Here is a 187,306-nt window from a genome sequence, read left to right as displayed (position 1 = left end):
GCAAAAAACCGGTATCATAGTTTTCAACAAAAGAAAGGAGCCTACAAAAAGAAAAAAAGAAGCAAAAAAAGAAAAACGTGTTGGAATATGGAAAACTGAAGGAGTTTCCCACATTCCAACACGACAAGCAAACCACAACAATTATTCTTTATCTTTAGAAAAGGGTAAACCTAATTCAGGACTAAAATAAAGTGTAAACCAACAACAGGACTAATCAGTAAAAGTGTAAACTTTTTTCAGGACGAGACAATATGTCTCGTCCTGAAATAGGTTTACACAAGACAACACCTGATGTGTACCCAACAAATTCCTCGTCAAAATTTCACCTTATCTACGTCAACTCCTGTTCTTAATCTGCATTTTTGCGTGTGCCCGCATCAGAACTCATATCTCCATCCTTCCCGCATCAGCCTAACGCTCAGCAAAACGAGCTGTTCGGCAAACTGCACCGTTTCTTACTGAGCGATGAGGGCCATGAGTGCTTTATACTGCGGGGTTATGCCGGTACGGGCAAAACCACGGTGGTGGGGGCTTTGGTGCAGGCGTTAAAATATTACGATTACAAATCGGTGTTGCTGGCACCTACGGGCCGCGCGGCAAAGGTAATTACCAATTACAGCGGGCGCAAAGCGTTCACCATCCACAAACGTATTTACCGCAAAAAATCAGCAGTGAATATGGATGAGGCCTTCAAACTAAACGATAACCTGGCCACAAATACCCTTTTCATTGTAGATGAAGCCTCCATGATATCCGATGAGCATAGCGGCTTCAATGGTTCTACTTTGCTGCTCGATCTGCTTAAATTCGTGTATAACGGCCGCAACTGCAAGCTGATGCTGGTTGGCGATACCGCTCAGCTCCCGCCCGTAGGTTCTATAGACAGCCCGGCGCTGGATAGCAAGCTGATGAAGGATAAGTTTATGCTGGAGGTACACAGCTACGAACTGACCGACGTACTGCGTCAGCAGCAGGATTCGGGTATCCTGTATAACGTTACCGAGGTGCGCGATATCATCCGCCGCGAAGAGGAGGACTATCCCCAGATTGTTACCGAGGGCTACAAGGATGTTATCCGTATGACCGGCGCCGACCTGGAGGAGGAGTTAAGTACCGCTTATCATAAATACGGGTATGATGGCACGCTCATTATTTGCCGCAGCAACAAAAACGCCAACCAATACAACATGCAGATCCGCAACCGTATTTTAATGCGGGAAGAAGAACTCACCGGCGGCGATCAACTGATGATCGTCCGTAATAATTACTTCTGGCTGCAAACCGACGAGGAGGGCAGCACGGCATTCATAGCCAATGGCGATATCGTAAAACTGCGCAAAGTTCGCCGCATGGAAGAAATGTATGGTTTCCGCTTTGCGGATGTGCAACTGGAATTTATCGATTACGCCGAGGACCCGGTGCTGGATTGCAAGATACTCATCGATACCCTATACTCCGAAGCCCCCGCGCTAACCCCCGATAACCAGAAACGCCTGTACCTGGAGGCCATGAAAGATTACGAGCACATACACAATAAACGCGAAAAGCACGAGCAATTAAAACTGAACCCATACTACAATGCCCTGCAGGTAAAATTTGCCTACGCCATTACCTGCCACAAGGCCCAGGGCGGCCAATGGGAAGCCGTGTTCGTAGATCAGGGTTACCTCACCGAAGAAATGGTGAATACCGACTTCCTCCGCTGGTTCTACACCGCCTGTACCCGCGCAACGGAGAAATTGTATTTGGTGAATTTTAACGAGAAGTTTTTTGTCTGAACTCGAATTCAAGGAATTCATCGAATTTACAGAAGACAAGCGCCTTAATTCTGTAAATCATTAAAATTCGACAAATTCGAGTTCAGACAAAGACTAAACTACCCCGCCTGTGGCAACTCAACCGTAAAGGTGCTGCCTTTGCCTTCTATGCTCGATACGCTTATCTTACCACCATGGCTCTCTACGATATGTTTTACAATGCTTAAGCCAATGCCGGTAGATTGCTCGCCCTTGAGGCCGGTGCGCCCCGCCCCGCTGAAACGGTCGAATATTTTGGGCAGTATAGCCTTGGGGATGCCCATGCCATGGTCGGTTACTTTAATAATGATGCGCTCTTTTGCCCGGCTTAGGTGTACCTCAACTATATCAACATCGTTAGAGAATTTAAGGGCATTGCTTATGAGGTTGTCTATCACCCTCGGGAATTTGTCGTGGTTTATCAGCGCGTAGGCCTCGTTGGTGTCGCTTATCAGCACTACCCGGTTGCGGCCGCCTAGCTGTACACGCCAGGTGTTCACCATGTTTTGCAGCAGGTTGTTCATCTCGGTACGGCTGGTATCAAAGTTCGTGGTGCCCTCATTACGCGCGGCCTCCAACAGGTCGTCGATAATGTTGCGTGCTTTAACACAACTATCGCGCATCATTTTCAGGTTATCCTGTGTGTCTTCGTCTATGTCTTCCATCTCCATCATCATGGCTATTGATTCTACGGCTGCTATGGGGTTGCGCAGATCATGCGCTACGGTGCCTAGTACCTGATTCTTGAAAGCGTTGGCCTGCTCAATCACGGTGTTCTTCTCGCGTATTTCTATCACCTGCAGGTAATAGTTGGCTTTGTAAGTGAAAAAGTAGCGTGAGGTTAAAAAGAAGCCTGCTATCAAAATCATCGATATCATTTGATTGTATATCATTTCTGTAGCATCGGCCTGGGCGTGGAAAAGCAGCGCCGTGAACAGCAATTCGATGCCTATCAGCAGCACCACGGTTTCGTAATACTCAAATACAAAAAGTACGCTCACCAAACTCAGGGCTACCAGGTAAAGCGTGAGGGCGTTGCTGGGGTCGGCAGTGGCGATAAAGCTGGAATACATGCCGCTGACGATGATGTACAGTGAAAAAACAAATACAAACAAAGCCATGGCGGCATTGCCTTTTTTGGTTTTTTGGAAATGGTTGATGAATAAATGGCTGGCGATGTAAAAGAATGGTGTTACAGCGATGTATATCCAGTTGGTAAAGCTAAATTCGGGGAAGTTTTGGGCCCGGGTAAGGCTCTCGGGGAATATGTGGTACAGGATGCGAATAACCAGGTTAAGCGTAAGGAATACCAAACTGGCCCTCCGTAAGCTGAGCAAATTTTGATAGGTATAATAGTTGCGGTACGCGTTGGCGTACTTTGCCGGTAACTTCGAAAAATAATGCGTATCCAATGGTTATTTCAGTAAGGGTAGGCAAAGGTATTTATTTGCAAACCAAAATTAAGATATTTCCTTATAAAGCAATGTCATCCCGTCTGTCCTGAAAGTTTTTTATAGACAAATTGGCTGCGCCTGGTGCAATTAGATGTCAAACTTTCATAAAACATAGCGTGGCAATAGTTTTGAGCATAAGCAATTACCATGAATTTCAACAATTTTACCATAAAAGCACAGGAAGCCGTGCAGAAGGCATCCGATATAGCAACCGGCAACCAGCAGCAGGCCATTGAGACCGCGCACCTGCTAAAAGGCTTGCTTTTGGTTGATGAAAACGTAATAACCTACCTGCTTAAAAAGCTGAATGTTAACCTGAACAGGCTTAACGAAACGCTGGATACGCAGATAACCTCGTTCCCCAAAGTAAGCGGGAGCAATGTGTACCTGTCGTCCGCAGTGAACTCCACTTTACAAAAAGCACAATCGTACCTTAAAGAATTTAAAGACGAATTCGTATCCGTAGAGCACCTATTGCTGGGCGTATTAGCCGCAGGCGATAAAACAGCATCTGCCCTCAAAGATTTCGGCGTAAACGAAAAAGACCTTAAGAAAGCCATCACCGCGTTACGCGGCGATAACAAAGTTACCGACCAAAATGCCGAAGCCACTTACAACGCGCTTAATAAGTACGCCCGTGACCTGAATGAATACGCCGAAAGCGGCAAGCTCGACCCGGTTATAGGGCGCGACGAAGAAATACGCCGCGTTATACAGATACTATCGCGCCGTACCAAAAACAACCCGATTCTGGTTGGCGAGCCAGGCGTGGGTAAAACCGCTATTGCCGAGGGCATTGCCTTCCGTATCATCAAAGGCGATGTGCCCGAGAGCCTGAAAACCAAAACCGTTTTCTCGCTGGATATGGGCGCGCTGATTGCCGGTGCCAAGTATAAAGGCGAGTTTGAAGAACGCCTGAAAGCCGTCATAAAAGAAGTGATACAAAGCGATGGCGAGATTATCCTCTTTATCGATGAGATACACACCTTGGTTGGTGCAGGCGGCGGCGAAGGTGCCATGGATGCGGCCAATATTTTAAAGCCGGCCCTGGCCCGTGGCGAATTACGAGCCATCGGCGCGACCACGCTGAATGAGTACCAGAAATACGTTGAGAAAGATAAAGCCCTCGAACGCCGTTTCCAGAAGGTATTGGTAGATGAACCGGATACTGCCGATGCTATATCTATCCTGCGTGGATTGAAGGAACGCTACGAGGCACACCACAAGGTGCGCATTAAAGACGAGGCAATTATAGCCTCCGTAGAAATGTCGCAACGTTATATATCCGACAGATTTTTGCCCGATAAGGCTATCGATTTGATGGATGAAGCCGCTTCTAAACTCCGTTTGGAGATGGATTCCGTACCCGAAGCGGTTGACGAACTGGAACGCCGCATTATGCAGCTGGAGATAGAGCGCGAAGCCATCAAACGCGAGAAAGACGACCGCAAAGTTGCCGAACTGAGCGAAGAGATCGCCAACCTATCGGCCGAGCGCGATTCCCTGCGGGCTAAATGGCAGGGCGAAAAGGATATCGTAAATGGCATTAACCAAAAGGTTGAGCAGATAGAAAACTATAAGTTGGAGGCCGAGCAGGCCGAACGTGCAGGCGATTACGGCAAGGTAGCCGAGTTGCGCTACGGTACCATTGTACAGGCGCAGCAGGAAGTTGAAAAACTGAAAGCTGCTTTGGCGGAAAACCCCGATGACAGCCGCATGCTGAAAGAGGAAGTTACTGCCGACGATATTGCCGGCGTGGTAAGCCGTTGGACGGGCATCCCCGTGAGCAAAATGATCCAAAGCGAGCGCGAAAAACTATTGCATTTGGAAGAGGAATTGCACAAACGCGTAGCAGGGCAGGAGGAGGCCATTGAGGCCATCAGTGATGCCATACGCCGCAGCAGGGCAGGGCTACAGGATAAACGCAAGCCAATCGGCTCGTTCATCTTCCTGGGGACAACCGGCGTGGGTAAAACCGAATTGGCCAAAGCATTAGCCGAATACTTGTTCAACGATGAGAACTCGTTAGTAAGGATTGACATGAGCGAGTACCAGGAAAGGCATTCCGTATCGCGATTGATAGGAGCGCCTCCGGGCTATGTGGGTTACGATGAAGGCGGTCAGTTAACCGAGGCCGTACGCAGAAAGCCATACAGTGTGGTATTATTGGATGAGATTGAAAAGGCCCACCCGGATGTGTTCAATATCCTGTTACAGGTATTGGACGATGGGCACCTTACCGATAACAAGGGCCGTGTGGTGAACTTTAAGAACACCATCATCATCATGACCTCCAACATCGGCTCTAATATTATCCAGGAGAACTTCCAGGATTTGGAAGACAAAAACCGCGATGCCGTGATAGCCAAAACCAAGAACGATTTGTTCAACGTGTTGCGCGCTACCATCCGTCCCGAGTTTTTGAACCGGATAGACGAGATCATCATGTTTACCCCGCTTAGTCGCGACGAGATAACCGACATTGTGAAACTGCAATTTAAACAATTGCAAAACACACTGGCCGAACTGGGCATCACCATAGAAGCATCGGAAGAAGCTCTCGACTGGCTGGCCCAATTGGGTTACGACCCGCAGTTCGGTGCCCGTCCGCTGAAACGGGTGATACAGAAAAAGATAATGAACGAGCTGTCGAAACAGATCCTATCCGGTGCGGTAGATCGCGACAGCAAGATAAAACTGGATATGTTTGATAACAACTTTGTGTTTATGAATTCTTGACAGTGAGTTTAGTGGTTGGAGAATAGAGGTTAGTGATTGGAGATAAGTGCATCAGGAAATCCTTTAATCCCATAAACGGCGAAGCCTTCTTGAGCACCAAAAATGATCAATAGGCGAAAAATCAAGGTTCAAAAATAGTTCAGAATAGAGAGCTGCCCGTGAGGGTGGCTCTTTTTGTTTGGGAATTTGTACATTTAAATAATGAAACCTATAATCCTATCAATCACGATAATCTGCCTGTTCGTAGCCTGCAAACCTAAATCCAAAACTGATTCACCAAAGCAGCCATACGAGTTAATTATTAATCAAGATCAAATTCCACCTGTGAGTGATATAACATCACCATATCAAATAGAAACTTTCAGAGGTATAACAGTTCCAATAACACTTTTGAACAATAGCAATGATACCCTAAAATATGTTAATATGAGCTGCTCGAGTGATGAGATTTTCTCTACCAATTCAAACAAGGTAGTACTGTTTAGGCATGGCTGTGATAAAAATATCGATGAAATACACACCGTTCCGCCGCATCAATCAGAAACTATTAACCGTGCTTTAGTAGTAAGCGACAAAACGAATGAAGGCGAAAAATTCAAGGTTAGTATGTCATTAATATTTAGCACGGACTATCAAAGTTTATACACTTTAAATGAGCATATTTCAAAGCATAAGGGCATAACAATATGGTCAAATGAGGTGCACATTCCCTAAATATTTTCCTATTTAATGAAAAGCTGCCCGGGAGGGTGGCTTTTTTTGTCAGGTTACGTAGAGAAACGATTAACGCGCTGCCCTATTATTTTCCGGCTTCCTTTAAAAAGAAATCTGTCATTTTTTTAAAAGTATTGTCATTAAAAGTAATCGGCCCATGCTGGCCGCCAGGAACAGTAATAAATTCAGTCAGTATTCCCCGTTCTTGTAATGCTTTAGCAAAAAGCACACTTTGGCAATAGGGTACAACATTATCTGCATCGCCATGAATTACTATAAAATGAGGATCTGAACTATCCAGAAAGGTGATGGGATTGAGAAGAGCTATCATATCAAGATTTTCGGCCGGATTGCCTCTGATAAGCGCCGCTTCGGGAGAGTCTGCTCCTTTTGGTTTGTTACACCCATCCATCAGGGCCATGTCGATAGGGCCGAACCAATCAACTGCCGCGTTTACAGCACTGCTGGTTGCGGTATAATTTCCAACATTTCCTTCTATATTAACTTTCACTTTTCCCACTGTAAATTCTTTAACCGCATTTGATGTTGCGGCGAGCGAGGCAAGATGCCCACCTGATGAATAGCCTGTAATGCCAATAAATGAAGCATCAATTTGATATTTACCTGCATTTGCCCTTATATACCGTACCGCAGCTTTTACATCATTGATCTGGGCCGGATAAGGAGCATCTCCACTCGATCTGTGGTTAATGGCTATAACCGCAAAACCGTTGTCGAGCAATGATTTTCCAAAAGCATCAAATGCAGCTTGTTTCAAATTATTGCCATACCATGCACTACCGTATATTACAATAACTGCCTTATAAGTGGGTTTTGCTACTGCGGGCAAATAGATGTCGAGGTTATGATACTCTTTGCCATCATCGGCATAATTCAAATTGAGCCATTGCTTAACATCTACAGTAGATGGAATAATTACGCTATCTTTTGTTAATTGCTGACTTTTTTTGCAGCTAAGAAGTAATACAACAAGGACTGAGAAGGCTAATCTTAAAGTGGTCATTTAGTCTGGTTTAGGCCAAACATAATATTAGTATTTCATATGCTCAAGCTTTACCAAAAAATAAGACAACTTATTGCCAAATACTTATGGCAATTGTTTCAATAGAGAAGGCGGTAATAACGTTAATCATAATTCGTTAACAGTGCATATTTACTAGCCTCAATTTCACTATTTTTATCCAATGAAACACCTAAGCCTTCTTGCCTGTCTGATGTTGGTATTCAAAGGAATGTCGGCTCAAGTACATCCTGAGGGCGCGTCATCAGCCAAATTAATAATAGATTATACTTCAATTTCGTACACAACCGACCTGCAACCGCAACTTTACGTACAGTTTTCAGTAATCAATAACACTAACAAGGAACAGGTTTATTTAACAGGAGAAGACGCACCTTCGATGTTTTTTAGTGTGGATAACGAAGATCTAATATTGCCCCCTGATAACAAAAACGTAGGCAACAATTCTTACATTCATAGGACGATTGCGTCCCATGGCAGTATGAATATCGGGCTGATTTTTAAACTTCGTCATGAGCCCGACAGCGTATTCAGGTTTAAATTAGGGATGAAACTGGTGCCTTATAGCGCGAACGCAAATGATATCAAATTACGTAATGTGGAAACCACATGGTCTGATGTGAATGAAGTTAAGTTAAAAAGGGGCAGGACTTTTTACGAACGGGCGATAAAGGAAAAGGCACAACGCAATCTTCAGGAACCATTGCCAATTTACCACGCACTTACACCACAAGAAAGAAACGACTACGCATTGACCGTCGATTCAGGCAAAATTGGTTTACCGGTTGATACCAGTATGTATTTTTTCGTTGATAAGCGAAAAACTAAATTCCTGTTATGTTACGTCAACCTGGAGAACCATTCAAACGACACGCTTGCGTATGTTACCATGAATTGTAATTACCTTAATATATTTCTGGTGGATAATAAAGACTTTTCGATTCCGCCCATTATGTGTTATAAGAATGGCCCTGAAGTAGTTAAAATTCCTCCACACGGTGCCCGCAAAATGTCGATCCCGCTAATGATTAACCGCTTCGGGCCTGAGAATCGGAAATTTAGAATGGGAATGAGCCTTCAGAAGTTTGTGAGCAGGGAACAATTACGGTTTGATCCGGAATTATACCTGCTTAGGCCCGAAACGAGCAACCTCATCTGGTCAAACGAAGTACACATCCCATAGGCAATTCCATTATCAATGCCGCCTTATCATCCATCTAATTGGTGAAATTGTTTCCTCAAATCGGTGTAATCTTAAAAGGTTAAATCACCCTCCATCTCCCCGTGTTTCCCCCCTAAAACAATTTGTTAACAATAAGGTAACGGATTGTGTATAATTATACGAAACATTAACCCCAGTTTTGAACGTATAATTAATAATAATTAACTCATACTCACTTACACTACAAACATCTATGAATTATTTCTCTAAATTAAAATTGCCGCTACTCTCAGTAGTGGTTGCAGGTTTATTGGCCACGGGTTGCCAGAAATCAGAAAATCAAAAAAAGGATGCCCCGGCAACGGCAGTAAGCACCCTAAAAACAGATGCGGTTACCTTAACCCAGGGCTTTGAGGTTGGCGCAACCAGCCCAAAAACTGCTTATGATGTATCGCCAACCGGCTCTTCGAGCGGCGACAATGTCACCCTTTCGGGCAATTCCTGGAACTTGTATGATGCGCTTATAGGCAACCTTTCCGGCGATAAAAAGGCAGGCTCATGGTCGGCACGTATACGCAATACTGGTAAAGTTACCATGCTGTACAACCTGACTACCGGCATCAGCAGCGTAACAGTTAAACACGCAACATACGGTACAGATGGCAACAGCACCTGGGGCTTGTTCTACTCGGTAAACAGCGGCAGCAGCTGGACACAGGCCGGCAGCAACGTAACCACCAGCAGTACCCTTACCACCCAAACATTCACTTTTACCGTTAGCGGTACCGTACGTTTGGAGATCCGCAAACTTAGCGGCGGTGCCGACCGTATCAATATCGACGATATCACCGTTAACGATAACGCTGGCGGCGGTGGTGGCGGCACCGTACTTACGGGCAAGAAATTCCTGTTTGATGCCAGTCACCTGGAAAACGCCGGCAGCGCCGATTGGCAGATTGATGCCGACGGTACCGAGAACGTGCCTTTATACACAGGTGGTACCACTGTAGAAACCAAAGCACAGCGTTACCCAACGCCATCATACACTGGTATCACCTCAAGCACTGCCGAAAATTACTGGAAAGGCGCTATGTCTGCCTGGGCAGTAGAGTTGGTTAAAAAAGGCGAACTGGTAGAAACCCTGCCTGTTGGCACCGCGCTTACTTATGGCGATGGCTCAAACCCGCAGGATTTGAGCAATTACGATGTTTACGTGGTAATTGAGCCAAACCGACTGTTTACCGCGGCAGAAAAAACCGCTATCATGACCTTCGTGTCAAACGGCGGCGGATTGGTAATGGTTGCCGACCATACCGCAGCTACCACAGGCGGTACCGATGCTAACGGCTACAACCCATCAGACCGCGACGGCGATGGCTACGATTCGCCACGCGTTTGGAACGATCTGATGACAAATAATGGTATCAACAATAACAATCCATTCGGTTTTACCGTAAATTATGTTGATATCAGCGAAGGGCCGTCCACCAATGTTTACACGGGTACAAATACCAACGCAACTATCGTACTTAACGGCGCGGCAGGTACGGCATCTAAACTGGCCTTTTACAATGGCTCCACCGCAAACCTTACACCTGCTACCAATGCAACAGTGCAGGGCTTGTTCTGGAGGAACAGCGCAACCAACGGCGGGACTGCCAATGCCATGGCGCTATTAGCTACCTACGGTAATGGCAGGGTGTTCTTTATAGGTGATAGTTCACCATCAGACGATGGCACCGGGGATACCGGCGACAACCTGTTCAACGGCTGGAGCGGCGATTCGCCATCGGGCTTTACCTCGCACCCTGCATTGCATCTAAATGCATCGCTGTGGGCGGCTAAGGCACAATAAATTTAGCGTACTCAAGATTAGTTTTCGTTTATATTTCAGAGCGGCGGGTGTAATACCTGCCGCTTTTGTTATGTAAAGTGGGGAAGGATAATATCGAACACCGAATGCTGAATATCGAATGATGAAGTACCGAAGAAAATAGTTACCACCGAATTTTGATTGGTCAAGTGGAAGTGACTTCGAAATTCAGCGTTCGAAATTCAGCATTCGATATTCAAAAAAATTAGTGTCTCGCGCGCTTTTTAAGTACCCCGCCGGCAGCCTCTTTAATGGTGCTGGTGAAGATGAATGCTTTAGGGTCTATCTCGTGCACCAGATTGCGCAGGCGGCGCACTTCCAGGCGGGTGATAACTGTGAACACGATATCTACGGGCTGGCTGATGTCGAAACTTTCCTTTAAAAAGCCGCGTTCGCCTTTGTAAACGGTAATGCCCCGGCCAAGCTCCATCACCAGGCGTTCTTTAACAAATTCGCTTTGCCCGGAGATGATGGTAACACCTGTATATTCCTCCAGGCCCTCTATCACAAAGCTAATGGTTTTGGAGGCTGTGTAATACGTCATGATGGAGTAGAGTGCGGTCGGCAATCCGAGTTCGAAGGCCGCAATCAGGAAGATGATGATATTGATACCGAGGATAATTTCGCTGATGGTGAAACTGATGCGCTTTCCGGTGTACAGGGCCAAAACTTCGATGCCATCCAGTGCGCAGCCGCCACGTATGGCCAAACCAACACCTATCCCCATAAATACCCCGCCGAATATCGAAACCAGTAACTTGTCTGACGTTATCTTATCCGGGTAATGTACAAATTGCAGGCATAAGCCAAGCAGTATGATAGCCACCAGCGTTTTTACCGCAAACATTTTATTCACCTGGAAAGCGCCCATAATAATAAAGGGAATGTTGGCTAATACAATCACCACTGCGATATTGAAATGGTAAAGCTCGTGCAGCAACAAGCTCATACCTGTTACGCCGCCATCAAAAAAAGCATTGGGTATTAAAAAACTCTTGAGGGCAAATCCGCAGAACAAGATTCCTGCCAGGGTGTAAGCTATATCGGTTGCCCATTGTGCTAGATGTGTGCTTTTCATTCAGTATGCTGATTTACAGTTGCTTTTAGATGTTGCGTTTGCGGCTCCATGTCCGCACTGCAGAGAAAACATCCGTTATATGCTTTTAAGGGCTAAGATATTAAATGTTTGCAGGTTTGCCCGCTTAAGTTTGCTTTTTGATAAATTAGAAAAATATAGGTTGCGGCAACGTTTATTAGCCTGGCAATATTTGATATTTAGCATATAAAGTTGTTATTTGAACAATTAATTAAACCGCTCCCGCTCCATGAAGAGATTATTGTTGCTGGCCTTGCTGCTTGCCGCCTGCTTTTTCGGCAAGGCGCAAACGTCCCACCTTTATTTTGATAACCTGGGTATCAAACAAGGCCTGCCCGAATCCTATGTACGCACACTCGTACAAGATAACGAGGGCTATATGTGGTTTTCTACCCAAAACGGCCTGGTGCGGTACGATGGCTATAATCATAAGGTGTACAACCTTGGTAATAATAAGCTCAATACCAGGACTGTAACCAGCGTAATCAGCATCGTAAAAGGGGGTGATAAAAGCCTTTGGGTTTCCGTAATTGGCAATGGGCTTTTTAGGTATAACCGCGCTAAGGATAATTTCGATCAGTTTGCACAGCCGGCCAACATAAAACAGCCTTATTTGGTTGTCAAATTGATAGACAACCAGGGGAAGGTTTGGGGCCTTGCGAGCGACAATGGTATCAAGATTTTCAAATTCGACCCTGCAACTAACAAATTCGAGTTTTTTGGCAACCATGTAAAAGGCAACAATTACATAAATGCCAAAACCATGATGAATTTGCAAAAAACGGCCGATGGGAAGATATGGATAGGTACAGAGAACGGGCTGTATAGTTATACCGGGCCCGGCAAGCCGCTTAAAGGTTACCTGGTTAATACCGATACTACTAGATTTATTGGAGTAAACCCGGTGTACGAGGCACCATCGCAGCCAGGCATATTTTGGCTAAACCTTTTCCACGGTAATAATATCGATTTGCGGGTAGCCTCTTTCGATGCCAAAACCGGGAAGATCATAAAAGAATACCACCCATCCGAAAATCAGGATAGCATTTATGATGCCGGTATATATGCCGTTTACGAAGATAAAAAGCAAAGGCTGTGGTTTACCACCGAGAAAGGTCTCTCCAAATTAGACCGGCAAACCGGCAAGTTTGCCAACTATCTCGTCAACGATACCGCAGCAACGCAATTACACGCCATTGAAGAAGATAAGAACGGCAAGTTTTGGATCTCTCCGCAAAACGGCCTGCTTTACTTCGACCCGGAAACCGGCCATTTTGAATATTACACGCAAAAGCCCAATCAGGCGGGTGCCTTGCAAAACAGCAATCTAACCCAAAAACTTATTGATAACAGCAATAACCTTTGGTTTGGCTTATTCCATGGCGGCGTAAGCAAGCTAAGCAAAACAAAAAGTGCTTTCGAACTCATCACGAAAACCAACGATAAGTTTAGCAGTTATCCTGGCGGGCCGGCGCGCATTGTGTCGTCTACAGCTTCGCGCACCGTTATACAAAAGCAGGACGGCCTGTATAACTGGGATACGGCAACCGGGCGTTTCAGCAAATTTTATAGCGCAGCGCCCGGGCAGCCAATTTGGTATGCCTGTGCAGATGGCAACACCTATTACCTGGCTACAGGCAACGGCTTTGTGGTTTATAATGTAGCTAACGGGGCAAAAACAACATACCGTAACAAACCGGCCGATACCTCAAGCATCCCCGGCAACGATCTGTCGTTAGTTTATAAAGATAATACAGGCACCATTTGGATAGGCCTTGACGAAAATGGGGGTGGGGGCATATGCTCGTTCGATCCCGCTACAAAAAAGTTTACCAGGTTTCCCTACCACTCAGTCAATAATAATCCCTTCAAGGAAAATGACGGCGCACTGGACGACCAGCGCGTAATCAGTATTTATGAAGACATGCAGAACACGCTTTGGGTTGGCACCAACGAGGGCGGCCTGAACAGGTTCGATCGTGCGACCGGGAAGTTCTTCTCGTACCTCAATGAGCAAAACAAAAAAATGATTTGTATATCCTCGATATATGAAGACAGGGCGGGTAGGTTTTGGGTAGGCACTTATCAACAGGGCCTTTTTCAGTTCGATCGCCGCAAGGGCGTTTATAACCGCCAGGTAAACGAGCAATCGGGTTTGTTGTACAATGGCGTTATCGGTATCAAAGAAGACTCAGTAGGGCGTATATGGGTTGCAACAGATCGTGGGCTTAACCGGCTCCAGCCCAAAACGATGGCATTAAGGAGCTTTAAGATGGACGACATCGTGCCCGGCGTTACGCTCAGCGAGTTCGGGGCGCAAAACCTGGCAGATGGCCGTTTTGTATTGTCTATCAATAGCGGGCTGGCATTGTTCGATCCTAAAGACCTCGATGACGACGAGTACCCGCCAATGGTACATATCGAAAGCATCCGTTACAATGCCCCGGGTGCAAACGATAGCCTGGCAAAGCAATCTATAAGATTCGGGTTGAACAAACTGGAGCTTTCGCATAGCCAGAACAGCGTCACTTTCAACTATGTGGGGCTACAATACGAGAACCCGGCCGGCAATACCTACGCCTACATGTTGGAGGGCTACGACAAGCAATGGATACAGGCAGGTACCAACCGTAGCGTTACCTATAATAACTTACCGGCAGGCACTTATACTTTTAAGGTAAAGGCTGCCAACAGCTCGGGCGTGTGGGAAGAAAAAGGCGACAGCCTGGTAGTAGTGGTAAACCCGCCATGGTGGTTCACCTGGTGGGCCTGGGTAATTTGGGCAATTGTATTCATAAGCATTATCTATTACTATGTAAAATACCGCTCGAGGCAATTGGTTTACGAAAATCAGCTGCTCGAAGAAAAAGTAGCCCAGCGTACCGACGAATTGCAAGAGGCTAACAACGGCCTGAGCGAACAGCAACTGGAGCTTACGGCCCAACGCGATATTCTGGCTAACACAGTGAACGAGTTAAAAGCCACCCAGCAGCAACTGATACAAAGCGAAAAGTTGGCCTCGCTCGGCGAACTTACCGCGGGTATCGCCCACGAGATACAGAACCCGCTCAACTTCGTTAACAATTTCAGCGAAGTGAGCATAGAGCTTGCTATTGAAATGAAGCAGGAACTGCGCAGCGGCACCAAAAAGGAAGCTATCTCACTGGCCGACGACATCGTACTGAACCTGGAGAAAATAATCCACCATGGCAAACGTGCCGACGGCATCGTAAAGAACATGTTGCAGCATAGCCGCAACAACTCGGGCGAGAAGCACGAGACCGATATGAACGCCCTGGTAGATGAATACCTGAGGCTGAGCTACCATGGCCTGCGCGCCAAAGACAAAAATTTCAACTCCGAAATGGTGCTGGATCTGGACCCCGATCTGCCGAAGATTAACGTCATCCCGCAGGATATGGGTAGAGTGATGCTCAACCTGTTCAACAACGCGTTTTATGCCGTGCAGCAAAAATGCAAAACGGGTGACAAAAAATATAAGCCACTGGTAGAGGTATCCACCAGTTTGTTTACCCCGCCAAAAGGCAAAAGCGAGATACGCATCTACGTAAAAGACAACGGCAATGGCATCCCCGAAGCTATCCGCGAAAAGATAATGCAGCCCTTTTTCACCACCAAGCCAACCGGCGAGGGTACGGGACTGGGTTTATCGCTAAGTTATGATATCATCGTAAAAGGCCATCGCGGCAAAATGGATATGACAAGCAAGGAAGGCGAATACACCGAGTTTACGATTCACTTGCCGGTGGCTTAGGGATAAGAGCGCGGTTTTTGGAAGAGGTTACCTTCCAAAAACCACACCTCTCACAAACATATCCGTTTTAACTGTCACTATAACATTTTTACAAACAAAGATGGTATATCGCCTTATAAAGTTTTATATTGGCCACTTTATCTAAAACCGATTATTCCCATGTTAAAGTCTTCCCTCTCTATTTTTTTCGCCTTGATGTTGCTGGGCGCAATCAGGTATTTTGCACTGCCGGATTCGCAGCCAAAAATGCATACAACCGCAAGGCCCTCCGCCAAACCGAAAGCCACTAAGGCCAACGCCTGGCCCGATGGCTTAACTGTAACGCCCTTTACCGGGCCCGATCTTACGCCAAGTCCCGCCTGCCTGGCAACTGCACCAACCGGCGAAGTGTACGTAGGTGTGGATATGATGGGCTCCCTGGGCAAAGCACCAGGCAAGGGCCGCATATTGCGGTTGGTTGATAAGGACAATGACGGGAAAATTGATGAGCACACCGAGTTTGCCAAGGTTGATAACCCTCGTGGCATATTTGTACTGGGCGATAAGGTGTATGTGCTGCACACTATATTCTCTGCCGAAACGCAAAAAGCTACCGGTATGGATCTGGTGGTATTCGAAGATAAAAACCACGACGGCGTGGCCGATGGCCCATCGCAGCCCGTTGTAGAACATTTAAGCAACCCCAACATGCTGGCGGAGCGTGGTACCGACCACGCCACAAACGGTATCCGCATGGGAATAGATGGCTGGATATACATCGCCGTGGGCGATTTTGGTTTCCATGATGCAATCGATCGCTCGGGCAAGAAACTGACCATGCTGGGCGGTGGCATCGTACGCGTACGGCCCGATGGTACCGAGCTGGAGATATTCTCACACGGTACGCGTAACATCTACGATGTAGCCATCGACCCTTATATGAACGTTTTTACCCGTGATAACACCAATGATGGTGGCGGCTGGAACATCCGTTTCTCGCATCACCTGCAAAGCGGCGAATACGGTTACCCCACGCTGTTCCAGAATTTTACCGATGAGATATTGCCCGCCCTCGTTGATGTAGGCGGCGGCTCAGGCACCGGTGCTTTATTTATGGATGAGCCCACCTGGCCCGAAAAATACAACCACGTGCCCATGATGGCCGATTGGGGCCGCAACGAGCTCTACATTCACCGCGTTACGCCTAATGGTGCAAGTTTTACGCAAAAACAGGAAGATTTTATCGACTTGCCGCAAATTACCGATTTGGATGTAGACGGCTCCGGCCGCTTGTACCTTTCCGCATGGGATGGTGCCGGTTATGAGGGCAGCGCATCGAAAGGTTATGTGGTACGCGCCGTGCCCAATGGTTGGACCTATAAAGCTTTCCCCGATTTAAAGGCAGCATCCGTTAAGGATTTGGCAGGCATGCTTACATCAGCAAGCGCAGTAGCCCGCTTTTATGCCTCGCAGGAATTATTGTTGCGCCCGGTGAATGAGGCCGGTGCGGCAGCATTCTCCATAGCGTCGAACACGGCTTCGCCTTTATATGGGCGTGTGGCGGCATTGTTTACTTACGCGCAGGTAGCAGGGCAGGGCAGCGTGCCTGCATTGGCGCAGCTCGCCAACGATAAGGATTTAAAAGAGTTTGCCCTGAAAGCCCTGGCCGACAGGAAAGGCTTCCTGCAAAATGTACCAACAGAACCATTCCTCGCTGCGTTAAAAGACCCATCGCCACGTGTTCAGGCTGCCGCGATAATAGGCCTTGGCAGGCTGGGCAGGGCAGAGGCTGCTAAGGCATTGCTGGAGACTCCCGTTCCCGCATCATTCGTAGCTCCTGCAAAAGGAACCGAGGGACCACATGCTACACCTAATGCAGCTATTGTGCCGCCTCATTTGGCAGTACGCGCCCTGGTAAGCCTTAACGCGGTAGATGCATGCGTTGAGGCCATCGGCACAAAAAACGCTACCCTGGCGCTTTGGGCCTTGCGCTATATGCACGATGCCAAAGCGGTAGACGGACTAATAGCAGCATACGGCAAAGCCAAATCGCCAAAACTGAAAGAACAAATTTTGGTGACACTAGGCAGGCTTTACAAAACCGAAGCACCTTATGACGGCAGTTGGTGGTGGAGCACCCGGCCCGATTCGCACGGGCCATACTATCGGGCCATCAATTGGGAATCATCACCTAAAATAGCTGCTTTCTTAACCAGCGTGCGCAGCAAGGCAAACGCTGCCGGTAAGCAATTTTTTGCCGACCTGAATGCCCGCGACCGTATGGAAATCAAGGCCTTCGGCGGCGAGGAAAAAGTTGTCGCTGTAAAAGAGGTAAAAATAGACCTCGAAAAGATACGAAGCAAGAAGGGCCAGATAGGCAAATCGTCTATCGAGGATATTATGCTGGCTTTGGCCAAATTAAAAGGCGACCCTGCTAAAGGCAAGGCCTTATTCGCACAGCAAGGCTGCATCGCCTGCCATAGCATCAAAAAAGGCGAGAAGCCGAAAGGGCCGTTTATGGGGCAGATTGGCTCTATCATGACGCGTCAGCAAATAGCGGAATCTATCCTGAAACCGAGCGCATCTATTTCACAGGGCTTTGCTACGGTTACCATAACTGCAAAAGGCGGCAAAACCTATATGGGTTTTATCACCGGTGAATCTGCCGGGAAAATTACGATGCGCAATATCTCCGGCGATGTTTTTACGGTGAATACCGCCGATATCCTCTCGCGTAAGGAGATGAAAACATCGATGATGCCGACGGGGCTGGCTAATGCGTTATCGTACGACGAATTCGCATCGCTGGTTACGTTTTTATCGCAGCAGAAATAGAAATTGACGGTAAAGAATCTGCATAATAACTAATGGAGAGTAATGATTTAGGTAAATGTGTCAATTGTGGTGCCGGGCTGATACCCGAAACTCCAACCACGTTAAAATGCCCCTATTGCGGCAGTGTGGTGAGCGTGGAGGATGCTGACGTACAGGAACTCGTTGCGGAACCTGTTAGTCATGCAAGCGAACGTATGGCGGCCAATGTTGCCGCAGACGAAAATCAAAATGGGTGTGGGTTGATAGCTGTCGTATGTGTCGTGGTATTTTTAGTGATATGCATAGCAATAGGCGTACGCAGGGCAGCCGAGAATTCCAATTATAATGCCGCTGACTCATCGGCTATTGACACACCCGCTATGAAAAACAAAGCGGAAGATTCTTTAACGGTAGACAGCAATGCTCCAGACCAAAGATGGTTTATTATCTCTGCATTGAAAGAGCTGTCATCTATATCTGTGGATAAGGCAACTTTCAAAAAACTTTACGCCAATGCGCGCAAAAAGCGTGATGAGTTTTCGAGTAACACATTTATCTATGATAGAACTTCGCCGCATTACTCCAACGTCAGTGGCGTGTATGCCTATATCGTGGCCAACGGCACCGATTATGAATTCCGGTTCCGTACCCAATACGTTGCAGAAAACTGGTTGTTTATCGAACGCATGACGGTTAATACCGATGGCGAGAATACAGGTTTGTCGCCCAAATTCGAAAGAGATAATGGCGATGGCAAGATATGGGAATGGAGCGACGATGCCTCTTCCGACGACGAATTGCGGCTATTCGTTAACATAGCGAAAGCCAAAAAAGCAAAAATCAAATACGATGGCGAAAAGTATTACGATGCAGTCACCATTACGCCCAGGCAACAAGCTGCATTAAAACGGCAATTGCAAATTTATAAGGGATTGCTTTTGAAGTACGATAAGCCTTGAAAGGATTATTAAAGGCTTTGCGCAGATTTGACAACTCTTAAAGAGTTGTCAAATCTTATGTAATGCTCACTCTTCCATCAAATGCCGCAGGTAAGCCGCCGGGTTATCCAGAAACGATTTCGTCAAATAATAATGTTCGGTATCTTCATAGCTGGTTTCGCGCACACCCGCATCGTCGAATTGGTAGATGGTAGCGCCAGGGTAGCAGATGAGTATGGGCGAATGCGTGGCGATGATGAATTGCGCGCGGCCGCTACGGTCCAGCTGGTTGAGAGTTGCCATAAATGCCAGTATCCTCGCCGGCGATAGGGCCGCCTCGGGCTCATCCAGCAGGTAAATACCTGCTTCGAACTGATTGTTGAATAACGCCAAAAAAGATTCCCCGTGCGATTGCTGGTGCAGCGGTCGGCCGCCGTAGGCCTGCAGAAGTCGGCGGTCGTTCATGGCCATTTCATCGATGTACGATGCGAAGTTGAAGAAGCTCTCGGCCCGCATAAAAAAGCCTTCGGTTATCCGTTTGGGCGTCCAGCCCAGTTGCAGGTATCTTGCCAACGCCGATTCGTAGCCTTCGAAACGGTGGCCGGTATTCATATTATGGTTGCGGTTTCCTCCGCGCAGGCTGAAGCCACATTGTTCGGCAATGCCCTCTAACAAGGTAGATTTCCCCGATCCATTCTCGCCAACCAGGAAAGTGATATTGTTTTGCAGCCTTAGTTGCAGGCCCTGGCTAAGGCTGGGTATGCCTTGCAGGTAACTGCCATCGGGCAATTCGGAGAGAGATATACGGGATAAGAAGGGCATGGGCTGAAAAGGGTATGCTGTAACCCAAACTTAGCATTTTTAGGATAAATAAAGACGGATTGTCTGTGATGACGGTGTCGGCGCAGAAATTTAACACAATTATCAACTTATCTTTACATCAAAGGCAGCGGCAAATAAGCCGGTGAGCCTATCTTTGCCGCTCTCGAAATTATGAAGACACTACATAAATTGATGCTGGCCTGTGCCTCGATTATTGCCGTAAGCCAAGCCGCAATAGGCCAGATAAAACCCTATACCGTTGCCAATGCCCATTCGCATAACGATTATAAGAACAGCATCCCGTTTTACCTCGCGTATGACAAGGGTTTCGGCTCTATAGAGGCCGATGTTTATGCTGTTGACGGCAAGCTGATGGTAGCCCATAGCAAAAGGGAGATTAATGCCAACCGTTCTTTACAGGCCTTATACCTGGATCCGCTTTCCGAAAAACTCAAGAACGATCCCAAACGCCAACTCCGGCTTCTGATAGAGATAAAGGAGAACTACAAAGCGGTATTGGCATTGGTGGTAGAAGAACTTAAGCCCTTGGCCCAATACATTTCTTCCCCAAATCATGCGGGTCGTTTATCCATCGTGATGACGGGTGCCGTACCTCCCGCTACGGAGATGCCTAACTATCCGGATTGGATTAGTTTCGACGTGGACCATCTCAATGGCTTCACCCCGCAGCAATGGCAAAAGATAGGCCTGGTAAGCTTCCCGCTGGGCAAGTATGTGCGCTGGAGCGGCAAAGGCGTGTTGAATAAGGAAGAAATTAAAAGGATAAAAGGCGTGATTGACAGCGTGCATCAGGCCGGGAAGATGATACGGTTTTGGGAAAGTCCGGATACCAAAAGTAGCTGGCTCGCCCTGATGCGTTTGGGCGTGGACGTAATCGGTACGGATAAGATCGAGGAGCTTGGCGACTTCCTGAATAGCAAAGCACGGGGCGAGTACCTGCAGCCCAAAGCTTATCCCATCTACCAGCCGACTTACAAAACCGACGGTACAATAAAAAAGGTAAAAAACATCATCCTGTGCATCGGCGATGGCATGGGCCTGGCGCAGCTTTATGCTACATACACCGCCAATCAGGGCAAACTGAATATCTTCGGGATGCGGAATATTGGCTTTTCGGTAACCAATGCGGCGGATGCTTACATTACCGATTCGGCCGCCGGGGGCACCGCATTTGCTACCGGCCAAAAAACTAACGACAGGGCTGTTGGCGTGGATGCGAATGGCAAACCTTTGCAATCCCTTGCAACCTACAGTGCGGCTGCAGGCAAAAAAACAGCCATTATCGCGGTGTGCTCCTTAACGGACGCTACGCCTGCGGCCTTCTACGGGCACCGGCAGGAACGGAGCGATACTACCCTCATTGCTACCGATATCATCTATTCCAACGCCGACATATTCATCGGCGCGGGCTATAGCGATTTCACCACTAAGGTGAATGGCGTACCCGTAACGGATTTGATGAAGCAACGCGGTTACTCGGTTATCCGCAACTTTGATGATTTCCTGAAATCCCCTGCCAAAAAGATATTGGCTTTGATGGACGATACGGCTACCCGCCCAAAAATATCAGGCCGTGGCGATTACCTGCCCCTGGCTTTTAAAAAGGTTACCGCAGCATTCAAGAACAGCCCCAACGGCTTTTTTATGATGGCCGAGGGTTCGCAGATTGATTATGGTGGTCACGAGAATAACCTGGCGCAGGTAATTACCGAGAACGCCGATTTCGACAGGATGGTAGGAGAGGCCCTGCGTTTTGCCGACCAGGACGGCGAAACCCTGGTCATAGTAACTGCCGACCATGAAACAGGCGGCCTTACACTACTGGATGGCGACATCAAAAAAGGTTACGTTTTAGGTAATTTCAGTACTAACGACCATACCGGCACGCCCGTACCCGTTTTTTCCTATGGCCCGCATTCCGGCGATTTTCGGGGCGTTTACAGCAATACGCAGATATTCGATAAGATATTGAAGCTGATGAAAAAGTAAAGCGTATTTGTGCTTATCTTGGATGCCGCTGCGTAAACGCACGGCGGTTGCGATGAACGGATATAAAAAACACAGGGGGTTAAAGCGGTATTATAAAGGGCTTGCAACAAGAAATAATTTTGATGGAGCAGGTTCGCCGGATTTTGCGAATCCGGATGGGTGGTTTGATTACTGGCATGAGCACTTTGATAATAAAGGTTATGGTAATACCAGTTTCAAACGCAGGGCACCGCATTTAGATATGTTATTCAGGCATTTTGACATCCTTGTACAAAAAACAAAAAATCTGGATAAACCTTTTCAATTATATGCGATATTGTTAGATTACGACAGTTACGATGATGCCTTGTTTTTGCATACGCCAAATCCAAACAATAGCCAGTTCCCATTTCAGGTTACAGATTTAAAGCCAACCACTACGCTGACGAATAAGCCATTAAATGATTATATAAACCAATTAACTGGTTACGAAAAACTGTACGGCCAGGCAGATGAAGCTTTCTGTTTGTTATTTAAAAGAGGAGTGGGTGAGCCGCTTTGGTAAATCTATTCGAAACTTGAAACCTTACTTTAACTGGTACAACTCATCTGCTCTCGCGTACAATTCGTCGTTTTCCGGCAAATTGTTCACCATGCAGTTAAATAAGGCAATGGCGTAGATATTGCGCCGCTGGTCGGCATCAAGGTTGGCTATTTCTACGTCTTTTTTCCAATTACGGCCGGGGTACTTCTCCACGTAGCGCTTCTCGTAAACTTCGAGCATTTGTCGCAAAAATGAATAATCCAGCCAATGCGGCAAGGCATACATACCGCTAACGCTTTGCACTTTATTACGCATTTGTTTATCTGCAGTGCTCGCCTTCCCAAAGTAGAAACTGAGATACACCCAAAGGACTATAGATAGCAAGGCCAGCACACACCTGAAAAGAAAACTATGCTCATAAAATACGCCACTGCCGTATTCACTGAAAATATCGTACAGCATAAATGCAGCAAACATGCCGCTAAACAACCGCAAGTAGGTCGCCAAAACGCTTTTGCCTTGAGTAGGGATATCCACGCCGGCTCGTTTACGGAATTCAGAATCGGTCACGTACATAGAGCCAACTGGGAAAATGGGCACGAACATAATGTGAAAGAATTTGCTTTCTATCCAATGCCCCTCATGGCTGGCTATCCTGCCGTAAAAACCCGTGCCGAAAGTAATCAACATATGATAAGATTTTAAGTCGCACCAAGATATTGATTTCCGGAATAAAAAAGGCCCCCAAATTTGAATTTGGAAGCCTTCAAATGATTGGAAAAATTTAATCTTACCTTAACAACGCCAGGTACAAGCCCGCTGCAAGCCCCGCACCTATCAATGGCCCTATAACGGGTATCCAGGAGTAGGCCCAATCGCTGCTGCCTTTGCCTTTGATGGGTAATAGCATGTGTACGATGCGCGGGCCAAGGCCTCGGGCGGGGTTGATGGCATAGCCTGTAGTGCCGCCTAGGGCAAGGCCAATTACCCAAACCAGCAGGGCCACCGGCAAGCCACCTACAGAACCTAAGCCAATTTGCGTTTTGGCGGGTGTTATCTCCGCACCGGTGATGTAAAATATGGTAAATAGCAATACGAAGGCCCCGATGATCTCACTGGCAATGTTCGATATATAATTGCGCACTGCCGGGCCGGTGCAAAACACTGCAAGGATGGCACCGGGCTCGTTTTCGCGTTTGTTGAAGTGGTCGTAATACATTACCCAAACCAAGGTAGAGCCTAAAAATGCGCCAATGAATTGCGCAAGGATGTAGGCGGGCACGCTGGCCCAGGCAAATTTGCCGGCAATTGCCAGCGCAACGGTTACGGCCGGGTTAAGGTGCGCGCCACTGTACGGACCGGCGATAACCACCCCAACAAAAACGGCCAGGCCCCAGGCCGTGGTAATTACCATCCAGCCGCTGTTATTCCCTTTGGTATCTTTTAACAAAACGTTGGCAACTACGCCGTTGCCTAGCAACATCATCAACATGGTGCCGAGCAGTTCGGCCATAAACGGACTCATATCTTGTGGGTTTAATTGGTTTATCGAATTTAGGCTATTTCGTCAGGTTTTTGCAGACTTGACCAGTGTTGGGCAGTACTAACCGCTCTTTTCCAGTCTGCAACGTCGGCTTCGATATCAGAACGGTTGTCTTGGGGCTCAAATACCCTCTCTGCCGACCATAGCTGCTGTATCTCGGCAATATCTTTCCAATAACCAACGGCCAATCCGGCCAGGTAGGCAGCACCAAGCGCGGTAGTTTCTACGATGCTTGGGCGGATAACCTTGCAACTTAATACATCCGCCTGAAATTGCATTAGCAGGTCATTAGCGGTTGCGCCGCCGTCTACCCGCAGTTCTTTTATCTCCATGCCGGCATCGGCTTCCATGGCTTTCAATACATCCATGGTTTGGTAGGCAATAGAGGCCAGTGCCGCGCGCGATATGTGGCCGACTGTACTGCCGCGGGTTAAGCCAACTATAGTGCCGCGCGCTTCGGGATCCCAATAGGGAGCACCCAGGCCCGCAAAGGCAGGTACGAAGAACACACCGCCGGTATCTTCCACGCTCATGGCCAGGCGCTCTACGTCGGCAGAATTTTTGATGATGCCAAGCCCGTCTCGCAGCCATTGTACCACCGCGCCGCCAATAAATATGCTGCCTTCAAAGGCGTATTGTATCTCGCCGTTAATCTTCCAGGCGATTGTGGTCAATAAGTTGTTTTTCGATTCGATGAACTCATTACCGATGTTCATCAGCATAAAACAGCCCGTGCCGTAGGTGTTCTTAACCATAGCCTTGTCTATACACATCTGACCGAACAAGGCGGCATGCTGATCGCCCGCTATGCCTGCAATAGGTATCTTGCTGGCAAATATAGTGGTAGCGGTTTCGCCATAAATTTCGCTCGATTGTTTTACCTCGGGTAGCAAGCTTTTCGGGATATCCAATAAGGCGAGTAGCTCATCATCCCATTGCTGGGTGCGGATGTTAAACAACATAGTACGGCTGGCGTTGGTAACATCGGTAACATGCACATGCCCGCGGGTAAATTTCCATACCAGCCAGCTATCTACCGTGCCAAAGGCCAGTTCGCCGGCCTCGGCCGAAGCACGTGCGCCTTCCACATTATCCAGTATCCATTTTATTTTCGAGCCCGAAAAATAGGCATCTATCACCAGGCCAGTCCTGCTGCGTATCAAATCGGCATGGCCCTGTTGTTTCAGCTCGTCACAAATAGCAGCTGTGCGGCGGTCTTGCCATACAATGGCGTTGTAAACAGGTTCGCCGGTTTGTCGGTTCCATACGATGGTGGTTTCGCGCTGGTTGGTGATGCCGATGGCTTTGATGTTAGTGCCGTTTAAGCCGGCCTTAACGGTTGCTTCGGCCGCTACCCCAGCCTGGGTCGACCAGATTTCGTTAGGGTCGTGCTCAACCCATCCCGGCTTTGGGAAATACTGCGTAAATTCCTTTTGAGCAATGGCTACGGGCGTACCTAGGCGGTCGAAGACGATGGCCCGGGAGCTGGTGGTTCCCTGGTCAAGCGATAAAATGTACTCTTCCATAATGAATTAAGCTATTAAAGGTTGGTTGGTTATTGGTTGGTTTGTGCTGGAGCCTTATTTATCCAGCACATAATTAAGTGCAATATCATGAAATGAATTCACTTGTGCATGCTGCCATAATAGGTCTTTACCCATTTCTTCGGCCATTAAACGGGCAACCTCTGCGGCCATGGCAATAGCCGTGCGCGCATCAAGGAACAGCACCCGTGTGCGTCGGGCCAGTACATCTTCTACAGTGCGGGCCATTTCGGCCCTTATGGCCCATACTACTTCGCCCTTCAGGTATTCATTATCCGGATGTACGCGTTGCGTCCATTCTTCACGGTCGTTGATAACTGCCATCACCTTTTCTATATCGGCACCGTAAACGAATAGGTGATTGCTCCAATCGGGGTTGGGTTTGCTTCCATGAATTGGCAGTTCCGCCGTGCGGCAAGCTTGCTGTTTTATGCCGCCCACTTCTATCGCTTTGTCGATGGTGTCCCGCCCCATGCGCCTGTAGGTGGTCCATTTGCCGCCGGTGATGGTAATGAGGCCCGATGGCGAAACCAATATTTTATGGCTGCGCGAGATTTCCTTTGTTTTGGATGAACCATTTTGCGGGGCAGCCAGGGGCCGCAAACCCGCGAATACGCTCAGTACATCTTTGCGCTCAGGCTTTTTGCTTAGGTACTGCGCTGCGGTACTCATGATAAAATCGATTTCTTCTTCCAAAGCAACCGGTTCCAGGCTGTGCTCGTCAATAGGCGTATCTGTAGTACCCACCAGCAACTTATTATGCCATGGCACGGCAAATAGTACACGGCCATCCGTTGTTTTGGGGATCATGAGGGCATCCTGCCCCGGCAGGAAAGATTTATCAAGCACGATATGAACGCCCTGGCTCGGCCTCACCAATGGTTTTTTACCCGGCGTATCCATCTGCAAAATATCATCGACAAAAACACCCGTGGCGTTGATTACGATTTTTGCTTTGATTTGATACACTTGCTTTGTCTCCAGATCTTGAGCGGCAAGGCCTGCCACCTGATTTTGGGTGTTTTTGATGAGCCCCGTAACCTTAAAATAATTTAATACCGTTGCACCTTGTTCGATGGCCGTTTGGGCCAGGTTGACGGCCAGGCGCGAGTCATCAAACTGCCCGTCGTGATAAGCCACGCCGCTTCTTAAGCCTTCGGCCTTTAGGCCAGGAAGCCTTTGCAATGTTTCTATTTTGGACAAATGCTTTGCCCGGCCAAAGCTTAGCTTGCCGGCCAGCAGATCGTACACGGTGAGGCCGATGGTGTAGAACATGCCGCCCCACCAGTTGTAATTGGGGATGATGAACGTTTCGTTTTTTACCAGGTGAGGGGCGTTTTTAAGCAATAGTCCCCGCTCGTACAGGGCTTCGCGCACCAGGGCAATATCGCCCTGGGCCATGTAGCGCACGCCGCCATGTACCAGTTTTGTTGCCCGGCTCGATGTGCCCTTGGCAAAATCTGCCTGCTCCAGCAATAGCGTAGCCAGGCCGCGCGACGCTGCATCAACGGCTGTGCCTAAGCCGGTTGCGCCGCCACCCACGATAACCACGTCCCAAACTTTCCCGGTATCATGTAAAGGCTTTATGATTTGCTCCCTGCTGAAGATGCTCATCTTTTTAGATTGATGTATTGGTTTGCGTATCAAATATATAAAACGGGGCGTTTTTATCGCCACGAAAAAAAGGGAACAAGCAGTTAGCTGTTCCCTTTCCTGGCCGGTACCGGAGATTACCCGGCCGGCATGGTTTATTCTCCCCGTTTCAGCCCAAATTTTTCAATTTTACTATACAAGTGACTGTGTTGGTTATCGATATCGTCGGCAGTTTTGGATACGTTCCCGTTGTTTTTTTGAGCTTGAACTTGAGATAAAAACGGGGAAGCTTTTAATAATCACCTCGCTGCGTTTTTATCATTTCCAATGCTTGCACGTCAATTTGGTCTTTAAGCCTGTTTACTGTTTTTTTATTTTCGATAAGCTGGTTAATATGTAAAAAGGGCACACTTACACCCTCAAAATCAGCCACTGAGGCCATTTCCAGGCAGTCGTTAAATGAATACCCTTCAAGGCCTTTCATGCCAACCATAATATCAATGGTAAAATTATTATTAAGTTGGAAATCGGTCCAGCCGGGAACAAACTGCATGGTTTCTATCATCGGATAATCGCCCATATCACATTTTGCAAAAGCCTTTCTTAGGGCTTGCCTGTTCTCCAACGTATCATCTATCCAAATATCCATGTCGCCGGTAAAACGCGCAAAGCCGTGAAAATTCATTGCATATCCACCAACCAAAATGTATTTCACATTAAAGTATTGGAGGGCTTTCCAAAGATTTAAAATATACTCATCAAAAATATCCACGATTATTTTTTTATGAATGGCTTATGCGTGATTATCGCTTTATTCATGGTGAGGTGCGCTTTGTATAAACTGGTGGCCATCAAAAATCGCTCTTTATAGGTCCTGGCGAGCCCTTCCTTAATCTGTTTTATTTCTGCTTCGGTAAGTGAGGGTTTCTTTTCGTCAACCATGGCGCACTTTTTAGGTACTATCAAATTTAAACAAAATGGTAGGTATTAACAAAAGAAGCCGGCCCTGTTTTCACAAGTCGGCTTCTCTTTTATAAACTTATATTTATTCTCCCCGTTTCAGCCCAAATTTTTCAATTTTACTATATAGGTGGCTGCGTTGTATATCTATATCGTCCGCGGTTTTAGAAACGTTCCAGTTGTTTTTTTCGAGTTTGAATTTGATGTACTCGCGTTCGGCAAAATCTTTATATTCCTGGAAATTGGTAAACTGGTCGAAATCTGTTTGGGGCGCAGCTGCTGCGGCCACTGCGGTAACCGGCGAACTTGGGTTGGCGAATGCCTTTACGTCGGCATCGGTAATTGTTTTATCGCTCAGGATAATGAGGCGCTCTACCATGTTGCGCAACTCGCGGATGTTTCCCGTCCACGGCAAGGCTTTGAGTGCCTCAAGGGCTGCGTCGGATATTTTTTTGGTGGGCATGCCGTATTCGTTGCATATCTCATCCAAAAACGATTGTGTGAGCAGCGCGATATCATCACGGCGCTCGGTAAGCGGCGGTACGTGTATCAGGATAACGCTTAGGCGGTGGTACAAGTCCATACGGAAGTTTCCTGCCTCAATCTCTTTCAGTAAATCTTTATTGGTTGCCGCTACCACGCGTACATCCACATCTATTTCTTTTTCGCCGCCTACGCGGGTGATTTTGCTTTCTTGCAGGGCGCGAAGCACTTTGGCTTGTGCACTTTGGCTCATATCGCCAATCTCATCCAAAAAAAGCGTGCCACCGTTTGCCGATTCGAACTTGCCGATACGTTGTTTGATAGCTGAAGTAAAGGAGCCCTTTTCGTGCCCAAACAACTCGCTTTCTATCAATTCTGAGGGGATGGCCGCACAGTTTACCTCAATGATGGGGCCGTTGCTGCGGTTCGATTTTTCGTGCAGCCAACGGGCAACCAGCTCCTTACCGCTACCATTGGCGCCGGTAACCAGTACGCGGGCATCGGTAGGGCCTACGCGCTCGATAGTTTCTTTTATTTTTAAGATAGCCTGCGATTCGCCCAGGATAGGGCGCACCTTGGATGCCTTGCGCTTGAGTACCTTGGTTTCTACAACCAGGCTCCCGCGATCTAAAGCGTTGCGTACAGTGATTAGCAGGCGGTTGAGATCCGGCGGTTTAGAGATGAAATCGAACGCGCCTTTTTTACTGGCTTCTACGGCGGTTTCTACCGTGCCGTGGCCCGATATCATAATAAAAGGCAAATCGGGTTTCAGGGCTAAACCTTCGGTAAGCACTTCCATGCCATCCATACGGTTCATCTTTATATCGCACAGTACCAGGTCGTAATCGTTTTTGCGGATAAGTTCGAGGCCATCTATGCCGTTGTCTACATCTTCTACAACGTAGTCTTCATATTCCAGTATCTCGCGCAGCGTGTTGCGGATAGACCGCTCATCATCAATTATTAGAATTTTTGCCATGTGTTGTTAAAACGTAGTTTAGGTAGATATGTTTGCGACGAAGATAGAAATTGTATAGAATAATACACATTTTTTTGGCGGATGGTGAGTAGTTGATTCGGTGAGTGGTTCTTTGTATGGCTGTCACAGCGGATACGTCTGGCAACCACTCACATAAAAATCCCCTCCGAAGAGGGGATTTTTATCAGCTGCAAACCTGTAAGCCGGGTTCTGTGTTCCCCCGTAAGGGAATTCCTATCATTAATCTGGCCCTGCCGTTGCCGGCAGGTTCAATCAACCTACCCATTCTGACGTCCCCGTAGGGAGGCGGGAGCGAGCAGCTCCGCTTTCAGAACCTATTTGGTTTTTCAACTCCTGAGGTTTACCGCAATCCCGGTCGCCCGGAAAAGCCGTGAGCTCTTACCTCACGTTTTCACCCTTACCCTTGCGGGCGGTATATTCTCTGTGGCACTTGCTGTCGCCCGCTGCGGGCGCCTTCCCGTTAGGAAGCAGGATGCTCTATGTTGCCCGGACTTTCCTCCACCCACTAAGCGCAGGTAGCGATAGGACGTTTTGCATTACAAAGGTACTCAATAAGTCTGAATCAGAATTTATAGAATTTAAGGATTTTCAGAATGAAAAGCGGGTCAATAATTCTGTTCATTCTTAAATTATGTAAACGGCAAAACCCTCCAGAGCACCTTTAACAACGGGCACAGCGAAAAATCCTGATTCAGGCAATCTTATTTCTGGAACTCCGGTTTCAAATACACTTTCATGGCTTTACGCATCTTCATTACTTTGGGTACAGATACTGCGCCGATGTAAGGATTTTCGCTGTGGAGGCGATAATAGCCCTGGTGATATTTTTCGGCCGGGTAGAATACTTTGAACGGCACTACCTGCGTAACTACCGGGTTAGGGTAGTGGCCCGATGCGTTTACTTTTTTAATGACTGCATCAATGGTTTCTTTTTCGCCCGGAGTGCGGTAAAATACGATGGAGCGGTAATCGGTGCCTTCATCATTACCCTGGCGGTTAAGCGTGGTTGGGTCATGTGCCGAGAAGAATGCCTCGGCAAGCGTTGCGTAGCTGATAACTTTGGGGTCGTAATAAATTTGCACGGTTTCGGCGTGGTTGGTAGTGCGGGTGCAAACATCCTCGTAAGTGGGGTTGGCCGTGTTGCCACCGGAGTATCCCGAAACTACTTTGTTTACGCCTTTCAGTTCGGTCATGGCTTCTTGCATAGCCCAGAAACAACCACCACCGAAGGTGGCTATCGCTTCGCCCGCCGCTGGTTTTGGTAAAGTAGCCATACCTTTTGGTTGGCCGTTTGCGCATCCGAAGAACAATATCACCGATGCTACATATAATGCTAATTTTTTCATGCGTTGTTTTTACTCTTTAGTAGTAATAAACGTAAAAACCTTACGGGAAGATGTGAGATATTAGATGTGAGATTTGAGAAATGACGGTGCAATGTCAGAAGTGGAAAATCCGAAATCAAAAATCCGAATTCCGGAATCTCACGCATCTAACTATCTCTTCCCCGCTTTTATCATCCACAGCAGCTTATCCAATCCGTTCAGTTTAATTTCGTAGGTGGTGCTCATCAGCATGCCAAGTTTGCCCGGCGGGAAGCCTTTGCGCTGCATCCACTCCAGGTAGCTGATGGGGATGTCGCAAATCAGGGTATCTTTGTACTTGCCGAATGGCATCCGGGTCTTCACGATATCTACAAGTACCTGCGGGTCGGCGTTTAAGTTTTCCACGGTGCAAAAATAGGGAAATTAGCGTCTGATGCTGATTTTGTTTGGTTTTAATAAAGCCTAATGATGGGTATGGGGTTTTAGCCAATCCTCATTCAAAGCTTTCGACGTATAATTCCAAACTAAGGTCTTTGTCTTGCGAATGTTTCCTACTGATGTTTATTACATCTCGTTCTTTTCTGTAAGGAACCTCGTAATACGCCAACACCTGAGCCAAATCTTTATAAAATCCTTTGTTGATTTGTGCAGTTATTAAACCTTTCTGGCCATCATATTTTAATGGGGTGAACGGCACATACACATATGACATTTCATAATAGGAAGATACATGCACCTATAATGGCTACTACTGAAATGGATATGATGATTCTCTTCCTCACCCGGATCATTTATGGCTGCTTACATAAAACTATCTGCTTCGCGGTAGGCTTTTATCAGCGCCAGTTCGCCCTCTTTGCCTGGGGCGGCGTTGCCATGCTCCATACCCATTACGCCGCGGTAGCCTTTATCATAAATATGTTTGAAGATGTTCTTATAGTTCATTTCGCCGGTGCCGGGTTCTTTACGGCCGGGGTTATCGCCTATTTGGTAGTAGCCAATTTCGTCGATAACCAAATCAAGCGTGGGTACGATGTTGCCCTGGTTGCGCTGCACGTGGTACATATCGTACAGTATTTTGCAGCTTGGGCTGCCAACGGCTTTGCAAATGGCGTAGGCTTGATCTGGTGTACGCAGGAACAGGTTGGGGTTATCGCTCAGGGGTTCCAGCACCATAATGATGCCATGTGGCTCCAATATCGCGGTGCCTTTTTTAATAGCTTCTATCACGTGCCCGGTTTGAACGCCTATAGGGAGCCAGCGGTCGAAATCGCCGGGGACTACCGTCACCAGTTTGCTGTTGATGCGTTTGGCTACTTCTACTGCCTGCCTGCACGATTTGATGAAGTTATCTACGTGCTCTTGCTTGCCCGATGCCAGCATATTACCATCGTTGCTTAAGCCCGGCTGCACAAAAACGCCCATTGCCATGCCAAGTTTAGCCAACGTATCGCCAATTTTCTGCTGTTGTTCTACCGGGCGGCCGCTCATGCCGTTATCTTCAATGGCGCGGAAACCCTGGTCGTAAGCAAATTTTATCTGTTCCACAAAATCGTCGCCGGCGTGGTTCTTAAACATGCCATCATGGATGCCATAATTCAGATTGAAGGTTTTGCCTACGGCTGATGAGCTATCTTTTGGGGAGGCAGCTGCGTTTAATACGCCACCGCTTAGCAAGGCACCGCCGGCCAATACGGAGCTTTGCACGAAATTTCTGCGTTTCATAAGGGTTTATTTTGGAGGAGGCAAGATAGGGGAATTTGTCTGTCTGAACTCGAATTAAACGAATTATTTGAATTTTCAGAATTTTAGAAGAACGCGCAGCCTATACGATGGCATTCTGTAAATTCCTTGAATTCCATAGAATTCGAGTTCAGACAGACAACTTACCTTCTTTCAAAAACCCTCACCGTTTTTACATACCGGCCCTGGTAATAGCTGTTCATCTCGGTTTCGGTTACGCCAAGGTTATTATGGCCCGATGTGGAGTGGATAAACCGCAGCGTTTGCCCCGGCTCTTTAAGGATGATGCCCATGTGGCCCACCACGCGTATGGTGCTATCGGTACCGGTGAAGAGCACCAGGTCGCCGGTTTGGGCATCTTTCAGGTCAATCTGGCGGTGCATATTGGTAAAGGCTTCCGAAGTGCGGGGCACCGCTATGCCGAAATGGTTGAAAACATAAGTAATGAAGCCCGAGCAATCGAAACCTTCGGTAGGGTCTACAGAAGCGTATTTGTAAGGCACGCCCGTTAGGCTACGTGCAAAGGTAACCAGCTCCAGTGGTGTGGTTTGCCCGGTTACGATGCGGGTGGTGTATCCGGCACTGTCGGCCGTTGGCAATGGAAGCGTGCCTTCCGGGGTCACGGCCACCTTGTCCCCGTTGCTGGTTATTACATAAGTGGGCTCCTTTGGGCCACTACAGGTAAGCGCACATAGCATTATCAGGCCGTACAGAGCGTTCCGTTTCATATCTATACTACACAAAACCAGTATTTTAGTTTTAAATAAGGCTGATGGGCAGTGGCATCCACTTATTTTTAGATGTGATAGTGCTCATTGCATTTAAGCATTCGCGTATATCGCTGAATTTACGTGTCGGGGCCACATTTTTTAGTAATTGGCTTGTTTTTGCTGCGATATTTTTCTTTACTTGCGTGCCAATTATCAACTCTATGGAACGCTATTGCCTTACCCTGGATTTACAGGACGACCCCACGCTTATTGCCGAATACGAAGACTGGCACCAACACGTATGGCCCGAAATATTGGAAAGCATCACCGGCAGCGGTATCGAGCATATGCAGATATACCGTTACGCCAACCGCCTTTTTATGATTATGGAGGTGAATGATAGCTTCAGTTTTGAGGCCAAAGGCGCTGCCGATGCCGCTAACGCCAAGGTGCAGGAATGGGAAACCCTCATGTGGAAATATCAAAAGCCTCTGCCCGGCTCCAGGCCCGGCGAAAAGTGGATGCTGATGGATAAGATATTCGATTTGTAATATGCAAAAGATAGATTCGCATCAGCACTTTTGGCAATATAATCCCGTAAAGGATGCCTGGATAACCGGCGATATGGCGGTGATACAGCGCGATTTTTATCCCGGCGATTTGCATCCTGTACTCGCCGCGCATAGCATTGATGGCTGCATAGCCGTACAGGCCAGCCAAAGCGAGGCAGAAACCGATTTCTTGCTTGAACTGGCGAGCCTAAACCCTTTCATAAAAGGCGTAGTGGGCTGGGTAGACCTGCAAGCCGATACCCTGGAAGGACGGCTGGGGCATTACAAGCAATACCCTGCGCTAAAGGGCTTCAGGCATGTTTTGCAGGCGGAGGCAGGGGAGTTTATGCTGAGCGATAAATTCATGCGCGGTATAGCTATGTTGCAGAACTACGGCTTTACTTACGATGTATTGATAACGCATAATCAATTGAGCTATGCCTTGCAACTCGTAGCGGCATTTCCGCAACAGCCGTTTGTTATAGACCATTTGGCAAAGCCAGCCATTGCGCAGCAGGAAATTGCTCAATGGGAAGCGGATATACGTGCCATTGCGGCACATCAGCATGTTTATTGCAAAGTATCCGGCTTTTGTACCGAGGCTGATTGGGCCAACTGGCAGGCCGAAGACATCAAGCCATACTTAGATGTCGTGTTCGATGCGTTCGGTATGGATAGGCTTATGTTTGGATCAGATTGGCCGGTTTGCCTGCTGGCTGGTGGCTATAGCAAAACCGTGGAAGTATTGAAGCAATACCTTGCCGGGTTCCCTGCAGAAGCACAGGCTAAATTCTGGGGAGGCAATGCCGCCAAATTTTACAATTTAGATATCATATAACAGATAATGGATTTACAACTCAAAGATAAAGTAGTTATCGTTACCGGCGGCGCTCGCGGTATCGGCAAGGGCATAGCGGTATCGCTGGCAAAAGAAGGAGCTATTGTGTTCATCATCAGCCGTACCGAAACCGAAAACCTAAACACTGTAAACGAAATTGTGGCAGCAGGCGGTAAGGCTTTCCATACCGTGGCCGAACTAACTGATCCGCAGGCTTGCGCGCGTGCCGTAGTCGATGTTATAGCCCAATGTGGCCGTATAGATGGCCTGGTGAACAACGCAGGGGAAAATGATGGCGTGGGCTTGCTTAGCGGCAATTACGAGCGCTTTATGCATTCGCTGCACAAAAACCTGGTGCATTACTATTTGGTGGCTCACCATGCGCTGCCCGAACTTATTAAAACACAGGGGAGCATCGTAAATATCACCTCAAAAGTTGCCGATACAGGGCAGGGGGGAACGTCTGCCTACGCGGCGTCTAACGGGGCACGCAACGCTTTAACCCGCGAGTGGGCGGTAGAACTGCTGCCATACAATATCCGCGTAAACGCCGTAGCGGTAGCCGAATGCTACACCCCACTTTATGATCGCTGGATTAAAACCTTGCCCAATCCGGAAGAAAAACTGGCATCCATTACAGCTAAGATACCCCTTGGCAACCGCATGACTACCGTAGAAGAACTTGGCAACGCGGTAGCATTCCTGCTTTCGCCAGTGTCCAGCCATACTACGGGCCAAATTATGTACGTAGATGGCGGCTATACGCATCTGGATAGGTCGATTTAAATTAAGGAAGTCTTATTGAATTGACAATTACAGCTTTGACAACTCCTAATAAGAGGAGGTTGTCAAAGCTTCCAAATCTTCGCTGCGATCCTTGTCCAGGCTGCCCGACTACTTAGCTTTTACCTTTTGATTTTCGTACCAATACCTGGCTAGCACAATGGGCAGTGCCACGCAAATAATAAGAATAGCCGCGCCCGTGGCAAATCCTTTGAATGTGTACCTATGGAAGTCGATGTTTATTTTGCTGAGCGGCAGCACCAGTAAATTCATGATTACCCAAATCAGGACACCGTAAATAAAAGCAATCAATCCGGCGTTTTTCCGTAAGGCTGCTGCGCTACTGTAAAGCACAAAAAATAACCATGTAAAACAAGCGGCAATAAGGTAATGAAAAGCTACTCCCAATAGTGCCGTGCCATTGCCGCCGGCAAAGGAAACCTGGAGGCCGATAGCAGCCCCGGCAATATAATGAAAAACTGACACGGCCTGCCCGTGAGCAAGTATAAATATGGCAGCAAGCGCATCGAGTGTGCCGGCTATTAACGCCGCTACAATACCTGTAATCAATAAGTTTGGAGATTTTTTATCGGGCATGTTAAAGGGGATAAGGTTATGGCAGTAAATATGCACATAAGCTTTTGATAGTGTGGCATACAAACTTGTACAAGATGGTACAAGGCAAAAAAACAGCCTGATTGATAATATTATTCAACGCATATGAAATGAAATGAAACTCCCTCAAAACGTCGCTAGAATACAATACAGATCATAAAAAAACAAAAGCCCCCTCACACTCGCTGTTTGGGGGCTTTAACCTAAACCTTATCACAATGATGGCAGACGCCATCAGTAATAGATAGGCCGAATGTATTAAATAGTATTCAATATCACAAAGTGTTTTGTTAAGGTAATGTGAAATTTAATATTTTCATTAAGTGTATTTTCCTATCAGTATAAAAATTTTCGTGTCAGTGGTGTGATATTGACGCAATGTATTTATCTGTCATAACATGTATTTAAACGGTTTTTTTACAAAAATCCGGTTCGGTGGTTAACCACGATGTGGCCTTTCCCGCCCAAAAGCCTTCATCGATAAGACTGGCCCCTTCGCCGCCTGCGCGATGCCCGTGATATTATTAATATCATATAAATCAAAATAATATTTAATATTTCAACACCTAAGCATCACATATGGTTCAATATCATCTCCTTATTTCCCTTGGGTCACCACCTGCTGCATTATTATTATTCATTATCTTTACTTTTATGACGAAGTTTAGCCTCTTATATCTTCTTTTTTTCTTTTGCCTGCAAAGTGTTTCTGCACAAATAAAATATCCGGGCACAGCGTTAGCTATAGACACTCCGAGTGTGTTTGCGGGCGGCCTGTTGAGCGATGGCCTCAGTAATCGCGATTTTACCATTTCGCCTGGTGGGGATGAGGCGTTTTTCACCATACAGCACCCTAAATTCATTGCCAGCGTAATCGTTCGCATCCAAAAGCGTAACGGCGTTTGGGGCAAGCCGGAAGTAGCACCCTTTTCCGGGATATATCGCGATTTAGAAGCGAGTTTTTCTCCAGATGGGAAAACCTTGTATTTCAGCAGCGACAGGCCTCTGGCAGATAAAAAAACCAAACGCGATTTCGATATCTGGAAAGTGGCCAAAACTTCCGACGGGGTTTGGGGTACGCCCGAGAACCTGGGGCCTGTTGTGAACAGCCCGAATAACGAATTTTACCCCGGCGTAGCCCGCAACGGCAATCTTTACTTTACCGTGGAAGCCGTTTATGGCAAAGGCAGTGAGGATATCGTTTTGTGCCGTTACACGCCTAAAGGCTACGAGCCACCTATTAGCCTGCCCGAAGACATCAATACTAAATTCGATGAGTTCAACGCTTTCGTCGACCCCGATGAGCAGTTTATCCTTTTCACCTGCCAGGGCCGGGCCGATGACATGGGCAAAGGCGACCTTTACCTCGTCCGCAAGGATGCTGCCGGCAATTGGCTGCCTGTGCAACATTTGCCCAGTGGCATCAACAGCACTTCGCTGGATTATTGCCCTTATGTTACACCCGATAAGAAATACCTGATCTTTACCAGCAACCGCCTAAGTAAGGGCTGGTACGATGATAAAGCCGTTGATTATAAAACCTTGAAAACGCTGCTCAGCCAATCGGGTAACGGCTTGGATGATTTGTATTGGGTGAAGTGGAAATGGTAGAGAGGGGCAATAGCCTCGTGTCTGCCGTTCCGAAATACCTCAACCCATAACCAAGTCAACGTCGTTTCGGTATGTCTCATTCTTATAGATTGAGCCCGCAGACTATCATCATCCAAGCTTACAAAAACACTTTTTTAAGCTTAACCTGCCCCCAAAAAGCACTTTTTCTCAAAAAAAGTTTGCAATGAAAATATTATTTATATTTTTGTCGACATATTCTATAGACAATGTATTATTTAACTACGTTTTCAAGTACCCCAACCTTACAAATGCAGTGCCTTGCTGTATGCTGTTGTTGTTAAAGCACATTAACAAACAACTTATCACAATTCACTTTTAACTTCTTTCAAACTGATTACATGAAAATTTCTACGAATTTTATAAAACTTATTGTGCTCTTCCTGCTCCTCGTCCCGACGGTGGCATCGGCGCAACTCAACGGCAGCTATATCTTAAGCGGTAAAGTAAGCGACGAGCACGGCTTGCCATTGATAGGTACAACCGTTACCATAAAAGGCACCACCAACGCCGCGGTAACCGATACCACAGGTAAATTCTCGCTTACCACAAGTGCCAAATTGCCATTCACCCTTGTATTTACAGCAGTAGGCTATCAACCACAGGAATTTTATATCAAAAACGCCAATAGCGCGGTTAACATACAACTGACAACACAATCACTATTGATAAACGAGGTTGTGGTAACAGCATCGCGAAGGGAAGAAAAACTGTTACGCTCGCCGGTAGCTATCGACAAGCTCAGCATCAATGCACTTAAGCAATCGCCCGGCCCAAGCTTTTACGATGCGCTGGAGAACGTAAAAGGCGTGCAGGTTACTACAACCAGTATTACCCTTAAAGTGCCCAATACACGTGGTTTCAACAGCCCGAATAACTTTAGGTTTATGCAACTGGCAGATGGCGTTGATATGCAGTCGGCCACTTTGGGCGTGCCGCTGGGTAACGCTATCGGCCCAACCGAGCTGGATATCGCCAGCATAGAAATTACGCCCGGCGCCGCCGCCGCGCTGTACGGCACCAACGCTATCAACGGTTTATCTAACTTGTTCACTAAGGACCCTTTCAAATACCAGGGACTTAGCTATTATCACCGCAGCGGCGTAAACCACGTGGGTGATAACCTTGGCTCGAGTGCCATAACCGAGGATGCCATCAGGTTTGCTAAAGCTTTCAACGATAAATTCGCATTCAAGCTGAATGCGAGCTACCTGAAGGGGAAGGACTGGCAATCGAATACGCAGCAAGATCAAAACCCCACTAACCTTAAAACCGCAAATCCTGCTTACCCCGAGCTTACGGGCGCCAGTAACGCAGCTTATGACGGCTGGAATAAATACGGCGACGACGCCCTTGCAGGTAGCAACACTGTATCTATAAAAGGTATTACTGTAGATGGCGTAGCCCGCCCGGCCTTAACCGTTGCCCGTACAGGTTATAACGAAATAGACTTAGTGAAGCCCGACGTAACCAACCTGAAACTGGATGGTACGCTGGCTTACAAGCTTACCCCAAACACCACTTTATCATACACCTACCGCTATGGTAGGATGGACGGCGTTTTCCAACGCGGCAATAAAATATCGTTGAACGGCGCTACCGTGCAGAACCATAAGCTGGAATTGAAAGGCAAGGATTTCCTGGTACGCGGGTACGAATCTATAGAGAATACCGGCAACTCATTCAACGTGAAACCGCTTGCCGATAACCTCGACCTAAACCACGCCAGCAATTCGGCCTGGGGCACGTCTTTCAAAAACGCGCTTACAGCGTATGCCAATGCCAACGGGGGCCTAAAATCTACAAACCTTGCAGCGGCCGAGCAGTTTGCCCGTGCAGCTGCTGATAAGGGTAGGGTAGAGCCGGGCACGCCCGAATTTGATGCCCTGCGCAAAACCATTATAGGCATCAACAACTGGGATTTTAAATCGAGCCTGATACCCGATGCGCCTGCTACAGGCGGCGCCGCCCTCATTCAAAAAAGCCACATGTTCAACGGCGAAGCACAGTGGGATTTGACCAGCAAAGTGAAATTCATAGACCTTTTGGTTGGTGGCGATGTGCGTGTTTACCAGATAATTCCGGATGGTAACAATTTCGTTGACTTTACCCGCCCAATTGCCGATCGTAACAAGCAACTTGCCGATGGTAGCTTCGGCGATAATGTTACCTATAAAAAATACGGCGCATTTACACAGGTTACCAAAACCTTCTTCGAAGAGAAGCTGAAGCTGTTCGGTTCGGTACGTTGGGACTACAACCCATACTTCGACCCTAAGTTCACTCCGCGTTTGGCCGCTGTTTACTCACCAAGCCAAAACCATAACTTCAGGTTCACCTTCCAGAACGGGTATCGTTTCCCGTCGTTGTTCGAAGCCTTATCTTACGTAAACAATGGCCGTGTTAAGCGCGTAGGCAGCCTGCCATTTATCAACGATGGCTTGGGTTACCTGGAGAACAGTTACACCCAACAATCGGTGGTAGCCTTTAATAACGCGGTTAAAGCGGCATCTACCACCGGCGACGATGCCACCGCCTTAGCCAACCGTAATCTGTTGCAAGTGGCCAACCTGCCTAAGGCACGCCCTGAGCAAATCACTTCTTTCGAGGTGGGGTATAAAGGGATATTCGCAGATAATAAAGTATTCCTTGATGTTGATGCTTACACCAACCGTTACGATGGTTTCCTGGGTCAGGTGCAGGTATTCGTGCCAAATGGCGTAAAGGTAGGTAGCGATGCTGCCGTACTGGCCATGCTGGATATTAACCGTGATCCTACTACTGCTACCAGCACCAACGCCGCCAGCCAGGGCCAGGCCCGTTACAGGGTGTACACCAACGCCAAAAATATCTATAACAACTACGGCTCTTCGTTGGGGCTTACTTATAACTTTTACAAACGTTACACCGTTTCGGGCAACGCAAGCTTTAATAAACTGAAGGCGCAGAGCAGCTCAGATATATTCGTTACCGGTTTCAATACGCCAAAATGGTCGGGCAACTTATCGTTTGGCAACCGCGAGGTGGTAAAGAACTTTGGTTTCAACATCGTTTACAAATGGCAGCAGTCGTACCTGTGGGAGAGCCCGCTGGTTACCGGTACAGTGCCATCAATCCATACATTCGATGCCCAGGTAAGTTTGCGTGTGCCTGCGTATTACGCTACATTTAAAATTGGCGCAACTGATATTTTCAACAAACGCTACATCCAGTACGCAGGTGGCCCAACAATCGGCGGCATATACTATGCTTCGGTTACGCTTGACGGCCTGCTGAGCGGAAATGGAAACAAGTAAAACGACGGACATCAAGAGCTGCGGCTTTTGATGGATACGAAGAGCTTTTTAGGTTTAATTTAGTTTTGAAGAGGCCGGCCCGCAAGGGGACGGCCTCTTTCTATTTGGTATGGAGCCGTTTTATTCTACCCGGCTTATTCCGATGATTTTTATAGACTTAACCAGGTATTGCGCTTTGTCTTTTTGGGCCTGTATCAATTTTACCACGGCCATACCCGCAGTAACTTTGCCAAAGGCGGCGAAACCCTGTCCGTCCGGGTTGCGGGCACCGCCATAATCTAATGCGGGCTGATTGCCGATGCAAATAAAAAACTCGCTGGTGGCCGAATTTGGGCCGCTACGCGCCATAGACAGCGTTCCGTTTTGATGCAGCAAGCCAGTTTGCTTGGTTGTTTCAATTTTTATACTGTCCAGCGCGAGCCTATTGGGAACGTTACCGCCTTGTATAACCTGTATCTTCACTTTGCGGCCAGCTTCGTTAGCAGGCGTACATACCCTGAAAAAGGTGCTGCCATTGTACAAGTGCTTATCTACGTAACGTATAAAGTTGGCTACGGTTACCGGCGCTTTATCCGGGTATAGTTCGATGGCGATATCGCCAAGCGATGTTTTGATAAGGCAATGAATGGGTGCCTGGGCAAAACAGGCGACGGAAAATGAGAGTGCAGCACAAACGAGCAAGATTTTTCGCATATGGTAAATAGAAATATAAGGGCATATGATGCCCGAGGTTTTTTAGGGTGGCGCAAATATACGATTTGAAGCGCTTGGTTATACCTGAACGCTTAACTATCGGCATGCCATACTCCGCCGAATGGAATCTCTTTATAAGTTTGATAGGTTGCGTGTTTTTTATCGACATCTTTTGCCAAAACCGTCAGGGAATCGATTTTGAACGTGTCCGTAAAATCAAGCTGGCTAAAATAAGGCCATAGTTTGTTAAAAGCTTCTGTAGTTATATTTCTGGCGATGGTAACGTGAGGGTTGAAGTTATTATTGAGCAAAAAAATAGGTTTAACGTAATTGAACCAATACCCTATTTCTCCGGTCATTACTATTTTCGCATAGATGGTGCGGTAATTAGATCCATGCATAAAAAAATCGAAACCGTTGAGGCAAATTGTTGGTGGCGGAACCCATTGAAAGATTTTCGTGTACGTCTGATGGTACGAATTTAATATTTGTGGAATGCCAGTGTATTCGTCTACAATATCCCTGACGTTCGAAAGTGAGATATGTGCCCGTGCAGACATACTCGGGAATACACCGATATGCTTCTGGCAAGCACGTTTATATCTTTGGATTTTATTATCGTTAATTAGGGGTAACGATAATAAATGCAAGAACTGTCTCTCATGCATAGTAAGTTAATTTATCGGTTCAAAATAATTTTATCTGCTTCCTTGCCGCTATTTCTGTTTTAGCCTGTTGCTGCTCTTTCCAGTTGGGCTTGCCGGCCAGGCCCGCGGTATTTTTAAAGGGGATGGTTTTATAAGCTTCCCATTTACCGGCGGTGGTACCGAAGGTTTCGCGCTGCAGTATCTTGAGTTCGTGTATCCAGAAAGGCTCCAGTAGTTTTTTGTGGTGGAAATGTGGCCATAACTTCTTGAAATCTGTTTCGGGTACGTTGCGTACTACCGTGATGTGCGGCAACACCGCCTTTTTTATGTTGAGGGTTTTGCGCAGCAGGCCAAACCAGCTCTCCATTGCAGGCGTGCTGCGGATGTAGGCGTAAATGGTGTTTTTGCTATGCAGATGTTCGAAGTATTTAAAGCCATCCATATGCAGCAGCACGGGCGGCATGGCTTGCAGGCTGCTTTGTATGCGCTCGAATGCGGTATCCATCATATAAGGCTTCTGCCTCTCCAATTGGTTTAGGGTGATGTGGGCAGGGGAGTTCATGCTGCCGAATTCGCCGATGTGCTTAACCGACGCTTTTTTATACCGCGCTATCTCCTGCCCGATATTTTCGGGCGGTGTAAGAAGGAAGAGGTAGTCGGAGTAGCCGGTCATGCGTGCTGATTTTATCATACAAATTTGCTAATTATTTTAGTATTTCAAACTAAAATTTACATATTTGTATATGGATGCACAGCGGCACATCGTACATATCGACCTGGATTCTTTCTTCGTATCGGTGGAACGTAAGTTCAACTCGGCGCTCATCGGCAAGCCGGTTATTATCGGCGGTTCGGCGGATAGGGGCGTGGTAGCATCCTGCAGTTACGAGGCAAGGGCATTCGGAGTGCATTCGGCTATGCCCACGCGGCAGGCGCTTAAGCTTTGCCCGCATGCTATCATTGTGCATGGCACCTACGGGCGCTATTCGGAAGCCTCGCGCCAGGTTACCGATATCATCCATCAATCTGTGCCACTTTATCAGAAAACCTCGGTAGACGAGTTCTATATCGACCTGAGCGGGATGGAACGTTTTTACGATCCCTACCAAATGGCAACCGAACTGCGGCAGCGCGTAATCCGTGAAACTGGTTTGCCTATATCTTTCGGTATGGCATCGGGCCGTACCGTTGCCAAAATGGCCACCAACCAGGCCAAGCCGAATGGCCAGCTGTGGGTTAAGGCAGGCGAGGAGCTGGCCTTTTTGGCACCCCTCAACATCCGCAAGATACCCGGCCTGGGCGAGCATACCTGCCAAAAGCTTTACCAGTACGGTATAGAAAAAATAGGCGACTTGCAAAAGGTGAACATTAAATTCCTGGAGGCGGTGTTCGGTAAATCGGGTACCGCCATTTATAACAAGGCCCATGGGATAGATGAAAGCGAGATAGTCGCGAGCACGGGCCGCAAATCAATCTCTACCGAAACCACTTACCATAACGATGTAAAAGATATACGCACGCTGGAGAACACACTGGTAAGCATGACCGAGGAACTTGCAGGCAAGCTGCGCCGCGAAAACAAAGTGAGCAGTTGCCTGGCCATCAAGCTGCGCTATGCAAACTTTGAAACGCATACCTTGCAGCAAAAAATCCCCCTTACGGCGGCCGAGCATATCCTCATCCCGGGCATCAAAAACCTGCTCAAAAAAGCCTGGAACCAGCATCGCCCCATCAGGCTCATCGGCGTGCGCCTGAGCGACCTCTGCACCGGCAGCTACCAGATAAACCTGTTCGAAGACAACGAAGAACGCATACGCCTGTACCAGGCTATGGATAACATTAACTTCAGGTTCGGCGATAAAACTGTTTGTAGGGCAGCAGGGATGGAAATTGGGACGAGGATGTTCAATCCGTTTATGAAAGGCTGAACCGGGATTAAGCGGATTTTTGCGATTTACAGGATTTTGATTTGCTAAAAGGTGCTGTGGGTTTTTAACTTGTCGCGTTCATGGGTTCGTCGTTAATTTCGCGATAGCTATAAATTGAAGTTAATCTGCACATTTGTAATCTGAAATCTGCACATCTTCACAGCTCTTTCTTCATCAGCAAATCCGTCTGTTCATCGCTGCCCAGCATAAACGTATGTTTACCGAATATGCTAAAACCTTTGCTTTCGTAAAAACGGATAGCTCCCGCGTTATGTTCCCATACGCCCAGCCAGATGTAGCTGAATTTAGCGTCTGTTGCCTTTTGGATGGCAAAATCAATCAGTTGCTTGCCTATTTGTTGCCCCTGGTATGCTGTTAAAACGTAAATACGCTCCACCTCCAAAGCATCAGCATCCTTGAATTCCGTTTGGGCGAGATTGTAGTTTAGTTTGATATAGCCGGCCGACTGGCCACCTACCATGGCATAATAAAAGTGGGAGTCGGGGTTGTTCAACTGCGCCTCGAAGCTGGGCAAAGTAAATGCATTTGCAGCAAAGGCATCCATATCTGCCGGGTTATTCAGGTGCGCAAAGGCATCAAAAAAAGTGCGGCGGCTTAGCTCCAGTAAGCGGGCGGCATCGTTTGGTTGTACTCTTTTTATGTCGATTGGAGGCATTGGCATAAACTATCTTCAATATTCGCCGTGAAGATAATATCGAACGCGGAATATCCAACATCAAAAATGATTCATCCGCACATCTGAAATTTGCATCCCGAAGTTTCGGGACACATCCGGGCTCAATCAAACTGGTTCTGCAAACGTACCAGCCTATCAATCATCAGATTCAATTTCTCCTGTTCGCTGGCAAATATGCGGCCCTTGAGGTAAAACGTACAAAACAATAACCAGGCGGCGGTTAGGCCATAGGCGCAAAATTTGAACACCCGCGATGCGCTTTGCAGTACTTCGTAAAAGTATAGGCTTAGACCGATGCTCAGTAACAATACATATAAATAATACATCCAGCCGTAGATAGTGGCGCGGCTTTTTTGGTATTCTTTAAGGCTTTCGAGGTAGGCGGTGGGGTTTATGGTGAAATCCTGTTTGTTGATGAGGCGGTAATCGCGTATCATCATCAGTACATAAATAACCATGGTAGATAATATCAAGGTTATCCCGGCATACGTTACCCACGATTGGAATACGAAGAATAGCATCACCATAGCAATGCCGACTAAGGCCAGCAGCATGCCCGTTATGCTCCAGAATAAATTGGTAGTGAGGCTCTTCATGCCCTTTTTTACCTGCTTCAACACCTCGTCTACCGCAGCCGGCTCCAGTTTTGGCTGTCCCTGCCAAACCATCAATAAATGATCAAAGTCTTTCATAATGGTTATATAATTCTGTTAATTTTTGTTTAATACGATATATCTTCACTCTTAAATTCCCTTCTGATATACCCGAAACATCTGCAATTTCGGGGTACGGCACTTCGTCCAGCACCAGCGTTATTATTATTCTTTCAGACTCTTCCAGCTTAGATATACACTTGTACAGCAAAGCAACCTGTTCGTTCTTTTCAGAGAACTCTTCCCGTTTGTTTTCAGCAATTTGTGGGGTCAGCTCGTCTTTGGCCTGCCGTTTTTCCGAACGGAGGTAGGTTAAGCAAGTGTTCACCGCAATGCGGTAGATCCAGGTTGATATCAGGGCCTGGTTACGAAACTTGTGCAGGTTTTGCCAAACCTTTAAAAAGGTTTCCTGCAGCAGGTCGTTGGCGGCATCATCGTCGCCGGTGTAACCGTAGCACAAATGGAAAATCTTCTTCGAATTGGCTTCATATACTTTCCTGAAAGCTTCTTCTTTGTTATCGGCCACCTGTTAATAGTTTTAGTAGATTTTACGTGTTTGACTAGGGTATGTGGTAAATGTTACAACAGGTAACTTTTTTTATTCAGCCATGGCAGTTTGCTGTCGGCCTCCTCCAAAAGTGCATTGTAATCCTGGCTATAATCAAACTGCAAATCTTCATGCAGCTTGCCTATCGCTGTTTTAAGTTTGTCTAACTGGCGGGTGAGTATCAACCGGATGGGTTTATGCGATGTTAGGCGAATAACATATTGCAGGTAGTTTTGGCAAAAGTTGAGCAATAATTCAATCTCGGCGGGTTTGGAACCGATGAATTTGGTGTATTTGCTTAGCATCTTCAATATCTTGCGCAGTGCCTTGGCTGCAAAATATGCCTGCGACGGTAATTGGCTAAACATAAAGCCGGCTTCGGCTTTTATGCTCTCTATAAAATCCTGCTCGTTATGCGCATCGAAGAGGAGGTAAGCAAGCAACTCTTTGTTCTCTTTTTTATAGCGGATGAGGCGCAGGGCCAAATCGGCAAGCTGCTCCTGCGGCAGGTGCTGTAATTCTTTCTTTATCTGTTGTAATCCGTAGGTGGGAATGCTCATATTAAACTTTCTGCAACATAGTAAATTTCGTAGTTTAGCGGCACTGATCTTAATTAAATGCAAAAAAACAAACTTACCCTGTATATTTTTATAGCACTTGTATTGGGTGTTATAGCCGGCTATATTTACAATGCTACGGTAATAAACGCCATTAATACAAAAATGAGCGCCGCCGAAGCACAGATAAAATCTATCGACCTGCGGATAGCCGCCACCAAAGATACCACCACCGCCGATTTTAAGGCGCTAAAAATACAACGCACAGAGCAGGCAAAAGTTCGCAAAGAAAGCGATACCGCAAGGGAGGATAAGCTGGTTGGCTTTACCGTTTTGAGCGATATATTTTTGCGACTGATTAAAATGATTGTGGCCCCGCTGGTGTTCACCACGCTGGTGGTGGGCGTTGCCAAGGTTGGCGACATCAAATCCGTAGGGCGTATAGGCGGCAAAACCTTGCTTTGGTTTTTGAGCGCCACGTTGGTATCCCTGGCTTTGGGTATGATACTGGTGAACTTTTTTAAACCCGGCGAAGCCATGCATTTGCCCTTGCCCGATAGCCATTTGAGTACCGGCATTCAAAAAACGGCCCTTTCGCTGCGCGATTTTATCGGCCACGTATTCCCCAAGAGTTTCGTAGAGGCCATGGCGAATAACGAGATATTGCAAATCGTGGTGTTCTCGCTCTTCTTCGGCGTAGCCACGGCCGCAATCGGCGAAAAAGGCGAAGTGGTGATAAAAGCACTGGATGCTATTGCCCACGTGATATTGAAGATAACCGGCTATGTAATGCAGTTGGCGCCACTAGCCGTGTTTGGAGCCATTACAGCCATTATAGCTAAACAAGGTTTAGGCATCTTGTCTACTTACGCCATATTCATCGGTGAGTTTTATTTTTCCTTGCTCATATTGTGGCTGGTAATCGTACTGGCAGGGTTCGCTGTACTGCAGAAACGAGCCTTCAACCTGGTGGCCCGGATTAAGGATGCAATGCTCATCGCTTTCAGTACGTCTACCAGTGAGGCCGCATACCCCAAGGTACTTTTGGAGTTGGAACGTTTCGGTTGCAACAACAAGATCGTAAGCTTTGTATTGCCGCTGGGGTATTCTTTTAACCTCGATGGTTCTATGATGTACATGACCTTTGCCTCTTTGTTTTTGGCGCAATCCTACGGCATACATCTGGCTTTTAGCCAGCAATTATCTATGCTGCTGGTGCTGATGCTCACCAGCAAAGGCATAGCCGGAGTGCCGCGCGCATCTTTGGTGGTAATAGCGGGAACTATTTCGCTTTTCAACATCCCGGAGGCGGGCTTGGCTTTGCTGATAGGTATAGATCCTTTATTAGACATGGGCCGCTCCGCTACAAACGTGCTTGGCAACGCTATGGCTACCGCTGTGGTAAGTAAGTGGGAGGGCGAGCTAAAAGATTAGATTTGTGTGTGGTTTATTGAAAATAAAATAGGCAACTTTGCCCGCTTAATTATTTATCCTCTCGAATGAATTCGCTCAAGTCCAAAAAAATATTCATCATCCTCAGCGTTACTGTGCCTTTTATGGTATACTGCTTATATTATTATGGCATGATGATTAAAAACGCCCCGTATAAATATGCCGAATTCCAGTCGATGCAGATACAATATGGGTTTCGCGATAGCCTGCTGAACAAATACGACTCTAAAACCGGCGATTACCAGTACATCAACCGCAGGGATTCTGTAGTGAAAATGAACATGCACCTAAGCAACGATGATTTGCTGTACCTGCACCGCAAAGCCGCCGACCTCGGTTTCTGGGATTTCCCCGAAAACGAAACCAGTAAAGACAGCACGGTGCATGCGCCACGCTATATTATTACGTTTAATTATAAGCGTAAAACTAAAAGGATTGTTTTCGATGCCAATTTCGATGGCCCCGAAAAACTTGTAGATGCTAACCAACGCCTGATAAAAGAAATAAAAGGGCGCCTTAACGATGCAGAACAGAAGCAGAAAAAACAATAACATGAAAGGCATCTTGGTGATATTTTTCCTATTGTTAGGCGGCGCTTGTTTTGCGCAGCAAATAAGCTATGACGATTGGAAACAACAAGCATTGCAAGATATAAGGTTGCTGCCAGAGTATGGGCACGCCGTAAAAACCCCCGGACAAATAGCTGCTGATAAAGAACTTATAGCCACCGAGCTAAGAGAAAACGGCACTCCACGGAAAGCCTCAGATGCCCTGATAAAAGTAGGCTTTTCTTATTTATATAAGGGCGACTTGAAAACGGCGATGTATCGTTTTAACCAAGCGTACCTGCTAGACCCAAACAACGAAAATATCTACTGGGGTTTTGGTGCTGTCTATGGTACATTTGGCGATTATGCGGTCGCTTTGGAGCAATATGATAAGGGCTTGAAAATCAACCCAAACAGCGCGATATTGCTCACTGACAAGGCAACGATCTATTTTGTGAGTTTCCAGCATGAGCAAGTTGCCGACGAAAGTAAATTAGGTACCGCGCTTGCCTTGCTAAATAAATCATTCGCAATAGACCCCAATAGCGAGAATACAGCATTTAAACTTTCTGTTTGCTACTTTTTGACCGGCGATTGCAAAAACGCACGTAAGTTTTATGATGTTTGTAATAAATTAGGCGGAACGCCTATAACCAGCCAATATACCGCGGCACTCAACAGCCAGTGTAAATAGTATTTGGTAAGTATTGCTTTTTTTAAATATAAACCCTATATTTGCACCTCAAAATTTAAAATAATAATTAATCAACAATGTACGCAATAGTAAGTATAGCCGGGCAACAGTTTAAAGTTGCGAAAGACCAGCAGATCTTTGTACACCGTTTACAAGGAGATGAAGGCGCTAGTATTGAATTTGACAATGTGTTGTTAGCAGAAAACGAAGGCAGCTTTAAACTAGGTTCAGACCTGGCAGGCGCTAAAGTATCGGCTAAGATCGTGTCTCATTTAAAAGGTGATAAAGTAATCGTCTTCAAAAAGAAAAGAAGAAAAGGTTACCAGAAAAGGAATGGCCACCGCCAGCAGTTTACCAAGATCGAGATCACCGGTATCACATTATAATTAAATTTTAACCGAGCCGGTAATCGACTCACAAAAGAAATTAAGAAATGGCACACAAAAAAGGGGCCGGTAGTTCAAGAAACGGCCGCGAATCACATAGCAAGCGTTTAGGTATCAAAATTTTTGGTGGCCAGCCTGCAATTGCTGGTAACATCATCGTTCGTCAGCGTGGTACCAAGCACAACCCGGGTTTAAACGTAGGTATCGGTAAAGACCATACCTTATTCGCTTTAACCGCAGGGCACGTAGTATTCAAAAAGAAAGCAGATAACCGCTCATACGTATCTGTTATCCCTTTCGAAGCTATACCTGTAGCTGAAGATTTAGCACCTGTTGCTGCTGCACCTGTTGCTGCTGCACCTGTTGCAGAGGTAGAGGTTGCCGAAGAAGCACCAAAAGCAAAAAAAGCGCCTAAAGCTAAAAAAGAAGAAGCTGCAGACGCTGAAGAAGCATCAGCTGAGTAATCAGTTTTAGCAAAGCATAATATCAGGAAGCCCTGTATCGAAAGATACGGGGCTTTTTGCATGATAGATATCCCATCTCAAACCTCACGTCTCATATCTATCATCTAAAAATACGATTGCGTATAAAAGACACAATAATTTTTTTTATTCGATTTAATTGATTTAGATTTACTTACCAACTAAACAAAACCAATTAAGATGAATTCAAACAGGCGCAATTTCTTAAAAAGCACAGGTACGCTGGTGCTTGGCGGCATAGCCTTATCGGGCAAGGCAGCTTCTCTTTTAAACTTTAAAAGCAAGCACGCTGTGGGCATACAGCTGTTCACATTCTTCAATGTGATGGATGCCGATGTTAAAGGCACGCTGTCTAAAATATCTGCAGTAGGGTACAAGGAGATAGAATCGGCCTTCAGTAAAAAAGGCGGTTACTATGGCTTAAAGCCAAAAGAATTCAAAGCGATGGTAAATGGCGAAGGCCTTTCATGGAAAAGCCACCACGTGCTGGGTGCGCCGTTTAAATTGCCTCCGGGTGCAAAAATGCCTACTATGCCCGATGGTAAACCCATGACGTTGCCGCCTATGCTGAACCTGCGCGATAACATGCAGCAACTGGTAGACGAAGCCGCCGAAGGCGGTGTAAAGTACCTGGTGTGCGCAAGTACGCCCATTACTTCCCTTGACGAAATTAGACTTTCTATCGACACCTTGAACAAGAGCGCCGAACTGGCTAGCAAAGCCGGTTTGCAGTTTTGTTACCATAATCACGATGCAGAGTTCCACGAGGTGGAAGGCAAGGTGCCTTACGATCTTTTCCTTACGGAAACAGACCCCAAATACCTGAAGTTCGAACTGGATCTGGCCTGGGCTATTAAAGGCGGTAAAAATCCGGTTGATATGTTTGCACAGCATCCGGGCCGTTTCCCGCTGTGGCATGTGAAAGATTTAGACGCAGCGCGTGTAGAAATTTTGCCCGTAGGTAGTGGCACAATCGACTTCAAACCCATCTTCGCGGCAGCAAAATCAGCAGGTATGCAGCACTTCTTCGTAGAGCACGATATGCCTAAAGACCCTTTTGCCAGCATGGCCAGTAGCTTTAGCTACCTGACTAAGAACCTGATTGCTTAACAGCATTACTTAACGGGAAATCCCTCACGAAGTAATCCTCAAAAGATGCTTGGATGCGCAAATATTAAGCCCTTCTCCGAAAAAAGAGAAGGGCTTGATATTTTTATCGTAAATAGTCTTGCACGAATTTGTCGTTGCTGATGGCACCTATGATAAGGCTTAATATTTTCCTCGCAGGCGCGTCGTTCGCAACCGAGGTTGAATTATCCTCCAGCTTATCCAGGTAACTTATCGCCTGTGCCTCGTCATCAAATAACAATATAATATCGCCGTTGATTTCTATGTCCGTACCGTTCGGTGGATGAGGAATTCCGTAGAGTTCGAAAGTTTCCTGCGTTATTTTTTCTTCCCCAGCCGGGATGTCGATTCTTATCATGGTTTTATATTTTGGGTTTGGGCACTTCTTTTATATAGCCCGTAAAACGTATCATTTGCCGGTTTACGCTTTGCACGGTTAAGCCGGCACCGCCGTTTGCAGATACATCCAGTATCATTTGTTGTGTGTTTTTGTTGTCCTTCGGCTTGATGTACACAACGTAGCCGCCTTTCTTCTTTTCTTCCAGTTTGTAGTCGAACCTGGTAGAGGTGAACTGTATGCCCGCATCGGCGCTGTTGTTATAAGCCGCGTTGAAATATACTACGCCGAAGTAAGGCAGGTACGATACCAGGGTATCTTGCGCTACCTTCAAATCGTAATCGCTGGTGAGGTATTGTTGTGCACCGCCCATGGGGTACATAAATTCGGCCTTAAAAATGTAGTTTTTCGATTCGATGAGCTGCTTTACTGCCGCCAGCTTTTCGGCTTTTTTATCTTGCGCCAGGCCTGTTTGGGTAATCGAGGCAACTATTGCCAGCCCGAAACATATTTTGATTAAAGTTTTCATTGCTAATCAATTATGGTATAAATGTAACGCTTGTTTGTTGTATAACCGTATAGTTGTCTATAAGTTTAAATATTATAGGCAAGCCGGTTATTTTAGACTGCCGGGCTGCCGGTTGGTTTAAGCCCGCCGGGCCGTACACCTTTAGTTTGATTGTTCTGTTCATCGTTTCCTTTTTTATATACGTAGGATGCACGGGGAGAGTAGATTCCATAAGCAAACCGGAAAACAATTTTACGGGTAACAAAAAAGCCGCCCTTTTTGAGGACGGCTAGTGCTTTTCAAAAGCTCCCCCTTCAGGGGGTTGGGGGGCTTAGATAAGACTTACGCTCCTGTTCACAAACTCGGTCAGTTCTGCACCGGTTAATAAACCTTGCGAAAGCAAAGCCAAATCGAATGCTTGTTTAGCTAACTGGGCCTGTACATCAGTGTTCTCGTCGGAAAGGATTTTAGAAATCAGCTTGTGGTTGCCGTTTACGATAACGTTGTAATTATCGGGCATGCTGCCGTAGAAACTCATACCGCCGCCCATGGCTGCCATATCTTTCATACGGCGCATAAACTCGTCCATAGTAACGGTTACCGGCAACTCATCCGGGCTAAGGCTTTCCAGCTTCACCTTATACGCGGGCTTGTTGATAGCCTTATCGAATATCTCTTTTACTTTGGTCGATTGCTCTTCTGTCAGTACCGATTCTGGATTCTCGTCTTTCTTAATTAGCTTATCAGCAACATCAGCGTCTACACGTTTTAATTGTGTTTTCTCTAATTTCTGTTCCAACTGACTAATGAAGTGCGTATCTATCGGCGAGTTCATCACCATTACATCGTAACCTTTTTTAGTGGCCGACTGGATGAACGCGTCCTGCTTCTCAGGGTCGTTGGTGTAAATGTACACTACCTGGCCGTCTTTATCGGTTTGGGTAGCTTCAACTTTATCCCTGTACTCGGCAAGGGTGAAGTTTTCTTTCTTGGTGTTGCTCACCAAAACATAGTCTTTCGCCTTATCGTAGAATTTATCTTCGCTGATCATGCCGTACTTCACAAACAGGCCAATATCGCCCCATTTTTCTTCGAAGCCTTTACGGTCTGCTTTAAACAGGTCGGCAAGCTTATCAGCTACTTTTTTGGTGATGTAGGTGTTTATCTTCTTAACGGCGCTATCAGCCTGCAAAAAGCTACGCGACACGTTCAACGGGATATCCGGTGAATCGATAACACCGTGCAGCAACATCAGGAATTCAGGCACGATATCTTTCACCTCATCGGTAATAAACACCTGGCGACTGAACAATTTGATCTTGTTTTTGGTGATCTCGAAATCGTTCTTCAGTTTAGGGAAGTACAATACACCTGTTAAGTTGAACGGGTAGTCCACATTCAGGTGGATCCAGAATAAAGGGTCCTCGCTGTAAGGGTAAAGCTCTTTGTAAAACTTCAGGTAATCTTCATCCTTCAGTTCGCTTGGCGATTTTGTCCAGATAGGCGTGGTATCGTTGATGATGTTATCCGTTTCAACCGATTTGTATTTTGGTTTGCCTTCTTCGTCCTCGCCGTCTTCTTGCTCTTGTGTGGTAGTACCAAACTTGATAGGCACTGGTAAGAACTTAGCGTACTTATCCAATATACCCTGCAATTTGTGTTTATCCAGAAACTCTTCGCTTTCGGCGTTGATGTGCAGGGTAATTTCGGTACCGCGTTCAGCCAGGCTGCCTTCGCTTATCTCGAATTCGGTGCTACCGTCGCAGGTCCAGCGGGCAGGTTCTGCGCCTTCCTGGTAGCTTAGGGTTTCAATGTCTACACGGTCGGCCACCATAAATGCCGAGTAAAAACCAAGCCCGAAACGGCCAATGATCTCATTGGCATCTTTAGCTTCCTTAAATTTCTCAACGAATTCGGTAGCACCCGAGAAAGCGATTTGGTTGATGTATTTTTTTATTTCTTCGGCTGTCATCCCCAAACCGTTATCAGATATGGTGATGGTCTTTTTGTCTGCATCAAAAGCTACTTCCACACGCAGGTTGCCCAGTTCGCCGTTGTACTGCCCTAATGACGCTAAACGTTTTATTTTTTGCGTAGCATCCACGGCGTTAGAAACCAGCTCGCGCAGGAATATCTCGTTATCAGAGTATAAAAACTTCTTGATGATAGGGAAAATGTTTTCGGTGTGTATCGAAATAGATCCTTTTTCTTGCATTGTTTTATGATTTTAGAATTACAGTATAGTTTACGATAGGGAGTTAACAACAGCCGTTCCAAAAAGGGTAGGAGTGACGAATTGGCAGAGGGGCGGATGTGCAAAAACCACCGCGTCATTGAGGAACGAAGCAATCCCTACACGGGCAGAGCTGCTGTGCATCGCTACGGCGCTTCACCACCGCGTCATTGCGAGGAACGAAGCAATCTCTACGCAGGCAGAGCCGCTCTCTATTAACCGGGATTGCGGATATGCAAATTACTTGTAAAACAGGGCCTGTGCTGCTATCTTCCGCTAGCCCCGCATTCCCTCCAAGCTGCCGGTAGAAGCAGCTTTCCGTCCAATCGGGTTTAGGTTACTTCCGTCCGTCCGTTTTCGGGAGCGGAATTGCGCGGACAGGGTGGACAGTAGCCGTGGGTGAGGTTTTCGTATTTCCTGGTACAGATAAACTTTTATTTACTACTTTTAAACGCCTTATCATAAAAGCAAATGAAGAAGATAATATACCTGCTGTTGCTTGCCGTTTTAGCCACCGCCTGCACTCATCCTAAACCAACATCTGCCGAAAAACCAAAACTTAAGGATAGCGTTGCAGTTGCCGATACTTCTTTTTTGGCCGATAAAAATTTCGTTTACTTAAATCTTAAAAATACCGAGGATGTAAGAATGGTCGACAGGCATTTTGAAGGAGATACCGTTGACTATAATGCATATACCGATTCTACTTTTAAAAGAAAGTACGTAATGCTAAATGGCAGCCAAAAGGTTGCATTATTAATGAAATTCTTTTCAAAGGATATTGGTGCTGCCAGTCCCGAATATCTTAAAAAAGGTATGCAAGCCTGGTTTATAGCTAAGCAGCCCCAAATAGGCGGACTGCAACCTATTATTGTTTCGCTGCAAGGCGACGATTACGGTGCGATGGTAATGGTTCTATTGGATAAGAATAACAAAGTTGTCAGCAGCTTTAAATTGACTGAGGGCTTTGAACCCGGGCCTACCGAGCAAGGAGATTCTATAATGATCTTGCCCACCGTTAGGGAGTCCATTTTAAAAGGCAATGTGATAATTACCAAAGAGGTTACCCAAACTGATTTTGCAGATTCTTTAAAACGGCCTTCCCCGGTCGATTCAAACCTGTTTCAAACGGTTATTGATAAGTCGGGTAAATTCAAAACCAAGCAGATTCTGAAGGCAAAGTACACGGTGCCATAAGTGCCCAGTAACTAATGGAAGTGGTCGCATTGACGAGCAGGCGTGCAGATGATTTTTATTTGTTATTTTTAAGGGCCTTATCAAATAGCTAAGAAAATATAACCAATGTTTTATTTCAAGAAAGTTTACATTACAAATCTCTCGAAAACGGAAGTAGAAGGTTTGCTTAGGAAAGCCTCGTTAAAGAGAGTAAATTCATTAGATTTGACGTCTGCCAGTAGCGATGTGGGGAGCGATAAACTATTTCTAGGTTATAATGGGAAATCCGCGTTGTTCCTTACCCGGCTCCATACCTCTTTAGAAAACTTTCTACCTAAAGTTATCATAAAATTACCGCTGGATACGGACGAATGCTACTATCAGTTACGGCTAAAAGGGCTATCAGCTGTTATATCTATAGTGCTCGCATTAGTTTTGGCGTTTGCGCTATTTCAAACTTCCACTGGTGAAGCAAGTATTGATGCGCTGCTGACAATGTTATTGATTTGCGTCATATTCTCCGGACTTCTGCTTTTAGAGATAAAAATCACTTCTACCCGAATCAACAAAGCACTAAGTCAACCGCTTGCGCCAACTACTTCACAGCCCTCATAATTTCGCTCTCCCCATCCGTTATTACTCTTTCCGCGCTAGCCGTCAACCGTACAAACTGCACCGGCAAAGCCAAACTACCGCAAACACAAAGCCCCCCGGCTCATCACCGGAGGGCTGCTGAAAAATCCATTTCCTTACTTCCGCTCAAGCAGATAGCGCCAGGTTAGGGCACTCAATATACTGCCTACGATAGGTGCAGCGATAAACACCCATACCTGGCTGAGGGCCTGCCCGCCAACCAGCAATGCCGGGCCGATGCTGCGGGCAGGGTTTACCGATACGCCGGTTACCGATATGCCCACGATATGGATAAGCACCAGGCTTAAACCAATGGATAAGCCCGCGAAGCCGCCATGTATATTTTTTGTAGATGTTGAACCAAAAATAACGAACAGGAATATAAAGGTGAACACCAACTCTGCCACAAAGCCCGCCTGCAAGCTATAACCAGCTGGCGAGCCTGCGCCAAAACCGTTTTGCCCAAGTCCACCCGTGTCGATGCTGTAACCAGCTTTACCGGAGGCGATAAACAACAGGATAGCCGCACCTGCAATGGCGCCCAGTATTTGGGCGATGATGTAAATTATAGCCTCGGTCAGCGTCATACGACCGGCAACCACCATGCCTATTGATATAGCCGGATTGATATGGCAACCCGATATGTGCCCTATCGCATAGGCCATTGCAACAACCGACAGGCCAAAAGCAAAGGATATACCCAGCAGGCCAACGCCACCCACTGCGGTTGTACCGCTTGCTCCAGCTAATACTGCGCTACCGCAGCCCATTAATACCAACACCAGCGTGCCGAAAAATTCGGCAAAGAATTTTGAGGGATTTGTTTTCATTGTGTTTAATTGAATAAGTTAACAGGGTTTATATTAATACAGGTAAATATATTATTATAGTTACATATAACATACCGCCAAACGTAAACGCTTTATTAAATTTTTATGCTGATATGCGGAGGGTTGTATTTTTACGACGAACGAAACGGCGAACCAGAACTGGAAATTTATAGCAAAAATAGCTGCGATTGTTGTAAAGCAGTTCCTGTGCTACTATCTCCCGGTAGCCCCGCATTCCCTCCAAGCTGCCGGTAGAAGCAGCTTTCCGTCCAATCGGGTTTAGGTTGGTTGGGTCTGTGCGCTTTTCGGAACCAGAATTTTTACGAACATAGTAAATCCGGATGCACCAGCCCAACAAGCCCGCTCCTTATCGGCCTTGACCTGTTCGGCAACCACAGGCACTGAAAAAGCACTGACGCTAAAAGAACAGGGCGCAGCCGAGAGTTTTTTTTTGGTTACTTTTCTTTTGCGGAAAAAGAAAAGTGACATCCACAGGCCTGGCATAACTTACTGCACAAACCTAACAAAGCACAAAACGTTCAGTAACTGCAAACTCAAATCCTTAACCAACCGCCTTAACCAAACCTTCCACAACCCTCTTAACCTCATCCTCCGTTTCCTTATCCGTTATCACACCATCCCCATTAATTTTCGACCTGATAAATGGTATCAGCAAAGTAGCTTCGGGCATAACGTTGGCAGACAATGCCCCTAATATCAGCTGCATAGCCGCATGCGCCGTTTCCCCGCCAAGGGATGCGGTAATAAGCGCCACAGGTTTATCAACAAAGCTACTGCTGCTCACCATCCAGTCCAGCGCGTTTTTAAGCTGACCGGGTACGCCAAAAGCATACTCGGGCGTGCAGATGATGATGGCATCGGCACCGGCGAGGTAGCCCCTTAATTCGGTTACTGCTTCAGGCGGGTGTTCGTTATCTAATCCCGGGTCGAAAGGAGGAATGGCGGCAAGGTTGTCATAGACGAAGTAGTTTACATCAGCAGGCAGCAGCTTCCTGATGTGGTTTAATATCGCGTGGTTGGATGAGCCCGCCCGCAGGCTGCCGGATATGGCGAAGATGGATTTCTTGGTCATTGATTTATAAAACTTGTCATTGCGAGCGATAGCGCGGCAACCTCATAGGACATTTAGCGAATTAGCTCAGCAACGGTGCTTGTCCTATGAGGTTGCCACGTCGCCCCAGTGCGTTACCCCGTGCTGCTCCTCGCAATGACATTGGGGTAAGTGGCATCAGGCGGAAGGGGCCGTTGCCGGCGGGCTCAGCGTCAATAAAAACGACGAACCTTTTCCCTCGGTTGATTGTACCTGTATATTCCCTTTGTGCAGCAACATTATCTGCTTGCAAAGGCTGAGGCCAATGCCGCTGCCGGTTTTGCGGGTACTAAAGAAGGGGATGAAAATCTTATCCAGCAGTTCGGGCGGCATGCCTGCGCCGTTATCCATCACTTTTACGATGATTTTGTTGCTGCCTTGTACTTCGGCGGCAAGGGTAATGCGTGGTTCGGGGCGGTCTTTTACGGCTTCTATGGCGTTTACCAGCAGGTTTATCATCACCTGGTCAAGCAGGTTGATATCGGCCTCTATAGCCAGGGCAGGGTCGCGCAGGATGATATCCAGCTCGATGTGTTTTTTCTCTAAAGTAGGGCGCATCAGGCTGTTGAGGTTCTCGAACATGTTGCGCACCAGTATTTTGGTCAAATCCAGCCGGGTAATTTTGTTGAGACTGCGGTAGCTTTCTGTAAATTTAAGCAGGCCCTCGCTGCGGCGTTTGATGGTATCTATGCCAAGCTCAATGTCTTCCAAATCCGATGCATCTATGCCGCCGGTTATCTCGGGGCTTTTCAGGCGGTTCTTGAGGGTGTCGGCAAGGGACGAAATAGGCGCAACCGAGTTCATGATCTCATGCGTCATTACGTTCAATAGTTTACTCCATGCCTTCGACTCCGTTTCGTCCAAAGCCTCGCTTACGTTTTGGAAGGCCACCAGCTTATACATTTTATCGTCGCTACGCATAATACTGGCCGAAACCAGCATTTTTACCTGCTGCTGGTTGCGCGTAACGCTGAAAACCTGGGCATCGCCGGGCTTAAGGCCGATGATGTTGTTGTACAGTTCGGGTTCGCGTTTCTCCAGGGAGTGGATGGTTTTTAAGTACGGCACGCCGATGAGGTTTTTGAATGCCTCGTTTATCCAGCCGGTTTCGCCCGTTTCCTGCTCGTAGCTCATCAGGCCGGTATCTACCAGTTCCAAAATCTTTTGCAGGTAATGGTATTGGGTTTCGCGCTCGCGGCTGATGAGCTTAAAGGTGGTATTGATTTCGTTGAAGCCCTTGCGCAGCGGTTTTAGTTCGTTAGGTGCCCGGCGCACATCAAAATGGCGGCTAAAATCGCGGTAGTGGATAGATTCTACGAATTGGTTCACCTCATCCTGCGCCTTGCGCTGGAAACGTATCAGATCGAGCACCGAGAAAACCACCATCGGGATGGTAAGCACGCCATAAATATAATTGGCCCTGCCCGCTACAACTACCATAGAGGTAGCCGTAATGGATATGAAAAGGAAAATTACCCGCAGCGTAAGCCGCCATTCGTAACGGTTAAATGTCATACTTGCTCAGTCGGCGGTAAAGTGCGGTGCGTGTTAAACCCAGTTCTTTTGCGGCGCGGGTAATGTTGCCGTTATGCTTTTCTATCACGCGGAGGATGGCGTTCTTCTCCATGGCGCTCAGCGGGATGTTGCTGTCGTCCTCCGTAAGGGTTTCGCCGGGCGTTTCCAGTATCGAGAAGATGAGGTCATCTGCACGTAAGATATGCTCGTCGGCCATAATTACCGCCCGCTCTATGGTGTATTGCAGTTCGCGCACGTTGCCCGGGAAGTTGTACGACCTCAGCTTGTTCAAAGCGGTGTTGTCGAAATCTACGCTCGGTTTTAGGTATTTGGTGGCGTACAGTTTGGCAAAATGGCGCGCCAGTATCACAATATCCTCGGCACGGCGGCGCAGGGGCGGCATGTTTATCTCAACGGTGTTTATCCGGTAAATCAAATCCTTGCGGAACTTGTTCTCGTTGGCCAGTTCGGAGAGAGGCACGTTGGTGGCGCATATCAGGCGGATATTGATATCTATAGCCTTATTGGTGCCCAGGCGCGTTACCTGCCTGTTTTGCAGTATAGTGAGCAGTTTAGCTTGTTGCTGCAGGCTGATGTTGCCAATTTCGTCCAGGAAAAGGGTGCCGCCCTCAGCTTCCTCAAAACGGCCCATGCGGTCTTCCCGTGCATCGGTATAGGCCCCTTTTTTATGGCCGAAGAGTTCGCTCTCGAAAAGGCTATCTGTTAATGCACCTACATCTACTTTGATGAAGGGTTTATCGGCACGCAGCGAACGCTCGTGTATGGCTTTCGCCATCAAATCCTTGCCGGTTCCGTTCTCCCCCAGTATCAAAATATTGGCATCGGTAGGGGCTATTTTGTTCACCTTGTGGAAGATATCCTCCATCACTTCCGATTCGCCTAGGATTGAAGTGCCAGCGTTGCTCTTGCCCGATGGCTTGCCGGCTTTGCTGGTGCCTTCTCTTTTATCCAGCAGGTCCTTTATCGTCTCTATCAGTTTCTCGTTGTGCCATGGCTTCACCACAAAATCGTTGGCGCCCTCTTTAAGCGAACGCACCGCCAAATCGATGTCGCCATAAGCAGTTATCATGATAACGCATACGTTAGGCTTCCATTCTTTTATCTTGCGCAGCCAGTAGATGCCCTCGTTGCCGGTATTTATAGCACTGTTGAAGTTCATATCCAGCAGTACCAAATCAACCTGGTTGCGTTGCAGCAGCCAGTTAAGGTTCTCGGGATTTTTTTCGGTAATTATTTCCTGGGTTTCGGTCTTAAGCAATAACTTAACAGCCGTTAGTACGTCTGGGTCGTCGTCAACAATTAAAACGGTCGCTTTTTTTAATATCATGTCAGTTCGGTAGTTGAATGGTTCATTAGTTTATTCGTACGTAAGTGTACGCATAAAATGCACCATGCAATTTAGTATTTGCATGTTAAATATCATACCATTTATAGTATAATAGCTATAGTATTGATAATCAACTATGAACTATAAACCGGCAACTATTACCTTTAAAAAAGCATTGTATCAATACCGAACACATGCTGTAACAATAGCGTACGGTGCAATTTAGCTAAATGGCGTTAATTGGCTGAAATACAGCAAATTAATTTGTGGCACATGTTTTTGTATCTATCAACAAAATATTAAGAATTATACAGTGGACAGAGTAATACAAAAAAAGACCTGGGGTACCAAAAGAATTGCAACTATAGCAGGTATCACCGCAGCCGTACTATTTGGCGCTTACCTCATCGTAGGCGCAGCATCCGGAAAAAGGAAACTGAACGTGGATACCGAACGTATCACCGTCAGCGAAGTTAAGAAGGGCCCGTTCCAGGATTTTATACCGGTTAATGGCGTGGTAATGCCTTACACCACCATTTACCTGGATGCAGTAGAAGGCGGCCGCGTAGAAGAGAAATATGTTGAAGACGGTGCGAACCTGAAAAAAGGCGACCCGATACTGAAACTAGCTAATACCGACCTGGAACTGAACCTGGCTAACCAGGAAACACAGGTGTACGCAGCACAAACACAGATGCAGATATCGCATAACAGCGCACAGCAAAACACCATTACCAAGCTTAACCAGATGGCCGATGTTGATAATGCATATAAGGAAGCCGAGCGCATTTACTTACTCGATAAAAAACTTTACGACCAGAAAGCCATTGGTCTGCAGGAATTCAAGGCGGCTGAAAATGCCTACAACTACCAGATAAGGCGCAAAAAACTGACTATCCAAATATTGAAGCAGGATACCACCCTAACCCGCCAGGAAGAGATACAGGCCCGAGAGCAATACGCTCACATGAAAAACACGCTGGAGCTGATGCGCAAGAAAGTGGCCGACCTTACCGTACGTGCACCTATAGACGGGCAGCTTACTTCTATGGATGCCGAAGTTGGCCAGAACAAGAACAAGGGTGAGCACCTTGGGCAGATAGATGCCCAGAACGGCTTTAAGGTAAGGGTTGATGTAGAAGAACATTACCTGAGCCGTATTTACAACGGCCTGATGGGCGATTTCTCCTTTGCTGGTAAAACGTATAAGCTGGTGATAAAGAAAGTGTTTACGCAGATTGTTAGTGGCCGTTTCCAGGTAGATATGCAATTTGTAGGCGAGGTGCCAAAAGGCATACGCAAGGGCCAAACTTTACAGATACGCCTTGCTCTTAGCGACGAAACTACCGCTATACTGGTGCCTAAAGGTGGCTTTTATCAGCAAACCGGTGGCAACTGGATATTTAAAGTTGCCGAAGATGGCAAGTCCGCGTACAAGGTTGATATACGTATAGACAGGCAAAATCCCGATTATTACGAAGTGCTGCAGGGCCTAAAACCGGGCGACAAGGTGATAACCTCAAGCTACGAGAACTACGACGGAATACAGGAACTGGTGCTGAAGAAGCCTTAAGGGCTTCTCACCGAGTGTCGCCTTCAGTTTAGCGGTGTCACAAGTGGGAAGAGGGCTGCGGACGGACGGACAGCAGATGAATAAGACAACAACAAAAAATATAAATCACAATTAAAAATCAAAATAGCCCTTCCGCTTTAGCCGGCGGGAGGGTTTAAGGGAGGCCAAATGATAAAAATTACAAATCTTGAGAAATTTTACCGCACGGAAGAGGTAGAAACCATCGCATTAAACAAGTTATCGATGGAAGTGAACACCGGCGAGTTCGTGGCCATCATGGGCCCATCGGGTTGCGGCAAATCGACATTGTTGAACATCCTGGGCATGCTTGATGATCCGGATGCTGGCAGCTACGTATTCAACGGCGTGGAAATTGCCCATTTCAATGAACGCAAACGTGCCGACCTGCGCAAGCACAACATCGGTTTTGTTTTCCAGAGCTTCAACCTGATCGATGAGCTTACCGTGTTCGAAAACGTAGAATTGCCGTTGATCTATACCGGCGTAAGCAGCGCCGACCGCGTAAAACGCGTAGAGGAAGTGCTGGATAAAATGCAGATTATGCACCGCCGCAACCACTACCCGCAGCAATTATCGGGTGGCCAGCAACAGCGTGTGGCTATTGCCCGTGCGGTTGTAAACAAACCAAAACTGATACTTGCGGATGAGCCTACCGGTAACCTGGATAGCAGCAACGGTAATGATGTAATGGAGTTGCTTACAGACCTGAACGAGCAGGGTACAACCATCATCATGGTTACGCACTCGGAGCACGATGCCCGTTACAGCCACCGCATCATTCGCCTGTTAGACGGCCAAACCGTGATGGAAAACATCATGGTATAATAACTTTTAATAGCCTCATCCGCCCTTCGGGCACCTTCTCCAAAGGAGAAGGATTGATGATTCAGAAGTCCTCTCCTTTGGAGAGGATTTAGGTGAGGCTGGGTTAAACCTATTTGATTAATATATAGTTAAGTGTGCCTCCGGCTATGCCCACCGCCAATACAATTTGGCGGTGGGAGGGCTTGAGTTTTGTCAATTTTTTTGTGAGTGGTGAGTTGTGAATGGTGAGTAGTTAAGAGTTTTAATCGGTGAAATCACTCTCAATCGGTTAAATCGGTAAAATAAAATCGGTGAAATCAATCTCCATCGGTGCAATCCTAAAAATATGTTTAAGAATTACCTAAAGATTACCTGGCGTAACTTGTTAAAAAACAAGGGGTTTACTGCAATTAATATTGCCGGTTTGGCAATTGGGATGGCTAGTGCCGCCCTTATTTTGTTTTGGGTGCAAAACGAGGTAAGCTACGACCAGTTCCACCAGGATAAAGACCGCCTTTACCAGATGTACAACCGCTCGGTTTTTGACGGTAAAATGTGGTGCTGGGGCACTACGCCAAAAATAATGCGCAGCGCGCTTAAACAGGATTACCCGCAGATAGAGCAAGTGGCACGCACTACACGGGCCAACTTTTTGTTTATCGTAGGTGAGAAGCACCTTACGCTTGCTGGCAACCATACCGACCCCGATTTCCTGACGATGTTCAGCTTCCCGCTTATAAAGGGTAACCCTAAAACAGCGCTGAACGAAATGAAAAATATTGTCCTCACCGAGAAAACGGCTAAAAAGCTGTTTGGCGACGAGGATGCAATGGGCAAAACCATTAAGATAGATAGTGTTGATTATTTTACCGTAACCGGTATTATGAAAGACCTTCCCAATAATACCCAGTTTGATTTTGAATACCTGATGCCATGGACGTACCTGGAAAAAACGGACGGACGTGTTGAAAAGAACTGGGGCAACAATTCGGTACAAACCTGGGCCATGCTAAAGCCCGGCGTAACCGAAGCCGCCATAAACGCCCAGGTAAAAAACATCACGCGCAAGAATTCTGAAATAAAAGATATCGATGTGTTTATGCATCCCGCCACCAAATGGCATTTATACTCAAAATTCGAAAACGGCAAAATTGTAGGTGGCCGTATCGAAACCATTAGATTATTCAGCATCATTGCTGCATTTATTTTGCTGATTGCATGCATTAACTTTATGAACCTGAGCACCGCCCGAAGCGAGAAACGCGCTAAAGAGGTAGGCATCCGCAAAGTTGTTGGTGCATCAAAAGGTAGTCTAATCGGACAGTTCCTTGGCGAAAGTATCATGATCGCGTTCTTCTCCGGTATATTGGCGCTTATCATTGTTCAGCTATCCCTTTCGGGCTTCAATAATCTTACCGATAAGCACTTAATTATTCCTTATGGCAGCCCGGTATTCTGGCTGATATCCCTGTCTTTTATTCTTTTCACAGGGGTGTTGTCTGGTAGCTATCCGGCGCTATACTTGTCGTCCTTTATTCCTGTAAAAGTATTAAAAGGGACTTTCAAGGCAGCCAATGCAGCTTTATCACCCCGCAAAATATTGGTAGTGGTGCAATTTACCTTTGCTATTGTGCTCATCATTTCTACCATAATCGTACGCGAACAACTGGAGTACGCCCAAAACCGAGATACAGGTTACAAAAAGAACAACCTGGTGTACACCTTTATGTCGGGTAACGTCGATAAAAATTACAGGCTTATCCGCAATGAATTATTAACCAGCGGCGCAGCTGTTGCGGTAAGCAAAACCAGCGCGCCCATGACGGAAGGCTGGAGCGATACCTGGGATTACACCTGGGATGGTAAACAGGAAGGCGCAAAAATAGACTTTAATATGTATAACACCGATGGCTCTTTCACCAAAACCATGGGCCTGAAAATTATAGAAGGCCGCGATATCGATGCGGAAAAATATCCCTCAGATTCGCTTGCCGTTATGCTGAACGAGGCATCGGTAAAAATAATGGGCTTTAAACATCCCATTGGCCAGATTGTAAAGAATGGCGATAACAAGCTAACCGTAGTGGGCGTGGTGAAAGATTTTATCCTTCAATCGCCTTATGAGCCGGTGCGGCCAATGATTATACAGGGCCCAAAATCGTGGTTCAATGTTATCCATTATAAGCTCAATGAAAAAAACACCACCACCCAAAATCTGGCATTGGCCGAAGGCATATTTAAGAAATTTAACTCCGAGTACCCTTTCGACTACCACTTTGTGGATGATGAGTATGCTAAGAAGTTTAAAGACGAGCAGCGTACCGGCACCCTGGCCTCGCTTTTTGCAGGGTTAACCATATTTATATCCTGCCTGGGCTTGTTTGGCCTGGCCACTTATATGGCACAAAACCGCATTAAAGAAATCGGCGTGCGTAAAGTGCTTGGCGCATCGGTGTTTGGTGTTAGTTCTATGCTATCAAAAGACTTTTTAAAACTGGTAGGCATTGCGTTTTTAGTAGCAACGCCATTAGCTTGGTGGGGTATGCACACCTGGTTGCAAGGCTATACCTATCGGGTGCCTATCAGCATCTGGGTATTTGTAACCGCCGCTGCCGTAACTATTGTCATTTCAATTATAACGGTGAGTTTCCAGGCGGTAAAAGCCGCGCTGGCAAACCCCGTGAAGAGTTTGAGAAGCGAGTAATTTGTCATTGAGTCATATTAGGTCATTGAGTCATTAAAATAGGCTCGGAGGCTTTTACAATGACTCAATGACGCGAAGCAAATGACTTAATGATTAATGATCATGTTCAGAAATTATATAAAAACAGCCTTCCGTAGCCTCTTGAAAAACAAGGGCTTTACGGCTATAAATATATTGGGGCTGGCCCTTGGCCTGGGCGCCTGCCTGCTTATTGTATTTTACGTTACCGACGAACTGAGCTACGACCGGTACAACACCAAAAGCGAGCGCATTTTCCGCGTAAATGCCGATTTGAAACTAGGCGAAAACCGCAAGGATTACGCCGTTGTGATGCCTCCGCTGGCAAAAACCATCGTTGCCGAATTTCCTTATGTGGAAGATGCGGTGCGCCTGAAAAACGCCTACACCATGCACGTTAAAAAAGGGGAGGCGAACATGATAGAAAACAAGGTCGCCTTTGCTGATGCGTCGTTGTTCAACGTGTTTACGTTGCCTCTGATAAACGGTGATGCCAAAACTGCCCTTGCCGAACCCAATTCGGTAGTGTTAACCGAAAGTACTGCGAAAAGGTATTTCGATAAAACGGATGTGGTGGGCAAAACGATGGTTATTAACGACAACCAAAATTTTAAGATTACCGGGGTGATAAAAGATGTGCCCCAAAACTCGCACTTCAACTTCGATTTCTTTTTATCGATGGCCACCTGGGCCGATAGCCGTTCAAACGCCTGGCTACGCAACGACTATAGCACTTATGTATTGCTTAAGGATGCCGCCGATGCCAAAAAACTTGCAGGTAGTTTAGACGCCTTTTTATTGAAAATGAGCGGCGACCAAATGAAAAGCGAAATAGGCATGAGCTACGCCGATTTTGAAAAGAGCGGCAGCTACTTCCGTCTTAATCTTACCCCGCTTACCGATATCCACCTGAAATCAAAACGCATTGGCGAATTGGGCGCAAACGGCACCATGCAATACGTGTACATATTTTCGGCCATTGCCATATTTATTTTGCTGATAGCCTGCATCAATTTCATGAACCTTTCGACAGCGCGCTCATCAAACCGCGCCCGCGAGGTCGGGGTACGCAAGGTTTTAGGTTCGCCGCGCAAATACCTTATCGCGCAGTTCCTGTCAGAATCTATTATGATTACTTTCTTTGCCACGGTTATTGCCTTGGTTGCGGCAATAGCCGTGCTGCCTTTGTTTAACCAGCTGGCCGGGAAAGACATAGCCATTACTACGGCGACGCTGCTTTGGTTAATACCTGTATCCGTGTTAATAGTATTGCTTGTTGGCTCGCTAGCCGGCTCTTACCCGGCGTTTTTCCTGTCGGCTTTCCAACCCATTGATGTGCTGAAAGGCAAGCTATCTACAGGTTTTAAAGGCGGAGGACTACGCAGCTTTTTGGTGGTTTTCCAGTTCGGGATATCAGTATTCCTTATTATCGGCACGCTGGTTATCAAAAATCAGCTCAACTTTATCCAAACCATAAACCTTGGTTTCGACCGCAACCAGGTGCTGGTTATCCAAAACGCTTATGAGCTTAACCAATCAACCAAAATCTTTAAAGAAGAGCTGAAGCAGTTGCCGGGCGTCACCAGCGCCACCATGACGGGTTTCTTACCGGTATCTGGCAACAATAGAAGCACATCCATTTATTTTAAGGATGCCACGCTCAACCAGAAAAACTCGGTATTCCCGCAAAGCTGGGAAGTAGATGCCGACTGGATACCCACACTTGAAATCAAGATGGCCTCGGGTCGCAATTTCGCTAAGGACAGGCCGAGTGATTCTTCGGCAGTAATCATCAATGAAGCCGCCGCCAAATTCCTTGGCTATAAGAATGCTTCGGGCCAAACCCTGTATCGCTCGCTGGGTGGCAAAACAGAGCTTTCCAATACGGTAAAATACGAAGTAATAGGCGTGATGAAAGATTTTCATTACAGCTCGCTGCACGAGAAAATCGAACCCCTAATCATCCGCCTGGCCGAAAATAACGGCGCGGTAAGCGTGCGGGTAAACACTAAAGATTTGCCAGCCCTGATGTCGCAAATTAAAGCCAAATGGGCTGCATTCTCACCCGTGCAAATGAACTTCTCCTTTATGGATCAGGATTTCGATGCGTCGTACCGCTCCGAGCAACAGGTGGGCACCATCTTCATCATATTTACTACGTTGGCTATTATCATAGCCTGTTTAGGCCTGTTTGGCCTTGCGGCTTACGCAGCCGAGCAACGCACTAAAGAGATAGGCATCCGCAAGGTACTGGGCGCAGATGTAAGTGCCATAGTGGCCATGCTTTCCAAAGATTTTGTGAAACTGGTGGCGATATCTATTGTGGTGGCCTCTCCACTGGCCTGGTATTGCATGCACCTGTGGCTGCAGGATTTTGCCTACCGGATAGACGTGCAATGGTGGGTAGTAGCGGTAGCGGGTCTTTCGGCCATCGTAATTGCAATAGCCACGGTAAGCTTCCAGTCGCTAAAAGCAGCACTAGCAAACCCGGTGGATAGTTTGAAGAATGAATAAAAGGGTAGAAGAATAAAATCTAAATTCTAAAAAGGAAAAAAACGATTAATCGGAACTAATCTGTGAAATCGGGGAAATCAGCGTTAATCGGTGCAATCATAAAAAATCATGATAAGAAATTATTTAAAAACAGCCTGGCGCAACATCCTTGGGAACAAGTTTTACGCCTCTATTAATGTTGCCGGCCTTACGGTTGGCCTGGTGGTGGGTATGTTTATGCTGCTTTGGGTGCAGGATGAGCTTAGCTACGATAAATTCAACTCCAAAGCCGATAATATCTACAAGATAGGCATCGTGGGCGGTACGGGCATCAGTAAGCAGATTTTCAATAATATCATTGCACCCGTGGCAACATTCGCCAAAAATGAAGTGCCACAGGTACAGGATGCAGTGCGCATCATGACTTTGGGTAGTGCACCGTTCCGTTATAAGGATAAGGTTTTTTATGAAGACAATTTTGCCTTTGCCGACCCATCGTATTTCTCCGTTTTCGATTTTAACCTCATAAAAGGAGATAAACACAACCCTTTTCCGGATAACAACTCGGTGGTAATTACGGAGGATATGGCCAACAAATACTTCGGCACTGAGGACCCTATTGGCAAGGTTGTTACCCTTGGACAGGACGAGCAATTGAAGGTAACCGGCGTTATCCCCAATTATCCCGAAAACTCCAGCTTCAAATACCGCATACTGATGCCATTATCGCGCTTTAACGATTTGGCTTACATCAAAAACAAAAAGACTTACGATAACAAACATTTCATTTCCTCCATGGACGCAGACTGGAGCATGTTTGGGTTCCAAACTTACCTGCTTTTAAAACCGGGTAGTAAGGTTGATGTTGCCGCTTTAGAGAAAAAATTACAGGCCATACACGAGCGCAACAAGCCCGAGGATGCCCCTGTACCATACCTGTCTCAGCCATTGCTGAAAATGCACTTGTACCAGGCAGATGGTACCGATGGCGGCTTTTCTACCGTGCGCACATTTGGTATAGTGGCGTTGATGATTTTGGTTATTGCCTGCATCAACTATGTAAACCTGTCTACCGCACGCAGCATGCTGCGTGCCAAAGAGGTAAGCATGCGCAAGGTAATAGGAGCGGGCAAGTTGCAGCTGTTTATACAGTTTATGGCAGAAACTACGTTGCTGTTTGCTATTGCTGCGGTATTTGCTTTCGCGCTGATGTTTGTGCTGTTGCCTTATTATAACCAGTTTTCGGGCAAGGAGCTGTCGCTTGGCTTATCCAATTATAATATATGGGCCTGCATTGGGCTTACCCTGCTGGGTACGCTTACTGCATCGAGCATTTACCCGGCACTACTACTTTCATCGTTCGAACCGTTGAAGGCGCTTAAGGGCCGTGTTACCCTAGGCATAGGCAACGCGGCTTTCCGCCGTGTGTTGGTGGTGCTGCAATTTTCGGTATCTATCGTGCTCATTATCGGCACGCTTATCATCGGCGGTCAACTAAAATACATCAGGGAGAAAAACCTGGGCTACGATAAAGAGAACGTGCTGTCTTTCAGCATGCGCAACAAAATGATAAGCCAGTATGATGTAATAAAGAACGAACTGCAAAAGAACCCCGCCGTATTGGGTGTTACCCGTGCCGGCCGCGACATCATAACAGGCGGCAGTTCTACCGGCGATAACGATTGGGACGGCAAACCGGCCAACTCCAATATGTGGTTTAACCAGGTGTACGCCGATAAAGACCTGATTGGTTTCTTTAAGATGAATATCAAAGAAGGCGCGGGTTTTACCGGTGCTGTGGCAGATTCATCGCATTTCATCATCAACGAAACCGCTATGAAAGAAATGGGCCTCACTAACCCCATAGGCAAACGCCTGCGCGTGCAAACGGTAAACGGTACCATCATTGGCGTGGTGAAAGATTTTCACTTCACTACCATTCATCATAAAATTGAGCCGGCCGTGTTCCAGTATAAACCCAATGATTGCTGGAAAGTGTATATCAAAACCACAGGTGCGGGCGCACAAAGTGCCATAACATCGGCCCAGGCGATATGGAAACAGTATAACAACGATTTGCCGTTTAACTATGCCTTCCTTGATGAAAGCTTTAAGAAACTTTATACTGACGACCAGCGTACCGGTTCCTTATTCAACATGTTCTCGGCTATCGCCATCGTTATTTCCTGCCTCGGGCTGTTCGGTTTGGCCACTTATTCGGCGCAGGTAAAAACAAGAGAAATAGGTATCCGCAAGGTATTGGGCGCAAGCGTTGGCCGTATCATCGGCTTGCTGGCTACCGAGTTTATGGTGCTTATAGTAATAGCCATCGTAATAGCTATACCCGTTGGCTGGTACGCCATGAACGCCTGGCTGCAGGATTTTGCCTACAAGGTAAACATCACCTGGGTAGTGTTCGTGCTCGCCGGCGGTGGCGCTACCTTGATAGCGCTGGCAACCATCAGCATACAATCGGTAAAAGCTGCGATAGCCAACCCGGTAAAGAGTTTGAAAAATGGGGAGTGATAGATGTGCAGATTACAGATGTGCGGATATGCAAATTAAAACCTTGTAGACAATCTGTTAAAATCTTTAAAATCAATGAAATCGCCCTAATCGGTGAAATCATTTCAATCGGTGTAATCACAAAAAGTCTTGATAAAGAACTATTTCAAAATCGCCTGGCGGAACCTTATCCGGAACAAGGGGTTCTCGCTTACAAACATCCTGGGGCTTACCATCGGGATGATTTGCACTATCTTCATCTTTTTATGGGTGAAGGATGAGGTCGCTTACGACAAGTTCCATCAAAACCACGATAATATTTACCAGGTAATGGCCACGCGCGACTTTAAGCCGACCATTTTTACCGACCCTAACATGGTACTGCCACTAGCCAAAACACTGGAAGGCGGCAACCCGCAGGTACTACGTACCGTGGTTACTACGCACCAGGAAAGTCACCAGTTTGAGTACAACAACACCAAGCTGAAGAAAGACTGGTACCAGGTAAGCGACCAATTCTTCAACATCTTCAGCTGGAAATTCATCAAAGGCAACGCCGCTACGGTTTTAAGCGATCCTAAGTCCATCGCTATTACCGAATCGGCCGCAAAGGCATTCTTCGGTAACGACGATCCAATAAACAAAGTAGTAAAGGTTGATAACCAGGATAACTTTAAGGTAGTTGCCGTTCTTGCCGACCCTCCGGGTAACTCTACGTTCAAGTTCGATTTTATCGCGCCATTCGATTATTCGTCTGATTATATCAAAGGCAGGATGAAAGAGTGGAACAGTTCTTCGCATAGTGTGTTTATCCAAACTATGCCCAATGCCGATATGGCCGCCGTAGATAAATACATCGATAAGGTGAAGCATGATCATGCCCAAGGCGACAAAATAAGCACCTACTGGACTTTTCCCATGAACAAATGGCACCTGTACAGCGAGTTTAAAGATGGCAAGAACGTGGGCGGCATGATTGAATACGTGCGCATGTTTACCGTTATCGCCATCATAATCCTGCTGATTGCCTGCGTAAACTTCATGAACCTGTCTACCGCACGGTCGGAGAAACGGGCAAAAGAGGTAGGTATCCGCAAAACTTTAGGCTCCGATAAAAGGCAGCTGCTTACGCAGTTCTTCTTCGAATCCATCATACTTGCGCTCATAGCATTTGTGCTGGCGGTAGGTTGCGTTTTTATACTGATGCCTTCGTTCAACCTGCTGGTGAGCAAATCCTTGCAACTCAGCATACTGGATCCGTTTTTCCTCGTCGGTGCTTTGATCATTATCCTATTTACAGGCGTAGTTGCAGGCAGTTACCCTGCATTGTACCTTTCATCGTTTAACCCGGTAAAGGTGCTGAAAGGCACTTTTGCGGCGGGTAAAAGCGCAGTATTGCCAAGGCGGATATTGGTGGTGGGGCAGTTTGTTATGTCGATACTGCTGATATCGGCTACCATTATCGTTTACCAGCAGATACAGCACATTAAGGATAAAAGCATCGGCTACAACCCCAATAACCTCATCATGGTGCCCTCATCCGGCGATATTGATAAAAATTACGCAGCCCTAAAGCAAGATTTGGAGAATACCGGCCTAGTAGCCGCTACTACGCGCACCTCATCACCCATCACCGAGATATGGTGGAAATCGGGCTCGCCTGATTATGATGGCAAGGCCGCCAATGGCGATATCATTTTCTCTGGCTTGCAAGCCGATGTAGATTTCACCAAAACTATGGGCATTAAGGTATTACAGGGCCGCGATTTTAATAATACGCCGGGGGATACTTCGGTAATGTTATTGAACAAAGCCGCTGTGGAGGCCATGAAGTTGAAGAATCCGATAGGGATGGTGATGAAATATGGCCGTAAATTCACCGTTGCCGGTGTTATTGATAACGTGGTAATGGCATCACCGTACGACCCGGTTGAGCCGCTAATGATTTACTATGACGGCAAAAGCTCCAGCGTGGTGAACGTGCGCCTTAAAAATGGCGTGCAGCCGCAGGCGGGCGTGAAGGCAATGGAAACCATCTTCAAGAAATATAACCCGCAGAATATATTCGAATACCAGTTCGTAGATCAGGAATTCGGCAAGAAATTCCTTACAGAAGAGCTGATTAGCCGAATTACCAACATTTTTGCGGGGCTGGCCATATTTATCTGCTGTATTGGTTTGGCCGGTTTGGCATCGTTCACCATAGAGAAACGCTTCAGGGAAATCGGCGTGCGCAAAGTAATGGGCGCATCGGTACAGCAGTTGCTGATGCTGATAGCCACCGAGTTTTTGAAACTGGTAGCCGTTGCCTTCGTAATAGCCGTGCCTTTAACCTGGTACCTCATGAGTAATTGGCTTAAGAAGTACACCTACCATGTCGACGTAAGCGCCTGGGTATTTGCAACGGTAGGGGCACTTATATTGCTGCTTACCCTTGTGGTAGTGAGCCTCAACACCATGAAAGCTGCACTGGCCAATCCGGTGAAGAGTTTACGTTCAGAATAGTCAATGGACTTTTTTAAATCAACGAAATCCTTTAATCATTAAAATCAGCGGTCAATGATACGGAACTACATCAAAATTGCATGGCGCAACTTAGTCAAGGATAAGCAGTTCACATTGTTGAACGTGCTGGGCCTCTCGGCAGGGATTGCTTGTACCTTGCTCATTTATCTGTGGGTGCACGATGAGATGAGCTACGATAAGATCTTTGATAAGGATAACCAGGTTTTCCAGGTGATGGAATTGCGTGGTGCCGGCGAAAACATGGGCCTTACGGATGAATCTTCGGGCCTGGTGAGCGAAACCATCAAAATAGGTAACCCCGAAATTGAGTACGCCGCACCCGTTGCGCCGGCAGATTGGTTCCAGAAGTTTACGCTTACCAGCGGCGAGAAGAACATCAAAGCCGTTGGCCAGTACGTAGGCAAGGAGTATTTCAATATCTTTTCTTTTAAAATGCTGGATGGCGACCGCAGCAAAGTACTGGAGGCCAAAAACTCCATCGTGATATCTGATGACTTGGCCAGGCGGCTGTTCACCACCCGCGAGGGGGCCGTAGGCAAAGTAATCCGTTTTCAACATGAGCGGGACTTTTTCGTGTCGGGCGTGTTTGAGAAAGTGCCGGTGCATTCGTCGCAGCAGTTCGATTTCGTTTTATCGTTCGATTACCTGGGCGATGTGCAGCCATGGGTTAAAACCTGGAACAACGGCGGCCCGCATAACTTCGTGTTACTAAAAAAAGATGCCGACCTGAAAGCCTTCAACAAGCGCATAAGTGATGTGGTGAAGAAAAACAGCGGCGATACTACACGGCAATTGGTGGCCATGCAATTCTCCAAAAACTACCTTGCCAATACCTTCAACCATGGCTCGCGCGTGGGCGGCAGGGAAGAGTACGTGAAGCTTTTTTCGCTTATCGCGGTGTTTATATTGCTCATTGCCTGCATCAATTTTATGAACCTTTCTACCGCAAAGGCAGCAGGCCGCATGAAAGAGGTGGGCATAAAGAAAGTGATAGGGGCCGAGCGTAGCCAATTGGTTATCCAGTTCCTGTCCGAATCATTGCTACTATCCCTCATCACCATGGTATTTGCGCTGGGAATTACCTTGCTGCTGTTGCCGCAATTCAATCAGCTTACCGGCAAGGATATCAAACTGGTATTCGATTTTCAGATGATCGCCGTACTGCTTGGCATCGCTTTGGGTACAGGCATCGTATCGGGCAGTTATCCGGCTTTGTACCTTTCTAAATTTAAACCACTGGCAATATTGAAAGGGAAGCTTAACACTTCCTTTGCCGAATTGGTTGCCCGTAAAGGGCTCGTGGTGTTCCAGTTTACGCTTTCGGTAGTGTTGATTATATCGGTGCTGGTGGTGTATAAACAGGTGAAATTTATACAATCTACCGCGCTGGGGTATAACAAAGATAACGTGGTGCGGTTCGATTCGGAAGGTAAGCTTGCCGGCAACGAGGAAGCCTTTACTGCCGAGCTGCGCAAGATACCCGGCGTGGCGAATGCGAGCTTTACACAGCATAACATCGTTGGCCGCAACTACGGTACAGCAATGGTAAGTTGGGACGGCAAGATGCCTAACCAGGACGTTTACTTTGAAGGTTTTTTTGGTGGATACAACTTCATCGAAACCATGAATATGCAGGTGGTGGATGGACGTGCATTCAACAAAAGCTACGGCCCGTCTGAAGGGGGCAAGGTGATGCTGAACGAAACCGCTGTTAAGGCCATGCACCTGAAAAAGAGTCCCATAGGCGATAGCATCCAAATATTCAATGGAAAAGCGCAGGTTGTTGGCGTGGTAAAAGATTTCCATTTCGAATCGTTGCACGAAGCAGTTAAGCCCTCATTTATCTTGTTGGCGCAGGGTGTCAGTCCGTATTTTAAGATAATGGTACGCGTAAAGGCCGACCATCAAAAAGAAACCCTGGCGCAGATACAGAACGTTTACGAACGATTTAACCCGGGCTTTCCGTTCTCCTATAATTTTTTAGATGAGGCATACCAAAAACAATATGAAACCGAAACCAGGGTATCAGTATTAGCCAATTATTTTTCGGCACTGGCCATCATTATTTCCTGCCTGGGCTTGTTTGGTCTGGTAGCTTTTACCGCACAGAAAAGGCGCAAGGAAATAGGCATCCGCAAGGTGGTTGGCGCATCGGTAGACAGCATCACGGTGATGCTTACGGCCGATTTCCTGAAACTGGTGCTCATAGCGGTGCTAATAGCGTTCCCGCTGGCCTGGTACATGATGCACCAATGGCTGCTGGGCTTCGTTTATCGTATAGATATCGGTCCGCTGGTGTTCGTTATCGCGGCGGCATCCATTATCCTTATAACTATACTTACTGTTAGTTTCCAGGCCATAAAAGCGGCGCTGGTAAACCCGGTGAAGAGTTTGAAGAGCGAATAATTGTCATTGAGTCATTAGGTCATTGAGTCATTTTAATGCTGACTTAATGATCTTTATAATGACTCAATGACGCGAAGCAGAATGACTTAATGACTAAATAATCATGATACGGAACTACATCAAAATTGCCATGCGCAATCTTACCAAGCAAAAAATGTACAGCCTCATCAACATCGGCGGCCTGGCGATAGGGCTTGCTGTTTGCATGACGATACTGATGTATGTTTCGCATGAGATGAGCTACGATAGTTTCCACAAAAACGGCGACAAAACCTTCGGCATACACGCCACGCTTAAGATCGGCGGCAACCAAATGAACATGGCTTATATGAGCTATGCCACAGGCCCCATTGCCAAACAAACCCAGCCGGGTGTAGATGGCTATATGCGTACCATGAAGTACTTTAAGCCGCTGGTTGTGAACAACGCTGCATCGCCAGAGCAAAAATTTACCGAGCAGGATTTGCTGTTCGCCGATGCCAATTTCTTCGATTTCTTTTCATTCAAGCTAAAATCCGGCAGCAAGGAAGATGTTTTAACCAGGCCATATTCGGTAGTGCTTTCGCAAGCCATGGCCGACAAATACTTCGGCACCGAAAATCCAATCGGTAAAACCATTACCATAAAAACAGATAGTGCTTATACGTATCAGGTTACCGGCGTGGCCGAGAACAGCCCTTCCAACTCATCTATCAAATACAATTTCATCGTATCGGGTCAAAGCCTTATCGCTATGAAAGAAGGGAAAAAATACACCGGCGACCAGGGCGTAGGCCCCGGGTCGTTCGATGTTTACCTGATGCTGAAGAACGCCACAGATAACGCCAAAGTGAAAAGCGGGCTGGAGCAATTGGCCAAAAACAACAAGAATTTCGAGGAAATAAAATTCAGTCTTTCGCCACTGGCAGATATGCACCTTAAGAACAACTACGGCGATTCGTCTAACACCAAATACCTCAAGATATTCCCATTGGTTGCCGTATTGATTTTGTTGCTGGCGCTGGTGAATTACATGAGCTTATCTACCGCCCGCGCCACGCTACGCGCTAAAGAGGTTGGGGTGCGCAAGGTATCCGGCGCGAGCCGCAAAACCATTGCCATGCAATTTTATGTAGAGTCGGGTATATTTACGTTGCTCTCCTTTGTGCTGGGCTATGTACTTTGCTACGCCTTTAAGCCATGGTTTACCAATACGCTGCAATTACAGATAGATAATTCCTTTTTATACAGCCCATTGGTGATTGGATTATTCCTTTCGCTGTTTGCTTTAACCGCTTTAATAGCAGGGAGTTACCCGTCTTTGGTTCTATCAGCATTTAAACCTATTGCCACCCTTAAAGGTAAAATGAGCAAACAAACCGGCGGTATTGCCGTGCGTAAGGTGTTCACCACACTACAGTTTGCGATATCGGTTGGCTTGATTATCTGCGGCATCATCATCGATAGGCAACTGTACTTCTTCCGCCATGCCGACACCGGGATGGATAGGGAAAACATTGTAATGATACCGGTGGGCAACAGCTTTGGCAATAATTATGCAGCCTTTAAGCAGGATGTAAACTCGCTTGCGGGCATAGCCAGCACCGCAACATCGCATTACGCCATGTTTAAAGGTTATGATATGAATTTCATCAACGGTAAAACCAAGGAGGAGAGCGTAGCATTAGCCGCTTTATCAGTTGATAACCATTACATTAACACCCTTAATTTAAAGTGGAAGATACCACCTGTATCAGAAGAAAGTGCCATAGGCATAAACAAAGTAGTCATCAACGAAGAAGCGATAGATAAACTGCACCTGAAGGCGAACCCTGTGGGCACTTACATCCAATCGGGCGACCAAAAGTTTGAGATAGCGGGCGTATTGAAGAATTTCAATTTTAGTTCGATGCAATCCACCATAGAGCCATTGGGCTTGTTCATAGCGCCCGACACCACCGCAAGCTGGGCTAAAATTGGTTGCAGCTTGTTCGCCAAAATAAAACCGAACACCAATTTGCCAACATTGATGGAGAACATCCAAAGCATATACAAAAAGTACGGTAATGGTACCCCGTTCAGCTACACTTTTATGGATGATGCTTTTAACGAGCAATACAAAGCGGAGGACAGGCTATCTTCCATCTTCAGCATATTCACCTGCATCACCATCGTTTTGGCCACTATGGGGCTGTTTGGCCTTACAGCTTTTACCATAGAGCAGCGCAATAAAGAAATTGGCATCCGTAAGATATTGGGCGCAAGCCTCAGCACCATAGCCTCGTTGCTATCCATAGATTTTATAAAGCTCGTAGTAATATCCGCAATAATTGCTTCGCCGGTAGCCTGGTGGGCCATGCACAACTGGTTGCAAAACTTTGCCTATCGCATAGATATCCCATGGTGGGTATTTGCAGCGGCCGGCATTGCGACAGTACTTACTGCAGCCGTCACCATCAGCTACCATGCGCTAAAGGCAGCCATAGCCAATCCGGTGAAGAGTTTACGTTCGGAATAGAATCAAGATAAAAGAGTCAAGAATCAAGAAATAACAAATCATTGAAATCCGAAGAAATCGAAGAAAATTCGAGAAAATCGGAAAGAATCGTAAAATAATCGGTGTAATCAATTTAATCGGTGTAATCAAGAAATAAAATGATAAGAAATTACTTAAAAAGTGCCCTGCGTAACATTACCCGGCACAAGTTTATCTCGTTCATTAATATATTCGGCTTAACGGTGGGGCTTACTTGCTGCCTGCTTATCTTAACCTACATCGTCAATGAGAACAGTTACGATAAGTACAACGCCAATGCCGATGATACCTACCGCGTAACCCGCACCTTTTATTCGCAACCGGGGGTACAGAGCCTGCACTTAAGCGCTGTTGCGCCGCCCTTTGGGCCGCTGCTGCAAAACGCTTTCCCCGATATTAAAAAGATGACGCGGGTTTTGTACACCGGCACCAGCGCCCTGCATTATAAAGAAAAGCTGTTTAACGAAAAAGGAACCGCCTTTGCCGATGAAAATTTCTTTAGTGTTTTTGATGTGTCGGTTACAAAAGGCAATCCTCGCACGGCTTTAACCAATCCATATAGTATTATGCTGACCGAAGAGTTGGCAAAGAAGTACTTTGACAAGGAAGACCCTATCAATAAAACCGTTAGGCTGGATGATAATACGCACGAATTTAAGGTTACCGGTATTTTTAAGCCTTTCCCCTCGAATGCGCACATGCACCCTGAAATGCTGTTATCATTTAATACCTTAAAAGACAGCGTTGTTTATGGAGAGAAAAACCTGCAAACCAATTTTGGCAATAATGCGTTCGATACCTACCTGTTGTTCCCCAAAGGGTATAATACAGCCAGCATAGAAGCGCAATTGCCTGCGTTTTTAGATAAGTACGTTAACCTTGGTGGTACTGTAAAAACCCATTTGCAAACCAAACTTGAGCTTCAAAAATTAACAGATATCCACCTCCGCTCTCATCTGGATGATGAGTTAGAACAAAACGGCGATATCAAACGCGTGTATATCTTCTCGGCAATAGCGCTTTTCATATTGCTGATAGCGTGTATCAATTACATGAATTTGGCTACGGCCCGCTCTGTTTTACGGGCTAAAGAGATCGGCATACGTAAGGTGATAGGGGCACAGCGTAGAGAGATCATCTCCCAGTTTTTGAGCGAGTCGGTACTTATAACGTGGGTAGCGCTTATTTTGGCTGTTGTCTTAACTGCGCTAGCGTTGCCGTGGATAAATAAGTTGTCGGGCCTGGGCTTATCTGTAAGCAGCCTGCTGCAGTTCAAAATATTGCTGCCTGTATTGGCATTGCCGTTTATTATCGGTTTGATCAGTGGTATATACCCGGCATTGTTTATGTCGTCCTTCATCCCCGCCAAAGTATTAAAGGGCATGCTTAAAGTGGGTACGGGTAATGTATCGTTTAGGCAGGTTTTGGTAGTATTGCAGTTTTCTATCTCTATTATCCTGATTGTTGCCACTGCGGTGGTATTTCAGCAATTGCAGTATATCCAAAATAAAGCCCTCGGATTTAACAAAGATAATATCATCACAACGGGGTATTACAACGGTTTAACGCCGCAATACAACGCTTTTAAAGCTGATCTGCTGAAAACCGGGTTGGTTAAAGAAATAGGCCGTTCATCGCGCATACCTTCGGGCAGGCTGCTGGATATGCAGGGAGCGTCGGTGATGGAAAATGGCACGGCGCAGCCGGTAAAATTCGACCTTAAAAACATTACGGTTGATTACGGTTTTATACCCACTTTCGGCATGCAAATGGCCGCCGGGCGCAATTTTTCGGAGGCCTTTAAAACCGATAGAGTTAATTGCATTATTAATGAGCAGGCAGTTAAGGAACTTGGATGGAAAACACCGGAAAACGCAATCGGAAAAAATTTAACCTACGGCGGTATCGAGGGCAGAGTGATTGGCGTGGTTAAAAATTTCCATTTCGAATCGCTGCATCAAAAAATCCTCCCCATGATATTTAAACTACCTAACCGCGATGGCCTTAACCGCACGTCGATTAAAATAAGCGGTACAAACCCGCAGGCAGCTATTGCCGTTGTGGAAGCCACGTGGCACAAATACCTGCCGGAAACACCATTTGATTATACCTTTTTGGATGAACGTTTCGGCAAACTTTATCAGAGCGAGCAACAGCAAAGCAGCCTGTTCACCATATTCTCGTTCATCGCAATTTTCATAGCATGCTTGGGCTTGTTCGGCTTATCGGCATTCACCATTACGCAGCGTGTTAAAGAAATTGGCGTCCGCAAGGTGTTAGGTGCGAGCGTGCCTCAAATTGTAGGCGAACTATCCCGCGATTTTTTAAAGCTGGTGGTTCTGGCGGCAATAATTGCCCTGCCCGTTGCCTGGTACGCCATGAACAAATGGCTGCTCGATTTTGAGTTCCGCATCAGCATCAGTTGGTGGGTATTGGCCATGGCAGGGGTGGTAGCCCTCATCGTAGCGTTTGTAACCATCAGTTTTCAGTCGGTAAAAGCCGCGCTGGCCAATCCGGTTAAAAGTTTACGTTCAGAATAAGAATTCACGGTATAAATTCTAAAGCCTAAAATCTAAAATAAAAAAATAAAATGGGTTGGGCCAAGTCTTGGATCAATCAGTGAAATCATTTTAATCAGTGGAATCAGTGCCAAAAAAATCTGTGTAATCAATTAAATCAACGTAATCGGTGAAAGTATGATAAAGATTTATTTCAAAACAGCCTGGCGCAATTTGCGCAGCCATAAGGCAACCAGTTTGATCAACATAGGCGGCCTGGCGGTTGGCATGGCTGCTGCGGTGCTGATATTCATTTGGGTGCAGAATGAGTTTAATTTCGATACCAACCAGCCCGAGGGCGCAAATATCTACCGTATAAAAAGCTACCTGGCCGTAGACAAAACCAGCGTGTGGATATGGGAGCATTCGCCATACGTGTTGGGCGATGCTATGAAGAGCGAATTGCCCGAGGTGGAGGATGTTGCCCGCATATCGCCGAATACTTACGGCTCGGTTTACCTGAACGTGAACGGTGAGTTCTTCCCTGAAAAAACAACTGCCTATGTAGATAACCATTGGTTCGACGTGTTTAAGTACGATTTCATCAGCGGCGGCCCGAAGGCCTTCGCCCTGAATCCGTTCAGCCTTATCCTGAGCGAGAGCAAGGCCAAAAAGTATTTCAACAACCAGGATGCGGTGGGCAAAACCATCCGTATAGATTCTGTCAATTACCAGGTACAGGGCGTGGTAAAGGATAACCCCGCAAATTCCAGCTTCGCATTCGATGTGCTGATACCCGTTGCCGCCAAACAAAGCAACAAAAGCGAGAAGGATAACGACCTGGACTGGGGCAACTTCAATTACATGACCTTCGTAAAGCTGCACCCCGGCGCTAAGCTGGCACCGCTTTCGCAAAAGATAAAGGAGATACTGCACAAAAACCGCAAGGAAGATAACCTGAAGATAGGGCTTACCCCGCTGGCTGCACTCCATTTTGAAAACGATTTGCAAAACTCCGCTTTAGCCCATGGCGATAAAAAAGTGGTGTACATTTTCGTTGCATTGGGAATATTGCTGCTGGTTATTGCCTGTATCAATTATGTAAACCTAACTACAGCCCGCGCAAGCCTGCGGGCCAAAGAGGTCAGCGTAAAAAAAATAGTAGGGGCGGGGCGGCTGCAATTGTTTATGCAGTTTATTGCCGAATCGGGTCTGGTGAGCTTGCTGTCGCTGATTTTGACAATCGTTATCATCTGGTTGGCCCTGCCTGCGTTCAACCAGTTTACGGGGCGCAACTTCGTGTTGTCGTTCGGTTCGGGCTATATCGGTTTGATATTGCTGGGCACCTTGCTGGTGGCCGTGCTGCTCAACAGCATCTATCCCGCTTTGTTGCTTTCTTCCTTTAAACCCATGAGTATTTTCAGGGGCACGAGTGTATTACATCTTAAAGATACCTCGCTGCGCAAAGGCCTGGTGGTGGTGCAGTTTACGTTTTCCATATTCCTCATCATAGGCGTCATCACCATTTACCGACAGCTTAAGTTTATCAATTCGCAAAACCCGGGTTACAAACGCGAGCAGGTGCTTACCATATCGCTGCCCATCAATACGTTTTACAAATACAAAGCCGATGCGCGCGAAGCATTGTGTGGAAGCGTTAAACAATCGTTATTATCACAATCGGGCATTAGCGCGGTATCTTTGATGGGTACGCATTCGATACAAAACAACCAGAACCTATCTTCTGGCAATGCCGATTGGGAAGGCCGCCCCAAAGATTTCAGACCTTCGATAGCCTTTTTCAACATTGATGCCGATTACGCAAAAATAGTCAAGCTACAGATACTGCAGGGCCGCTGGTTCATCCCCGGCGACAAGGACGATAAACGCAACGTGGTACTTACCGAAACTGCCGCCAGGGAACTTAACCTGCATAAGCCATACGTAGGGCAGCGTTTTATATCGCGGCGAGATAGCGGGCAGGTGATTGGCATTGTACAGGATTTTAATTTCAAGAGCATGCACGAGAAGATAAGCCCGGCGATATTCAAAAACGACCAGAGTTACGTTAACACTTTTTTAGTGAACGTTGCGCCGGGCAAGCAGGCTGAAGCTATCAAAAAGATACAGGCAGTTTGGGGCCAATATTTCAATAATGAACCGCTTGAATACACATTCCTGGATCAGGAGTTCGACAAATTGTATCAGAACGACGCCAAATCTTCGGGGCTGATGTCGGTATTTGCGATCGTAGCCGTCATCATATCATCCTTGGGGCTGTTCGGTCTCGCCGCATTTACGGCCGAGCAGCGCGGTAAAGAAATAGGCATACGCAAAGTGCTGGGCGCAACCGTAGCTGGTTTGGTTACCCTGTTGTCTAAAGACTTCATTGCGCTGGTAATTGGCGCACTGGTAATTGCCGCCCCGCTTGCCGGTTGGCTGATGAGCAAATGGCTGGATGACTTTGCCTACCGCATAGATATGGCCTGGTGGATTTATGCCTCTGCAGGCATCATAGCCGTTGCCATAGCCTTTATCACCATAAGCTTCCAGGCCATCAAAGCGGCCATGGCCAATCCGGTGAAGAGTTTGAGGAGCGAATAGCTCGAGTTAGAGGCAAGACTATAAGAATCAAGATTCAGGATATAAGAATGAAAAGCCAGGGCAATTTTCTTATTTCTTGACTCTTGATTCTAACAATCTTATTTCTTGTCTCCTGATTCTAATAATCTTGATTCTATCCCCACCCACCTGTATCATAACCGAACACTTCATTGTAACACATGCGTACAGAGTATAATTGCAATGATATCATAACGCACTTATAAACAGTGTTTTGTATGTTTGGTATATCTTTTACTATAGCTATACCAAACTACCACATCATGCTTAGGAATTACTTTACCATTGCCTGGAGGAACCTGAAGAAGCACAAAGCTTTTTCGTTCATCAATATTTTTGGCCTTGCTGTTGGCATAGCGGCCTTTTGGCTGATTGCCCTGTACGTAACCGATGAATTGAGTTACGACCGCTACAACACCAAAGCCGACCGCATCTTCCGCGTTACGCAGCATGCTACCTGGAGTGGCGGCAAGTTCGATTTTGCCGTAACATCGGCTCCTTATGCACCCGCTTTAAAATCAGATTTTGCACAGGTAGAGCAAGCCATCAGGATAGATCCGGAAGGCGGCGGTAAGATTACAGTTGGCGAAAAAACCATCAACGAGGGTAGCATGGTGTTCACCGATGCCGCTATCTTCAAGGTATTCAGTTACCAATTTATACAGGGCGATGCCGAAACCGCGTTGAGCAAACCGAAAAGCATCGTACTTACCGAAACTTTGGCCAAAACCCTCTTCGGCGATGCGGAATCGGCCATGAATAACACCGTTAATATCGAAGGTCAACCAGCCTATGTTACAGGTGTTATTGCCGATGTACCCGTTAACTCGCACTTTACTTTCAAGGCCCTGCGCGCCATGCCCGAAGGCTTCACCAGCGCCTGGGATGATTCGAGCGTGTACACCTACCTGCTTTTGAAAGATGCAGATGCAAAAAATAAAATAGAAGCGGCAAGCGGTACTTTCTTCACCAAATACTTAAAGAAGGGCATGGGCGAGATGAAATTCAATCTCGAACTTCAGCCGCTTACTTCCATACACCTGCACTCTAATTTGGGTTACGAACTGGGCAGCAACGGCAATATCGTTTACATCTACGTGTTTACCATTGCTGCATTGCTTATATTAATCATTGCAGTTATCAACTACGTAAACCTGGCTACGGCGCGCTCGTCTATCCGCATCAAAGAGATTGGCGTGCGCAAGGTAATCGGGTCAGACAGGGGGCAGCTCATCACCATGTTCTTTGCCGAATCTATCCTGCTTACCTTTATCGCCACGCTTATTGCCGCGGCCATCATCCAGTTCGCGCTGCCGTATTTCAATCAGCTATCCGGCAAAACCTTGTTGCTGATGCAGTTCGGCACAGCGCAAACGGTTGCCATATTCGCCGGCTTCTCGTTATTCACCGGAATTTTAAGCGGCATTTACCCCGCCATGTTCCTGTCAGGCTTCGGCACCATCAACGCCATGAAGGGTCAGTTGGGCAACCAAATGGCAACCATCTTCTTCCGTAAATCGCTGGTGGTGTTTCAGTTCGTTATAACCATTGTAATGATCGTGGGTTCCTGCATTATTTATCAGCAACTGAGCTACGCCATGAATAAGGACCTGGGCTTTAACAAGGCCCAAACGCTTACCTTCCATATCCACAGTAAACAGGTAAGAGCAAAGGTAGATGCGTTGAGGCAGCAGCTGATGCAGAACCCCAATATCGAGGATGTGGCTACAGCCGGCAACCCTATTGGTAACAACAATCTTAACAGCGGCGGTTTCACTACCGAATCCGACGGGAAATCCGCATCCGAATCTTTCATTGTGCAAAAATTGGTTATCGACGAGGGCTTTATCCCCGCCATGCAAATCAAAATGGATAAAGGTCGTAATTTTTCAAAAGACATCACCAGCGACGTTAACGAAAGCATCATCGTTAACCAAACGCTGGTGAATAGGTTAGGGTGGAAAACACCCATAGGCAAACGCGTAAAATTAGGCGAAGACGATCAGCACAAACCCATCATGCGCACGATAGTAGGGGTGGTGAAAGATTTCAACACTTACTCGCTCCAACATAAAATATTACCCCTGGTAATGGGCCTGCCGCAGGACGCGAACGATAAGGATAACCTTTATGTACGGGTTGGCAAAAACGATATCAAAGCTTCATTAGCTTACATCACCAAAGTTTACGCCGATTTCGATATCGAAGAAAAACCGGAGTTCCACTTTCTGGATCAAAACTTTGCTGCGCAGTACCAAACCGAGCAAAAGCAGGGCAGTATACTGCTAATATTTACGGTGCTGGCCGTCAGCATAGCCTGCCTGGGTTTGTTTGGCCTGGTAACCTTTACCGCCGAGCAGCGCATCAAAGAGATCGGCATACGCAAAGTGTTAGGAGCCAGCGTAAGCAGCATTGTAAGCCTGCTAAGCACCGATTTGATGAAGCTGGTAATAGTAGCTACCATAATAGCCTGCCCCATAGCGTATTTTGCCATGAGCCGCTGGCTGCAGGATTTTGAATACAAAATAACCATAAACTGGTGGGTATTTGCGCTGGCAGGTGGTGGCGCATGCCTGGTAGCACTGGCAACCATCAGCATACAATCAATAAAAGCAGCTATAACCAACCCGATAAAAAGTTTGAAGAGCGAGTAGGGGAAGTGAGAATCAAGAGTTAAGACTCAAGAGACAAGACAGCAAGAAAGCGCCATTGCAGATTCCTAAGTCTTGTTTCTTAACTCTTGATTCTTGACTCTTTTTCAAACCCGTGCAACTAATCAATATCAATAACCATCTATTATACAAACTAAACATCATGAAAAAATATCTCATCCTTTTACTGCTGGCTTCACCGGCTTACCTGGCATCGGCACAGGATTACAAAACGCCTTATCTCACCAAATCGCTGGCGGCCGATAACGTGAAAAACGTGTTCGTTAACACCAGCGGCGGCAGCATTTCTGTAAAAGGTGGCGAAGAGCCCCGTATAGAAGTGTATATCGTAGACAACAATAACCGGAATCTGAGCAAAGACGAAATCAAAAAACGCCTTGATGAAGATTACACGCTCGATATCAGCGTTCACGACGGCGAACTGCATGCCACTGCCAAACAGAAGCACAACATAAGCAACTGGCGCAAAAGCCTGAGCATTGGTTTTAGGGTTTATGTAAACAAAGCCACATCAACCAACCTCAATACCAGCGGCGGTAGCATCAGTATAGCTAACCTAACCGGCAATCAAGAGTTCGAAACCAGTGGCGGCAGCCTTAGCATCAATGGCGTTGCAGGCGTTATAAAAGGCGAAACCAGCGGCGGTAGCATCAGCGTGACCAACTCCAGCAAAGATATCGACCTGCAAACCAGCGGTGGCAGCATCACTGCAAGTAACTGCCAGGGCCACCTTAAACTGGAAACCAGTGGCGGCTCGGTGAAACTCCAGGACCTTAAAGGCTACGTAAAAGCCGAAACGAGCGGCGGCAGCGTAAGCGGCAACAATATAGATGGCGAACTGATTGCAGGCACCAGCGGCGGCAGCGTTAACCTGGTTAACATAGCCGGCAGCGTAAACGCTACAACCAGCGCAGGCAGCATACACGTGCAGATGACCCGTGTTGATAAATATGTAAAAATAGACGGCGACGCGGGTCATGTAGACCTTCAATTACCCGGCAAACAAGGCTTTAACCTGGATGTGCGCGGCGACCGCGTAAGCCTGGCCAGCACGGGTACATTCGAAGGCCAGAAAGATAAAGAGCACGTTGTGGGCAAAGTAAACGGCGGCGGTTCGCCCGTTGAAGTGCGCGGCGACGGCAATGTTACCGTGAGCTACTAAGTAGCTCTTAGATGATAGCTGATGGCTCATGGCGGATAGTTTTGCCATGAACCATTAATAGTTAATGGGGAGTGGTTTAGGACTGCTCTCCATTTTTTGCTTTTAGCCCGTTAACACTACTCGCCACTTACCACTCCCTAACTGTATCATTTCCGAACAATCATTGTTACGCAGGCGAACACTACGCCAATATAATACCTTTATAATAAATTGATAATCAGTTATTTATTTATTTGGTATTCTTTTTAGGATTTAGGCCTTAGAATTTACCAGCCTCATGATAAAAAACTATTTGACCATCGCCTGGAGGAGCCTTACCAAGAACAAGGTTTTCTCTTTCATCAATATATTCGGCCTGGCTGTTGGCCTGGCTTGCTGCATGCTTATCAGCGCCTATATTTACCAGGAAGTTACCTACGATACCTACCCCGCCAAAGCAAAAAGTATCTACCGCGTAGGCCTTCATTTAACCGAGAATGGCGGTGTTACCGATTTTGCGCTGGTAGACGAAGCTGTGGGGCAGGGCATCAAAAACAATGTTGCCGGCGTGCGGGCTTCTACCCGTATCCAAGCCAGGGGCTCGGTCTATGTAAAGTACGAGGAAAAGCTTTTTAAGGAAGAGCATTTCAGCATTGCCGATTCCAATTTCCTGGCGATGTTTTCGCTGCCGCTGATACAAGGCGATGGACACAATGCATTGACAGAACCCAATAGCGTGGTTATCACCAGCCAAACTGCCAAAAAATACTTTGGCAGCGAGCAAGCCATCGGCAAAACGCTCACTATGCAGGGCGAGCGCGATTTAAAGGTGACCGGCGTTATAGATGCCATCCCCGCCAATTCGCATTTCCATTTCGATGCCTTTATCAGTAAGTCTACTTATCCCGCAAAACATGAAACATGGAGCAATATCAGCTCTTACACCTATTTGCAGTTGAATGATGGTGCCGATCCTAAAAAAATAGAAGCACAGTTGCCCGCTTTAACCTTAAAGTACGCCGCGCCCGAAATTCAACATGATATGGGCATAAGCCTTGCCGAAGCGCAAAAATCGGTAAATACGTTCCGTTTCTTTTTGATGCCGCTTACCGATATACACCTGCATTCGGCTACAAAATTCGAGATTGAACCGAATAGGGATATCCAGTACGTGTATATCTTCAGTGCGCTGGCGGCTTTCATTCTGCTGTTGGCCTGCATCAACTTCATGAACCTTTCAACTGCTAATTCGGTAAAGCGCGCCAAAGAAGTGGGCATTCGCAAGGTGATGGGCTCGTTGAAAAGCTCGCTTATATCTCAATTCCTTACCGAGTCGGTAGTTATTACTGCTCTGGCAATGGCTATAGGCCTGATGCTGGTGTACTTCGCCCTGCCGTATTTCAATAACCTGGCGGGCAAGCAATTCCAGATTAATTTGTTCCTCAGTAAAACATCCATTGCGGCAGAAGTATTGCTGGTACTGTTCGTAGGCGTGTTGGCGGGTATCTACCCCGCGTTCTTCCTTTCATCGTTCAAGGTTTTGAGTGTTTTAAAGGGCAATACTTCTGCAGGGCCGGCTAAACGTAATTTCCTTCGTAGCGGTTTAGTGGTGTTCCAGTTCTTCATCTCCACCTCGTTAATCATCGCTACTATGGTGGTGTACCGTCAACTGGGCTATATGCAGAATATTAAGCTCGGTTACGATAAAGAGCAGGTTTTGGTGATAAATGATGCCTATTCGCTTGGCAATAACATAGATGCCTTTAAGCAGCAACTCCTGCGCGACCCGCGGGTTACCCACGCCACCGTAACCGGCAGTGTGCCTGGTAGCAGCAATATGGATGGCACCCAGATATACGCGAAGGAATTTACCGATAAGCAAGAACATAAAGAGATACACACCAACATTTTCCATGTAGAAGATAGTTATCTCACTACCCTTGGTATAAAAATGGCTTTGGGCCGTAACTTCTCGTCAACAGAACCGGCAGATTCATCGGCAGTGGTGGTTAACGAGGCATTGGTACGCGATTTAGGCTGGGCCAATACCGACCCGATAGGCAAAACCATCGTACGATCTGGTCAGCGCGAGTTTAAGGTAGTAGGCGTGGTGAAAGATTTCTACTACAAATCGGCCAAAGAAAAAATCGGACCGCTGATGTTTATTCCCGGGCGCAGCAATATGCTGATGGCGGTAAAAGTGCACTCGGCAGATGTATCCGGCGTTTTAACCGATATTAAGAAACAATGGGACGAGTTCCGTGCAACCGCGCCTTTCAGTTACTCATTTTTAGATGAGCAATACGCCGCGCTATACAGTTCAGAGCAGCGCACGGGCCAGATATTTACCGCTTTTGCTCTTATCGCAGTTTTGATAGCCAGCCTCGGTTTGTTCGGCCTGGCAGCTTTCAGCATACGGCAAAGGGTAAAAGAAATCGGCATCCGCAAGGTGTTAGGCGCCTCATCGGGCACTATAACAGGCATGCTATCGGCAGAGTTTTTAAAGCTTGTTGGTATTGCCGTAGTGCTATCGGTACCGGTAACCTGGTACGCCATGCACAAATGGCTGCAGGATTTTGCTTACCGCATTGATATATCGTGGTGGGTGTTTGCGCTGGCCGGTCTTATAGCCATATTGGTTGCCTTTGTAACCGTAAGTTTTCAGTCGGTAAAGGCGGCGTTGGCCAACCCGGTAAAAAGTTTAAAAAACGAGTAACCTGGGTTGTAAAAATGTAGTCATAAATAAAAGCCATTTATATCAATCGATAGGATAGGGGTAAATGGTTTAGTGGTTGTAATGCTCATAAGATATAGATTCAAGACAACAAGAATCAAGAACAAAGAATCTGTGTAATCGGTGAATCAATTTTAAAATCGGTGAAATCAAAAAAATATGTTTAAAAACTACGTTAAAACGGCTTTCAGGAGCTTGATGAAAAATAAGGGCTTCACGGCCATCAACATACTTGGCCTGGCCTTGGGGCTTTGTGTGTGCATGCTTATTGTTTTTTATGTTATCGACGAATTGGGGTACGATACCTACAATACTAAGGCCCAGCGGATATACCGTGTAAATAACGATATTAAATTCGGCGGTAAAACCAGCCAGTACGCTGTTTCGCCGGCGCCGCTTGCGCAAACCGTAAAGAGCGATTTCCCCGAAGTGGAGCAAACTGTGCGCTTTAGGGGGCGTGGCGGCTTCAAGGTTAGAAAAGACGGACAGAACATCCAGGAAGAGCGCATGATTTACGTGGACTCCACCGTATTTGATGTATTCACCCTGCCCATGATACAAGGCAACCCCAAAACAGCACTCACCGAATCTAAAAGCGTGGTAATAAACGAAACCACAGCGATGAAATATTTCAATAGCACAAACGTAGTGGGCAAAATGCTTACCTTTAATGATAGCATTTTGTACAAAGTTACCGGTGTTATCAAGGATATCCCTAAGCAATCGCATTTCAATTACGATTTCTTGCTAGCGATGAGCGGGCTCGATGAAAGCAAGGAAAACGCTTGGCTCAGCAATAATTTCAATACATATATCGTATTGAAAAAGGGAGCCGATGCGCAGGCGCTTCAAGCTAAATTCCCTCCGTTTGTGGAAAAATACGTTGGCGGGCAACTACAAGCCGCCACCCACATGAGTTTTAGCGACTTTGAAAAGGATGGCAGCTACTTTAAACTTAGTTTGGTTGCGCTACGGGATATCCATCTCCGCTCCAACGCGCAAGTTGAACTGGGCGCTAATGGCAATATCCAGTACGTGTATATTTTTTCGGCAGCGGCTATTTTCATATTGCTCATAGCATGCGTAAACTTTATGAACCTTTCTACCGCCCGCTCATCCAATCGCGCCCGCGAGGTTGGCGTACGTAAGGTGTTGGGTTCGGCGCGTAGTTCGCTTATCGCGCAATTCCTGTCAGAATCAATTTTGGTTACCTTTGCTGCCACCGTTATAGCCCTTGCAGGGGCATGGCTGCTTTTGCCCGTATTCAACCAAATGGCCGATAAGCAACTGGCATTTACAAGCGCCACGTTTGTTTGGCTGTTACCCGCATTACTTGTTATCGTAGTTGTGATTGGCTGCCTGGCGGGCTCTTACCCGGCTTTCTTTTTATCGGCATTCCAACCGATAGACGTGTTAAAAGGTAAATTATCTTCCGGCTTTAAGGGCGGCATGCTGCGCAGCTTTTTGGTGGTGTTCCAGTTTGCCATTTCTATTTTGCTCATTATAGGCACGCTGGTAATTTACCACCAGCTTAAGTTTATCCAAAGTAAAGACCTTGGCTACGATCGCGAGCAAGTGCTCATCGTAAACAATACAGAAGTTTTAGATAAGCAGGCCAAAGTATTCAAACAGGAGATACAACGCCTGCCGGGTGTAAAAAACGCAACCTTAACGGGCTATATACCAACCGGCGGCTGGCGTAACAACACATCGATGTTCCAGAGCCCCACATTAGATACTAAGCATGCGGTATCTACCGGTGTATGGGATGTTGATGAAGATTATATAAGCACCATGGGCATGAAGATAAAATATGGCCGCGATTTTTCTGCAGAGATGAAGACCGATTCATCGGCAGTGATACTCAATGAAGCAGCCGTTAAGATACTAGGCTACAAAGATGCCCTGAATAACGAGCTTTATATGCCGGTGGATAACATGGCGAAGAAACTGAAAAAACTGCATGTAATAGGCGTGGTAAAAGATTTCAACTTCAGTTCGTTGCGCGAGAATATATCGCCGCTTGCGTTTTTATACGGTCAAAACTCGGGTGCTTTAAGCGTGCGTTTAAACCCCTCCAATGCTACCGCTGTATTGGCACAAATAAAAGCAAAGTGGCAGTCTATATCGCCAAATCAGCAATTTGGGTACTCTTTTATGGATGAAGATTTCGAAAACAGCTACCGTACCGAGCAACGCATCGGTAGCATATTCATCGCCTTTACCTCCATGGCTATCATCATCGCCTGCCTGGGCCTGTTTGGCCTGGCAGCGTATGCCGCCGAGCAGCGTACCAAAGAGATAGGCATCCGCAAGGTGCTGGGCGCCAGCGTAGGCATTATAGTGGGTATGTTATCAAAAGATTTTATAAAATTGGTATTGATTGCTATTCTCATCGCTACGCCACTTGCCTGGTACTTTATGCAACTATGGCTTAATGGCTTTGCTTACCAGGATGGGATAAAATGGTGGATCTTTGCAGCAGCGGCAGGTGGTGCCATTGCCATAGCATTTATAACCATCAGTTTCCAATCGATAAAAGCCGCACTGGCTAATCCGGTTACGAGCTTGAAGAATGAATAATTAGAGATTGGAGGTTAAAGATTAGAGGTTAGTTCTTGGTTGAACTAACCTTTTGTGTTTTAATGAGATCTTAAAACCTACCCTTTAATCTCCGTCCTCCGATCTCTAATCAGCAACTGTATCATAACCGTACAATAGCTGTTACGCATACGTACAGTGCATGGTTTGATTGTATTGTATAAATATCTGATAATAAGATATTTAATAGTTTGGTATTGGTTTTAAAGTAAAATCTGGGATTTAAGGCTTAAATTTTAGAATTTAGGCTTTAGATTTTAGAATTTATACCTTATGATTAACAATTACCTAAAAATTGCTTTTCGCAATCTGTTTAAAAATAAGCTCTATAGCCTTATCAATATAGGCGGTTTGGGCATAGGTATGGCCGTAAGCTTTATGCTGCTGCTATATGTTTACAATGAATTTACCTTCGATAAATTTTACCCGAACAACGACCGCATCTACTCGGTTTTGCGCAACCAGCCCGCAGATGGCGAAATACAAACCAGCGGCTCGATATCCTCGCCTGTTGCGGGAGCGATGCTGGCCGATTTACCCGAAATAGAGCAAGCAGCCCGCACCAACTGGCACGACGATCACCTGTTTAAGTACGGGGAAAAATCGATCAACATACCAATGCTATCTGCAGATCCATCTATCCTGGATATTTTCAGCTATGAATTTGTGCGTGGGAATAAAAACACCGCATTTAAAGAACTTTCGTCCATCGTGTTGACCGAAAAAGGCGCAAAAATCATTTTCGGAAACGACGACCCGATGGGTAAGACGGTGAAAATAGATAATTCTCGCACGGTAACTGTTACCGGCATTATCAAGGATCTTCCGCCCAATTCTTCACGAAAATTCCAGGCGCTCGGTTCCTGGGCGATGCTGGAGGCTGATTTGCCCTGGATGAAAACCGGCACCAACTGGGGCAATTTTTCGTTGCGCACCTATGTGCTGGTAAAAAAAGGCGCTAACATGCAGCGACTTAACGCAAAGTTGGCCGGCCTTATACGCAAACACAACCCCGAGGACAAAGAGAACAAGCTGATCCTGTCCAGGTTTTCTGACGGGCACCTGTACGGGGAGTTCAAGAACGGCGTAAGCGTTGGCGGACAGATTGCCTACGTAAGGCTGTTCCTGGTGTTGGCTATAGGCATACTGCTCATCGCCTGCATCAATTTCATGAACCTGTCTACTGCCCGATCAGAGAACCGCGCCCGCGAGGTTGGTGTGCGCAAGGTAGTAGGGGCAAGCCGCTTCTCGCTAGTTTGGCAGTTCATGGGCGAATCGCTGTTGATGTCCTTCATCTCTTTTGTGGCGGCGCTGCTGATTATGCATGTATCGATCGATTTCTTCAATGGGATGACGCATAAAAACCTGTCTATCCCTTACAACCTCAACTACTTCTGGATTGCGGGGTTCGGTGTAACGCTCATAACCGGCATTATTGCGGGCAGTTATCCGGCTTTGTTCTTGTCGTCGTTCAGGCCTGTTAAGGTGCTCAAGGGTATCAATAATGCCGGCAAGGCTACGCTTAGGCCGCGGCAGGTACTGGTTACCTTGCAGTTTGTATTTGCCACGGGACTAATCTTATCTACCATACTTATCTACAAACAGCTCAACTATATCAAAAACCTACCTACAGGTTATAACAAGGATGGCCTTGTAGAGCTTTCGCTGGTGGGCAAGATATACGACCAGTTCGAGAGCTTCCGCAACGATGCTATTGCATCGGGCGCGGTTACCGAGGCATCCAGCACATCGAACACTATTACTCATGATGGCGGCTCATCCTGGGGCATCACATGGCCGGGGCAACTGCCGGGCGAGGAGAAACTTCCCATCAGCCAGATGGTTACTACGTATCATTTTACCAAAACATTCGATTTAAAGGTATTGCAGGGACGCGATTTCGATATCGGCCGCCCTTCAGATACTACAGCCATCATGCTGAACGAATCGGCAGTGAAACTGATGCGCCTTAAAGACCCCGTAAGCACTATCGTCTTTTGGCAAGGAGCCAATCGCACAGTAGTAGGCGTGGTGAAAGATTTTATTTGGGGGAGGGCGTCCGAACCCATAAAACCGGTCATTATCGGCTTTATGAAGGGTTGGGCTGGCACAGCTAGCCTAAGGCTCAATAAAAACATGTCGGTATCCAGCGCGTTAGCCAAATTGGAAACCGTTTACAAAAAGTACAACGCCGAATACCCCTTCGATTACAAATTCGTTGATGAGCTGTACGACGAGAAATTCAGCAACGAGCAGTTGCTGGGCAAGCTCACCAACTCGTTTACCGTGCTGGCTATCGTAATATCCTGCCTTGGCCTATTCGGGTTGGCATCTTTCTCTGCCGAGCAGCGCCGCAAAGAAATCGGCATCCGCAAGGTGCTGGGCGCATCGGTACGCGACCTGTGGTTTAATTTGTCAAAAGAATTCATCGTGTTGGTTACGATCGGCTTTGTGGCTGGCGCGGCCTTCAGCATGTATTTTATGGGGCAATGGCTGCAAAGCTATACCTACCGCACAGATATGAGCATATGGGTTTTTGCGGCAACCATCTTCATCAGCCTTGCGGTGACATTAATAACCGTAAGCTGGCAAGCCATAAAGGCAGCGGTAACCAATCCGGTGAGGAATTTAAGGAGCGAATAACAGGTCATTGAGTCATTGAAATAGCATGATTTAACTGGCTTAACAAATACTAAAATGACCCAATGACGCGAAGCAAAATGACACAATGACTTAAATATTATGATAAAAAATTATTTCAAAATCGCCCTCCGCGGCTTCCGCAGACACAAGCTGTTTACCTTCATCAATATTGTCGGGCTATCTATCGGTATCAGCGCTGCGCTGGTGATATACCTCATTGTACATTTTGATTTTACGTTCGATAAATTCCACAAGGATAGCGATCGGATATATCGCGTTACCACCGATTATTCCTTTGCCGGAGAGGTTGGGCATAATGGCGGGGTAACCATGGCCCTTGCACCTGCGCTCGACGCTGAAGCCACCGGTATTGAACAGGTGGCTCCGTTTTATATTTATTGGGAGGTGAACGTACAGGTGCCGAACGGCTCCAACGCCGACGGTAAATTCAAGAAACAAGGCGGTGTTATTTTTGCCGATGACCACTATTTCGACCTATTCGATCATACATGGGTTGCGGGTAATAAAAAGAATGCCCTTAAAGAGCCTAATACGCTGGTGCTTACAACAAAGCAAGCTAAAATATATTTCCCCAACCTTGCTTACGCCGATATGCTGGGCAAGCAGGTTATCTACGACGATTCGCTGAAAACAACTGTAACCGGTATCATAGAACCGTTTACGCAGAACACCGATTTTAAAGCACACGATTATATTTCCTTTATCACCGGCACCACCGACCACTTCATAAAAGGCAATTTCGAAACGGCAGAATGGGGGAACACTAATTCGGCATCGCAGCTGTTCATCAAACTTTTGCCAACAGCATCGCCCGAAAAAATAGAAAAACAGCTGAATGCCATGCTGGCCAAGCATAACCCGCCCAAGCCAGAAGATAAAGGCAACACGCAAGGCCTGCACCTGCAACCCATCAGCGATATCCACTTCGATCAGTTGTATGGAGGTTTAGACGGCGTGCGCACCGCCAGCAAAACAACTTTATATGGCCTGCTGGTTATTGCCGCCTTCCTGCTGATATTAGGCTGCATCAACTTTATCAATCTTACTACGGCGCAGGCCTCGCAACGCGCCAAAGAGATAGGCATACGCAAAACCATGGGCAGCAGGCGCGGCCAGCTGATTATGCAGTTTTTAAGCGAAACGTTTTTGATAACGCTGTTCGCCGTCATCATCTCTGTTGCAATAGCACCGGTTATACTGAAACTCTTTGCCGATTTTATTCCCGAAGGGATTACCATAAACATACTGGCCCAACCAAATTTGGTGGTATTTTTAATATTGCTGACCTTATTGGTGAGCGGCCTATCGGGTTTTTACCCTGCAATGGTATTATCGGGCTATAAACCGGTTACGGTGCTTAAAAACCAATCGGCAACCAATAGCAGTAAATCGCGCAATGCCTGGCTGCGCAAATCATTAACGGTTACGCAGTTTGTTATAGCCCAGTTCTTTATTATGGCTACGCTGTTGGTAAGTAAGCAGATATACTACGCTTTGCATAAAGACCTAGGCTTTAAAAAGGACGCTATTGTAAACATCAGCACTCCATTCAAACAAATAAATACCGATAAGCAGCAGGTGTTTATGAATAAGATCCGCGCAGTTTCGCAGATAGAATTGATGAGCATAGGAGGGGCACCTCCATCATCGGGCAATACAAACTCCACTACCGTTACTTATAAGGATGGAAAAAAGGAGATAAAAACCGACCTGCAACAGAAGTTTGCCGATGAGAACTACCTGAATGTTTATCGGATAAAATTGCTGGCGGGTCGTAACCTGCGCCCTGCGGACACAACGGGTGCCGGGAATATTGTCATTAATGATACTTATGCTAAAGTGTTAGGGTTCCGTAACCCTAATGATGCTATTGGCAAACAACTCAATTATAACGATAAGCAGAAAACAATTGTGGGCGTAACCGCAGATTTTTACCAGAAATCGCTTCATTCACCTATAAAACCACTTGCTATCCTGCAGCCCGGGAACAGAAAGTGGAACAACCGCACTTTCCATATTGCGCTTAAACCACAAACTGCGGGCGGTACCGAATGGAAAACCGCAATAGCGAGTTTCGAGAAAATATGGAAGGAAGTTTACCCGGAAGACGATTTTGAGTACTCCTTTTATGATGAGGATATTGCCAAGTTTTATACCGCCGAGCAGCACACCTCCCAATTGCTCAGCTGGGCAACCGGGCTATCCATTTTCATCAGTTGCCTGGGCTTGCTGGGGCTTGCCATTTATACCACCAGCCAGCGCACCAAAGAGATTGGCGTACGTAAAGTACTAGGCGCATCGGTAGCGCAAATAGTTACGCTGCTGTCTACCGAGCTGATATGGCTCATTGTACTGGCATTTGTGCTGGTAACGCCGTTAGCCTGGTACGCCATGCAAAAATGGATGGAAGATTTTGCCGACCGTACCGCCATTAGTTGGTGGATATTTGCCCTTAGCGGCGGTGGCATGCTGGCAGCAGCATTGATAACCCTGAGCTTCCAAACCGTAAAAGCCGCTATTGCAAATCCGGTTAGGAGTTTGAGGAGCGAATAGGCCCCACCCAACCCTCCCCGGAAGGGAGGGCTACAGGTCATTAAAAAAGTCTCCCCTTCCGGGGGAGATTTAGAGGGGGCTAATTGCTATAACCTAATGAATTAAAAATAAATCGGTGTAATCTAAGTTAATCGGTGGAATCGGTGCCAATAAATAAATCGCTGTGATCTGAGCCAATCGGTGGAATCGCCCCCAAAAACGTTAAAAACAAAAAACATAAACTATGCTTAGTGCCAACCTAAAATTAGCTTTCAGAAATCTTTTCAGAAACCGCTTGTACACCACTATAAATTTGATAGGCCTTGGCGTTGCAAGCGCATTTTGTATCTTGATTTTTCTGTATGTAAAAAACGAACGCTCATTTGATAATTTTCACAACGACGAAAATCGATTATTTAGGGTAGAGGTATCGGACAATGATACGGCAGGTTTGGGCGGTAACAAGAATTTCTTTTCGTTTTTAATGCGCGATGCTGAGCAAATAAAACAGCTGGCAACTCCTCCCATATTGGCCGTAGATCTTAAAAAGAACTTCCCGGAAATTGAGCACGCGGTGCGCCTTTACGGCATAGGCGACCAGGTGGTACACATAGGCAACCAAAACTTTAAAGAAAAAAGCGACAATCTCACTTATGCAGATGCCGACTTTTTCGAGGTGTTTAACTTCCCCTTGCTGCATGGCAACCCTCAAAGTGTTTTGCAGGGGCATAATAAAGTGGTGATCAGCCAAAAACTGGCCGAAAAATATTTTGGTAAGGATGATGCAGTTGGCCAGGTATTCGCCTTGCCTAATATGGATAGTACTTTATATACAGTTGCCGGTGTGGCCAAAAACTTCCCGGCAAATTCCAGTTTCCAGTTTGACATGGTTATCCCGCTGGAATCTGAACCAGAATACAAACAACGGCTTACCGAAGGGTTAAACTCATCAAGCATGCAGCTTGTTGTTAAATTGAAAGAGAATGTTGATGCTGACAAGTTCAAATCAAAATTAATAGCGTTTTCGAAGCAATATTATAGTGCCTTCAATAAAACTATACAAGCGCTTGATCCTAAAAGTCCGCTCGTGACTACAAGCTTACTTTTGAGGCCTTTTAACCAGGCACACTACAATCAGAGCCCCGGATGGGGGCACTATACAAATCTGAAGAACGTGTACCAACTAAGTACGCTTGCTGTGATCATATTACTGATAGCGTGCTTAAATTATGTGTTATTAACGCTCACCAGCGCCCTTTCGCGCTCGCAGGATATCGGCATACGCAAAACAATTGGAGCCAACCGGAAGCAAATCATCCTAAAATACTACATCGAAACGCAACTGCTTGCTTTTGTCGCAGCGATGGTCGGCTTGTTAATAGCAGTTACGGCGCTACCCTTCTTTGGGCGGCTTACCGGCACCGACTTGTCGATAACTTACTTCTCTTTTGGCGATATCGCAATTATGCTATTCGTTTTCGCTATCGTTTTGGGCTTGTTGGCGGGTATCTACCCGGCTTTGGCTATGTCCGGCTTAAAACCATTAAATATTATGCGAGGGTTTTCTGCCTATCGCATTAACCCGGTACTGTCAAAAAGCCTGGTCATACTACAATTTACCATTTGCATCATATTGGTTATCTCTGCCCTTGCAGTTAATAAGCAAATGCGGTTTATAAACGAAACCAGTATGGGCTTTGATAAAGACCAGGTGCTGCTTTTACGAAGCCCTTACGGCTGGAACGATAAACAAAAGGCTGATGCCTTAAAAGGGCGAATTTACCACTTTGCCGAAACCGAACCCGAAATTGAGGCGGCTACAGGCACATCATTCGCTTTTGGGGCACACAACAGGAGTAACTTTTTTATTAATGGCGCAAAAACGATGGTGCAGCAACTCAATGCGGATTATAGTTATCTTGATTTTAACAAGATTCCGATTGTTGCCGGTAGGAATTTCTCCAGGGATATCACCACAGACAGTAGTAAATATATTGTTCCTGATCCGCAAAAAACACATCAGGGTTCCTCGGCACGTCACACTATTATCGTGAACGAAACGCTGTATAGAATGCTCGGCAAGCCCCCTTTAAACCAAATTAACGAGACGATGGGCGGCATAATAATAGGGGTTAGCAAAGATTACCACACTGACGACCTCACCAAAAAAATCGAGCCCGCATATCATACGGTTAATGCCGGCCCTATCTATTTGTATTGGCTTAAGATAAAGGCCGGGCAAAGCATCCCTAAAACGATGGACAAGATAAAGGCAACATGGGATGAGGCTACCGGCAACCTGCCGTTTACTTATACATTTTTAGATGACGACGTGGCAAAAAGCTACGAAGCCTACCTTAACTGGATGTTCACCATTACAGCTTCTTGTGTAATTGCAATCATCATTGCCTGCCTGGGGCTGTTCGGGCTATCGGGCTTAAGTACGATCAACCGCACAAAGGAGATCGGGATCCGTAAGGTTTTGGGCGCATCGGTGGCCAACCTGTTTTTGTTGCTTAACATGGGTACCTTTATACTGGCGCTGTGCTCGTTTGCCGTTGCCGCGCCCGTTGCTTATTACCTGGTGCACCAATGGCTTGATAATTTTGCCTACCGGATAAAACCCGATTGGGCGCTGTTTGCATCTGCAGCCATTATAGCAATACTCACAGCCGTTATCGCAGTAAGCTACCATACCGTAAAGGCTGCAATTGCTAATCCGGTGAAGAGTTTGAGGAACGAGTAGGGTTAAATCATTGAGTCATTAGGTCATTGAGTCATTGGCTGTTGTTATTGGGATAATGAGCCAATGACGCGAAGCAAATGACTCAATGACAATTAAGTTAACTAATGTTAAATGCTTAGGTTTTTGTGCGTATTGTGCTGATATTGTACGGTATTAGGCGGCTTTTAACCAACCGGTAATCACATGATCAAAAACTACTTTAAACTGCCTCTGCGTGCTTTGTCGCGGCATAAGTTATACGCGGCAATCAATATTTTCGGTCTCTCGCTGGGCATTGGCTGTAGTATTATCCTGTTCCAGTTCATTAGCTATCACTTAAGTTTCGATACTTATCATCACGATGCTAAACAAATATACCGGGCGGTAACCGAACTAAGGGTTGGCGACGGCAGCGTGGTGTACGAATCGGGCAATTCGATAGCGCTGGCTACCAACGCTAAAGCTAAGATACCCCGGGTAAAAGATGTTGCGGTAATGAACCGGCTACGGAAGGTTACGATAGGCATCCCGCAGGCAGATGGCAGTAACAAGCTCTTTGCGGAGAACGATATTGCTTCACTTACCGACCCGCATTTTTTTAACCTTTTCGATTACCAATGGGAGCAGGGCAATAAAAGCACGGCACTTAACGAGCCCAATACGGTTGTATTAAGCCATAGCATCGCCCAAAAATATTTCGGCAGCCAGGACGTGCTTGGTAAGTTGCTGAAGCTCGATAGCAAAAACACCTTCAAAGTAACAGGTGTGGTTACTGACCATCCCGCTAATACGGATATCAAGACGGATATCTTCCTGTCGCTCGCTTCTCTCAAAAACGTCCATCCCGATGACGCGAAGGAGTGGCTCAACAACTGGGGGTATATCGATTCGCGCAACAGTATATTTCTATTGCTGGCTGATGGCGCATCTGCCAAAGGAGTGGAACGCGATATCAAAAATATGAGTAAGCCCGATATGGGCGATACGCAATCGGCCTTTACGTTTTTGCTGCAGCCACTGAGCGAGGTGCATTTTGATGGCCGATATACGGGCGTGATCCAGCGGTCGCTGTTGGTTACTCTGGGTATTGTAGGGTTGATGCTGCTGGTGATTGCCTGTGTAAACTTTATCAATATGGCTACGGCGCAAAGCTTCAAACGCGCTAAAGAAATTGGTACCCGCAAAGTGCTGGGCAGCACGCCAGGGGCCATATTTATCCAATTTATCACCGAAACGGCGTGTATTGTGATTATCGCCGCGTTATTAACCGTTGTTTGGACCCGGCTGTTTTTACCGGTATTGAACGTGTGGTTACAAACCCAATTGAGTTTCAATTTTCTTCGCGATGGTCAGTTAACGCTTTTCGTAGGCGTGTTATTGGTGATAGTAATACTCGCAGCGGGTTCATATCCGGCAATGATATTGAGTCGCTTTAAGCCGGTGACGGCTTTGAAGAGCCGGGTTAACGATAGCGCACAATCCGCAAGCTTCGGTCGCAAAGGGTTAATCGTTTTTCAGAATGTAGTGGCGCAGGTGCTCATCATCGGTACGATATTGATAACCATGCAGGTAAAGTTCCTTAAATCTGCAGATTTGGGTTTCAACAAGGAAGCCGTAATTGTGATGCCCGTGCCCGATGCCGCAAAAAGCAAAACCGACTACCTGCGCAACCAACTGATGGCACAGCCCAATATAAAAAGCGTGAGCTATTGCGACAGGCCCGCTGCCTCGATACAAAATAACGGCGGCTCGGTAAAATACGATAACCGAAACTGGGAGAATTTTACCGGCTATACTATAGTTGGCGATGCGGATTTTGTTAAAACTTTTGGCGTTAAGCTTATTGCCGGCCGAAACATTATGGAAGCCGATACCGCAAGCGAGTATATTGTAAACGAAACCATGGTGCAAAAGCTTGGCCTGAAAAGTCCGGATGCTGTACTCGGGCATAAATTCGTTGCGGGCGGCCTCACCGGCAACCCCGGAATTATAGTAGGTGTGATGAAGGATTTTCACAACAAATCGCTTTACAGTGAAATTCAGCCCGAATCCATTTGCACCATACGCAAAGAATACCGTTTTGCGGCGGTAAAGATTGGGTCGCAAAACGTATCGGCTACTATCGAAAGCATCAAGCAAAACTGGCAGCACGTGTATCCGGAAAACGTTTTTGAGTACCGTTTTCAGGATGAGCAGATAAGCGATTTTTATCAGAAGGAAGAATTGATCAATAAACTCATTCGCTCCAGCGCACTGATTGCCATCTTCATCAGCTGCCTTGGCTTGCTGGGCCTTATATCGCTGTTAACGCTGCAACGTACCAAAGAAATCGGCATCCGAAAGGTGCTGGGCGCCTCAGTAGCTAATATTACTTCCCTGTTAACAGTAGATTTTTTAAAGCTAATCGTTATCGCTGTAGTTATAGCATCGCCCATTGCCTGGTTTGCCATGAGCCAATACCTGCAAAACTTTGCTTACCGCATTGATATTAAATGGTGGGTATTCGTAATATCAGCTGCTTCGGCTTTGCTTATTACATTTATTACGGTTGGCTATCAATCGATAAAGGCGGCCTTGGCCAACCCGGTGAAGGCTTTGCGGAGCGAGTAGGGGTAGTTGATGATTCATTAATCGAGGACTTCGTAACCAATACGCAGTATAAACTTTGGGTCGGTGATACCGATGCGGGCACGAGACTGTTACAATAAATAATTACCCCCGCAAATAAAATTGCCTGTTGCGAAAGGGGCTGCGTTTGCGTAATATAAAAAAACACCGTCATGAAACCAATCATCGCTATCCGTTATTGCCTGCTGTTGGCCGTGCTCATACTGGCCATCAATTCCTGTAAGAAATCCGGTAGTACGCCAACCAACCTTATAGGTACCTGGAACGAACCCACAAACCCGGCAGGTTATGGCCGCAGTGTATCCTTTGGTGCCAATGGGAGTTTCAGCGCCATATTTGTCGCATATCCTCGTCCCGACGGTGCCGGAGGAGTATCGGTAGGCTCTACCACAATTTTCAAAGGTACTTTTTCCGTGAAGCGCGACAGCTTGCTTACCCATATCAGCACCATGTCGGTACAAGAGGATGCCGGTACCCCGGTGGTTACCCCATCAACCCAAAAGCTTTTCGAATACGCTACGTTTAAAGTGGATAATAACAAGCTCACCATCAATTACACCACGTACCCGGCAGATGCGCCGGTGCCTACCCACGTTAATTACACAAAGGCGGCCTCTAATTAATACTTTTTTACGTTTTGCAGGTTTGGCAATTTGGCCCGCTTATGTCTTTGATTAAAAGCTGATAATAAATATATTAGCCTTGATTATGAAAGCCGCCAAACCCAAAACCGAAGTATTGGCTGATACGCCCGGCGTGGATGCCCTGCTGCAAAAGCTTGATCACCCGCTTAAAGATGTTTTGCAGTCGCTTCGCCAGGTAATAATGGGTGCCGATTGCCAGATAGGCGAACATGTGAAATGGAATGCGCCAAGCTTTCTTTACATAGGGGAGATGCCCCCCTTTAACCCTAAGGAATACAAACGGTATATCATCGTATCCAACTTTTTTAGAAAAGACTGCATCCGTCTGGTGTTTCCAAGCGGGGCAAAAGTTAACGACACCAGCGGCTTTTTGGAGGGCGATTATGCCGATGGCCGCCGCCTTGCACATTTCTATAGCCTGGAAGATGTGGTGGCCAAAAAGGGTACATTGCAGCAAATCATCAGAACCTGGCTGTCCCTATTGGAAAAGTAAATCGGATTTATCGCATCTTTGGTATTGATTATTTTTTTATCAAAAACCAAAATACCCGGCGCCATACGCACAGAATAATTCAGGATCGCAATTAACGATGAAGATATACTTTCTATACGGCACATATGCTGCGCGAAAATGCGCTTCCCTCTTATCGGCTATGCTCTTGTTTTTTTATTCTGCCGGCTTTGCACAAAACCGCGATACGCTCAACAACGTATCGCCCTTTATTATCAACCAATACACCGTACTGCCCGATGCGAATTATAGCATAGATAAGGTAGCAACTGATGCCAGCCTGCCATTTAAGCAAGACTCGCTACGGGCACCGGTGGCCAGTTACTACTGGATTAAGCTGAGCATATTAAATCCATATCCCAATAACGAAATGTACAGGTTGTCGCTTGCTAACAGGGGCCTTAACTTTACGTTTTACCAATATAACCCCGCAAGCAAAAAATGGGAGGGGAGCGCAGGCGGTTTAAACGCAAAGGACAAACGGCGACGGCTGGGTGCCATAGCCTGCTTGCTGCAAAAACACGCAGAAAACATCTTCTACATTAAAATAGCGCTTACCGATGAAAAACCATTTGGTTATGTAGCGAAGCCCGAAATTAAACTGGAAAAGGAAGTAGCCTTCGCCGCCGATGAGCTTTTTATCAAACTATGTTACCTGGCCTGTTGCATAGTTATTATCAGTTTTGCGGGGTATAACCTGTATGTTTACTTCCAGCTGCATGATAAAACATACTTGTATTATGTAATTGTGCAATTTGGTGCGCTGATATTCTTTACAGCCGACAAGTTTTTTTTCAATGTGTTGCTACCTGTCCGCGGTTACAACGTAAACGTTACGTCCGATCAAAAACTGTACTTTTTCGATGTGAACAATTTTCTCTTGCATGTTGCGGTAATCGTTATTTTTTGCGGGTTTATACAGTTTACGCGCGCTTACCTGCGCACCAAACAAACTATGCCGTTTTACGATAAGGTGCTTCGGGGGCTTTCATATACGTACTTTTTTCTCGAAGCCATCCCCATATCAATTACTATTTCGGGCATCTATTTCATTAATGTAGTCCCTGCCGCTAATGTTTTTATTATCATTATTGCGGTTGCTTGCCTTGTAACGGGCACCGTAGCTTATCGCAAAAAGGTGCCTGCGGCCAGTCATTTTTTAGCGGCCCACTTCTTGCCGGTTTTGTTCGTAGCGGGCTCTTCGGCGTTTATACTGATGTATGGGAGGGGTAGCACGCTGCTGCCCGAGATTGCAATTCTATCGCAGATACTTACCTTTGCCGTGGCCCTGGTTGCCCGCGTAAAGCTCATTAACGAGGATTTGAAAGCGAAAGCCATACAGGCTATACAATTAGAGGCCAATGTTACCGTGGCCGAGTACAAACGTTTGCTTGTCGAGGGCGAAAACAAAAACATTACGCTTACTATGGAGCTTGAACGCGAAAAAAATGAGCAGCTGCAGCAACGTCTGGAGGCCAACCAGCGCGAGTTGGTGGGCAATAGCCTGTACATACATCAAAAAAATAAAGTACTTGCAGATCTGAGTACCCAAATGCAGGATATGCAAGCCATGAACCCCAGCGTAAGTAACGAAGCGATAAAGAACATACACGCATCGTTAAAAGGGGCTCAGCATGTAGACGATGGATGGGATAAGTTTAAGATACACTTTGAGCAAGTGCGCCCCAGTTTTTTTGATAACCTGCAAACCGCCTACCCAACGCTCACCAGGCACGAACAAAGGCTGTACGCATACTATCATATCAACCTGTCTACCAAAGAGATAGCCGCGTTGCTTAATATTACCCCGGCAAGCGTGAGGCAAGCTAAAGCCCGGCTCAACAAAAAGATGAATTTGGTGAGTAAAGAGGGGAAGCAATTTCACTAAGCCAGGGAGTTAACCAAATTTTAATATCGACGCTAATTATACGCTGTTATTGCCTTGTCCGAAACAATCTGTATATCATACACCCTGCGCAAAGGGTTATACGGCACAGCATCATTCACCATTACATAAATACTTCCCAAATCTTTTACGGTGTAGGCCTGTACATCGGCAGTGCTGGTAGTTTTGTTGAGGTAGTCGGCTATGGAGTTGTATATAAGGTTGTACTGCTGCAGTTCGTTGGTTTCTATTTCAATAAATAATCGCCTGCCATCTACACGCAGGTTTATGTTATTATAAGTACCACCGGGGATAGCCAGCGTGTATTTGCGAGTGTTTTTCTTGAGGTTTTTTTCGGCGAGGGTGTAACCCTTGGAGGTAAAAAAGGTATCGGCCCTGTTGATATTGTTATGTAGCAGGTAACTGAGGTCATCGTACGATACCAGGTTGCTTTGGGCGGAGCAAGTAAAACAAAAAAACAAGGCTACTGCCGATATGATAAATCTCTTCATGATATATATTGAGTGAACACGAATTTCACTAATTAAAAGCACAGTTTATCACTTACCACAGGATTATTACCAAGAGGTTTGTTTTCAAATATTCCGCTGTTGTTAGCGAGAATTCTTCTTAATTCGTGTGGTTCGTGTTCACTCAACTCGTGTCAATTTAAATTCAACTTTTCGGTAAATCGTGAAATTTGTCCTTTTGGTGAAATTCGTGTCCATATCATTATTACCTTAGCAAAATTATTTTAATACCATGCCTACTATAAAATTAGCCCGCATAAGCGGCGAATACGGTTTCGAGGCCCATGACGAATATGGCCACACCGTGCGGATGGACAGCAGCCCCGAAAGCGGCGGCGAAAACTTTGGCGTACGCCCCATGCAAATGTTGCTGATGGGACTAGGCGGATGCTCGGCCATTGATGTAATTGCCATCCTGCGCAAGCAGCGCCAGAATGTTGCAGACTATGAGATGGTTATTAGCGGCGAACGCGAGGCTGGTAAAGAGCCATCGCTTTGGCAAACGATCAATTTAGAATTTCATTTATACGGCGAGGTTGACGAGGAAAAGGCCAACAAGGCCGTTGAACTGTCGCTTGGCAAATACTGTTCGGTTGCAGCCACGCTTTATAAGGCCGAAGCCGATATCAAATGGCAGGTGTTTGTACACCCGGCCAAATAATTATATACTACTGCAATAAAATGTCACAAGAATTAGATCCGATAACCAAGGCTATACGCATACGCGCACCAAAAACACTTCAGAACGAGCATTCATCGCCGCTATATTTAACCAGCAGCTTTACCTTTAACGAGGCCGAAACTATGCGCGCCGCCTTTGCTGATGAGAACGATGAGAATATTTACAGTCGTTTCAGCAACCCAACGGTTGACGAATTTGTGGCCAAGATGTGCGCTTTGGAAGGCTGTGACGATGGTTTCGCTACTTCGACAGGTATGAGCGCTATTTTCAGCAGCTTTATGGGCCTGCTGCAAAGCGGCGACCACCTGCTGTGCTGCAGCTCGGTTTTCGGCAGTACGTTTACCATCGTAAACAAATACCTGCCAAGGTATGGCATCACCTGCACGCTTATCCCGGCAAACGATAAAGAAGCCTGGGAAGCGGCCGTGCAGCCAAACACCAAAATGCTTTACCTGGAAACACCTACCAATCCGCAGTTGGAGGTGATAGATTTGGAATGGGCCGGGCAGTTCACAAAAAAGCATAACCTGATTTTCAACGTAGATAATTGCTTTGCAACGCCATTGCTTCAACGGCCGGTTGATTTTGGTGCGGATATCATCGTACACTCGGCTACCAAATGGATAGACGGGCAGGGCAGGGTACTTGGCGGCGTAATTGTAGGCCGAAAGGATCTTATTAAAGAAATTTATATGTTTTGCCGCAACACTGGCCCAGCCATGTCGCCTTTCAACGCCTGGGTGTTAAGCAAAAGTTTAGAAACTCTGGACGTGCGCATGGAGCGCCACTGCGCAAACGCGCTCAAGATTGCCAAAACGCTGCAAAGCAACCCCAACGTTAGCTGGGTTAAGTACCCGTTTTTAGAAGGGCACCCACAGTACGACATTGCCAAAAAGCAAATGAAAGCAGGCGGCGGCGTATTATGCTTCGAAATAAAGGGTGGCGTTGTTGCAGGTCGCAAATTTTTAGATGCTTTGGAATTGCTCTCGGTAACGGCCAACCTGGGCGATAGCCGCAGCATAGCCTCGCACCCGGCAAGTACTACACATAGTAAACTAACTGATACAGAACGAGCTTCGGTAGGCATTACGCCCGGTCTGATACGCATATCGGCGGGTTTGGAGAAAGCCGAAGACGTAATAAACGACATAGTGCAGGCTTTAGAAAAAAGCCTGGCATAAATCATCTATGGAGCAAGCAATTCCCATACAAACCCTACATCTTTTCCCGGTGTTGGATAAGTTGTTACTGGAATTGCTTGCCTCCTTATCTCCCGAAGAATGGCATATGCCTACCGTTGCCAAACAGTGGAGCGTTAAGGATATTGCCGCACACTTGCTTGATGGTAACATACGCGCCATTGCTGCGCTTCACGGCTATCAAAGCAATGAACCTCCTCCCCAAATAAACAATTACCAGGATTTGGTTGCTTACTTAAACAACTTGAATGCCGTTTGGGTAAAAGCCATGAAAAGGGTTAGTCCCACTTACCTGATTGCACAACTGGGGAGCACAGGCGAACACTATATCAAATACCTGCACACGCTACCACCCTTTGCGCCGGCCATGTATTCGGTTGCCTGGGCAGGGGAGCACACCTCGCTCAACTGGTTCCACATTGCAAGGGAATACACCGAAAAATGGCACCACCAGCAGCAGATACGCGATGCGGTGGGTAGGACCGGTTTGATGTCTAAAGAACTTTTCTATCCATTGATAGCTACTTTTATGTACGCTTTACCGCATACTTACCGTAACAGCCTTGCCGACGAGGGAACCCTAGTGAAGGTTATCGTTACCAGCGATGCCGGCGGCGAATGGTATTTAACACGCATTGCTGACAGATGGGAATTGAGCAAAGACCTGTCTACCGAAAGGGCAAGTGCTTCTATATCCCTAAACCCCGACAACGCCTGGAAACTGTTCACCAAAGCCATAACTCCCGATGCCGCCCGCGCGGCCGCAGTTGTTGAGGGTGATAACCGGCTTGTGGCACCTATATTTGGGATGCTTGCGGTGATGGCCTAAAATTATTTCTCGGCTTGCCGGATATTTCCTTATCTTTTCAGCACCAAACCCAACACAATGAAGTCCCTGTTTCTATTCGCTCTCTTCTTTTTTATTGTCGGCTCAGTTGTAGCACAAAACGATGTTAAGCGGAATATTATCTTCCACAGCCTTGGCAAAGACAGTGTTGCCCTAAGCCTTACGGATAATTATTATTTAACCGAGGATACCTGCGCGGCAATTGTACGGTACGCGCATTTTAATTTCCATACAAAAACGTTTACGGGCAAATTCCGGGATGTGGTTAAAGGTGCCGCCAACGTTGTTTTAGCAGAGGGTAATTATAATAGTTCGGGCAAAAAAGATGGGGCCTTTACTGTTTACTACCCAAACGGGAGCCTTTATGCCAAAGGCAATTACAAGAACAATTCTTTCGACGGCAAATGGCAGATTTTTTACGACGACGGTAAGCCCCAATTGGTATTTGAAGATAGCCGCGATGGTTATAAGATTTGGGACGCATGGCTGCCGGATGGCACACATTCCGTTGAAAACGGTAAAGGCGAGTTTACGGTAGACGGAAAAGCAAGCTTTTGGAAAGGTGCTGTACTGAACGGCCGGCCCGACGGCAATTGGAAACTTTATGACACGCAAAGCGACAGGATTTTTGCCACCGAGTATTTCGAGCACGGCAAATTTCAGGATGGCACCAGCGATTATTCACGCTACTCAGGTAAAACCCTGATAACGCTGGTGTACACTTATTTCGCATTCAAGAATGCCGAAAATATGGCGCCATCGTTCCAAATATGCCCGGAAGCCATCGGCGATGACGGCCCTGGCCAGCATATCGCGGCCAACGCGCATTTTGCCCATGGATCCGATACTTTTATGGAAGACCTGCAACGCGCGGTGTCCACTTATTTCAACAGCATTACCTACCTGCGCGATAACAGCAGGAACTTTAAGATAGAGGGCGAGATATCCCCCGAAGGGAAGTTCAGCAACATGCACAGCGGTGCAGAAATGGGCCGTGGCATACTCTACCAGCTGAAGCTTTTGCCTGCGCTAACACCGGCCACCATTGATGGGAAACCAGTTGCACAGAAATTCGTGATGTCATTTATTTTCAAAGATGGATTCTATTCCTTCAATTACAATTTGCTGCCTCTTTAAGTAAAAAACCCGAAACTGTATAGTTTTTAATGCATAAACGCCGCCATTTTTAATTTATACGAATATAATTTTCGTTTTCGTGTATTAAAATACGACTCTTAGTAATCTGCTATCGGATAGCGCATTAGCTAAACAGTTTAGCATAGCTGCGCATTTAAAGTTTTAGCCTAACATGCGCTATTTTTTTGTTGGCACTAATGTTGGATACCCGGTGCAAGCCCATTGTATATTATAACGGGCGATACCAAATCATTCAACATGAAAACAAATCTAAAAAAAGCGACGATGCTGCTTACCGGCTTAATGGTTGGCAGTAAATTGTTTGCCCAGTCCCCCGATTCAATCTCAACAAAAAATTACGTACAACCCTTCTCGGGCGGCGATGCGTTCCGCACCTGGTCTATCGGTATCCATGGCGGCGTTTTAACGCCATTCACCATTTTTGGTACTAACGGCAAACAAGATTTTACCACTCCCCAAGCCGAATTTGGCTACGGCGGCTACATCAAAAAACAAATACTACCTTCATTTGGCCTCCAGGCCGATTTCCTGGCCGGTAAGGTAAAGGGCAAAGATGCCCAACCCAATGGCGCAGGCTTGAGCAGCTTCCAAACAAAAGTGCAATGGTCGGCCGCTTTAAGTGGTAACCTCACCCTGGCCAACATCAACTGGCGCCATAAAAAAGGCGCAATACAGCCATATGCAACCTTTGGTGGTGGTGTTATCAACTACAAACCGGTATTGACTACTGGTGCCGGTGTTTCTACCAACTTCAAAGCGAACGACGAAAGTATCCGCGAGATATTTATCCCGGTTGGTTTAGGTTTAAAATTCAACCTCGGCAGCGGTGTAAACCTGGATATGGGTTACTCTGTAAACTTTGTGGCCAGCGACAACTTCGATGGCTATAACTTTGGCGGCGGCAGCGATAAATTCTCGTACGGGCACATTGGTTTAGAATTTGCCTTGGGCAAAAGCTCAAAACCGCAAATGGCTACCCACAACCCGGTAAACAGTATGCGTACCGAATACCTGTTGCAAGACAAACAAACCAGGGACCAATTGCAGCTGCAGATAGATGCAGAAAAAGCTGCTAATGCTAAATTACGCAGCGATTTGGATGCAACTAACGCCAACCTGGCCAAATTTACGGTAGATAGCGATGGCGATGGCGTTGCCGATTTCTACGACAAATGCCCTAACACTCCGGCCGGTCAAAAAGTAGATGGCGCAGGCTGTCCGTTGGCTAAGCCCGAAGTTAAGGTTTACGTAACCGAGGAAGACAAACGCGTGGTGAAAGATGCTATCAATAACCTGGAATTTGATTTGGGTAAGGCAACTATCCGTGCAAAATCATTGCCTAGTTTAGATAGGGTTGCCAAATTATTGACTGATAAAAACTTCAGCCTTAAACTGGCCGGCCATACAGATGACACCGGGTCTGATGCTTTGAACCTAAGGTTGTCTAAAGACCGTGCAGAAGCTATCAAAGCTTACCTGGTAAGCCAAGGTGCTAATGCATCGCGCATAGAAGCTACCGGTTACGGCGAAAGCCAGCCTATAGCTACCAACAAAACCGCCGCGGGCCGCCAGGCAAACCGTAGGGTTGAGTTTACGCTTTACTAAGACGTTAAGAATCTGGAATCAAGATTTAAGACGATAAAAAACAAACAGCCCCTGCCAAATGGCCGGGGCTGTTTTGTTTTCGGCCTAGCCGATTAACGCAAGCCTTTCTGTCAAAATCCAAAATTTTAAAACCAAATCCATTACGGATGCTTTTAGTAATAAGCGATTTAAATATTTCATTATGGCGCAACTGGATGTGCAACGCAAAAAAAAGAGCCCTACCTGGATATGGATTATCCTGTTCATTGTCTTAGTGGGCGTGATATTGATGCTTTACGGCGGCTATAACAAGAGCTATCAGCCGGCAGAACTAAAAACCACGCCGGCAGATACCACCGTGAAAGATTCAACGGCGCATTGATTACCTGTTTTACCTATAAACAATACCACAACATGGCTTCAGCAGATAAAACATACGATCACAGTAAATTGGAAGAACTTAGCGAAAGCTGCTATGAAATAGCCGACGGGCAACCCGACATACAAGGCTGGGACGTAAGGGATTCTGCAGGCAATAAGATAGGCGAGGTAGACGAGCTCTTGTTCGACCCGCAGGCACGTAAGGTGCGCTATATCATCCTGCATATGGAGAACAACGACATGGGCCTTGAAGATGGCCGCGTGTTCCTGCCCATCAGCCTTGCCATTTTTCAACAGGATAAAGATAACGTGGTGATGCCCGGCATTACCAAAGCCCAACTGCTGGCTCTTCCACTATACGAAAAGGGGAGGGAGATAACCGAAGAGGTGGATCAACAATTAAATAATGTATTTGCGGCACCCGATGCTCGTGCAACAAAGGTGGAGGACCCATTCGATGAAGGGCAGCCCTACCAAACCAAATTTTACGGAAAGCAACAGAAGCCGGGCGCGGATAATACGGTAAGCCAAAGCTATTTGGACGAACCGGAATAAGTTTAATAGTCGAAAGTCTTAAGTAGTATATATTTGACTTAAGACTTTCGACTCAGGACTTATAACTAGGTGCGCGGTCTTTTCAAATTGTAGGCAACCAGGTAATTCAAATTATCGGTAACTACGGTGCGTTTATCAAGCGACTGCTCGTCGCGGCTGAAGCTTTGGTTAAGTCGCGATTTTATCAGGTGGAACACTTCCAATACAGCTTCGGGTAGCATTTTGGTAGCTATGGTAGGGTAGTAGGTTTTCTGCAGGCGGTTTTTCTCTGCATCGCCAACCAGGCTAAACTCCCAAACGTCATCGGCCTTAAAGCCGTGCTCTCTTGCGGTGTTCATTAGGTCGTACAGGTAAAGGCGGGTTTGGTTTTCTATTGTCTTTTCGTCCATGCTGATTATTTTTTCTTAGAGGTAAGGTCGGCAGATGAAGTGGTTTTGCCCGACTGGTATGAGGATACTTTTTTGTTTACATTAACGCTTTTTTCTTTCTTGACTTCCTTAACCTGTTTCTTGTCTTTACTCATGATGTTTGGTATGATAGATTAACTGAAATAAATAGCCGCCTCGCCATAAGCGCAGCAGATGTTTTAGGGATGTATTGTGGTAATGGTTTAAATGTACCCTTTATTTATTGAAAATGAGGGCGTTTTTAAATTAAATTGAAGTAAAAGTTTAAATAAAAAATTAATGCCATATATTATGGCTACCTTGCACACTTATTAAAACAATATTATAATGTCAAAAGAAGGAACTGTAAAGTTTTTCAACGTAACGAAAGGCTTTGGCTTCATATCACAAACTGATAACAGGAGCGACGTTTTTGTACACTCAACTGGGTTGATCGATACTATCCGTGAAAACGATAGTGTTACATTCGACGTAGAAGAAGGCAAAAAAGGCCTAACAGCGGTAAATGTAAAAGTAGTTTAACAAAATCACTATAAAATTTAATCGTAAGCATCTGCTGTTATGGCAGATGCTTTTTTTTGCTCCCGATTTTGACTCGTCGACCCGAAAAAATAGGCCGCCATCCCCCCGCAATGCCTGCATAATAGACGCCAGGCGTCCCCGTAATCTTTATAGCTGATATTGTCTGGTATAGCTGTAAGTGTGCCAACTCTGCCTGAGGGTAAAAAACGTTTCTTAATTGAATAATGATGCCCTGCCTTTGCCCAAAAATCCCTAATTTGCATGCATATGCAATCTTTCGAAATCGATAAATCCGACCTGCTGCGCTTTAAAACGGCGCTTGAGGGTGATGATGCTGGTTTAGAGGCTGTTCTGGATGAGTACCACGCCTCTGAGATTGCTATCCTGTTCGAAAAATTGCCGCAGGAGGCCAAGGAGCGCATCATCAATTTGCTGCCCGCCGATATTGCATCGGAAGTGCTCTCGGAGATGACGGAGGAATCGCACCCGGAGGATTTGTTGCTGAATATGCATCCCGACAAACGGTCGGACATTGTAGAAGAGCTGGATTATGACGACGCAACCGACATTATCTCGCAGCTGGAAGAACACGAGCAGCACGAGATTCTGCAGGATATAGACCAGGAAGATGCTACCAATATACGTGCGCTTTTAAAATACGACGAAGATACCGCCGGCGGCATCATGAACTCCGAAATTATCAAGGTGAATATCAACCTCGATAAAAAAGACGCGTTGGACGAGATTATCCGCCAGTCGGAAGAGATGGAGGAGTTTTATACGATATACGTAGTTGATGATCATGATATATTACAAGGCATACTCTCTATAAAATCCATCATCAAAGCCCGGCACGATGCCAACGTGAGCGATTTGGTGGTGAAAGACTTTGTGTATGTAAAAGCCGACCTCGATCAGGAAGACGTAGCGGGACTTATCTCTCAATATAACCTGACGACTATCCCTGTAGTAGACGATAACATGAAGTTGCTGGGCCGGGTTACGGTAGATGACATCATCGACGTAATGGAACAGGAAAGCACCGAGGATATATTGAAGATTGCCGGTGTATCTGAAGACGAAGAACTAAGTGGTAACTGGAAAGAGGCCGTAAAAAGCCGCCTGCCCTGGCTGGTGATAAACCTGGGTACGGCTTATCTTGCGGCATCCATCATCAGGCGTTTCGGTACCACGGTAGCGCAATTGCCACAGATTGCTGCATATATGACCATTATTGCAGGCATGGGCGGCAACGCGGCAACACAATCGCTGGCGGTAACCGTACGCAGGATATCCTTAAGCGACCTGAGCGATGCCCAGGCCTATAACACCGTATTAAAGGAGTTTTTAGTAGGCTTGCTAAACGGCGCGGCTAACGGCCTCATCGTTTTTGCCATAGCCATGTTTTACGATGCCGATCCCAAGCTGGGCCTGGTTTTGTTTTTGGCCATGACGGGTAATTTAGTCATAGCCGGGCTAACCGGTGCATCCATCCCGCTGGTATTGAAAAGGGTAGGGATAGACCCGGCGGTGGCCTCGTCTATCATCATTACTACCTTTACCGATTGTGCCGGGTTTTTACTGCCGCTGTGGCTGGCAAGCCACTTTTTACTGCAGCGTTAACAAACAGCAAAGCTTTGCGCCTTAGCGCCTTTGCTTGAAATAAAACTTAAAGCATTCATAATAGTAAATAAACTTTAATATTTGCATCAAATACCGATAACGATGACTGAAGTAAGACATAACTGGACACAGGAAGAAATAGCCGAAATATATCACTCCCCATTGCTCGACCTGGTTTACCGGGCAGCAAGCATCCACCGCGAAAATAAGGACTACGCCGAGGTGCAGATAAGTTCCCTCATCTCCATTAAAACAGGTGGTTGCCCCGAGGATTGCGCTTATTGTCCGCAAGCCGCTCGTTACAATACCGGGGTTGATGTACACGCCATAATGCCTAAGGAAGAAGTTTTGGCTGCTGCGCAGAAAGCTAAGAATGGTGGCGCAAGTCGCCTTTGCATGGGTGCCGCCTGGCGCGAGGTACGCGATAACCGCGATTTCGATAAGGTGCTGGATATGGTAAAAGCCGTAAACTCGCTGGATATGGAAGTTTGCTGTACGCTGGGTATGCTTACCGAATCGCAGGCGCAAAGGCTTGCAGATGCCGGGCTTTACGCATATAATCACAATCTGGATACATCCGAAGATGACTATAAACGCATCATCACCACCCGCACCTACGACGACCGCCTGCAAACTTTAGAGCACGTGCGCAAAGCCAAAATATCCGTTTGCAGCGGTGGAATCATTGGCCTGGGCGAAACCGAAGCCGACAGGATATCCATGCTGAAAACATTATCCAATATGCCGAAGCACCCGGAGTCTGTGCCAATCAATGCCCTGGTACCCGTACAAGGTACGCCATTGGCCAATCAGCCCCGTGTTTCTGTTTGGGATATGGTGAGGATGATAGCTACCGCCCGCATCGTGATGCCTAAAACTGTGGTAAGGCTATCGGCAGGCCGTACCGAGATGAGCACGCTGGAGCAGGCTTTTTGCTTTATGGCAGGCGCTAATTCTATTTTCGCCGGAGAGAAATTGCTTACCACACCAAACCCATCCTTCGATGAAGATATGGCGATGTTTGAACTGTTGGGCTTAACACCACGCAAAGCCTTCAAAAATGGCAGGCCGAATGTTTCTAAGGAGATAAGAGAAATGAGTATTAACGAGGTGATATAGAGGTATGAAGCAGTTGGTTTTAGGTTTATTGCTATGCTGTTTGGCAGTTGTTGGGAAAGCCCAGGGGAAGATCAACAGGGCGCTTAAGCACGAATTAGACAGCATTTATAAACTCGACCAAAAATATCGCGAACTCGTCTCCATAAAACTGGATAGCAACCAGGTTGATTCGATATCAAAGTTATACCATCTTAGTAAAACGAACCTCAGCTCTGGGCTGATGACGCTGCAGTCTAAGGTGGATTCTACTAACCTGAAACGAGTGGAGGAAATCATAGCGCAGTACGGGTATCCGGGGAAATCCATAGTAGATACGCCGACTAACGAGGCCGTGTTTTATGTTTTACAACACTCCTCCGTTATTGATAAATATTTGCCGCTGGTAGAAAAAGCTGCCAACGAAAAAGAACTGCCATTTCACCTGTACGCGATGATGAAAGACCGATCGTTAATGTACAACAAAAAAGAGCAGATATGGGGTTCGCAAGCTCGCGGGCAATCTATTATGAACAAGGTAACACGCGTAAACGAGTTTAAATTTTTCATCTGGCCTATTGCCGATGCCGCAAACGTTAATAAACGGCGTAAGGAGGCAGGGTTTAAGCAAACCGTTGAGGATAATGCAAAGCGGCTGGGTATAACCTACAAGGTTTATACTTTAAAACAAGCCCTTAATAACGAAATAGAATAAGCTTATTTACACAAAAACAAATTGCCGTAATATCCCTTTTATATTCTAAAAAGGAATATTATGGCATTTGACCAATACCACGAACCACCCGAAGAACTTTCGGACAAGACCCGCACTTTTGCCCGCATGATCGTATCCCTTGGCGAAGAAGCCGAGGCCATAAATTGGTACGAGCAACGCATCTCGGTAGAAAAAGACAAGCAAGCCAAAGCCATTATGCAGAACGCCCAGCACGAAGAGTTCAAGCACTTCGGTATGGACCTGGAGTTCCTGCTGCGCCAGAAACCCGTTTGGCGCAAAACCCTGCAGGCTATTTTGTTTAAGGAAGGCGATATTGTAGAACTCGGCGAAGAAGGCGAGGAAGCATCGGAGTAAACCAAGCCGCAAAAAACTCAGGCAGAAATAACAGAAAAATGTTATTTTCATAGCATGAAACTTTTATGGTGTTGGCGGTGCAAAGCCGAAGTAGCGATGCTTGAAGATGCCGAACTACCTAAGGCACGTGAGTTATATAGCGTGGCATTCAAAAGTGCTCATCAAAATAGGTTTCAACCATTGTTGGATTACTATGAACAAGTTACCGGCTTTAAGGAAACTAACCCAAATGCTGTGATGCATCATTTTGTTGCTTTATACGGGCCGCCCTGCGAGGTTTGTTCAAAACCTTACAGAACATCAAAGGCTTCGTTTTGTGCCGCTTGCGGGAATAAAAGGAAAAATTATGATCAGACTTAGATACCTACTGTTTTTTTCGTTACTATTCTTTGCAAGTCGTTCGTCAGCACAAAACAACATCATCGTCCTTCAAACCGATTTTGGTTTAAAAGATGGCGCGGTTTCGGCGATGAAAGGCGTTGCCATGGGCGTATCGCCGGGATTGAAAATCTTCGACCTAACGCACGAGATACCCAACTATAATATCTGGGAGGCATCGTACCGCCTTTTCCAAACCATCAATTACTGGCCAAAGGGTACGGTGTTTGTTTCGGTGGTGGATCCCGGCGTGGGCACATCGCGCAAATCGGTAGTGATGAAGACGAAGACGGGCCAGTTCATCGTTACACCGGATAATGGTACGCTTACCCATGTTGCCGAAGCTTTTGGCGTGGCCGAGATACGAGAGATAGATGAGGCTGTGAATCGCCGTAAAGAATCGGGCAAATCGTACACCTTCCATGGTCGTGATGTTTATGTTTATACCGCTGCGCGCCTTGCCGCCGGTGTTATTACTTATCAGCAGGTAGGGAAAGTGCTGCCAAATAAAGTGGTTACAATACCTTACCAGCATGCTACCTACACCAACGGCGTATTGAAAGGCACCATCGATGTGCTCGACGTTCAATACGGCAACGTTTGGACGGATATCAACGACGACCTGGTTGCCAAGCTCAACCTCAAGTATGGCGACGTGTTGCATTTCAAAATATTTAATAAAGGCACACAAGTTTATGAGGGCGATGCGCCTTATAGCAAAACCTTTGGTGATGTAGCCGAGGGTAAACCATTGGCTTACCTCAATAGCCTGCTGCAATTATCATTCGCCCTCAATATGGGCAGTTTCGCCGATAGTTACAAAATAGGCAGCGGCAGCGATTGGAGCGTGGAGGTTACGAAGCGTTGAAAAGTTGGAAGGTTGAATGGTTAGCGCCACTTACCCCAACACCTCAATCTCCACAGCCTCCGTCTTTTTAACCGGCTCCCGTCGCATGTACATATAAGCCAATGCAATTACGGTTAAAGCGGCGGTGGCGTAGATAATATACGGCACTTGCGTAATTACGTCCTGGTAATACCAGCCTGCCACCAGGGCGCCTAACCCAATACCTGCTTCTAAAGAGATGTACATAGTAGCCATGGCTTTGCCACGATGGTCGGGATGGCTCATGTCTATCGTCCAGGCGTTGAGGGCGGGGGAGAGGACGCCCTGCGCTATTCCATAGAACACTGCGCCAAGCATCAGGCCCGCAACGGTTTGCGCATAAGCCACAATTATTAGCGCGAACACCAGTAGTATCAGCCCGACTTTGATAACCAGCAGCCTGCCATGTTTATCAGATACCTTACCCGCAACAAAGCGTATAATTAGCGAGGCGATGGTAAATACCATAAAAAACAAGCCTTTGTTGGCTATGCCGAGGTGATGACTCCAGTCGGGAATGAGGGTGAGTATGGCGCCATAGGAAAGATAGGATAGCAGCGTTACAATACCCGCCGGCAAAACCTCAACCGCGATAATATCCTTACGGGCTATTTTGAACATGCCCAGGTTAAAGCGTTCACGGTCTTTGAGGGTTTCGCGCATGTTCATCAATATCACAATCGACATCAGCGCGAAGAAAGAGGACGTATAAAAAAGCGTATTGAGCGAGTGCGACATGCGGATAGCGCTGCCAATTGCCGGGCCAACGGCCATACCGGTACTAAACAACAGGCCATGGATGCCCAGTGCCTCGCCCCAGCGTTCGCGGGGCACGATATCTGCCACGTAGGCCGAAGTAGCCGTAGGCTTAAAGCCGGTTGAAAAACCGTGCAGCAGCCTCAGGAACAAAAGACCCGATACCGAGCTTAAAACAGGATACAAAAAACCGCATATAAAACAAACGATGGAACCCACGGCCATTACCGGCACCCGGCCAAGCTTATCGGTAAGCCTTCCGCTAAAGGGGCGGGAGATACCGGCCGTGAGCGTAAATAAAGCCACGATAAGTCCTTTATGTTCGCCGCCGCCCATGCTGCTGAGGTAGGCAGGCAACTCGGGTATCAGCATATTGTAACTCGCCGAAAACAAAAGCGAGCTGAAGCAAACCATCGCAAAGTGGATATTATAAATAGGGTTCGCGGGTTTGGTCATTAGCAATTGTAAAATATAAGAACCGCAATTTAAAATTTATGCGGCAATAAAAACGGAGGTCGAAGAAATTAGGAAGCAGAAATTAAGAGACAAGAAGCAACAAGCAAGATACGACCGTAGGGAATCTTATCTCTTGATTCTTGCATCTTGGTTCTTGTCTCTTGACTCTTGACTCTTGATTTCTTGCATCTCTTTCTACTCGCTCTTATAAAGCACCCCTGCCTTTTCCGCAGATGTTTTGATGCCTTTTATCATAGCGGAACTAAAGCCGTTGTGCTCCATCTCATTGAGACCTGCAATGGTGCAGCCTTTTGGGGATGTTACTTTGTCTATCTCCTGCTCGGGGTGCGAGGCTAGCTGCAACAGCAAATCCGCAGCGCCTTTGGCGGTTTGGGCGGCCATCTTCAACGCATCGTGCGCGTGGAAACCTATTTCGGTACCGCCTTGTGATGCTGCGCGGATAGAGCGCAGGAAAAATGCGATGCCGCAGGCGCAAAGCGCCGTGGCGCTGGTCATCAACTCTTCGTTTATTTGTATGGTAACGCCAACTGTATCGAACAACGATTTCACCAGGCTAACGTTGGCATCAGAAGCAGTATCGGTGGCAATGCAGGTCATGCTGTGGCCTATGGCAATGGCAGTATTAGGCATGGCGCGTATTACCTGTACATCCAAAGCCAGTTGTTTACGTATATCTGCGCAACTTACGCCGGATACCACCGAAATAAGCAGGTGCTTAGTTTCGTCGACGGCAGGCTTTACTTCATCCAGCAATTTGTTCAACTGTTGGGGCAAAATAGCCAGTACTACAATGTCGGCTTGCTTTACGGCTTCGGCGTTGTTCGCTGTAACGTTGTAGCCCTCGGCTGCCAGGGATGTAAGGGCGGCCGTGTTGCGGCGGGTAAGGGTAATTTGTTGCGGGGTAAATATGCCTGCTTTTACCAATCCTTTAGCTAAAGCCAATCCAATGTTTCCGCTGCCTAATATGGCAATATGTTGTTGTGTGCTCATGTTATTTACTTAAACGCGTGCCGAAGCCTTGTTTGTTTTTTAGTTGTCCCAAATCGTCGGAGTGGCCTATGATAACGGCTTTTACGCCCATCGATATCGCATTGAATGCATTATCAAGCTTGGGCAGCATGCCGCTGTGTATTATTTTTTCGTCTTTTAGTTTTTCGTAGCGGGCGGGGTCTATCTCCCTTATCAGCGAGTCATCGTCGTTAACGTCCATTAAAACGCCCTTTTTCTCAAAGCTGTATATCAGCGTGGTTTCGTAGAGGGCGGATAATGCGACCGCCAGTGCAGAGGCAATGGTATCGGCATTGGTATTCAGCATCTGGCCCTCGCCATCGTGCGTTAAAGCGCAAAAAACGGGGGTGAAGCCGCCATCGAGCAGTTTAGCGATGTTGGCCGGGTTGATAGAGCCCTCGAACAAATCGCCCACGAAGCCGTAATCTATCGTTTTTACCGGGCGTTTTTTTGCGCGGATGAAATCGCCGTCGGCACCGGTAAGGCCGATGGCATTGGTGCCGTAGCGCTGCAATTGGGCCACGATATTTTTATTGATTAATCCACCGTAAACCATGGTGACGATGCGTAGCGTATCGATATCTGTAATTCGGCGGCCATCAACCATCTGCGCCTCTATACCCATGCTTTCGCCAATTTGGGTGGCTACTTTGCCGCCGCCATGTATCAGTATCTTATAACCCTCCAGCGCGGTAAAATCCTTCAGGAAACGATGTAGATTTTCCGAGTTATCGATAACGTTTCCGCCTATTTTGATGATGTGCAGGGCATGCATGCTATAATATATAAGTCCGATGGCAATTATAGGGAATTTTTGGGGGATAGGGGAGATTGAGTTGTAATTAGCGCTGCTCAACTATTTAACCACAAGGCCACAAAGATTTGCCTGTTTATTAGCACAAAGCGCACGGAGGCATTGAATCAACTACAAAATATCAGCTATTAAAACTTTGTGCTCTTTGCGTTTTTCCTTTGAGTCCTTTGTGGTTAAATTAATTAGCTTATTATCAACAAATTACAAATTAAAACTGCAAAATCAATTATATAACGTAAAATACAGTTGTAAAACTGAAAACTAAGTTATACATTTGAATTATGGAAGAGTTAACCCGTACCGAAGAACGCGTAATGCAAATTTTATGGAAGCTAAAAACGGCCTTCGTAAAGGATATTATAGATGCCTTGCCCGATGAACCTAAGCCACCTTACAATACGATATCATCAGTTGTGCGCCTGTTGGAGAAGAAAGGCTATGTAGCCTACAAAGCCTACGGCAAAACCTATGAGTATTTCCCGGCCATCAGCAAAGCAGAGTACCGCAAGGAGTCGTTCAAGAAGATGTTCACCGGCTATTTCGATAATTCGGTAGAAAGCCTCCTGTCCTTCATGGTGAAAGAGGAGAAACTAAGCGACGGGGATATCAAAAAAATTCAGGAAATGATCGAAAAAAACACCAAGAAATGAAAGCACTCATCTACCTGCTGCAGGTATCGGCATGTACCGGTATCTTCTATTCGTTTTACTTCCTGTTTTTAAGGAGGTTGACTTTCTTCACGCTTAACCGCTGGTACCTGCTGGCTACTTTGCTGCTCAGCCTGGTTATCCCCTTATTGACCTTTACTGTCGATACGGTTGCGCCATCACCGGTAATGGAACCTGTTGTATACTTACAGGATATGCAACGGATAGCGCAGCCAGCAGTGCAAATGACATCGGCGGGCGAAACATCTCCGCCACCCTTCGATTGGATGGCCGCGCTTAAAATGGGTTATATGGTAGTGGCAGGCTTATCCATAGCACACCTCATTTTTACACTTGCTGTATTCCTGTTACAACGTAACAAAAAGGAGTTAATGCATATAGGTAAGGTGAGGGTGCTGAGGGGTGGCAAAAAGTTAGGTAACAGTTCCTTCCTGAATGTGATTTTCGTTAACGACGAGGAACTATTGCCCGATGAACTCCGGCAAATTATCGCTCACGAATTACTCCATGTAAAACTCCTGCACTCCGCCGATAGGATTGTGGCACGCGTGGTGCAGGTCGCGCTCTGGTTTAACCCCTTTGTGTACCTCTACATCCGTTCGATAGAAGAGAACCACGAATTTGAGGTGGATCGCATTGCCGCCGGCGACGACGAAAAGGGCATTTATGCGCAGTTACTATTCAAACTCGCTGTTTCGGGCAAGAGTTACCTGTTCCACGGATTTAGTAAAGTGCCGCTTAAAAAGCGCATCACCATGTTATTTAACAAACCAACCTCAAATATGAAAAAGATAATTTACCTGCTTATTTTGCCTGTAGTGCTTATAAGCTGCCTGGCTTTTGCCAACCTGCGTTCTGATAGAAAATTCAGCATCATCAACGACCTGAGCACACTAGGTGCAAGGCCTCTGGTGTTGATAGATGGCAAAGAGTACGATTCAGATATTATTTACAAAATAAGCGGCCACTGTGTGGCAACAACCAGTACTTTTCAGGCCCCGGTTACCAAGGAAGAGTATAAAAAATATGCGGGTAAAATGGATGACGGGCTGGTTGTTTTTACCACCACCAACGGCAATATAACCTATCAGACCCCTATAGAAAAAGAAAACCTCGCCAAAAAAGCTGCTATACCGCAAAGCCAGTTTTTTACCAGGCTCCAATTAAGGCGCGAAGATGGCACCCTATATGAGGAGGGTATTGTAAAACTGCCTAATAAGGGCACTATTTCCAGCGAGTTTAAGGTTGGTGAGAAGGTTGTTTTCCTTGTTGAAGGAAAGGCATACCCGGAAACCCAGATTGATCAGGCAGCAGCGATGTTACGGAAGTACCCTACCGGCTCCTATAGTGCAGGGCCGGTTAAAAGTGACCCGCATCTTATTAATGCTGATTACAGCGCCTATGGCACCTATTATTATTTTTGGACGGATACAACGCAATACCGCCAGAAAGTTTACCGCAATGGTAAACGCGAAATACCAAACCGTAAGGCTTTCGAAGATTACAATAACTCTGCACAGGGAAAACATGACATGGCTGCGTCAAGAAGGGTATCGGGCAAAACGCTTACTTTTAAAGTAACGGGCACGGTAGATACTACTTACCAGAACATGTTTGCCGGCCACCTTAAAGGTTATAAGGTAATGCAGGGTGACGATGAGTACGTGCTGCAAACAGGAGGGAAATACAAGGCCATAGAGGGCTTGCTACAGCCGGGGGATGAAGTAGTAATAAAAGCAGCTATGTGCCTCTACGGTAATAATTCACCATTGACTATTGCGCCGGAAACCGTTACCAAAGGCGGCAAAGTCATTTTTCAGGCCGAAAAGGAGGAGCAACCGAAATACGCGTTCCTCTATGAAGCCAATAAAGTGCGGTTTACCGACGGTAAGATAACCGACATACAAAAATACCCCAACGGAAACTGGAAAAGCGCTGTTGTGCAGGTAGCCAGCGGTTACCGGATAAAATTCAACCTTAAACCATCGGCACCAGTCGTTAAAAACATTACCGCAGGCGACCACGTATGGTTCCGTTTTGTGCACGAAGCAAAAACCGGCACAATGGAGTACACCGTTAACGATTGGGTATCCTTAAGCAAAAGAGCTAGCGATCACAGCGTTAAAAATCCTGACTATTTTTATAAGTTTTATGAAAAAATATAAAGTTTGCGGCTATTAAGGCAAAATATCACAAGCCGGAGAGTTTAAGCTTTCCGGCTTTTTTTGGGGTTTGCAAATGGTATGCTGCTGTAAAAAAATTGCCATAAAAAAACACATTTTCCTATTATCCTGTTTAGCTAAACGAATTCCGGCGGTATAATTGTTAATTTGCTGCCCTTATACATAGCTATGGATAATAATAAAAAAGCAATGCCCCGGGTGCTCATTATAGGCGGCGGTTTCGCCGGCATACAGTTGGCCAAGAATTTAAAACACGCCCCGGTTGAGGTTTTGCTACTCGATAAACACAACTATCACACCTTTCAGCCACTGCTTTACCAGGTGGCTACGGGTGCCCTCGAGGGCGATTCTATCGGCTTCCCCATCCGCAGGATATTCGGCAGGCAAAAGAATTTTACCTTCCACCTGGCCGAGGTGCAAAAGATAGATGCCGCAGCAAAGGTAGTAACCGCCAACATAGGCGATATCCACTACGATTACCTGGTGATAGCCACCGGGGCCAATACCAACTATTTCGGCAATAAAGAACTGGAGCATTATACGCTACCCATGAAAAATATTGCCGAAGCCTTGAACGTGCGAAGCCTCATTATTCAGAACCTGGAAAAAGCGCTGGTCACCTTCGATGTTGCCGAGCGCGAAGCCCTGCTTACCTTCGTGGTAGTGGGGGGCGGGCCTACGGGAGTTGAGCTCTCCGGGGCAATAGCCGAGCTGCGCAAGTTTGTGCTCTGCAAAGATTACCCGGGCCTTTGCCAGGATGATATGAAAGTGTACCTGGTAGAAGGTAAGGACAGGGTGCTTGGTGCGATGTCGGAACCGGCATCTGTAAAAGCGAAAAAATTCCTGACGGATATGGGCATCTCCATTTATAACGGCGTGCACGTAGAAAGCTACAACGGCGATATATTGAAGATAGATAACGGCGTAGACATTAAAACCCGCAACGTATTCTGGGCTGCAGGCGTGCGCGGAGAGATGCCCGAAGGCCTGTTGCCGGAAGCTATTGCCAAAGGCGGCCGCATACAAGCCGATGAGATAAACAGGGTGAAAGGTTATGATAATGTTTTCGCCATAGGCGATGTATCTTCGGTAGTTAGCGATGCTAACCCAAACGGTTTCCCCGGCGTAGCGCAGGTTGCGCTGCAGCAAGGTAAACAGCTGGCTAAGAATCTGGTATGTATTATTAATAACCAACCCACTACGCCCTTTAAATACAACGATTTGGGTACCATGGCCACCGTTGGCCGCAATAAAGCCGTTGCCGATTTGAAGCACCTGCATTTCCAGGGCTTTTTTGCCTGGATACTGTGGATGTTCGTGCACCTGCTTTCATTGGCGGGGTTTAGCAATAAATCTATCGTGTTTTTCAACTGGGCAGTGAACTACTTTACCCGCAACAGCGATAACCGGCTGGTAATACATGCATACGACACCAAAACTATGGCTACCGACCCGGTGGCCAGGTAAAACTATTAGGCGGGGCTATGGTTATAAAGTCTTACCGTAATTTATGCATCTGTTCCTCATTATTGCGCTGCTGGTAATTGTAAGTGCGCTGTACTCTTATATCAATGCCCGGTTCTTAAAACTGCCGGGTACCATCGGCATTATGGCATTGGCTATCATCGGATCTATAATCACTATTGCTGTAGATAACCTTAACCCCGGCGTGGCGCGCTATCTTACCATACTTGCCAAAAACATCAATTTTTCTACTACGGTGCTCAATATTATGCTGGGTTTCCTGCTGTTTGCCAGCGCATTTAAGGTAAACGTGCGCAAGTTGAAGCGCGAAATGCGGCCGGTGCTGATATTAAGCACTTTGGGGGTAATCCTATCTACGGCCATCTTCGGCACGTTACTTTATTATGTGGCCCGTTTTATAGATGTGAAGATACCCTATGTGTACTGCCTGCTTTTCGGCGCATTGGTATCGCCAACCGATCCGGTGGCGGTAGGGGCCATTATACGCGGCTCCAGGTTGCCATCGAACCTGGAAACTATCATTTCCGGCGAATCGCTATTCAACGATGGCATCGGGCTTGTATTATTCATTACCCTGCTGGAAATTACCCGTACCGGAGCAGAGAACATCGACTTTGCTAAGGCGGTGCTCCTTTTTGTGCAGGAAGTGTTTGGCGGCATTGCGCTTGGGGCGGTAACGGGCTGGCTGGCTTACCGACTGATGCTTTCCATCAACGATTTCCAAACCATCGTACTGGTTTCTTTAGGCCTGGTGATGCTCAATTCCGTTGTGGCCGAATGGCTGCATCTTTCCATACCCTTATCCGTGGTTACGGCAGGCTTGCTGGCAGGAGGGCGCTCTATCAACGCCGATAACAAAGAGCATTCGCATGAGGCATTGGAAAAATTCTGGGGCCTGATAGACGAGATGCTGAATACGATGCTCATCGTGATGATAGGGCTGCAGATGGTAAATTTGCCGTACATCAAGAATTATTACCTTACCGGCGCAATCGGTATAGTGGTGATATTGATAGCGCGCTGGCTTAGTATCGCACTTCCGTTGACCTTTCTAAGGCGTTCATTGAATGTGAGTTATAGTAACGTAAATATCCTAACCTGGGCAGGGGTAAGAGGTGGCATCACCATCGCATTAGCGCTAGCCCTGCCGGCATCGCCATACCGGCACTTTATCCTGTCGGGAAGTTATTTTATTGTGATATTCTCCATTATCGTGCAAGGGCTTACGCTGAATAGGGTGATTAATGCATCGTATAGGGCGAAGTAATTTTTTAAGGTTGTCATTGCGAGCGATAGCGCGGCAATCGCGAATTAGGAGAGCCGCTCTGTAGGTCCGACCTGCTTGCTGGAGATTGCCACGCCGCCCCTTCGCTCTTGTCTAGCCGCTGCGGCTCGCAATGACAATGGGGTAAGAAAATTAAGAGGCTTACCCCTTCAAATCCCTCATATACGCCGCAATCTCCACTTCATTCTGATCTGCCGAACCGGTAAACGATTTAACAATATTACTCCGTTCCACCTCGCTGCGGTTCTGGCTGAGTTTCTTTTTCCCTTGCAGGTCATCCACCACAATTTCAAAAGCGGTGATACCGTTCATCATCTTAATCTTATAATCATCAGGGAGTTGTGCCCATTGCTTCAAGTAATTTGCCTCATAGAAACCAATCATTTTTTCCAATAGCTTGGCTACTTCGGTTTTATCATCTATCAGCGTTGCTTTGCCATAGGCATGTACAGCAAGGTAATTCCAGGTAGGTACGTTTGTTTCCTTTTCGTAGTTCGACGGGGAGATATAGGCATGTGGCTCGGTGAAGATCACCAGGGATGTTTCTTTAAAAACAGCTGCCGATTGTGGGTTTGCTTTAGCGAAATGGGAGATAAGCACAAGTTGATCATCGCGTTGCTCCACTATGAAAGGCAGGTGAGTAGCCTGGGGTACACCCTCGATATTCGTAACAATGGTAGCAAAGCTATACTTCTCCATGAAGCTGATAGCTTCCCGATTATCTGTTAATTGGAAATGCTTTGGCGTGTACATAGCGGGATAGAATCAAGACATTAAGAATCAAGAAGCAAGACAGGAGGAAGGCAGCTTGTACTACAACGCCTCCAGCATTTGCTTCAATACCGCCTGTGCGGCCCAAACGCGGTTTCCGGCTTCGTGTATCACTACCGACCTTTCGCTATCCAATATCTCAGACGAAAGTTCCAGATCGCGCCTTACGGGCAGGCAATGCATTACTTTGGCATTTGGTGCATCCTTCAGCTTATCCAGGGTAAGCATCCAGTCCTCGTTGCCGGGTAGTATCTTTCCATAAGGCTCGTAGGCCGACCAGTTTTTTACGTAGATAAAATCTGCATCCTTCAACGCTTCATCCTGGTTGTGGGTGATGGTAGCGCCATTGGTAAATTCTTCGGAAAGCTCATATCCGGCCGGCTGAGCGATGGTGAAATCAACATCGCCCTTGCACATCCATTCTGCAAAAGAGTTCGGCACAGCTTGTGGTAAGGGCTTTATATGCGGCGCCCAGGTTAATACTACCTTGGGGCGTGCATTGGTTTTCAGTTCTTCAATGGTCACCAAATCGGCAAGGCTTTGCAAGGGGTGGCGGGTTGCCGATTCCAGACTTATGATAGGCACTTTACAAAACTCTACAAACTTGTTGAATATCAACTCGCTATAATCCTCCTCGCGGTTCTTTAAACCGGGAAAAGAGCGTACACCAATGATGTCCGAATATTCGCCCATTACAGCGGCGGCTTCGCGGATATGCTCAACCGTGGTGCCGTTCATCACAACGCCGTCCTGCAGTTCAAGCGCCCAGCCTTCCTTATCGATATTGAGCACGATCACGTTCATGCCCAAATTTTGCCCGGCTTTCTGGGTGCTAATACGGGTACGCAGGCTTGGGTTTAAAAAAACGAGGCAAAGCGTCTTGTTTTCGCCCAGATGCTTGTGGGCAAAAGGGTTTTGTTTCAACTGTAATGCTTCGGCAACCAGTGCCTGTACATCAGTAACATCATTAACAGAAGTAAATAGTTTCATTTTTGCCTCGTTTTAGCCTCACCCTAAATCCCTCTCCAGAGGAGAGGGACTTGAAGAAGGTATTTTATTATTGTGATTAAGAATTCTTCAGTGTCGTATCAAATGCTTCCAGGAACCTATCGGCATAAGCTTTTGTTAAGTTAAGTGCAGGTAAAAGCCTCACTACGTTTGGTTTAGCTTCTCCCGTGAATATCTGATGCTTGAACAGCAGGTCCTTTTTAACGTTGGAAAGCTCGGCAGGCAGGTCGATGCCGATCATTAGCCCACGGCCACGCACCTCTTTTACCTTGTCGAATTTCTGTAGCTCTTCTATCAGGTATCCGCCTACTTCTGCAGCGTTTTGCATCAGGTTGTCCTGCTCAATGGTTTCTAATACCGCTAAAGCTGCTGCACAAGCTAAATGGTTACCGCCAAAAGTAGTACCCAGTTCGCCGTACCATGGTTTTATTTTTGGCGAGATAATGATACCACCCACCGGGAAGCCGTTACCCATGCCTTTTGCCATAGAATAGATATCAGCGTTGATACCCGCGAAATCGTGTGAGAAGAATTTGCCTGTCCGTCCGTACCCGCACTGGACACTGTCTGCAATAAAAACAGCGTTATGCTCATCGCAAAGCGTACGGATCTTTTGCAGAAAAGGCAGCGGTGCAACCTGTATGCCGCCTACGCCCTGTATGCCCTCTATGATTACCGATGAAATCTCGTTGGCAGCAAACGCCTGCTCCAATGCAGCTTCATCAGCCCAGGGCAGGAAGATGACGTTGTCGGTTTCGTTTACCGGGGCAACAATCTTTGGATTATCGGTTACTGCAACCGCTAAAGAGGTACGCCCGTGGAATGCACCCGTAAAGGCGATAACTTTCTTTTTGCCATTATAGAATGAGGCAAGCTTTAGAGCGTTCTCGTTTGCTTCGGCACCCGAATTGCAAAGGAAAAGCTGGTAATCTTCCTTGCCGGAAACCTGCCCAAGCTTTTCGGCAAGTTGTTTCTGTAAAGGAATTTCGATAGAGTTGGAATAAAAGCCAATCTGGTGCAGCTGGTCTTCCAAACGCTTTACATAATGCGGATGGGTATGCCCGATAGAGATAACAGCATGGCCGCCATACAGGTCCAGGTACTCGGTGCCTTTGTCGTCATAAACGAGGCTGCCGGTGCCTTTAACGATATTGATTGGGTTGATAGGATATACGTCGAATAAATTCATTTTTTTAAAGATAATTAAAGAAAAACACAGAAAAACCTCCGAAAATTAACGGTACTTAAAACGGCGACGGGCTTAAAAACCAATCGCCTTAAGTCGTAATCCTGCGCGCTCATCCAGGCCAAACATCAGGTTCATATTCTGAACTGCTTGCCCGGAGGCACCTTTAAGTAAATTATCCATAATACTGATAATGAATATTTTATTATCATGTTTCTTCACCTGAACAAAGCATTTGTTGGTATTGATGATCTGCTTCAGGTCGATATCCTTGCTGGTTACATGGGTGAAAGCATGCCCGGCGTAATACTCTTTGTACAGTTGCAATGCCTCGGCTTCAGACAGGTCGCTTTCGGTATAAATAGAAGCGATGATACCCCGGGTAAAGTCGCCACGGTAAGGAACGAAGTTCACGGCCTCAGAAAAGCCCGGTTGCAATTGCCTCAGCGATTGCCCGATTTCGTTTAAATGTTGATGGCTAAAAGCCTTATATACAGACAGGTTATCATTACGCCAGGTGAAGTGCGTGGTAGGCGATAAACTTTGCCCCGCACCGGTTGAACCCGTAGTAGCCGTAATATGCACCTCATGCGTAAGCAAACCTTTTGATGCCAGTGGCAATAAACCCAACTGCAAACAGGTAGCAAAACAACCCGGGTTGGCTATGTTATCTGCCGATTTAATAGCCTCACGGTTTAACTCCGGCAGCCCGTAGACAAAGTTCTTGCTTTTTAATTTTGAGTTTTGACTTAACCTAAAATCCTGGCTCAGGTCAATAACCTTAACGCTATCCGGTATCTCGTTAGCCTCTAAAAACTTCTTTGCATCGCCGTGGCCTACGCAAAGAAACAGTATATCAATAGCGTTGGAAAGCTCTGAAGCAAACTGCAGGTCGGTGTCGCCAAACAGGTCGGTATGTACTTCATACACATGCTTGCCGGCGCTGCTGGTACTGTGTACAAACACAATGTCCACATTGGGATGGTTGATCAGGATCCGCAGCATTTCGCCGCCGGTATATCCCGCACCGCCGACAATGCCTGCGCGTATTTTAGAGGTTGATTCTGTCATTTTTTGTGGATGGTGTGGAGTACAAAATAAATTCCAGGTCGCTGCTTTCTTTATTGGCTATGAAGTGCTTTTGGCCTGGCTTGATTTCGATGCCTTGTTCTGGTTTTAAAACGCATAGTTCCCCGTCGATAGAGAATGTTGCCCGTCCTTTCAATATAAAAAAGAACTGCGACGCTACTTCGTGGAAATGCAAAGCTTCGGCAGTGTCCGGGGGCATTAGTTCCTGTTTAATGGATAGTGCATCGGTATCTACATAATTCCAGCCGTAACAATCATCGCCCCAGCGGTAGTGGCTTATGCATTCGCTCCGCGAAAAAACGGGATTACTCATTGGTGCCGTTTACTTTATGGTATATCATTACCTGATTACCGAAGATTTTGGAGAAACCTTTTACGTCTTCGCCGCTCCAGGCGTTGTTCATCTCGCCGTAGCTGCCAAATTTGTTCGACATCAAATCATGATCCGACTCAATACCTACCACCTGGAAACGATAAGGGTTCAGCTGTACAAATACTTTGCCGCTTACGTTCTTCTGCGTATCAGTCAGGAAAGCCTCAATGTTGCGCATAATTGGGTCGTGGAACTGCCCTTCGTGCAGCCAGTTACCGTAGAACATGGAAAGCTGGTCTTTCCAGGAGAGCTGCCATTTGGTTAGCACATGTTTCTCCAGCGTGTGGTGCGCTTTGATGATCACCATCGGTGCGGCGGCTTCAAAACCAACCCGCCCTTTAATACCGATAATGGTATCGCCAACGTGGATGTCCCGGCCAACACCGTAAGGCTGGGCAATAGCCTGCAAGGCCTGGACTGCTTTAGTAGGATGGTCGTATTTTTGATCGTCGATAGCAACCAGTTCTCCGTTTTCAAAAATAAGGGTGATGTCGCGGGTGCCGGTTTCAGTAACCTGAGTAGGCCAGGCTTCTTCTGGCAAGCCTAAATTGGATGTTAAAGTTTCTTTTCCGCCTACAGATGTCCCCCAGATACCTTTGTTGATGGAGTACTTCGCTTTCTCAAAGTTCATCTCCACACCGTGTTTCTTCAGGTATTCAATTTCGGCTTCGCGGCTTAGTTTCAGATCACGGATCGGAGTGATGATCTGTACATCAGGTACCAGGATATTGAAGATCATATCGAAACGCACCTGGTCGTTACCGGCACCGGTGCTGCCGTGGGCAACGTATTCGGCACCGATTTCTTTGGCGTAGTTGGCAATGGCAGTGGCCTGGCTCACCCGTTCGGCACTAACCGAAAGGGGGTAGGTGTTATTCTTCAAAACGTTGCCGTAGATGAGGAAACGAACGCAGGTATTGTAAAAATTCTCAGTTTCATCAACCACATGGTGGCTGGTTACGCCCATCTGGTAAGCGCGTTCTTCAACGCCTTTTAACTCTTCATCGCTGAAACCGCCGGTGTTTACAATTACCGAGTGTACCTCGTAACCGAGGTCGCGCGTTAAATAAATGCAGCAAAATGAGGTATCTAAACCGCCGCTGTATGCTAAAACTACTTTTTTCTTTGCCATTTTTTTGTTGTAGAGGAGACGCAAAATATTGCGTCTCTACGTTTTGTATTTTATTGTTGGAGACGCAATATTTTACGTCTCAGGATATTTTAATTGAAAGCAACGATGTGTTCCAAACGTTTCTTTATTGCCGCTTCAATACGTTCCAGCAGTGTTGCCTTATGCGTAATTTTTTTCATCTTTTCCTCGTACTGTTTTTGCACTTCGGCCGGGTCGAACAGCATGGCGGTGCACATGCAGTTTTTGCGGCCTTTGGCTGTCAGTATGTCGAAGTTTACGCAACTGGTGCAGCCTTTCCAGAAATTCTCGTCCTGTGTAAGTTCCGAATAGGTTACCGGCTCATAACCCAATTCCGAGTTTATCTTCATTACGGCGAGGCCGGTAGTTAAGCCGAATATCTTGGAATCGGGATATTTCTGGCGCGAAAGCTGGAATATCTTATGTTTGATGGCTTTGGCTAAACCGGCTTTGCGATAAATAGGGTTTACGATAAGCCCCGAGTTGGCCACGAAATCGCCATGGCTCCAGGTTTCAATATAGCAGAAACCGGCCCAGGTACCGTCTTTATGCAAGGCTATTACCGCCTTGCCTTCCAGCATTTTATTGGCAACGTACTCGGGCGAGCGCTGGGCAATACCTGTGCCACGCGCTTTTGCCGATTCTGCCATCTCATCGCATATCAAAGGCGCAAAGTCGGCGTGCTGTGCCGAGGCTACCTGTATGTCAAAATCTTGTATGGTCATTATAATAGAAAGATTACCGTTAAATTATTGGCTTTTGAGCCGTAAATAATTAGAGGGGTTAGGGTTGAAGAAGTTTAAACGCTTCTTTGGGCTGGGTGAGGGGCTATAGCCCAATTCACACACGGGGGATGAAAACCCGTCGTCGGCTGGGGGAGAAGAATAAAACAAATGAAACCAAAACAGCAGCTACAGGCGCAAATATTGCCCTGTTAACCATTGTATTTAAGTTTTTTTGATTCATTTCGATAAAAGTTTTATTCCTTTTAAAATTTGTGCAAAGTATTGCATAATAATTTACTTATGCAAGAGAAAAGTGTTGGAAAGTTTATGTTGTTGCAAGGTTGGAACGTTGTAAGGTTGTAAAGTTACAATGAGGTAACCTTTTGGCAAGCCTATTGTCCTTAACCTTCCAACTTTTCAACCTTAAAACCTTTCAACCCTTCCCCACGATATCGGCAATAATCATCTCCGCGTGTATGCGCGAGTTTTCTATGAACCACAGGTGGGTATCAAGCCCGCCGCATACTACACCCGCCAGGTACATGCCGGGCAGGTTGGTTTCCATGGTATCGGCGTTGTATTGAGGAATGAATTTATCTTTGGTAAGGTTGATGCCCAGTTTGGCAAGGAAGTCGAAATTGGGTTTATAGCCCGTCATGGCCATCACGAAATCATTAGGTATGGTAATGAGGCCGCCGGGCGTTTGTATATCCACCTCGGTTTCGCGGACGGCCGCCAGGCTGGAATTGAAATGTGCCGTAATGCTGCCTTCTTTGATACGGTTGATGATATCGGGCCGTACCCAGTATTTTACCCGGCTGCTTACTTCATCGCCACGGATGATGAGGGTAACATGCGCACCTTTACGATAGGTTTCTAAAGCTACATCTATAGCCGAATTGCTGCTGCCCACTACCACCACGTTTTGCATGGCGTAGTAATGCGGGTCTTTGTAGTAGTGTTTTACTTTAGGCAAATCCTCGCCGGGGATATCCAGGTTAACGGCAATATCGTAAAACCCGGTACTTAGGATAACCTTTTTTGCCCGGTAAGTGCGCTTGTTGCTGGTAATGGTATAGCCATCATCGCCGGCTTCAATACCGGTAATTTCTTCGAACAGGTTTATCGGCAACTTATTATCCAGCGCCACGCGGCGGTAATACTCCAGGGCCTCGTTGCGGTTGGGTTGCTTATTTACGCTGATAAAGGGCACACCGCCAATCTCCAGCCGCTCGCTGGTAGAGAAGAACGTCATGGTAGCGGGGTAGTTGTATAACGAGTTTACCAGGCAGCCTTTCTCCACGATGGTAAAGCTGAGGCCTGCCTTTTGTGCGGCCAATCCACAAGCGAGGCCGATAGGACCGGCACCGATGATGAGTATATCGAGCATAGCGCGAAGATAGGGGTTAAGCTGCTGCGCGACGAAAGGAATATCGAATAATGAATTTGCAATGAAGAATATCGAAGTGAAAGGCTGGAAGTAGATGCTTATTGTAGATAACGGTAAGCCGCACCAGGGATTGGAAGGGGAAGCCACGGTTCGAGGGATATTGCGCGGGAAAAGTGGCCGAAGCATAGCGTAGCCCGGTAAAGCCCGGCCCGCAGGGGGTGCCATTAATTAGAGAATAGAGACTGGTTGATTAGAGGATAGTTATTAAGTACGATATCGGTTTCTGAATATCGTATAACTAATATATTTCAGGCTGCTAAAAAAGTTGATTGCACAAAAAAGGGTAAGCTACTTTTATCGCGCCGCTCAACTCTCTACCCTTGCTGTGTTCCCACCCTGGGGGAGTTCGAGAGGAGCTGGCCGTAAAAGACTTACCCCGGCGCAAAGATAGAAAAACCATGCGGTTAGCATTAATAAATTGTTAAAAAAGGCTTCATAGACGCTTTAGGGGTTGATTGACAGTAAATTATTTATTGGTGCAGGCTGTATCGGTACCTAAATGTTTGCTTCGATGCTTCGAAATTACTGCCGGTTTCCTACAGGTTTATGTTAAAATTTCATTGTCTGCAATAGCCGTGATTGCCGTATTTTAGGCTTCTGTTAAAAACCATTCCGTTCATGAACCATCGTCCCGTTTGCCGCCTCGCCTGCCAGGCGCTTCCGCTCGTCATATTACTTTGCCTCTTTACTGCAAACCGTGCAGCGGCCCAGGCCGAAGTACAGCCTTGGGGCAACATCACCGGCATACGCAGCCACGGCCAGCTTTACGCTTTCGAAAGTCGTTTACTGGTAATAAGCGCCAACGGTAAAAAAATGTCTGCCACCGCTAAGGAAAAGCAGTCGCCCAAGTACAACCGTCGTGCCGAGAGCCAAATCGTATCCACCCGCATCGATAGCCTGTTCTTCGGGCAAACGGTTACTGAGAACGGCACGGGTAAAATAAAAGTGGCTTTACAGGTTATCGCCAAGAAAGATACCGCGCTTAAAGGTGTTTTCTTTTGCCTTACGCTGCCCGCCGCCGAGTATGGCCTGAGCAAGTTGGTGTTATCTGGTATAAAAGAAGATTCGGTTAGGAGCGACGCGGCTGCCCTGGCCAACAGTTTTTTGAATAAACGGGTCAAATCCGTAGCGTTTGTGGCGGCAACGCGTAAGCTTAAGCTAAGCTTTGATACGCCTGAGCTTATCCTTGTGCGTAAAGATTCGCTCGGAAACCTGCAGTTGTATCTGCCGCTGGCATTAGACGCAGTGCACCGCGGCGATATTATCGAAAAAACATTCAGCATAAAGGTACGCGGTGATGTTGATGATATACCCGTTGACCTTACGGTGAATACTGCGCAACCGGGGCGTGAGTTTGCCGGGCTTGGCGGCAACTTCCGTCTGCAGAATCCTAAAACCGACCCGCAGGTTATTGATTATAGCTTACAAAACCTGCGGGTAGCCTGGGGTAGGGTAGAGATGCCCTGGCGCTTTTGGCAACCGGATAAGGATACCGACCCGATTGCTGCGGCTAACGATGGCAAGTTAAACCCCTTCGTATTGAAATCTATGCAAATGGCGCAGCGCTTAGATAGCCTGGGCGTGCCGGTGATACTATCGGCATGGTCGGCCCCAAATTGGGCCATTGTTGGGCCGCCAAAATTCCGGCCCGGCCCCGATGGGGTATGGGGCAATCCGCTCGACCATAGCCGAGATGAGGCTATCTATAAGTCCATTACCGATTATATCTTGTACGTAAAGGCTAAATACGGCTTTGAGTATAAGCTATTCTCGTTCAACGAGTCGGATCTGGGCATTAACATCCGCCTCACCGGCGAAGAGCACCGCGATTTTATAAAAGGTCTTGGAGCGTATATGGCTTCCAAAGGCCTGCAAACCAAGCTGCTCCTGGGCGATAATTCCGACGCGAATACCTACAGCTTTATTTATCCCGCAATAGCCGACCCGGCCACCCGCCCGTATATCGGTGCCATATCTTTCCACTCCTGGCGGGGATGGGACAAGGAGACTTTGGATAAATGGGCCGACGCTGCCACCAAAACCAACCTGCCGCTCATAGTAGGCGAGGGCAGTATAGATGCTGCCGCATGGAACTACCCCGACATTTTCCAGGAGCAAACCTACGCGCTGGAAGAGATAAACCTGTACGTGCGCCTTTTGGCCATTTGCCAGCCCGTATCTATACTCCAATGGCAATTAACGGCCGATTACTCGCCGCTGATTGGCGGCGGCATCTTTGGCAACAACGAGCCGCTGCACCCCGGCCAGCGTTTCTGGAATTTGAAACAGCTCGCCAATACGCCCGCAGGCTTGCAGTCCATGCCCATCAGCGTAAGCCGGTCAGGTATATCCGCTGCAGCCCTGGGCGATAACGGTAGGGGAGTTTACGCCGTGCAACTGGTAAACAACGGCAGCACGCGCCAGGTAAGCCTTAAGGGCTTGCCTCCGAAGGTGACCAGGCTTCGCTATTTCCTCACCAACCGCAAAACCAACCTAAAAGAAGAGCGCACAGTAGAGCTGAAAGACGGCGCGTTCAAATTTAAGCTGCCTGCAGTAAGTTACGTGAGTTTGATAAGCGAGTAAGCTTCAGATGTGCAGATTATAGATGTGCAGATTTCAGATTCCATGAAAACCTTGCATGGAAAAACATGGGTTTTGGCGCATGGTGTTTGTCCGATTTTATTTTATAGAAATTGCTGGATGAAACCGGTGAAATTGGCCCGGCTCGGGACAGGCATACATGCCGGTTTTCGCCCCTGATGCCGGCTTAAACGCATCAAAATACCATTAAAAATCCGTGTTTTTCCGCGTTTTTCGGAGTTTTTCGCGCTTTTTATGGTTTTTTCTTTGCAGGCATCAAAAGGGCGAAATTTGCATGGAATGGCTGTTTTTAGCTAAAAATCATGTCTGGCGGCAGCAAAAAAATTTCCAGCTTTTTCCAATAAATCGCACCTTTTTAGCTATGAATTTCCAGGAAATTCCAGCTTGCCCCGGCGGCACCCCAAGAGGCTTAAATAACGATAGTGCCTTCAGACGCCGAATATAAGAAGCAATATTAGGGAACACAATATGTTGCGCCCATGGCACATTCGAGGTTGTTTAAGTAAACGACATTGATTTGCAGATTATAGATATGTTACCATTCTTTTAACAGGCCGAGAGCCAGTTCGCGGGCACCGTTGTCGCTGCTGTTTTTAAAGCGTTCTATTTCGGCTTTGGCTTTATCGCCTTTTAATATACCGAGGGCTTGCAGATATACCCGGGCGTTAAAGTCGCTGCTTTCGCTTTCGATACGGCATGCCGCTATAATCAAATCAACCGAGGCATCGTCGTGCAAATTGGCTAATCCCATTGCTGCATAGCGTTTGGTAAAGCTATCTTCCAGCGTATCTGTCAGTGCGTTTTTTAATACCGACTTATAACGCGCTTTTGGAAAGGCACTATAATATTCGATAGCGCTGCGCTTCCAATCTTTGTCTGATGTTGTACGGTAGATATCATCGTAAATATCGTGCAGGGTATCTATCTTGTTGCCTATGGCTAACTGGGTTAGCGCCAGTTCACGTTTGGAAGGCATCTTTAACAGGGCAGGTATTTTTGCGAGCACAAGTGGCGATGTATTGCCGGTTAAAGCCCTTGCCGCCCAATAGCGTACGCCTGATTCCGTATCGTTTAAAAAGCGGACGAGGATAGCCGTAGAAGCTTCGTCTTTTCGGTAGTCGAGTGCCCTCAACAACTCGCCGCGTACTTTTTTATCGGTGATTTTTGTTAGCGCCAGCTGTACATCTTTTAGTAAACTATCGCTTACAATTAAGGTGTTGCCTGGTACCGAAAAGTAATAATTATGCGGAATACGCCTGGAGTACATTAAGCGTACCCAGTATTTAACGCGAGCGGTGTTTTCGGATTTCAGGAAACAATTCAGTAAGTCTTCCGGCACTTCGCCGCGCTTGGGTATAAGGTTCAGCAGGTATTGTTGGTCGGCGGGTGTGGGGCTGTTGGCGAGTGCTTGTAATGTTATATTGCGGGTCTTCTCGCTATTCAGTAGTGGCTTAAATGCCGGCATCAGTTTGCCTATTTTAAGTTTCTGTATCGAGTAGATTGCATAGCCCTTTACGTTTATATCCCAGTCTAAAGCCGCTTGCTTAAGTAATCCTTCGGTTTTAGCATTGGGCCTGGTCTCAGAGAGTATCTGCGCTGCCAGTATCCTTGCAATTGGCGTTTTGCTTTTGATGCGGGCATAGGCCGTTTGTTGCAACGAATCGGGGTTAAGTTTTATAAACAAGGGGAGCATATGCGCATCGCCAAAATTTTCGTTTTCCACCAAATAATCAAAGAGTGCTGTTGTGTGGCTGGTGTTGAGGTACATCAGTGCCATGGCCGCCCACATCAAATTCCCTTTCCGGGTTTCGGATTTTAGTTTAGGCAGCAGGAGAGGCTCCATTGCAGTATCGCCGGAGCTGGCTATCACCAGGTACGCCAGTATCCGCTGGTTGGCGTTAGCAGAATTGAGAAGCGTTTTAATATTGACCGTGTAAAGCTCGATTGCTTTAAAAGCTGAAAGAGGATAAACCGATAACTCATCGCCACGGATGGAAGCCGTGAGCTGTGTAATGTCGCTATGCGGGGTAAGCAGTTCGTTATAAGTGCGGAACATTTCATTTAGTTTCTCTTCCGAAAAAGTTGTGTCTAAAGCCTTTTCAAAATCTAATTTAAAGTTCTCTAACGTTTGCGCGGATGCGGTAAGCGTACTTATAACGAACAGTAGAGCTACTATATGAATTTTCATGGTTTGGTTTTGGTTAACCAAACATACTGAAAAAAGCCCAACACGCATTGCTTTGTGCTACTTAAAGGCTTCCTGCAACAAGCTCACCAACTCTTTATACCTTTCGCCGCGGCCATCGTTCTTGATGTAATAACAAAGCAAAAAGGCTGTATAATGCCCCTTATTATCCACCACCGGGAAACTGCCAAAAAGGCCCGGACTACTTACTACATTTGGCCCCATTATCCATTCGCCGTAGCCATAACCCATGCTTCCGGCTTCGGCAGGCGAGTAACCTATCTTTACGTCGGTTGTTACACGGTTTATCTGCATCTCGGCAATGCTTGCTTCGCTCAGGATGCGTTTGCCTTTATAAAGGCCTTTGTTCAGTATCATTACCAAAAAGTTGGTGTAGTCATTGGCGCTGCTATTGGCACCACCTGCGGGCAAGGCAACCTTGCTGGTGCCGAAATCGCTGTTCTTCATTTCCAGGGGGCGTGCAATTCGCTCGGCAAAAAGCGTGTGGAAATCCTTCCCGCTTATTTTTTCGATGATGGCGCCGGCTATCTGCAAACCTGCATTGCTGTAATGGAACACCGTGCCGGGCTTGCCCTCCATTGGCAGGGCAGCAATATCGGCTATGGCGTCGTCCATCGTTTCAACGCTGCGCATCTCCTGCAGGCTTTCTTTTAACGAAGGCGTTTTAATACCAGTCATATGCGACAGGCACTGGCTCACGGTAATATTGCCCTTGCCATGCTGCGAAAGCACCGGCAGGTACTTACCCACGGTATCGGTAAGTTTTAGTTTGCCTTCATCTACAAAGGTCATCACCAAGGCCGCGCTGAGCCATTTGCTGCAGCTGGCTATCGGTATTTTGGTATCGGCGTTATAATCATCCAGGTTGGCGGTTTTGTTTTGCTTGCGGGCTATAAATTTGTTTGCCATTTTTTGCCTGCGTGATAAACCGTTTACCGCCTTATCATAAACCACTTTACCATCTTTATAAACCACCAGCACGCTGCGGCCGCCCATCGCGGGGGTGTTATCATTTAGCCAGGTCTCTACCTTATCAAAGTTTTGCTGTGCATTTGCCTTGCCTGCCAGCAGGAGCAAGGCAGCGACGAAAATGAAGTATTTTTTCATAGTTGTTTTTAGTTTGAACCTCTTGTTAATTGGGTCATCAAAAGGCCGTCGCTCAATCGCCCATAAGGGCTTTTTTTACGGCGGCCATTTTGGCTTTTACTATTTGCTGGTAGGCATCATACTGCCCGGCCGTTAAAATAGCTTTCAATTTGGTGTCTTTCTCTTGCATGATAGAACGGGCTTTCATCCCCTTGCTTAACCGGCTATCGTCTGAAGTAAAAAGCGGCTGCATTTTTTTGGCGTACACCAGGTTAAGCTTGCTCACCTGTTGGTATTGCACGTCGGTAAGCTTCAGATCCTTTTTCATCATATTGTTCTGCCAGTCGGCCCGTTGTTGCGGGGTAGATTTTTTGATGGCGGCTGCATTCATTTGCTGGGCCTTTACCGGGGCTGATGAAAGTATGGCCAAAAACAGCAGGATAAGGGTTACCCCGTATCCTGTCTTTGCTGTTGTGTTTTTCATAGGTGCAATTTAATATTTTACCAGCTAACCGCGTAAGTAGTGCCGCTGGCGAACACGATACTGGCTTTTTTGCCGCCCAGGAAAGTAATTGCAGCGCTGTAGCTGAAGGTTTCGCCGGTTGATGCTGTGCCGGTTACCTTAACCGTGCCGGTGCCCGATGTTATCTGCTGAGTTGCTTTGCTTACTTTTACGTCGGTAGTTACGATGTTTACCGTGCTGCTAAAGCTGCGGTTGTTGCGCACTTTTGATTGCTGCGTACCGTTGCGTGTATAGGTTTGGTTTACCACGTATTCGCTGCTGCTAAGCTCAAGCCCGGTAACGGTGAATGCGCCGGTAGAGTTATCGTCAGACGACATCCTGGGACCCGAGTAGGTGCTGCTGCCTGTAAAAGTAAAATCGAGTTTTGAGGGGATGTTGCCCACGCCGCAGGTAAGCAGGCGGTGCCAGCTAAGGTTGTAGCTATAGGCGCGCGCTGCGGTGCTGCCCGATCCGGTAATGGTGCTGTCTTTTGCTATGCCGCATTTGGCACTGCCACTGTTGGTCACTGTAATGGTGGTTGCGGCGGTGGTTTGTAGGGCAAGGCCGCCACTGGCGGGGTCTACTGCTTGTACCATTACTTCGGCTGCTTCCTCTTCTGTAACGGCGTTGCCGGTGGCGCTGTCTTTTTTGCAGGAGGATAAAGCCATGGCGAAGCCAAGCGCAGTTATAGTGAATAGTTTGGCAATACTGCCACCGTATAGGGTAATTTGGCTTGTTTTCATGATGCTTATGTTGTGTTTTTGGGGGTTTAATGATACGGTATTAATGAACAACGATAACTGCGCGCCTGCGGACCGGCCGCACGACAACAGGCCTTACTAAAGGCCTGGCTACTACGATTGGCCTTGCCACAATTACCGGCCTTGCCGCAACAGGGCGTGTAACCACTACAACGCGGTGGCGCGGATGGCTTACTACAACCCTGGTCTGCGCCTGGACTCCTATGGCCGAAATGGCTACCGCTAAGCTTAAAAGGATCTTTTTCATATTGGATGTTTTTTGTTTGTTGATGCTAATTTGAGCCGAATTACCCATCATCGTTTAATCAAAACAGGCGAAGCTGAAAAATTGAGGGGCGAAGCGGCTGCCATGCGCAAACGCGGAGGGGGGCGGCACCGTATGGATGCCTACTGATTCATCCAGGCCTTATACTCGGGCACGCGGGCTTTGCTGATGAGTATCTGTTCGCCCGGCTGGGGCAGCACCTTTAGCGAGAGGCGGCCGTTGAAATAAAAATCAACCTCGGTAACTGCCGTGCGGTTGATGATGAATTGCCGGTTAGCACGGAAGAATTGCTGCGGGTCCAGCTGTTGCTCCAATTGCTCCATCGTAAAATCCATAACATACTGGCGGTCGTCGGCAGTACGGCCGTAAACAATTTCATTGGCGGTGTAAAACCAGGCAATTTTTATGGTTTCTACAGGTATCAGCTTCTCGCGGAAATGCACCAGGAACGAGCGTTTATACGGGTTGCTTAGCTTATGCAACTGCTCCAGCAAGCGTTCCATTTCTACGGCGGTGTTTGCCCTGGCCGCAGGTTGCGATACCAGGCTCTTGTATTTGCCGAGCGCGGCGGTTAGCTCCTGCTCGTCGAAGGGTTTAAGGATATAATCGATACCGTTATTTTTGAAAGCCGTAAGGGCATGTTGGTTGTATGCGGTAACGAATATCACCGGCCGGGCGATGACCGTTTTTTTGAATATCTCGAAACTCATGCCATCGGCCAGGCTGATGTCCATAAAAATCAGGTCGTAATTGCTGTTGGCGTTAAACCAGCTTACGGCTTCCTTCACAGATGGGAGGCTTGCCATAACGTTTATGCCATCATCTATACTCTGCAGCATGTGTGCCAGGTTACGGGCCGTAACGGCTTCGTCCTCTACGATCACTATATTCAATTCAGCCATGGCGCAGCGGGAGCATTACGGTGAAGTTTCCGGTTGTTTTATCGATATCTATTTCCTGATGCATCAGTATCCTGAAACGCTCGCTAAGATTAGCCAGGCCAATGCCGCTGCTTTCGGCGGCTACCGGCTGCAGGTTGTTGCTTATGGCCAGTTTATCGCCGCTGATGGCGATTAATACTCTCAGCGGACCGGCCGGTGTTGCCGAGTTATGCTTTGCGGCATTTTCCAGCAAGGGTTGCAGCGAGAGGTGCGGCAGGCGGTATTGCAAGTATCGTTCGGGTATATCTATACTTAAGGAAAAAGCATCCTCCAGCCGCATCTTCAATAGCTCTGCAAAGGAGGCTACCATCTGCAGCTCATCCGTAAGGCTCACTAAATTTCCCCGGGGCATTTCCAGGCTGTAGCGGAATACTTTAGAAAGATGCTTGATGTATTGTTGCGCCAGCGCGGGGTTTTCGCGCACTATGCCGGATAAGCTGCTTAACGAATTGAACAAAAAATGCGGGTTCAGCTGTTCTTTCAGCAGCTCAAGTTCCGCAATGGTGTAGGCGTTCTTCAGGCGTTCGTTTTCTTGCAGGTGTTGTTTAGATGTGCGCAGCAAAAGGATGATTTTGATGAGCACGCCAGTAAGCAACGCAGCCAGCGCAAACCTTGCCATGTAGGCTGCCCAGTATATCTGCCTGAGGCTATCTATGTGGTAAACGCGCCGCTGTATGCCGCCAAAAAATGCCATGAACAGGAAAGCTATAAAAAAATTGATGCCTGCATAGGCAAGATATTTCTTCTGGCTACGCAGCGAAGTAAGCCAGTGCTGCTTTAGGTTGAGGTAAAACATAAGGTAACAGAAAGTAAACTGCACCAGCACCTGGTACACAAACTCGGCGGTGTTGAAGTGCCAGTATTGAGCCAGGATGCCGTTCTCGCGCAGGGCGAGCAGTTTGCCTGCGTTCAGCATCAGGGCCAATAGGGCCGAGCTGTAAAGGCATAGCTGTTTTTCGGTTTTATCCATGTGGTAAATTTAGCGGATTATACCAAACAAGCCCTTGAAATTAAAGGCGAGGCTGAAAAAAGCAGGGGCGAGATTAAAATATGTGCCAAAATCCACAGGAAATATTAGAAGCATTTAACCAAAAAAAAATGAGCTTTTCCATTTTTACGCGTTTTTCGGCGGGTTAATTCTTGCGAAGGAATGTGGATTTCGCCAATTGGATGTGGATAACGCCGTAAGCGCTGATTGTGAGCCAGGTGCGTAATCGATTAGTAATCAATATTTGGCGAATGTTAATAACTATCCATTTTGTGTTAATAACGTGTTAATAAGAAAAGTAAAAAAATATCAAAAAACACTTGACAGATATACCTAAAACTTCCGATATTGTAAATATCAAGAACGACGTACTTTGACAGCCTTACAGGATTACAGAAACTAAATCGGGCGAACCTTCGGGGGAGCTAAAGATTAGGGAAGTGCCTGGGTCACATGAAGAAGAAAGAAGCGAAAGCAACACTGCTTCGGAGGTGATTAAAAGGGGTATTACGGGTTTTGCTACACTTTACGGAGAACGGCAAACGAGGTAATGGTCCCGAAGCAATCAGCGTTAGCAAACAATGGTAAATCTTGGTTCTCTGAGGATAAAGATACATCAGCGTTGCACGGATAACGACAGCGTCGACTTCCCCTCGGGAGGATGGCGAGTTCAAAGGTCCGCAAGTATGCCCTAACCGGAATTCCGCAAGGAACGATGGATAGATCAGCGCTACGGGCGGCATTGAAGGAGAGGCCTCCGCAAGGAGACTGACAAAGTCTGCATCAGGTGTCAACATTTGAGTCATCAGCATTCGCAGGAATAATGATACATCAGCGTTAGCAATTAACAAAGAGGAGAGCGGGCCGGTTAAATCTACACAAAACTTGGTGCTCACGGGCGGCTATGGCCAAACGAGAGTTAGGAAACGGAAGTCGATTCGCAAGAGGAGGCTTCCGTTTTCCTGTTTTAAGGGATTTTCTCAAGATCTCGTAAAAAATTGGTTAAGAGGTTACCGAGAAAAATGGGCTCAGTCTGAAAAGTTGGGGGAAATGGGAAAAAATTGTTGCTTTGTGTTTTATTAACTACTATTTCACCCGACAGCTTTGCCGAACGCTCACGAAACCCTTGTCCGCCTGATCCTGCCTGAAGGTATTTTAGAATATTTCGAACTCACTGACGTATCCCATTCCGAAAACGGGCAGTGTAATATTTACCTGGAAGAGAAGAGCCTGCCGCCTTTACCAATTGGTCTGCAACTTTTTTTGCCATGTTAATTTTGATTATCTCCGTATAGCTTAACCAAATTACAGGGCAAGGGTTTTTATTTTATCCCCTATTGCAGATAAAATATTTCACAACCCAATTAGGCTTTTTGTTTATAAGTAGCCGAAACATTTTTTAACATATCGATGATCTCCTTCAGCTTCATGGGTTTGGCTATATAGTTATCCATGCCGGCCTGCTGGCATATTTCTTTATCCTCCGACATCGCATTAGCCGTCATGGCAATAATATAGGGTTGCGGCCTGCTGCTTTTTCTGATGTTGGCAGTTGTTTCCAGGCCATCCATCTCGGGCATTTGTATGTCCATTAGCACCACATCAAAATCATTTTTCTCCAGCTCATTCAAAGCTTCAACTCCGTTTTGAACCATCCCTGGCTCATAGCCCAGCTTATTTAAAATGCGCTGTATCAATTTTTGATTTACAGGATTATCTTCGGCAACCAGTATCTTAAGCGGGTTTTGCACTGCAAAATCAACCGAAAGTATTTGTTTGCTTTTATCTTCAAAAAGCGGGTTATTATTGTTCAAATTTAAAGCCGCTTGCAGGCTATTAAATAAGTACTGTTGCTTAACAGGCTTTGTTAAAATGGCCGCAAATAATCCCGGAAACTTCTTCCTGCTCTCATCGCCTATCGAACTGAGCATAATAACAGGTATTAGCGGGTTAATGCTTTTTACCGCTTTGGTTAAGCCCACACCGTCCATCTCAGGCATCTCCATATCGGTAATAACCAGATGTGTGCTGCTGTCTGTTAACAATTGATTAAGGGCATCTTTGGCCGAAGTAGTTGCTGTAGCCTTCATCCCCCAGTTTTCAAGCTGGCTTTTCAAAATTTTAAGGTTTGTTTTATTATCATCTACAATTAATACCTCTATTCCTTCAAAACCGATGGTGGTATAAATATCATCACGGGGAGCTTTGGCATTGCTTACACCGGCATTAATAGTAAAATTAAAAACCGAACCTTCTAAAGGCAGGCTTTGAACCCATATCTCTCCGCCCATAAACTCAACGAATTTTTTACTGATTACCAAACCAAGCCCGGTACCTCCATATTTCCGTGTGGTTGAAGAATCTACCTGGCTAAATGGCTTAAATAAATTTGACAACTTATTTTGCGGAACACCAATACCGGTATCTTTCACACTAAAACCTATTAGTATATTACCGTCATGAGCTTTGGATGCCGCAAATACTCTTATAAATATTTCGCCTTTCTCGGTAAATTTTATGGCATTACCTACCAGGTTTATCAATACCTGTTTAAGCCTAAGCTCGTCGCCCACAATGCATGCTGGTACGTCTGTATCAATTTCATAAATTAAATCAATATGTTTTTCGGCAATTTTGGTCGAGAACACATCCATCACATTTTCTATGCTTTTACGAAGCACAAAATCCTCGTGTTCAATTTCAATTTTTCCCGATTCTATTTTAGAAAAATCGAGAATATCGTTGATCACGCTCAGTAAGCTTTCGCCGCAATTGATAATCGTATCGGTATACTCGCGCTGCTCGCTGTCAAGGTTAGTTTCGGCCAGTAATGATCCCATTCCGATAACACCATTCATTGGTGTGCGTATCTCGTGGCTCATGGTGGCCAAAAAAGTACTTTTGGCCATGTTGGCTTTTTCGGCTTCCTCGCGGGCCAAATGTTCCTGGTGTTTTTGTTCGGTAAGCTGCTGGTTAAGCCCTTTCAGATCATCAGCCTGCTCAAGCAGTTTATCTGATTTTGTAGTTAATTCGGTATTCAATGAATGTAATTCTTCTGATTGTGCCTGCAGTTCCCCGGCCTGTGCCTGTAGCGCTAATGATTGCGTTTGCAGTTCTTCGGCTTTATTGGCAATATCGGCAGTGCGTTCTTTTACCTGCTTTTCAAGTTCTATCTTTTGCTTGTTGATACTGTTGATACGGTGCCGGTAATAGGAATAAATGCCTGCAATAAAGGTTAGCCCGGCTAAAATCCGGAACCAAAGCGTTTGCCAGTACGGAGGTGTAATTGTGATTTGAACCGACGCATACTTTGGGTTCCAAAAACCATCGTTATTTGATGCTTTTACCCTAAATGTATAAGTACGCGGATCAAGATTGGTGTAAGTAGCTCTTTTTGTGGCATCGGCAGTTGTCCAGCTCTTATCAAATCCTTCCAACTTGTACGCATAGCTGTTATTTTCGGGTATTACATAATTAAGGGCGTTAAATTCAAAAGTAAGCGACGTTTGCCTGTAGTTTAAATGTAGCTGCCTGGTTAAAGAAATATCGATTTTTAATATCGAATCCTTTTGGCCCGGAACGATGGTTTTATTAAAAATTTGGAGCCCGGTTATAAAAACGGGCGGAAGAAAGGTGTTGATTTTGATATTTTTAGGATAAAAAGTGGTGAGCCCTTTGGTGCCGCCAAAAAACATTTCGCCATCTTTTGCCCTTAAAAACGAATTGGATTCAAATTCAATCCCTTGCAGCCCGTCGTTAATATTAAATTTTTTGTAGGTATGCTTATCAGGATTGAACATCGACAGGCCATCGTTAGCCGATACCCATAGATTGCCAAACTCATCTTCGGTTATACCTTTAATCATATCGTCAAATTGCCCCGCCTTCTTACTATAGGGCGAAAACGATTTTTTTGCCGCATCAAAAAGATACAAGCCTGATTGCCCTATCCACAGGCGTCCTTTATGGTCGGTAAATATTACCCTGATATCGGGTTTCTTGGCAAATTCATTAAAATAGTGCGAGAAGCGCCTGGATTTTAAATTATAGCAGTTTAAACCGCCGTCGTCGCCGCCAAACCAAACGTTGCCCGCTTTATCTTCGTTAATTATAAATACGTTGTTACCCAAAAAACTGGTAACCCCATCCGGGTCTTTAGTAACGCGCCTGAATTGATGGGTTTTAGCATCGAGCAGGTTAAGGCCGCCCGCGAAAGTACCCACCCATATGTTCCCTTTGCTATCCTGAAAGGTTTTAAATACCATATCCGAACTGATTGTTGTTTTATCATTCGGATTGTTTTTAAAACGGATAAATTTTTTGCTTCCCGGACGGAGCAGGTTTAGCCCACCGGCCCATGTACTTATCCATAAATTCCTATCCCTGTCTTCGGTAATATCAAGCACCGCATCAGACCCAATACTGGCCGGGTTGGCCTCGTTGTACCTAAAGTGTTTAAAGGTTGCTTTTTTTCGGTTAAAAAGATTTAGACCGCCCCCATCGGTACCAATCCAGATATTGCCCTTACTGTCTTCGCAAAACGATTTAACATCACTGAAACTTAAACTATTGGCGTCTTTTTCCTGCCGGTAAACATTAAACCTGTTGGCCGCAGGTGTATAAAGGCAGATGCCTCCGCGGCCTGTGCCCACCCATAGGTTGCCCTGGTTATCCTCAAACAAGCCCGATGCCGAAAGTTGGGCCAAGCTGGTTGGATCATAAAATTTATGTTTATAATGATAAAAACTATCGTCTTCCGGATTATAAAGGTTAAGCCCCCCGTTTATAGTTCCTATCCAAACATGGCCCTCGTGGTCAATAAGCAAACCCTCAATCGTTATCTCGTCGCTCGATAGGCTACCTTCTGATCCCTGGATATGTTTATATTGTTTAAAAGAATTGTATTGCGGGTCAAAAACCAGTACCCCGGCGTTTTTGGTAGAAAGCCAAAGTTTGTTATCATGGGCTTGCTGTATACCTTCTATCTGGTTGGCTATGTTGCCAAATTTATTTTTAAACAGGCTGAATTTTTTTGTTTGGCGGTTATACAAATTTAAACCCGAGTCGGTAGCTATCCAAAGCCTATTCTGCCTGTCTTCAAAAATGTAATTAACAGCTCCCGCACTAATGCTGCTGCTATTTTTTTTGTGGTGTATAAAATGTGTGAATTGTTTTGTTTGACGGTTAAATACGTCAAGGTAACCATCTTGAAAAGCAACCCATAAGGTATGCTGGCTATCTTCAAAAATACAGGCTACCAGCCCCCCGCTAACGCTATTACTATTTTTACGATCGTGATTATAACGTGTAAATGAATTACTATATGGATTAAAACTATTTAGCCCGTTTAATGTGCCTATCCATAAAACTTTGTTACTGTCTTCATAAATATACCGGATCACGTTATCACTCAAACTATGTTTATCGCCTGGTATGGTGCGGTAAATTTTCATTTGCTGCCCGTCGTACTGGTTTAAACCATCCCGCGTACCAAACCACATAAAGCCCCGGCTATCCTGCCTGATTGCAAATACATAACTGTTTGACAGGCCCTGCTCTATGCTGATTTGCTTGAATTTTATTTCGGGCGCTTGTGTTTTACCAATTGAGGGGTATAAAAGGTACGCAAGCGCAGCAAACCCGCGAACCAAATATGTAAACCATCTGCTCGGTTTAATCATCACTCTATAAAGGTTTTTGTTGGGTTTAGCTATATATTGCTTTTTATACGATTGCTTTTAAGTAAAGTTGGCATTAAGTAACCTTACATATAATAAAAATTTGACACACAAGATATATAAGCAAATTAAAATCAGTTCATACTATTGTATTTAATAATAATTTCATGACACGCATAGTCGTTATAGCTTACAAACCCAAGCCCGGCAAAGCCGCGGCATTGAAAGAACTTACCAAAACTCACGTGCTGCGCTTAAAAGCCGAAGGACTGGTTACCAGCCGTGAAGCAGTAATTATAGAAGCCGCCAATAGCACCGTTATAGAAGTTTTTGAGTGGCAATCGGCAGAGTTGAATTTACAGCTAATAAAGAGCGGTGCGGCATTCGTGGTGACTAGCGTCCGGTAAATGTGTAACTAAAAGATAATCAAATGAATAGGGAGGGGGTTACAATCTCTCCCTCCCCGCCAAGCTTGATAACAAACAACATAAAAGGCCTGTAAATTGTATGATTTACAGGCCTTTTTGCTTTTAGACTTGAGCGCAAAAAATTAATTGGTTAAGAGGTTACCGAGAAAAACCGGATCAAGCAGAATTTTCTTCGACCCATTAATAATCAACCACCTAACACGTCCGGATTCCCCTTGCCGGTAGTTATTAAGTTATGCAAGCTTTGCAGATAGTAATTCCAACCGCCACTGCAACCTTCGTAACAAGCCAACGCGGGCACCAGGCCTATATGGGTAAACCGCAGGATTGTCTCCCCGTCTTTTTCATCGATATCAAATACCACTGTGGTGCCGGTCCATTCGGTTGTATCGTCTACAAAATTGATGCTGCTATCCGTAGTTAGCCATACAACCTTTTTAGCGGGGATAACTTCCGTTAGGCGGTGCCGGCTATAATGTACTTCTTTGTGGCGGTAACTGAATTCATCGCCCAATTGTTTCGAATCGCCTTCAAGGCTTTCAGACCACCAGCCGCGTACATTGGTTACTGCATCGAACACCTGCTGCGGTGTTTGGGTAACGATAAATGAAGTTGTAAAATCTGTCATGATGTTTATCGGGTTTGCCAGTTTAACAAGAAAAGTCTGCAATTAATTCTTCGGGAAATCTGTGTTGTTTTTTACCTCGTCCATTTGTTGGGTATGCCTGTTGCTATGCGCTGCAACAAGCAAAATAAACTGGTAGCTATCATATGTGCCAAGGGGTAATACTGCTACATGGTTGCGCAGATCCTGCTGTGTGTGTTTAACAAAGGCAATTAGTTTTTCGCGGTTTTCTTTAAATGCTTTTAGTGCCTCGGCTACCGTTTTATAAGGTGAGTTTGCCGGCTCCAGCGCTGCGAAGGTTTTCGATTTATGCGAACGGTCTTCCACGGCTGTTACCAATTGCGCATCGTTGAATTTTATTCCGTCCCTTTTGTCGGGATTTGCCGGTTGTTTCAATACGGCATCTGCCATCTCCCAAAGTTCTTTTTCGGCTGCGGCGATGTGCTTAACGCAATCTTCTACGCTCCATTTATCGGCAGCGGGTTTGTATTGCAGTTGTGCTTCGGACAATCCTTTTATGGAGCTAAAAACGCCTGCTTCTGTTTGCGTTAATAGTGTGATAGCATATTCCCTTTCCTGGGGGGTGAGCTGGTCTACTTCGGTGGTAATGTATGCCGTTGTCATCATGGTTGGTTTTTGTTGGTTTGTTTTTTGGAGCTGATAGTCGTTTTTGCCGGCACTAAGGCCAAGCAATGCCATAAAAAGGCAAAGGGTTGTATTTCTCATTGTTTTGCAGATATGTTTAATATTACCGGTCGATATCACAAATATACCATCCAAATAAGAATGTTATAGGGTGTTATTTAGACAACATGACGGGTTGATTTAGACAGATGCAAACCATTATCTTTACAGTAAAGCAATCGTTATGAAACACCTTACCATCATTGTGCCGAACGGCGAGAACAACCTCAGCAGTATTGTGGGGGCCTATAAGATTTTTACCCGCGCCAATGCTTATCGCAAAGAAACTGGTAAAAAGGAAGTATTTCAGATAGAACTGGCCGGCATCTCCAACGAAGTGGACTTTTACGGCGGCTTATTTACCGCCAGGCCACACAAGCATATATCGGTAATAGGCAAAACCGATTTGGTTATTGTCCCTTCCCTCAATCATAATTACCAGCAAGCCATAACGGCTAATGGCGAATTGATAGATTGGCTTGGCAAGCAATACCGCAACGGCAGCTGTGTAGCCAGCATTTGTACCGGGGCCTATTTGCTGGCGGCCGCGGGTTTATTAGATGGTAAAAGCTGCTCTACGCACTGGTCGGCTGCCAACCAATTGAAACAGCTTTATCCAAAAATCAACCTGCAAACCGACCAACTCATTACAGATGAGCAAGGTATTTACACCAACGGAGGTGCTTATTCGTTCCTTAACCTCATCCTTTACCTGGTAGAAAAATATTATGACCGGGAGACCGCCATTTTTTGCTCAAAGGTGTTCCAGATTGAGATGGACAGGCATAGTCAATCGGCTTTTATTATTTTTAAAGGGCAGCGCAAGCATGCCGATGAACTGGTGAAAAAGGCTCAGGCGTATATAGAGAGCAATCCGGAGGAAAAAATATCCGTGGAAGAACTGGCTGCAAGCTTTGCCGTTGGCCGGCGCAACTTCGATCGCAGATTTATAAAGGCAACCGGCAATACGCCCTTAGAGTACGCGCAGCGGGTTAAAGTAGAGGCAGCAAAAAAAGCCTTCGAAACCAGCCGCAAAGGGGTTAACGAAGTAATGTACGAGGTAGGCTATGCCGATTTGAAAGCTTTTAGAGAGGTGTTCCGGAAGATTACCGGGCTTTCGCCTTTAGAGTACCGGAGCCGCTACAATAAGGATTTGGCAATGGGGTAGCTGTAAAATAAACGGCTACCCCAAATTTCTCTTTTACTTTCCCTTTTTAGGTTTTCCTCATAAATGCCAATCTAAAATGCCACTATGTTTTAGTGAGCAATTTTCAACAATTATTCAAGGTTTCTTTCGCCGCAATAAACGCAATCCCCAAATCCGTTTTAGCTAAGGTATTATCATAAACAATTACTGCCTCAGCTACTGGGGGCTGTTGATTAAGCATGAGGCTGATGTCTGATACCTTGTAGGTTTCGCCGGATAGCAAATAGTTTTTGCCATGCAGGCCTTTTATAGTGGCAGCCTTGAATATGCCTTCGGCTACATCGCGAACATCCACCAAGGCAAAGGGTACATCGGCGGTGAACAGGAACTCTACGAAGGGGTTTGGCTTTATCTGGTTTTTGAACAGGAATTGCAGGCCCATGGAGGTAGAATCTTCGCGGCCCGATAGGGCCTTGCCCGTAACAAATACCGGCGAAACGCTAACGATTTCGAAGGGCAAATCGGGGTTATCGGCTGTGAACTTCCTTACGGCCTGGTCGGCCAGGAATTTTGCTTGTGCGTATGGGTGATCGGCTTCGCCGTAATATGGGGTATCATTTTCAGAGAATATATGGTCGGCCGGGTAGGTGGCAGGGTTCAGCGGATACGAGGTATTCCATGCGGCTACCGATGCTATGAACACCACCTTTTCTATGCCGGGCGTAGCCTTTATTACTTCTAAAAAGTTTTGCGTCCCCTTTACGGTTGGCTCGAATAATTGGGTCTGTGGATCCTGCACATCCAAAATAAAGGGCGTACCACCATGTACGATGATGCTGCAACCCGATGCAAAATCTTTGATGCTGTCGGCCTGCATCAGGTCCAGCGCAATGATTTCGAGGTTTTCCGCACCATTGAACGCATTTAGGTGTTCGTATTTGCTGTGGTTGCCGATATCGGTAGAGGATACCTTTACCTTGTAGCCCTGCTCTAAAAAAAGTTTGGTTACGTAGCTGCCGATAAAGCCGGAGCCACCGATGATGCCTGCTGTTTGCATGATGATTTAATGTATTAAGGTTAAAATTGGTATGGTAAAGCTACTGTTATTATTATCACAATTTATGAATGCAGATAAATATTAATGAAATACCTGTAACGGGATGGGCTTGATGCACAGGCATTTTTGTTAAGTTGGCTTACCCCAATACCCACTATGAGAAAGTTATTTTCAGCACCAGCGCTGCTGGCTAATCCGGATAAGGCGGCCAGCACAATGGCCTGGTGTGTGGCCGAAAAAAAAACGTATCGTTTGATGCAGGTTTTTTTGTATGCGCGCAATTTTGAATTACATGAAATTATACGCAATTTGAAGGCATATGCTTTATAAAGAATACCTTCCTCATCCGCAATTGCGCAGCGTGGTAGAATGTTATTGGAAATTTGTAGTGGACCCGGTTGCAGACAATAGTAATGTACCCATCAATCACATTTTTCCGCCAGATGGAAGTTGTTCCCTTTTGTTTATCAATATGGTATCGTTTCATCACAAAATGGTGGTGTTTGTTGGGCCTACCACTGTGATTAAGGAGGTGCCGGTTTTTGCAAACTCCGTATCCTTTGGTATACGCGTTAAACCGGGCTGTTCCCTGTGGCTGAATTCTACTGCACCGGCTGCAATTGCGGGTGGCGTAATTCAATATCCGCCACAGGATATCAGTAACTGGCAACAGGAAATTTTAATGCAAATGGAACTCGGTTTTGATAACACGGCCCTGCTGGATGACATACTAATGAAGGTTAAGGCTGAAAGCGATGTAGAGCCGGATGCCCGTATTGTTAAGGCTGTCGATTTTGTTATAGCCAGAAATGGACAGGCAACCTTAACCGAGGTGGCCGATGTAAGCCATCTTAGCCCGCGACAGTTGCAGCGCCTGTTTACAAAAGAAACAGGTATTACCATTAAGCAATTTTGCCAGATGAGGCGGTTGCGCAAAGCTATTATCGATCTACATGTACAGCATCTTACCTATCCGGAAATGGTTGCAGAATGTGGGTTTGCCGACCAGGCACATTATTATAAATCGTTTAAGAAGGTGGCGGGGTACGATATCCGCAAGTTTATCAGTCACATCGGGCAGATAGAACATATTTTAGTTTAGCAGAATGTCGTAATTGTACAATACATTACCACCAGCTAACTATAAATTTGAAAGAAAAAACTATGAAGAAATTAATTACTATCACATTTGCACTCGTGTTGTTGTCGGGCCTTTGTTATTCACAATCAAAAGAAACCGATAAAGCTGCCAAAGCCGAAGTGAGCAAGCTTGCTTTTATTGTTGGCAACTGGGCGGGCAAAGGCTGGATGATGATGCAGGGGGGCAAATCAACCTTCGACCAAACAGAGAGTGTTCAATTTAAGCTGGATAGCACCGCCCTGCAGATAGATGGGCTTGGAAAAGCCGATGGCCAAATAATTCATAACGCCCTGGCCATAATTACTTCTAATAAGCCCGGTGGTTATAATTTCCGCTCCTATTTGGCAACCGGCCGCGAGGGCCAATTTAAAGCAGAACTGATAGGAAGTAAGCTCTATTGGTATCCGTACGAGGGCATGCGCTATATTATAGAACTAAACGATAAAGGCCAATGGTTTGAGACTGGCGAGATGAATCGCGACGGCAAATGGGTCAAATTCTTCGAGATGACGCTTGACAAGGTAAAGTAAGATCCCGGTAATGATTGATAAGAAAGTAGAAAAGGATGTCTGGAAATATCGGTATTGCGAGGATCGAAGGAGTCTCTGAATTTGCATCACTAACATGCTGTACACTTCGATCCTCGCATATGGGTAACCAGCCGGCTACCTTTTATTCATAAATCACCTTCTTAAAATACCAGCCATCGGCATCTATAACCGGCATGGTTTTGCTGGTTATAGTGATGCCCTTGGCATCAACTACCATGCGTTGCGTGCCTGCATCAGTGGTGATATCCAGTGGCAGCGGCATGCTGATGTTATCCAGTTTGATGAGGTATTTGTTATCGCCGCGTGCGGGGATAACGCTGATCTGCAATTTATCAATGGTACGCAGGTACATATCAAACAAAGGCTTCAAACTTTTGCCATAGGCAGCGCTGAAATATTGCTCCACATCGTCGGTATTGTTCAGATTGCTGTAGGTGTGTTTAGGGTCGGTAGCGAAACCTTTGAGGGTAGGGAAGAAGAGACTATCACCCATTACGTAGTTGATGGTGTGCATAAAGAATGCGCCCTTGCTGTAGATGTCGCCGTTGTAGGCCGATTCCTCGTCGATATCCTTACCCAGTACAATAGGCTGCTTGTTTTGGATGCCCTTTACCGATTTTTGGAATAGCTTGATATAAGCCGGCTTGCCCGCAAACTCCAACGTGAAAAGCGCGTCGGCGTAGCTGCCGATGCCCTCATGTATCCAGTAGTCGGCCCAATCGATAGCGGTGATTTTGTTACCCCACCACTCGTGCCCAAACTCGTGGTGCAGCAGCCAATCGTAATCCTGCGTGCCCACGCGTACGTACCTGAATTTATTGCCATAGGCCACCATGCTTTGATGCTCCATGCCCAGGTGCGGCGTTTCTACCAGGCCCACTTTCTCTTTAGCCCAGGGGTATTCGCCAAAGTATTTTTCCTTTTCGTTGATGGTTACCTCGAACATATCCATCAACTTATCGGCTTTATCGGCGTGCTCTTTCAGTACGTAGAATTGGATAGGTACGGTATTACCGGCGACGCTTTTGTAGGTGCGTTGCACGAGCTTATAATCGCCCACGTTGAACAGGATGCTGTAGTTGTTGATGGTATAATTGGTTTTCCAATGGTAGGTGGCTTTGTCGCCCTTCTTTTTGGTGCTTATCAATAAGCCCGGACCGGCGACTACCAAATCCTTCGGCACCGTGATGATCAGATCCGCACCCTCGTTCGGCTCATCAGACGGGTGATCTTTACAAGGGAAGTACACCTTGCCGCCCGTGCCCTCGGCGGTAATGGCCAGCCAGTTGTGGCCGGTAGAATCTTTTGTAAAAGTAAACCCATCATCCCATGGCGGGCGCACGGCTATGTGCGGCTTGCCGCCATACACCACTTTTACGCTGGCTTTGCCTGCTGCCAGTTCTTTCACCGTGTTGATGGTGATCATGTTGTTTTTGTAGGTAAAAGGCTCTTTCTTGCCATTTACCAAAACCGAACTGACGTTAAGCGAATCCAGCAAGTCAAACAGCAGTACGTGCGTTGGCTTTGCGGCGATGATATCGATAGTTGCGTAGCCATCAATCGTTTTCTGCTCGAAATTTACATCCAGTGCAATGGTGTAATGCCGAACATCCATATTGGCCTGCTCGGGTTTTAGTTTACCGCCGGATGTTGTTTTGTTTTGGGCAGAGGCCTGTAAGCATGCTGCGCTTATCGTTAATGCAAAAGCGCATGTTTTTAAGATGTTCTTAGTCATTATCAAAATTGAATGAAACAGGAAGTGAATATTGAACCCTGACCGGCCGACCGCCCTGTATACCGGGCTTCCAGGCTGGCAATATCGCAATCAGTCGTAAAGCTTCGGCATCCGTTTCGGCTGACAGGCTTTTAACAACTTTTATATCAGTTAAGCTGCCGTCTCTTTCCACAACAAAACTTACAATTACCTTCCCCCGCACATTATCATCCAACGCTTTTGCAGGGTATTTTAAATTCCTGGCCAGGAAACGCATTAGTTTTTCCGGCCCCCCTTTAAATTCTGGTAGGACATCTACAGGTTTAGATATTTGGGCGGTGTCTTTCACGCTTTTTGCGGTATCAACCGTTTGAGCTTTTGCCGCAAACATTGCCACGCAGAAAAAGAGGGTTGGGAGTAGTTTTATTTTCATATTTATATTATGCTTAATTGAGCGTTATTTAAGCTAAAAACAATTGATAATGTCATTCGATAGTTGGCCGGTACGCTACGTTTTGCCAAAAGTTTTAGGCAGTGGGAGCAATAGCTATCGCCACCCAAAAAGCATATAGGTTTCTTTTCATTTAATGCTGAATAGGTTAGGCAAGTTAAGCATTACAAGATGTCAATTTCAAGCTATATCATAAATAATACAGATGCCGGTAGGTTATTCGTTTGACACACCAAATCTAACGGGCAGCGTATAATTACAAGCAACTGGCTTGCCGTTTTGAATTTTTGGCTTCCATTTTGGCATCTTTTTGAGTACGCGCATTGCTTCCTGGTCAAAAATTGGATGGATGCCTCTCAATACTTTAAAGTTGGTTGTGGTGCCGTCTTTGCGGACCAGGAAAGTAATAATCACCGAGCCCTCAGCATCAATATCGCCGTCGGGCCATTTTAAGTTCTTCGCTAAAAATTTCTTAAAAGCTTTATCGCCGCCTGGGAATTGCGGCTGAGGTTCGATATAAAAAACACTGGTAACCCTATCTGTATCAGTAACTGGCGTATCTTTTTTTGATTGTGCGTTTGATTCAGCTGCTATAAATCCTCCGAAAAGCAAAAGTAAGAGTTTCTTCATACTCTAAATATACTAATATTCCCGCACCAGCAAGCCGTCGGCAAAATCACGGAGGTATTGTTTGCTGCCTTCGGGCAGGTTTATTTGCTCCAGGGCCTTAAAAGCCTTTTCGGCATAGGCCTGCATTTCCTCTTCGGCGTATTGGCGAACATTTACCGTGTTGTAAATTTCGGTAACGGCGGCCACTTTTTCGGCAGCATCAAAGGTTGTAAAGGTAATCCAGCGCTGCAGTTCTTCGGCATCGAAGCCTTGTACCAGTTCCAGTGCTTTTATCAGCAGGTAGGTTTTTTTGTTGGAGATGATGTCGCCGCCAACCTGTTTGCCAAATTTCAGCGGGTCGCCGTACACATCTAAAATATCATCCTGTAGCTGGAAGGCAATACCCAGGTTTACGCCGAAATCGGATAGTAAGTCCGCATCTTTATCATCTGCTTCACCAATCAATGCCCCTATCTTTAATGCGCCACCCAATACCACAGCAGTTTTAAGGCGTATCATGTTGATGTATTCGCTGATGCTGATATTATTGCTTGTCTCGAAGGTCATGTCCAACTGCTGGCCTTCGCAAACGCCTACGGCGGTATCGTTAAAGATATCCAATACACGGCGCAGAATATTATCGCGTACTTGCATCATCAGCTTATAGCCTTCTATCAGCATCACGTCGCCGCTTAAGATAGCCACATTCTGGTTCCATTTTTCGTGTACAGTAGCGCGGCCACGGCGGATAGGGGCGTTATCCATAATATCATCATGCATCAGCGTGAAGTTATGGAACACCTCGATGGCGAGGGCAGGGGGTAGGGCTGCTTCCACATCGCCGCCAAACAGGTCGCAGGCCATCAGTAGCAGGGCAGGGCGCATGCGCTTACCGCCGATAGATAAGATATAGCTTATCGGCTCGTAAAGTTCGGCCGGGTAAGCCGGGTATTTCAGTTTTTCTACGGAGGTTGCAATAAGGGATTGCAGGTCTTCGAGTTTTCTCATGGGTTTGGTTAAGTGGTGAGTAGTTGATTAAGAGAATGGTTCTAAAACCACTCACTACTTAACCACTCTCCACTCAAAATTAATTGGTTACTAAGCTAAAATCTATTTGTTTCTTAGTCAGGTCTACATTCTTTACACGGATGTTCACTTCATCGCCAAGCTGGTAAACCTTCTTTTTGCGCTGGCCAATGATAGCATAGTTCTTCTCGTCGAGCGTATAAAAATCGTCGCTGATATCGCGCAGGCGTATCATGCCTTCGCATTTGTTTTCGATGATCTCCACATACATGCCCCATTCGGTAACGCCCGAAATAATACCGGTAAATATATTACCCACCTGGTCTTTCAGGTATTCTGCCTGCTTGTATTTAACCGAGGAGCGTTCGGCATCCGCTGCTTTTTTCTCCATCAGCGAGCTGTGCTTGCACAGTTCCTCATAATGGTCGCCGTTTACGCTTTGGCCGCCATTAAGGTAATGGAACAGCAGCCTATGCACCATCACATCCGGGTAGCGGCGGATAGGTGATGTAAAATGCGTGTAATGATCGAACGCCAAACCATAGTGGCTTGAAGTCTTGGTGGTATAAATAGCCTTCGCCATAGAGCGGATGGCCAAATGGGTAAGTACGTTCTGCTCTTTTTTGCCTTCCACATCTTCCATTAGGTAATTGAGCGATTTGGCAATCTCCTTATCAGATTTAGTATTGATTTTATACCCGAACCTTGCAGCAAACTGCGCGAAGTTGGCCAGTGCATCGGGCTTGGGGGAATCGTGCGCGCGGTAAACAAAGGTGTATTTATGCTTGCCTTTGCCCATTTTGCTCACGTGTTCGGCCACTTTTTTATTGGCCAGTAGCATAAAGTCTTCTATCAGTTTATGCGCATCCTTGCGTTCTTTAACATAAACGCCGGTGGGCTTGCCGGTTTCATCCAGTTTGAATTTTACTTCCGTGGTCTCGAAACTGATGGCGCCTGCTTTGAACTTACGCTCGCGCAACTTATAGGCCAGGGCGTTCAGCGTTTCTATTTCTTCCGGGTAATCGCCGGTTTTGGTTTCGATAACTTCCTGCACTTCCTCGTAAGTAAAACGCCTATCGCTATGGATAACGGTTTTGCCGAACCATTGCTCGATAACATTGGCGTTCTCGTCCATCTCGAATACAGCTGCAAAGCAAAGCTTATCCTCTTTTGGGCGGAGCGAGCATAGCCCGTTTGACAAACGCTCTGGCAGCATAGGTATAACCCTGTCTACCAGGTAAACGGAGGTGCCGCGCTCGTAAGCTTCCTTATCCAGGGCCGAATCGGGGATGATATAGTGCGATACATCGGCAATGTGTACGCCGATTTCGTAGTTGCCGTTATCCAGCTTTTTGTAGGAGATGGCATCATCAAAATCCTTAGCATCGAATGGATCGATGGTAAAGGTAAGCGTCTCGCGGAAATCCTTACGTTTGGCAATTTCTTCAGCAGAAATCTCGGCGGGTATCTCCTCAGCATCCTTCTCCACTTCAGCAGGGAAGGAGAGCGGGAATCCATACTCCGCCAATATGGCGTTCATCTCGGTATCGTTCTCGCCCTGTGTACCCAACACATGCTTGATGCGGCCTATCGGGTTTTTGGCTCCTGCCGGCCAGTCGGTAATTTCCGCAACGGCTTTTATGCCGTTCTTGGCTCCGTTAAGGTCGGGGATGGGGATGAAGATATCGTGCATCATCTTCCGGTCGTCGGGCACGAAGAACGCAAAGCGTTCTGATAGTTTTACCACGCCGGTAAACTCCATCTTGTTGCGTTGCAATATCTCTATCACTTCGCCCTCCTGGCGTTTGCCCTTGCTTATGGCGTACACGTAAACCTTTACGCGGTCACCGTTAAGCGCGTTGCGCAGTTTGCGCGGTGCCACAAAGATATCGGTTTCGGCAGGGTCGTCTGTAACGATAAATGCCGAGCCATCGTTGGTCAAATCAACCTTACCCTCCACGAAGGTCTTAAGTTCCAGCAACTGGAACTTGCCTGGTGAGATTTCTTTTAGGACGCCCTTGAAGGCCTCATCTTTTAACACATCAAATATCACCTCGCGGGCGTCAGGATCGCGCACGTTGAGTTTGGCCGAAACCTGTTTATGGTTGAGCGGCGTATTGCCATTTTGTTCGAATATATCCAGTACCATTTGCGTAAGCACCTGGTTGATGGATGAATTGCCTTTTTTCTTCTTTTTAGACATAGGTAGTAGCTAACGCAGCTAAGATACGGAAAGTACCGTTAGGGAGGATTAATTTGGCGAACTAGAGACGATTTTACCACAAAGCGCGCAAAGGATTTCCAAATTGATGAACACAAAGGGCACCAAGGTTTGCAAACCATTTATTTTTTTGGTTGGGTATCTAAACGACAGATGGCCATGCTCCGCGGCCTCTATGTTTTTTGCCTTTGTGCGCTCCTTTGTTAAAATAACCGTAAGGAAGTTTAATTATTTATTAATGATTTTTCCTAGATTTAGATGCATCCAAATATTATGCTTTCTAATACCCTATGACCGCTGTCACACAACGTTTATTCACGCTCATTTGTGCCTTAGTGTTCCTGCTTTCATGTGGGCAAAAACCGGCGGATACACCCTTTACAGCACTAAGTTCCAAAGGAATACTGCAACTGATAGATAAAGGCAAAAGCCTGCAGAATGCCCATGCCGACTCGCTTCCGCCTATTGCAGATAAGTTATTCGCCGCTTCGCAAAAAACAGGTAATAAAACAGCGCTGGTGTACAGCGAATTGTTCAGGTCGCATTATTTCTGGATGTCGTCTAAGCACGAGGAATCTATGCACATGGCGGTAAAGTGCCTCGGTGATATCGAACGATATAAAATAAACGAAGTTTACCCTTTGCTTTATAGTTTGATCAGCAACTTGCATAAAGAGAACACCAATTACAAAATGGCATTCGAGGCTCAGCAAAAAGCGTTGAAATGGGCAATCGCCAATAAAGATACAGCCATGATCATCGGGTCGCTTAGCCAGAAAGCTATGCTTATCCATTCTATTCGAAAAGTTACTACCGATCCCACGCCAGATACTTCTATCAATGTACAAATGCGCGCTTTGAAAATTGCAGAGCAAAGCGATAGATACGAACGCCAGCGGATACCCTTGTACGACAACGTTGGGCAGTATTACCTGGATAATAAAGATTACGACAAAGCCATATTTTACGCAGGGAAGGGAGCAACCCTGGCAGAAAAGCTAAATCAACTGCGGAGCTTGACCTATGGTTACGCGTGGATGGGGCAGGCCTACTTTTTTAAGGGCGAAGAAGAAAAGGGCCTTGGCTACATAAAAAAAGCTATCGAGATAGCTAAAGAGATAAAGGAACCATACCGCGAGATGGAACTGTACGAGCATTTAGAAGCCTGCTATTATTCCAAAGGCGATTACAAAACCTCACTTGGTTTAATGTTGCGCGCGCAGCGCATGCGTCAGCAGCTTAAAGTAAAAGAGAACGAAGTGAAGCTGAGCGAACTTCAAATTAAATACGAAACCGCAAAAAAAGATAAGGAACTTGCCGAGATGGACCAGCGCCAAACGCGCAGTAACCGTCAGTTGATCATTACGGTAGCTGGTTGCATGCTGTTTATTGTGTTCAGTATTATTTTGTTTTTGCAGTATCGTATTATTCGTAAGGATAACCAGTTGCGCATCATCAGCAGTTTGCGGAAGGATAAGGCTCTGGAGAATATCGCCTTTATCCAATCGCACGAGCTGCGCAAGCCGTTGGCATCTATACTTGGATTGATCACCGTAATAAAACTAACCGAATACCAGGTAGACCCCGAAGCCCTGGATAAACTCGAAGAAGCCGGCGGGGAGCTGGATACTGCGATCCGCTCCATCATAGTAAATGTGGAGGAGGAAGCGAAGGGATAGTTGGTTACGCCCGCCGTGCCAGGTTGTTTTAATGGGCGGTACTTGCCCGTCAATTATTTCATTATAACCATTTACCGGTAGCCAGGCTATAAACGCTTGCATTAAATTTTAAGGGGAGAAGCCACCTCATCGGTTTTGGTGGATATATGCTTGATGATACCATCAAGCTCCTGAGCCGATATTTCGATATCTGCAAGCACCCCGTTCTTGTCTATCTCGGCGGCATCATAATTTTTGAATACTTCAATCAAACCCATTATCCTGGCCAGCGGCGCGCGTATTACGTGCGATTGCATCCACGCAATATCCTGCAAATGCTTGTTTTGCAGTTCTATAGCCTGTATGTAGTTTTGCCTTTCTGTGATATCTGTGGCCACCACCAAGTGGGTATTATCCCCACTGAACTGTATAAAGTTGCTTTGCAGGAAAACCTTTATTTTTTCGCCGTTCTTTTTTGATTGCGTAGATATGCCACTATACATTTGGCTTGTGCTATTTACGGTTTGCTCAAAATCGTGCAGGCAATCAATAGGCCATATACGGGTAACATCCATTGTTAAAAATTCATCCAACGTATAGCCATAATGTTTTATTGCAGCAGAGTTTACGTTCAAAAACTTGCGGGAATCGAGGTTAAAAACCCACATGGGCAAAGGGCTGAGATGAAAAAGGTCGCTGTATCGTTTTTCTGAAATGGCCAGGGTTTTCAAATGTTCTTCAAGCTCTTTGTGCATTTGGGTCAATTGCGCCTCGGCAATTTTGGTTTCGGTAATATCAAGGCAGGCTCCTATCATTTTTACCGGGTTATTTTGTTCGTCCGTTTGCACTTTCCCCCACGATTTCAGATAACGCAGCTCTCCGTTTGGCCTTACGATGCGTTCTTCAAATACCACGTCTTGCTTGGTTTGCAATACGCTGCTTATCGTGTTATAAACGTAGGCCCTATCGTCTGGATGGAGAAGTTCCTGATAACCTTCGAAAGTGGCCTTGAATGATGTTTTATCCAGCCCATAAATTGCGTATAGGGTTTCGCTCCAGCTTACTTTGTTTTTAACTACATCCCATTGCCAATTGCCAAAATTGGCCAGTTCCTGCCCTTGTTGCATCAGCAAAGATGTTTCCCGCAGGCTTTGTTCGGCGCGGGCCTCTTTTTCTTTTATAAGGACGGTTTCGGTAACATCAGTAGCAGTGTGTAAAATATGAGTAACTTCGTTATCATCGTTCAGCAGCGGCTCGTTTTCACATTTAAAATACCGCTCATCAAAACCACTTTTGTCCCTGAATTTCACATGGTAACGTCGCGGCGCTGTGCTCCAGCTTTGCTTGTTTTTCAACGCATCGCAAAAAGCCTGTATTTCGGCGTCATCAACATGGTTTGATTGGTCTTTTATAAAATCAAAGAAACCTTTACCTATCAAATCTTCTCTTGTAACGTTGCTCGCGGCAAGATAGGCCCGGTTTACCTCAATTATGGTAAAAACCGGTGCATCCGGCAGTAAAACGATGCCTGGCGATGGGAACTGCTGAAATATTTTGATGAATGTTGAGTTGCCCAGCATATTTATAAAAATCTTTGGTACACCAATTAATAAGCGTGAAGAATAATAAATTAGATTTATATAGCGAATTAAGCCGGGGGATTTAATTCATTGAATAAATATAGGTATTTCTACGTGGTTTTACTAAAACAAAATCCTATTATAAAAGCATAATCATGAAGGGCCATGATTTTTTTACCCCGTTTTTTGTTGCTGCTTATATGTATTGCATGCAAACATGATGCAATGTTGTTTTAAAACCTTAAATAGACTTATTTAGCAATATGTTTGCCACAGACGTCTCGCTTGGTTTAATACTGCCTCTTATACTTTTACTCATACTTGTGCTGGTTTATAAACTTCGTAAACTCACGCTTGCGGGTACTATTATAGCCGGGTTTATCGCCATCAGGATTTATTATGGGTTTATTTTCCCGGGGATAGCAATGTTGGCTGCGTTTTTTATACTGGCTACTATTGCCACATCGTTTGGAAAAAACCAGAAGAAAATATTTGAAGAACAAGCAGAACCAGAAAGGAGGGATGCTTACCAGGTTTTAGCTAATGGGGGTGTTGCGGGTATATTGGGTGTTCTTAACTCCTTTATACCTTGGCTAATATACCCTTGCCCTTTAATCGTGCTCATGGCAGCATCTTTAGCTTCGGCCACGGCAGATACGCTATCGTCTGAATTGGGCACTATTTACGGCAAGCGTTTCTACAATATCCTCACCTTAAAACCGGATGAAAGGGGCAAAGACGGCGTAATAAGCATAGAGGGCACCCTCGTCGGTATAGCAGGCTCGGCAATTATCGCACTTATATTTGCTTGTTGCTTTGGTTGGAATTCCCATGCTGCCATTATTGTTATTGCAGGCACAGCCGGTAACCTTTTCGATTCACTATTGGGTGCCACGCTCGAGCGCAAGGGCTATCTTAAAAACAACTCAGTCAATTTCCTCAATACGCTTTTTGCTGCCCTTGTTGCCTGGGGTTTATTGGTTATTTGATTACCACTTGCGCCGTGTTGCGGTTGGTTTGTTTCATCAATACGGTTTTGCCCGCTGTTAATTCAGCCAAGACATCATCGGTATAATGTCGTAAGGTTATCAGCGTTAACTCGTCGTTGTACTTCACCTTAAATTGCAGCTTTAGTGCTACCAGCAGTTTTTCGAAACGACCGGGCACCAGATCTATGCAGGCCGTAAAGCTCAACGCCGAAGTTTGCATCACATTCACTTTTACATGGTTTGCCGCAAAAAAGCCGAATATCTCGCTGAGGTGGCTTTCCGAAATAAAGGAGTAATCCTTAGCCGAAACAGATAACAGCACCTGCTTTTGTTTTACGATGATAACCGGTTTGGCAAAGCTGTTGGTCACATTGTCTTTAATAACAGTGCCGGGCGCACCGGGATCTGTGAAAGGTTTTACCAATAGGGGGATGCCTGCGTTTTGCAGCGGCTTGATGGTTTTTGGATGGATGACGCTTGCACCGTAATAAGTCATTTCTATGGCCTCCTGATAGCTCAGCTCATCGAATTTGACGGTATCTGCAAAATGCTTCGGGTCGGCATTCAATATGCCGGGCACATCTTTCCACGTAGTAACGGATTCTGCACCGAGGCAGGAAGCGATGATAGATGCCGTATAATCAGAACCTTCGCGGCCAAGCGTGGTAGTGAAATTTTCGGATGTTCCGCCCAGGAAACCCTGCGTAACTACAACGCTTTTCTCCAACATGGCGGGGAGGTCCTTCTGGATACTTGCACGGGTTTTATCCCAATCAACCACGCCTTCGCGGTAAGTATTATCGGTATGGATGTAGCCACGCACATCCAACCATTTGCTGGTAATGCCCTGTTGGTTGAACCAGGCGTTTACGATGCGGGTTGATACCAGTTCGCCGATGGATACGATCTGGTCGTAAATAAAGTCGTAGTCATCCTGCGGTTCGTCTTCAATCATCCAGTCAATCTCCACGAAGGTATTGGCTACTTCGTCGAACACCGGGTGCCCCGTCTCGAACAATTCCGACAGGATATGGAAGTGGTAAGCCTTTATTTCTTCGAATATCTCATGCACGTCGCCATCGCCATTTACATAGGCATTGGTAAGCTTTTCCAACGCGTTGGTGGTTTTGCCCATGGCTGATACCACCACCAGCAATTGGTTGCCCGCATAGCAGCTTACTACCTTACCCAAGTTGATTACGCCCGGTGCATCTTTAACAGAAGCGCCTCCGAATTTAAATACCAGCATCTTTTTTTATGTATTGTGCCACCACCGACTGTGGTTTTATAAGTGTTTTTATCTGTGCCCAGGGTATGTCCAACTCGGTTTGCCCTGCGGCGTAGGATTTTATTTCGTACTCATTGTATAAGAATCGGATGCCCGTTGGTGTAAACAGGTAGTTTTGGTTGAGGGCGAATTTGTAACCCTCAAAAAAATAGTCCAGCTCAAGGGAGGAAGTGTCTTTCAGCTTTTCGTTCTTGCGGAAGATACGTTCGGCCACCTTGCTTAATTGCGCGTATGCACCGGGCAGCAGGATATCTTTCAGATAAACGGATTTTTTTGTTTTTGGATTCCAATTAATAAAGGCATCAAAAGCCGAGCCGTGCGCCCCGCCTGAAAAGATATAGCCGCCATATCTAATTGCTATAAGGCAACTGTCCTGATTTACTACCCGGGCATATTCCTCAAGTTCAAAGGAAATATTCTTTCGCTCATCTTCTTTTTTAAATTCCTCATAGCTCTTAAAATATGTGCTTACCATAGCCTGAAGCGACGAATCAGCCTTTTCGTCGTCGTTAACCCACAGGTTTAGCAATCTATTCCTAATAGTGTCGTTTAACGCATCCTGGCCTTTAAAAACCGGATAGCTTATCTCTGCCATAGTGCAAGTACTGCCGGGCCCGGCATTGCAATCTTTCGCACGTTCACGAATAGTTTTCATTTCGTACAAAACCGTGTCAGTAAAAATATTAGGTTTAACCTTAGTTACCGGAGTACCAAACCGGCATGCGGTAAAAGCCGTCATTATCACACCCAGCAGCAATACCTCCCTCGTCCCTTTCATTAGCTTAAATTTTATTGACCTGTTCTTTTGTCAAAGCGGCATTCAGCCAACCGGCTTCTATGCTTGCCTCGTATTTTTTATAGAATTGGATGGCGGGCTCGTTCCAATCTAGCACCTGCCAAACCATGCCGCTGAAACCCAATTCGCGGGTTTCCTGTATCAACCTATCGAACAGTAACTTGCCCAAGCCCTTTCCACGGTGGCTTTCGGTAATTACCAAATCTTCCAGGTAAAGGCGCTGCCCTTTCCAGGTAGAGTAACGGATATAATATAGTGCAAAACCCACGATGATGCCCTCATCTTCTACCACAAAGGCCTTCCAAACCGGGTTTGGCCCAAAGCCTGCCTCTTCCAGCTCGGCCAGAGTTGCGGTCACGGCATCCGGTTCTTTTTCGAATATCGCCAGCTCGATGATTAGTTCTAATATACGTGCGCAATCGGCCTTAACGGCTACTCTTAATATAGGGTTATTCGTCATTTGTCATTGAGTCATTTTGCTTCGCGTCATTGAGTCATTGTACGAAGCTAATTCTGTAAATTCTAAAATTCGTTTAATTCGAGTCAGACAAGAATCCTGTTTAATCCTTCAATCCCTAAATCGTGTCATTCTTCCAGTGCTTCACCACTCTTGTCCCAAAAATTGTACTCCCCAACCTCACCATATTGCTGCCCTGCTCAATAGCCAGCTTGTAATCTGCAGACATACCCATAGATAGGGTATCGAAAGAGGCCTCCTTTCGGAAGAAACTAGCCTTTACGCCGTCGAAGAAGGTCTTCAGTTCGTAGTATTCATCTTTTATCTGCTTTTCGTTATCGGTATTGGTGGCAATGCCCATCAGCCCGCGTATGCGAATGTTTTTCAGTGCGGCATATTCCTCGCTGCGCAAAAGCTCAATGGCTTCATCAAAACCCAGGCCGTATTTGGTGTCCTCATCGGCAATGTATATCTGCAAAAGGCAATCGATAGTGCGCTTATTTTTTTCGGCATGCTTGTTTATTTCCTGCAGCAGCTTCATGCTGTCTACAGATTGTATCATGCTGATGAATGGCGCTATGTACTTTACCTTATTGGTTTGCAGGTGGCCTATCAGGTGCCATTCTATGTCTTTTGGCAGGCTTTCTTGTTTTTCTACCAACTCCTGCACCATATTTTCGCCAAATAAGCGTTGTCCTGCATCATAGGCCTCCATAAGTTCTGCCGCGGGTTTAGTTTTAGAAACAGCCAGCAAAGTAACCTTTGTACCCCCGGTTTCCTTTTTTAGGCTTTTGATATTATCTGCAATGCTCATTTATCCGTAAATTTGTTTTTTATAACGCCGCTAAATTACAGAATGCATAAATATATCATCTTGTTTTTTTCAGTATTGGTGCTTTTTGCCGCCTGCACCGGGGATAATGCCCCCGAAGGGACTATTGCGGAGGAGCCAATGATTAGCCTGCTTACCGATGTACACCTTACCGATGGCAGCCTGTACAGCGTAAGCCAAACGCCCGATAGCCTGTATAAATATGGCTCGGCGCGTTACAAAGCATTGTTTAAAAGGCACCACACTACCGATAAGCAATTTAAGGCGAGCCTGAAGTATTACACTACCCAGCCCGTAAAAATGCTGGAGATGTACGAGCGCGTAAGCGCCAATATACAGGCAAAAATAGATTCGTTAAATAAAAAAGGCCGGCCGAATACCGCGCCGAGAAACAAAAATGGTATACCCGTTAAATAGTGCCGATAAACTCGGCTTTACCGAGATAAAGGAACTGATAAAGGCGCATTGCCTTAGCGTAATGGGCCAGCAAATGGTGGATAAGATACAGGTAATGAGCAATTACGACCTGATATCGAAATTCCTGAACCAGGCGCATGAATTCAAGAATATCCTTCAGAACGACGATGCGCTGCCCATCAACCATTTTTACGATATAAAATCGCTGGCCAATAAGGCGAAGATAGAAGGCGCTTTCCTGTCGGAAGAGGAGTTCTTCCAGGTGCAGGCATCGCTTACTACCGTGTTTGCCGTGATTGCCTATTTCAACGAGCGCAAAGAAGTGTACCCCAATCTGGAAGCCCTTTTTGAGCACCTGCCGATTGAGAAAGCAATCCTGAGAAAGATAGACCAAGTGATAGATCCGAAGGGAAAAATCCGCCATAATGCTTCGCGCGAGTTGATGGAAATTACCGGCGGCATTGCCAAAGCCGAGCAGGAAGCGCGTAAGAAGATAGACCAGATATTCAAAGCTGCAAGTGCCAGCAACTGGACGGCCGATGGCTCGCTCACAGTGCGTGATGGCCGCCTTTGCATCCCCTTACTGGCCGAGAACAAACGCAAGCTGAAGGGTTTCATCCACGATGAATCGGCCTCGGGGCAAACGGTTTACATGGAGCCGGAGGAGGTTTTCTCGCTCAATAACCGTATCCGCGATCTGGAATTCGACCGCCGCCGCGAGATTATCAAGATACTTACCGGCTTAACCAACGAACTGCGGCCATATGTGCCGCTGCTGTTATCGTACCACGGGCTGCTCACCAAATTGGATTTCGTGCGGGCCAAGGCCCTTTTTGCCATAGATATAGAAGCCGAAATGCCCAAAGTGGTAAACGAGGGCAGGTTTACCTTTTACAACGCGCGCCATCCTTTGCTGTACCTCAACTTTAAAAAGGAGAACAAAACCGTTGTGCCGTTAAACGTGTCGATAGACGAGGGTACGCGTGTCATCGTGGTTTCGGGGCCAAACGCGGGCGGTAAATCTGTTTGTATGAAAACCGTTGGCTTGCTGCAAATGATGATACAGGCAGGCTTATTGATACCTGCCAGTGCCGATAGCGTTGCCGGCGTGTTCAAACAGCTTTTTGTGGATATAGGCGACGATCAATCCATCGAAAGCGATTTAAGTACCTACAGTGCGCACCTATCAAAAATGAAATATTTTGTGGAAGGCGCCAATGGTAAAACACTGATACTGATAGATGAGTTTGGTACCGGTACCGATCCTCAGTTCGGCGGGCCTATTGCCGAAGCCGTGCTGGAAGCCCTGAACCATAAAAAAGTACGCGGCATGGTAACCACGCACTATTCAAACCTAAAGATTTTTGCGAGCCACACCGAGGGGATAGAGAATGCGTCAATGCTGTTCGATAACGCCAAGATGCAGCCGCTGTACATGCTGGAAGTGGGCAAGCCCGGCAGTTCCTACGCCTTTGAGATTGCCCAAAAAATAGGCCTGCCGCAAAACGTACTGAACCTGGCCCGCAATAAGATAAGCGCCGGCCAAAAAAAGGTAGATAGCTTACTGGTTGACCTGGAACGCGAAAAGAAAGAGATATTCGATACCAGGCAACAGCTCGACAGGCAACAGCGCCACGTAAACCTTTTGCTGAAAGAGAACGAAGAGCTGAAGAGCTTTTTAGACGAAAACCGTAAAGCGTTGATGAAAGAGGCCAAGCAGGAAGCGAAAAACATCATCCTGAATGCCAATAAACTGGTAGAAAATACTATTGCTGAAATAAAAAGCAGCAACGCCGATAAAGAAGTAACAAAAACCCTGCGCGATACCCTTACTGCCGAAGTAAAAAAGAATACGGTAAAGGCAGAAGCACCCAAAGCGGCCGCCGCAACTGATGAGGAAATTAAGGTAGGCGACTGGGTGAAATTGACCGACGGCGACACCACGGGCCAGGTAATGGAACTAATAAAGGATAACGTGGTAATTGCAATGGGCGAACTGCGCACCGTGGTGAAACGCAAGCGGGTAGAAAAAGTAGCAAAAGCAACCGTGCCGAAGGAAATAAGGCGCAGCAATATCGGCCATACCAGCGATATCGCAAATTTTAGCCCGGAGATAGACGTACGCGGCATGCGCACCGAAGATGCACTGTTCGCGATAGAGAAACTGTTCGACAGGGCGTTGATGATGGGTTTCGGCACGTTAAAAATATTGCACGGTAAGGGCGACGGCATCCTGCGGAAGATGATAAGGCAGTATTTAAAAAAATACGAGCAGGTGGATAGGATGGAAGATGAACACGCTGACAGGGGTGGGCAGGGGATAACTTATGTTTATTTCAAATAATAGATACAATACGATTTAGGGATTAAAGGATTGACAGGATTAATTCCTTCACTCGGATTGACAAGAATTAATGATTTTTATGAGAAGTTTAAGAGCTTTAGTTTTTTTTATTTTAGTAAGCACCTGTTTTTCGGTTAGCTGCTCGGCGCAAACTGTAATTGCCTATAACGATCCGAATATTCATTATATGGGGCGAATCAGCATGAAAAGCGATGCCGCCGAGTTAACCTGGACAGCTTCATCCGTCATCATCAATTTCAATGGTACTGCGGCAGAAGCAACACTGGGCGATGATACCGGGTACGATTTTGTAACCGTTGTAGTTGATGATAAAGTGGTTAATACCATTCGGCTAAAGAATCGTATAACAGAATACAAGCTTGTGAGCGGTCTGCCGCCCGGGCCGCATAAACTGGAACTTTTTAAGCGCACCGAATATGAAATGGGCCGGCTGTTGTTTTACAAATTCACATTAGCCGGCGATGCTAAGGTTTTGCCGCCACCGGTTTACAAACACAGGATTGAATTCTATGGCAACTCTATCACCTGCGGCTACGCGATAGAAGATTTGGAAGGTAAGGACAGAGGAAGTTATGAATTTGAAAATGGCTATAAAAGCTATGCTAACCTTACCGCCCGTCATTTTAATGCAGATTATTATTGTATCGCCAAAAGTGGCATTGGGGTTACCGTAAGTTGGTTCCCTTACGTAATGCCGGAAGTTTATGACAGGGTTTACGCGCTTGATTCTACCAAAATTTGGGATTTTACTAAATATACGCCCGAGGTGGTTGTGGTAAACCTATTCCAAAACGATTCGTGGATAGTTACGCATCCTGATAACCAGCAGTTTATCGCCCGGTTTGGCAATGCGCCACCAACACCAGAGTTTATCATCAATACCTATCAAAACTTTATAGGCAAAATCAGGCTCAAATACCCTACTGCGAAAATAGTATGTGCTTTAGGCGCCATGGACGCCACCAAGGACGGTTCGCCCTGGCCCGGGTATATCAAAGAAGCGGTTAACCGAATGCACGATAAAGGCATTTACACCAACTTCTTCCCATACAAAGGCACGGGTGGCCATCCTAACGAAGCCGAGCAAAAAGCAATGGCTGCTAACCTGATAAAATTTATTGAGAAGAAATTTAAATGGTAACCCGTAGAGACGCAATATTTTGCGTCTCTGAATTGCATGGCGAATGTGCATGACCGATTTGCAGCGGGAGACGTAAAATATTGCGTCTCTACGTTTACAACACCGCTTTTATCATCCTGTCTCGTCCGCTCATATCTTGGCGAAGTTCGATATTTGTAAAGCCCTTTTGCTTCAATAGCTCAATAGTTTCCTGTCCAAAGGCTTCGTTTATCTCAAAGAAAAGCAATCCGCCCGGTACAAGATTTTGCGTGGCGAAACCGGCAATGGCATCATAAAACAGCAGGGGCCTACCCTCCGGCACAAATAACGCCGTGTGCGGCTCGAAATCTGTTACATTGGCATGCATCAGCGTTTTATCGTGCAAGGTAACGTAAGGGGGGTTACTGATGATGATTTCGAAATTCGGATGTTCGATTTCGGAATTCAGGATATTATCCTGAATAAAATTCACTTCAACCTCATTAATTACTGCGTTTTGCCAGGCCGTTTGCAAAGCTTCGGCAGAAATATCCACCGCTGTCACCTCGGCATCCGGTAAATTCTTTTTAAGGCTGATGGCGATGCATCCGCTACCGGTGCCAATATCCAATATGCGTAAGGGATTTCCGTTACTGCCCACTGCCAGCTGCAAACTGCCCACTGTTTGCAGCGCCCATTCCACCAATTCCTCTGTCTCCGGTCGGGGTATCAGCACCGCGGGGTTCACCAAAAAAGTCAGTCCGTAAAACTCTGTGCTGCCTAAAATATACTGCACCGGCTTGCCGGTTTTTAGTTCCGCAAGGATGCTACCCAGCTTTTCCAGGGCCTCTGGCGGCACGTCATCCTCAGGAAATGCTTTTATTTTGGCCCGCGATAAATCGCTTATCTCGCTCAGTACCATCAGGGTTATAGCCTCCGTTTCCTGCACGCCGTAAAGCTCATCCAATGCCTGGTGGAAATTGAAGAATACATCCCCGATAGTTTTCATACAACAAAGTAACATAAAAGCTACTTTTGTACCATGCCGCAACACCAAATATATATGCATCGCTGCCTGGAGCTTGCCGTTTTGGGCGCTGGCCATGTTAGCCCTAATCCCATGGTGGGTGCAGTAATCGTGCACGAGGGTAGGATAATAGGCGAGGGTTATCACCACCTTTACGGGGAGGCCCACGCCGAGGTGAATGCTGTTAACATGGTAATAAGCAATTACAGTAATCATGCTGAATTGCTTGCTGATTCAACCATCTACGTATCGCTGGAACCCTGCGCGCATTATGGCAAAACGCCTCCCTGTGCTGATTTGATCATCAAGCACCGTATCCCAAGGGTAGTGGTAGGTTGCCGCGACCCTTTCCCGCAGGTGGATGGCAAAGGGATAGAAAAACTGCTGGCCGTAGGCGTGGAGGTAATCGTGGGCGTGTTGGAAGACGAATGCCGTTGGCTTAACCGTCGCTTTTTTACCCGTGTGCAAATGCACCGACCATATATTATCCTTAAATGGGCACAAACAGTCGACGACTTTTTTGCACCTGCCGATGGCAGGCAGCACTGGATAACCGGCCCCGAAGCGCGCAAGTTGGTACACCAATGGCGTGCCGAAGAGGACGCAATTTTGGTAGGCAAGAACACGGTATTGGCCGATAACCCGCAATTAAGTACCCGTTATGCCGAAGGCAAATCGCCGAAACGCGTGGTCATGGACAGAAGGCTGGAATTGTCATCGGATTTAAACATTTTTGACCAGACAGTGGAAACCCTGATTTTTAATGAAATAAAAACCGATATTGACGGGAAAATCAAATACATCGCCCTGGAAGATTTCGACCGTTATGTACCGCAGTATATGATGTATCAATTGTACCTGCAGGATATCCAGTCGGTAATTATTGAGGGCGGTGCGCACACCTTAAATTCGTTCATAAAAGACGGATTGTGGGATGAAGCCCGTATTTTCACCGGACCGGGTGCTTTAACCAATGGCATACCGGCACCAAAAATAAGTGGCACCAATGGCGGGCAATCCCCCGTAGGGGCCGACCGCCTACAAGTTTATTATAATCAGCCTAAAAGCTAATGTTATACGTTTTTCTCAGCGTTTGTTGTAGCGTAATTGTGTCGGTTTTGTTAAAACTGGCCAGGCGCTACAGTGTTGATATTTCGCAGGCCATCACCTGGAACTACCCGGTGGCTATACTGCTTACCTGGTTCTTCTTCCGGCCGCAGGTAAACTTGGAGGTATTCAAAGCCGGGCCTATTCCTGTTTATGCTGCGCTTGGTATTTTGCTGCCCGTTATATTCATGGTGATGGCATCGTCCGTGCGGGTGGCGGGTATAGTACGGACAGATGTTGCGCAGCGTTTATCGCTATTGATTCCGCTCGTTGCCGCGTTCTGGTTATTCAACGAGGTACTTACCCCGCTGAAGATAGTGGGCGTAATTATTGGTTTTGCTGCTATATTATGCTCCATACCCTGGCAAAAGCAAACGGCCAATCGCAGGGTAATGAGCAATGCCTGGTTTTACCTGCTCATCGTTTTCCTGGGCTTCGGCGCGATAGATATTTTGTTTAAGCAGGTTGCTACGTTCAAGGCGGTGCCTTATACTACTTCGCTTTTCCTGATATTTATCCTGGCATTTATCATAGCGTTCATCGGCCTTATTTTTCGGATGCTAACCAAAGGAGTCCGCATTTCCTGGCCGCATGTAATGTTCGGTTGGATAATAGGGGTGGCCAACTTCGGCAACATCTTATTTTACATTAAAGCGCACCAACAACTGTCGGCAAGCCCGTCGTCGGTGTTTTCTGCCATGAATATCGGCGTAATAACTGCCGGTGCGGTAGTGGGGCTGGTGTTGTTTAAAGAACGCCTGAGCATCCTCAATAAAATCGGCATCGGGTTGGCCATCGCCGCCATTATCGTAATCACCCTCTCGCAAAACTAAATGCTTTTCGACGATACTTACAAAACCATTGCCGCTCCATCCGAAGGCATCTTTCGCGACCGTGGCAGCAAATTCCTCGGTTACGCTTATCCGGTTAATTCGGATGCTGAAATAAAACCCATCATCGCCAAACTAAAGGCTGAGCACCCAAAGGCCAATCATCACTGCTGGGCCATCAGGCTGGGCATAGACAGGTCGGTTTTCCGCGTGAATGACGATGGCGAACCCTCCGGCACAGCAGGCAGGCCCATCCTCAATACCTTGCTTTCTAAAAATATAACAAATGTGTTAGTGGTAGTGGTGCGCTATTTCGGCGGCACGCTTTTAGGTGTGCCGGGGTTGATCAACGCCTACAAACTGGCTACAGATGCCGCCCTGGAGCAAGCACAGATTATCGAAAAGACGGTGAATGATGTTTATACCATCACCTTTGAATATGCTTTGATGAATGATGTGATGCGCATCATCAAAGAAGAGCACTTGCAGGTGCTGGAGCAAATTGCCGAACTGGATTGCAGCATCAAATTTTCGGTGCGCAAAACGCAGGTAGAACAGGTTATGAGCAAGCTGAATACACACAAAGGACTTAAGGTGCTGTGGGTTGGCGCCCAATGATTTTGGCAAAGGCCGTTTAGTGTACGAGGATGGCTTTTGCCCCGAGCGCATCTGTTGTAAACAGACGATGAAAGAAATTCTTTAATTGCTCTAGCAACGACGGCTGTTGCATCGGCGCTGTTGCCATAACCTCTTCTTGTTTTGGCCCCTCTGAAGGGTGCTCCATCTCGTGCATTTCTTCCAGTATGCTTTCGCGGATAGCGGGGTCGCGGTTAACAATCTCGTCAAGCTCGGTCAAATCGTTGAAGTTGGCGGTGCCGTTTCGTTGTTTCTTGATAAGGATATCGAAGCGTTCCTGCAAAAAAGTACGCCTGATAAGGGGCCGGTTATTTTTCATATTGCACCAATTATATCTATCAGCTACAAACTAAATGCCATGCTTGTAATGCGCTGATTGTTAGATTATTGCTGTGGTTTAGAGTTTGCCATCGTTCATAAACGATACAGCCGTGTGTACGGTTTCGTAACGGGGTAACCACGCCGCAATAGATATTCGTCGTCTTCTAAATCAATCTATTCTTCTTAAACTCCGATGGATTTTGGCCCACCAGCTTATTAAACAATTTGTTGAAGTACGACAGGCTCTCAAAGCCTACGGCATAGCAGGTTTCGGTGATGTTCTTATCTTGCATCAGCAGGTTTTTGGCAATATCTATGCGGTACTGGTTCACAAAATCGGTAAAGGTGATATTGGTTTGGCGTTTAAAATACCGGCAAAAGGCTGCAGTAGTAAGGTTCACCTTGCCGGCGACCACATTCACATCGGGTTTTCGGTTGTAATTGGCATCTATATACTCATAAATAGCACCCATGCGTATCTTATCTTTCAGGAAAAACTGCAGGCTGATGTCGCCGGCGTTCAGGATAGTAAACTCGTTCGATTGGGAAAGGATGTGGAACACCCTCATCAGTTCTATCAATTGCTCAAAAGAATCAGGCCCGCTAGTGCTTTCAGCTTTTCGGTTACGATGGCTTTTGTTTCGCCATGGAATGCTACGCCACAAGCTGCTTTTTTAAATAATTGGTTGATAACGGCCAACTCCGGCGATGTGCCAATGGCGTTGCCCAAAAAACCTTCGCGAAGCTGGATAACAATCTGGTGGTAATCGCTGCGCAGGCGGTAATCAAAGTTAAGATGGGGGAGGTTGCTGCCGATGAATACCAGGTCGCTTTGGGTGTAGCTGCTGATGTGCGAGCCTACATGGCGTATACCGGCATCAGCCTCTACATATACCAGCTCAAATTCGGGATGATAATGCCACAAAAAGGTGTTGCGCAAGCGTGGAGAAAACAGCTTGAAGGATTTTCCGGGTTCAAAATCTATCCGTTCTAATTGTATCTCATTCATACAATATTGGCTCAATTGATTGCCTAAATCTAATAATAATGTCAATACAGAGCAAATATTGATCATTATGCAGAACGTCCCTGCGTATTGCTGACCTTACCTTTGGATTATCAAACCAAACAAAACCATGATAGCAGAACAACAAACTATGGCCACCATGGCCAAGCAGCCCGGCCCCAAAAATGCACATAAGGAAATTCCTGGTAACCCATCAACCGCAAAATCGAGCCAGATGAGGTTGAACGACCGCAGCAACGGCAAGCCCTTGCAGGTATTAAGCGAGGACGACTGGAAATTTTGGGTGGAGAACGGCTATGTAGTAATCAAAAACGCCGTGCCGCGCGAGCAAGCCGAAAACCTGGCCGCATATCTGTGGGAATATGAAGGAAAGGATGCCAATGATATTGAAACCTGGTATAAAAGGCCCAACGCCCAAATGCAGATGAAAGAGCTGAACAATACCGGCATGGTAGAAATTTACAACCATCAGCTGATGTGGGATAACCGCCAAACACCGCGTGTACACCAGGCATTTGCCGATATATGGGGAACCGAAAAACTTTGGGCTACTATAGACAGGGCTAACCTCAACTTCCCGCTGCGCCCGGGGTTTGAGTACAAAGGCTTCATTCACTGGGATTACGACCCCGAAACCAAGCCTCAAAACGTGCAGGGCGTACTGGCACTTGCCGACCAAACCGATGAAACGATGGGCGGGTTCCAATGCATCCCCGAACTATATCGTACCTACGATACCTGGAAGCTGACACAACCCGAAGACCGCGACCACTATAAACCCGACACCACTGGTTTCGAGTTGGTAAAAGTAAGACTGGAAGCCGGCGACCTGCTCATTTTCAACAGCCTGCAGCCACACGGCATACGCGCTAACACCAGCGGCAACAAGGTGCGTATTGCCCAATATATTGCCATGATGCCTGCACAGGAAGATAACCAGGAACTGGTAGACTGGCGCATAAACAACTGGCAAAGCCGCGAAGCCATGCAAGGCTACGCCTTCCCCGGTGACCCTATGGAACGCGAAAAACAAAACCCTGTTGCAGAGTTGACAGAGTTGGGAAAGAAACTGCTGGGTTTGGAGAAATGGTAATTATTTTGCTTGATTAGGATATGCAGCCATCAGGTTTGCATATCCCAATCTCTTCGGTTTACCCTAATAAACCAATGAACTAATGAACCCAAATTAGTCGCCCGGCTCGTAATCTACGGGGAGCATGTTAGATAGTTTGGCCTTGCTCCACGTGCCTTCGTACAGCGGGCTTTCGGCTATTACGATACCGTTCATATCAAAGATGGCGTAATGGCGGTTGGTTGGCGTAATTACGCTGGTTTCGAAATTTTCCATATCCAGCGGGCGATAAATATCCCTGAATAATTCTTCTTCGTGTTTTTTGGTATAAACCACGTAAAGGTATGCCGGAAAGGTAATGGCGAAAATGCCTTCCTGCGGGGTCGTACGCACTACATCCACGGCTGTCAACGGTGGTTTCAAGAGGTTTTCTTTGGCCCATTTGGGTACGTTCTGCTGATCGAACCAGTACAGGGCCGAATCGCGGTTGATACCATTGAACTGTTTTAATTTCTTTTGGATGTAAGCTTCCTGGTAACGGTTGGGGTTGAGGATGCGGGTGTAATTATAGATAACGAAGCCTTCATCGGCCAGTTTATTCTTGTAAAGTGAGCGATAAAAATGCTGCGCCGAACCATAATACGATTCCTCGCGCTTTGCTCTCCATTTCTTTTTCTGCGAATCGCTTCCGGGCAGTTCTTCAAACAGCGCCTTACCCGAGTAGGAGATAGTATGCGTAATATTATCGCTGCTGAAGCTGTTGAGCAAAAATTTGGTTCGGTAACCGAGGGCATAGTTCTCAACCACCAAAAATTCATCGGAAGAAGCTTCAAGCGTTTGGGTTTTGCGCACGTAATTTAAATCGAGGATATGGGGATTTATTACTTTGCATTGTTTAGAATTTTCGGAGATGCCGATGAAATCCTTTTTAAACATCTCGTAATTCTTTTTCCAGTCGGCACTGCTGGTAATAGTAACGGCGCGCATCATCATTACCTTGGGCGTAAGTTCGATGGCAAGGTTGACAGGCTGGCTACCGACCAGTACTTGTTTAGAAAACTCTTCGTAACCAATCACGGTAACTACCAAATTATATTGCCCCGGCTTTATGCCACGAAGCGTAAAACTCCCGTCATCGAGCGATGCGGTACCATAGCTGGCATTGCTTAAGAAAACGCTGGCCCTTGCAACCGGGTTTTTATTGCCTGCGCCGGTTATTTTACCCGTTATTACGCCAGTTTGTGCAACCGAAAGTAAGGGGAACCATAAATAAACTACTATAAACCACCAACGGCGCATGTGCTTTTAAACTTTTTAGAGGATGCGAATAAAGATATAATTTATGAAGCAGAGATGAAAAAACGCGATGGTAATTAAAAAGATACAAGTTGGGGAGGGGGTAGAGAGGTTAGAAGGGTCGAAGAAGTTAAAAAAATTGGAAAGGTTAAAATTTTTTAAAGTCTTTCGAGCGAAGCTGCCATCATAAAAAAGGGCTGCTACAGCTTTCAGCCATGGCAACCCCTCCAACTTTTCTAACCTTTCATAACTAATTCCCGCCTTTAAGCCCTGCTATTGAGCGCTGCATCTGCGCCATCATGGTGGTAAGGCTTTCCATGGTAGGCTCGGGGGTTGGCATGGGCAGGTGGGTAGATATATAGGCTTTGGCTTTCCATATCTCTAAAACATCTTCGCCAGCGATATCGTAAGGTTCGTAAACCGGGTTATCAGATATCAGCTTCAGTTTTTTGTTTTCTTTGAATTTGTTGCCGGCACGTTTATATACTACGCCCTCGCTTTTTGATACGATAACGTAGGTTTCGCCTGCTTTTACATCAGCCCAGTTCTCCTGGTATTCACCTATAATAATGGTGCCCGATTGCAGCGGCAGCATCGAATCGCCTTTTATCTCGAACCCTCTGTACGTACCCTGCTTAAACATGGGCAGGTAAAGTTTTGGCAGCGCGGCTACGTATTCGGTATCGGCATAGCCATTTAAATAACCTGCGCTGGCCTTAACAGGCACCAGCTCAATATTTTCGTTATCCTCTTTATCTACCGAAATACTGAGGATGCGCAGGTTGGCCGGGTTGCCTTTTGGCTTTGGCGCCCATTTCTCATCGATGGTTTCGTTGATAAAATCATCAATAGATATATCAAAAAATAATGCTAATGATTTTAGTAGCTCGTATTTGGGTTCTGCGCGCTCTTCTTCGTAAGCACCTACTAATGAGCGTTTTATTCCTACCTGGTCGGCAAATTGTTGCTGGGTTAACCCCTTTTTTTTGCGGAGGAACTTAATATTTTGTGAAATATTTGCCATAAAATTTGGAATTGCTAAATTTATTAGTAATTTTATGCTCATAAAGTTAGTAATAATTATTTAACCGGCAAATTTTTTTATCAAATGAAGAGGTTCGTTTATATCATCACCGACAGGAACAGGAAGAATTTACATGTAGGCATGTGCGCAGACCTGCTGAAAACGCTGAAATTTTATGGCGAAATGCCTACGCTTTTTTTCGATAGCGCGCAGCAACTTAACCGTTTGGTTTACTTTGAGGAGATAAATACCGAAGAGCAGGCTATGGAACGCTTTAAGCAGGTAAGCACTTTTACCCGCCCGCAAAAGGAACGGATGATACGCCCGGTAAACCCGGATTGGGTTGACCTTACTATAGGCCTTAATTACGAAAGCGGCATAAAAACAAGGCCATCCGCTTTTGGCGGACGGCCCTCTATACAGCCTGCGCGCAGGGCTGTTACTTTTTAACGAATTTTAATGCGCCCGAGTTCATGCAGAAGCGTTTGCCTCCGCGATCGGCGGGGCCATCGTCAAACACATGGCCCAGGTGCAGGCCGGTACTGCGCTCTATGACTTCGTCGCGCGTAACGCCGTAGCTGTTATCGGTCACGATTTCTATTTTGCCCGCGTCTACCGCTTTTACGAAACTTGGCCAGCCGGTGCCGCTATCAAATTTGTCAGCCGAGCTGAATAATATGTCGCCGGTGGCGGCGCTTACGTAAACCCCTTTTTCGTGGTTATCGTAATATGCGTTCTTAAAGGGAGGCTCGGTGCCGCTCTCCACCATAATATTGTACTGGTTCGGCGTCAGTATTTTCTTCCACTCCGCAAGAGTTTTGCTTTTGGGGCGCGCTGCGCTTTGTTTTTTGGTTTGCCCGTTGATGTTTTGGCAGCCTATGGCGCCGAATACGCTGATAACGAGTATTGCTAAAATTAATTTTTTCATCTGATTTTCTTTCTTTGGTAATGGTCGTAAGCTATTTTAAATATGCTTTGACAGATAAATCTACGAAATATAGTGCCAATGCGTTTGTCATCTATTGGTCGTAATAACGGGGGCATCCTTACAAGATTATTACGTTGTTTTGGCTTTTATTAGGATAGAAAGTGTTATTTCTGCGTGTAGTTTATTTCCAGATACTTATCCGTTGATTTTTCCCAATGAATTCCGACGATAGGGATTGGAGCCTTGATTTAACCAGCATCTTTCTCCCCGCAATTGTACGGGTATAAATTAATTCGCAAGGGCCAACCATTTTTTCCCATTGCTGCGCAAAGTAACTAGCTGTATCTTTGTTGCGCGCAAGGTATTCGGGTACCGTATGGAAGTCTTTTTGCTTTATAAAACGTGCCAGCAAACTTTTCCTTACTATAAGATATTTCGGGTTGTCTATTGGCGCAATTATCTCCTGCAGCATGTTGATAAATGCAGAGCTTTCGTATGTGGATCCGCCTTGCAGATGACAGTCGACACCGCCTAAGTTATCCAGCGATGAATGAACATTAAGATTAAGTATGTCCGTTTTCATCATCCCAACTCTAATCATCGTATTCAGCAGTGCTTCACCAATTTTTTGCAGGTCTTTGGCAATATCGCGGTATTTTACATATAACTTAAAGGTTTTATATGCCTTGCGGCCAAATATCAATAAGCCCGCAAAACAAATAAACGCCAAAAGGAGATATAGCTGGTTTAAACTTTTTATACTCCTCAATGCTCTTGGCAATGATTGTACAACTCCAAGTAGATACTCCATTAAACCAAAACCAAGAGCCGCAGATAAGTGCGCTATCGTTTTGTTCAGGTATAGTGTAGTAACTGCTTTATAGCCACGGCTATCTACAAATGGGATTTTAATTTCATCTACCAGGTTTGCTCCTTTTTCGAGCGCGTTTTGCCATTTGTGTTTCAGGCCTTCACGGTCGGCAGCAGCAAGCATCGTTTTCCTGTTTGATTCATCCATTATAACGTACGACGTCGCCGTTGACAAATGAAGCCGATCGATGCCGTTTTCGATAGTTGAATTATCAGAAACACCTACAAAGCATTTAAACCGTTTTTCCAGCATCTCAAAATCAGCGCCTCCAGACGGAGAAGTTGTGTCCAGGCAGCATAAATGCCAAATATTGCCGGTTTTATCGGCGTTGTCATTTGGGGTCCTGATGGCTCTCCCGCGCATTTGATTAGATAAAACGAACGAGCCCACAACGCTTGCATGGATAAGGCTGTTGATTGATGGCGCATCCCATCCTTCGCCAAGTAGAGATTTTGTCCCCACCAGCACATTGATTTCGCCTTGCTCGAATAGTTGGGTTATGATATTTACGATATCATTTTTTATCTGCTCGCATCGCTCTATCAAGATGTAGTCATCATCGGCAGGTAAACAACGGCATTCGATGTTTCTGATGCCTAAAGCATGCGTTTTTGCCAAAAAAGCCGCGTATGCATCCTTCGGAATGATAACTACAGAACCGGTTAATACCCCAATTTTCAGATTTTTCTTTTTGCTGCGCCTTAATTTCTCAAAAATAGGGATGATACCGATTTTGTTTAAGTCGAACGAATTATTGGAGCTGTTTGCATAAAATTCATTCCTTATGAAATCGGTTAAAACAACCAACCGCAAATACGAACCCAACTTATCATATTCGAACGTTACAATGCGTTCTATACTATTTAATTTGCTTAGGCTTGAGGTTAAAGAGTTGACGATTTTTTTATTTTTCGAAAACGTTATCTGGCGGTTTTCCAACGCTCCGCACCGCCTAAGGTTAGCCTCCAGTTTTAACTTATGGTCTTTATATAATTTAAAATCTTCTTTTTCTTTATACAAATAAAAATCCAATAGAATCTCGGCCCATTTATGATCAAAAGCAGGTACCCTGGGATTTTTATCGCCTGTTATTTCGACAAAACTTTGCGGGATTATTTTTCCGCAGGCGTTCAGGAATATCAAGGATGCAGAGTAAAAGGACAAATTGGTGTAAATCCATTCCAGGTTTTCAGTTGGATTTGCCCATGCCCGGTGCGATTCTATAGCTTCGATTAGCGTTACATCGGTTTTAAGGTTATTGAAAGCACTTTCGATGTTTTTACGAAACGAGGCTATGTTATCCATCTCGGTATCGGTTGGCTGAGAAAGGTAAACATAATCCTGGTGAGGGCATAGGTCGCCTTCTATTACTAACTCCGGCACTGATATTTCTACCTTTATAGGGCCATTCAATTCCATATATCGTTGCCATTCATTGGCAGATACATCGTAAGGAGGCGTTGCTGTTAACCCGATAACAATGGGGTTCAGGCGCTGTTTTATTTTAATTAAAGTTTGCCACCATTCATTTTTTAAATGGTGGGCCTCATCAACCACTATAGTGCCTACTTGCCGGGCTTTTAACAAGAGGACAATATTTTCTAAATTTTGATTTTGTGCTGGTCGGGTATTCTCCTCAGTGCTTAATTCTTCGCTATCATCTTCGACTTCGGCCTTCATATTATTGCAGGCAGCGTGCAAACCCTGGTAAGTAACTATGGTTAAAAAAGCAGGCTTACGTATGTCGCGCGAAATCCACTCCGGGGAGGTATCGGCTTGGAGGAATGAATTGCAAATTTTTTGTATCCATTGGTTGCGTATAGCTATGGTAGGAGCAAGGATAAGCGTTGGCCGGTTTACCATGATAGCCGCCTGAAGGCCTAATATTGTTTTACCCGAACCGGGTGGGGCAATTACATGTAAATGGCCATCTAGTAGATAGTTATCTAAATTATCCAGCACTCGCTGCTGATATGTACGCCAGGAATGTTTAAACTGAATTTCGATCGGGAATTTATCCAATAGGTGTTTGCTTTTACAGGCGTAATCTACAAAAAACTGCATAAAAAAAGCCGAAGCAGCAAACGCTTTGGCTCTCTATTATTTCTTTGAAAAATGTGATTCAAATCTCACATTTTATATCTCAGATTTCAAATCTAAACTATTACCATCCCGGTGTAAAGTTGAAGCCGAATACAGGTTTCTTCACATCCTTGCGGTTGAATGGGAAAGCGTAATAAGGCTCTAATATAAAGGCACCGAACACATTTACCCGTAACGATACGCCTGCGCTAAATGCCGGCACGCGGCTTACGGTTACGTAGTTAGTGGTTTGATTGGTGTTTGGGTCGGTAACCGGTGTTGTAGAAATGATATCAGGTTCGGTTTGGAACAGGGTTATCTTGTCGCCTTTGTTCCAGGCCAAACCTGCGTCGAAGAAAAAGTTGAGATCCGAAAAAAGGAATTTTGAGGGTAGCAAAGCCAACTTCTCGGGGCCGGTAAAGGGCAGGCGTATCTCAAAATTCGCTACAGCGATGCGGCTGCCATTCAACTGGTTACTGTTCCAGAGGCTTGTAGTGCCGCCAACGGTGGTGTTATCACTGTAAAGGTCGTAACCGCGTACCAGCCATGGGTAACTAACGGATAGCGGATAGAACGCGTTGGCATCGTCGCCAAAGCGACCCGTGCCGTAAAACCTGGCAGCAAAAGTAACCGGCTGCACCCGCACGTATTTGCGCAAATCGATATTTGGAGAATAATATTT

156 protein-coding genes and 2 other RNA genes (1 of these 158 only partly in view) are annotated in these 187,306 nt (G+C 46.3%); 80 read left to right on the top strand and 78 right to left on the bottom strand.

Going from position 1 to position 187,306, the window contains the following annotated elements:
- The coding region (locus AC1DXC_RS10375) for a hypothetical protein (protein ID WP_477459077.1) at positions 1–190 on the top strand (190 nt) is incomplete at its 5' end.
- Positions 191–368: 178 nt separating this feature from the next.
- Positions 369–1,778: an ATP-dependent DNA helicase gene (locus AC1DXC_RS10370; RefSeq protein WP_477459076.1), complete on the top strand. Its 1,410-nt coding sequence runs from the start codon at positions 369–371 to the stop codon at positions 1,776–1,778.
- Between the two features lie 98 nt (positions 1,779–1,876).
- Here the strand turns inward: AC1DXC_RS10370 and AC1DXC_RS10365 are convergent, their stop codons facing one another.
- A complete protein-coding gene (locus tag AC1DXC_RS10365) occupies positions 1,877–3,208 on the bottom strand; it encodes a sensor histidine kinase (RefSeq protein ID WP_477459075.1) in 1,332 nt (443 codons plus the stop codon).
- A gap of 189 nt (positions 3,209–3,397) precedes the next feature.
- Here AC1DXC_RS10365 and clpB point away from each other — a divergent pair, with 189 nt between their 5' ends.
- Together clpB and AC1DXC_RS10355 are read left to right on the top strand one after the other, a co-directional pair.
- A complete protein-coding gene (clpB, locus tag AC1DXC_RS10360) occupies positions 3,398–5,989 on the top strand; it encodes an ATP-dependent chaperone ClpB (protein WP_477459074.1) in 2,592 nt (863 codons plus the stop codon).
- Between the two features lie 201 nt (positions 5,990–6,190).
- A complete protein-coding gene (locus tag AC1DXC_RS10355; RefSeq protein ID WP_477459073.1) occupies positions 6,191–6,703 on the top strand; it encodes a hypothetical protein in 513 nt (170 codons plus the stop codon).
- An 85-nt stretch (positions 6,704–6,788) separates the two neighbouring features.
- Here AC1DXC_RS10355 and AC1DXC_RS10350 read toward each other — a convergent pair whose 3' ends face one another.
- Positions 6,789–7,727 (bottom strand): prolyl oligopeptidase family serine peptidase, encoded by a 939-nt coding sequence (locus AC1DXC_RS10350; protein ID WP_477459072.1) that lies wholly within the window; start codon positions 7,725–7,727, stop codon positions 6,789–6,791.
- A gap of 181 nt (positions 7,728–7,908) precedes the next feature.
- Here AC1DXC_RS10350 and AC1DXC_RS10345 point away from each other — a divergent pair, with 181 nt between their 5' ends.
- Positions 7,909–8,928, top strand: a complete 1,020-nt coding sequence (locus AC1DXC_RS10345; RefSeq protein ID WP_477459071.1) for a hypothetical protein — start codon at positions 7,909–7,911, stop codon at positions 8,926–8,928.
- A gap of 232 nt (positions 8,929–9,160) precedes the next feature.
- Positions 9,161–10,762: a hypothetical protein gene (locus AC1DXC_RS10340; RefSeq protein ID WP_477459070.1), complete on the top strand. Its 1,602-nt coding sequence runs from the start codon at positions 9,161–9,163 to the stop codon at positions 10,760–10,762.
- A 223-nt stretch (positions 10,763–10,985) separates the two neighbouring features.
- Here AC1DXC_RS10340 and AC1DXC_RS10335 read toward each other — a convergent pair whose 3' ends face one another.
- Positions 10,986–11,858 (bottom strand): YitT family protein, encoded by an 873-nt coding sequence (locus AC1DXC_RS10335; protein ID WP_477459069.1) that lies wholly within the window; start codon positions 11,856–11,858, stop codon positions 10,986–10,988.
- Between the two features lie 247 nt (positions 11,859–12,105).
- Here AC1DXC_RS10335 and AC1DXC_RS10330 point away from each other — a divergent pair, with 247 nt between their 5' ends.
- The 3 genes from AC1DXC_RS10330 to AC1DXC_RS10320 all read left to right on the top strand — a co-directional run bounded on the left by AC1DXC_RS10330 (position 12,106) and on the right by AC1DXC_RS10320 (position 19,403).
- Positions 12,106–15,651: a sensor histidine kinase gene (locus tag AC1DXC_RS10330; protein WP_477459068.1), complete on the top strand. Its 3,546-nt coding sequence runs from the start codon at positions 12,106–12,108 to the stop codon at positions 15,649–15,651.
- 159 nt (positions 15,652–15,810) lie between these two features.
- A complete protein-coding gene (locus AC1DXC_RS10325) occupies positions 15,811–18,465 on the top strand; it encodes a DUF7133 domain-containing protein (RefSeq protein ID WP_477459067.1) in 2,655 nt (884 codons plus the stop codon).
- Between the two features lie 32 nt (positions 18,466–18,497).
- Positions 18,498–19,403, top strand: a complete 906-nt coding sequence (locus AC1DXC_RS10320) for a TFIIB-type zinc ribbon-containing protein (RefSeq protein ID WP_477459066.1) — start codon at positions 18,498–18,500, stop codon at positions 19,401–19,403.
- A gap of 66 nt (positions 19,404–19,469) precedes the next feature.
- Here AC1DXC_RS10320 and AC1DXC_RS10315 read toward each other — a convergent pair whose 3' ends face one another.
- On the bottom strand, positions 19,470–20,204 hold the full coding sequence (locus tag AC1DXC_RS10315) for an AAA family ATPase (protein ID WP_477459065.1): 735 nt from the start codon (positions 20,202–20,204) through the stop codon (positions 19,470–19,472).
- 171 nt (positions 20,205–20,375) lie between these two features.
- Here AC1DXC_RS10315 and AC1DXC_RS10310 point away from each other — a divergent pair, with 171 nt between their 5' ends.
- Together AC1DXC_RS10310 and AC1DXC_RS10305 are read left to right on the top strand one after the other, a co-directional pair.
- On the top strand, positions 20,376–22,214 hold the full coding sequence (locus AC1DXC_RS10310) for an alkaline phosphatase (RefSeq protein ID WP_477459064.1): 1,839 nt from the start codon (positions 20,376–20,378) through the stop codon (positions 22,212–22,214).
- Positions 22,215–22,266: 52 nt separating this feature from the next.
- Complete coding sequence (locus AC1DXC_RS10305; RefSeq protein WP_477459063.1) at positions 22,267–22,758, top strand: hypothetical protein; 492 nt, start codon at positions 22,267–22,269, stop codon at positions 22,756–22,758.
- A gap of 21 nt (positions 22,759–22,779) precedes the next feature.
- On the opposite strand, the gene AC1DXC_RS10300 is transcribed toward AC1DXC_RS10305, so the two are convergent.
- From AC1DXC_RS10300 to AC1DXC_RS10245, 12 genes are all read right to left on the bottom strand, one after another.
- Positions 22,780–23,427, bottom strand: coding sequence for a hypothetical protein (locus tag AC1DXC_RS10300; protein ID WP_477459062.1), 648 nt, complete (start codon positions 23,425–23,427; stop codon positions 22,780–22,782).
- A gap of 100 nt (positions 23,428–23,527) precedes the next feature.
- Positions 23,528–24,262: an MIP/aquaporin family protein gene (locus AC1DXC_RS10295; RefSeq protein WP_477459061.1), complete on the bottom strand. Its 735-nt coding sequence runs from the start codon at positions 24,260–24,262 to the stop codon at positions 23,528–23,530.
- A 29-nt stretch (positions 24,263–24,291) separates the two neighbouring features.
- Complete coding sequence (gene glpK / locus AC1DXC_RS10290; RefSeq protein WP_477459060.1) at positions 24,292–25,806, bottom strand: glycerol kinase GlpK; 1,515 nt, start codon at positions 25,804–25,806, stop codon at positions 24,292–24,294.
- A 54-nt stretch (positions 25,807–25,860) separates the two neighbouring features.
- Entirely contained in the window at positions 25,861–27,438 is a 1,578-nt protein-coding gene (locus AC1DXC_RS10285) for a glycerol-3-phosphate dehydrogenase/oxidase (RefSeq protein WP_477459059.1), read from the bottom strand.
- 271 nt (positions 27,439–27,709) lie between these two features.
- Positions 27,710–28,189, bottom strand: a complete 480-nt coding sequence (locus AC1DXC_RS10280) for a hypothetical protein (protein ID WP_477459058.1) — start codon at positions 28,187–28,189, stop codon at positions 27,710–27,712.
- A gap of 2 nt (positions 28,190–28,191) precedes the next feature.
- Positions 28,192–28,383, bottom strand: coding sequence for a hypothetical protein (locus AC1DXC_RS10275; protein ID WP_477459057.1), 192 nt, complete (start codon positions 28,381–28,383; stop codon positions 28,192–28,194).
- Positions 28,384–28,462: 79 nt separating this feature from the next.
- Complete coding sequence (locus tag AC1DXC_RS10270; RefSeq protein ID WP_477459056.1) at positions 28,463–29,839, bottom strand: sigma-54-dependent transcriptional regulator; 1,377 nt, start codon at positions 29,837–29,839, stop codon at positions 28,463–28,465.
- A 183-nt stretch (positions 29,840–30,022) separates the two neighbouring features.
- An RNA gene (gene rnpB / locus AC1DXC_RS10265) (RNase P RNA component class A) lies at positions 30,023–30,398 on the bottom strand.
- 163 nt (positions 30,399–30,561) lie between these two features.
- Complete coding sequence (gene msrA, locus AC1DXC_RS10260) at positions 30,562–31,206, bottom strand: peptide-methionine (S)-S-oxide reductase MsrA (RefSeq protein ID WP_477459055.1); 645 nt, start codon at positions 31,204–31,206, stop codon at positions 30,562–30,564.
- A gap of 150 nt (positions 31,207–31,356) precedes the next feature.
- The gene (locus AC1DXC_RS10255; RefSeq protein ID WP_477459054.1) at positions 31,357–31,590 is read right to left on the bottom strand and encodes a DUF3820 family protein; all 234 of its coding nucleotides are present in this window, start codon (positions 31,588–31,590) and stop codon (positions 31,357–31,359) included.
- A gap of 396 nt (positions 31,591–31,986) precedes the next feature.
- Entirely contained in the window at positions 31,987–32,910 is a 924-nt protein-coding gene (locus AC1DXC_RS10250; RefSeq protein ID WP_477459053.1) for a hydroxypyruvate isomerase family protein, read from the bottom strand.
- 161 nt (positions 32,911–33,071) lie between these two features.
- Positions 33,072–33,656, bottom strand: a complete 585-nt coding sequence (locus tag AC1DXC_RS10245; protein ID WP_477459052.1) for a C40 family peptidase — start codon at positions 33,654–33,656, stop codon at positions 33,072–33,074.
- 203 nt (positions 33,657–33,859) lie between these two features.
- Between AC1DXC_RS10245 and AC1DXC_RS10240 the strand changes: the two genes are divergently transcribed.
- Genes AC1DXC_RS10240 through AC1DXC_RS10230 form a run of 3 tightly spaced genes read left to right on the top strand, consistent with a single transcriptional unit; the run spans position 33,860 to position 35,813 of the window.
- Positions 33,860–34,189: an L-rhamnose mutarotase gene (locus AC1DXC_RS10240; RefSeq protein WP_477459051.1), complete on the top strand. Its 330-nt coding sequence runs from the start codon at positions 33,860–33,862 to the stop codon at positions 34,187–34,189.
- A 1-nt stretch (position 34,190) separates the two neighbouring features.
- Complete coding sequence (locus AC1DXC_RS10235; protein ID WP_477459050.1) at positions 34,191–35,027, top strand: amidohydrolase family protein; 837 nt, start codon at positions 34,191–34,193, stop codon at positions 35,025–35,027.
- Between the two features lie 6 nt (positions 35,028–35,033).
- A complete protein-coding gene (locus tag AC1DXC_RS10230; RefSeq protein ID WP_477459049.1) occupies positions 35,034–35,813 on the top strand; it encodes an SDR family oxidoreductase in 780 nt (259 codons plus the stop codon).
- 108 nt (positions 35,814–35,921) lie between these two features.
- On the opposite strand, the gene AC1DXC_RS10225 is transcribed toward AC1DXC_RS10230, so the two are convergent.
- Complete coding sequence (locus tag AC1DXC_RS10225; RefSeq protein WP_477459048.1) at positions 35,922–36,407, bottom strand: hypothetical protein; 486 nt, start codon at positions 36,405–36,407, stop codon at positions 35,922–35,924.
- Between the two features lie 672 nt (positions 36,408–37,079).
- Between AC1DXC_RS10225 and AC1DXC_RS10220 the strand changes: the two genes are divergently transcribed.
- Positions 37,080–38,036 (top strand): TolB family protein, encoded by a 957-nt coding sequence (locus AC1DXC_RS10220; protein ID WP_477459047.1) that lies wholly within the window; start codon positions 37,080–37,082, stop codon positions 38,034–38,036.
- Between the two features lie 359 nt (positions 38,037–38,395).
- Positions 38,396–41,350 (top strand): TonB-dependent receptor, encoded by a 2,955-nt coding sequence (locus AC1DXC_RS10215; RefSeq protein WP_477459046.1) that lies wholly within the window; start codon positions 38,396–38,398, stop codon positions 41,348–41,350.
- Positions 41,351–41,470: 120 nt separating this feature from the next.
- On the opposite strand, the gene AC1DXC_RS10210 is transcribed toward AC1DXC_RS10215, so the two are convergent.
- The 3 genes from AC1DXC_RS10210 to AC1DXC_RS10200 form a co-directional block, all read right to left on the bottom strand.
- Positions 41,471–42,043, bottom strand: coding sequence for a peptidylprolyl isomerase (locus tag AC1DXC_RS10210; RefSeq protein WP_477459045.1), 573 nt, complete (start codon positions 42,041–42,043; stop codon positions 41,471–41,473).
- Between the two features lie 92 nt (positions 42,044–42,135).
- Entirely contained in the window at positions 42,136–42,711 is a 576-nt protein-coding gene (locus tag AC1DXC_RS10205; RefSeq protein ID WP_477459044.1) for a 2'-5' RNA ligase family protein, read from the bottom strand.
- A 19-nt stretch (positions 42,712–42,730) separates the two neighbouring features.
- Positions 42,731–43,381, bottom strand: a complete 651-nt coding sequence (locus AC1DXC_RS10200) for a 2'-5' RNA ligase family protein (protein WP_477459043.1) — start codon at positions 43,379–43,381, stop codon at positions 42,731–42,733.
- Between the two features lie 52 nt (positions 43,382–43,433).
- Between AC1DXC_RS10200 and dinB the strand changes: the two genes are divergently transcribed.
- The gene (gene dinB / locus AC1DXC_RS10195) at positions 43,434–44,618 is read left to right on the top strand and encodes a DNA polymerase IV (protein ID WP_477459042.1); all 1,185 of its coding nucleotides are present in this window, start codon (positions 43,434–43,436) and stop codon (positions 44,616–44,618) included.
- A gap of 157 nt (positions 44,619–44,775) precedes the next feature.
- Here the strand turns inward: dinB and AC1DXC_RS10190 are convergent, their stop codons facing one another.
- From AC1DXC_RS10190 to AC1DXC_RS10175, 4 genes are all read right to left on the bottom strand, one after another.
- The gene (locus AC1DXC_RS10190; RefSeq protein ID WP_477459041.1) at positions 44,776–45,294 is read right to left on the bottom strand and encodes a GNAT family N-acetyltransferase; all 519 of its coding nucleotides are present in this window, start codon (positions 45,292–45,294) and stop codon (positions 44,776–44,778) included.
- 122 nt (positions 45,295–45,416) lie between these two features.
- Entirely contained in the window at positions 45,417–46,007 is a 591-nt protein-coding gene (locus tag AC1DXC_RS10185; RefSeq protein WP_477459040.1) for a hypothetical protein, read from the bottom strand.
- Positions 45,994–46,494 carry an RNA polymerase sigma factor gene (locus AC1DXC_RS10180; protein WP_133227234.1) on the bottom strand — a complete coding sequence of 167 codons (501 nt, stop codon included), beginning with the start codon at positions 46,492–46,494 and terminating at the stop codon, positions 45,994–45,996. The genes AC1DXC_RS10185 and AC1DXC_RS10180 overlap by 14 nt, the downstream gene beginning before the upstream one ends.
- A gap of 53 nt (positions 46,495–46,547) precedes the next feature.
- Complete coding sequence (locus AC1DXC_RS10175; RefSeq protein ID WP_477459039.1) at positions 46,548–47,075, bottom strand: hypothetical protein; 528 nt, start codon at positions 47,073–47,075, stop codon at positions 46,548–46,550.
- A 57-nt stretch (positions 47,076–47,132) separates the two neighbouring features.
- Between AC1DXC_RS10175 and AC1DXC_RS10170 the strand changes: the two genes are divergently transcribed.
- The 6 genes from AC1DXC_RS10170 (at position 47,133) to AC1DXC_RS10145 (ending at position 51,744) form a co-directional block, all read left to right on the top strand.
- The gene (locus tag AC1DXC_RS10170) at positions 47,133–48,506 is read left to right on the top strand and encodes a dicarboxylate/amino acid:cation symporter (protein WP_477459038.1); all 1,374 of its coding nucleotides are present in this window, start codon (positions 47,133–47,135) and stop codon (positions 48,504–48,506) included.
- Between the two features lie 149 nt (positions 48,507–48,655).
- Positions 48,656–49,075 carry a hypothetical protein gene (locus AC1DXC_RS10165; protein ID WP_477459037.1) on the top strand — a complete coding sequence of 140 codons (420 nt, stop codon included), beginning with the start codon at positions 48,656–48,658 and terminating at the stop codon, positions 49,073–49,075.
- A 1-nt stretch (position 49,076) separates the two neighbouring features.
- Positions 49,077–49,766, top strand: coding sequence for a tetratricopeptide repeat protein (locus tag AC1DXC_RS10160; RefSeq protein WP_477459036.1), 690 nt, complete (start codon positions 49,077–49,079; stop codon positions 49,764–49,766).
- A 77-nt stretch (positions 49,767–49,843) separates the two neighbouring features.
- Positions 49,844–50,152, top strand: a complete 309-nt coding sequence (gene rplU / locus AC1DXC_RS10155; protein WP_477459035.1) for a 50S ribosomal protein L21 — start codon at positions 49,844–49,846, stop codon at positions 50,150–50,152.
- Positions 50,153–50,199: 47 nt separating this feature from the next.
- Complete coding sequence (gene rpmA, locus AC1DXC_RS10150; RefSeq protein WP_477459034.1) at positions 50,200–50,616, top strand: 50S ribosomal protein L27; 417 nt, start codon at positions 50,200–50,202, stop codon at positions 50,614–50,616.
- Between the two features lie 198 nt (positions 50,617–50,814).
- Positions 50,815–51,744: a sugar phosphate isomerase/epimerase family protein gene (locus AC1DXC_RS10145; protein WP_477459033.1), complete on the top strand. Its 930-nt coding sequence runs from the start codon at positions 50,815–50,817 to the stop codon at positions 51,742–51,744.
- Between the two features lie 103 nt (positions 51,745–51,847).
- Here AC1DXC_RS10145 and AC1DXC_RS10140 read toward each other — a convergent pair whose 3' ends face one another.
- From AC1DXC_RS10140 to htpG, 4 genes are all read right to left on the bottom strand, one after another.
- Complete coding sequence (locus AC1DXC_RS10140; protein WP_477459032.1) at positions 51,848–52,120, bottom strand: hypothetical protein; 273 nt, start codon at positions 52,118–52,120, stop codon at positions 51,848–51,850.
- Between the two features lie 4 nt (positions 52,121–52,124).
- On the bottom strand, positions 52,125–52,628 hold the full coding sequence (locus tag AC1DXC_RS10135) for a DUF4251 domain-containing protein (protein ID WP_477459031.1): 504 nt from the start codon (positions 52,626–52,628) through the stop codon (positions 52,125–52,127).
- Between the two features lie 10 nt (positions 52,629–52,638).
- Positions 52,639–52,791 carry a hypothetical protein gene (locus tag AC1DXC_RS10130; RefSeq protein WP_477459030.1) on the bottom strand — a complete coding sequence of 51 codons (153 nt, stop codon included), beginning with the start codon at positions 52,789–52,791 and terminating at the stop codon, positions 52,639–52,641.
- Between the two features lie 147 nt (positions 52,792–52,938).
- Positions 52,939–54,822 carry a molecular chaperone HtpG gene (htpG, locus tag AC1DXC_RS10125; RefSeq protein WP_477459029.1) on the bottom strand — a complete coding sequence of 628 codons (1,884 nt, stop codon included), beginning with the start codon at positions 54,820–54,822 and terminating at the stop codon, positions 52,939–52,941.
- 489 nt (positions 54,823–55,311) lie between these two features.
- Between htpG and AC1DXC_RS10120 the strand changes: the two genes are divergently transcribed.
- Together AC1DXC_RS10120 and AC1DXC_RS10115 are read left to right on the top strand one after the other, a co-directional pair.
- Entirely contained in the window at positions 55,312–56,037 is a 726-nt protein-coding gene (locus AC1DXC_RS10120) for a hypothetical protein (RefSeq protein ID WP_477459028.1), read from the top strand.
- Between the two features lie 105 nt (positions 56,038–56,142).
- Positions 56,143–56,631 (top strand): hypothetical protein, encoded by a 489-nt coding sequence (locus AC1DXC_RS10115; RefSeq protein ID WP_477459027.1) that lies wholly within the window; start codon positions 56,143–56,145, stop codon positions 56,629–56,631.
- A 134-nt stretch (positions 56,632–56,765) separates the two neighbouring features.
- Here the strand turns inward: AC1DXC_RS10115 and aqpZ are convergent, their stop codons facing one another.
- From aqpZ to AC1DXC_RS10090, 5 genes are all read right to left on the bottom strand, one after another.
- Positions 56,766–57,479, bottom strand: coding sequence for an aquaporin Z (aqpZ, locus tag AC1DXC_RS10110; protein WP_477459026.1), 714 nt, complete (start codon positions 57,477–57,479; stop codon positions 56,766–56,768).
- 279 nt (positions 57,480–57,758) lie between these two features.
- On the bottom strand, positions 57,759–57,968 hold the full coding sequence (locus tag AC1DXC_RS10105) for a hypothetical protein (protein ID WP_477459025.1): 210 nt from the start codon (positions 57,966–57,968) through the stop codon (positions 57,759–57,761).
- Between the two features lie 73 nt (positions 57,969–58,041).
- Complete coding sequence (locus AC1DXC_RS10100) at positions 58,042–58,572, bottom strand: NADPH-dependent FMN reductase (RefSeq protein WP_477459024.1); 531 nt, start codon at positions 58,570–58,572, stop codon at positions 58,042–58,044.
- A 156-nt stretch (positions 58,573–58,728) separates the two neighbouring features.
- Positions 58,729–60,105: a sensor histidine kinase gene (locus AC1DXC_RS10095; protein WP_477459023.1), complete on the bottom strand. Its 1,377-nt coding sequence runs from the start codon at positions 60,103–60,105 to the stop codon at positions 58,729–58,731.
- Positions 60,095–61,453 (bottom strand): sigma-54-dependent transcriptional regulator, encoded by a 1,359-nt coding sequence (locus AC1DXC_RS10090; protein WP_477459022.1) that lies wholly within the window; start codon positions 61,451–61,453, stop codon positions 60,095–60,097. The genes AC1DXC_RS10095 and AC1DXC_RS10090 overlap by 11 nt, the downstream gene beginning before the upstream one ends.
- 313 nt (positions 61,454–61,766) lie before the next feature.
- On the opposite strand from AC1DXC_RS10090, the gene AC1DXC_RS10085 reads away from it, so the two are divergent.
- The 21 genes from AC1DXC_RS10085 to AC1DXC_RS09985 all read left to right on the top strand — a co-directional run bounded on the left by AC1DXC_RS10085 (position 61,767) and on the right by AC1DXC_RS09985 (position 106,878).
- Positions 61,767–63,026 carry an efflux RND transporter periplasmic adaptor subunit gene (locus AC1DXC_RS10085; protein ID WP_477459021.1) on the top strand — a complete coding sequence of 420 codons (1,260 nt, stop codon included), beginning with the start codon at positions 61,767–61,769 and terminating at the stop codon, positions 63,024–63,026.
- A 168-nt stretch (positions 63,027–63,194) separates the two neighbouring features.
- Complete coding sequence (locus AC1DXC_RS10080) at positions 63,195–63,872, top strand: ABC transporter ATP-binding protein (RefSeq protein WP_133227202.1); 678 nt, start codon at positions 63,195–63,197, stop codon at positions 63,870–63,872.
- A 325-nt stretch (positions 63,873–64,197) separates the two neighbouring features.
- Positions 64,198–66,555 (top strand): ABC transporter permease, encoded by a 2,358-nt coding sequence (locus tag AC1DXC_RS10075; protein ID WP_477459020.1) that lies wholly within the window; start codon positions 64,198–64,200, stop codon positions 66,553–66,555.
- A gap of 102 nt (positions 66,556–66,657) precedes the next feature.
- On the top strand, positions 66,658–69,087 hold the full coding sequence (locus AC1DXC_RS10070; protein WP_477459019.1) for an ABC transporter permease: 2,430 nt from the start codon (positions 66,658–66,660) through the stop codon (positions 69,085–69,087).
- 108 nt (positions 69,088–69,195) lie between these two features.
- The gene (locus AC1DXC_RS10065) at positions 69,196–71,592 is read left to right on the top strand and encodes an ABC transporter permease (RefSeq protein ID WP_477459018.1); all 2,397 of its coding nucleotides are present in this window, start codon (positions 69,196–69,198) and stop codon (positions 71,590–71,592) included.
- A gap of 129 nt (positions 71,593–71,721) precedes the next feature.
- Positions 71,722–74,076: an ABC transporter permease gene (locus AC1DXC_RS10060; RefSeq protein WP_477459017.1), complete on the top strand. Its 2,355-nt coding sequence runs from the start codon at positions 71,722–71,724 to the stop codon at positions 74,074–74,076.
- Positions 74,077–74,130: 54 nt separating this feature from the next.
- A complete protein-coding gene (locus tag AC1DXC_RS10055; protein ID WP_477459016.1) occupies positions 74,131–76,503 on the top strand; it encodes an ABC transporter permease in 2,373 nt (790 codons plus the stop codon).
- Between the two features lie 103 nt (positions 76,504–76,606).
- Complete coding sequence (locus AC1DXC_RS10050; RefSeq protein ID WP_477459015.1) at positions 76,607–79,000, top strand: ABC transporter permease; 2,394 nt, start codon at positions 76,607–76,609, stop codon at positions 78,998–79,000.
- Positions 79,001–79,137: 137 nt separating this feature from the next.
- Positions 79,138–81,558, top strand: a complete 2,421-nt coding sequence (locus AC1DXC_RS10045; protein WP_477459014.1) for an ABC transporter permease — start codon at positions 79,138–79,140, stop codon at positions 81,556–81,558.
- A gap of 156 nt (positions 81,559–81,714) precedes the next feature.
- A complete protein-coding gene (locus AC1DXC_RS10040) occupies positions 81,715–84,120 on the top strand; it encodes an ABC transporter permease (RefSeq protein WP_477459013.1) in 2,406 nt (801 codons plus the stop codon).
- 281 nt (positions 84,121–84,401) lie between these two features.
- The gene (locus tag AC1DXC_RS10035; protein ID WP_477459012.1) at positions 84,402–86,792 is read left to right on the top strand and encodes an ABC transporter permease; all 2,391 of its coding nucleotides are present in this window, start codon (positions 84,402–84,404) and stop codon (positions 86,790–86,792) included.
- Positions 86,793–86,952: 160 nt separating this feature from the next.
- Entirely contained in the window at positions 86,953–87,972 is a 1,020-nt protein-coding gene (locus tag AC1DXC_RS10030) for a DUF4097 family beta strand repeat-containing protein (protein WP_477459011.1), read from the top strand.
- A 277-nt stretch (positions 87,973–88,249) separates the two neighbouring features.
- A complete protein-coding gene (locus tag AC1DXC_RS10025; protein WP_477459010.1) occupies positions 88,250–90,667 on the top strand; it encodes an ABC transporter permease in 2,418 nt (805 codons plus the stop codon).
- 177 nt (positions 90,668–90,844) lie between these two features.
- Positions 90,845–93,268: an ABC transporter permease gene (locus AC1DXC_RS10020; protein WP_477459009.1), complete on the top strand. Its 2,424-nt coding sequence runs from the start codon at positions 90,845–90,847 to the stop codon at positions 93,266–93,268.
- A 291-nt stretch (positions 93,269–93,559) separates the two neighbouring features.
- Entirely contained in the window at positions 93,560–95,929 is a 2,370-nt protein-coding gene (locus tag AC1DXC_RS10015; protein ID WP_477459008.1) for an ABC transporter permease, read from the top strand.
- A 99-nt stretch (positions 95,930–96,028) separates the two neighbouring features.
- Complete coding sequence (locus AC1DXC_RS10010; RefSeq protein ID WP_477459007.1) at positions 96,029–98,503, top strand: ABC transporter permease; 2,475 nt, start codon at positions 96,029–96,031, stop codon at positions 98,501–98,503.
- Positions 98,504–98,726: 223 nt separating this feature from the next.
- On the top strand, positions 98,727–101,228 hold the full coding sequence (locus tag AC1DXC_RS10005) for an ABC transporter permease (protein ID WP_477459006.1): 2,502 nt from the start codon (positions 98,727–98,729) through the stop codon (positions 101,226–101,228).
- 183 nt (positions 101,229–101,411) lie between these two features.
- Positions 101,412–103,817, top strand: a complete 2,406-nt coding sequence (locus tag AC1DXC_RS10000) for an ABC transporter permease (protein WP_477459005.1) — start codon at positions 101,412–101,414, stop codon at positions 103,815–103,817.
- A gap of 170 nt (positions 103,818–103,987) precedes the next feature.
- Positions 103,988–104,458, top strand: a complete 471-nt coding sequence (locus tag AC1DXC_RS09995) for a hypothetical protein (RefSeq protein WP_477459004.1) — start codon at positions 103,988–103,990, stop codon at positions 104,456–104,458.
- An 85-nt stretch (positions 104,459–104,543) separates the two neighbouring features.
- Positions 104,544–104,972 (top strand): DUF1801 domain-containing protein, encoded by a 429-nt coding sequence (locus AC1DXC_RS09990; RefSeq protein WP_477459003.1) that lies wholly within the window; start codon positions 104,544–104,546, stop codon positions 104,970–104,972.
- Between the two features lie 97 nt (positions 104,973–105,069).
- Positions 105,070–106,878, top strand: a complete 1,809-nt coding sequence (locus tag AC1DXC_RS09985) for a 7TM diverse intracellular signaling domain-containing protein (protein WP_477459002.1) — start codon at positions 105,070–105,072, stop codon at positions 106,876–106,878.
- Between the two features lie 32 nt (positions 106,879–106,910).
- Here the strand turns inward: AC1DXC_RS09985 and AC1DXC_RS09980 are convergent, their stop codons facing one another.
- Positions 106,911–107,387 carry a hypothetical protein gene (locus AC1DXC_RS09980; protein ID WP_477459001.1) on the bottom strand — a complete coding sequence of 159 codons (477 nt, stop codon included), beginning with the start codon at positions 107,385–107,387 and terminating at the stop codon, positions 106,911–106,913.
- A 250-nt stretch (positions 107,388–107,637) separates the two neighbouring features.
- Here AC1DXC_RS09980 and AC1DXC_RS09975 point away from each other — a divergent pair, with 250 nt between their 5' ends.
- The 7 genes from AC1DXC_RS09975 (at position 107,638) to AC1DXC_RS09945 (ending at position 113,811) form a co-directional block, all read left to right on the top strand.
- Complete coding sequence (locus AC1DXC_RS09975) at positions 107,638–108,066, top strand: OsmC family protein (RefSeq protein WP_477459000.1); 429 nt, start codon at positions 107,638–107,640, stop codon at positions 108,064–108,066.
- A gap of 20 nt (positions 108,067–108,086) precedes the next feature.
- Positions 108,087–109,268, top strand: a complete 1,182-nt coding sequence (locus AC1DXC_RS09970) for a trans-sulfuration enzyme family protein (protein ID WP_477458999.1) — start codon at positions 108,087–108,089, stop codon at positions 109,266–109,268.
- A gap of 7 nt (positions 109,269–109,275) precedes the next feature.
- On the top strand, positions 109,276–110,115 hold the full coding sequence (locus AC1DXC_RS09965) for a maleylpyruvate isomerase N-terminal domain-containing protein (RefSeq protein WP_477458998.1): 840 nt from the start codon (positions 109,276–109,278) through the stop codon (positions 110,113–110,115).
- 57 nt (positions 110,116–110,172) lie between these two features.
- Entirely contained in the window at positions 110,173–111,270 is a 1,098-nt protein-coding gene (locus AC1DXC_RS09960; RefSeq protein WP_477458997.1) for a toxin-antitoxin system YwqK family antitoxin, read from the top strand.
- A 258-nt stretch (positions 111,271–111,528) separates the two neighbouring features.
- Positions 111,529–112,896 (top strand): OmpA family protein, encoded by a 1,368-nt coding sequence (locus tag AC1DXC_RS09955; RefSeq protein ID WP_477458996.1) that lies wholly within the window; start codon positions 111,529–111,531, stop codon positions 112,894–112,896.
- 181 nt (positions 112,897–113,077) lie between these two features.
- Positions 113,078–113,257: a hypothetical protein gene (locus tag AC1DXC_RS09950; RefSeq protein ID WP_477458995.1), complete on the top strand. Its 180-nt coding sequence runs from the start codon at positions 113,078–113,080 to the stop codon at positions 113,255–113,257.
- 32 nt (positions 113,258–113,289) lie between these two features.
- Complete coding sequence (locus tag AC1DXC_RS09945) at positions 113,290–113,811, top strand: PRC-barrel domain-containing protein (protein WP_477458994.1); 522 nt, start codon at positions 113,290–113,292, stop codon at positions 113,809–113,811.
- A 65-nt stretch (positions 113,812–113,876) separates the two neighbouring features.
- Here the strand turns inward: AC1DXC_RS09945 and AC1DXC_RS09940 are convergent, their stop codons facing one another.
- Together AC1DXC_RS09940 and AC1DXC_RS09935 are read right to left on the bottom strand one after the other, a co-directional pair.
- Positions 113,877–114,200, bottom strand: coding sequence for a hypothetical protein (locus AC1DXC_RS09940; protein ID WP_477458993.1), 324 nt, complete (start codon positions 114,198–114,200; stop codon positions 113,877–113,879).
- Positions 114,201–114,205: 5 nt separating this feature from the next.
- Entirely contained in the window at positions 114,206–114,334 is a 129-nt protein-coding gene (locus tag AC1DXC_RS09935) for a hypothetical protein (RefSeq protein ID WP_262710286.1), read from the bottom strand.
- Between the two features lie 211 nt (positions 114,335–114,545).
- On the opposite strand from AC1DXC_RS09935, the gene AC1DXC_RS09930 reads away from it, so the two are divergent.
- The 7 genes from AC1DXC_RS09930 (at position 114,546) to AC1DXC_RS09900 (ending at position 119,794) form a co-directional block, all read left to right on the top strand.
- Positions 114,546–114,740: a cold-shock protein gene (locus AC1DXC_RS09930; protein ID WP_067193409.1), complete on the top strand. Its 195-nt coding sequence runs from the start codon at positions 114,546–114,548 to the stop codon at positions 114,738–114,740.
- Positions 114,741–115,007: 267 nt separating this feature from the next.
- Entirely contained in the window at positions 115,008–116,363 is a 1,356-nt protein-coding gene (gene mgtE / locus AC1DXC_RS09925; protein WP_477458992.1) for a magnesium transporter, read from the top strand.
- Between the two features lie 102 nt (positions 116,364–116,465).
- Positions 116,466–117,482: a biotin synthase BioB gene (bioB, locus tag AC1DXC_RS09920; protein ID WP_477458991.1), complete on the top strand. Its 1,017-nt coding sequence runs from the start codon at positions 116,466–116,468 to the stop codon at positions 117,480–117,482.
- Positions 117,483–117,486: 4 nt separating this feature from the next.
- Positions 117,487–118,173, top strand: coding sequence for a DUF6624 domain-containing protein (locus tag AC1DXC_RS09915; protein ID WP_477458990.1), 687 nt, complete (start codon positions 117,487–117,489; stop codon positions 118,171–118,173).
- Positions 118,174–118,233: 60 nt separating this feature from the next.
- Positions 118,234–118,548, top strand: coding sequence for a ferritin family protein (locus AC1DXC_RS09910; RefSeq protein WP_128533661.1), 315 nt, complete (start codon positions 118,234–118,236; stop codon positions 118,546–118,548).
- A gap of 54 nt (positions 118,549–118,602) precedes the next feature.
- Positions 118,603–118,908 (top strand): hypothetical protein, encoded by a 306-nt coding sequence (locus tag AC1DXC_RS09905; protein ID WP_477458989.1) that lies wholly within the window; start codon positions 118,603–118,605, stop codon positions 118,906–118,908.
- Positions 118,895–119,794, top strand: a complete 900-nt coding sequence (locus tag AC1DXC_RS09900; protein WP_477458988.1) for an SAM hydrolase/SAM-dependent halogenase family protein — start codon at positions 118,895–118,897, stop codon at positions 119,792–119,794. Before AC1DXC_RS09905 ends, AC1DXC_RS09900 begins: the two co-directional genes overlap by 14 nt.
- 30 nt (positions 119,795–119,824) lie before the next feature.
- Here the strand turns inward: AC1DXC_RS09900 and AC1DXC_RS09895 are convergent, their stop codons facing one another.
- From AC1DXC_RS09895 to argB, 3 genes are all read right to left on the bottom strand, one after another.
- Complete coding sequence (locus tag AC1DXC_RS09895; protein WP_477458987.1) at positions 119,825–121,024, bottom strand: MFS transporter; 1,200 nt, start codon at positions 121,022–121,024, stop codon at positions 119,825–119,827.
- Positions 121,025–121,219: 195 nt separating this feature from the next.
- Entirely contained in the window at positions 121,220–122,035 is an 816-nt protein-coding gene (gene proC / locus AC1DXC_RS09890) for a pyrroline-5-carboxylate reductase (RefSeq protein ID WP_477458986.1), read from the bottom strand.
- 1 nt (position 122,036) lies between these two features.
- Positions 122,037–122,828 (bottom strand): acetylglutamate kinase, encoded by a 792-nt coding sequence (gene argB / locus AC1DXC_RS09885; protein WP_477458985.1) that lies wholly within the window; start codon positions 122,826–122,828, stop codon positions 122,037–122,039.
- Between the two features lie 320 nt (positions 122,829–123,148).
- Between argB and AC1DXC_RS09880 the strand changes: the two genes are divergently transcribed.
- From AC1DXC_RS09880 to AC1DXC_RS09865, 4 genes are all read left to right on the top strand, one after another.
- Positions 123,149–123,517: a BlaI/MecI/CopY family transcriptional regulator gene (locus AC1DXC_RS09880; RefSeq protein WP_477458984.1), complete on the top strand. Its 369-nt coding sequence runs from the start codon at positions 123,149–123,151 to the stop codon at positions 123,515–123,517.
- Entirely contained in the window at positions 123,514–125,700 is a 2,187-nt protein-coding gene (locus AC1DXC_RS09875; protein WP_477458983.1) for a M56 family metallopeptidase, read from the top strand. Before AC1DXC_RS09880 ends, AC1DXC_RS09875 begins: the two co-directional genes overlap by 4 nt.
- Positions 125,701–125,886: 186 nt before the next feature.
- Entirely contained in the window at positions 125,887–127,185 is a 1,299-nt protein-coding gene (locus tag AC1DXC_RS09870) for an NAD(P)/FAD-dependent oxidoreductase (protein ID WP_477458982.1), read from the top strand.
- 43 nt (positions 127,186–127,228) lie between these two features.
- A complete protein-coding gene (locus AC1DXC_RS09865) occupies positions 127,229–128,470 on the top strand; it encodes a cation:proton antiporter (protein ID WP_477458981.1) in 1,242 nt (413 codons plus the stop codon).
- Positions 128,471–128,629: 159 nt separating this feature from the next.
- Here the strand turns inward: AC1DXC_RS09865 and AC1DXC_RS09860 are convergent, their stop codons facing one another.
- The 9 genes from AC1DXC_RS09860 to ffs form a co-directional block, all read right to left on the bottom strand.
- Complete coding sequence (locus AC1DXC_RS09860; protein ID WP_477458980.1) at positions 128,630–129,241, bottom strand: FMN-binding negative transcriptional regulator; 612 nt, start codon at positions 129,239–129,241, stop codon at positions 128,630–128,632.
- 60 nt (positions 129,242–129,301) lie between these two features.
- Positions 129,302–130,249 (bottom strand): Rossmann-fold NAD(P)-binding domain-containing protein, encoded by a 948-nt coding sequence (locus tag AC1DXC_RS09855; RefSeq protein ID WP_477458979.1) that lies wholly within the window; start codon positions 130,247–130,249, stop codon positions 129,302–129,304.
- A gap of 76 nt (positions 130,250–130,325) precedes the next feature.
- Positions 130,326–131,456 carry an aspartate aminotransferase family protein gene (locus AC1DXC_RS09850; protein WP_477458978.1) on the bottom strand — a complete coding sequence of 377 codons (1,131 nt, stop codon included), beginning with the start codon at positions 131,454–131,456 and terminating at the stop codon, positions 130,326–130,328.
- A 72-nt stretch (positions 131,457–131,528) separates the two neighbouring features.
- Entirely contained in the window at positions 131,529–132,524 is a 996-nt protein-coding gene (argC, locus tag AC1DXC_RS09845) for an N-acetyl-gamma-glutamyl-phosphate reductase (RefSeq protein ID WP_477458977.1), read from the bottom strand.
- Positions 132,505–132,855 carry a cupin domain-containing protein gene (locus AC1DXC_RS09840; RefSeq protein ID WP_477458976.1) on the bottom strand — a complete coding sequence of 117 codons (351 nt, stop codon included), beginning with the start codon at positions 132,853–132,855 and terminating at the stop codon, positions 132,505–132,507. The genes argC and AC1DXC_RS09840 overlap by 20 nt, the downstream gene beginning before the upstream one ends.
- Complete coding sequence (gene argG / locus AC1DXC_RS09835; protein ID WP_477458975.1) at positions 132,848–134,047, bottom strand: argininosuccinate synthase; 1,200 nt, start codon at positions 134,045–134,047, stop codon at positions 132,848–132,850. Before argG ends, AC1DXC_RS09840 begins: the two co-directional genes overlap by 8 nt.
- A gap of 89 nt (positions 134,048–134,136) precedes the next feature.
- Positions 134,137–134,790 (bottom strand): GNAT family N-acetyltransferase, encoded by a 654-nt coding sequence (locus tag AC1DXC_RS09830; RefSeq protein ID WP_477458974.1) that lies wholly within the window; start codon positions 134,788–134,790, stop codon positions 134,137–134,139.
- A gap of 433 nt (positions 134,791–135,223) precedes the next feature.
- Positions 135,224–136,180, bottom strand: coding sequence for a YpdA family putative bacillithiol disulfide reductase (locus AC1DXC_RS09825; RefSeq protein ID WP_477459081.1), 957 nt, complete (start codon positions 136,178–136,180; stop codon positions 135,224–135,226).
- A 338-nt stretch (positions 136,181–136,518) separates the two neighbouring features.
- An RNA gene (gene ffs, locus AC1DXC_RS09820) (signal recognition particle sRNA small type) lies at positions 136,519–136,617 on the bottom strand.
- A 241-nt stretch (positions 136,618–136,858) separates the two neighbouring features.
- On the opposite strand from ffs, the gene AC1DXC_RS09815 reads away from it, so the two are divergent.
- The gene (locus tag AC1DXC_RS09815) at positions 136,859–138,823 is read left to right on the top strand and encodes a glycoside hydrolase family 30 protein (protein WP_477458973.1); all 1,965 of its coding nucleotides are present in this window, start codon (positions 136,859–136,861) and stop codon (positions 138,821–138,823) included.
- Between the two features lie 553 nt (positions 138,824–139,376).
- Here the strand turns inward: AC1DXC_RS09815 and AC1DXC_RS09810 are convergent.
- The 8 genes from AC1DXC_RS09810 to AC1DXC_RS09775 form a co-directional block, all read right to left on the bottom strand.
- Positions 139,377–141,029 carry a HEAT repeat domain-containing protein gene (locus AC1DXC_RS09810; RefSeq protein WP_477458972.1) on the bottom strand — a complete coding sequence of 551 codons (1,653 nt, stop codon included), beginning with the start codon at positions 141,027–141,029 and terminating at the stop codon, positions 139,377–139,379.
- 57 nt (positions 141,030–141,086) lie between these two features.
- Positions 141,087–142,154, bottom strand: a complete 1,068-nt coding sequence (locus AC1DXC_RS09805) for a serine hydrolase domain-containing protein (RefSeq protein ID WP_477458971.1) — start codon at positions 142,152–142,154, stop codon at positions 141,087–141,089.
- A gap of 52 nt (positions 142,155–142,206) precedes the next feature.
- Entirely contained in the window at positions 142,207–142,617 is a 411-nt protein-coding gene (locus tag AC1DXC_RS09800; RefSeq protein ID WP_477458970.1) for a hypothetical protein, read from the bottom strand.
- A gap of 17 nt (positions 142,618–142,634) precedes the next feature.
- Positions 142,635–143,378, bottom strand: a complete 744-nt coding sequence (locus tag AC1DXC_RS09795) for a hypothetical protein (protein WP_477458969.1) — start codon at positions 143,376–143,378, stop codon at positions 142,635–142,637.
- A gap of 40 nt (positions 143,379–143,418) precedes the next feature.
- Positions 143,419–143,643 carry a hypothetical protein gene (locus AC1DXC_RS09790; RefSeq protein WP_477458968.1) on the bottom strand — a complete coding sequence of 75 codons (225 nt, stop codon included), beginning with the start codon at positions 143,641–143,643 and terminating at the stop codon, positions 143,419–143,421.
- 140 nt (positions 143,644–143,783) lie between these two features.
- Positions 143,784–144,563, bottom strand: a complete 780-nt coding sequence (locus tag AC1DXC_RS09785) for a LytR/AlgR family response regulator transcription factor (RefSeq protein ID WP_477458967.1) — start codon at positions 144,561–144,563, stop codon at positions 143,784–143,786.
- On the bottom strand, positions 144,556–145,572 hold the full coding sequence (locus AC1DXC_RS09780) for a sensor histidine kinase (protein WP_477458966.1): 1,017 nt from the start codon (positions 145,570–145,572) through the stop codon (positions 144,556–144,558). Before AC1DXC_RS09780 ends, AC1DXC_RS09785 begins: the two co-directional genes overlap by 8 nt.
- Before the next feature lie 1,382 nt (positions 145,573–146,954).
- Positions 146,955–151,271 (bottom strand): hybrid sensor histidine kinase/response regulator, encoded by a 4,317-nt coding sequence (locus AC1DXC_RS09775; protein WP_477459080.1) that lies wholly within the window; start codon positions 151,269–151,271, stop codon positions 146,955–146,957.
- Between the two features lie 164 nt (positions 151,272–151,435).
- Here AC1DXC_RS09775 and AC1DXC_RS09770 point away from each other — a divergent pair, with 164 nt between their 5' ends.
- Positions 151,436–151,675: a hypothetical protein gene (locus AC1DXC_RS09770; RefSeq protein ID WP_477458965.1), complete on the top strand. Its 240-nt coding sequence runs from the start codon at positions 151,436–151,438 to the stop codon at positions 151,673–151,675.
- 208 nt (positions 151,676–151,883) lie between these two features.
- Here AC1DXC_RS09770 and AC1DXC_RS09765 read toward each other — a convergent pair whose 3' ends face one another.
- Both AC1DXC_RS09765 and AC1DXC_RS09760 read right to left on the bottom strand, forming a co-directional pair.
- Positions 151,884–152,324, bottom strand: coding sequence for an SRPBCC family protein (locus tag AC1DXC_RS09765; RefSeq protein WP_477458964.1), 441 nt, complete (start codon positions 152,322–152,324; stop codon positions 151,884–151,886).
- Positions 152,325–152,366: 42 nt separating this feature from the next.
- On the bottom strand, positions 152,367–153,047 hold the full coding sequence (locus AC1DXC_RS09760; protein ID WP_477458963.1) for a DinB family protein: 681 nt from the start codon (positions 153,045–153,047) through the stop codon (positions 152,367–152,369).
- Between the two features lie 142 nt (positions 153,048–153,189).
- Here AC1DXC_RS09760 and AC1DXC_RS09755 point away from each other — a divergent pair, with 142 nt between their 5' ends.
- On the top strand, positions 153,190–154,173 hold the full coding sequence (locus AC1DXC_RS09755) for a GlxA family transcriptional regulator (protein ID WP_477458962.1): 984 nt from the start codon (positions 153,190–153,192) through the stop codon (positions 154,171–154,173).
- A 103-nt stretch (positions 154,174–154,276) separates the two neighbouring features.
- On the opposite strand, the gene AC1DXC_RS09750 is transcribed toward AC1DXC_RS09755, so the two are convergent.
- Positions 154,277–155,209, bottom strand: a complete 933-nt coding sequence (locus AC1DXC_RS09750; RefSeq protein ID WP_477458961.1) for an NAD-dependent epimerase/dehydratase family protein — start codon at positions 155,207–155,209, stop codon at positions 154,277–154,279.
- A 156-nt stretch (positions 155,210–155,365) separates the two neighbouring features.
- Between AC1DXC_RS09750 and AC1DXC_RS09745 the strand changes: the two genes are divergently transcribed.
- From AC1DXC_RS09745 to AC1DXC_RS09735, 3 genes are all read left to right on the top strand, one after another.
- Complete coding sequence (locus AC1DXC_RS09745) at positions 155,366–155,539, top strand: hypothetical protein (RefSeq protein ID WP_477458960.1); 174 nt, start codon at positions 155,366–155,368, stop codon at positions 155,537–155,539.
- On the top strand, positions 155,529–156,311 hold the full coding sequence (locus AC1DXC_RS09740; protein WP_477458959.1) for a helix-turn-helix domain-containing protein: 783 nt from the start codon (positions 155,529–155,531) through the stop codon (positions 156,309–156,311). Before AC1DXC_RS09745 ends, AC1DXC_RS09740 begins: the two co-directional genes overlap by 11 nt.
- Positions 156,312–156,373: 62 nt before the next feature.
- Entirely contained in the window at positions 156,374–156,880 is a 507-nt protein-coding gene (locus AC1DXC_RS09735) for a hypothetical protein (protein WP_477458958.1), read from the top strand.
- A 142-nt stretch (positions 156,881–157,022) separates the two neighbouring features.
- On the opposite strand, the gene AC1DXC_RS09730 is transcribed toward AC1DXC_RS09735, so the two are convergent.
- From AC1DXC_RS09730 to rnr, 5 genes are all read right to left on the bottom strand, one after another.
- On the bottom strand, positions 157,023–158,636 hold the full coding sequence (locus AC1DXC_RS09730; protein WP_477458957.1) for a M1 family metallopeptidase: 1,614 nt from the start codon (positions 158,634–158,636) through the stop codon (positions 157,023–157,025).
- Entirely contained in the window at positions 158,629–159,048 is a 420-nt protein-coding gene (locus AC1DXC_RS09725) for an energy transducer TonB (protein ID WP_477458956.1), read from the bottom strand. The genes AC1DXC_RS09730 and AC1DXC_RS09725 overlap by 8 nt, the downstream gene beginning before the upstream one ends.
- A gap of 234 nt (positions 159,049–159,282) precedes the next feature.
- A complete protein-coding gene (locus tag AC1DXC_RS09720; RefSeq protein WP_477458955.1) occupies positions 159,283–159,696 on the bottom strand; it encodes an energy transducer TonB in 414 nt (137 codons plus the stop codon).
- A 12-nt stretch (positions 159,697–159,708) separates the two neighbouring features.
- Positions 159,709–160,683 (bottom strand): polyprenyl synthetase family protein, encoded by a 975-nt coding sequence (locus AC1DXC_RS09715; protein WP_477458954.1) that lies wholly within the window; start codon positions 160,681–160,683, stop codon positions 159,709–159,711.
- A gap of 79 nt (positions 160,684–160,762) precedes the next feature.
- Positions 160,763–162,904: a ribonuclease R gene (gene rnr / locus AC1DXC_RS09710; RefSeq protein ID WP_477458953.1), complete on the bottom strand. Its 2,142-nt coding sequence runs from the start codon at positions 162,902–162,904 to the stop codon at positions 160,763–160,765.
- A gap of 308 nt (positions 162,905–163,212) precedes the next feature.
- On the opposite strand from rnr, the gene AC1DXC_RS09705 reads away from it, so the two are divergent.
- Positions 163,213–164,601 (top strand): tetratricopeptide repeat protein, encoded by a 1,389-nt coding sequence (locus tag AC1DXC_RS09705; RefSeq protein ID WP_477458952.1) that lies wholly within the window; start codon positions 163,213–163,215, stop codon positions 164,599–164,601.
- A 101-nt stretch (positions 164,602–164,702) separates the two neighbouring features.
- Here AC1DXC_RS09705 and AC1DXC_RS09700 read toward each other — a convergent pair whose 3' ends face one another.
- Positions 164,703–166,160, bottom strand: coding sequence for a PAS domain S-box protein (locus AC1DXC_RS09700; RefSeq protein ID WP_477458951.1), 1,458 nt, complete (start codon positions 166,158–166,160; stop codon positions 164,703–164,705).
- 263 nt (positions 166,161–166,423) lie between these two features.
- On the opposite strand from AC1DXC_RS09700, the gene AC1DXC_RS09695 reads away from it, so the two are divergent.
- The gene (locus AC1DXC_RS09695; protein ID WP_477458950.1) at positions 166,424–167,149 is read left to right on the top strand and encodes a DUF92 domain-containing protein; all 726 of its coding nucleotides are present in this window, start codon (positions 166,424–166,426) and stop codon (positions 167,147–167,149) included.
- Here AC1DXC_RS09695 and AC1DXC_RS09690 read toward each other — a convergent pair.
- The 4 genes from AC1DXC_RS09690 to AC1DXC_RS09675 form a co-directional block, all read right to left on the bottom strand.
- Positions 167,142–168,398: an aspartate kinase gene (locus AC1DXC_RS09690; RefSeq protein WP_477458949.1), complete on the bottom strand. Its 1,257-nt coding sequence runs from the start codon at positions 168,396–168,398 to the stop codon at positions 167,142–167,144. The genes AC1DXC_RS09695 and AC1DXC_RS09690 overlap by 8 nt on opposite strands.
- The gene (locus AC1DXC_RS09685; RefSeq protein WP_477458948.1) at positions 168,385–169,215 is read right to left on the bottom strand and encodes a DUF3298 and DUF4163 domain-containing protein; all 831 of its coding nucleotides are present in this window, start codon (positions 169,213–169,215) and stop codon (positions 168,385–168,387) included. Before AC1DXC_RS09685 ends, AC1DXC_RS09690 begins: the two co-directional genes overlap by 14 nt.
- Before the next feature lie 4 nt (positions 169,216–169,219).
- Entirely contained in the window at positions 169,220–169,693 is a 474-nt protein-coding gene (locus AC1DXC_RS09680) for an N-acetyltransferase family protein (RefSeq protein WP_477458947.1), read from the bottom strand.
- A 115-nt stretch (positions 169,694–169,808) separates the two neighbouring features.
- On the bottom strand, positions 169,809–170,504 hold the full coding sequence (locus tag AC1DXC_RS09675; RefSeq protein ID WP_477458946.1) for a YggS family pyridoxal phosphate-dependent enzyme: 696 nt from the start codon (positions 170,502–170,504) through the stop codon (positions 169,809–169,811).
- A 42-nt stretch (positions 170,505–170,546) separates the two neighbouring features.
- On the opposite strand from AC1DXC_RS09675, the gene AC1DXC_RS09670 reads away from it, so the two are divergent.
- The 3 genes from AC1DXC_RS09670 (at position 170,547) to AC1DXC_RS09660 (ending at position 174,445) form a co-directional block, all read left to right on the top strand.
- Positions 170,547–170,939: a DUF4296 domain-containing protein gene (locus AC1DXC_RS09670; protein WP_477458945.1), complete on the top strand. Its 393-nt coding sequence runs from the start codon at positions 170,547–170,549 to the stop codon at positions 170,937–170,939.
- On the top strand, positions 170,920–173,283 hold the full coding sequence (locus AC1DXC_RS09665; RefSeq protein ID WP_477458944.1) for an endonuclease MutS2: 2,364 nt from the start codon (positions 170,920–170,922) through the stop codon (positions 173,281–173,283). The genes AC1DXC_RS09670 and AC1DXC_RS09665 overlap by 20 nt, the downstream gene beginning before the upstream one ends.
- Positions 173,284–173,362: 79 nt before the next feature.
- A complete protein-coding gene (locus AC1DXC_RS09660) occupies positions 173,363–174,445 on the top strand; it encodes an SGNH/GDSL hydrolase family protein (RefSeq protein ID WP_477458943.1) in 1,083 nt (360 codons plus the stop codon).
- 94 nt (positions 174,446–174,539) lie between these two features.
- Here the strand turns inward: AC1DXC_RS09660 and prmC are convergent, their stop codons facing one another.
- Positions 174,540–175,412, bottom strand: coding sequence for a peptide chain release factor N(5)-glutamine methyltransferase (gene prmC, locus AC1DXC_RS09655; RefSeq protein ID WP_477458942.1), 873 nt, complete (start codon positions 175,410–175,412; stop codon positions 174,540–174,542).
- A gap of 33 nt (positions 175,413–175,445) precedes the next feature.
- On the opposite strand from prmC, the gene ribD reads away from it, so the two are divergent.
- From ribD to AC1DXC_RS09640, 3 genes are read left to right on the top strand one after another with little or no spacing between them, the layout of a single operon-like run.
- Positions 175,446–176,501: a bifunctional diaminohydroxyphosphoribosylaminopyrimidine deaminase/5-amino-6-(5-phosphoribosylamino)uracil reductase RibD gene (gene ribD / locus AC1DXC_RS09650; protein WP_477458941.1), complete on the top strand. Its 1,056-nt coding sequence runs from the start codon at positions 175,446–175,448 to the stop codon at positions 176,499–176,501.
- On the top strand, positions 176,501–177,370 hold the full coding sequence (locus AC1DXC_RS09645; protein WP_477458940.1) for an EamA/RhaT family transporter: 870 nt from the start codon (positions 176,501–176,503) through the stop codon (positions 177,368–177,370). Before ribD ends, AC1DXC_RS09645 begins: the two co-directional genes overlap by 1 nt.
- Complete coding sequence (locus AC1DXC_RS09640; RefSeq protein ID WP_477458939.1) at positions 177,371–177,985, top strand: IMPACT family protein; 615 nt, start codon at positions 177,371–177,373, stop codon at positions 177,983–177,985.
- A 16-nt stretch (positions 177,986–178,001) separates the two neighbouring features.
- Here the strand turns inward: AC1DXC_RS09640 and AC1DXC_RS09635 are convergent, their stop codons facing one another.
- The 3 genes from AC1DXC_RS09635 to AC1DXC_RS09625 form a co-directional block, all read right to left on the bottom strand.
- Positions 178,002–178,322 (bottom strand): hypothetical protein, encoded by a 321-nt coding sequence (locus AC1DXC_RS09635; protein WP_477458938.1) that lies wholly within the window; start codon positions 178,320–178,322, stop codon positions 178,002–178,004.
- A 166-nt stretch (positions 178,323–178,488) separates the two neighbouring features.
- Positions 178,489–178,905 (bottom strand): helix-turn-helix domain-containing protein, encoded by a 417-nt coding sequence (locus tag AC1DXC_RS09630; RefSeq protein WP_477458937.1) that lies wholly within the window; start codon positions 178,903–178,905, stop codon positions 178,489–178,491.
- Positions 178,902–179,333, bottom strand: coding sequence for a cupin domain-containing protein (locus AC1DXC_RS09625; RefSeq protein WP_477458936.1), 432 nt, complete (start codon positions 179,331–179,333; stop codon positions 178,902–178,904). The genes AC1DXC_RS09630 and AC1DXC_RS09625 overlap by 4 nt, the downstream gene beginning before the upstream one ends.
- A gap of 127 nt (positions 179,334–179,460) precedes the next feature.
- Here AC1DXC_RS09625 and AC1DXC_RS09620 point away from each other — a divergent pair, with 127 nt between their 5' ends.
- Positions 179,461–180,444 carry a phytanoyl-CoA dioxygenase family protein gene (locus AC1DXC_RS09620; RefSeq protein WP_477458935.1) on the top strand — a complete coding sequence of 328 codons (984 nt, stop codon included), beginning with the start codon at positions 179,461–179,463 and terminating at the stop codon, positions 180,442–180,444.
- Positions 180,445–180,537: 93 nt separating this feature from the next.
- Here AC1DXC_RS09620 and AC1DXC_RS09615 read toward each other — a convergent pair whose 3' ends face one another.
- Together AC1DXC_RS09615 and AC1DXC_RS09610 are read right to left on the bottom strand one after the other, a co-directional pair.
- Positions 180,538–181,722 carry a carboxypeptidase-like regulatory domain-containing protein gene (locus AC1DXC_RS09615; protein WP_477458934.1) on the bottom strand — a complete coding sequence of 395 codons (1,185 nt, stop codon included), beginning with the start codon at positions 181,720–181,722 and terminating at the stop codon, positions 180,538–180,540.
- 247 nt (positions 181,723–181,969) lie between these two features.
- Complete coding sequence (locus AC1DXC_RS09610; protein WP_477458933.1) at positions 181,970–182,743, bottom strand: XRE family transcriptional regulator; 774 nt, start codon at positions 182,741–182,743, stop codon at positions 181,970–181,972.
- Between the two features lie 84 nt (positions 182,744–182,827).
- On the opposite strand from AC1DXC_RS09610, the gene AC1DXC_RS09605 reads away from it, so the two are divergent.
- The gene (locus tag AC1DXC_RS09605) at positions 182,828–183,193 is read left to right on the top strand and encodes a GIY-YIG nuclease family protein (RefSeq protein WP_477458932.1); all 366 of its coding nucleotides are present in this window, start codon (positions 182,828–182,830) and stop codon (positions 183,191–183,193) included.
- On the opposite strand, the gene msrB is transcribed toward AC1DXC_RS09605, so the two are convergent.
- The 3 genes from msrB to AC1DXC_RS09590 all read right to left on the bottom strand — a co-directional run.
- A complete protein-coding gene (gene msrB / locus AC1DXC_RS09600) occupies positions 183,183–183,671 on the bottom strand; it encodes a peptide-methionine (R)-S-oxide reductase MsrB (RefSeq protein ID WP_477458931.1) in 489 nt (162 codons plus the stop codon). The genes AC1DXC_RS09605 and msrB overlap by 11 nt on opposite strands.
- Positions 183,672–183,852: 181 nt before the next feature.
- Positions 183,853–186,564: a DEAD/DEAH box helicase family protein gene (locus AC1DXC_RS09595; RefSeq protein WP_477458930.1), complete on the bottom strand. Its 2,712-nt coding sequence runs from the start codon at positions 186,562–186,564 to the stop codon at positions 183,853–183,855.
- A 142-nt stretch (positions 186,565–186,706) separates the two neighbouring features.
- On the bottom strand, positions 186,707–187,306 hold the 3' portion of the coding sequence (locus AC1DXC_RS09590; RefSeq protein WP_477458929.1) for a DPP IV N-terminal domain-containing protein. The gene runs 2,568 nt beyond the window's last position; only the last 600 of its 3,168 coding nucleotides appear in the window; its start codon lies beyond the right edge, outside the window; its stop codon occupies positions 186,707–186,709.

The sequence above is a fragment of the Mucilaginibacter sp. P2_D11 genome (genome assembly GCF_056404435.1).
This window is presented reverse-complemented; position numbering and strand designations above follow the sequence as displayed.

Coding starts and splice junctions, on each gene's coding strand:
- clpB (WP_477459074.1), top strand. CDS start 3,398: ATGAATTTCAACAATTTTACCATAAAAGCACAGGAAGCCGTGCAGAAG.
- AC1DXC_RS10355 (WP_477459073.1), top strand. CDS start 6,191: ATGAAACCTATAATCCTATCAATCACGATAATCTGCCTGTTCGTAGCC.
- AC1DXC_RS10350 (WP_477459072.1), bottom strand. CDS start 7,727: ATGACCACTTTAAGATTAGCCTTCTCAGTCCTTGTTGTATTACTTCTT.
- AC1DXC_RS10345 (WP_477459071.1), top strand. CDS start 7,909: ATGAAACACCTAAGCCTTCTTGCCTGTCTGATGTTGGTATTCAAAGGA.
- AC1DXC_RS10340 (WP_477459070.1), top strand. CDS start 9,161: ATGAATTATTTCTCTAAATTAAAATTGCCGCTACTCTCAGTAGTGGTT.
- AC1DXC_RS10335 (WP_477459069.1), bottom strand. CDS start 11,858: ATGAAAAGCACACATCTAGCACAATGGGCAACCGATATAGCTTACACC.
- AC1DXC_RS10330 (WP_477459068.1), top strand. CDS start 12,106: ATGAAGAGATTATTGTTGCTGGCCTTGCTGCTTGCCGCCTGCTTTTTC.
- AC1DXC_RS10325 (WP_477459067.1), top strand. CDS start 15,811: ATGTTAAAGTCTTCCCTCTCTATTTTTTTCGCCTTGATGTTGCTGGGC.
- AC1DXC_RS10320 (WP_477459066.1), top strand. CDS start 18,498: ATGGAGAGTAATGATTTAGGTAAATGTGTCAATTGTGGTGCCGGGCTG.
- AC1DXC_RS10315 (WP_477459065.1), bottom strand. CDS start 20,204: ATGCCCTTCTTATCCCGTATATCTCTCTCCGAATTGCCCGATGGCAGT.
- AC1DXC_RS10310 (WP_477459064.1), top strand. CDS start 20,376: ATGAAGACACTACATAAATTGATGCTGGCCTGTGCCTCGATTATTGCC.
- AC1DXC_RS10305 (WP_477459063.1), top strand. CDS start 22,267: ATGAACGGATATAAAAAACACAGGGGGTTAAAGCGGTATTATAAAGGG.
- AC1DXC_RS10300 (WP_477459062.1), bottom strand. CDS start 23,427: ATGTTGATTACTTTCGGCACGGGTTTTTACGGCAGGATAGCCAGCCAT.
- AC1DXC_RS10295 (WP_477459061.1), bottom strand. CDS start 24,262: ATGAGTCCGTTTATGGCCGAACTGCTCGGCACCATGTTGATGATGTTG.
- glpK (WP_477459060.1), bottom strand. CDS start 25,806: ATGGAAGAGTACATTTTATCGCTTGACCAGGGAACCACCAGCTCCCGG.
- AC1DXC_RS10285 (WP_477459059.1), bottom strand. CDS start 27,438: ATGAGCATCTTCAGCAGGGAGCAAATCATAAAGCCTTTACATGATACC.
- AC1DXC_RS10270 (WP_477459056.1), bottom strand. CDS start 29,839: ATGGCAAAAATTCTAATAATTGATGATGAGCGGTCTATCCGCAACACG.
- msrA (WP_477459055.1), bottom strand. CDS start 31,206: ATGAAAAAATTAGCATTATATGTAGCATCGGTGATATTGTTCTTCGGA.
- AC1DXC_RS10250 (WP_477459053.1), bottom strand. CDS start 32,910: ATGAAACGCAGAAATTTCGTGCAAAGCTCCGTATTGGCCGGCGGTGCC.
- AC1DXC_RS10245 (WP_477459052.1), bottom strand. CDS start 33,656: ATGAAACGGAACGCTCTGTACGGCCTGATAATGCTATGTGCGCTTACC.
- AC1DXC_RS10240 (WP_477459051.1), top strand. CDS start 33,860: ATGGAACGCTATTGCCTTACCCTGGATTTACAGGACGACCCCACGCTT.
- AC1DXC_RS10235 (WP_477459050.1), top strand. CDS start 34,191: ATGCAAAAGATAGATTCGCATCAGCACTTTTGGCAATATAATCCCGTA.
- AC1DXC_RS10230 (WP_477459049.1), top strand. CDS start 35,034: ATGGATTTACAACTCAAAGATAAAGTAGTTATCGTTACCGGCGGCGCT.
- AC1DXC_RS10225 (WP_477459048.1), bottom strand. CDS start 36,407: ATGCCCGATAAAAAATCTCCAAACTTATTGATTACAGGTATTGTAGCG.
- AC1DXC_RS10220 (WP_477459047.1), top strand. CDS start 37,080: ATGACGAAGTTTAGCCTCTTATATCTTCTTTTTTTCTTTTGCCTGCAA.
- AC1DXC_RS10215 (WP_477459046.1), top strand. CDS start 38,396: ATGAAAATTTCTACGAATTTTATAAAACTTATTGTGCTCTTCCTGCTC.
- AC1DXC_RS10210 (WP_477459045.1), bottom strand. CDS start 42,043: ATGCGAAAAATCTTGCTCGTTTGTGCTGCACTCTCATTTTCCGTCGCC.
- AC1DXC_RS10205 (WP_477459044.1), bottom strand. CDS start 42,711: ATGCATGAGAGACAGTTCTTGCATTTATTATCGTTACCCCTAATTAAC.
- AC1DXC_RS10200 (WP_477459043.1), bottom strand. CDS start 43,381: ATGATAAAATCAGCACGCATGACCGGCTACTCCGACTACCTCTTCCTT.
- dinB (WP_477459042.1), top strand. CDS start 43,434: ATGGATGCACAGCGGCACATCGTACATATCGACCTGGATTCTTTCTTC.
- AC1DXC_RS10190 (WP_477459041.1), bottom strand. CDS start 45,294: ATGCCTCCAATCGACATAAAAAGAGTACAACCAAACGATGCCGCCCGC.
- AC1DXC_RS10185 (WP_477459040.1), bottom strand. CDS start 46,007: ATGAAAGACTTTGATCATTTATTGATGGTTTGGCAGGGACAGCCAAAA.
- AC1DXC_RS10175 (WP_477459039.1), bottom strand. CDS start 47,075: ATGAGCATTCCCACCTACGGATTACAACAGATAAAGAAAGAATTACAG.
- AC1DXC_RS10170 (WP_477459038.1), top strand. CDS start 47,133: ATGCAAAAAAACAAACTTACCCTGTATATTTTTATAGCACTTGTATTG.
- AC1DXC_RS10165 (WP_477459037.1), top strand. CDS start 48,656: ATGATGATTAAAAACGCCCCGTATAAATATGCCGAATTCCAGTCGATG.
- AC1DXC_RS10160 (WP_477459036.1), top strand. CDS start 49,077: ATGAAAGGCATCTTGGTGATATTTTTCCTATTGTTAGGCGGCGCTTGT.
- rplU (WP_477459035.1), top strand. CDS start 49,844: ATGTACGCAATAGTAAGTATAGCCGGGCAACAGTTTAAAGTTGCGAAA.
- rpmA (WP_477459034.1), top strand. CDS start 50,200: ATGGCACACAAAAAAGGGGCCGGTAGTTCAAGAAACGGCCGCGAATCA.
- AC1DXC_RS10145 (WP_477459033.1), top strand. CDS start 50,815: ATGAATTCAAACAGGCGCAATTTCTTAAAAAGCACAGGTACGCTGGTG.
- AC1DXC_RS10140 (WP_477459032.1), bottom strand. CDS start 52,120: ATGATAAGAATCGACATCCCGGCTGGGGAAGAAAAAATAACGCAGGAA.
- AC1DXC_RS10135 (WP_477459031.1), bottom strand. CDS start 52,628: ATGAAAACTTTAATCAAAATATGTTTCGGGCTGGCAATAGTTGCCTCG.
- AC1DXC_RS10130 (WP_477459030.1), bottom strand. CDS start 52,791: ATGAACAGAACAATCAAACTAAAGGTGTACGGCCCGGCGGGCTTAAAC.
- htpG (WP_477459029.1), bottom strand. CDS start 54,822: ATGCAAGAAAAAGGATCTATTTCGATACACACCGAAAACATTTTCCCT.
- AC1DXC_RS10120 (WP_477459028.1), top strand. CDS start 55,312: ATGAAGAAGATAATATACCTGCTGTTGCTTGCCGTTTTAGCCACCGCC.
- AC1DXC_RS10115 (WP_477459027.1), top strand. CDS start 56,143: ATGTTTTATTTCAAGAAAGTTTACATTACAAATCTCTCGAAAACGGAA.
- aqpZ (WP_477459026.1), bottom strand. CDS start 57,479: ATGAAAACAAATCCCTCAAAATTCTTTGCCGAATTTTTCGGCACGCTG.
- AC1DXC_RS10105 (WP_477459025.1), bottom strand. CDS start 57,968: ATGTCACTTTTCTTTTTCCGCAAAAGAAAAGTAACCAAAAAAAAACTC.
- AC1DXC_RS10100 (WP_477459024.1), bottom strand. CDS start 58,572: ATGACCAAGAAATCCATCTTCGCCATATCCGGCAGCCTGCGGGCGGGC.
- AC1DXC_RS10095 (WP_477459023.1), bottom strand. CDS start 60,105: ATGACATTTAACCGTTACGAATGGCGGCTTACGCTGCGGGTAATTTTC.
- AC1DXC_RS10090 (WP_477459022.1), bottom strand. CDS start 61,453: ATGATATTAAAAAAAGCGACCGTTTTAATTGTTGACGACGACCCAGAC.
- AC1DXC_RS10080 (WP_133227202.1), top strand. CDS start 63,195: ATGATAAAAATTACAAATCTTGAGAAATTTTACCGCACGGAAGAGGTA.
- AC1DXC_RS10075 (WP_477459020.1), top strand. CDS start 64,198: ATGTTTAAGAATTACCTAAAGATTACCTGGCGTAACTTGTTAAAAAAC.
- AC1DXC_RS10070 (WP_477459019.1), top strand. CDS start 66,658: ATGTTCAGAAATTATATAAAAACAGCCTTCCGTAGCCTCTTGAAAAAC.
- AC1DXC_RS10065 (WP_477459018.1), top strand. CDS start 69,196: ATGATAAGAAATTATTTAAAAACAGCCTGGCGCAACATCCTTGGGAAC.
- AC1DXC_RS10055 (WP_477459016.1), top strand. CDS start 74,131: ATGATACGGAACTACATCAAAATTGCATGGCGCAACTTAGTCAAGGAT.
- AC1DXC_RS10050 (WP_477459015.1), top strand. CDS start 76,607: ATGATACGGAACTACATCAAAATTGCCATGCGCAATCTTACCAAGCAA.
- AC1DXC_RS10045 (WP_477459014.1), top strand. CDS start 79,138: ATGATAAGAAATTACTTAAAAAGTGCCCTGCGTAACATTACCCGGCAC.
- AC1DXC_RS10040 (WP_477459013.1), top strand. CDS start 81,715: ATGATAAAGATTTATTTCAAAACAGCCTGGCGCAATTTGCGCAGCCAT.
- AC1DXC_RS10035 (WP_477459012.1), top strand. CDS start 84,402: ATGCTTAGGAATTACTTTACCATTGCCTGGAGGAACCTGAAGAAGCAC.
- AC1DXC_RS10030 (WP_477459011.1), top strand. CDS start 86,953: ATGAAAAAATATCTCATCCTTTTACTGCTGGCTTCACCGGCTTACCTG.
- AC1DXC_RS10025 (WP_477459010.1), top strand. CDS start 88,250: ATGATAAAAAACTATTTGACCATCGCCTGGAGGAGCCTTACCAAGAAC.
- AC1DXC_RS10020 (WP_477459009.1), top strand. CDS start 90,845: ATGTTTAAAAACTACGTTAAAACGGCTTTCAGGAGCTTGATGAAAAAT.
- AC1DXC_RS10015 (WP_477459008.1), top strand. CDS start 93,560: ATGATTAACAATTACCTAAAAATTGCTTTTCGCAATCTGTTTAAAAAT.
- AC1DXC_RS10010 (WP_477459007.1), top strand. CDS start 96,029: ATGATAAAAAATTATTTCAAAATCGCCCTCCGCGGCTTCCGCAGACAC.
- AC1DXC_RS10005 (WP_477459006.1), top strand. CDS start 98,727: ATGCTTAGTGCCAACCTAAAATTAGCTTTCAGAAATCTTTTCAGAAAC.
- AC1DXC_RS10000 (WP_477459005.1), top strand. CDS start 101,412: ATGATCAAAAACTACTTTAAACTGCCTCTGCGTGCTTTGTCGCGGCAT.
- AC1DXC_RS09995 (WP_477459004.1), top strand. CDS start 103,988: ATGAAACCAATCATCGCTATCCGTTATTGCCTGCTGTTGGCCGTGCTC.
- AC1DXC_RS09990 (WP_477459003.1), top strand. CDS start 104,544: ATGAAAGCCGCCAAACCCAAAACCGAAGTATTGGCTGATACGCCCGGC.
- AC1DXC_RS09985 (WP_477459002.1), top strand. CDS start 105,070: ATGAAGATATACTTTCTATACGGCACATATGCTGCGCGAAAATGCGCT.
- AC1DXC_RS09980 (WP_477459001.1), bottom strand. CDS start 107,387: ATGAAGAGATTTATCATATCGGCAGTAGCCTTGTTTTTTTGTTTTACT.
- AC1DXC_RS09975 (WP_477459000.1), top strand. CDS start 107,638: ATGCCTACTATAAAATTAGCCCGCATAAGCGGCGAATACGGTTTCGAG.
- AC1DXC_RS09970 (WP_477458999.1), top strand. CDS start 108,087: ATGTCACAAGAATTAGATCCGATAACCAAGGCTATACGCATACGCGCA.
- AC1DXC_RS09965 (WP_477458998.1), top strand. CDS start 109,276: ATGGAGCAAGCAATTCCCATACAAACCCTACATCTTTTCCCGGTGTTG.
- AC1DXC_RS09960 (WP_477458997.1), top strand. CDS start 110,173: ATGAAGTCCCTGTTTCTATTCGCTCTCTTCTTTTTTATTGTCGGCTCA.
- AC1DXC_RS09955 (WP_477458996.1), top strand. CDS start 111,529: ATGAAAACAAATCTAAAAAAAGCGACGATGCTGCTTACCGGCTTAATG.
- AC1DXC_RS09950 (WP_477458995.1), top strand. CDS start 113,078: ATGGCGCAACTGGATGTGCAACGCAAAAAAAAGAGCCCTACCTGGATA.
- AC1DXC_RS09945 (WP_477458994.1), top strand. CDS start 113,290: ATGGCTTCAGCAGATAAAACATACGATCACAGTAAATTGGAAGAACTT.
- AC1DXC_RS09940 (WP_477458993.1), bottom strand. CDS start 114,200: ATGGACGAAAAGACAATAGAAAACCAAACCCGCCTTTACCTGTACGAC.
- AC1DXC_RS09935 (WP_262710286.1), bottom strand. CDS start 114,334: ATGAGTAAAGACAAGAAACAGGTTAAGGAAGTCAAGAAAGAAAAAAGC.
- AC1DXC_RS09930 (WP_067193409.1), top strand. CDS start 114,546: ATGTCAAAAGAAGGAACTGTAAAGTTTTTCAACGTAACGAAAGGCTTT.
- mgtE (WP_477458992.1), top strand. CDS start 115,008: ATGCAATCTTTCGAAATCGATAAATCCGACCTGCTGCGCTTTAAAACG.
- bioB (WP_477458991.1), top strand. CDS start 116,466: ATGACTGAAGTAAGACATAACTGGACACAGGAAGAAATAGCCGAAATA.
- AC1DXC_RS09915 (WP_477458990.1), top strand. CDS start 117,487: ATGAAGCAGTTGGTTTTAGGTTTATTGCTATGCTGTTTGGCAGTTGTT.
- AC1DXC_RS09910 (WP_128533661.1), top strand. CDS start 118,234: ATGGCATTTGACCAATACCACGAACCACCCGAAGAACTTTCGGACAAG.
- AC1DXC_RS09905 (WP_477458989.1), top strand. CDS start 118,603: ATGAAACTTTTATGGTGTTGGCGGTGCAAAGCCGAAGTAGCGATGCTT.
- AC1DXC_RS09900 (WP_477458988.1), top strand. CDS start 118,895: ATGATCAGACTTAGATACCTACTGTTTTTTTCGTTACTATTCTTTGCA.
- AC1DXC_RS09895 (WP_477458987.1), bottom strand. CDS start 121,024: ATGACCAAACCCGCGAACCCTATTTATAATATCCACTTTGCGATGGTT.
- proC (WP_477458986.1), bottom strand. CDS start 122,035: ATGAGCACACAACAACATATTGCCATATTAGGCAGCGGAAACATTGGA.
- argB (WP_477458985.1), bottom strand. CDS start 122,828: ATGCATGCCCTGCACATCATCAAAATAGGCGGAAACGTTATCGATAAC.
- AC1DXC_RS09880 (WP_477458984.1), top strand. CDS start 123,149: ATGGAAGAGTTAACCCGTACCGAAGAACGCGTAATGCAAATTTTATGG.
- AC1DXC_RS09875 (WP_477458983.1), top strand. CDS start 123,514: ATGAAAGCACTCATCTACCTGCTGCAGGTATCGGCATGTACCGGTATC.
- AC1DXC_RS09870 (WP_477458982.1), top strand. CDS start 125,887: ATGGATAATAATAAAAAAGCAATGCCCCGGGTGCTCATTATAGGCGGC.
- AC1DXC_RS09865 (WP_477458981.1), top strand. CDS start 127,229: ATGCATCTGTTCCTCATTATTGCGCTGCTGGTAATTGTAAGTGCGCTG.
- AC1DXC_RS09860 (WP_477458980.1), bottom strand. CDS start 129,241: ATGTACACGCCAAAGCATTTCCAATTAACAGATAATCGGGAAGCTATC.
- AC1DXC_RS09855 (WP_477458979.1), bottom strand. CDS start 130,249: ATGAAACTATTTACTTCTGTTAATGATGTTACTGATGTACAGGCACTG.
- AC1DXC_RS09850 (WP_477458978.1), bottom strand. CDS start 131,456: ATGAATTTATTCGACGTATATCCTATCAACCCAATCAATATCGTTAAA.
- argC (WP_477458977.1), bottom strand. CDS start 132,524: ATGACAGAATCAACCTCTAAAATACGCGCAGGCATTGTCGGCGGTGCG.
- AC1DXC_RS09840 (WP_477458976.1), bottom strand. CDS start 132,855: ATGAGTAATCCCGTTTTTTCGCGGAGCGAATGCATAAGCCACTACCGC.
- argG (WP_477458975.1), bottom strand. CDS start 134,047: ATGGCAAAGAAAAAAGTAGTTTTAGCATACAGCGGCGGTTTAGATACC.
- AC1DXC_RS09830 (WP_477458974.1), bottom strand. CDS start 134,790: ATGACCATACAAGATTTTGACATACAGGTAGCCTCGGCACAGCACGCC.
- AC1DXC_RS09825 (WP_477459081.1), bottom strand. CDS start 136,180: ATGCTCGATATACTCATCATCGGTGCCGGTCCTATCGGCCTCGCTTGT.
- AC1DXC_RS09815 (WP_477458973.1), top strand. CDS start 136,859: ATGAACCATCGTCCCGTTTGCCGCCTCGCCTGCCAGGCGCTTCCGCTC.
- AC1DXC_RS09810 (WP_477458972.1), bottom strand. CDS start 141,029: ATGAAAATTCATATAGTAGCTCTACTGTTCGTTATAAGTACGCTTACC.
- AC1DXC_RS09805 (WP_477458971.1), bottom strand. CDS start 142,154: ATGAAAAAATACTTCATTTTCGTCGCTGCCTTGCTCCTGCTGGCAGGC.
- AC1DXC_RS09800 (WP_477458970.1), bottom strand. CDS start 142,617: ATGAAAAACACAACAGCAAAGACAGGATACGGGGTAACCCTTATCCTG.
- AC1DXC_RS09795 (WP_477458969.1), bottom strand. CDS start 143,378: ATGAAAACAAGCCAAATTACCCTATACGGTGGCAGTATTGCCAAACTA.
- AC1DXC_RS09790 (WP_477458968.1), bottom strand. CDS start 143,643: ATGAAAAAGATCCTTTTAAGCTTAGCGGTAGCCATTTCGGCCATAGGA.
- AC1DXC_RS09785 (WP_477458967.1), bottom strand. CDS start 144,563: ATGGCTGAATTGAATATAGTGATCGTAGAGGACGAAGCCGTTACGGCC.
- AC1DXC_RS09780 (WP_477458966.1), bottom strand. CDS start 145,572: ATGGATAAAACCGAAAAACAGCTATGCCTTTACAGCTCGGCCCTATTG.
- AC1DXC_RS09775 (WP_477459080.1), bottom strand. CDS start 151,271: ATGATTAAACCGAGCAGATGGTTTACATATTTGGTTCGCGGGTTTGCT.
- AC1DXC_RS09770 (WP_477458965.1), top strand. CDS start 151,436: ATGACACGCATAGTCGTTATAGCTTACAAACCCAAGCCCGGCAAAGCC.
- AC1DXC_RS09765 (WP_477458964.1), bottom strand. CDS start 152,324: ATGACAGATTTTACAACTTCATTTATCGTTACCCAAACACCGCAGCAG.
- AC1DXC_RS09760 (WP_477458963.1), bottom strand. CDS start 153,047: ATGAGAAATACAACCCTTTGCCTTTTTATGGCATTGCTTGGCCTTAGT.
- AC1DXC_RS09755 (WP_477458962.1), top strand. CDS start 153,190: ATGAAACACCTTACCATCATTGTGCCGAACGGCGAGAACAACCTCAGC.
- AC1DXC_RS09750 (WP_477458961.1), bottom strand. CDS start 155,209: ATGCAAACAGCAGGCATCATCGGTGGCTCCGGCTTTATCGGCAGCTAC.
- AC1DXC_RS09745 (WP_477458960.1), top strand. CDS start 155,366: ATGAGAAAGTTATTTTCAGCACCAGCGCTGCTGGCTAATCCGGATAAG.
- AC1DXC_RS09740 (WP_477458959.1), top strand. CDS start 155,529: ATGCTTTATAAAGAATACCTTCCTCATCCGCAATTGCGCAGCGTGGTA.
- AC1DXC_RS09735 (WP_477458958.1), top strand. CDS start 156,374: ATGAAGAAATTAATTACTATCACATTTGCACTCGTGTTGTTGTCGGGC.
- AC1DXC_RS09730 (WP_477458957.1), bottom strand. CDS start 158,636: ATGACTAAGAACATCTTAAAAACATGCGCTTTTGCATTAACGATAAGC.
- AC1DXC_RS09725 (WP_477458956.1), bottom strand. CDS start 159,048: ATGAAAATAAAACTACTCCCAACCCTCTTTTTCTGCGTGGCAATGTTT.
- AC1DXC_RS09720 (WP_477458955.1), bottom strand. CDS start 159,696: ATGAAGAAACTCTTACTTTTGCTTTTCGGAGGATTTATAGCAGCTGAA.
- AC1DXC_RS09715 (WP_477458954.1), bottom strand. CDS start 160,683: ATGAGAAAACTCGAAGACCTGCAATCCCTTATTGCAACCTCCGTAGAA.
- rnr (WP_477458953.1), bottom strand. CDS start 162,904: ATGTCTAAAAAGAAGAAAAAAGGCAATTCATCCATCAACCAGGTGCTT.
- AC1DXC_RS09705 (WP_477458952.1), top strand. CDS start 163,213: ATGACCGCTGTCACACAACGTTTATTCACGCTCATTTGTGCCTTAGTG.
- AC1DXC_RS09700 (WP_477458951.1), bottom strand. CDS start 166,160: ATGCTGGGCAACTCAACATTCATCAAAATATTTCAGCAGTTCCCATCG.
- AC1DXC_RS09695 (WP_477458950.1), top strand. CDS start 166,424: ATGTTTGCCACAGACGTCTCGCTTGGTTTAATACTGCCTCTTATACTT.
- AC1DXC_RS09690 (WP_477458949.1), bottom strand. CDS start 168,398: ATGCTGGTATTTAAATTCGGAGGCGCTTCTGTTAAAGATGCACCGGGC.
- AC1DXC_RS09685 (WP_477458948.1), bottom strand. CDS start 169,215: ATGAAAGGGACGAGGGAGGTATTGCTGCTGGGTGTGATAATGACGGCT.
- AC1DXC_RS09680 (WP_477458947.1), bottom strand. CDS start 169,693: ATGACGAATAACCCTATATTAAGAGTAGCCGTTAAGGCCGATTGCGCA.
- AC1DXC_RS09675 (WP_477458946.1), bottom strand. CDS start 170,504: ATGAGCATTGCAGATAATATCAAAAGCCTAAAAAAGGAAACCGGGGGT.
- AC1DXC_RS09670 (WP_477458945.1), top strand. CDS start 170,547: ATGCATAAATATATCATCTTGTTTTTTTCAGTATTGGTGCTTTTTGCC.
- AC1DXC_RS09665 (WP_477458944.1), top strand. CDS start 170,920: ATGGTATACCCGTTAAATAGTGCCGATAAACTCGGCTTTACCGAGATA.
- AC1DXC_RS09660 (WP_477458943.1), top strand. CDS start 173,363: ATGAGAAGTTTAAGAGCTTTAGTTTTTTTTATTTTAGTAAGCACCTGT.
- prmC (WP_477458942.1), bottom strand. CDS start 175,412: ATGAAAACTATCGGGGATGTATTCTTCAATTTCCACCAGGCATTGGAT.
- ribD (WP_477458941.1), top strand. CDS start 175,446: ATGCCGCAACACCAAATATATATGCATCGCTGCCTGGAGCTTGCCGTT.
- AC1DXC_RS09645 (WP_477458940.1), top strand. CDS start 176,501: ATGTTATACGTTTTTCTCAGCGTTTGTTGTAGCGTAATTGTGTCGGTT.
- AC1DXC_RS09640 (WP_477458939.1), top strand. CDS start 177,371: ATGCTTTTCGACGATACTTACAAAACCATTGCCGCTCCATCCGAAGGC.
- AC1DXC_RS09635 (WP_477458938.1), bottom strand. CDS start 178,322: ATGAAAAATAACCGGCCCCTTATCAGGCGTACTTTTTTGCAGGAACGC.
- AC1DXC_RS09625 (WP_477458936.1), bottom strand. CDS start 179,333: ATGAATGAGATACAATTAGAACGGATAGATTTTGAACCCGGAAAATCC.
- AC1DXC_RS09620 (WP_477458935.1), top strand. CDS start 179,461: ATGATAGCAGAACAACAAACTATGGCCACCATGGCCAAGCAGCCCGGC.
- AC1DXC_RS09615 (WP_477458934.1), bottom strand. CDS start 181,722: ATGCGCCGTTGGTGGTTTATAGTAGTTTATTTATGGTTCCCCTTACTT.
- AC1DXC_RS09610 (WP_477458933.1), bottom strand. CDS start 182,743: ATGGCAAATATTTCACAAAATATTAAGTTCCTCCGCAAAAAAAAGGGG.
- AC1DXC_RS09605 (WP_477458932.1), top strand. CDS start 182,828: ATGAAGAGGTTCGTTTATATCATCACCGACAGGAACAGGAAGAATTTA.
- msrB (WP_477458931.1), bottom strand. CDS start 183,671: ATGAAAAAATTAATTTTAGCAATACTCGTTATCAGCGTATTCGGCGCC.